The organism is Streptomyces sp. NPDC051563 (genome assembly GCF_044454225.1).
GTDB lineage: Bacteria > Actinomycetota > Actinomycetes > Streptomycetales > Streptomycetaceae > Streptomyces.
Genome location: NZ_JBITDL010000020.1, coordinates 1 through 177,915, shown reverse-complemented (window position 1 = coordinate 177,915; position 177,915 = coordinate 1). Strand labels below are relative to the sequence as shown.

Genomic DNA, 177,915 nt, shown 5'->3' with positions numbered 1-177,915 from the left:
ACCGGTGAACGTCTCCACCCACAACACCTCAGCCCGCAACACCCCACCCATACAAGAGGAATGCCCCATCCCAGATGTTCTGCAACAACCTTTAGATCCCGCCCGGTGCGCCACCGCCGGTCGGCGCGATGCGGCGCAGGGTGCGGATGGCCGGGATCGCGAGCAGCACCGCGCAGCCGGCCAGGCAGGTGCCCGCCGAGACGAGGAGCAGGGTGTCCGGGGAGGCCAGTTCGGTGGCCGGGCCCGCCAGGATCTGGCCGAGTGCGATGCCGGACACCGAGCCGGCCAGTTCGTAGGCGGTGACCCGGTTGAGCACCTCCGGTGGCGTGTGGGTCTGGACGCTGGTCGCCCACATCACCGACCAGAACGCCCAGGCCCCGCCCCCGACGACGTGCCCGGCCAGCAGCACGGGCAGCGCGGCACCGAGGGCCACGCAGAGCGGCAGTACGGCGAACAGCACCAGGGCCGTCGCGCCGGCCGCCAGGGGCCGGGCCGGGCGCAGCCGTAGGGCCAGCAGGCCGCCGAGCACCGTTCCTACGCCGAGGAAGGAGACGGCCAGGCCGTAGGCGTTCGGGCCGAGCCGGGATCCGATCAGCGACGAGCTCAGCGGCACCATCGGGCCGAACAGCAGGATGCCGTAGAACACCCAGATCAGGATGACCGCCCACATCCAGGTGCGTGAGCGGAACTCCCGCCAGCCCTGGCGCAGGTCGCGACGGAGCGAACTCCCCTTCCCCGCGGTGGCGGACACGGCCGGACCTGCCGTACCCGCCGGACCTTGCGCGCCGGCCGGACCGAAGCGGATCAGCCCCAAGCACAGCGCACTGAGCGCGAAGGTGCCCGCATCGATCGCGTACACGGTCCCGGCACCGGTCAGCACGATCAGCAGCCCCGCCAGGGCCGGGCCGAGCAGCTGCGCCAGCGCGTCGGCGACCTTGAGCGTGGCGTTGGCGCGCTGCGGCTCCCGTGCGACCAGCGGAACCATGCCGTTCACGCCCGGCTGGAACATCGCGACGGCCGCGCCCGCCACGGCCGCCATGGCCACCAGCAGCCAGAACGGCGGCGTCCCCGCGAAGAACGCGGCGGCCAGCACGCCCTGGGTGAGCACCCGGACGAGGTCCGCGCCGACCATCATCCGACGGGCGCCCACCCGGTCGGCGAACACCCCGCCGAACAGGACCAGGAGCACGAACGTCCCGGTCCAGGTCCCGAGCATCAGGCCGACGCCGGAGATCCCGTACAGCGGGCCGACGGCGAGCGCGGCGGCCACCGGCATCATCGCGTCGCCGACCAGGGAGACCGCACGGGCGGTGAAGTAGAGGGTGAACCGCCGGTCCCACAACGGGGGCCGGGCGGTGGGGGGATCGGTCTGGGCCGACTGCCGGGGTGTCTGTACGGTGGTCACAGGCTGATGCTGGACTAGACCAATATCTCCCTCCAGTGTCCTGACCGACGTGATGGGGTACTTTCGCGCCATGACGCCTCGTACGCTGCCGAAGGCCCCGGCCCTCCACCGGGTCGTGGCCGTGCTCCAACCCCCGCAGTCGACCTTCCCGCTGGCCTGCGCGACCGAGGTGTTCGCCGACCACGGCCCGGCCATCCCCGCCCGCTATGCGTTCGAGGTCTGCACGGAGCACCCCGGCCCGGTCCGGACCCACGCGGGATACGACCTCCTCGTCACGACGGGCCTGGACGCACTGGAGCACGCGGACACCGTCCTGATCCCCGGCTGGCACCAGCCCGCCGGCACCGAGGCGCCCGCCGCGGTGATCGCCGCGGTCCGCCGGGCACACGGCCGCGGCGCGCGGGTCGTCGGCATCTGCTCGGGCGCCTTCGTCCTCGCCGCCGCCGGACTGCTCGACGGCCGGCGGGCCGCCACCCACTGGGCCCAGGCCCCGGAGCTGGCCGCCCGGTTCCCCCGGGTCCGGGTCGACCCCGCCGTCCTGTACGTGGACCACGGAGACGTCGCCACCAGCGCGGGATCGGCGGCCGGCGTGGACCTCTGCCTGCACCTGGTGCGCACCGACCAGGGCGCCGCGTACGCCATGCGCATCGCCCGCCAGATGGTCATGCCCCCGCACCGCGAGGGCTGCCAGCTCCAGTACGCCGAACTGCCCACCTCCGGGCCGGTCGCCGACTCGCTGGCCCCGCTGCTGGAGTGGCTCACCGCCAGGCTGGACCAGCCGGTCAGCGTCGCCGACATGGCGGCCCGCTCCCAGGTGTCGGCCCGCACCCTGACCCGGCGCTTCACCGAGCAGCTGGGGATCAGCCCCGGCCGCTGGCTGCTGGACCGGCGCCTCGCCGCCACCCGGGCCCTCCTGGAGGAGACCGACCTGCCCGTGGAAACCATCGCGCACCGGGTCGGCCTCTCCTCGGCCGTCAACCTGCGCCGGCGCTTCCATGAGGCCCTGCGCACCACGCCCGCCGCCTACCGACGGACCTTCCGGGCGGACGGGGCCGGAAGCGTCGTCTGCGCCCCGGGCTCCGGAGACCGGGGTGACACGGCCCGGCCTCCTGTCCGGCCCCGTGCGCCTCGTACCCTCGACGTATGAACATTTGCGTCTTCCTCTCGGCCGCCGACCTCGACGAGCGCTACACGCGCCCGGCCCGGGAGTTCGCCGAACTCCTCGGCAAGGGCGGTCACACGCTGGTGTGGGGCGGCTCCGAGAGCGGCCTGATGAAGGTGGTCGCGGACGGAGTCCAGGCGGCGGGCGGGCGGCTCGTGGGCGTCTCGGTCGGCTTCCTCGCGGCGAAGGCCCGTAAGAACGCCGACGAGATGGTGATCGCCGCCGACCTCGCCGAGCGCAAGGCGCTCCTCCTGGCCAAGGCCGACGCGGTCGCCATCCTGGTCGGCGGGACCGGAACCCTGGACGAGGCGACCGAGATCCTCGAGCTCAAGAAGCACGGGAAGACCGGGAAGCCGGTGGTGCTCCTCAACACGGAGGGCTTCTACGACGGCCTCAGGATCCAGTTCCAGCGCATGGAGGACGAGGGCTTCCTCCCCGTCCCGCTGACGGACCTGGTCTCCTTCGCCGAAGACCCCGCCACGGCCCTCGCCTACCTGGAAGAGCACCTCGGCGCATAGCCGCCGGCGCGGAACGCGTACTGGAACACCGCGCGCAGGCGGGGCGTTGGGCCTCTCGTGGACTCCTTGAAGATCAGCGAAGCCGCCAAGGCCGGCGGGGTCAGCGCCCGGGCGCTCAGGCACTACGAGGAGGAGGGGCTGATCGCCCCCGAAAGGTGCGCGAACGGATACCGGCTCTACTCCGCGGACCTGCTCGACCGGGTCCGCGTGATCCGTTTCCTGCTGGAGTCCGGCCTGCCCATGCGGCTCATCAGGGAAGTCCTGCCCCACCTCACCCCCTCCACCGGTCCCCACGGCATCTGCGCCGAGTTCCTCGCCGAGGTGGAGGAGTACCGGGACCGCCTCGCGGAACGGGTCGCCGCCCTGGCCGCCCAGCAGTCGGCCCTGGACGCCTTCCTGGGTGCTGCGCGCAGCGGGGCTTGACCTTCCCGCTTACGGCAAGCTTCTACGGTCCTCCACATGACCACGAACACGCCGCTCATGCGGGCTCTCGTCCAGCGTTCCCTCACGGGCCCGAAAGACCTGATCCCGGCCCTGGACCGTCCCCTCCCGGTCGCCGGACCCGGGGCGTACCTGATCCGCGTCGGCGCGGCGGGGGTCAACTTCGCCGACGTCATGCAGTCCTACGGCACCTACGAAGGCGGCCCGGCCGCGCCGTACACGGCGGGCTTCGAAGCGGCCGGTGAGATCGTGGCGGTCGGCCCCGGTGTCGACCGGCCGCTGCCGGTGGGCACCCACGTCGTCGGTGCGGGCCACGGGGCCTTCGCCCAGTTCATGACCATGCCGGCGGCGGGCGCCCTGCCCGTCCCCGAAGGCTGGAGCGACGCCGCGTCCCTGGGCCTGGTACTGAACTGGGCGACCGCCCTGGCCGTCCTGAAACCGCTGGGCGGCGTAGGGCGCGGCGACACGGTCCTGATCCACGCGGCGGCGGGCGGGGTCGGACAGGCCGCCGTGAGGCTGGCCCACCACTACGGGGCCACGGTCATCGCCACCGCCTCCCCGTCGAAGCGCGAGACCGTCCTGGCGCTCGGGGCCGCCCACGTCCTCGACTCCGACCGCCCCGACCTCGCCCAGGAGGTGCTCGCGCTGGCTCCCGGGGGCGTCGACATCACCCTGGAATCGGTCGGCCGGGCCACCTTCCGCGACAGCCTCGCCGTCACCCGTCCCGTCACCGGCTCCATCGTCGTCTTCGGCGCCGCCTCGGGTCACGCCGAGGTCTCCACCCACGACCTGGTGTTCACCCACCGGGTGCAGGTCAAGGGCCTCCACATCGGTGCGATGGCCACCGAAGCACCGCAGATCTACGCCGGCCTCCTGACGGAACTCCGCTCCCTGATCTCCGCGGGCGTCTATCCGCCGGGCACCCCGGAGGTGCACGCCCTGGCGGACGGCCCGAAGGTCCTCCAGCAGCTCGAATCCCGCAAGACCACCGGCAAGCTCGCCCTCGACCCCTGGGCCTGAGCGCCCTGCGAGCGCGCTGCTGCCTCCCCCGAACGGCCGGGCTCCGCCAGACCGGAACCGGAACAGGAGGTGTCGTAGCTCCGAACGGGGAGCTACGACACCTCCTGTTCCGGCGCGTCCGGAACGGGGAGCCTGGCAGCAACGGGGAGCGCGGCAGCTCACCGCGATCAGACCTTGCGCCACCGGGCCATCGCCCAGGAGAACAGTCCGAAGAGCCCCAGCCCCACGGCGACCACGACCAGCAGCCACGGACCCGCCGGAGTGGTGGTGAAGGACCGCAGCGTGTCGTCCACGCCCTTCGCTTCCGCAGGGTCGTAGCGCAGCGCCGCGAACACGAGGAAGCCGCCGGCCGCGATGCCCACCGTCCCCCGGGCCAGGCCGCCGGACACCCCGAGGAAGTCGACGGCCTTGCGCCACCGGGCGGAGGTGCCCCCCATGGACAGGTGCTTGCGGAAGGTCAAGCGGGCGGCCTGTACCGCGATGACCACGCCCGCGATGCCGATCCCCAGCCCGGCGGCGCCCACCAGCCATTGCCCGGCGGGCAGTTCGAGAGCCTTGGCCGTCGCATCGCGCGACTGCTCGTCGCCGGAGCGCCGCGCGCCGGCCGAGAAGGTCAGCACGGAGTAGGCCACCACGCTGTAGAACACGAACCGGGCTGCCGAGGCCACCCGCTTCAGGGGCTTGTCGCCGTCCGGCCCGGCCGCCCCGAACAGGGCCTCCGCCAGCCGCCACAGCGCCATGCCCACCAGTCCGAGGCCCACGGCCCAGACGAGGACACTGCCGAAGGGCTTCTCCGCGAGCTCCTGGAGCGCTCCCTGCCGGTCGGCCTCCTCGCCACTGCCGCTCAGGGCGATGCGTACGGCCAGGAACCCGGTCAGTAGGTACAGCACTCCCCGTGCCGACAGCCCGCAGCGCGCGGTGATTTCACGGCCCCGACCGCCCGGTGCGGCGGTGCGGGCTCCCCGGGACACGGCATCGGCGCCTTCGCGCGCCGCCTGGATTCTCATGGCGGTCAGATCTCGCCGCGCCAGGACCCGGTCGCGACCCCTCGCGACTCGATGAAGAGCTTGAACCGTTCCAGATCACCTGCGACCTGGCGTTTGACGAAGCCGAGCTTGTCGGCCGCCACCTCGGCCAGGCCGTCGGGCACCCAGTTCATGTGCAGGACGACCTTCGTGGTGGACGCGTCGACCGGCTGGAAGGTGACGAGCCCGGCCTGGCGTGCCTCACCGTCGACCGTGATCCACGCGACGCGCCGGTCCGGGAGCTGTTCGGTGATCTGCGCGTCGAACTCGCGCTGCACCCCGTTCACGTTCGTCACCCAGTGGGTGAGCGTGTCCGTGCGCTGGTCGATCCGTTCGACGCCCTCCATGAAGGCGGGGAAGTCCTCGAACTGGGTCCACTGGTTGTAGGCCGTGCGTACGGGGACCTTGACTTCGACGTACTCCTCGACGTGCGACATGCGCACCCCTTCCTGTCGTCGGCAGCCCGCACCCGAAGGCGCGGGTCGTCCGTGAGGACGTTTCGAGGCGCAGCTACCCGGGCTCGACGGACCCATGCACGGACCGCACGCGGCGCAACCGGGCGCGCCGTCTTGGCCGTCGACGGTGCGCGTACGGGCCAAGGCCCAGGGCACACGCGGGTCATGACCGTACTCAAGACCAGCGTTTTCGTCCTGGACTGCGCCGAGCCCGAACCCCTGGCCAGGTTCTACGCCGACCTGCTCGGAGCCACCGCCGGCCCGGCGCCCGGGGACGGGGAACTGATCCTCGTCACCCACGGCTCCGGCGCGGTGGCCCTCGGAATCCGGCGCGATCCGAACCACGTGCCGCCGAGCTGGCCGGTGCCGGAGGGCTCACAACAACCGCATCTGCGGTTCCTGGTGGCGGCCGATGCCCTCGACGAAGCCGAGCGGGAGGCCGTGGCACTGGGAGCGCGCCCGCTGGCAGCCGAAGAGGACGGCAGCCGGCCGGACGACCGTACGACGCTGCGCCGGTTCAGCGATCCGGCCGGGCACGCCTTCGTCATCGCGGCCGGGCACGAGGACCCCGCTGCCCACGGCGCCGGCCGGTGACGCACTCACCGCTGACGCACTCACCGCGCGGGCGATGACGAGGGCTCGCGCCACATGGGCCAGAGGGTGGGACCGCCCTGCGGGAGACGCAGCTCGGCGGTGACGCGGAAGCCCAGCCGTTCGTAGAAGGGAACGTTGGCGGCCTTGCTCGACTCCAGGTAGGCGGGTTGCCCGAGCCTGTCGCACTCGGCCAGCTGCTGGCGCAACAGCGCCGAACCGACTCCCGTCCCCTGGAGCCCCGGGTCCGTGCCCACGGCCGGCAGGTACCAGTGCGTCGGCGTCTGCGGATGGGACCCCTCGATGACGTTCTGGACCTCACCGGCGCGCGACATCCCACGGAGACCGAAGACGCGCGTGTAGTGGGGGAGCGCCGTCAGCTCTCGTACCGCAGACACCTGCCAGCGCCCGGGCCCCGACCACAAGGCGGCCGCCAGCAGCCGCCCGTCTTCGGTCGCGGCGACCCGGACGCCGCCCGCGCGGGGTCGCTGCTGGCGCTGGGCGAGCTCGAAGTAGCGGGCGATCCGGCGTTCCCGGCCGGCCGAGGTCGGCACCAGCCACGCCATGACCGGATCGTCGGAGAAGGCGCGGGCCAGCAATGCGGCGACCGCCCCGGACTCGGAGGGCCGGGCGCCCCGGATGCCGTACCCGGCGATGGGCAGTGTCGTACGGGTGCTCATGCGTCCACGCTAGGCACGGCTCCCGGGCTTCCGTGCTCACGCACGACGGACACGCCGTACGGACCACCCGACGCCGACGTCCGCGGGTCCCTGCCCGAGATGGAAAATCGGTGTTCATTGGGTCGGTGGCCTTCGATCCGGGGGTCACAAATGCACCCAAACCTTCCTCAGGAAGGGATACGGGCGGGTGCGGAGGGTGAGATATGGGGTGGGTGGTGGTGAGGCGGCCCACAGGACCTGGGTCACATACGAGGCGGGGTAGTAGTCCTGAAACGTCTCGTATGTGCCCGGTGGGATGGTCTCTCGCCTGGGTGTTGCGACTCGGCTGCGAGGGTGGCTAGTAAGAGGGGTCGTTGCCAGGTGGGCTCTACCCCCGTAGAACTGGATGAGTCGCAGGGCGGACGGAGGTCCCCCGGATCCCCGCTCCCGCCGACGAACCCCTCCCTTTACACGTGAGTGGCTCCGGTGTGCCTGTGACCGTTTCTGTCCCCGTTGAAAGGTCCGTCTGTGTCCAACGCTGTCATCCGCCGTATCGCTGCTTCGAAGAAGACCCTCGCGGGTACCGTCCTCGCCCTGGGTGTTGCCGGTTCCATGCTGGCCGCGGTTCCCGCGCAGGCCGCCCCGGTGAGTGCCAAGGCGATCGCCCAGCAGATGATCAAGGACCCGGCGCAGTTCGCGGCCTTCAACAACATCGTTTCCCGTGAGAGCGGCTGGGACCACACCGCGACGAACTCCTCTTCGGGTGCTTACGGTCTGGTTCAGGCGCTGCCGGCGTCGAAGATGGCTTCGGCGGGTTCGGACTGGAAGACCAACCCGGCGACCCAGATCAAGTGGGGTCTGGATTACATGAACTCGCGTTACGGCAGCCCCGCGGGCGCCTGGACGTTCTGGCAGAACAACCACTGGTACTAGACCCACCAGCGGGATCACAGGGACACGAAAACGCTCGGCCGGACACCCGGCCGAGCGTTTTCGCATGTCTGCGACGTCGCTCAGTGTGCCGCCGGGTCGATGTTGCAGCTGGCTCGGCGGCGCCCGATGGTGACCAGGGCGTGGTGGAGGGCGTCGAGATCGGCACGTCGGACCTCGTGGATGGCACCCTCGACCGGCTCCAGTCCCGGGCTGATGGGCTCGGCCGCCTCGTGCGGGTCGCGCCGCAGGATGATTCCGGTGGGCGGATCGAAGGACCGAAGGGCGCGAACGAGGGCGCGCCGGTCACGTTCTCCCTGGGCGTCGGGACGGTGGAGGGTGACCACGGCGATGTCCGGAAGCAGCACGCGAGCCTGGGCGAGGGCGACGTCGGCTTCGTGCGTATGGGCGACGATGCGGAAGTGCGGCCCCGCGTGAATGCATGCACGCAGAGCATCCAGCTCGGCACCGTCCGCCACACCCGTTACCAGAACGGTCATCATTTCCCCCATTCTTCCCGAAATGTGAAATTTGGGTAGATGGTGAGGGTGAGGGTGTGCGGCGGGTGGCCCAGCCCAGCCGGTGGCCGAGCCCAGCCGGCCTCCAGGCGAGAGCGCCCGGCCTACTCCGTTCCCGCGCGCGGTACGACCAGTACCTCCGTGCCCATGCCGCGGATGGCCCGTACCTCCCGGTCAGGCAGGCCGTCGTCCACCACCAGCAGGTCGAAGTCGCCCAGCGAGGTCAGCGCGTACATCCCGTCGCGGGTGAACTTCGTGTGGTCGGCGAGCAGTACGGTCCGTGCGGCGGCCGCCATCATCGCCCGCTGACGCCAGCCACGCCCTCAAGACCGGCTACCACCTCGTCGAGGAGCGCTGGCCGGACCGGGAGCTGGACGAGCTCGGCGTCACCGCGGGTCTGCTGCCCGACGTGGTCCGTCCCGGCACGGTGCTCGGCGCCGTCTGCGCCGCCGCCGCCGAGGCGACCGGCATCCCCGAGGGCACCGCCATCGTGGCCGGCATGACCGACGGCTGCGCCGCCCAGATCGGCGCGGGCGCCCTCACCCCCGGCGCCTGGAACTCGGTCCTCGGCACCACCCTGGTGTTCAAGGGAACGAGCCCGCACCTGGTCCGGGACCCCGACGGAGTCGTCTACTGCCACCGGGGCCCGGGCGACACCTGGCTGCCCGGCGGAGCCTCCAGCAGCGGCGCCGGCGTCATCTCGCGGGAGTTCCCCGGCGCGGACCTCGACGACCTCACCCGCCGGGCCGCCGCGGCCCCCACCACCGCCGTCGCGTACCCTCTGGTCTCCACCGGAGGGGAGCGCTTCCCCTTCCGCGCACCGGGCGCCGAGCCCTTCGTCCTCGGCGAGCCCGCGGACGAGGCCGAGCGCTTTCACGCCCACCTCCTGGGCGTCGCCTGCGTGGAGCGGCTCTGCTTCGACTACCTCGACCTGCTCGGCGCCCCCGTCGACGGCCCGCTCACCCTCACCGGCGGCGGCGCGAAGAACCCGTACTGGAACCGGCTGCGCGCCGACGTCCTCGGCCGCCCGGTCCACGTGCCCGCGCAGGCGGAAGGCGCGGTCGGCATGGCCGTACTCGCCGCCACCTCCAGCGGCATCGGCGTGCAGGAGGCCGCCGCGCAGCTGGTACGCGCCGGCGAGCGGATCGAACCGGACCCCGCCCGCACCGCCCACTGGACGCCGGTCTACCTCGGCCTCCTCGACGAACTCGTCCGCCGCGGCTGGCTGCGGCAGGCCGTCGCCGACCACGCCCGGGAAAGGAGCACCCAGCGATGAACACCCCGACCCCGAACACGCCGAGCCCGACCCCGAACCAGCCCAACACCCCGGCGCGCCACACCCCGGTCCCCGGCGCCGCGACCGAGTTCGTCCTCGTCCGCCACGGGGAGACCGTCTGGCACGCCGAGAACCGCTACGCGGGCCGCGCCGACGTCGCCCTCACCGCGCGGGGCCTGCGCCAGGCCGAGGAACTCGCAGACTGGGCGCGCGGCCGGAGCTTCGATGCGGTGCTGCACTCGCCGCTCTCCCGGGCCCGGCTCACCGCGGCGCCCGCCGCCCGCGTGCTCGGCACGACCCCCCGCGAGGACCCGCGGCTCTACGAGATCGACTTCGGCCGGGGCGAGGGCCTGAACCTGGCCGACATGGCGGAGCGGTTCCCCGAGGAGCACGCGGCGTTCCTCCGCGACCCCGTCACCCATCACCTGCCCGGAGGCGAGGACCCGAGGGCCGCCGCCGCCCGGGCCAGGGCCTGCCTGGAAGAGGTCCACCGGGAGTTCCCCGGCGGCCGGATCCTCGTCGTCGCCCACAACGCGCTCTTCCGGGTCCTGCTGTGCGAGCTGCTCGGCATCGACATGTCGGCCTACCGCCAGGTGTTCCCCGTGCTCGACAACGGCACCCTCACCGAGATCCGCCTCGGCGCCGGCCGGCCGGCGCTCCTGCGCTTCAACGCCGCACCGGTGCCCGTACCGCCGTCCGCGGGCCCGTAACACCCGCGGCCCGCCCCGCCTTCCGACCACCTCCGCCTTCTCTCTTCCCCCCACACGCACCGTCACCAGGAGAACCCATGCCCACCAAGGTCCTCGCAGCCGGCGACCACTTCGTCCTTCCCCGCCTCCTCACCGAGGAGGTCGTGGCCGCCACCGGCGCGGCGGTCGACGTCGCCGAGCTGCGGCTGCCCTGGCCGCACACCCCGTTCGGCCCGGTGGCGGAGGTCATCGAGGCCTCCGGTACCGAGGACGAGCTCATCGAAGCCCTCCAGGGCGTCGAGGTCTGCGTCACCCAGCTCGCCCCGCTCACCGAGCGCATCCTCGCGAACTGCCCCGACCTCAAGCTGATGTGCATCAGCCGCGGCGGCCCGGTGAACGCCAACCTCGCGGCGGCCACCGCACACGGGGTGGCCGTCTGCTTCGCCCCCGGCCGCAACGCCGTCGCCACCGCCGAGCACACCCTCACCCTGCTGCTCGCCGCGGCCCGCGGCGTGGGGGACACCCACGCCGACCTGCGCCGCGGCCTCTGGCGCGGCGACTACTACGACTACGACAACTGCGGCATCGAGATCGACGGCGCCACCGTGGGCCTGATCGGCTACGGCGCCATCGGCTCCCGCGTCGCGAAGGTCCTCCTCGCCATGGGCGCCCGGGTCCTGGTCCACGACCCCTACGTGGACGCCGCGGCGCTCGCCGAGGGCGCCGAGCTCGCCTCCCTCGACGAACTCCTCACCCGCTCCCGCATCGTCTCGCTGCACGCCCGGGTGACCGAGGAGACGAAGGGCATGATCGGCGCGAAGCAGATCGCCATGATGCCGCGCGGCTCCGTCCTCGTGAACTGCGCCCGCGGCGCGCTCCTGGACTACCCGGCGGTGTGCGACGCGCTGGACTCCGGGCAGCTGTCCGGCGCCGGCTTCGACGTCTACGACGAGGAGCCCGTCCCGGCCGGCTCCCGCCTCCTGACCACGCCCGGCATCGTCATGACCCCGCACATCGCCGGCGGCAGCCAGGACGTCGCGCACAAGGCGGCCCGCATCGTCGCCGGCGAGGTCGGCCGCTACCTGCGCGGCGAACCGCTCGCCCACTGCGCGAACCCCGAGGTCCTGGACTCCCCGAAGGCCTGACCGCCCGCACCGCCGGCCCCGCACCACCCCGGGCGGCACGGTCCCGCGCCAGGGACCTTCGTACCGCCCGCCCCGTACCGCCCGCCCGTACCGAGAAACCAGCAGGAGAGATCATGGACCAGTCGAGCCGCTACGCGAACCTCGCCCTCACGGAGGAAGCCCTCGTCGAGGGCGGCCGCCACGTGCTGTGCGCGTACACCATGAAGCCCAAGGCGGGCTACGGCGACTACCTCTCCACCGCCGCCCACTTCGCCGCGGAATCCTCGACCGGCACCAACGTCGAGGTGTGCACCACCGACGACTTCACCAAGGGAGTCGACGCCCTCGTCTACGAGATCGACGAAGCCCGCGAACTCATGAAGATCGCCTACCCGGTGGAGCTCTTCGACCGCAACATCATCGACGGCCGCGCGATGATCGCCTCCTTCCTCACCCTGACCATCGGCAACAACCAGGGCATGGGCGACGTCGAGTACGCGAAGATGCTCGACTTCCACGTCTCGCCGGCCTACCTGCGCCTGTTCGACGGCCCGACGATGAACATCCGCGACATGTGGCGCGTTCTCGACCGCCCGGTCGAGAACGGCGGCATGGTCGTCGGCACCATCATCAAGCCCAAGCTGGGCCTGCGGCCCCAGCCGTTCGCGGACGCCTGCCACCAGTTCTGGCTGGGCGGGGACTTCATCAAGAACGACGAGCCCCAGGGCAACCAGGTCTTCGCGCCGCTCAAGGAGACGATGAAGGCCGTGGCCGACGCGATGCGCCGCGCCCAGGACGCCACGGGCGAGGCCAAGCTCTTCTCCGCCAACATCACCGCCGACGACCCGGCCGAAATGATCGCGCGCGGCGAGTACATCCTGGAGACCTTCGCGGAGAACGCCGACCACGTGGCCTTCCTCGTCGACGGGTACGTCGCCGGCCCGACGGCCGTGACCACCGCCCGGCGCAACTTCCCCGGCCAGTTCCTCCACTTCCACCGGGCCGGCCACGGAGCCGTGACCAGCCCCCAGTCCAAGCGGGGCTACACGTCCTTCGTGCACTGCAAGATGACCCGCCTGCAGGGCGCCTCCGGCATGCACACCGGCACCATGGGCTACGGGAAGATGGAGGGCGACACCGCCGACAAGGCCATCGCCTTCATGCTGGAGCAGGACGCCGCCGATGGCCCCTTCTACCGGCAGGAATGGCTCGGCATGAAGGCCACCACCCCCATCATCTCCGGCGGCATGAACGCCCTGCGCCTCCCGGGCTTCTTCGACAACCTGGGGCACTCCAACGTCATCCAGACCTCCGGCGGCGGCGCCTTCGGCCACCGCGACGGCGGTACGGCCGGCGCGAAGTCGCTGCGCCAGGCACAGGACGCCTGGCAGCAGGGCATCGACCTGGTGGACTACGCCCAGGAGCACCCGGAACTGAAGGGAGCCTTCGCCTCCTTCCCCGCCGACGCCGACGCGCTCTACCCGGGCTGGCGCGACCTCCTCAAGGGTGACGCGTAGCAGCGCCGTCCACCCGCCGGGGGCGCCCTCCACAGGGGCGCCCCCGGCCGCGTGAGGCCGCACGTGCTCAGGCGGTCGGTGGTGCGAACAATCCCCGGACGGTACGGGCGGCCAGGTCGCGCAGCCAGGTGTGGGCGCTGTCGTTGTCGTAGCGCTGGTGCCACAGCAGGTACAGCGGGACCTCGGGCAGCGGGAGCGGCACCGCAAGGGTGGCCAGGCCGAGGTGGTCCCGGGCCGTGCGGGTGACCGCGTCGGGGAGGGTGACGAGTAGGTCGGTCTCGAGGGCGAGCTGCAGAGCGAAGGCGGCGGTGGGCCCGGCGGCGACGACGCGTCGTTCGAGGCCGCGTGTCCTCAGGGCGTCGTCGACCGGATCGCGCAGGCTTCCGCGCCGGGAAACGGTGACGTGCTCGGCGGCTGCGTAGCGCTCCACGGTCAGCGGGTCCGAGGTGAGCGGGTGGCCCGGGCGTACGACGACGACCAGCCGGTCCTTGCCGACGAGGCGGTGGCGTATGTCGGGGAGCGCCGGAGTGCCGGAGCTGGATTCGAGGTCCACCTCGCCCCGGCGCAGCTCGGCGTCGTCCGTCCCCGGCTCGGCGGACAGGCGCAGCCGGACGCCGGGGGCCTGACGGTGGACGGCCGCGATCAGTGCCGTGCCGCATGCGGCGGTCAGGGCGTCGTGCCAGCGCAGGGTGAACACCCGGTCCAGAGCGGCCAGGTCGAGTTCCTGCTGCGCGGACAGCAGCTGGTGGGCCTGCTGCACCAGGGCGTGGACCTCCGCGCGCATGGCCAGCGCGCGGGTGGTGGGGACCATGCTGCGGCCGGTACGGACCAGGATCTCGTCCCCGGTGGCCTTGCGGATGCGGCCCAGGGAGCGGCTCATCGCCGGTGACGTGACGTGGAGGCGTGCGGCCGCGCCGGCGACGCTCCCCTCTTCCAGCAGTGCGTCCAGGGCTGTGAGCAGGTTCAGATCCAGTTGCATGGGAGTAACTCTACAAGTGCAAAGCATGCACTTGTTGTTAATGATCGGGCGGCCTACCTTCGAAGTGCGGGGGCGAGACGAGGCCCCGCACCCACCGATTCAAGGAGCCCGCCATGAGCACAGCCACGCCTTTCGCCGCAGGTACGACGCTCCTGTCCGACGTGACCGCCGCGGTGAAGAACGCAGGCGTCACCCTGCAGGGCCGCTTCACCTCCCACCCCCGGGGCGTGAGCCTGGACGAGGTCGTCGGAGAGATCCACGCGAACGACGACGCGGTGCTGGACGTCCTGCGGGAACCGCTGCTGGCGGCCCGGCCGGGGTCGCAGTGGGCCGAGGACGAGCTGGCCGGGGGCGCGCTCCCGGCCGGCGAGTGGTGGGTCGTCGACCCCGCCGAGGGCAACATCAACCACGTACACGGCCTGGACGACTGGGCCGTCACCGCCACCCTCGTCCGCGACAACCAGCCCGTACTCACCGTCGTCCACCTGCCGCTGACCGGTGACACCTACACCGCGGTCGCCGGCGGCGGTGCCCACCTCAACGGCCGGCCCCTGAAGGCATCCGCCAAGACCGACCTGGGCGCCGCGCTCATCGGCACCGGCCAGGCCAAGCCCGGCGAGGACGAGCGCACCTTCCGGCGGATCGGTGACTCCGTCACCGCCATGCTCGTCAACGGCCTGGTCGTACGCGTGTCGGTACCCGCCACCCTGCAGCTCATCCACGTCGCCGCCGGACGCATGGACGCGTTCTGGCAGTTCTCCGACGTCCGCTCCGGCCTGGTCGCCGGCGCCCTGCTGGTCTCCGAAGCCGGAGGCACCGTCACCGACCTGACGGGCGCACCCTGGACCACCGCCGGCCGCGACTTCCTGGCCGCGGCCCCGGGCATCCACACCGCCGCCCTCAAGGTCCTCGCGCCCCTCGCCTGACCGGGCAGTACCCGCTCTTCCCACCCGATACCGCAAGGAGCATCACTGCATGAGCAACATCGGCATCCTGGGCGCCGGCCGCGTCGGCACCAACCTCGCGGGCAAACTCGCCGCAGCCGGACACCACATCACCCTCGGCAGCCAGAACCCCGAATCAACCGCCACCCGCACCACCGGGCTCGTCCCGCACGTCGCCTTCGCCGACCAGCACACCACCGCCCGCACCGCGGACATCGTGATCAACGCGACGCCCGGCGGCAGCTCCCTGGAACGCCTCGCCGACCTGCGCGCCGAACTCGACGGCAAGATCCTCATCGACGTCTCCAATGCCACCCGCGACGCCGCCGACGGCCTCCCCGGAGACCTGTGCTACCCGGGGAGCAGCCTTGCCGAGAAGCTCCAGACCGCGCTCCCCGGCACCCACGTGGTCAAGACCCTCAACACCATGGTGTTCACGGTCATGACCGCCCCCGAAACCCTGGCCACCCCGCCGACCGCCTATCTCTCGGGCGACGACGAGCTCGCGAAGAGGACCGTCACCGGCCTCCTCGGCGACCTCGGCTGGAAGCCCGAACGGATCGAGGACCTCGGCGACATCACCACGGCCCGCGCCACCGAGGCCATGATCCTGGTGGTGCCGCACATCCTGCGCCGACACGGCTTCAAGCCGTTCGCCGTCTCCCTCGCCCGCTGATCCGCCCGGCCCCGCGCCGCGGATCCCGAGCCCCGCTGCCCCTCGGCGAGCTGCCCCTCGGGGCGCTCCGCCTCAGGGGAGACGGTGGACGAAGTGGTGGTGCCGGCCGATGCCGGGGACGGTGTACTCGTCGCCGACCGGGGTGAAGCCGTGGCGCTGGTAGAAGCCGGCTGCCGCGAGGCGGCCGCTGCACCAGACGAGCCGGCCGCCGCGCATGGCGCAGGCGTCCAGGCCGGCGCGCAGGACGGCCCCGCCGTAGCCCCGTCCGCGTACCTGCGGTGCGCTGGCCATTTTGCGGAGCCGCCAGACCCCCTCGGTGACGAAGGGCGCCAGGGCGGGGGTGTCGGGGAGGGGCTCGGTGCTGAAGGTGGCGCAGGCGGCGAGTTCGCCGCCGTCGGTCCGGGCGGCGAGGTGGAAGGTGTCGGGGAGCATGTCGACTTCGGTCAGTGCGCTCTCGCGGGGCTGCCCGGGCCTGAGCACCTCCTGCCGAAGGTCCAGGATCTCTTCGACCGGGACGAAGGTGACGAGCACGCTGCTCCCTCCTCGGGTCAGGGCTGATGTCGCCCCGCCGGGCGGATCCCGGAGGAGGCATTGCCAAGGTTACCTTTGTAGTTTGGCTGTATGTCCGTTAGCGTCGTGGTGTGGGAGATGAGAAGTCGCTGCAGCAGATCGCCGAGGAACTTCAGCTGGCCGTGGGTCTGCTGGTCCGCCGGATGCGCGTCGCCTCCGCCGAAGGCGGGGTGACCCTGTCGCAGAGTTCCGTCCTCAAACGGCTGCGCCGCGACGGCGCCCACACCGCGACCGAGCTGGCACGGGCCGAACGCGTCCGTCCGCAGTCGGTGATCGCCACGGTCAACGCGCTCCAGGCCGACGGCTACGTCGAACGCACCGCGCACCCCACCGACGGCCGCCGCCAGCTGATCGCCCTCACCGGCAAGGGCCGCACCTTCCTCGCCCGGCGCGAGGAAGCCGGCCACGGCCTGATCGTCCAGCGCCTGGCCGACCGCCTCACGCCGGCCCAGCTGGATGCCCTCGTCAAGGCTCTCCCGGCCCTGCACCGCCTGGCCGAGGACTGACGGGCCCGCATCCCCGGGCTCGGCCCGAAGGCGCACGGCCCGACCTCCCGTGCGCGAGCACGCTCCCTACGCGTGCCCGCACCGCCAACGAACGAACGAAGGAAGACGCCCCATGTCCGAGATCACGCTCGACAAGCACACGGCCCTGGTCCTGATCGACCTCCAGAAGGGGATCATGGCCCTGCCCGTCGTCACCCCCTCCGAACAGATCCTGGACAAGGGGATCCGGCTCGCCGGCGCCTTCCGCACGGCAGGGCTGCCCGTCGTCCTCGTCAAGGTGGCCTGGTCCCCGGACGGCGGCGACCTTCCCACCACCCGTGCCGACGCACCCGGACCCACCACCGCGCCCCCGGCCCAGTTCTCCGAACTCCCGCCCGAGCTGGCCGCCGGCGCCGACGACATCGTCATCACCAAGCGCCACTGGGGCGCTTTCACCGGTACCGAACTCGACCTCCAGCTGCGCCGCCGCGGCATCAAGCGCATCGTGCTGGCCGGCATCTCCACGAGCATCGGGGTGGAGTCCACGGCCCGTTCCGCCTGGGAGCACAGCTACGACCTCGTCTTCGCCCAGGACGCCACCACCGACACGGACGCCGACGCGCACACCCACACCTTCACCAAGATCTTCCCCAGGCTCGGCCACGTCAGCACGACCGACGAGATCCTGACCGCCCTCAAGCACCTCGACAACTGACCCGGCCCCACCCGATGGGGGCACGGGGGCTCCGTTCACGGGGCCTGGTTGCCGATGCCGGGCTGGTCGAAGGTCCCGGGGACCGGCAGGGTGCTCCAGCGGGCCACGGGCCAGCCGACCACCACCGCGCGGCCGACGACGTTTCCCACCGGAACGAAGCCGTGGGTCGCGGGATCGTCCATGTGCCGGCGGGAGTCGGACGACTCCTGGCGGTGGTCGCCCATGACCCAGAGGCTGCCCGCGGGGACGGTGAGCGGCCCGAACGGCTTGTCGTCGCAGGGTGTGTTCCCCGGGTGGACGTACGGCTCGTCCAGAGCCTTGCCGTTCACTTCGACCGGCCCGCCGGCCCGGCACTGAACCGTGTCGCCGCCGATCGCGATGACACGCTTGATCAGGTCCTTCTCGTCGCCCGAGGGGATCAGCCCGATCGTGCTCAGCACCCTCTGGGCGACATTGCGCTCTTGGGGCTGGCGCTCCAGCCAGCCGCCCGGGTCCTTGAAGACGACGACTTCGCCCCGTCCCGGTTCTGCCCCGAACCACGGGGTCAGTTTGTCCACCAGGACCCGGTCCCCGATCTGGAGGGTGTTCTGCATCGACCCGGAAGGGATGAGGAAGGCCTGGACGAGGAACGTCTTGATCACCAAGGCGATCACCAGGGCCACCACGAGGAGGAGCGGCACTTCCCTCCACCGGGCGGGTGGGCGGAGCCGCTTTCCTCGACGCCCGCGCCCGGACCGCGGGGACGCGGTAGCGCGCGCCGACGGCTCTTCGGCCAAATCCACGGGGCGGGCCTTTCGTGACGCTCCAATTCGTTCACAAGAAGTACCACGTAACGCGAATTACCCGTAGACGAGCCTTATTTGGCCCATATGCTCGGTACCGTTCCACTGCACCGGCGGAGACGAGGATCACCGACGGCCGCGTCGACACCCGCGAGCCGTACCTCCTACCGTGGGCGGTATGCACCATTTTCCCGGCCCTGGCGACGTCGGCCCGACCCCCGCTCCGCACCACGACGTCGGAGCCCATGCCCACGCCCATACACATGCCCACGCCCAGGACAACCCCGGACACGGGACCGATGCCGCGCCCGCCGCGATCATCCCGGCGGGAGGAACCCGGCCAGGGCGACAGCGCGGACCCACCCGCAGATCCCGAGCCGACAGGGTCCGCCACGGTGCCGCGGTGGCCTACCTGTCCGTGCTGGGCATCCTCGCAGCGCTGGCGACCGCCCACCGGTCGGGCATCCTCTGATCCACCGGTCGTCGACTCGCCCGGATGTCGCCGCCGAGGACTTCGCCGCACACGGGCGGCGGTTAGCCTCCCAGAGGACCGGCAGCAGGCCGGCCTCCGGGAGGGGTGGACCGTGGCCGACGGACAGGACTGGGAGCGGCGCAACGAAGCCGCGTACGGGATGGTCGCGTGGCGGCGCGCCGTGATGACCTGCGGAGCCCTGGTCGTGTGGCACACCGGCTACGACAACAGGGCCGTGCCCGGCCCGCCCGGACCGCGGCCGGGCCGCCCGGACGCACCCGACGCCGCGGAGTTCACCTCCCGGTGGATGCGCGTCGTCGCTCTGCTGGCGCTCGCGGCGTGCCGCGCCGCCCGCGCGGCGGACGTGCTGGTCGACGACGTAGAACTGCCGGCCCTGTCCGCCTGGGTCGACGGCGCCCGTACCGGAAGCCTGCACCGGGGACCGCTGGAAACCGGAGCGGCCCGGGAGCGCACCGAGGCGGGCTGGCTGGAGCTCGTCGGCAACGAGAAGCGCCGGCACCTTGCCAGCCAGGTCCTCGCCGGGCACGTCACGGCGCACATCGCCGAGGACCGGGAGGCGCAGGATCCCGGCGACGGCGCGCAACCGCCCGCGCTGACGATCGGAGACCGTGCCCGCGCGGTGCGGGCCGCAGGGATCCCGGACCTCGAGCCCGAGTGGGCGCGCGAGGTGGCCTACGCCCGCACCCGTATCGACCGGCTCGAACACGCCCTGCGCGAAGAGCTCTGGACGCCCACCCGCGAGCACCGCCTGTACGCGGACACAGTGCACCGCACCCTGGTCGCCGAGCCGGACTTCCCGAACCTTCCCCCCGGCGTCCCCGGTCCGGCCTGGGTCCAGCGGGCGTTGCGCATGCCCCACATCACCTCGACCGTCCTCATCCTCACCGAGCTGCCCGAGTTCGCGGCGTTCGGCCCCGGGAGGCCCGCCGGCGACCCGCTGGGCGACGCGGTCGGCGCCGTCGCGCATCACGCCGCGACATCGGTGTCGAGGGCAGCAGCCGAGCTGGAGCACTTGTGGGCGGCCCGCCCGGTGGATCAGCCGGTGACCCTCTGGGAGCGAGCGCACGTGGCCGCACCGGTCCGCACCCAGATCCTCGCCGCGGAGAAGGTGACCTACGACCTGGCCGCGCTCCTCTCCGGCATCGCCCACCCCGACTCCGGGCAGTAGCCGGCCCTGAAGTCCGTCGGCAGGGCGGTGGGATGACCTCAGAGGTAATCGCACCGCCCCACCGCCCTCGGCTACGTTCGCGGTCACCACCCACCCCGAAACGAAGGAGCCCCGTGGTGCCCGCTTACGGCTTCGCTCATCTCCGCAGCCGCCGCGATCATTCCGACGTCGTCGAGTACTTGGAGCGCATCCAGGCGACCCTCGACCCCTTCGCGGGCCGCTTCGTCATCCACGGTCCGCCGGCCGAAGTCGTCGAGGGCAGTTGGCCCGGCAGCATGGTGCTGATCGAGTTCCCCGGACTTGCCGAGGCCCGCGCCTGGTACGACTCCCCGGCCTACCGGGCCATCGTGCACCTGCGCACCGACCACATCGAAGGCGATCTTCTGCTGATCGAAGGCGTCGGGCCGGACTATCACCCGGCCGAACGAGCCCGCAAGCTGCAAGGAGCCACCGGCCGTCCGGAGAAGGCGGGAGGGCCCGGAGCCGCGCCGTGAACATACGCGCGAACATACGCGCGGCGGTTATCATCCGATCGGCAGCCGGCAGGTCGCCTCCATGCTCGTCGGCGGCGTCGCTCACCATCCCGTCACTCTCCGATTTATCCAAGACGGTCCGGCTGCCGTGAACGCAGGATGGTCGGTCCGGGCGCTGCCCGGATCCAGGACGGGGCCGTGTCTCCCCGTGCCGCATCTGCACACTGTCAGCCGGGGGGCTTGCCGATGTACCGACCGCTCGCTCTGCTCGTGGCGCTCTACTTGTGCGTGGCGGGAGTCTGGGCCGTGGCCACCACTCCCTGGTCGGGCGGCGCCGGTCCGGCTCCGTCGGCAGGGGCCGCCCTGGTGACGGCCCGAGCACCGACCGGGTCGGCCGCCGCACCCTCCACCGCATCGCCTTCCGCTGCGCCCACCGTTCCGGCGGTATGGACGCTGAGCACCCTGCGCGCCTACCTGGTCGCCGAGGCCACCGCGAAGGACCCCGGAGTCGCGCTCGCCGACCTGGAGCAGATCACCGTCAAGTCACCCTACGTGGACGGTTTCTGTCACCCCATCGCCCACGACATCGGACACACCGCCCTGACGATGTACCACGGAGACGTCGCCCGAGCGATGAGCTTCCCCAACGAGGTCTGCGGCTCCGGCTACCTGCACGGTGTCGTGGAGGAGAAGCTGCAGGAGATGCCGAATCCGGCCACCGCGGTCACCACCCTGTGCAGCCCCAAGCAGACCGGGGCCTGTATCCACGGGATAGGCCACGGCACGATGTTCGTGTCCCACCTGGACGTCGCGGCCGCCGAGAAGATGTGCGACCGCTTCCCCAAGGGCTACCAGGTGACGGCCTGCTCCGAGGGCATCTTCATGCAGCTGTTCGAGCCGGACGAGACCGATCCCGCCGCCCTGGCGAAGCTCCCGAAGGACAAGCTGGCCCTCGAGCCGCAGTACCCGTGCGCCGAGCAGCCGCCGGTCCACCAGAGCGCCTGCTACTTCTACGCGCCCATCTACTTCTTGCAGACCCACGACTACGCCGCCCACCCCGAGGCGTTCGTCCAGGGACTCGCCTGGTGCCTCAAGGCGCCGACCAGCGACAGGCGTTCGGACTGCTCGCGGGGCATGGGCTCCAGGACGATGAAGTACAACATCGACCGCCCGGTGTGGGCGGCGGAGCAGTGCCAGAAGGTCCCGTCGGCCTGGCAGCAGCAGGACTGCACCGCGGGAATGGTCAGCTACTGGAACGTCAACTACGGGGACGCGAACGCGGCCAGGACCAGTCTCTGCCCGAAGCTGAGCGGCGAGGCCAACAAGAACTGCCGCCGGTCCGCCGCCGGCAGCAGCTCCGCCGACTGACGCGACGGCCGGCCAACCGGCGCCCCACCTTCCACACTCCCCTTCCCCTCACATCCTCCTGCCTCGACATCCGTACGCCGCACCGATCGGACCCCCGCCATGGACCAACCACCCGGCACGACCGCTCCCATAGCCGCCGGACCACCCGCCGACGCCCGCGCGGCCGCAGGCGTCGATCGCGGCGTCGATCGCGGCGCCGGCCGCCACGCGCTGCTGCCGCTACGGCTCTTCCTCGGTGCCACCTTCATCTACGCCGGTCTGGACAAGCTCGCCGACCCGCACTACCTGGGCAGCCTCACCGACCCCGCGTCCATGGCCGCACAGGCCCACGCGGTGGCGGCGCACAGCCCCATCGGCGCGCTGCTCGACCGGGCAGCCGCCGCGCCCGTGCCGAGCGGACTGGCCATGGCCTTCGGCGAACTCGCGGTGGGCTTCGGCGCATTGCTGGGCCTGTGGGGGAGGACGGCCGCCCTCGCCGGGGCGGCCATCAACCTGACCCTGTGGCTGAGCGTCAGCTGGGGCGTCCACCCGTACTACCTGGGCAACGACCTGATCTACCTGGTGGCCTGGGTACCGCTGATGATCGCGGGGACGCCCCACCTCTCCCTGGACGCGCTGAGGGCCCGGCAACGCCGCCCGGCGGCCCGCACCACGGGCGCCCCCCTCCGCATCCGCCGGCACGTCCTGCTGGACGGTGGCATCGCCACCCTGGCCGTGGCCGGAGCGACCCTGCTAACCGGTGCGGCGGCGGCCCGCACCCGCCCGCGCACCAGCCCCGCGTCTCCCGGCACCCGATCGCCCTCGGCTTCCGCCCGGCCCCCGGCTTCGGCTGGGCCCGCGGACCCCGGCTTCGCCGCCGCCTCGGTCCCGGTGGGCGGTGCGCTACGGGTCTCCGCGCCGGGGAGCGGAGACCCGGTCTACGTCCAGCAGCCGAAAGCGGGGGAGTACACCGCCCTGTCCGGGCTCTGCACCCATGCGCGGTGCACGGTGAACCCGCCCAAGGACGGCCGCTTCCTCTGCCCGTGCCACAACTCCTCCTTCGACGCCGCCACCGGCGCCGTCCTGCAGGGCCCGGCCACCGAGGCCCTTGCCCGGTTCGGCATCACCCGCACCGGCGACCGGTTGCACCTGCAGCCGGGCGCGGATCCCACCGGCTGACCTGACGGCGGAGCGGCCGTCCTTTCTCCCACCGTGGCACGGTGCTCTCAGTAGGCGTGCCCCGTGTGGGCGAGTGCCTGCTTGAGCAGTACGCCGTGGCCGCCCGGCATCTCGTCGTGGACGGCCAGCTCGGCGGCCTCCCGGGGACTGAACCAGACCAGGTTCAGCGCGTCCTGCCGGGGCCGGCAGTCGCCGGCCACCGGGACGACGTAGGCCAGCGACACCGCGTGCTGGCGGGGGTCGTGATAGGCGGTGATGCCGGCCGTGGGGAAGTACTCGGCGACGGTGAAGGGCTGGAGGGACGCGGGGACACGGGGCAGGGCCACCGGCCCGAGGTCCTTCTCCAGATGGCGCAACAGCGCGTCACGGACCCGCTCGTGGTGCAGGACGCGTCCGGACACGAGGGTCCGGCTGACCGTCCCGTCCGGGCCCATGCGCAGCAGCAGCCCGATGCTGGTGACTTCGCCGCTCTCGTCCACCCGCACGGGGACCGCGGTCACGTAGAGGATCGGCATCTGGGCCCTGGCCACTTCGAGTTCGTCCGTGGTCAGCCAGCCGGGCGTGGTTTCGGTCATGTCAGACATTGCTTGATCGTACTTTGCAGGTGCCGTGTCGGGGGGATCTGCGCGAGGAAGCGGGTGAACGCTTCAGCGGGCCTTCTGGCCGCATGTACGGTCCGCCGTCAGAGCCAGCCCTGGCGGCGCGCGGCACGGACGGCCTCCATGCGGTTGCGCGTCCCGGTCTTGCCGATCGCCGAGGAGAGGTAGTTGCGTACGGTCGACTCCGACAGGTGGACCCTCGCCGCGATGTCGGCGACGGTGGCACCGTCCACGGAGGCGCTGAGCACGTCCACCTCTCGCGGGGTCAGCGGGTTCGGCCCCGCGCTGAGGGCCGCGGCCGCCAGCGCGGGGTCGATCACGGTCTCGCCCGCGAGCACCCTGCGCACCGCCCGGGCCAGTTCCTCGACCGGCCCGTCCTTCACCAGGAAGCCGGCCGCCCCCGCCTCCATCGCCCGTCGCAGATAGCCGGGCCGGCCGAAGGTGGTCAGGATCAGTACCCGGCAGCCGGGGCACTGGCGGCGCAGGTCCGCCGCCGCGTCGAGCCCGCTACGGCCCGGGAGTTCGATGTCGAGCAGGGCCACGTCGGGCCGGGTCTCCAGGGCGGCGGGCACGATCTCGTCCCCGGCCGCGACCTGCGCCACGACCTCGATGTCATCCTCCAGCCCGAGCAGGAGGGCCAGGGCGCCGCGCATCATGCCCTGGTCCTCGGCCAGCAGGAGCCTGATCATCGGTCCTCGCCTTCCAGTTCGGCCGCCGTGCGTACGGGGCTCTCGTCCACCGGGAGTTCGGCCGTGACCCGGAAGCCCCGGCCACCCGGGGCCGGGCCGCCGACGAGGGTACCGCCGGCCGCGGCGAGCCGTTCCGCAAGCCCCTTCAGACCGCTGCCCGCCGGACCGCCGTCAGCCGGACCACCGCCCGGCGGGTTCGAGCCTACGCCTCCGCCCCCGTCGTCCGTGATCACCAGCCGGACCCGCTCCGCCGCGCCGCGCACCTCGATCTCGCAGCGGGTCGCACCGCTGTGCCGGATCGCGTTCGTCACGGACTCGCGTACCACCCACCCGAGCAGCGCCGCCGTCCGCGGGGGCAGCGGCGGCCCCGACTGCCGTACGACGGGCTCGATCCCGGCGGCGGCCAGAACGCCCCGGGCCCGGTCGAGCTCCCCGGCCAGGCTCGCCTCGCGGTAGCCGGTGACGGCCTCCCGGATCTCGACCAGGGCCTGGCGCCCGACCGACTCGATGTCCGCGACCTGGGCGAGGGCCGCGTCCAGGTCCCGGGGCGCGAGCCGGCGGGCCGCCTCCGACTTCACGACGATCACCGACAGGGTGTGCCCGAGCAGATCGTGCAGGTCCCGGGAGAAGCGCAGCCGCTCCTGTTCCACCGCCGCCCGGGCCAGCTCCTGCCGGGTCTCGCGCAGTTCCCGTACGGTCTCCGACAGGGCGAGGATGGCCGCGGTGACCATGCCGGACAGGAAGGTCCCGTAGACGACGCCGACCGCGCCCCAGCCGTCGTGGTACACGGCGATCGCGCCGCCCACGGCACTGAGTCCGAGGACGGCCACCCCGAGCGTCCGGCCCCGGAGCACGGCTCCGGTGGCGAGACCCAGCAAGGGGAAGAAGGTCAGCCAGCTGCCGCCGTATCCGAGGGCGAGACCGGAGGTGACCAGGCCCATGACGACCAGGCACCAACGGGTGCTCGCGGCTTCCCGCTTGCGCTTGTCGAAGGCGCGGAACACCACGTTGATGTAGAGGGAGTTGAAGATCAGCAGGCCGGCGCCGCCGATCACCGGGTTCGGCGTCTTGCCCTGCAGGATGTTGGAGAAGGCTCCCATGCCCAGCAGGAGCCAGGGCAGCAGGGTGAGGCCGCCGGACACCCCGACGGGTCCGGACCTCCGCCGCTCGCGCCTGCACCTCATGTCCGTGCCCCCTTCTGCGTTCCGTTCCGCTCCGCGGACCTCGCCCATCGCCTACACCGTCCTCGCGGACCGACGGTACGAGAGGACCGCGTACGAACCGAACAGCAGGGCCCATGCCGCGATCACCGCCACCGCTGCGGCGGCGGGGGCCGCGCCCGCGGCGAGGGACTGCCCGATCTCCGCGAAGCGGTGGGTGGGAGTGAGAGCGGAGAGGGAGCGGAGCCAGCGCGGGAAGAGCTCCACGGGGAACCAGAGGCCGCCCACGATGGACAGCAGCAGGTTGCAGCCCATGTTCACCAGGCCGGTGGTCTGGGCGGAGAGGCGGTAGCCGTTGCCCATGCCGAGCAGGGTGAAGGGTACGGCCCCGAGCCAGAGCGCGAGGGCGACGGCCGCCCACTGCCAGGCGTGCAGGCGGACCCCGTTGACGAGCGCACCCGCCGCGAGCACGGCGGCGATGGCGGGCAGCACGACGACCGAGCCGGTCAGCGCCCGGCCGGCCACCACCTGGCGCGGAGTCATCGGGGTGACCCGCAGCTGGCGCAGCCAGCCGGCGCCCTTGTCCTCCGCGATGCCCGTGCCGGTCGACAGGGCCGCGCCCAGGGCCCCGTAGGCAGCCATGGCGACCATGGAGGCGGTCTTCCACTCGGCGGCGTCGGTGCCGAGGTTGGTGAAGAGGAGGTACATCACCACCGGCATGCCGATGCCGAAGGCGACGAATCCGGTGTCGCGCAGGGTGCGGCGGACTTCGAGGCGGACGTACGCCATGACGATCATCGGGCACTCTCCGCGGGAGCGTTCGCGCGGTCGGCAGCGCGGCTGGTCAGGGCGAGGAAGGCGTCCTCGAGGGAGGCGCCGGTGACCTCGAGTCCTCGGACGGCGCCCCGGTGGACGAGGGCGACGACGGTGGCGTCGGGGTCGCTCGTACGCAGCCTCGCGCGGTCCCCGCGCACCTCTACGGCGACCACACCCGGCAGCCCGGCCAGCTCCGCGGTGGAGCGGCCGGCCAGGTCGAAGGCGACCAGGGAGCCGCCGGCGGCACGCCGGAGCCCGTCACCGGTGTCGTCGGCGACCACGCGGCCCCGGTCCAGGACGAGGATGCGGTCGGCGTGGGCGTCGGCCTCCTCCAGGTAGTGCGTGGAGAAGAGGACGGTGTTGCCGCGCCGGGCGTAGGCCCGCATGGACTGCCAGAAGGCGCGCCGGGCCTCGACGTCGAGGGCGGCGGTCGGTTCGTCGAGGACGAGGAGTTCGGGGTTGCCCGCGAGGGCGACGGCGAAGCGGACCCGCTGGGCCTGGCCGCCGGACAGCCGGTCGGCGCGGCGGCCGGCGAGCTCCGTGAGCCCGGCCAGGCCGAGGGCCTCGGCGGCGGGCATCGGAGCGGGGTACGTCCGGGCGACGAAGCCGACGAGCTCCGCCACGGTGAGCCGCGGGACGGGGCGCCCCTCCTGGAGCATCGCGCCGACCCGTCCGGCCGCCACGGCCCGCTCGGGCCTCTCCCCGAAGAGGCGCACGCTGCCCGCGTCGGGCTCGTTCAGCCCGAGCAGCAGGCCGATGGCGGTGGACTTCCCGGCGCCGTTGCGGCCGAGCAGGGCGACGGTCTCGCCGCGCCGGATGTCGAGGTCGAGCGCGGCCACGGCCCGCACGGTCCCGAAGGACTTGGCGGCGTGCCGGAACCGCACCGCGGCCGCCGCGGCCCCGGCCTCCTGCTCTGCTCCTGCTCCGGCTCCCGCCGTCTTGAGCCTCGTCGTCTGCGTCATGTACAGCACGCTACGGAGCAGCCCCCGCCCGGCGGCAGAGCCGCGTGTACGGACCCGGACCGTACAAATGTCACGGCCTCGCCCGTCCCGCAGGGGTTACGCCGTGGCGGGCGCGGCGGTTGCCGCCCAGCCGGCCTCGATGAACGCGAAGCTGACGTCGATGATCTGCGCGGCGTCGTCGAGCGAGCGGATCGACGGGATGATCTCCAGGGCGGTCCGGGCGACGAGGCGGCAGGCGGTGTCGGGGGCGGGCAGGCCGATGTCCGTGGCGATGATCTCGGCGAGGGCGTTCTCGTGGCGGCGCCACATCCCGGCCGAGTACTCCCGCAGGGCGGGCGTGTCCTCGATGAGCTGGTGGAAGCGGCTCAGTTTTGGTTCGTTCCGGGCGGCCTCGACCATCTGGTGGAACCAGCCGCGCAGTGTCTGGGGGACCGAGACGCCGTCGGGCCGGTTCCGCACGGCGTCCAGCAGTAGCTGTTCCTGTTCGCCGTCCTGGTCGAAGACGAGGGCTTCCTTGGACGGGAAGTGGGCGAACAGGGTGGCCGTGGCGACGTCCGCTTCCTGGGCGACCTCGCGTACGCCGACATCGTCGTAGCCGCGCTCGAGGAAGAGCCGCAGAGCCGTGTCGGCGATCAGCTCCCGTCCGCGAGGGTTCGCTGGCCCTGTGGGTCGGCGTGCTGGAATCGGTGAACCCCCTGTGCGCCTTCCTCGTCGCGCCACTGCTGGGCGGCCTGTCCGACCGGATCGGGCGGCGCCCGGTGCTGATCATCAGCGCGTTCGGGGCTGCGGCCGGCTACGCGATATTCGGTGTCGGCGGCGCACTGTGGGTACTGGTCGCCGCCCGGGCCCTGCAGGGACTCGCGGCGGGGGACATGCCCGCGATCTTCGCCTACGTCGCCGACATCACCCCGGCCGAGGACCGCACCAAGCGCTACGGCCTGCTCGGCGCCCTGACCGGCGTGGGTATGATGATCGGCCCCGCGATCGGCGGCGTCCTGTCGAAGATCAGCCTGAACGCCCCGGTCTTCGCGACCGCGCTGATCGCCGCCCTGGTCGGTCTCGCCGCCATCTTCGCCCTGCCCGAGAGCCTGGCGCCCCACAACCGGTCCAAAAAGCTCCGCTTGGAGGAACTACACCCGTTCAAGGTGCTCAAGGACGCCTTCGCGCGCACCGAACTGCGCACGCTCCTCATGGGTTTCCCCTTGATCAGCATCCCGTTCTACTTCTACGTCAACAACCTCTCGGTCCTGGGCAAGGACAGCGTGGGCTGGGGCCCGGCCCAGATCGGCCTGCTGCTGTCGGCCGCCGGCATCCTCGACATCGTCATCCAGGGCGGACTGGGTGCCCCGGATCGGCGAGCGCGGCGTGGTCATCTCCGGGATCGTCGCCCAGGGCGTCGGCTGCGCCGGCATGGCCGTGGTCGCCTTCAGCCTCGACGCGCCCCAGCTCCTGGCCGTGGCAGCCCTCCTGTTCGCCTCCGGCCAGGGAGCGATGACCGCGGCACTCGACGGACTGATGTCGAACGCCGTCGGCGCCGACGAACAGGGCTGGCTGGCCGGAGGCATCTCCTCCATCGGCTCGGCGATCCAGATGACCGCCCCACTGCTGGCCGGATGGCTGTACGCGAGCACCGGCCACGCCACGCCCTACACCCTCGGCCTTCTCATGATCATCGCCGCTGCGGTGCTGCTCTTCCGCACGGCGTCCAGTCCGGCCCGCCAGTCGGCCTCCGCCCCGTAAGGGAGCCGCGGAGACCGGCCCGGGCGGACTCGGGGGCCTCGCACCCCGGTCGGGGACTGGATCGCAGAGTCCCGTCGGGCACGGCACCGCCGCCTCCTCGGCGCGGACCCGGAGGCGGCCACCCTTGTCACCGGCCCCTGCATCCATTCGGGCGAAACCCGCCCAGAGTGCTGTGCCACGCACCCGAAGGCGCGCCATGGTCTCACCGAGACGTCGGGCTCCAAGAAGGGGACGGAACATTGCACCTGAGGCGTACCGGAACGATCCTCGGCGCGGCCGCGCTGGCCGTGCTGACCCTGCCGGCCGACGGGCACGCCGCGGCCATCGCGTGCGGAGGAGGTGTGGCGACCGGGAGGGTGGCGGTCAACGGCTGCATCAGCGCCGAGCGGGGCTCCGTGGGCAGGTTCCCCACGCGGGAGATCACGGCGTACATCAAGGCGCGCAACACGGGAAAGAAGGGCCTCAACCTCTCCTACGAGGCCTTCTTCCGCGTCGTCGACGGCGGTCACTGGGAGAAGGTGGGCAGCGGCCGCACCTACCTCGCGCCCGGCGCGGCCATCGACCCCACCGCCGTGGGGAGCACGACCCGGGTATGCGGCCCGGTGAAGGTGGAGATCCGCGTCCACGCCCGGGCCGACGGCGCCGCCTGGAGCGGCTGGTCCCCGGCCGTCACGAAACAGTGCCAGACCTGACCTTCACCCCGAACCCGCCCTGACCTCCCGCAGGTCCCGAGCGGGCCCCGGCGCGCGCCGGCCGTCTCGCCCCGGCCCGGCGGCCCGGGGCGAGATGGCCGTGATGCTGCCGGGGGAGCGCGGCTCGCGGCCACCGCGGGCTCACGGGCTCACCAGTGGGGCGTCAGGCTCCGGGCCGGACCGGCCCGATGATGGTTCCGGGGGCGACTTCGAAGCTCCCTTCGGCCACGGAGGTGCCCGGGATCTCACCGCCCGGCGCCCTGAGCGTGAAGGTCGCCTCATCGGCCCGGACCCGGTGGCCGTCGTTGGGGACCTGGATGTCGAAGTGGACGGGGCGGCCCGGCCCGAAGGTCACCACGGCGCCCTGATCGCCGTACCGCCCGGCCCTGACGGCGAGCGCCGAGCCGTGGTGCGCGAAGGCCACGCCGGTCGGGGAGCCGGCCAACTGGCAGGCCGCGTACCCGTTCGCTGCGGTCAGCGTGACACGGAAGTGGACGTGCCCGGAGCTCGCCCGGTCCCGGGTGATCTTCGCGAGGTGGTTGGCCGGCCGGCAGGCCGACGGAGCGGCGGCGTTGTCCACTGCCGCGGCCCGGGCGGTACCCGCCCCCGCGACGGCGGCCAATGCGAGGGCGGCAGCGACAGTGGCGGGCGTGCGGTTCAGGCGCATGGGGACTCTCCATGATGTGCGTGTTGCTTCCACAGACCTTCCCCACGGAACCACGGATCGGCCCGTTCCCCGCTCGACGCGGCCGCACGGAGCAGCCCCGTCAGCAGAGCGGTGCGGGATGCGGCGAAACGGCGATCGCCGCGACGAGGCGTTGACGCCCGATCGCCCCGATGAGGCGTTGACGCTCACGGCCGACAGCCGCGCCGACCAGTCACGGGCACTGCCTCACCGGACGGTGACCACGACGCTGGCCGTGGCGGGCCGGACTGCCGGTGGTCCGCCGGCGTCGTAGAGAACCTTCCCGGTGACGGGGTTCACCGTCGCAGCGAACAGCCGCTCACGACCGGATACCTCCGCCGCGACGAAGTACGCGCCGCTGGAGTCGCGTTCCAGTGCGACGAACGAGATGTCGGCGCCTCCGGACACCTCGATCACGTCGTCGGCGCCGAAGGAACCGCCGGCGTCCCCACGGGCCGAGCCGGACCCGGCGGGTGCCTGCGCTTCGTAGACGGCGACGATCCGCCCGGACGGATCCACCACGTTGAGCTGGGCCGGAATCGAGGTTCCGCCCAGCGCCACGAGCACCGGCGCCTCGTCGCGGTAGTAGAGAGCCAACGTCGCCACGCTTGTGTCGGACACAGCTGCACCTTTCGGCAGTCAGGCATTCAGGCAGTCAGGCAGTCAGGCATTCAGGCATTCAAGGAATCGGGCAAACCTGTCATGACCCGGACCCGGCGGCGTGCGAGCCCGCACGCCCACGTGGACCCTTACGGCCGGCCGGTTGCCGGCTCCCTCGGGACGCAGGTCGTCCGGTTGCGGCCTGCCGTGGTCTGGTGCCCAGGCCCTTGAAGTTCAACCCGCCTCAGAGGAGTTCGATGCCCGTGATCCCGCCCCGGCTGAGGCAACGGACCCGGCGTTGGACAATGGCTCTGCGGCTCCCCCCGGACCGTGTACACGCTCACCGCCGGTCCAGTTGAGGAGAAGCTCCGTTGAGTACCCCGTTCCACGCTCTGCATCACACGGACCGCCCGCTGCTGCTGCCCAACGCCTGGGACTTCGCGTCGGGTGCGGCCCTGGCCGCCGTCGGGTTCGCCGCCGTGGGGACGACCAGCCTCGGCGTTGCCGCGGGCAACGGCCTTCCGGACGCCGCGGGACTGGCCCGTACGGAAACCCTCGCACTGGCCGGACGGCTGGTCCGGCTGCCGTGTCCGGTCACCATCGACATCGAGGCCGGGTTCGCCACCGACCCGGGAGCAGTCGGTGACCTCGTGTCCGAGCTCGCCAGCCTGGGGGTGGCCGGAATCAACATCGAGGACGGACGCGGTGACAGCCTCGCCGACCCCGCCGCGCAGTCGGAACTGATCCGCGCGGTGAAGCGTCGCGCTCCCGGAGTCTTCGTCAACGCCCGCACGGATCCCTACTGGTTGGGCGTCGCCGACCCGCTCTCCGCGACGCTCGAGCGCGCGAAGCGGTACACGGACGCCGGCGCCGACGGGATCTTCGTGCCGGGCCTGGCCGAGGAGGCGGACATCGCCACGGTGACCGCGGCCCTGCCGCTGCCCGGCAACGTGCTGTACGAGCCCGCCCTGGGGCTTCGACGGCTGGCGGACCTGGGCGTGCGCCGCGTCAGCACCGGCTCGCTCCTGTTCCGCGCATCCCTGCACGCCGCCGTCGGCGCGGCGCTCGCGATCCGCGACGGCGGTGCGTTGCCGGCCGGAATCCCCGGCTACGCGGAAGTGGACGCGCTCAGCCGCCCGCCGGAGCCCCGCTGACGGTCACGCCGCGCCGGGGCTCCGGGCGGATCAGGTCCTCGGCGGCACGGCGAGGACGTCCGGCAGGCCGGGATGGCCGGCCTCCCGGGCGGCGCGGCGGGCGGCCCCCGGCGAGGCCCCGGCCGCGATCACCCGACCCGCTTCCACGGCCAGCCAGGTCCCCTCCGGATGGGTGCTGCGATCGGCGTCCGCGGCCGTCGACAGCGCACCGGCCCAGGCGGTCGCAGGCCGGCCGTCCGGCCTGGGATCCGCGGCGCCGCGCCAGTCGCGGGTCCGTCGTTCAGCGCCGTGACGGGACCGCAAGTACAGGTAGTGGGCCGCGATGCAGGGCCCGAGCGGTGTCAGCAGGGGAACTCCACCGTGCAGCAGGCCGGTGACCGCCCCGAGCAGCACCGCACCAACCACCGTCACGCCGATGGCCACGGCGTACGCGCCGGCCCGGCGGCCGTAGGCCTTCGTCGCGGCCAGGGGCCACAGCGTCAGCATCAGGCAGTCGCCCAGCCCGGCCGCGATGGTGGAACCGTTGCCGGCGATGGTGAGCAGCGGGGTGAAAGGGGTGCCGGCCACGTGCCGCACCAGATCCGCGGTGACCGAGCCCAGGCCGGTGGCGAGGAGGTCGTAGGGCGCCAGCAGGGCGGCGAGGGCGGCGACCTGAGCGGCCGTCATACCTGTCTGCACCCACATGTTGCCGACCGCGATCACGGCCAGTACGAGCAGCAGGTCCCCGCAGACGGTGTGCAGCGGCTCCCAGCCGGCGAGTCCGGACGCCATGACGAGGCCGCCGAGGCCCACCGCGAGGGCGGCGGCCGTCCTCCCGCCGGTCAGCGGTGCCAGGCCGGCTCCGCAGGCGAGGGTGAACACCGTGCCGAACACGACCCCGACCAGGGTCGCCGGCAGGTGGAGGTAGACCAGCGGCAGCGTGCTCAGGACGACGAACATCACCGCGATGTCGGAGCGGGTGAACCTCCCGACCGGCGGACGCGGCATCGTCACGTGACGCAGGTACAGCGCGGAGCCGGCGATGGTCGCGCAGAGCGCGCCGACCAGCGTCAGCGCCTGCGCGGCGGGGGTCACCGTCCGCTCCGCACCGGGCGGCGGCCCTCGGCGGGCAGTTCGAAGCTGTGCTCGATCAGATCGGCTCGGGCCGGGCAGGGGAGCGGCAGTTCGTCCAGGTCCTTGACGAGGACCACTCCGGCCAGCGGCAGGTGCCGGGACCGCTCCTCGACGCGGGCCAGCAGCGCCGGCGTCGCCGCCCGCCCGGCCACCGCGTACAACAGCGGGCCGCCCGGGTCCTCGACCACCGCGAACCGGGTGGGCAGCGGGATCGCCCGCTCGGCCTGCAGGACGTCGAGGACGGCCCGGGTGGTGAGGTCCCGTACTCCGCCGCTCTGCCGGCCCAGGATCCGGGAGGTGGCGGGCATCGCGCTCAGCGAGCAGGCGGGGGTTTCGGCGTCCGGCAGCCGGCGTACGAGGTCGCCCGTCTCGTAGCGCAGCAGGAGCGTGGTGTCCCGGTACTGGGCGTAGGGGGTGACGACCAGACCGCCCACCTCGCCGGGCAGGGTCGGCGCGCCGGTGAGCGGGTCGAGTATCTCCACGTGGGCCTGCTCCGAGGACAAGTGCAGGTGGCCCGCCTCGCAGGACAGTCCGGCGGTCGGCAGGGTCTCGGTCATCGAGTAGGCGTCGATGACCCTCGCGCCCAGGGCCGCTTCCGCACGCAGCCGGAGCGGGTCGCTGAGCACCTCGCCGCCGACCAGGATCTCCCGCAGCCCGAAGTCGGCCGGCAGCCAGCCGTCCTCCTCGGCCGCCTGTACGATCCGCCCCAGCAGGGAAGCCGTCGTGATCAGATGGGTGACCTGCGGTTCCTTGCCCGGTACGTGCAGGGGCGCGGCGAGCCTGTCGAGGATGATCAGCGGGTCCACGGTACCCATGGCGATGAATCCCGCGCCGATCATCGCCAGGGCCTGCTGGACGACGGTCTTGGCCAGCGTGGCCCGGGAGCTGATGGTGCTCATGACGATGTGCCGGCTGCGGCATCCGCTGACCATCAGCAGTGACATCGCCGACAGCGCGGCGGCCAGCTCCAGTTCGTAGCGGGAGAACCACACGCTCGTCGGCGTCCCCGTGGTGCCCGTGGTCTGCGCCAGCAGGACCGGCTCCGAACGCTCGGAGACGAAGGCGGACGGGGCGGCGCGCAGCGCGGACTTGGGGGTCGGCGCGAGCATCGCCAGGGAGTCCAGGGTGATGTGCCGGGGATCGATGCCCGCCTCCGCGAAATGCCGCCGGTAGTACGGCACATGGGCCGCGGCGTCCTGGACCGTCCGGCGCAGTCGGCGGTCGGCCATCACGCGGTGGATCTCCGGGTCCGGTTCGGCGCCGCCGGGCAGCATCGCGGAGGCCTCCTCACCGGGATCGCCGAACTCCTCGATCGTGGCCCGCAGGTCGGCGACGGTGCCGCGCAGGTTCACCGGGTCCAGCCGGCCACCGCGCAACACGGCAGCTCCGTAGCGCATCTGACGGATCATCGTCGCGAACACCCGCAGCAGATCCCTTCGTCCCGGGGCGACGGTGGCCGGCCGGCCCTGGCCGGCCACCGCGTGCTCAAGCAGTGGTCATTGCCCTGGTGCTGGTCAGCCGGTCACGAACACCGCGGCCGTCAGCGTGCTGACCGCGTACCGGGCGTACCGCCCGAAAACCTTCACCATGAGAACTCCTTCGACATGCGGCCCCGGGATCTCCGTGGCCGCGGCCAGTGTGCGCTCCGGGCCCGGAGCGGGTCTTGTAGAAATCGGAACCCCGGCCGGCGCACGGCCCGGCCCCCGGTGAATGCCCTGGCCCGGACGTCCGGACGTCCACCTGCCCGGCTGTCGCCGTCGCGGCGGGCGGAGCGCCGTGCGGAGCGCCGTGCGGGCCCGCGTTCCGGCCCTCCCGCCCGCCCTGTGGAGCTGGCGGAAGCATTGTCCGAGGCTGCCCCTAGAGTCACACCAACATGATCGCGGCGGCGCTGCGACCGGGGGGTGTGCCTTGCCGTGTCATGCCCTGGACCAGGCCGTCTGACCGAGGAGACAGCACATGGGGTGGGTTCCGGCCGGCGACTACGAAGTCGCCCTCGACGACGGGAAGGTGGTCTGCCGCAATGCGGCGGGTCGCCGGCTGAAGACGGTCCCCGCGAAACTCGCGGACGACCCGGCCGTGGTCGGACTGCGCCAGCTGGTGGAGTGGCTGGACCGGCACGAACGCCAGTGCGCGGCCGACGTGGAGCGCTGGATGGTGCGCTCGCTGCCCGTCCCCGTCGCGGTCATCGCGCAGGTGTGGCAGGACACGGCCTGGCGCTCCGCGCTGTACGACCTCATCGTCACGGGCGAGGACGGCGACGTCGCCGGATTCCTGCGCGACGCCGACCCCGTACGGGGCCTCGGCCTGGTCGACCTCGACGGCGACACGGTGCGCGTCAGCCCCGAGCTGGTCCGCATCCCGCACCCGGTGCTGCTGGCGGACCTGGAAGAACTCCGCGAGTTCGCGGTCGAACTGACCGTGGAGCAGCGGGTGCAGCAGCTCTTCCGCGAGGTCTGGCACCGCCCGGCGGACCTGGACCCGGAGACCGCCTCGGTCGACGACTACGCGGGCGGCGCCTTCAAGGAACTCCGGTTCCTGCACGGGCGCACCACCCAGCTCGGCTACCGGGCCCGCGGCGGCCAGGCGGTGTGCCCGGTGGTCGAGGACGGCGCGACGGTCGAGGCGCGCATCTGGATCGGCGACTACGACGGCTACGAGCGGACCGAGACCGGCTCGCTGACCTGGAACGACGCCGCGGGCCGGGCACTGACCGCCGGACAGGTCGGCCCGGTCGCCTGGTCGGAAGGCATGCGCATGGCGGCGGCCCTGTACGCGGGACGCGACATCGACGACGAGGAGCAGGCGGCATGAGCACCACCGGTATGAGCACTGACATCACCCGGGCCGCGGCCCTGCTGGACGCCGGGGCCGTCCTGCGCGCCGGCACCGTCGCCCGTGACGACGCCGACACCCTCACCGCCCGCACCTACACCCACCCGGCCCTGGACGACCGGCGCGTGGTGCGCCTGGTGGCCGGCACCCTGGGCGAGGCCGAGGACCTGGCACTGGACTTCCTCGGACTCGCCCGCGAACCCGACGCCCCCGAGGTGGGGCAGGTGCGCCGCGAGACGCTGGGCTTCCCGGCCTGGGCCCTGGTCAACGATCCGGCCAACGGCCACCACGCGCTGGCCCTGGTCAAGGACATGGAACGGCTGGCCCGCCAGGCCAAGTCCCGGGCCGGCGCCGCCAAGGACGGCTTCGAGGCACTCGCCACCCGGCTCGGCCGCGCCGTACCGCATTTCCTGCCGACGTTCTACGAGCAGGCCGCGCGCGTCTTCCTCCAGCACGACAACAGCACCTACGCCGCGACGCTCTTCGGCAAGGCGCGCGCCGCCGAGCGAGTCCACGGCCTGCCGGTCGACGAGGAGCGGCAGCGGGCCGTCTTCCTGGAGTTCGCCTTCGCCGGAGCCCTCACCGTCAAGGCGCTCAAGGACCACGCGCAGGACCTTTCGCGTCGCCTCGACCCGGCCGAGGCCTGGGCGCAGTTCCGCCGGCTCGCCGTTGAACGCTGTGGTGCGGGCATGGCGCCGTACGCCGCCCTGCCGCAGGACGCCCGTGCGCTGGTCAAGGCCGCGGGCCTGGACCGGGAGACCGCCGAGAGCGCCTTCGTCGGCGACCTGATCGCCTCACCGAGCATCGTCCGGGCCCCCGCGTCGTTCTGGACCGCCTACCGCCCGACCCTGGTGGCGCTCGCCGCCGCACGGCCGGAGATCCGCATCCGCCTGCTGGAGATCATGCCGACCGGCCTCGGCACCGGCCGGAAGGCCGACGAGGACTGGCTGACGCTGCTCGCGGAGACCGGCGCGGACGCCCTGCTCACCGACGCGCAGAGCACGGACGGCGTCGACCCCGCGGACTGGCTCAGCCGCTGGGCCCTGCACCGCAAGCACGGCTCGTCCAGTGCGCAGCGCTGCCCGCGCACCCTGGCCCTCGTCGAACGCATGGCCCCCCGGCTGCGCGCTGACGGCCGCCCCGTCGACCTCTTCCAGGGACGCTGGCACGCGGGCGCCGACCTGGACCTGCTCGACGCCTGTGTCGCCCGGGACATTCCCGTCGCCGAACCGGCGGCGGGCGCCAACGTCCACCTCCCGCTGGAGCGCTGGATCGGCGACGACACCCCGGGCCGCCGCGACCTGACGGCCGTCGCGGCCCGCCCCCGCTTGCGCCGGCTGCTGTACGACGCGCTGAACGGCATGAACGGCCACCGTTCGAAGGACTCCGTGCTCGCCGCGATCGCCGCCCACCCGGTGCTCGGCGCCGTGCTCCACGACTGGCTGCGCGATCGCGCCGCGGAACTCACCGGGGCAGCGGGACTGCCCGGCTCGCGAGCGGCGCTCCGGCGCCTGTCGTCCTTCCGCGCGGTCGCCGGCCGGGTCAACCCGCAGGCCATCGCCCGGATCGCCGCCCACGACCTGGCGCCGCTCCTCGGCGCCTCCCTGCGCGCGGGCGTCCTCGACGAACTGGGCTGGCCCGCGCTCGAGGAGACCTACCGGCGACTCGACACCGACCGGAACGACCAGCACCACTGGATGGTCGTCGCCGAGGCCTGGCCCGCCCTGGTCCTCGCCAACCGCCACACGGCCGTCGTGGTCGGCCCCGAGGGGGTGCTGCTCGAACACGAGCTGCGTCTGCCCGCCGACCTGGACCGCTGGCGGCGCCCCCGCTTCCGGTACACCGACGGCGAACTGCTGGTCATCTGGGCGGAGGACCGCAAGCAGCGCGCGTACTGGTCGAACCGCCCCGGCGAACCCTTCACCCTCGGCGGCGAGCAGCTCCCGCAGTGGTGGAACGGACAGGACGTCGGCACCCCGTCGCTGCCCCTGCCCGGCGGCGGCCGCGCCACCGGCGGCCGCACCCTGCACGCGGGCGACACCACCCTGCCGTCCACCCGCCCCGTGCTGGGCGACGGCACCGGGTACTGGCGCCAGGGCAAGCAGGGCCGCGACCACTGCTGGGCCGAGTACGACCCGGCGGGCGGCACCCACGGCCGCGCTTCGCTGCCCGCCTTCCTGCAGTCGGGGATCCGCGAAGGCGCCCGCCTCGTGACCGGGCAGTGCGAGGTCCTGCCGCTGCTGCCGGGCCTGGAGAGCACGCCGTTCGGCACCGACGGCACCGTCCTGGGCCGCTGGGTACGCACCGAGGGACAGGACCCCGACCGCCGGGTCACCGCCGGGACCCCCGACGGACGGACCGTCACCCTGGCCGTCGCACCGGGCCGCCGGGACCACCCCGTACCGCTGGGCGCCCTGCGGCTGCCGGGCGGAGCCGCGCCCCTCGCCGCCGTCGTCGGCGGAGCCGTCGAGCTCTATCCGGCGGGCGCCGTCACCACCGACGCGCTGGGATCGGTCCCCCTGGGAGAGGAGGGCGGCGAGTACGCCGCCGGCACCCGGTACGTGCCGCCGCCCGCGTTCTGGCACGCCCTGCGCCCGCGCGACGAGCGGGGCTCGGCCGCCCTGCGCACGGTCACCGACGCGCAGATCGCGACCCTCCTCGACACCGTCACCACGGCACTGGCCGCGCGGAAGGCCGCGGTCGCCGCCGACCCGTCGTACACCGGTCCCACCTCCGACGAGCTCATCGAGGCAGCCGTCGCCGCGGCGCTCCCCGCGCTGACCGACGCCCGGCTGCTCACCGGCGTGAGCGTGCTCGTGCGGACGGCCGAGCGCCATCGCACCGACATCGCCGCGTACGTAGCGCCCCCGCAGGACGAACCGAACGGCGGGAAGCGGCACGGAGACGGGATGTACGCCGACCACCGGCCCGTCCACGGGGACGACGCGACCCTGACCGCCGCCGTGCACGGGATCGCCGCGCCGGGCAGACACGGCTACTGGGGGCGCGAAGCGAAGTGGAGCGGTCTCCAGCAGATCCTCTCCGTCAACCAGGTCCTGTCCGGCAGGCCCGCCGACGGCAAGCCGCTGCCCGACCCCACCGCGTTGCCCGCACTCGGCGACGGCTGGACGAGCGAGACCCACACCGTCCCCGGCATCGAGCTCGGATGGCTGCCGTTCCTGGACGTCCTCGCCCCCCTCGCCTACCGCGCTGCCGCCCCCACCACCAGCGGTGAACACCGGGAGGCGCTGCTGCTCCTCCTGGAAGCGGTCGCCACCGGCCCGCTCGCCAACCCCGCGGGCGCCCTGCGACAGGTCCTGCTGTGCGAGGAGGACGCCGAGGACCAGGCCGGCAAGAAGCAGCGGATCGGCCAGGTGCTGCGCCGCGGCACCCGCACGGTGGTGATCCTCGGACGGGAGTACACCCGCCGCGACGACCGCGTCCACTGGCTCGCCCTCGACCACGACCCGGAAGGGGCGTTCGGCCAGATCGGCGGCTTCACCCACCACGAGGACCAGCAGTACAGCCCCGCCCTCCCGCACGAGCGCCTGCTCCCGCTGATCCACCTCGTCCGCGAGCGCGGCGCCGCCCCGTGGCGGCCCGAGGCGCCCGTCGCACTCGACGCCGCCACCGGGATGGGGCCCGCACAGGCAGCCCTCCTCGTCGCGGCGGGGACCGGTGACATCGACGCCGCAGGGCTGGCCCTGGTGGGCCTCAAGGCCCGGCAGGCCGAACGGGCCGACGCCCGGCTGAGCGGGCTCGGCCGCACCAACCGGCTGGCACTGCTGGACGCCCTGCTCCCCGCCGACCCCGCCGACCTGTGGGAAACCGGCCCCGACACCGCGTCGGCCGCCAAGACCTGGGCGGAGCGCCTGGGATCGCTGGTCCGGCTGCCCGAGGAACTGGGCGACGTCCTGGCCGGGGTATCCACCGCGTCGGCCGAAGACGTCCTCAACCCCGGCACCACCCCGTGGCTCAGCCGCACCACTGCGATGCGGCTCGACAAGGACGGCAACCTCGTCGCGGAGGACCCGGCCGCGGTCCCCGGCCGCGGCCACCTCACGAGCGCCGTGGCCGCACTCAGCGGGCTCGCCTACGGACTGCCGTACGGCCATCCGCTGCGCGCCCACCTGCCGGCCGGACTCGCCGCGCTGCGCCGGCGCCTGGCCGACCCCGGCCTCATCCTCGACCTGGACGTGGAGTGGACGGAGAAGGGCACCGCGACCGCCGCCCCGCTGCGCACCGCGTACGGCCTGCCCGCCACGGGAGGGGCAGGAGCCGACGGCCTCACCCGGCTCGGCGACGCCCTCGTACTGCGCCCCTGGTACGGCGACACCGAGATGACGCTGGTACGTACGGCCGGGCTCACCGGAGCGGACGATCCCGTCTTCGGGCTGCTCGAAGGGCTGGTCGGCCCTGGCCGTGCCCACTCCCTGGCCGCCGTGCGGGCCCTGCTCGGCGACGAACTCGAACAGGCCGTCCTGGCCGGGTCGGCTCCCGGCGGCTTCACCGGATACGCCCAGGACCCCGCCCGCTCGGTACCGGAGCTGGTCACCGAGGTGGCGGCGACCCACGGGCTGGGCGACGACGCGGCCGTGCTCTACCTGCAACTGCTCGCACTGCCCGACCCGACCGACCGCGACCGCGCCCGGTGGACCGGCTGGACGCCGGGCCGGTCGAAGAAGGCCAGGACCGAACTGGCCGCCACCGGCCTGGTCCTGGAAGCCAAGCGGTCCCGCGCGGGCCGGACCCTGTTCCTGCCCTGCGGCTGGCACGACTTCAAGGCCCCCGCCCTGCCGGTGGAGACCTGGAAGGAGCCCCTCTACCCGCTCCGCGGCCACGCCCGAGCCGTGCCGCACCTGCCGGTGCCCGCCCTGTTCGCCCGCGCATGGGGCCGGGTCAAGGACGGCGACGCCCCCGCATTCGAAGAACTCACCACCCGTGCCACCCGGAAGGGCCGCCGCCGATGACCACCACCCACACCCCTGCTCCCGCAGCCTCGTCCACACCCCCGTCCGCGCCCCCGTCCGCCCGGCAGGTCAGTCCGCCTGAGGACCGCCACGCCACCGAGCTTGCCTTCCTCGCCGCCTACGACGACGGCCCCCGCCCGCCCGCCTGGCGGCTGAGCCCGCGCGCCGTCGTCACCTTCGTGATGGGCAGCGCTGGCGAGGCCCTGCGGCTGCCCGAGGGCGCGGCGCCCGACGGCGTCCCGCGCAAGCTGGTGATCGAGCAGAAGTTCGTCGGCGACCGCGCCCTGGTGGAACGCTGCGTCGTCACCCTCGCAGGCGAGCGCGGGCTGCTGCTCGTCGGCGAACCCGGCACCGCCAAGTCGATGCTCTCCGAGCTGCTGTCCGCCGCCGTGTGCGGCACCAGCGGCCTGGTGGTGCAGGGCACCGCCGGCACCACGGAGGACCAGCTCAAGTACGGCTGGAACTACGCGCTCCTCCTGGCCCAGGGCCCCACCCGGCAGGCCCTGGTCCCCTCCCCGGTCCTCACCGCCATGACACGGGGCGCGGTGGCCCGCGTCGAGGAGATCACCCGCTGCCTGCCCGAGGTCCAGGACGCCCTGGTCTCCCTCCTGTCGGAACGGCGCATCGCCGTCCCGGAACTGGCCGGCAGCGCCGACGCCCTCGCCCACGCCGCACCCGGCTTCACCCTCATCGCGACCGCCAACCTCCGCGACAAGGGCGTCTCCGAGATGTCCGCCGCCCTCAAGCGCCGCTTCAACTTCGAGACCGTAGGCCCCATCGGCGACCTGGACGCCGAGACCGCCCTGGTACGCCGCCAGGCCCACGCGGCCGTCACCCGGGCCGGAGCCGCCTTCGAGGTGGACGACGCCGTCCTCGAAGCCCTCGTGACCGCCTTCCGCGACCTGCGGGACGGGCGGTCGGCCGAAGGCTGGGAGGTCGAGCGCCCCTCCACGGTGATGAGCACCGCGGAGGCGGTGTCCGTGGCCGGTTCGCTGGCCCTGGCCGCCGCGTACTTCCCCGGCGACCGGGACGTGCTGTCCCTGCTCCCCGGCCACCTGCTGGGCGTGGTCCGCAAGGACGACCCGGCCGACGCCGCCCGGCTGCTGGGCTACTGGGACGGCGCGGTGCGCCGCCGCGCCGAGCAGGGTTCTGCGACCTGGCGCACCCTGTGGGACCTGCGCCCGGCCCTGGAGAACTGACGCCATGACCGTTCCGTACCCGGCCGCCGCCACCTCCGCGGAAGCCTCCGCCTCCACGGCAGCCGCCCTGCCCGACTCCACCGCCCCGGGCATGACTCCGGACGAGGCGGTGGCGGCCCTGACCGACCCGGCCGCCCCGTACCTCATCGGCGTGCGCCACCACGCGCCGTCGCTCGCCGCCGTCATGCCGGAACTGCTGGACGCGGCGAAGCCCGAGGTGCTGCTCGTCGAGCTCCCCGCGGATCTGCAGGAGTGGCTGCCCTGGCTCGCCCACGCCGACACCCGGGCCCCCGTCGCCCTGGCCGCCGTCCCCGCCACCTCCGGCAGGGACCGCGCCGGGGACGGGCTCGGGCCCGCCTTCTACCCGTTCGCCGATTTCTCGCCCGAACTCGTCGCCCTGCGCTGGGCCGCCCGCCACGACGTCCCCGTGATCGCCTGCGACCTTCCGCTGTCCGACCCGGCCCGGCACGAGCTCCGGGGCCCGGCCGGGACGGGCCCCGAAGGACCCGGGCTGCGCGAGGCGCTCACCGCACGCCTCACCGGCCGCCCCGGCGAGGACCTGTGGGACCGCCTGGTGGAGACCTCCGCCCCCGGCTCCCCGCCCGAGGCCCTGCGCCGTGCCGCCCTGCTCACGGGCTGGGCACTGCGCCACGACGCCGAACGGGCCGGGGCGGTCGCCGGGTCCGACCTGGCCCGGGAGCACTGGATGCGCGCCCGGATCGACGAGGCCACGGCCGCCGGCCGCCGGGCCGCCGTGGTCGTCGGCGCCTTCCACACCCCGGCGCTGCTCGGCCCCGGGCCCGGCCCGGTGCCGCCCGCGGACGCCCTCCCCGGCGGTCCGCCCTGGACCGTTTCCCTCATCCCGTACACCTATCCGCTGCTGGACGAGCGGTCCGGCTACCCGGCCGGCATCCGCGACCCCGAATGGCAGCACCTCGTGCTGGAAGCGGCGGGCCGTCCGGCCGCCCTGTACGAGGCACTGCTCACCACCGCCGTACGGATCTGCGGCGAACTGCGCGCGCAGGACCACCCCTCGGGACCCGCGGACGCCCGCGAGATCGTCCGGCTCGCGGGCGACCTCGCCCGGCTGCGCGGCCTGCCCGCGCCCGGCCGCGGCGAACTCATCGAGGCCGTGCAGACCGTACTGACCCAGGGCGAACCGCTCGGCCGCGGACGCGCGGTCGCCCGATCGCTGGAACGGGTCCTGGTCGGCACCCGCTCCGGCAGGCCCGCACCCGCCGCCCCGCGCAGCGGCCTGGCACCCGCCGTGGAGGACGAGGTCGCGGCCCTGGGCCTGCCCGGTCCCGCCGACACCGGCCCCGCCGCCCGCGACCTGCGCCTCGACCCCTTGCGCTCGGACCTCGACCGCAGCCGAGAACTCCTGCTGCGCCGCCTGACGGTCTGCGGCATCCCCTACGCCACGTCGACCCCCGTCACGGGCGCCGGCGCAGGCGAGGCCGTCACCACCCGGTGGGAGGTGCGCTGGACCCCGGCCACCGCCGCCATGCTCACCGCCGCCGGAATCCGCGGCGTCACCCCGGCCCAGGCCGCCGAAGGCCTGCTGCGCGAACGACGCCGCGCCGAACAGGACGACGGCGGGCCCACCGCCGCCCAGAGCATCGAGGGCCTCGCGGAAGCCGCCGCCTGCGGCCTGCCCGCGCTGGCCGACGAACGCCTCACCGAACTGGGCGAGGTCGTCCCGGCCACCGGCACGCTGCCCCAACTGCTCTCCGCCCTCGGTCTGCTGGACCGGATCCGGGCCGGCCACGTCGCCGGACTCGGCCCGGACCCCGACCACGCCGCGCGGTCGGCGGCGGCCGGCGAACTGCTCACCTCGGCAGCCGTCCGCCAGGTCGACGGCCTCACCGGCTCCGACGACCCCGACGATGCCCGGGCACTGCTCGAACTCGCCCACCGCGCCGACGTCTTCGGCGGGATCAGGCTCACCGACGCCCTCACCCGACTGGCCTGCGACGGCTCGCCGCTGATGTCCGCAGCGGCCGGAGCCGTCCGCGTCCTGCTCGGCCACGAGGACGCCCACGCCTTCGGCACCGGTACCGCGTCCTGGGTGGACGCGGCCACCGACGCCGCCACCCGGACCGCGCTGACCGCCCGCCTCACCGGCCTGCTCACCGCGGCAGGCCCGCTCCTGGAGACCATGGCCCCCGTCCTCGACCCGGTACTGGACCGGGTCACCGACCTCGCGGACACCGACTTCCTGGACCGTCTGCCCGCACTGCGCGGCGGATTCGACACCCTCAGCCCCGCCTCCCGCGACCGGCTGCTCACGGCCGTCGAAGACCGGCTCGGCGACGCGGCCGGCCCGTTCACCGACACGGACGGCATCGACCCGGCCGCGCTGGCGCTGTGGACCGGCGCCGACCTGGCCGCCCGCGCGACCCTGGCCGGGCTGGGCCTCCTGCCCCCCGCCCTCCCGGCGGACCCCGATGCCCGCGGACCGTACGCGACCCCGCCTCCGGACGGCCGTCACGGCCCCGCCCCATCCGGGGCCTCGGCCGGGAAGGACGCACCCGCGCCGGAGTACATCCTGGCCCCCGCCGACCGCTGGCGCCTGGTGCTCGGCCGCCGCACCGACCAACTGCCCCCCTCGGCGGCGCCGCTGGCCACCGCGCTGGACGAGCTGTACGGCAACGGCCGTGGCGAGGGCTCCCGCGGCGATCTCGGCGCGGGCCACCGCGGCGGCCGGCAGGCACCCTACCCCGGCGTCCGCGAATGGTCCGAGGAACTGTCCGCCCTCTTCGGCCCCGGCATCCGCGAGGAGGTCCTCGCCGCGGCCGCCGCGTCCGGCCGCCGCGACGTCCTGGGCGAACTCGATCCCGCCGACGTCCGCCCCTCCGTCGACCTGCTGCGCACGGTCCTCCAGCACGCGGGCGGCCTCCCCGAGGCCCGGCTCGGCGCCCTGCGCCCCCTGGTCCGCCGGCTCGTCGACGAACTCACCCGGCAGTTGGCCACCCGGCTGCGCCCCGCCCTGACCGGCATGACGCTGCCCCGCCCGAGCCGACGCCCCGGCGGACGGCTCGACCTGGCCCGCACCCTGCGGGCCAACCTCGCCACCGCGCGCCGGACCCCCGACGGCAGCGTCCAGGTCATCCCCGAGCACCCGGTCTTCCGCTCCCGGGCCCGGCGCGCCGCCGACTGGCGGCTGATCCTGGTCACCGACGTCTCCGGCTCCATGGAGGCCTCCACCATCTGGGCGGCCCTCACCGCGGCCGTCCTGGCCGGGGTGCCCACCGTCTCCACCCACTTCCTCGCCTTCTCCACCGAGGTCATCGACCTCACCGACCACGTGCACGACCCGCTGTCCCTGCTGCTGGAGGTACGGGTCGGCGGCGGCACCCACATCGCCGCCGGGCTGCGCCACGCCCGCACTCTGGTGACCGTGCCCTCCCGCACCCTGGTCGTCGTGATCAGCGACTTCGAGGAGGGCCATCCGGTCGGCGGGCTCCTCTCCGAGGTGCGCACCCTCGTCGGAGCCGGTTGCCATGTACTCGGCTGCGCGAGCCTGGACGATGCGGGCCGCCCCCGGTACTCGACGGGCGTCGCCGGGCAGCTCGTCGCCGCCGGGATGCCGGTTGCCGCCCTCAGCCCGCTCGAACTCGCCCGCTGGGTAGGGGAGAAGATCGCATGAACCGGCAGACCCCGCACCTGCCCGCCGTCGCGCCCGCCGTGACCGCCGAGATCGTCGGCGCACTGTCGCCCAGGCTGCGCAAGCGCCTCGACGCGGCCATCACCAAGATCACCGACCGGCCCGTCATCCGCGACGGCGACACCGTACGGATCGCGGTCGACGACGAGACCGGCCTGGAACTCCACGCCCCCGCCGGGGTGGTGACCACGGCGGACGCCATCCGCTGCGGCTGCCTGCTCGCCCCGGACTGCCTGCACCGGGCGGCGATCGCATCCGCCGCGCCGGTGGCCGACCCGTCCTCCGAGCCGTCCTCCGCTTCCTCCTCCGCCCCGGACGCCGGGCAACAACCGTCCCCCGGCCACGACGCCGGAGCCCCTCGGCCGCCGGAGGCCGACGAGAACACGGCCACCCCCGAGCAGCGTGCCGCGGCCCGCTACCTGTGGGCCGCGGGCGCCGCGCTGCTCGATACGGGAATCGAAGGCGCCGGAGCCGTCCTGCAGTCCGAACTGCTGCGGGCGGCCCACACCGCCAAGCTCGGCGGCCTGCCCCGCCCGGCCGCGGCCGCCGTCTCCGTCGTCACCGCGCTGCGCTCCGCCCGCTCCGCCGACCCCGCTCACCGCCTCGCCGACCTCACGGCAGCCGTCCTCGAACTGCTCGCCGCCGCCCACCGGCTGCCCGACGCCACCGGCCCCGAACTGGCAGCCCTGCGCGGCACCGCCCGGCAGACCTACGTACCGGACGGATCCCTGCGCCTGTACGGCCTGTTCACCGAACCCCTGATCACGGCCGGCGGCTACGCGGGCGCCATCACCTGGACCGCCGCCGCCGACGGCCGCCTCCACACCGTCTCGGACATCGCCCCGGGCGGCCCCGGCCGAGCCACGGCGGCGGCCGGGCGCACCGTACGCCTGGGCGACACCGCGCTCACCCACCGCCAGTTGTCCCGCGCCGGGCTCGCCCTCTCGGGGGCCACCGTCTCGCCCACCGGCCGCCTCGGCGCGGGCGCCGGGGTCAAGGCGGTCCAGGCGGCGGGCGCGGCCTGGACGGAGGAACCCATCGCCGCCCTGTGGGCCCGGCCCGCATCCGCACAGGCCGCGCGCGCCCTGCACTCCGAAGCCCCCGGTGCCGACCTGCTCTTCCTCGACGTGACGATCCTGGGCCCCGCCCGCGAAACCGGCGGCGACTGCCTCCTCGCCACGTGCGAGGACCTGACGCTCCGCCTCACCGCGGCCCACGACCATCCCGCGCTGGCGTACCGCGACAACCTCCGGATGCTGACAGCCCTGCCCGGTACGCGCCTGCGCGTCGTCGGCCGCCTCGTTCCGGACTCCCGGCCCACCCTGCAACTCCTGGCGGCCGCCCATCCGGCGGATCCCGCCCGGCGCGTCGACCTGGGCCTGGACCGACTGCAACGTGCCGACCTCCCCGCCACCCCGCCGCCGCCCGCCGCACAGGCCCCCACCGGCGGCGGGGCTGATGCGGCCCCCCTCCACCTCCTGCGCCGCCGCCTCGAACAGGCCGTCGCCGCCGGACGCCCCTTCCTGTCCGTCCCCGGATCGCTGACGGCCGACGCCGGGCAGCTGCGCCGCTCGGCCTTCCCCACCGCCGCCGACCTTCTGGCCGAGCTGCAACGCACCGCGACCCGGCGCGCCCGCGACCCCTTCGGCCGCCTGCTCCCCGCCGACCCGACCGACTTCGCCCGCGCCTGGCTGGGCGCGGCCCTGTACGCCGACGCGGCGGACACCGCGCTGTGTGCGGCGGCGTGGCAGCCGGACCGGTGAGAGCCAGGACGGCGCCGGTGCGGTCCGGGGCCGGGCATCACCCGCAACCACCCGGCACGCACGCTCCCGGCCGACAGCACCATCGAGCGGCTCCAGCAGGCGCTGCACCGGGTACCGCTCGGCACTTCCTACCGTGTGCGGGTGGAGTAGTGGGGGCTGCGGATGTGCCGGGGGCGTGGTGGCATCGGTGGGGTGAAGGATCCATTCGCTTGTGATGAGCCGGCTCTCCTGGCCCGGGCAGGGACCGTGGACCGGGCTGCCGCGCGCCGCTCCGTCGCCTCCAGGGCCGTCGGTGCCGCCGATCTCGACGTTCTGCTGGACATCCTGGGGCTGAGGCCCGAGGACGACCCTCCGGAAGAAGGCCGGCCCTGACCGGACGGACCCGGGCGTCGGGGAAGTGAGCGTGCGGCGTGCGGCGTGCCTACGGGGGAATGGCCGGGTGGCAGAGGGACACCTGCGCTGTTCCGCCGGCGGCAGAACAGCGGCCGGACCGGGCCCGACGGTCACTACGGTCCCGTCTCATGACGACGATCACGACGCGTACGGTCGAGTACGCGGCCGACGGCCTGACGATGATCGGGCACCTCGCGCTCCCGGCCGGTACCGACCGCCGGCCCGCGGTGCTGCTCGGACCCGAGGGCATGGGGCTCAGCGACGTCGAGCGCCGCCGCGCCGACGCCCTCGCCGAGCTGGGATACGTAGCCCTGGCCTTCGACCTTCACGGCGGGCGCTACCTGGGCGATCCCGAGCAGATGCTGGCCCGCTGCCTGCCCCTGCTCGCTGATCCCGACCGGATGCGGGGCATCGGCCACGCCGCGCTCGACGTGCTGCGCACCGAACCGCGCACCGACCCCGACCGCATCGCCGCCGTCGGCTACGGCACCGGGGGAGCCATCGCACTGGAACTCGGGCGCGACGGAGTCAACCTGCGCGCGATAGGGACGGTCAACGCGACCACCACAGGCCGACCGGGCGAGGCAGCGCGCATTCGCTGCCCGGTGTGGGCCGGGGTCGGGTCGGAAGACCCGATCATGCCGCCGGAACAACGGAACGCGTTCACCGCCGAGATGCAGGCAGCGGGCGTCGACTGGCGCCTCACGGTCTACGGCGGCGCCTTGCACGCCTTCCACCACCCGCCGGTCGACCATCCCACGGTCCCCGGCGTCGGCTACCACCCACAGCACGCACGACGAGCCTGGCGCGACCTCGTCGACCTGCTCACCGAGTGCCTGCCCGTGACGGAGGACCGGGGAGCATGACGGAGGAAGACTGAACCCGACCTCAATGCGTTGCGGGTCTGTGTACCGGGGGCAACCCCGTACACAGACCCGCTCGCACGAGGCGATCAGGCCGCTCGGCAGGCCTATCGCGACAGGATCTCCGACGTCCGGGCGAACCACGAGGACGTGCGGCAGGGGCCCTACAACCCGGACGGCGGCGGCTCCGACGACTACTTCTTCTACCGCAAGGGCGAGGATCTGTTGATCACCAAAGCGGACGGCGAGTTCGTCACCCTCTTCCCCATGGACAAGGGTCCGACCAAGTGGTACTCGAATGCCACTCCGATGACCTGCGGCTGCAAGAAATGAGCGACCAGCAGATCTGCGCCCTCCAGGGAGCGACCCTTATGGCCGCCTTCGCCCTGAGGTGCTTGCCCGAGGGTGATGATTGGCGGGCGGAGGGGATCGAGCTGGTCCTCGCGTCGGGCGGCTCCGTGGTGCTGTGGAACGGAACCGATTGGACGCTGAAGGTCTCGGTCGGCGGTTGGCCCGCACTGCCCGACTGGGCCCGGCCTCCCGAGGCCTGGCTGTTCGAGCCGCTCGCCGATCAGGTCAAGCCGAAGCTCAAGCAGACCCCGTTGGAAGCCGTGTATTTCGGCGGCCTCGGGACTGCGGGTCGGATAGAGGTCAGGAACTGTCCTATATCGCCTCTAGGCTGCAGTTCATGCAGAAACACGAGGACGGCGTCGAGATCCTTGTCCCCGCGAGCCCGGCCGAGCTGGAGGCGTGGCTCGAGGAGCATCACGGGGAGCGGACCGCGCTCTGGGTCAAGATCGCCAAGAAGCACACCGGCATCCCGTCGCTCACCTGGGAAGAGATGGTCGACACGGTGCTCTGCTTCGGCTGGATCGACGGTCTGCGGCGCGGCTTCGACGACACGTACTTCCTGCAGCGCACCACACCCCGCCGCCCCCGCTCGCCCTGGTCACAGGTGAACGTCGACAAGGCCGAGGCCCTGATCGCCGAGGGGCGGATGCGCCCCCGCGGCCTCACCGAGGTCGAGGCGGCGCGTGCGGACGGTCGCTGGGTGACGGCATACGCTTCGCAGAAGAACGCCACGGCACCGCCGGATCTCGTCGAGGCGCTCGACGCGAACCCGGCGGCGCGGGCGTTCTACGAGACGCTCGGCAAGTCCGACCGGTTCGCCCTCTACCTCAGCCTTGTCACCGCCCGCACCGAGAAGACCCGACTGGCCCGCCTGGACCGGATGATGGCGGCGATGGCGAGGTCGGAGCGGCCGACATGATCAACCGTACCGGCGGGCCATGAGGCCGGCCAAGGAATCCGGTCGGAGCTCGCGGTCCCGGTTTCCGGTCGGAGCCCGCCGAGCGGACGTTGGTCCGGTACTCGGCCAAGCCCCGGCTAGAGGTCGTAGCCGCCGGAGACCTCGATGTTCTGGGCGGTGACCCAGGCGCTGTCCTGAGAGAGCAGGGTGGCGATCATCGCACCGACGTCCTCGGGCTCACCGACCCGGCCGAGGGCGGTCCGGGCCGCCAGGGCCGGGATGACCTCGGGGAACCGTTCGAAGGCGTCACCGCCGAGGCGCGTGCGGGTGGGCCCGGGGGAGACGGCGTTCACCCGGATGCCCCGGACGCCGAGTTCCTTGGCCAAGTAGCGGGTCAGCACATTGAGGCCGCCCTTCATCGAGGCGTAGGCCGAGTAGCCGGGCTCGGGGCTCGCCGCCGCGGCCGAGCTGCTGCTCGTAAGGACGATCGCTCCGCCGTCCGTCATCAGCGGCAGCAGGCTCTGGGTCAGGAAGTAGGGGCCCTTCAGGAGGACCCGCACCAGGCCGTCGAAGAGCTCCTCGGTCGTGTCCTCGAACATCGCCATCTGGGCGGAACCGGCGTTGTTGACGAGGTGGTCGAAGGTGTCCCGCCGCCAGGTGGTGTGCAGTGCGTCAGTGACGGCCCGGCGGAAGGCGGGGAAGGTACCGGTGTCGGCCAGGTCCAGGGGCAGCGCGACGGCGGTGCCGCCGTCCTTCTCGATCGCGGCCACGGTGTCGAGCCCGCCCTGCTCGTTCCCGCCGTAGGTCAGGATGACCCCGGTTCCCCGCCGGGCGATCTCGATCGCCGCGCTCCGCCCGATCCCGGAGCTGGCACCGGTGACGATGGCTACCTTCATGATGATCCTCCTCGGCCGTCCATGGACTCTCTGCTGCCTTCATCTCCATTCAATGACTTTGACCTGCGAGGACGCTAGAACGATCCGATCGATGACTTGCACGATCCTCCTGCCAACGGGAATCAGCGATCGGTGGCGTGCTGGAATGGGGGCATGTGCCTGGAAGAGCTCCGCACCCTGCTGGCCCGGCACGCCCGGGCCGACTGGACCACCCCGATCGACGGGGTCCTGATCTCGAAGGTGGACCGGTCCGACCCGCCGGCCCCCTCGACCTCCGGGACCGTGCTGGCCGTCATCGCCCAGGGCACCAAACGCCTCGCACACGGCGACCGGATCTTCGAGTACGGGGCGGGACAGTACCTGGTCGCCTCGGTGGACCTGCCGGTCACCGGTCAGTTCATCGGAGCCACTCCGCAGTTCCCGGCCCTCGGGTTCGGTCTGACCCTGGAGCCCTCCGCCGTCGCCGAGCTGCTGTTGCGGGCCGGGCCCGGGGACACCCCGCGGGGCGGTGGGACCGCACGGCCCGGCATCGCCGTCAGCGACGCCCCGCAGGCGCTGCTCGACGCGGTGGTCCGACTGCTGCGCCTGCTCGACGAGCCCCGCGACCGGACCATGCTGGCCCCGCTGGTGAAACACGAGATCCTCTGGCGGCTGATCACCGGGGAGCAGGGCGGCGCGGTGCGCCAGCTCGGTCTCGCCGACAGCAGTCTCAGCCATGTCTCGAGGGCCGTGCGCTGGATCCGGGAGCACTACGCGGAACCGTTTCGCGTGGAGGACCTGGCGCGGCTGTCCGGGATGAGCGTCTCCGCGTTCTACCGGAACTTCCAGGCGGTGACGGCGATGAGCCCCATCCGGTTCCAGAAGCAGATCAGGCTGCAGGAGGCCCGGCTGCTGCTCGCCACGCACCCGCGCGATGTCACCGGGGTCGGGCATCAGGTCGGGTACGACAGCCCGTCGCAGTTCAGCCGCGAGTACCGCCGCCAGTTCGGTGCACCTCCCAGCGAGGACGCGACCTGCCTGCGCGCACCCGCCCCCGCCCTGCCCTGATCGGCGATGCCCGGGGGGATCGACCGGGCCGGGCCCCGGCCCCGGTGACCGTGTTCCGCGCTCTCCGGTCAGGGGGTGTGGAAGCGGACCTCGGGCGTGTCGGCGGACGGGCCGTCGAGGACGGGCCGGGGCAGGCCGCGCAGATGCTGGTCGAGGAACGCAGCCACGTAGCGGCGGGTCAGTTCCACGGAGCGGGTACCGGGCAGCGGGGCGTCCGGGTCGGGCAGGCCCAGCTGGTCACCGATGACGGGGAAGTCGGTGAAGGTGAAGTGGCCGGAGTCCGCGAAGGTGAGCCAGCGCTTCCAGCCTTCGAGCTTGGGCCATTCCCGGTCCCAGGAAGTCATGTCCCCGCCGGGGGCGTTGTTCTGCGCGCCGATCAGCATGAACGGGCGCCCGCTGAGTCCGGCGTCGGGGACGGGGGTGTGGAAGCCCCCGTCGAGATTGATTCCGGCGCGGATTCTGCTGTCGACGGCCATGGCGGCCACTGCGGACGCCCCGCCGATCGAGTGGCCGGCCATCGCGATGCGGCCGCGGTCGATCACGTCGGCGTGGCGCCAGGCCGGGCGGGGGCCGGTGAGCCGGTCGAGGAGGAAGGACGCGTCGAGGGCGCGGGTGTCGGTCACCTTGCGGTAGCCCGCCTCCCCGCCGGTCTGTTCGCAGGCCAGACAGGTGAGCACCCGGCCCCCGGGGAAGGCCGTACCGACGCTTTCGTAGGCGTGGTCGACGGCGGCCACGACGTAGCCGCGCGAGGCCAGGTCCTCGGCCAGGGAGGTGAGGGTGGCCCGGTGGGCGGTGAAGCCCGGCGAAAGGATCACCAGGGGACGACGGCCGTCGACGGGCCGGGCCCCCGGCCTGGAGTGGGTTTTCGTGCCCGTCAGGGTCTCCACCGGGATCGCCCGGTCCAGTCCGCGGGAGATGAGCAGATTCCGGGCCTCCTCGTCGGTGAGGTAGCGCCCGGGGGCCGCTCCGGTATGGGGCCGGGCCGGGTAGCTCATGGTCACCATGAGCTCGCGCGGACCCGATCCGGACCACGGGTCGGTGCGGCTGCGGTCCACGAGGTGGAGGGTGTCCCGTCCCACCGGGAACGGTCCGGTGGGACGGGGGAGTTCCGGCGCGGAGGTACGGGGGCTCTGCGCCCCGGGGGCGCTGCCGGGCGCGGCCGCGATGCTCGCGGCGGCGAGCGGGAGCGGCAGGAGCAGGGCGAGTAAGGCGCAGGCGGTGACGGTGATTCTGCGTCGGTTCATGGCGACGAGGCTATGCAGGCCGTCCTGGCGGATCGTCACCGTTCAGGAGGACCGCCCCTCCCACCTCAGGAGGGTACCGCCTACGCCCGAAGTCGCATTACTGGCAGCGCCGTTGATGTCACACCGGCCTCGCGCTTGCGCTGGTCGACCTGGTCGCCTGGTCGCCGCCGCCGTCCACGATCCCGCCCCCGTCCGGGCACGGTTGCACCCGCCCGTGAGCCGCGGGTGTCAGGCGGGCTCTTCGGTGGTGCGGGAGTCGGTGAGCGTGAGCGCGCCGCCCGCCGCGATCAGGCCGACGACGGCCGCCAGCACGGCATAGGTGATGCGCTCGCCGTGGAAGAACGATGCCACGAGCTCGGCGCTCCAAGTCCCCTCGGGGAGCTGAGTGGTGACGAGCACGGCGATGAGGGTGCCGACGACGGCGGTGCCGATGCTGCTTCCGACCTCCTGGGCGGTGTCGTTGAGCGCCGTGCCGATCGACGTGCGGTTGCTCGGCATGGCGTCGACGAGGGCGATGGCACAGATGGTCATGACGGTGCGCAGCCCGATGGTCATCACGATCATGCAGAGGGCGATGGCGAAGTAGCCGTGGGAGACGCCCCACGAAAGTCCCGCCAGTGAGCCGGCAAGGCAGGCGGCGCCGGTGAGGCAGGCGGTGCGGTGGCCGAACCTTCCCGCCAGCCATTCGGACAGGGGCGTCGCCGCGATCATGGTCATGATGATCGGCAGGTTGGCCAGGCCGGCCCGTACGGGGCTCCAGCCGTAGGCGTACTGGAAGTGGAGGATCAGTCCGAACATCACGGCGGCCATCGCGATGGACGTACCGATCTGCGCGATGGCGGCGCCGCGGACGGTGCCGTTGGAGAAGAGGCGCAGGTCCAGCATGGGCGAGGTGCTGCGGTGTTCGTGCCGTACGAACGCGATGCCCGCGCCGACCGCGCCAAGGACGGACGCGAGCGTGACCGCGGAGAGCCAGCCGTGCTCGACGCCGCTGGTCAGCGAGTAGCAGGCGAGGCCGATGGTGGTGACGCTCAACGCCGCGCCCGGCAGGTCGAGCTTGTCGCGGGTCAGGTCCTGCGGCCGGTCGGCCGGGACGCCGAGGCGGACGCCGATGGCCGCGATCAGCGCGATCGGGGCGTTGACGATCAGGAGCCACTGCCAGCTGACGTGGGCCAGGGCCGTGCCGCCCAGCAGCGGGCCCAGTACGAAGCCGGACATGCCGACGATGATCATCAGCGTCATCGCGCGCATCTGCAGCTTCTTGTCGTCGAACAGCCGGAAGACCAGCGAGTTGGTGATGGGGGCCATCGCCGCGGCGGCGATGCCGAGGCCGGCGCGCAGGGTGATGAGCTCGCCCGCGCTGTCGACCGCGACGACGCCGAGGCTCAGCAGACCGAACACCGCCAGGCCGACCAGCAGTACACGCCGGCGTCCCAGCCGGTCGGCCATCGATCCCGCCGTCAGCAGCAGGCCGCCGAAGGTCAGTGAGTACGCGCCGGTGACCCACTGCAGTGCGGTCGTGCCGCTGCCGAGGTCACGTCCGATCGTGGGCAGCGCGATAGAGAGCAGCGTGTTGTCGACCATCTCGACGAAGAAGGCCAGGCAGAGCGCGGCCAGGGGTATCCATGCCGCGCGCAGGGACGGATAGGTGCGTGGCGCGGCGGCCTCGGTGGCGCTGGTGGTGGTCATGGCGGCCTCCTCTCGGAACGTCGCCGACGATCGAACGACGTTCGACAATAGAACGAGGTTCGATAAATCTGCAAGCTGTGATTTGATGGGCACCATGACAGGCCCGCGCCAACGCCCCGCCGACCGTCCTTCCCGAGGACGCCAACGCGCCTCGCACTCCATCGAGACCGTCCTCACCGCGGCCGTGGCCCTGCTCGACGAGGCGGGCGAGCCGGCGCTGACGCTCCGTGCCCTCGCGGCGCGGCTCGGTACCGGAGTCGGCAGCATCTACTGGTACGTCTCCGGCAAGGACGACCTGCTCGACCGCGCGGTCGACCATGTGCTGGGCGGGGTGCTGACCGCCATCGAGGGGCAGACCGGCAGCGCGGATCCGATCGACGACCTGCGCGTGATGGCCGTCAGGATGTTCGACGCGATCGTGGACCGCCCCTGGCTGGGCGCGCGCTTCATGCGCAACATCGACGTCCAGGGCAACTCGCTGCGCCTCTACGAGGAACTGGGCCGCCAGACACTGCGCCTCGACCTCACACCACGGCAGCGGTTCCACGCGGTGTCGGCGATCGTGGGCGTCGTGGTCGCCAACGCCGCCGACATGGGCCAGGAGCCGCCCCAGCAGGTACTGGACGGGACCGTGGACCGCGACGAGTTCCTCGGGCGCTACGCCGAGACGTGGCGTGCGCTCAACGCGCAGGAGTATCCCTTCGTGCACGACATCGTGGAGGAGTTCGACGGGCACGACGACAAGGAGCAGTTCCTCGCAGGCCTGGAACTGACCCTGGCAGGCCTCCGCCTCCAGGCAGGAGCCTGAGCCTTCCGCACCTGCTCCTCTCGGGAGAAGGTTCTTGGACGGCGCGCTGACGGCGGTCGCGGAGCTGGTGTCGAAGGCGGTGCGCCCTCGGCCTGCCGGGACTGCGACAGGTCGCCGTCCTTGAGCGGTCGCCGGACGGACGGCACGAATCCGAGTCGAAGCCGGGCGACGTAAAACCCGCTGGCTGTCGGTGTCCCCTGCTGGAACGATCCTGGAATGACCGACCACCGAGACGCCGCCGTCCTCCGGCTGTGGGGTCGCCAACTCTACGAGCGTCAGGGCGAGCCACTGGCCTGGGCGGAGGCGGTCCTGGAGGCCACTGGTCGCACGCCGGCCGCCGTCACCGCGGCGATGTCCGGCCGCTTCGACGCCCTCGCTGATTCCCCGTCGGACCGAGCATGTCTCCTGTTCCGTACGGTCGCCAAGCTGGCCGCGAACCTTCGGGGCGACGGCCAGTACGACGCGGACGTCGGCACCCGAATCGGCCCACTGGCCCTGCGGCTGGCCGAGCTCGAACCACCGCTCGCCGGCCCGCTCGGGGACGCACTCGGCCACTCACCGGACGGTCCGGCATCCCTCGTCACCGTGCACGCCGCCGAGTTGAGCGGGAACCGCACGATCCGGCTGCGGGCGATCGACGCCCTGCTGGAGTGGGCCGAGCTCGGCCATCCGCAGGCCCGGGCGGCCCTGTCCGAGATCGCCTCCGACCACCGGACGCAGGACGTCACCGTCTGGACCAAGGCCCTCAACCGGATCGCCCTGTTCGGCGACGCAAGCGTCGAGCCGGGCCTCCTGCGCGCGCTCGCCGACACCGGGCACCGCGGGGTGCGGTGGTCGGCGCTCGCCTGTGCGGAACTCGGGTTCCGCCGGGCCGTTCCGCTGATCATCGACCTGCTGGAGCATCCCGATCCGATGGTCCGCGAGGGTGCCTGCGAGGCGCTCGGCATCTTCGGGGAACCGGCCGCCGTACCCGCCCTGGCAGCCCGGCTGGACGACGGGGCCAACCGGGTAGGCAGCAGGGCCGCCCTGGCGCTCGGCCAAATCGGCGGCGACCGGGCACTGGCCGTGCTCTGGCAGGCCATGGTGGAACGCCGGAAGCCGAAGGCTGGTCATCTCGCCTCGGCGATCGCCGCCTTCGGCCCGCCGGTGGTGGACGACCTGATCGCCCTCACCGGCGATCCCGATCCGGACCTGCGAGCACTGGCCTGCCGCGCTCTCGGCTCCACCGCCGACGACCGGGCCCTGCCGGCACTGGAACGCCTCGCCGCCCACGACCTCGCCGGAACCGCCCTCGGAGGCCGCGTGGCAACCGCCGCCAAACAGGCACTGCGGACCGCGCACCGCATCCGCCCACGCACCGCATCGACCTGAGCTCGACGCTCGTCTCGACGGCCCTGCTCTTCCCCCTCCCCCCCACGACCCGCACCCCCTGGGCGAGCTCGCCGCCCGCATCACCGGGCGAGCCCGGCCGACCACTCGACTGCTCGCCACGGTGTCAGTGGGCCGGGCTATTCTTCCGGGCACCGCACACCGACCGTGAGGACCACCAGAAGTGACCGGCCAGTCCGCCTTCCCGCTGCCCTTCCAGACCTCCCGTTCCGCGGCGTTCGCGATACCCCGGACGCTGCGTGAGCTGCAGATGATGGAATGCAGCTCGCACCTGCGCGCCAAGCCCGCGTGGTTCGACAAGATGAAGGACGCCGACATCGTCGCCCGGTGGACGCAGGAGGCCGTGGAGCAAGGCCTGACCGGAGCTCAGATGCGCTACGTCCTTGCCGAGCTCGGGCACTACGCCGCGTTGCGCGACGCGCGCACGGGCATCGAGGTGTCCGCGGTCGACGGGGTCTGGCAGTCGGACACCCTCGTCGACGAGGAGCTCGGGTCCCGGCTGCGTGACGCGGTCCGGGTCCTGGAGGAGGTCCCCGAAGAGGAGCGCGACTGGCATCCCGGATCCGGCGGCCAGGTGCTGGATCTCGTACACCCCTCCCTGTTCTGCCTGGTGAGGGAGGCGAGCGGACGCCCCGAGCGGGCCTGGCAGAACCCGACGAACCACTACTCGAAGTACGAGTTCTCGGAGAGGTTCCAGTGGCTGCCCACGGACGTCGATGTCACCGACGACGGCGCCGTCGCCTTCCGCTCGTACGTCAACAACGTCCACCCCGAAGCGCACCGCGCACTGGCGAACGTCCTGCCGGACGTGCTGGCGCGCCTGCTCCCGCTGTTCGAGAACGTGCTCACCGATCTGCTCCACCCGCGGCCCCTGCGGATCGAGGCCGATCCCTACGGCTGGTACGACTCGGAGCCTGAGTATCCGACCCGGTCGGCCTACAGCGACGACGCTGCCCACATGGATGCCCGCGATGCCTGGGAAGCGGCCTACGAGGCCTGGCGGGAGGACCGCAGTCCGATCGTCCCGGACGCCCCTGCCTACAGCCCGCCCGCGGTGCCCGACGCCTCCACCCGGGTCGACCTGCGGGGGAGCAGGCTCCAGGTCATCGTCAAGCTCGCCACCGTCCACCTCACCCCGGACCGGCCCGAGTACCCCGGCGGTTCCTGGCACGTCGAGGGCATGCTGAACGAGCGGATCGTCTCGACCGGCATCTACTACTGGGACAGCGAGAACACCACCGAGAGCCGGCTGGGTTTCCGGGCCGCGCTTGACGACCCGAACTACGAGCAGAACGACGATGCCGGATTGCGGGAGGTCTACGGCCTCCAGGACGAGGACGCGCTGAATCAGCCGCTCGGCTCGGTACCGACCCCGGCGGGCCGTTGCCTGGCGTTCCCCAACGTCCTGCAGCACCGCGTGGACGCGTTCCGCCTTGATGACCCCACCCGCCCGGGACACCGCAAGATCCTCGCGTTCTTCCTGGTCGACCCGGCGCAACGGATCGTCTCGACCTCCGACGTACCCCCGCAGCAGCCTTGGTCCGACGCGTCGACCATGACGCTGGAGCAGGCGAAGACGTACCGCGAGGAACTCATGCGGGAACGGAAGTTCTTCGTGGACGAACACAACGAGCAGCTCTATGAGCGGGAGTTCTCCCTCTGCGAGCACTGAGCCGCGAGCTGACTCGTACCGGGCCCGTCGGCCGGGCCGCCGCCGGTCGGCGGCCCGTGCCCACCGGATGATCCTCCGCCCGGAGAGCCGGCGCCGGACGCCCCGGTGGCAGCGCGCGGCGGCACGGCCGTCGAAGCGGCACCGGAGAGGGCGGGGCGGCCGAGGCCGGCTCCCTTCGGCCCGTCTCCGCAGTCGGGCGAGGGTTGATCCTTCGTGGACGGGGCAGGCGGCATGGTGTGAGACGTCCCGCTTCCGGTCGTTCTCCGGCCGGTTTCATGATCGCCCGGTATGGTGCTCTACCGGGGCCGGCGTGGCGGGCCGAGCGGTCTAAAGGAGGCACGGTGCGGACGGCGCGGACGTTGGCGAGTCTGGATGAGGTTACGCTCGGTGACCACGTCTGCCGGTTCATGGATCCCTCCGGCACCCTCCTCTCGGAGACGCGGGCGTACGTGGCCGACGGCGCCCTCTACGGGGACAAGGTCGTGGTGATCGGGTCGCCCGGTACTGCTCCGCTCCCGCGCGACTGCGCGTCCGTGGCCTCGGTGGTCCTGGACCTCCCCGGGCCGGCGGCCGCGTCGTCGCTGTTGACCGCCGTCCGCCGGGAAGTCCGTACCGCCGCCCGTGAGGGATTCCGTTCGGTACGGGTCCTCACCGAGCCCACGCCGGTGGCGCTGCACGGCGGAGTCGAGGAGCTGCTGGCGCAGGAGCTGAAGCTCGACGAGTTCGCGGCCGAGAGCGGAGCGATCGTGGTGTGCGCGTTCCACCCGTCGCTGTGGGACCCGCTGGCCCTGGAGCGGGTGGCGTGCGTGCATCCGCACGAGGTGGGCAGACGGGCGGTGCGTCCGGCCTTCCGGATGTTCAGCACGGGCACGGACGAGTGGAGCGTGGACGGCGTGATCGACTCCGAGGGCGCGGACGCCTTCAACACGGCCGCGAAGGCCGCGATCGTCCACGCACCCGCTCTGAGGCTCCGCTTCGATGCCCTGGAGATGATCGACGCGGCCGGGATGCACGCGCTCGTCGACGCCGCCCGCCATCTCCCGGACCGGCGGATCCTCGTCAACGGTGCGAACGAGACCGTGCGCCTGTGCTGGAAACTGGCGGGATACGCGCATGAGGGCGTTCCGGTGGTGATGGGGCCATGACCACGACGCTGCCCCCGACTCCGTCGGGCCGGAAGGAAGCCGGCTTCCGGCACGAGCTCTACCCCTACCGCGGCGAACAGGACTTCCTGGCCGGCACCCTCGGCTTCATCCACGAAGCTCTCGAGGGAGGCGAGGCGGTCGTCGTCGCCGTCCCCTCCGACAAGACCGTCCTGCTGCGCGACGAACTCGCCGACGAACCCGCGGTCACCTTTGTCGACACGGTCACGGCCGGACCCAACCCCGGGCGGCTCGTCGCCGCCTGGACGGCCTGGATGACAGAGCGCGGCGCAGGTGAGACCCCGGTACGGGGCATCGGCGAGACGGCCTGGCGACAGGCCCGCAACCCCGCGCACCTCGCGGAGCTGCGCTACCACGAATGGCTGCTGAACCGGGCCTTCGCGCGCAGTTCCACCTGGTCGATGCTGTGCCCCTACGACGACACCGACGAGGACCCGGACGCCCTGGCCGCCATCTCCCGCTGCCACCCGCTGATTCGCCGCAACGACATGTACGCGCCCAACGAGGACTACCTCGCGGGCGAGGACTACGCCTTCGATGCCCTGACCGGCCCCCGCGAGCCGTCCTTCGAGCTCAGGTACACACACGGGGACCTGGCCGTCGTCCGCTCGAAGGTGTCCCAGAGCGCGTCGGAGGCCGGCGTGTCCGAGGACCGGCTGGGCCAGCTGGCGGTCGCCGTCACGGAGATCGCGACGAACAGCATCCGCCACGGAGGCGGCCACGGCACCCTGCGCGCCTGGACCCAGAACGCCACGTTCCTGTGCGAGTTCCGCGACGCCGGCTACATCAGCGACGTCATGGCCGGACGTACCCGTCCCTCCGAAGGCCAGATCGGCGGCCGCGGGCTCTGGCTCGCCCACCAGCTCTGCGACCTCGTCGAAATCCGCTCCACCCGCGACCGGGGCACCACCGTCCGCCTCCACATGGACGCGGAGCAGTAGCCGACCCGCGACCAACCGGCTTCCTCCCCCTCCCGGCCGGCGCGCAGGCCCGGCCGGCACGCCCTCGTGGTGGCCTCCCCGGGCGTTGTGCTGCTGAGGGCGTCAGCGTGCCGCAGCCCTGGACGGCAGCTTGTGCGCGAGGACGTCGAGTCGCTCGATGGAAGGCGGCTGCGCGAACAGCTCGCCGACTCGTTGCATCAGGGCCGCGGCCAGTCGGCCTTCGAGGTGTGCCTGGCGTGTGGAGGCGTCGGGGAAGACGTCGAAGATCGCGAAGGCGGTCGCGTTCAGGCGCACGGCGAACCAGGCAACGGTGCCGGGCTCCTCCTGCGCGACGCCGAGGCCCTCGCGGAGTAAGTCGGCGGGCCTTTACGGGTTCAGCTGCCAGATGGACGCGTTGAGGGCGGTCGCGAAGGCCACCCACACCAGGTAGGGGACCAGCAGGAACGCAGCAGTGCGGCTCAGCCGCCAGAACAGGACGACCGTGGTGGCGAGCGCGGCCAGCAGCAGGACGATGTCCAGCAGGGCGACCCCGAACTGGCGGGCCGCGAAGAACAGCGGGGTCCAGGCCAGGTTGAGGACGAGCTGCACCGACCACCACATGTGGGCCCGCCGCACGTGCGGACGATCCGGTTGGCGTCCGACGAGCCAGGCCGCGACGGCCATCATCCCGTACAGCACCGTCCAGACGGGCCCGAACAGCCAGGCCGGCGGGGCCCAGCCGGGCCGGACCAGGGCCGCGTACACCTCACCCGCATCGGCGGAGGCCAGCGCTCCGAGTGCCGCGACGCCGTAACTTACGGCGAGGTAGCCCGCCAGGGCCCACCACTGCCTCGAGTGCGGGCGGGCCGCAGCCGGCATCGGTGCTGGTGTCCCGGAGTGTGCCACGGCCGGCTCCCGTTGTGCTCGGTGACTTCTGACGCGCAGCGCGGCCTGTATGCGCCGCGGCCCGACATCTCTTCCGCGCGGATACGGCTTCGTTGCTGCTTGCCTCCTCTTCTCCTGCCGAGCCGCTGCCGGATGCGCAGGCGGCCGGTCCGGCAGCGGCTCGGTCGGGCATCACGGGCATCACCACCCCCGCGTACCCGGTGCGCCCTTGAACGGCCCTTTGACCTCGGAGGTGATCCAGCCCCCATAGAAGTCTCCGGGCTGCGCGACCACCTCCTCGTCCCCGACCCGGCAGCTGTCCACCCGGGACGGGTAGAAGGCCAGAAAGCCGCAGAGCACGGCAAATCCGGGGGAGGGATCCTCGTAGCTCCATGCCACGTCAGGGACCCCGGCGCTGCCTCCGATCCGCAGGTCCCAGTACGTGGCGGCGCCCTTCCACTCGCACCACGTTCGGGTACCGGACAGCCGGAGTAGATCTTGGCGCGTGTCCTGGGGCGGAACGTAGAAGACCGGGGGGTGGCTGGTCTCCAGCACCCGGACCGAGCGGCGGGTGTCGGCGATGCGGACCCCGGCGAAGTCGACGACCACGTGACGGTCGTCCGCCTCGAGCCGCGGCGGCCGGGGGTAGTTCCACACGGACTCGGCGGGTCGGCCCGATCTCCCGGTCGCGTTCAAAGCCGTTCCCCCCGGTCCGGCCCGGACGCAGGTGCACGGTCGTCCATGTCGGTCCCCTCGGCCTACAGGCCGGCGATCCGTGCCACGAAGAAGCCCGCCACGAGGACGGTGCCGAGCACGATCAGCCCCAGGAAGAACCAGGGGTGCTCCCAGATCCCGCCGTCAGGTCGTTCCTGGTGCGCTTCGGCCGTGGAGCCCTCCGCCGACGGCGTTTCCTCCGGCATAACAGGACGGGCGCTCATGGTGCCTCCTCCGCCAGACGAGGTCGTACCTACTCCTCAACCGTCCGGCGCCGGCCGCCCGACCGCACCTCGCACCGTTCGTGCACCGCTTGAACCCCGCCCCGGAGATCAGGGCTCCGCGGTTGGGAATGGAAGCCGCCTGCGCGACGATTGCCTCGAGGTCAGGCCATCAGGGCGGTCAGTTCCCGAGCGGCGCGTCGGGGGCCGTGTGCGTGTACGTGCCCGCGCAGTTCCTCGAGGGCGTCCCCGGGGGCGTCCAGAAGTGCGGAGACCGCCCGGCCCGCTTCCTTCGGGTCCAGCCGGTGCGGGTCGAGGCACAGGCCCGCGCCAGACCTTTCGGCGTCGTGGGCGACGGAGAACTGGTCGCTGGAAAAGGGGAGCACGAGGGCGGGCACGCCTGCGGCCAGGCACTCGGTGAAGGAGTTGTTGCCACCGTGGTGGACCATGGCGTCCACGTGCCGGAGCAGTGCCTGCTGCGGTACGGTCGCGGCCACCGCGACCCGGGGGCCCGCCAGACCCGCCAGTGCCGCTGCCTGGTCCCCGGCCGCGAGGATCACCGACGTGTCGGGACGCTCGGCGAGAATGCCCCGGGTCACCGACTCCAGTACGTCCCCCCGGGCCGACAGGAACGTCCCCAGCGCGACCAGCACCAGGCGCGGGCCCGCTCGGCGCAGCCGGACCACCTCGGCGTTCCAGAAGGGACCCGGGTCGAGCGTGCCGGTGGGGGTGAGGTGCCCGCTGAACACGTAGGCCGGGCCTTCGGGGCGTCGGGGCAGCCAGTCGAGCTGCGGATAGTTCAGTACGACGGCGTGGGGGGAGCAGAGAGCGAACGCCCGGCGCGGTACCGGTCGGTGCGGAGCGTGGCGGGCGATGAACCGTGCGAACAGCGCGGTGAAGGAGAAGTCGTTCGCCTGCGCCTCTCCACGCAACGTCTGCAGGTCCGCGGCGGTCGGCCGCACCGCCTGCGGCCAGGCGTAGGGAACGCCGAACAGGGCGCCCGGTTCGGCCGGCAGATAGCTGGGATGGCCGGGGCAGAAGGTCGCGTACGGCAGGTCCAGACAGTGCAGGGCCAGTGTTGCGGCGTAGCTCAGCTGGTCCACCACGTACCAGTCCGCCGGATGCCGGGCGTGCAGCGCCCGCAGCTCCTCGAGGACCCGTTCCGGTTCGGCCAGCATGTCTGCCCTGCGGTGCCGGGCCTGGACCAACAGGGCAGGAACGGCTCCGTCCCGGGTCGCCTCCAAGAACTCCTCCAGGCGTCCGGCCTCACCTTCGGCCTGGACCGTGCGCCGCGCGATGCCCGTGTTCGCGTTGCGGCCGACCGTCAGCGGCGCGAATGCCACCCCCGCGGCCTCGGCCAGCGCTGCGAAACCCTCCGCGCAGGCGAACGTGACCTCGGCACCCGCCGCACGAAGCTCGCCGGCCAGCACGGACAAGGGAGCAGCGTGCGAGTGGAACGGAGGAGCGATCACGGTGACGCGGGGCATGGGGGACCTACTTCCGGCAGACGGCTGTCGCGTCCTCTTCCGTACCGGCCCCACATGCGGACGCAGCAGTGGGCCGGACATTCGTCCGCATCCGAAGTCGTGGGCCTGGTGGAAGGGGAGGTGACCATCCGCCCGAGCGAGAGCAGCGCCCCATGGACGCACACACCCCGCAGGACGGGACCGACCCCTTCGTAGCGGCCCGCCAGAGTTTTTGGGCTCCCGAGGCAGCACTGCGGATTCCCGCCACCCCGGGCATCCTGGCGTCCTTCTTGCACACGGAGTACGGGCGCCATGAGCGTCCGGTCCGTCTCCTTGCCGATCCACTCGACGAGAGGCTTGCTTCCCTGCGCCGCGACCTGAGGCTCCGAAGGGCCCCCGCACCCGAAGAGCTCTTGGCCGCAGCGCTGCGCGGGGACCACCGGCTGCGCAGTACGGTCATGGAGGCCTGGCCCCTGTCGCTTCCCCTCCATGACACCGAGCGTGTCCGACGCGGACTGCGTGAGGAGATCCTGCGCTGCACGGATCCCGGGACCCTGGCCCACCTGATCGACCTCGCCACCGCGGGGCGCCTGAACGTGCTGGCACCGGCCCAATGGGCTGACCTGGCCCGCCGGCAGCCCCTCAACGCCAGACCGGCCAGACTCGCCCTGTGGCGCCACATCGCGGGCCACCCCGATCTGCGCCGGATCCTTCCGCCGCCCGGCACGGCCGACGACGCCTACGAACGCCTGCTGCTCGCGGCCGCCGGCGGCCGCCAATTGTTCGAATCTCCTGCCTTTCCGAAGGGCGACGGCCTGCTGGTGGTCCAGTCGATGCTGCTCGGCGAGATGGACAGCCCGGGGGAGGGGAGCAGCGGAGGTCTCGGGGTCCTGCTCGCCGGCCTGGGCGACGCACTCGCGCGCACGCGCGGTATCGATGCGGTGATCACTTTGGTGACGAAGGACGCGCGTGAACTGGGGGAGGAGCCCGACCTCCTGCGCGTCAGGGGAGCCGGCCATTGGACGCTCACTCTGCCGACCGCCCCTCACGACACCGCCACTGCCGGAATTCCCGCCGGAACCGGTCTGACCTGGTGGACGAACAGGGTCCTCGAAGGGTTGGGCCGACGACCGGACCTCGTCCACGTCAGGTACGCGGACGAGGGATCCCTCGCGGTGGCCGAAGCCGCCCGGCAGCTGGGCGCACGCCTGATCTTCACCGCGACGCCCGACCCGCACCGTCGCGTCAGCGAACGGCACGCCGGACACACGGCGACCAGCGAGAGCGGAGCGGAGGAACTGCGCCAGGACCTGCACCGCGTCTTCGCGGCGGACCGGCTCGTCGACCGTGCCGATGAAGTCGTAGGTATCCCCGGCCGTGGCGGCACGGGCGAGTTGATCCGCTACTTCCCGCAGCTCGCCGCCGTCAGGGGTGGGGAAGGACCCAGCGCGCCTCAGGAGGGGATCACCGCCTACCGGCCCGCCGCCGACGAAGCAGTGCGACGGCAGAATCTCCTGGACGGTCTCTTCGCCACCGAACTCCCCTCGGCGCTCGACCCGGCCGCGCGCGGCCTGCCCCTCCTGCTCACCGTGGGGCGCCTCCACCCGCTCAAGCAGCAGCATGTCCTGGTCCGGGCGTGGATCGAATGCGGCCTCCACCTCCGCTCGACCCTCGTCGTGGTGGGCGGGTCCGCCCGGGCGGAGGGGAGAGATCCAGCGGAACGGGCGGTGCGTTCGGCCATCGCCGACCTGATCGACGAGCACCCGGATGCTGCCGCTCGACTGGCGCTGGTGCCGGCGATGTCCAACAACGAGGTCCGGTGCCTGGAACGGGCGTTGGCCGGCCCGGGGACCACCGCTCGAGCTCATTACGTCTGCCCCAGTGCGAAGGAGGAGTTCGGCATTGCCGTGCTGGAGGCCATGGACGCGGGCCTGCCGGTGGCAGGTACCGGCCGGGGCGGTATTCCGCACTACGTGGAGGACTCGGTCAACGGAATCCTCCTGGACACCTCGTCATCCAAAGCCCTGGCCGAAGGGCTGGAGCGGCTGTTGGAGCTGGACCCGGCGGTCGTCGACGCCATGACCCGCCGCGCCCGTGCCACGGTCCGGGCGCGCTATTCGATCGATGCCGCGGCTTCGGCGTTCGCCTCCGTGTACACGAGCCTGCCGCGGACCGGAACGGCGGTCCAGCGCACCTGAGCCGTCCCACACGGCCCAGCCTCCGCCGGAGTGCCCGCCCGGACCGCCGACGGTCGCCTTGGCACCCCAAGCGGCCGCCGAACCGGGCGCAGCAGAGCTGGATCGCGATCGCGGGGTCGCGTGTAGTTCTTCTCCTCCCGGACCAATCCGGCGGGCTCCCGGCTCCGAAGCACCGGCAGCCAGCTGTATGCGATGGGAAAGGGGCCTTCATGCGCATACCCCCGGACGCTCTGTACCCCGCCTGCCCCGCAGGCCACGAGCAGGCGGCCTGTAGCTGCGCCCCGCACCTCACCGGACCCGGCCTGCAGCACACGTGCCGGCCCGCCCGTGGGGCCGTGCGGCGTCGCGACCGGGTCCTGGCCGGCCACAACCGGGTGAAGGTGTCGCGGTGAGGGGGGACGGCCACGAGCGGCATCCGCTGCTCGGCCGACTCGTCCGAGATACCGTCTCCGGGACCGAGGGCCTGCTGATGGCCGTGGTCTGCGAGGAGATCCCCACCTACACCGGCTCACCGCGGACGATGAGGCGCGCCTACATCCGTCCGGCGGCCGGCGGTTGCGAACTGCCTGCTGCCCTGGCTGACATCGAGGCGGCGGGTCTGACCTGAACTGGTCTGCCCTCACCCCACCGCAGGGCAGGCACGGGAATCCCTCGGCGGGCCGTGTGGCGGCGGCGCCCCCGGTGGCACGAGCGGGCGTTGTGTGCACGGGGAGGCTGTCTGTTCATCCTCTGGGCTCGCCTCGCAGATTAACCGGGCAAAGCGGACGATACCTCCATGGAGGGAGCTACCCCGGGCGCTGGGTGCCGGGGTGCTCCGAGGAGCGGCGTCCAGGCGGGAGAGCGCGATGAGCGAGGCCGGCACGCCGGAGGAGCGCATCACGGGGTTCGTGCGGTGGTGGGACCGCGAGCAGGGCCGTGGTGAGATCATTCCGCTGAATTCCGAGGTCCCGGTGCCCGTGGTCCGTGCTGATCTACGGAGCCAGTCCGGCAGCCTCTCGGAGGGCCAGCAGGTCACCTTCACGCTCGAACTCGGTCCCGTTCGGTTCGAGGCCAGAGACGTACGCCCCTGACCACCCGGGACCGCGGTGCGCGGCACGGCACGGCACGGCGCACTACCGGGTATGAGCTGCCGCCTATTGATACGCGCAGGTGTACTGCCTGATACCCCCTTGATGGCGGGGTTGCGTAGTTTCGAGAGGTCCTTCAGGTGCTCGCGGGCCGAGGCGCCGCCGTAGCAGAAGATCCATACCTTGAAAGTGCGTGCTCACCGATGCGTATGCCCCCTCGTTCCCTGCGCCGCGGTCTGCCGGCGGCGGCTGCCGCAGTCGCAGCCTTGGGATTGGTCTCCTGCGGGAGTCCTCAGCCCAAGGCGGTCGCCTCGGCCCCCAAGCTCTCGACACAGGAGGGGACGGCCCGGTCGGCCGAGCTCACCTACGACCTGGGTGACACCGCGTTCGCGCCGCCGGGCCTGGGCGGCAAGCGCACCGAGCTGAAGGCTGCCGTCACCTATCCCCGGGAGCTGGGGACGGGCAAGCACCCGTTGATCATGATGCTGCACGGCTGGGGCGACACCTGCGCCGCTGGTGACAAGCCGGTCCGGGGCGGGGGCTGGCCGTGCTCCAAGGGCGCCGTATCCGTGAACAATTTCCTGGGCTACTCCTACCTTGCCGAAGCTCTGGCGGAGAAGGGCTACATCGTCCTGTCGGTCGCGGCCAACGGCATTCAGGCCCAGGAGAAGGACCAGGGGCAGATCGCCCGTGCAGCCCTGCTCGACAAGCACCTCGAGATGTGGAAGCAGCTTTCTGCCGGTGCGGGTCCACTGCAGGAACTGAAGCAGTTCAAGGATCACGTGGACCTGGAGCGCGTCGGCACGCTCGGTCACTCCCGCGGCGGCGGTGGCGTCCTCGCCCAGGCCCTGGACAGCCACAAGCTCCCGCCCGGTGTGAACCTCCGGGCCACCCTCGCACTTGCCCCCGCCATGAACGGCATCGACCCGAAGAAGGAGCGCATCACCCGAGTCCCCCTCGCCGTGATCGCTGGAACCTGTGACGCCCTGTGGGAGGACGTCAAGATCCCCGTAGCGATGGCCGCGGGCAACCCTCACGTCGAACAGCACGATGTGCCCGGCGGAAACCACAACTTCTTCAACACGGTCTGGACACCCGGCACCGGTCCGGCTTTCGCGACGGATGACGTCGCCGTCGAGCACCGCAACCGTCCCGGCGGCCGGTGCGAGAGCACCAACGGGACCGGCAGCCCCCAGCAGCTCACGCCGGCCGAGCAACGTAACGTCGCGATCCGCTACGCGACGGAGTTCTTCGACAAGTACCTCAGATAGCAGCTCCTCCGCGGCCTGACCCGCCGGCTCTCGCCAGAGGCGGAGTCCAACGATGCCTGCACGCACGGGCCACGGTCGCCATCGGGCCATCGGGCCGGCGATCCCGTGCTCCGCGAGGACCGGCTGACGGGAGCGGTCGCCGACGTGGCGGCCCGCGGAGCCTTGGGTTGTCCGTTGAGCCCGCTCAGGCCGGGGCCGCGCCCTTCGTGGTGCCTGTGGTGAGGAGGTGGTCTTCGTAGGCGTGGTGGTGGCGGGTGGCGGTGCGGTGGTGGAGGAGGTGAGCGGCGATGGTGTGTTCGCCGGTGTCGGCGAGGGCGCGGGCGAGGGTGTCCTGGATGATCTCGCGCTCCACACGTACTCCGCCGATGCGTTCGCAGTCCTCGTCAAGCCCACTGAGCAGACCGACGGCGGCGGCCGGGCTGCCGGCGGTGATCTCGGCGAGTGCCCGCACGACGGGGGACAGGACCTCGCGGTACTCGGCTCGCGGGTCGGCGGCGGCCAGGCGGGCCAGCGCGTGGAGGTCGTCGGTGGCGGCCTCCACCGCCAGGGCGAGAGCGAGGTTGAAGGTGTGGAAGACCTCCGCCATCCCGCCTGGCGCGTCGCGGAGTTCTCGGATGTGCGCGGGGTCGCTGCGGCCGGCCGGTTCCTGTCCGGCCAGTAGGAGGCGCCAGTTCGTCGCGGCCCGCATGCCGACGTCCTGCCGTGGCAGTGCCTCATCCGCACGGCGGCGTGCGTCCGCGAAGTCGCCGCAGGCGATGGACTGCAGCGCGGCGTGCCAGCTCAGATGCCGCGTCTGCACGGCCTGCGGGTCGGCCGCGAGCCACTGGTCGATGAAGGAGGCGGCAGCGGGCCCGACGCCCGGTTCGTGTTCGGTGTGCGCGATGGCGTGAGCGGCCACCCCCGCTCGGGGATGCAGGGCGAGTGCCTGCTCTGCGAGCGCGTGTGCTTCCCGTACGCGGCCCTGCTCTGCCCGGGCCGCGGCCAGCCAGCCCGTCCATGCCCAGTCGTCCGGGCCCGCCACCGTTGCCTGCTCCTCCACCAGAGCTTCGCCGGCGACCCGGTATCCGGCGTCTTCACAGGCCGAGAACACCCCCAGCATCAGCCCGGCCACCTCATCGGCGGGCCGGCGTCCGAAGTGCCCGACCAGATGATCGGCGGCGAGCCGGTACTGCCGGTGGGTGTGCAGGAACACCCCGTAGACCACGCTCGCCTCCCACGCACCGGCACCCAGCGCGTCCCGGTGCGCGATCACCAACTGCTCCTTCAGCGTGGTGTCGTCCCACCCGTCACCGGCCGCCAAGGCGAGGAGTCCCCGCGCCAGCCCGCAGTCCGGTTCGGCCCCCACCCACTGCCGCAGCAGCGGGACCATTCCACCGCTCAGCGACAGCACGGCTTCCACCGCCCGCTCCCGCACGTTCCCGCTCGCGGCCCCGCTCCCGGCCACCGGCGACCCGTCCGCCCGGGCACCTCCCTGATGGACGCAGGGGTTGCCGAAGGTCGCGTTCCCGACGCCGACAGGCCGGCCCAGCTCGACGGGCTCTGCGTCACCGGACTGCGCGGCGTCCTGGCCTCGGAGAGCGGCCCTGCGTTCTACCGGCGTTGGGTGGTCCACCAGCGGGCTTTGTAGAGCTGGATGCCGTCGAGCCGGCGGGTGTAGTCGGGGCTGTGGAAGGTGAGGGTGCTGGTGCACCAGCTGCACGGATTGCCGGGCTCGGGCATCGCGGTGAGGACCTGCCGGGTGACGGGCTCGTCGCTGATGCTCTTGACGTCCTTGCGGCTGATCGACGCCTGATCCGGGTAGCCGACGAACTCCTTCTTGGCGAGGTCGTACTGGTAGACCTTGCTGCTGGTGGTCACCCAGAGCCGTCCCGGCTGGGTCAGGACGGGCGCGAGGTCGTGGCCTCCGCTGGTGGGCAGCGTCACCGCACCGTCGGGCACCAGATGGGGGGAGGCGGGGGTACCGGTGATGCCGAAGGAGATCAGCTGGTTGGCTCCCAGTGCCCACAGGCGTTGGGAGGCGGGGTCCCAGTGGACACCATGCGCGCCGGGAAGCCGGTAGCTGGTGTAGGCGGTGCTGCGGGAACCCTGGGAGGCGGTGTAGAGACGGACGGTGCCGGGCGTGGTGGAGGTCACGGCGACGTTTCCGTCGGGCATGAGCTCGATGCTGTGGGCGTTGCCGGCGCCTGTGTTCGCCGCCCAGCGCACCTTCCCGTCGGGGTAGCGCACGACGGCGGCGAGCCCTCCGGAAGCGGTCGTCAGGAGATACTGAGAGCCGTCCAGGGAGCGGGTCTTGGCCTCCGAGGGGTTCGTCCAGGACCTGCCGGGCGACAGCCTGGCCAGCGAGAGGTCGTCATCGGCCGACCAGCTCCAGTATCCGACCCGCCGGCGGCCCGCCAGATAGGTGCGGATCTGTTCCGGGTCGAGCACGACGATCGCGCGGGCGGCCTGGTCGGTGACCGCGACGCGGGGAACCTCCGCCACGAGGCGACCGGCCGGGACGCCGTCGGCTGACGATGCCGGGGTGCTCAGCGCGCAGAGTGCAAGGACTGCGGCCAGCACGCAACTCCGCAGTCGGGCTGGCCTGTACTTCGACGGCATTGAACTTACCCCCGCTGTCATTGACCGCCTGATTCCCGCTCTCGCAGCGATGCTGCTGCCCGCCTGATGGGGTTCGGCTGCGCCACGCCCGCCGCGTGAGGGGGACGTAGCAAGCGGCTCCGCACCGAACACCCGGCTGTCCTCCGCCCCTCGCCGCCCCAGGACGGGTCACGTCCGTGGACAGGCTGCGGAGGGAAGGCGTTCCCAGCCCACGTAGCCGGCGGCGGCCGGGATCCGCCAGGGACAGACAGGCAGTTCTCCTGCCTGTCTGTACCGGCTTCAGCGGGAGGTCCCGTGCCTGCGGGCCCACCGCGCCGCGCGGCGACTCGATGGGCCCACCGGTACGCAGCCAGTGGCAGGCGAAGGCGTTCCGGACAGCGACCTGCTCAGGAGGCCAGTCGGTGTTGCTGGCGGCTACTGCGAGACGGGGATGCAGACCACGTGGACGACGACGTCGTGGTCCGTGGCGTCTTCGTTGACGAAGGTCACGCCCCAGGCCCTGCGGTCGTCGCTGGGGGCGCTCCCGGTGATACGGATCTTGGCTTCCTGATTGTTGACCGTGGCACCGCCACCGGTCACGGCCTGGCCGTCCGGGCAGTTGGGGCTGAGGTTGTGGGCGGTGGAGTTGGCCGGGACGGTGTAGCTGGCGGACTGGACCGTCGTCGGGCCGACGGGGCCTACCGGGCCGGTGGCACCCGTCGGGCCCGTGGCCCCCGTGAGCCCCCGGGCTCCGGTCGCGCCGGTCGCGCCGGTCGCACCCCTGGATCCCGTGGCTCCCGTCGGGCCCGTTGCGCCCGGGTCGCCGTCGAGACCGGGCAGGCCGAGGAGGCCGTCCTGGCCCTGGGGCCCGGTCGGTCCGGTGAGCCCTTGGCGTCCTTGCACCCCTTGAATGCCCTGCACGCCTTGTACGCCCTGCGGTCCCGTGGCGCCGACCGGCCCCCGCGGACCCGTGGCGCCGGTTGCCCCAGTGGCGCCGGTGCTGCCGCGCAGGCCTTGGGCGCCGGTGGCTCCGGTGCTGCCCCGCGGGCCGGTGGGCCCGGTGCTGCCGCGCGGGCCGGTGGGTCCGGTGGGTCCCTGCGGGGCCGCGCACTGGGGCACCGTACGGGAGCTGTCGACGTAGCGCGCGCTCATCCAGCCGGTGCGGTTGGCCAGTTTGTACCAGACGGGGTTGCCCTCGACGTTCTCACCGAGGACCTCGCAGTCGAGCTGGACCGTGGCACCGCGGGGGTAGCTGCCCACCTCGGCGGAGTTCGTCGTCGGCTGCGCACGCACGATGCTGGCGCTCCGCGAGACGACGGTACCGGGTACGGAGGCCGCGGCGGCGAGGGCGCGGGCCGCACGTGCGGCGTCCTCCGCGTGCACGGCGGTCCCTGAAAGTGTCCCTGCCGCCAGTGCGTGGGCGGGGCAGATGGACATCGTGAGTCCCAGGGTGACCACGCTGAACGTGGCCCGGGACACGACGGCCTGTGTCCGGAACGGAAGCATCGGCTTGCCTCTCTGACTGCTGCTGCTCTGGCCGGGACGGGATCGGCCAGCCCAGAGGCGTGACCCCTCTTCAGCCCGTCATGGACCACTTCGTCCGAGAGGCTGCCGCCTCCGCAGGCCTATATGGCCGTGCGGCGCCCTCCATACCGCCGCACGGACGCAGAAGAACACGGGTATGAGTGGAATGAACCTAATTGCGATGAATGTACATATTCTGTGCGCTCCTCCAACCCGGGGACCATCTGCGGGACGGTCCTTGGCCGGATCTCCCGCTGAGAGCGGGCCGTCGGTGCGAGGGTGTCGCGCCTGTCCCGGGACCTCATGAGGTCCCGGGACAGGTTGTTGCGGTCGTTGGGTCAGACGCGGGTGAAGACGGCCTTGATGTCGGTGTTGGCGCCGATGGTGAAGCTGATGCGGTCGCCTCCGCCGGCGTTGTAGGTCTGTCCGGCCACGATCCACTGGGCGAGCCGGAATCCGGGAGTGGCTTCGGCGATGACGGTGACGCGGGTGCCGGGTTTGTAGGGGCCGAAACTGGCGGCCCGTACGGTTCCGCCCTCGGTGGCGCTCAGGGTGAGGGTGTGGCGCAGGACTTCGCTCTTGCGGGCGTTGAGGGTGCGGTAGCCGGCGACGATGGGTGCGGTGAGTCGGGCGGTGGCGGCGGCGTTGTTGTTGGCGTCACCCATGGGCTGTCCGTCGGGGGTGCGGCCGTCGGGGCCGGAGTACTGGTTGAGGTTTTCGCAGTACACCTTGCAGGAGGTTTTGTACGCCATGAGGTCGGCGTAGTTCTGGTTGCGGGTGATGAACCCGAAGCCGTACGGGGTGGAGCTGGTCGTGTCGTCCACCGGGTAGCCCTGCTGGCGCAGGGTTTCGCGGTCGTGCCACAGGCCCAGGTTGTGGCCGATCTCGTGGCCGAGGTTGTACCACTGGACCAGGGAATCGACATCGACGACGGAGAAGGCGTCCTTGTCGCTGCCCGGACGGATGAACGGCTCGGGCAGGCTTCCCTGTCCGGAGGATTCACCGGGTGCGCTGTTGATGACCGAGACGAGGTCGACGCCGAAGTCCTCGCGGAGCTGGTTTGCCTTGCGGCCCAGGTCCGCGTCGAGCGGGTCGGCCATCTTGGGCCGCATGAGCGCGGCGGTCTGCTTGCCGCGGTAGCCGGTGTCGTAGGTGCCGATCAGCTCGACGCTCGCTGCGACCTTGCTCGTGGCGAACGCCTCGTTCAGCATGGCCACCGACAGCCGGATCCGCTCGTTGATCGCGGCTTCACCCCCCACCCGGTCCCGCGCGGCCGGGGTGTAGCCGATGATCACGTCGATGGTGACCGGGACGGCGAACGACCGCCCGCGTGCTTCCAGTTTGCGCTGAGCCGCACGCAGCAGCTCGGCGCTCACGGGCTGGGCCATGGGCGCGTTCTTCTCGACGACCGGCTTCGGGTAGAGGGCGGGATCCTCTTCGGTGACTCGGACCTTGCCGGGCGCACCAGCGACCATGGACAGGCGGTAGATGCGGTTGCCGTGGTTGATGTGGGCCTCGACGGCGTCCGCCTTCGGGTCCGCGTCGCCGTCGCACAGGCCGTGGGCGGAAAGTCGGATACGGGTGTTCGCATCGTCCTTGAGGCGGCCGGACCAGGTCAGAGAGGCGCCGTCGCGATCCAGCCGGTCCTCGACCATGACGAGACGCACGTCGTCGAACAGGTCGAAGGTGTGCTCCAGTGCAGGACCGGCCGCAAGCCCCGCGCCGCCGGCTGCCGATGTACACAGCCACTGGTAGTCGCCGGGGTCGAGGTCGGTTACCCGTTCGCGCAGGACGCCCGCACGGGTGTCGGCGGGTGTGGAGGGCCCGGGCTGGGCTGTCGCGGTCCCGGTCAGGGGCAGGAGGGCGGCGGTGCAGAGCACGGCCAGGCTGGTGCGCCGGATACGGCGGATGGAATTCACTGAACCTAAAAGCGCATATCCATACGAATCTTGACTTTATGACACGCGGAGGACGGGCCGCATCACCCGCGTAGCGGACCGGGCCGCGCCGCCTGGATGCGGCCAGCACGCGCTGCCGCCCGCACACCCGGCCGTGCCCGATCCCGAGCCCCACGACACGTTGCACGACATGTTGTAGGTGACGACGTATCTCCCAGGCCCTGTAACCGCACCCCGGCCCTGACCGCACCGCGTCCCCTGGACGACTGCGGCAGCGCCCTGGGCAAGGCGGCGACCCCTTTGGCCCGGGCCCCGGCACCCTCCCCCTGCGCCTTCTCCCTGTGCGCGAGCGGCGTACGCGGGCCCCGGCCCGCTCCTACCCGCACGCCACCGGCAAGCAGGACCCACCGTGCCGACCGACACCCGTACGACGGCCCGCACGGGCCCCGCACGGACCGGCCTGGCGGCCACGATCAGGCTAGCCGTGGCCCCGACCGCCGAGCTGATGAACGCCCTGGACGGCGCCCTCACCCAGATCCCGACCCCTCCACGGTCACTGACCCGCTCGCTCCTGAACACGCATCAGAAGCACGGGTCGAGCCCCCGGGCCCGACCCGCCGCTGGTGCTATTCCTTGCCGACGAGGTGCGCGAAGACGACCACGTTGGAGTCCCAGTGGCGGTCCTTGGTGAGGTTGCCTCCGCAGGTGATGACGCGGAGTTCGGCTTTGCCGTGGGTGTCGCCGTAGACCTTGTCGGTGGGGAACTGGTCCTTCTTGAAGGTGTCGATCTCGTCGACGGCGAAGACGGCGGTGGAGCCGTCGTCGCGGTGGACCTCGATCTTCTCGTCCTTCTTGAGTTTCTTGAGGTTGTAGAAGACGGCCTCGGGTGCCTGGGGGGTGTCCATGTGCCCGACGACGGCGGCCGCGCCCTTCTCCCCGGGGGTCGGGCCGTCCTTGTACCAGGCTGCGTCCTTGGGCTTGGCGAAGTCGGGCTCCTGCATGGTGCCCTGGGCGTCGAGTCCGACGGTGTCGAGCGGGGCGTCGACCTTGATGTCCGGGATCACGATGCGGTCCGGGACGGAGGCGTTCAGCACGGAGGCGTTCTTGGCGGCGGCCGGGTCGTTCTTGGCCGCGCCGGTGTCACCGCCGGAGCTGCAGGATGTGATGAGGAAGGCCGTGAGGCCGGCGGCGCCCGCCAGGGCGGCCACGCGCAGGGCGCGGCCGCTCCGGCGGGGGGCGCGTTCGGGGGTGGACTGCTCAGCCATGGTTCGCGGCGTCCGAGGGGAGCCAGCCGAGCGGGGCCTGGCCGGTGTTCACGGAACCCTTGGGGGTCTTGTAGTGACCGGGGTCGACTGGGGTCGGCTTCGGGGCGGGCTTGCCGGCGGCGACGGTGATCTGAGCGGTGGCGTGGATCTTGTTGCCGTCGGGGCCGGTACCGGTGAGCGAGACGCTGTAGGTGCCGTCGGTGACGTGGGCGATGATTGCGGTGGCGCCTCGTCCGTCGGTCATTGTGACGTTGTCCAGGGCTTCGGAGGAGATCGTCAGGCCGGTCGAGCCGTCGGGGATGTCCATGGACATCTGGATTTTGTCGCCGGGCTTGCCGTGGTCCTGGGACAGGTTGAGCTTGGCGGTGGCCGGGGGCGGGGTGGGCTTCGGGGTGACCGTACCGTTCTTGACGGTGATGTTGGCGGTGGCCTGGATTTTGTTGCCGTCGGGGCCGGTGCCGGTGAGGCCGATGCCGTAGTCGCCGTCGGTGACGTGGGCGATGGTGGCGGTGGCGCCTCGTCCGTCGGTCATCGTGACGTTGTCCAGGGCCTCGGAGGAGATCGACAGGCCAGTCGAGCCGTCCGGGACCTGCATCGATATCTGAACGGAGTCCCCCGGTTTGCCAGAGGAGGCCGACAGCTCCAGGCCCACCGGGGCCGTCGTGACGTCGGCGCTCGCGCTGCTCTGCACGGTCGGGGTGGCATCGGCAGCGAACGCGGCGGTCGGGACGGCCAGGGCCATCGACGAGGCGAGAGCGATCGCCGAGAAGGTAAGCGCCTTGCGCATGGGGTTCCTCCTGAACGGGCCAGGTTCGTTCCCGGCACACCAGACAAGACGGACATTTGGTGTGGTTGGTTGCGCCCCTCCGAGGGGTCGGAAAGGAGCCCTGCCAAAGGTCCTGCCGCCTGAAACCCCAGGTGGCGAGGCAGGTGTGAATCCGGTGCTAGTCGGCTCTTTGCCTGGATTTTTGGGCCCAAAGTCCCAGAGTCACCTGCAGAACACAGGGGCCCGCCCTCCCGAGCCAGTGCAGCCGCCGATAGTCGCGGACGGTCGTCGCCGGGCGCACGAACCGTCCGCTCCGTCGGATTTCCCGGTTGCCGGGACGACGGGGCGGCGGTTGCGAATCTGCGGCTTGTCGACTGGGGGAGTGGTGTGTTGTCACTGAGCGTGGTGCGTCGTTTGGGCTGTTGACGGGCTCGGACGGTTGTGGTGTTGACAAGTTGCCACGTTCTTGCTGGACAGTCTGGTACAGATCCCTACCGTTCTACTGGGCCCATTCGACGCCGAGTTCGGCGAGCTGGGCGAGCTGCCCGGTATCGAACCGGTCGCGGCGTTGTTTCTGGTTCGCGATCCACACCCCCTCCGGTGCTCACCGCCGCCGGGAAGGAGTTCGACGTGGCCGCGCCCCGGCAGACCGCCGCCCTCCCGGCCCCGGTATTGCGCGAGGGGCTGGATACCCGCCCGGAAGGTAGCTGCGCCCCGCCCGGACGTGGAGGTCGCAGGTGCCTTCGCGGCGGTCTTGCGGCCGGTGTGGCGTTCACGCCGAGCACGCTGAGGCGTTCGCGCTGTTCGTCGTTGAGCCGGCCGAAGTCCCTGCGTTTGGCTACTTTGATGCGCAGTCGGCCGCTGATCCGCCATCGCTGATCACCGGTCGCCGGGTTGGGATCATGCTCGATTACGGATGCTCCGGTTGTTGGCGAGGCCGCCAGGGGTTCGGTGGGAGGGACTCGGACCGCTCACGCACAGTGGCCCTGCTGCCCGCTCTTGTCCGAACCGGATCGCATGGGATCGGGTTGGCGACGGTTGAGGCGCGTATGCCTCTGCCTGGGCTGTCGTGCTGAGCAAGGATCGGCCAACGGCCATGGGAGTCGTCTGAAAACTCTCTCTCGCTTGCACCGATCGCTACCTAGCGTGGCGTATTCGGGTGGTCGCGGACCGTGTCTGCCCTCTGTGTTTGTGGACACCGACCTATGGAGGCAGGCAGCGCATGTTGAAGCAGGTGGAACGCCGCGGTATCTGGCAGACGACGTTCATATCCCGTGACGACGGGGCGAAGCCGGAGGGTCAGGCGCCGGAGAACTTCGCGACGGACACGGCCGGTACGGAGGGAGGCGGCTGGCTGAAGCAGGAGCTGTACGGAGAGCTGGCGGGCGAGACGTGGTTCCCCCGCGTCGTCGAGCACGAGGGCAGCATTCACCTCGTCTACAAGGCGGACGCGGACGGCAGCCTGCACGTGCGCCAGTTCACTCCGGGCAAGGGCTGGTCGGACAGCGGCCCGGTCTCCAGCGTCACTCACCGGGCCCCCGAAGTGGTCTCCCACCAGGGGAACCTGCACGTCTTCTACGCCGCCGGTGAGAGCCGGCTGCTGCGTGAGGCGGTCCGGGACGCTTCTGGGAAGTGGACGTCACGCGATCTCATGCCGACGGGTTCCGACGGAGAACTCCGGTCGCGGCCGCTGGAAAGCGCGACGATGCCGGGCTTCACCGCCCACGACGGGGACATCCACGTCGTCCACCGTGACGGCATCCACGGCCTGTACCACGCCACCGTCAAGGACGGGAAAGTCTCCTACCCCCGCGTCAAGGTCCCGGACTCGGAGCAGGAATGGACCTGGGAGGAGGAGCAGGCACGAAGCGAAATGAACGACGCCCGCCTCTCTCTGGTGTCCCATGCCGGGGCCCTGCACCTGATCCGCGCCGAGAGCGACCACCTCAAGCACTGGATCAAGCCCGACGGCGGGGAATGGGCGGTGGCCCCTGACAGCCCGGGGACGGGCACAAGCCAGTCCGCGCCGAGCTCGGTGGTGTACGACGGCAAGATCTACACCTTCTACACCGTCGAGGCCCCCCAGCCCCTCCGCTCCGACGATGCCGTCGACGCCCTCCTCGCCAAAGCCGCCGCGCTGGACATCAAGCTGACTGACGGCCGCACTCCCTGCATCACCTACGCCGAGTTGACCGCTGCCTTGGCACGCAACGCCATGGTGTTCTTCGACCGCACCCTCGAACAGATCCGGGAAAACTTCCCGCTCGACCCTGCCGTGGACATCCTGCACCAGCTGAGGCGGGGCGAGCCCGTCGAGGAGACGTTCACCCACATCGTGGAGCGGGTCGGCTACCAGGTCTACGACAGCACCACATGGTCGGGCGAGTTCATCCTGCCAGTCGAGTCCCGGTTGCCTCCGAGCGCCGCCGTCCTCCACCAGAGCGGCGACCCGGAACGAGGCCGCCTGCTGCTCGCCTACACCGGCATCTCGCTGGAGACCCTGCCTCCGCCCCCGCCGCCGGCCGAGCCCGGCCCGGAGATCACCGCCCGCCGCAGCAAGAAGAGCTTCACCGCCCTCGGCGAGGGCGGCTGGTCCCGCCTGGACCACACCCTTGAAGCGACCGTGCACTACAACGAGGAACGCGACGTCTACCACGTCAAGGCGGTCTGGGGCCTCGACGCATGGGCGCTGAACTGGGCGAACACGTCGTGGAGGGACAACGGCTGGGCCAGCGGGCGGATCAAGCTGGTGCAGAGCTCCGGCCACCGTCTGATCGCCGACCACTCCTTCCACCGGGCGATCGACGGCCACACCGAAATCACCGCCGTCTGGGAAGTACCGTCCGGCGACTTCGAGCTGACCCTCAGCGGTACCTACAAGGACGGCGGCTACTACTGGCCCTACAGCGCCAAGGAGCCCAGCCGATACTCCGAAGTCCTCACCGACGCGCAGAAGATCGACGTCACCGTCAGGAAGTAGCCCTCACACCCTCACGTGCAGCCCCTCACCGACATTGTTCCGCGGTGAGAGGCCGCACGTGGCTATACCGGCACCCTGCTGACAGGGACCGCCAGCAAGATCAGCTGACAAGCCTCCCCGGTGCTTTCGCCGCTGGCGAAGACACCGGCCGACCTACCTACCGCAGGGGCCATCGTCCCCGCCGGCACCGCCTGTGCAGCGGCCCTCGATGCCGAGGGCTACCTTGCCCCTCTGCCTTCGGAGAGCGAGCCCGTCCGCAGACCCACCACCCCGGCATGGAGGCCGCCGTCGCCCGGGTGCTGGCGTTGAGCCGGGGCGGGGCGCGGGCCGACCGGTGGATCGTGTTCCGGTCGTACTTTGCGATCGAGAGCTTCGACTGCCGGCCTGGCAGCGGGGGCGCCCACGAGGAGGGCGGAGCGGAGGGGAGGATCGGGTTCTTCCGCCGGAACCACTTCACCCCGGTGCCAGAGGTCGACTCGCTGGCCGAGCTGAACGAACTCGTCGACCAGCGGGATGTTCAGGACGTCCCGCCGCTCGGCGCCCGGAGGGGCCTGTCCGAGAGCGAAGTGAACCGGTCGATCATGGTCTCGAGGATGTCGGGGAAAGTGGGTTCGCTCATCGTCGACAGGTGGTCGCGGACGGCGTTCAGGTGGGGGTACTCCTCGGCCGGGAGGCCGGCGTGGTACTCGCTCCATGCCCTGCCCTGCTGCTCGCGCCGCTGCTCGTCGAGGTTGAGTACCGCCGCGTCGACAGCGGCCTGGGCCAGAACGGTGTCGACGAACATGCGGTAGTGGCGTACGGCCTGGCCGGGCTCGAACCCCGCGCGGAGCAGGATTCCGATTCCGGTGTCGACCGCACGGGCCTCGGCCGGTCCGGCGGTGACGCGGCAGGCCCGTACGGCCGCGAGTCTGGGGTGGGTCAGCATCGAACGGTGCAGTCGGTGCGCGAAGTTCCGGAGGTCGTCCTGCCAGCTGGTCCCCGGCTCGAAGCCCTGCAGGGAATCGTGGATCAGGCGGTCCGCGGCGGACAGGAGCACCGCGTCGGTGTCCGGGAAGTACCGGTAGACGGCGCTGGGGTCGCAGCCGAGAGCCGTACCCAGGCCGCGCACGGTGAGGGCGTTGCCGCCGGGCGCTTCGATGAGGGCCAGCGCGGCCGTGGTGATGGCCTCCGCGCTCAGTACGGCCCCGCTCAGGGTGGGCCGCCGCCGTCGGCGTTCGGCAGGAATGCGTGCAGCGGCCATGACGGCTCCTTCGGGGCGGGCTGCTTATGACAACGTATTGACGTAAGTATGGCAGGAAGGTTTCATCGCCGCACACCCTCCGTTCACCGCCTGCCGCGTCGCGCGGCTCGCACCCCCTTTCTAGGAGCGGCATGGACCTTTCTGCTGAGCACAGACACCCGTCGGCCGGGATGCGGCGCACGCTCGGCGTGCGGGACGGGATCGCGATCGCGGCCTCCAGTACGGCGGCGACGACCAGCATCGGCATCGGGATGGGCGCGATGGCCGTCTACGCGGGCAGGCAGACGCCCGGGCTGCTCCTGCTGGCCTTCCTTCCGATCCTGGGCATCGCACTGTCGTACTCCCGGCTGAACAGGACGGAGCCCAACTGCGGCAACGGCTACACCTGGGTCGGCAGGTCGCTGAGCCCGTGGCTGGGCTTCCTGACCGGCTGGGTGGTCCTGGTCGCCAATGTCGTGTTCATGGCCTACACCAGCGCCATCACCGGCATGGTGATGCTGCAGTTCGCCAACAAGGCGGGATGGCACACGCTTCTCGGCATCGCGCTCGATCCGACCTCCACCGGTGTGAGCACCGTCCTGGGACTGGTGGTGCTCGTCGCCGTGACCGTGACCGCGGTGACGGGCGTCCGGTCGGCGACCCGCTTCCAGTGGGTCCTGCTGGCCTTCGAGTACGCGGTGCTGCTGGGCTTCTGCGGCTGGGCGCTGGTCTCCGGCCGCCAGGGGTTCTCGTTCGACTGGTTCAACCCCTTCGCCATCGGCTCCTTCCAGTCCCTGGCCCAGGGACTGGTCCTGGCGGTGTTCGTGTTCTGGGGCTGGGACGCCGCCTTCACCGTCAACGAGGAGACGCGCAACGCCTCGGACGCCGGGCGGGGCGGACTGATCGCCCTCTTCGCGATGCTGGGGCTGCTCGTGTTCGCCGCCATATCCTTCCAGCGGGTGATGGACGCCGAGACGCTGGTGGCGCAGGGACCCCAGGCACTGACCTACCTCGGGTCGGAACTCGCGGCCGAGCCCTGGGCCTCGCTGCCGCTGGCCGCGCTGATGTGTTCGGCCTTCGCCTCCCTCCAGTCCAGCGTCATCCCCACCGCGCGCGGCGCCCTGGCCATGGGCCGGGACCGCACGCTCGGGCGGGCCTGGACCCGGATCAACCCCCGCTTCGGCTCTCCCGCGACCGCCACGGTGATCATCATGGCGATGGCGACGGGCGTCGCGGTGCTCGCCATCGGCATCCCGAAGATCAGCCTGATGATCCTCACCGCGGTCAACTCGATCGGTCTGGTCGTGGCCTTCTACTACGGGCTCACGGCGGTGGCCTGCGCCGTACGGTTCCGGGGCGCACTGCGCGAAGGGCCTCTGGAGGCGCTGCGGTCCGTCGTGATTCCGGCGGTGAGCGCGCTCGCCCTGTTCGGCCTGGGCGGCTTCCTCGCGTACCAGTACGCGACCATGAGCGACCACTTCGAGGCCCGGCCCGACAACGGCTGGTTCATGCTGCTGATCCCCGCCCTGTTCGTCGGCAGCGGCCTGGTCGCCGCGGCGGTGGCCAAGTGGTACCGGAGGTCCCCGTACTTCTCGACGGGCCGGGGCACCGACGCGGACGCCATCGCGCTGCCGATGGACGGCGCCGACCCGTCCGCCCTGCCCAGCCCGCTCGCCTGACGGGCGGACCCTCCCAGGCCGGCGGGCTCCGTGCCCGCCGGCCCCTTTTCCTAGAACCTCTGGAGCACTCCATGTCCGAGCACCACGCCGATCTCGTCTTCACCGGGGGACCGGTCCATACGGTGGACCCCACGCGGCCGTTCGCCACCTCGGTCGCAGTCCGGGGGGAGAGGATCGTCGCCGTCGGACACGACGAGGTCCACGACCTGATCGGTCCGGGCACCGAAGTGGTCGACCTGCGCGGGCGGCTGCTGGTTCCCGGCTTCCAGGACGCGCACGTCCACCCGGTGGGCGCGGGCGTGGAGCTGGGACAGTGCGACCTGAGCGGCGCCGACGCGTCCGGCTACCTGGACCGGATCAGGACGTGGGCCGACGCCCACCCCGACCGCCCGTGGGTCACCGGCGGCGGCTGGTCGATGGAGGCCTTCCCCGGGGGCGTCCCGGACAGGAAGCTGCTGGACGCCGCCGTGCCGGACCGGCCGGTGTACCTCGTCAACCGCGATCACCACGGTGCCTGGGTCAACACCCTGGCCCTGGAACTGGCCGGCGTGACCCGGCTGACCCCCGATCCCTCCGACGGCCGCATCGAGCGCGGGAGCGACGGGGAGCCCAGCGGCGTCCTGCAGGAGGGAGCCATGGAACTGGTCGCACGCCACGTACCGCGCGTCACCCTCGACGAGCAGCTCACGGGTCTGCTGCGCGCACAGGAAGTGCTGCACTCCCACGGCATCACGGCGTGGCAGGACGCCCTGCTGGGCGAGCACGCCTCCACGGCGGACGCCGCCCCCGCCTACCGGCGCGCCGCCCTGGACGGACTGCTGACCGCACGGGTCCGCGGCGCCCTGTGGTGGGACCGGGAAGCCGGCCTGGAGCAGGTCGAAGGGCTGCTCGCGCGCCGCGACACCTTCACCGTGGGCCGGATCAAGGCACACACGGTCAAGATCATGCAGGACGGCATCGCCGAGAACGGGACCGCCGCCCTGCTGGGTCCCTACCTCACGGCCTGCGGCTGCGCGTCCGCCAACGCCGGCCTGTCCTTCATCGAGCCGGCCGAACTCGCGCAGATCGTGACCCGGCTGGACCGCGAAGGCTTCCAGGTGCACTTCCACGCGCTCGGCGACCGGGCCGTACGGGAGGCCCTGGATGCGGTCGAAGCCGCGATCGCGGCCAACGGGCACCTCGGCAACCGGCACCACCTGGCCCACCTCCAGGTCGTGGACGAGGCCGACGTACCGCGGTTCCGCACGCTGGGGGCGACCGCCAACATCCAAGCCCTGTGGGCCACGCACGAACCGCAGATGGACGAGCTGACCATCCCGTACCTCGGGCCGGAACGGGCCGTCCGCCAGTACCCCTTCGCGGACCTCGTGCGCAGCGGCGCCGCCTTGGCCGCGGGCAGCGACTGGCCGGTGAGCAGCCCCGACCCGCTCGCCGCCCTCCACAACGCGGTCAACCGCAGGGACCCGGGCTCCAGCCGGCCGGTGTTCCTCCCCGAGCAGCGCATCACCCTGAACGAGGCCCTGACGGCCTACACCGCGGGCAGCGCGTACGTGAACCACCTGGACGACACCGGCACGATCGCCCCCGGGGCTCTGGCGGACCTCGCCGTCCTCGACCGGGACATCTTCTCCCGGCCGGTGGACGAGATCGCGCACGCCAAGGTGCAGCAGACGTTCGTCGGCGGCCGGCGGGTCCACGCCGCCCCCGACGCCTGACACGGAGCACGAAGCACGAAGGCCGATGCCCGGGCCGCCCTCGCTGTCCGACAGCGGGGGCGGCCCGGGCATCGGCCGTGTCAGCGTCTCCGGATGCGCCTCCGGCCGGGCCCCCGGGGCCCGGCCGGAGGAGAACTCACGAGGCCGTGAAGGCGTTGAGCTGTTGTTCGAGGGCTGCCAGGGTCCGGTAGCACGGCATCACCTGCGCGATGGAGGCGTTCGGCTCGCGGCCCTCGCGGATGGCGGCGACGAACTCGCGGTCCTGCAGTTCGATGCCGTCCAGCGAGACGTCGATCCCCGTCACGTCGATCGGTTCGTCCTTGGCGGTGACCAGGTCGTCGTACCGTGCGACGTAGGTGCCGGTGTCCCCGATGTAGCGGAAGAAGGTGCCGAGCGGACCGTCGTTGTTGAACGACAGCGACAGCGTGCAGATGGCACCGTTCTCGGCCCGCAGCTGGATCGACATGTCCATCGCGATGCCGAGCTCCGGATGGATCGGGCCCTGGATCGCGTTGGCCTGCACGATGGGCGAGCCGGTCTGGTACGCGAACAGGTCGACGGTGTGCGCGGCGTGGTGCCACAGCAGGTGGTCGGTCCAGGAGCGGGCCTGGCCGAGGGCGTTGAGGTTGCTGCGGCGGAAGAAGTAGGTCTGCACGTCCATCTGCTGGATCCGGTACTCCCCGGCCCGGATCCGCTGCCGGACCCACTGGTGGCTGGGGTTGAAGCGCCGGGTGTGCCCCACCATCGCGACGAGTCCGGTGCGCTGCTGCGCCTCCAGGCAGGCCTCGGCATCCTCCAGGGAGGAGGCCAGCGGGATCTCGACCTGGACGTGCTTGCCCGCGTCGAGGCAGGCCAGGGTCTGCGCGGCGTGCATCGGTGTGGGGGTGGCCAGGATGACGGCGTCGATCTCGTCCATCGCCAGCACCTCCTCCAGGGTCCCGACACCGCGCCCGACGCCCTGCTCCGCGGCGAACGCCCGGGCGTTGTCGAGCGTGTCGCTCACCACGGCGGCCACCTCGACCCCCTTGATCCTCTTCAGCGCCGCCGCGTGCTTGGCACCGAAGGCGCCGCCTCCGGCGAGGGCGATCCGGATGGTCCGGTCGTCAGACATGCTCACTCCTTCACGGCGGGCTCCTGGGCCCGCGGGTGGTTCTCCAGGATCAGGTGGCCGACGGCGGTGTTGGACGCCGGCACGTGGTAGAAGCGGTGCTTGACCTCGATCTCGCCCGGGCCGTCGGTCCCGCCGGCGTCGTCGAGGTCGCTCATCGCGCCGCGGGCGATCAGCCACATGACCAGCTCGATGCCCTCCGCCCCCGCCGCATCCACGTACTCCAGGTGTGGCAGCCGCGACAGCCCGGCCGGGTCCCGGACGAGCCTGTCGAGGAAGGCGTTGTCCCATTCCCGGTTGATGAGGCCGGCCCGGGGACCCTGGAGCTGGTGGCTCATGCCGCCGGTGCCCCACACCTGGACCTTCAACGGCTTGTCGTAGGACTCGATCGCCCTGCGCAGGGCCCGGCCGAGCGCGAAGCACCTGGCGCCGGACGGTACGGGGTACTGCACCACGTTGACGTGGAACGGGATCACCTTGCAGGGCCATTCCTCGACGTCCCCGAACATCAGGGACAGCGGGACGGTCAGGCCGTGGTCCACGGTCATCTCGTTGACGAGCGTGAGGTCGAAGTCGTCCCTGATGAGCGAGTGCGCGATGTGCGCGGCCAGGTCGGGATCGCCTTCGATGCCGGGGACGGGGCGCGGTCCGTAACCCTCGTCGGCGGTGGAGTAGGCCGCGCCGGTACCGAGCGCGAACGTCGGGATCAGCGACAGGTCGAAGGTGGTGGCGTGGTCGTTGTAGACGAGGAAGATCACGTCGGGGAGGTTGTCCCGCTCCCACCGCTTGGAGAACTCGTAGCCCTCGAAGACGGGACTCCAGTACGGTTCGCCGGTCTTGTGGTGGTCCATCGCCGCGCCGATGGCCGGCACGTGCGAGGTGAAGACCGCGCCGGTGATCGTGGCGCGCTCCTGCGGCGCCGCCGGGTCGGCGTACGCGGCTTCGAGGACGGCGTGGTCGAGGCGGTTGCCCTCGGCGGGGCGGCCGCCGCCGACCATCATGGCGCGGTACTCCGTCTCGGTCATGCCGGTCATCGAGCCCGCCATCTGCTGGAACGACAGCCCGAGCGTCGCACCCCATTTGGCGAGGAAGTAGATGTTGCCGCCCTCGCGTATCGCGGCGTTGAGGTCGCGGTCGAGCAGGGCCTGCCGCTGCTCCTCGCGCAGGGGCCACGCGTTCAGGTACGCGCGCTCGTCGGCGAGGTAGAGCGCGCGGTTCTCCGCGGTCATGAGCGACATGCAGAACTGGTTGAGGTGGTAGCCCTTGGCGGACTGCTCGGCGTCGAAGACGGTCGTCCCCGGCACCAGTTGGTAGGTCTTGTCCAGCGACATGGTGGTGTTGCCCTCACGTGAGGTGGGTCAGCGGACGTCCGGCCAGTACAGGCGCATCGGGTTGTCGACGAGGAGCTTGTGCTGCAGTTCGGAGGTCGCAGCGATGCGGGGGACGAAGTCGACGAGCAGACCGTCGTCCGGCATGTGGCCGGTGAGGTTCGGGTGCGGCCAGTCGGTGCCCCACAGCACCCGGTCGGGGAACTCCTCGACCACGCGACGGGCGAAGGGAACGACATCGCGGTAGGCGTCCCGCTGCCCGTCGAGGGCGGGCGGGCCGCTCACCGACAGGCGTTCCGGGCAGGTCACCTTGCACCAGATGTCCGGCCTGGCCCGCATGAAGTCCAAGAACGCCTCGAACTCGGGCCCGTGCGCCTCCTTGGCGACATCGGGCCGGCCCATGTGGTCGATGACGAGCGGCACCGGGATCGAGAGGAGGAAGTCGCGCAGGTCGGCGAGGTCGGGCGCCTCGAAGTAGACGACGACGTGCCAGCCGTAGGGCGCGATCCGCTCCACGACGTCCCGCAGATCCTGTTGCGGCGCCGCGTCGACGAGCCGCTTGACGAAGTTGAACCGCACACCGCGCACGCCGGCGTCGTGCAGCTCCCGCAGCTCCGCGTCCGAGACGCCCGGCCGCAGCGTGGCGACGCCCCGGGCCAGTCCGCCCGAGGCCCGCAGGGCGTCGGTCATGGCGCGGTTGTCGGCTCCGTGGCACGTGGCCTGGACCACGACGTTGCGGGTGAAGCCCAGGTGGTCGCGCAGCGCGAAGAGCTGCTCCGCGGACGCGTCACAGGGGGTGTACTTGCGTTCGGGGGCGAAGGGGAACCGCGCCCCGGGGCCGAAGACGTGGCAGTGCGTGTCGACGGCGCCCCGCGGCACCTGAAAGCGGGGCCGGCTCGGGGCGGCGTGCCAGTCGAGCCAGTCGGGGGTCTTCTCGAAGGTCGTCATCCTCAGTCCGCCTCAGTCCTCGTACCGCAGCCCGAGATCGGCCAGCGGGCCGCGCATCCCGTACATGTCGAGGCCGAGCTCACCCGCACGGAACCGGGCCCGCTTGCCCTCCTCGTTGGCCTCCCGCCGGGCAGCCGCCCCGGCGACCTCGGCCGCCCGCTCGCGCGGTACCACCACGACGCCGTCTCGGTCCGCGACGACGACGTCCCCGGGCCTGACCAGGGCGTTGGCGCAGACCACCGGGACGTTGACCGAGCCGAGCGTGGCCTTGACCGCGCCCTTGGCGTTGATCGCCCGGGCGAAGACCGGGAAGTCCATCTCCTCCAGGTCGGCCACGTCGCGCACCCCGCCGTCGATGACCAGGCCCGCGCACCCCCGGGAGCGGAACGAGGTGGCGAGCAGATCGCCGAAGAAGCCGTCCTCGTTCTCGGTCGTACAGGCCGCGACGACCACGTCGCCCGCCCGGATCTGCTCGGCGGCGACGTGGAGCATCCAGTTGTCGCCGGGCTGCAGCAGCACGGTCACCGCGGTGCCGCACAGCCGGGCGGAGGGATAGACGGGGCGCAGGTAGGGGCGCATGAGCCCCACCCGGCCCATGGCCTCGTGGATCGTGGCGACACCGAAGGCCGACAGCGCGGCGACGGCCTCGGGATCCGCGCGGGTGATCGATGTGTGGACGACACCGATCTCGGTGTGCTGCATGCGTTCTCCTGGGAGTTCAGTGGCCGGCCGCGGCGAGACGGTCGGCGAGCCGGGGGTAGACGCGAAGGGCGTTGCCGCTGTAGACGGCGCCGCGTTCCTCGTCGGAGAGGTGCGGGGTGGCGTCGACGTACCGCTTCGTGTCGTCGAAGTGGTGGCCGGTGCGCGGGTCGACGTCGCGGACCGCGCCGATCATCTCGCTGGCGAACAGGACGGATCGGCTGGGCACCACGCGGGTGAGCAGGTCGATGCCGGGCTGGTGGTAGACGCAGGTGTCGAAGAAGACGTTGTCCAGCAGTGCCTCCGGATCCGGCCTGCCCAGCGCCATCGCCAGACCGCGGAACCGGCCCCAGTGGTAGGGCACCGCACCCCCGCCGTGCGGGATCACGAACCGCAGGGTCGGGAAGTCCGCGAACAGGTCGCCCTGGACCAGCTGCATGAACGCCGTGGTGTCGGCGTTCAGGTAGTGGGCGCCTGTGGTGTGGAAGGCCGGGTTGCACGAGGTACTGACGTGGATCATGGCCGGCACGTCGTACTCGGTCAGCGCCTCGTAGAGCGGGTACCAGCTGCGGTCCGTCAGGGGCGGCGCGGTCCATCTGCCCCCCGAGGGGTCGGGGTTGAGGTTGACCGTCACCGCGCCGAGTTCCTCGACCGCACGGCGCAGCTCCGGCAGGCAGGTCGCGGGATCGGCCCCCGGCGACTGCGGCAGCATCGCGCCCATCGCGAAGCGGGCGGGGTACAGCGTGCTGACCCGGTGGACCAGGTCGTTGCAGATCCGCGCCCACGCCGAGGAGACGGCGAAGTCGCCGATGTGGTGGGCCATGAAGCTGGCCCGGGGGGAGAAGACCGTGAGGTCGCAGCCGCGTTCGTCCATGAGCCGCAGCTGGTTGCCCTCGATCGCCTCCCGCAGGTCCTCGTCGGTGACGACCAGGTCCGCCGGGTCGGGGGCGTCCTCGGGAACGCCGAGCGCGGCCACCTGCCGGTCCCGCCACTGCGCCAGCTGGGGCGGTGCGGTGGTGAAGTGACCGTGACAGTCGATGATCATGCGTGTGCTCCTGATGGTCGTGACGGTCGGCCGTCGTGATCAGGCCGGTGAGCCGGAGGGCCAGCCCGTGTACTGCTCGGCGAGGTAGGCGCGCCCGGCGCGGGTGCCCACCACGTTGTCGAGTTCGCCGAGCTGACGCCGCCGGTCGAACGGCGTGGCGCCGGGCGCGGTGTGCAGCAGCCGCGTCATCCAGGAGGAGAAGTTCTGCGCCCGCCAGACCCGCTGCAGGGCGCGCGGCTGGTACTCGTCCAGCGCGGCGTCGCCCCCGCCGGACAGGGCCCGCAGCAGGACGTCGGCCAGCACCTTCACGTCGTGCAGCGCGAGGTTGAGCCCGCGGGCGCCGGTCGGCGGCACCGTGTGCGCGGCGTCGCCCGCCAGGGCCATGGAGCCCCAGCGCATCGGCTCCTGTACGAACGAGCGGAACCGCAGCACGGTCTTCTCCAGAACCGGCCCCTCGTGGAGGCGGAAGCCGTCCTCGCCCGCGACGCGGGCCTGGAGGGTCTCCCAGATGCGGTCGTCCGGCCAGTCACCGGGGGACTCGTGGGGATCGCACTGGAAGTACATCCGCTGCACGGCATCGGTGCGGCGGCTGATGAGGGCGAAGCCGTGCTCGGAGTGGGCGTAGACCAGCTCGGGCGCGCTGGCCGGGGCCTCGGCCAGGATCCCGAACCAGGCGTAGGAATAGTCCTTGCCGTAGCGCACCCGCCGCTCCTGCGGCACCAGCTCGCGGCACATGCTGCGCGAGCCGTCCGCGCCGACGACGTACCGGGCCCGGATCTCGTGCCGTGCGCCGTCCGGTGCGGAGAAGCGGACCCGGGGAGCACGGGTGGTGACGTCGAGGACCTCGGTGTCCCTGATCCCGAAGTGGACCGTCCCGCCGTCGCGGGCCCGGGCGTCGGCCAGATCGATGAACACCTCGGTCTGCGGGTAGAGCCACGTCGAGGCGCCCACCAGCTCCTTGAAGTGGATGCGGTGCGGTCGGCCGCCGAAGCGGAGCTCGATGCCCTCGTGTTCGTGGCCCTCGCGCAGGATCCGGTCGCCGACTCCGGTCTCGACCAGGTCCCGGCCCGTGCCGGCCTCCAGGATCCCGGCCCGCTGCGTCGACTCGATCTCGCGCCGGGAACGGGTGTCGACCACGATCGCCTCGACCCCGGCGCGCCCGAGCAGGTGGGCCAGCATCAGGCCGGCCGGACCGGCACCGACGACGGCGACGGGAACCGAGGCGACGGTGTCCACGGCGTTGTCCTTCATGGCGTCTCCTGAGCGGCTGCGAACGTTCGGACACCCGGAACGTTGGCACTCGGGGCGGCGTCAGGTCGCCGGTGTTTCCGTCAGGCGGAAGCCGGGGCGAAGATCAGACCGTGGTGCGGGCGCGTCGGCCGAGCTCGTCGGAGATCCCGTACGAGGCCCTCAGGAGCGCTTCGCGCAGCCCGAGCGCACTGCTCGCACCACGTACCGCGACGATGATTCCCAGAGCGGCGTTGACGGGCCCGGTCCGGCCGATCCGGACGGGCGCGGCCACCGCGACGGTGTCCTGCGACAGCTGGCGGTCGCTCACGAAGACCTGCTCGCGGCGGATGCGGTCCAATTGCGCGCGCAGGATCTTCGGGTCGATGACGGTGTGCGGCGTCCAGGCCCGCAGCGGGGACGCGAGGACCTCCTCCTGGATGTCCCGGGGCGCGTGCGCCAGCAGCACCCGGCCCATCCCGGTGGAGCCGATGGGAAACCGGCTCCCGACCGTCGTCAGCAGCTGCACCGACCGATGGCCGGTGATCCGTTCCACGAACACCAGCTCGGTCCCCTCGCGCACCGCGAGCTGGATGTTCTCGTGCGTCGCCTCGTAAAGATCCTGCATGAACGGCAGGGCCACGTCCCGCAGGATCTGCGTACGGGGGCATCCCGAGGCGATCTCCCACAGCCTCAGGCCGACGTGCCACGACCCGTCCTCCCCGCGCTCAAGCGCCCCTGCCTCCGCCAGCTCGGCCACCACCCGGTGCGTGGTGCTCAGGGCCAGGCCCGTGCGCTGGGCGATCTGAGACAGTGTCTGCGACGGGCGCTCATGGTCGAAGGCCGAGAGGACCTTGAGGACCTTGCCGGCCGCGGTGGTCTGGGTTGTGCTCACCCGGGCAGTCTCGCAGACCCGCGTCGAGCCGCCCGAACGGGCGCCGTACGATCTGCCGGACACCAAGGAGGAAACGTGAATCCGCAGATCTCCGGGCTGTCCTCGATGGCCACACGGCTCGTTCTGGCCGACCTTTCCGACTACATCCGGCGCGCTCACGGGACACCGGTCCGCTTCGAGTCCGCCGGCGGGGTCGAGATCGCACGGCAGGTGCGCGAGGGTGCGAGAGCCGACCTGATCGTCCTCGCCGACGGCGCCCTGGCCGACCTGGAGGCTGCAGGGCACCTCGTCGAGGGAACGGTGCGCCCGCTGTGGGTCTCCCAGGTCGTCGCCGCGGTGCCCGAGGGAACCCCGGTTCCCCCGCTCGACTCGGAATCGGACCTGAGGACCGCCCTGCTGTCGGCGCAGAAGATCGCCTACTCCACCGGCCCCAGCGGTACGGCCCTCGTCGATCTGATCGCCCGGCTGGACCTCGCCGACAGGCTCGGGGACCGCCTTGTCCAAGCACCACCCGGCGTGCCTGCGGGCACCCTGCTGTCGTCGGGCCGCGCCGACCTGGCCTTTCAGCAGCACAGCGAACTGATGGACCTGCCGGGCATCGTCGTCATCGGCCCGCTGCCCGGTGATATGGCGATCAGCTCGACGTTCAGCGCGGGTGTCCTGGCCTCCTCCGCCCAGCCGGGCCTCGCCCGCGAAGTCCTTGACCTCCTCGGATCCGACGCAGCGTCGAAGACCGCACGCGCCAGAGGCATGAGAAGGGCGAGCACCACCGTGGCGTCCCGCTTCCCGGGGGAAACGGAGCGGTAGGGGCCATGTCGTGGCCCGTGGCCCGTGGCCCGTGGCCCGGGCCGCAGGCCCGGGACCGGGGCCGCTACGGCGCTCCCGGGTGACTGATCAGCAGGTCGTCCTCCGTCACCGCCAGCAGGCGCCCCGCGTACGCCGTCAGGGCCCTGGCCGCCGGGAAGGCGACCGGGGGTGCGGACGGCGCGAACGGGGTTTCGGTGAGGACGGGCGGACGGGTGAGGAGGCCGTCGGGGGTCACGGCGTAGAGGCGGGCGCCGAGGACGGCCAGCGCGGAGGCCTTGCCCGCGGGGCCCAGGCGCCGCCACGGGGCGTTGAAGTCGCCCGCCGGGCGCTGGTGCAGGGTGTCGTCGTGCGGAGTCACCGCGAACAAGCTGTTGTCGCACATCGCCAGGGCCGTCGTCCCCGCCGGAACCCGGCCGGCCGGGAGCCACGGAGCGGGCCCCGGCACCGGGGCCCTGTGCACCAGCCGGTCGTCACCGGTCACCGCCAGCAGCGCCAGCGGCATCGGGTGGGAGGCCTCGCGCGGCGCGGTCAGGCAGCGCAGCTCGGGCGACGGATCGCCGTCGTCGGGCGGGCACGGGGTCCACGGGAGGTTCTGCTCGGACGGCTCGCGGTGGAGCACGGTCCGGCCGTCCTCGGCGACGGCGAACAACAGCCCCTCGCACACGGTGAGTGCCCTCAGGCGGGGTGCCGGGCCGACCGTGTGCCAGCCCGGGGCCGCGACAGCGCCCGAAAGCCGGTCGAGCACGTTGCGGGTGACCCGGTCGACCGCCGGATCGTGCAGCGCGCGGCCCCAGTTGATGGTGGCGGCGTTGAAAACGGTGCCGGCCCCGGCACGGAACACCCCCATGGTCGCCCAGCCGCCCTGGCCGTAGCTCCGCCAGTGCCGCAGGTCGGCGGTGGCGAGGACGGCGAAGGACCGGGGCGTTCCGTCCCGGCCCGTGGCGCGCGGCACCCCGGTCGACCAGTCGAGCTCCGCCGCGTCGGTCTCGTAGCCCAGGGCCCCGCGCGCGAAGGCGTCCCCGTCGCGCAGGCCGGTGCCCTCGAAAACCCAGTGGTCGGCGAAGCGGACCGTGTACTCTTCGCGGCCGATCAGGCCCATGCCCGCACCCCATGCTCCGGCGCCCTGCCGGAAACTGACCCCCGTCATGGAGTTCTCCGGCCGGTCGACCGGGGAACTGGACCACTCCACGGTCGTGCGCGCCGGGTCCGCGCCGGCCACCGGGTCGGCGGCGGCGTCGCGGTGGCAGACCATCGTGCGGCCGCCGTCCTCCAGCCGGATCTGCCACCAGGCGGTGTTCCCGGCGAAGACGGCGAGGTTCCCGCCGCGCCGCACGAAGCCCTCGACGGCGTCGCGCATCTCCGCCGTCCAGTACTCGTCGTGCCCGTTCACCACCAGCAGCCGGTACGGTGCCAGGAGCCCGGCGCCGTCGTGCAGGTCGAATCCCGAGCAGTACTCGACGCTGCGCCCGGTCCGGTGCAGCCAGCGCAGCAGCGGCTCCTCCCACCGCTCCGGAGGCGGCCCGCCGCCCGGCGCGGCGAGACGGACCCGGGCCGCGCGGGTGGGCTGCTCCGCGTAGTAGATGCTCCGGCCCGGCTCGCCGGCCCGGTGGTAGGCCCGCCAGGTGGGGAAGGGCACGGACACGAGCACCGTGGAAGAGCCACCCGGCCGCGCCGCCCGGACGACGAACCACACCTCGTGCTCGGCGTCCCGCCCGGGTGCGGGGACCTCGGGACGGGCGTCGTGGAAGGACGCGACGTACAGCGAACTCGGCCATGTACCCGGCACGTCGAGCGTCCAGCCCGGCCCGGCGAAGGCCGCCTCGGCCACGACCCGCTCCGCCACCGCGTCCGTGACGACCACCCGGCCCGCGAACCGGGCCCCGTCGCCTGCCGCCACATGGAACCGCATCCGCCCGCCCTGGACGCAGGAGGTGCTGTCGGCGTGGGCTACCGGCCGGGGTACGCGCCCCCCGTTCACCGGCCGGCCTCCGGTCCCGCCAGGAGCCCCGCCAGCCCGGAGAGCGGAGGCGGGGCGCCGGCGGCTGACGCGACGACCACCTCCTCGATGCCCCGGAGGTGGGCGTGGATCGCGTCCGGCGGCAGGTAGGCGGTGTCGGCGGTGAGGGTGACGGTCAGCTCGGCCGCGTCACCGGTCAGATGGAGGCAGTACCGGCAGGCCACCCGCTCCTGCGTCGCCGGGAAGTCCAGGACGGTGCGGCGGCGCAGCTCGGCGAGCTCCTGCACGCAGGGGGCCGGGACGGCCGCCGCCGCCCGGTCCACGAGGCGCATGTCATTGAAGCAGCAGTACGGATGGACCTCGGTGCCCCGCTCACGCGCCGCCCGCTCCAGCAGTGCGTCCCAGGCGACCGGATCGTAGGCGGCGGCCCGGTAGCCGGCCAGTGCGGCGGGCCACGCCCCGGCCAGCACATCGGTGAAGACCGCCTTGCCGGACGGGTCTTCGGGCAGCTCCAGAACGAACAACGCGTCCTGCGACAGCGTACTGACCAAGGTCCGCTGCCCCTCGGCGGCCCGATTTCCCGCGATCGGCATCACCGCGGCGGCCCGGTGCCCCTGCCCGGCCGCGACCAGGGCCGCCGCCGCGGTCAGCAGCACCGTGGAGCCGCTCACCCCGTGGGCCGACGCCACCGCGTCCACGGCGCGCGGCAGCGCCGCCGACACCAGCCGGCCCGTCCAGAACCGGGGCCGCAGCGGCTCCGCCGCCCGCTGCGCGAACATCGTCGGCGGTACCAGCGCCAGCCCGCGCTCCCAGTGCGCCAGCGAGGCCTCGCTCGTACGCCGCCCGGCCGGACCGTGCTGGTGCCGGGCCAGGTCCAGCGGGGTCTGAGCACAGGCCGGACCGGCCTGCCCACGACGCACCAGCAGCCGCAGGTCCCGTTCGAGGACCTCCGCCGCGTGCCCGTCGGCCGCCAGATGACACAGGGCGAGCACCGCGTGGGTGATCCGGCCGTCGCTGCGGACCGCGCCCAGCCGTACCGGCCACTCCCGCGCATACCCGAACCGGCGCCCGGACAGCTCCGCCAGCAGCCCCGCGGCGGTCCTCCCGGCCTGCTCCGGGTCGGGCTCGTCCCGGACGACGAGTTCCACCCGTCCTGCCGCGTGGAGCTGCTGCGCCGGCTCGCCGCCGGTGTCCACCACCCGCGTCCGCAGCGCCTCGTGCCGCGACATCAGGGAGCCGATCGCCGTACACAGGCGCTCGGTGTCCACCGGTACGCCCCGGTCGGCGAGGGGCAGGACCCGGCCCAGGTTGAAGTAGTGGTCGTTGGGGGCCGTCCTGCCGATCGCGTGCCAGATCGCGCGCTGGCCCCAGGTGAGCGGCGCCTCACCCGACCGCCCCGCGCCGAAGGGGACGTCGAGGACCTCGTCCCTGGTCCGAGCGGCTCCGCGGGGAGCCCGGCGCCCCGGCGCCGCACCCGTGGCCGCGGGGCTCACGGCGCCGGCTCCGCCGCCAGGGGGACCGCCCCCAGCCGCACCAGGCGTTCCGCCAGCCCGCGCAGCCCCTCGGTGTACAGGGTGCGGTCGCCCAGGTCGACGAAGACGCCGTACGCGCCCTCCGCGGCATCCACCAGACGCAGCAGCGAGAGCGAACTGACGCCGAGGTCGGTCAGCGGCGCGGTGGAGTCCAGCAGTTCCCGCACGCCCAGCAGCCCGTCGGTGGACCGTGATACGAGCCCGGCCAGCTCCCCGAGCAGGGCTCCCGCGGCGTCCTCGGGGGCGTCCCGCGACGGGTCCTCGTACGACGGGGCGCCCGGCGGCAGCGGACGTGCGCCTCCCGCCCCGCTCATCGGGTCTCCGCAGGACCGGCGCCGTGCCCGGCCGCCAGGCGGCGGCGCAGGCTGAGCGGACGGATGTCGGGCCAGACCCGGTCGACGTGGGCGACGCACTCCTCCTCGGTCCCGGCGAAGCCCTCGGACCGCCAGCCGTCGGGCAGCGGCGCGCCCTGGGGCCAGAGGGCGTGCTGCTCCTCGTCGTTGACGACGACGGCGTAGCGGATCTCGTTGCTCAACTCTGCTCCTCGTGCAGGGCACGGACGACGTCGGCGATGTCGCGTGCGGTGGGTGTGTCGAAGAACGCGTCCAGCGGGACGACCGCCCCGAGGCGCTGGTGGATGCGGGCGGCGATCGCCGTGATGATCAGGGAGTGGCCGCCCAGGTCGAAGAGGTCCTCGTCCGGTGTGAGGTCGTCGAGTTCCAGGACCTCGCGCCAGATCGCGAGCACGGCGGCGCCGACCGCGTCGAGCTCCTCGTCCTGCGACGGGGCCGCCGCCGGTTCGGGACGCAGGGACGCCGGCTCTGGCAGGGCGGCACGGTCCAGCTTCCCGTTGGGAGTCAGTGGAAAGGCGTCCAGGACCACGTAGGCCCCCGGGAGCACGGGCTCGGGGAGCAGGCCTGCGAGGAAGGCGCGCAGTTCGTCCGGCTGCGGAGCCGCGCCGGACGGGACGACGTAAGCGGTGAGGCGGCGGTCGGTCTCCGGCCCGTGCAGGACGGCCGCCGCCTGGGCGACTGCGGGGTGCCCGGCCAGACGGGACTCGATCTCGCCCAGTTCGATCCGGTGGCCCCGCAGCTTCACCTGCCCGTCCGAGCGGCCGAGGAACTCCAGGACCCCGCCGGGACCGCGCCGCACCAGATCCCCGGTCCGGTACATGCGGCTGCCGGGCGGCCCGTAGGGATCGGGCAGGAACCGGGCCGCGGTCAGGCCCGGCCGGCCCCGGTAGCCGTGCGCGACCCCGGCGCCGCCCAGGAACAGCTCGCCGGAGATCCCGTACGGTACCGGGCCGGCGTCGCGGCCGAGCACGTACGCACGGGTGTTGGCGAGCGGCGACCCGAGGCCGATGGAGCCGTCGGGGCCCAGGGCGGGCTCGGCGAGGGTGGACCAGACGGTGGTCTCGGTGGGGCCGTACACGTTGACCAGCCGCCCGGTCGCGGCCGTCAGCCGCGCAGCCAGACCGGCGGGCAGGGCCTCGCCCCCCGTGAGTGCGGTCGCAACGGGGGCGGCGGCTTCGAGGCCCGCGTCCAGCAGGAGGCGCCAGCCGCTGGGTGTGGCCTGCACGTGGGTGACCCTCTCCCGGCCGATCAGGCCGACCAGCGCCGGCCCGTCGCGGTGGGAGCCCTCGGGAACCAGGACGACGCGCCCACCGGTCGTCAGGGGCAGCAGCAGTTCGACGGCGGAGATGTCGAACGACAGGGAGGTCAGGCCCAGCCAGCGGTCCTGCGGGCCGGAGCCGAGCTGCTCGGCGAGGCTGCCGAGGAGGTTCCCGAGGGCGGAATGCGGCACCTCGACGCCCTTGGGCAGTCCGGTGGAGCCCGAGGTGTAGAGCACGTACGCGGGGAGGGCGGCATCGGGCACCGGGAGGGCCGGCACGGTGACACCGGCCCGCGGCGCGAGGTCCGCCGGTGTCAGGTCGCCGGACTCCCGTGCCGTGCGGGTGACACACAGCGTGAGGTCCGCGTCGGCGCGGACGAAGGCCAGCCGCTCCGCCGGGTAGTCGGGGTCGAGCGGCAGGTAGGCCGCCCCGGCGGCGAGCGTGCCGAGGACGGCGACGAGCTGGTCCAGGCCCCGCGGCAGCCCGATCCCGACGAGCGAGCCGGGCCCGGCACCGTGCCGGACGAGCCCCGCCGCGGCGTGCGCGACCCGGCCCGCCAGTTCGGCGTACGTGAGCCGCTCGCCGTCCGAGACGACGGCGACCGCGTCCGGGCGCTCCCGCACCTGGGCGGCGAGGAGTCCGGGAACGGTGCGTGCGGTGAGCTCCGGGCGCGGGGCGGGAGCGGCGAGCTGGACGCGCAGCTCGTCCTCGTCGAGCAGGGGAAGGTCGCCCAGCGGGGTCGTGGGGTCGGCGAGGGCCGCATCGAGCAGCCGCGTCCAGTGGCCCACGATCCTGCGTACGGCAGCCGGAGGCAGGCACCCGCCGCCCTGCGCGTCCGCGTCCGGGCCGCCCGGCCCGGCAGCGCGCCCGAAGGGCGCCCCGGTGCGGAACTGGGCGCTGCCGTGGATCTCGTTCCCGTTGTCGACGAGTTGCAGGTGCAGGAGGTTGCGGACGGCGCCGGGGAAGCCGATCCAGCGCACCTCGGCGGTCACCGCCCCGAAGTCCGGCGCGGACACCGCGGACCGCCGCCGGTAACTCACCGACAGCGGGGTCAGCGCGGTCCGCGGGGTGAGGCCCCGGACGGCCTGACCCAGGGGGACGGAGCGGTGCGGGTACAGGGCGCGCAGCTCGCCCCGCACCGCGCGCACCCATTCCTCGAAGGGCAGCCGGACCGGCTGGCCCTCGTCTACGGGCCCGACGCGCAGGGGCAGTTCGTTGACGGCCGCTCCGATGCCCACCGCAGCGCCCGGAGGCCGCAGGGAAAGTTCCACCGAGGTCGCCGGGGCAGGGTCCCCGTACCGAACGAGCAGTGCCTGCCAGGAGGCGAGGAGCAGTTCGAAACGGGTGACGCCGAGTGTGCGGGCCGCCTCCGCGAGCGCGTCGCAGTGCCCGGCACCGAGCCGGAAGGACACCTCGGAGCCGGGCGCCGCCACCAGACCCCCGTCCGCGGGCGGCGCGAGGTACGGCAGGAGCGGCGGGCCCGGCGCGTACCCGCGCTCCGCCCAGTACGCGCGGGCGGCGGCGAGCGCCTCCGGTCCGGGCGCGTCCCCGGGGACGGCGGGCGCCGGTGGCAGGGGCTCACCCCGGTAGGCGGCGGCCAGATCGGAGACGAGCCGGTCCTTGGACTCGCCGTCGAAGGCGAGGTGGTGCACGACGGCCAGCAGCACGTGCCGCTCGGGGCCGGTACGGAACAGGGTGAAGCGGCAGAGGGGGCCGGCCTCGGCGTCGAACGGGGCCGCCAGCTCCCGGGCCATGGCCGCGTCCAGTGCCTGCGGTGCGCAGTTCGCGCGCCGCAGGGCCGGTGCCCCGCAGGAGCGGACGGAGCCGTCCGGTCCCGGCCGGGTCGCCAGTGCGGGGTGGTGCGCGGCCACCGCCCGGCAGGCCAGATCGAGCGCCCCGGCGTCGAGCGGCCCGGCGAGGTCGAGGGTGACGGCCAAGTGGTAGGCGGCTCCGGTGTCGAGCATGCGCTCTGTGAGCCAGATGCCGTGCTGGGCAGGGCTGAGCCGGTCCGGGCCGGGCCGGGTCATGGGGTGGTTCACGGTGTGGCCTCGCGGGGGTCGGGGGTGAGGATCCGGCGCAGATCCCGCTTGAGGACCTTGCCGCCCTCATTGCGGGGGAGCGCGTCGAGGAAGACGATCGGGGAGGGGAGTTCGTGGGGGGACAGCAGGCCGAGCAGGAAGGCCCGCACGGCGCTCGCGGTCAGCCGGTCGCGGTCCCCACCGCTGCCCACCGGGTCGGTGCCGCGCGGCACCACGGCGGCGGCGACCACGCTCCCCAGGACGGGATGCGGGACGCCGACCGCGGCAGCGTCCACCACGTCCGGGTGGGCGTGCAGGGCGTTCTCGACCTGGAGCGTGGAGACCTTGTGGCCACCGGACTTGACGACGTCGCGCTCACGGTCGACCAGATGGAGGAAACCGTCCTCGTCGACCCGGCCGAGGTCGCCCATCCGGGTCCAGCCGCCGTGGAACACCTCCACGTCTGCGCCCCCCAGATAGGCGCGCGGGGCGGTGGGGGAGCGCAGCCAGAGCTCGCCGGTCCCACCGGGCGGCACCGGGCGTCCCGCACCGTCCGTGACGCGCAGATCGGTCAGCGACGCGGGCCGGCCCGGGGACTGCGGGCGGGCCGCGTCGAACAGCAGCGTGACCTGGGCGGGGGCGGCCTCCGTGGAGGTGTAGTAGTTGACGATCTGGGCCGGGGCGAACGCCCGGCTCAGATCGAGCGCGACCTGCTGCGGCAGGGCCGCCGCCGTCGACCCCACCAGGCGTACGGTGTCAAGGCCTCCGGCGTCCGCGGCCGACGCCAGGGCCGGTGAGCCGAGGAGTTCGATCGCCATGGCGGGGACCACGAAGACGCTGCCGACGCCGTGCTCGGCGACCGCCCGCAGGAACCTCGCCGGAGTGAACTGCGGCGCGGTGACACAGGTCGCCTCCGCGTTCAGGGCGTTGACGAGCATGGTCTGGCCCGCGTTGCTGCCGACGGGAAAGGCGTGCAGAAAGGTACGGGAGTGGCGCAGCGGGCGGCGCCGCTCGTCGCGCGTGCAGCCGTGCACCAGGTTGGCGTGCGCCGCCACGACCCCCTTGGGGGCCCCGGTCGTGCCCGAGGTGTAGAGGATCTGGGCCGGGGCCGAAGGGCCGGGCGCGGCCGGGTCGGGGAGGGCCTGGTGCGGGGACGCCCCGTCCTCGACGAGGGCCTGGTGCGGGGACGCCCCGTCCTCGACGAGGGCCCGCACGCCGGGCGGGACCCCCGCCGGCAGCCCGGGGCCCGCGGACACCACGAGGCGTGCCCCCGCGTCCGCGAAGACGTGCCTCGTGCCGGCGGGCGACGTCCGGTCGGAGAGCGGTACGGCGACGCCGCCGGCCCGCAGGACGGCGAGGAACGCCACCGCGTACTGCGTCCAGGACTCCGTGCCGAACCACAGCACCACCCGGTCCCCGGCGGCCAGCCCGGCCTGTCGCAGCGCTCCGGCCAAGGCCCCGCTGCGGTCCTGCCAGTCGGCGAAGCCCAGCCGGGCCTGCCCGTTGACGATCGCCGTACGCTCCCCGTGCGCGGCGGCCCGGTGGGCGAGCAGTTCCGGCAGGGTTCCGGGCGGCGCAGGGGCGGGCCCTGCCGGGCCGCGTCCGGCCCCGGGGCGTCGGCGGATCACGCGGCGCCCGCCTTCGCCCGCCGGTCCGCGGCGGCCCGGGCCCGCTCCCGCAGGCCGAGCAGGTCGTCCGGTTCCGCGTCGGGCACGTCGCGGTCGAAACGGGACAGTGACGGCAGTCGCAGGCCGAGGGCGACCAGCCCGGCCATCGCGAGCCCGAACAGCACGTACATCAAGGCGATGCCGCGGCCGGGTCCGGTGCCGATGAGCGGCCCGAAGACCGGGGCGAGGGCGCCGCCCGGCTCCATCATCGGGCCGAAGAAGGCGGAGCCGAGCGGAGCGACGACCCCGTGGCCCAGCGGGAGGGTGGACCAGGCGATCAGCGTGTTGAGGGCGAACACCCGCCCGTGGAACCGCTGCGGCACCTTCGTCTGGACGATCGTCGCGTAGATCCCGTTGACGAGGGCGAGGGCGAACGACATCCCGAAGGCGCCGAGGGCCACCACCCACAGATTGGCGCGCAGTCCGGTGACGGCGCCCGCCAGGGCCAGGAGCCCCGCGAGGGCGAGCATGCCGCGCATCCGCTGCCGCCGCGGACCGCCCCAGAAACCCATGGTCACCCCGCCCAGGAGGGCCCCGGCGCCGCCCGCGACCGCCACGCGGGCCGCTCCGCCGAGGTCGTCGAAGGCGAGGACCAGCGGGGTGGTGAGGAGGAAGAGCGGCGAGAGGAAGATGTTGAGCCCCGCGAACCACAGCAGCATGGAACGGAAGCCGCGGCGCCGCCACGCGTGCGCGAAGCCGTTGCGGATCTCCGCGACGAGGGACTCGCGCCGGGTCCAGGGCAGCGTGCGCGGGAACCGGACCGCTGCCAGGACCCCTATGGCCAGCACGTAACTGATCACGTCGATGACGAGGATGCCGCGCAGGCCGATGGCCGCCATCAGGGCGACGGCTGCCAGGGGCACCACGAACTGTGCGGTTCCGAAGGCGAGTTGCACGATGCCGTTGGCGTGCCCCAGATAGCGCTTGGGAACCAGTTGCGGCACCGCCGAGGAGTAGGCGAGCCGCTGGAAGGTCAGTGAGACGGACAGCACGCCGAGCAGGACGTACACCTCCCACGACCGCAGCTGGCCGGTCAGCAGCAGGACGAGCAGCCCCGCCTGGGTGGCGCCGGCCGCGATGTCGCCCGCGAGCATCACCCGGCGCCGGTCCATCCGGTCCACGAGCGCCCCCGCGAGCGGTCCGACGAGGATGCCGGGGAGCATGGCGACGACCGCGTACAGCGCGTACCGGGCCATCGACCCGGTCTCCAGGAGGATCCAGATCGGCAGGGCGAACTCGGTGAGCGCGGACCCGATGATGGACGCGAGCTGGCCGCCGGCCACCAGCAGGAACCGCCCCATGCCGGGCTGGGGGCCCGCGCCCCGGTCCGCTCCCGCACCTGCGTCCGCGCCCGCTTCCCCACCCGTGTCCGGGCCGGCAGCGGCTGACGGGACCGGACCGGGGTCGCCCCCCGGGCGGGCGCCCTCCGGTGCCGGCCGGCCGCCGGCGGGGCCGGTCTCGCCGTGGAACCACCAGGAGTTCTCCGGGTCCGCCACCGGCAGCGCCCCGGTCGTGCCGTCCAGGACGGCACGGTGGACGCTCGTGACGGCCTCCGCGACCTCGGCCGCCCGGTAGGAGATGAAGAAGTGCCCGCCCTCGTCCAGCACCGCCACCGCGGAGCGTTCGGCCAGCAGCAGCCACTCGCGGTAGCGCTCCTGGTAGAAGTCGGCGGCCGGATCCCGGTCGCCGACCAGCGAGACCAGCGGAGCCCGCAGCCGCGGCGCCCCGTCGGCCACCTCCCCGATGACCCGGGTGAACCAGTCCTCCGCGGCCCTGGTGTCCCGGCGCATGTTGCCGATCACGAACCGCACCTGCTCCTCGTCGAGCTCGGAGGTGTCGACGCCCATACCGGTCAGCCAGTTGGCGTACGTCCGGTCGCCGACCAGCGGTTCCAGCGAGGCGACCTTCCCGAGTGCGGTCAGCACACGGCTGCGCGGCTTCGCGAAGGGGTACTGGGCTCCCGCGTACACGCCCTCCAGCTCCCGCCCGGACGCCTCCAGGGACCGGGCGACCGCGACCGCGAGCGCCGTGCCGACGGCGCAGTGTCCGTAGACCACCAGCGGGCCCTCCACCTGCTCCTGGACCTCCGCCGCGATACCGGCAGCGAGCTCGTCGAAGGAGAGCCGTTCCTCGGTGACGCCGAGGTCGTGCCCGGGGATGGCGACGGCCCACAGCTCGGTGTCGGGCGGCAGCGCGTCGGCGACGGGCTGGTACACGACGGCGCTGCCGCCCCCGTACGGCACGCACACGAGGGTGAGCCGCCGCCGCTGGGCGGGGACTGCGCGGGTGAGGCGGTGCAGCAGGGAGCGGGGCCCGCGCTCCCGCTCGTCGCGCACGGCGACGGCGGCGAGCTCGCGGACGGTCCGCTGGGTGAACAGGTCCATCACGCTGATCGGCCTGGCCCCGGCCTCCGTCAGCCGTCTGCGGGCCTTCGCCACCACCTGGGTCGCGAGGAGCGAATGACCGCCGAGATCGAAGAAGTCCTCGTCGGCGCCCACCCGAGGCAGGCCCAGGACCTCCGCCCAGATCTCGGCGAGCAGGACCTCGGCCGGGGTCTGCGGCTCGGCGGCCCCGGTCGCCCGGTGGACGGCCGGCGCCGGAAGGGCCCGCCGGTCCAGCTTGCCGTTCGGGGTGAGCGGCAGCGCGGGCACCACGGTGTAGGCCGTCGGCACCTGGTGGTCGGGCAGGCTCCGGCGCAGCGTGGCGCGCAGCGCCGACGGATCGGGTTCCTCGGCGCCCTCGGCGGCCACCAGGTAGCCCACGAGACGGCCGCCGCCGGGCCGGTCCTCGTCCAGGACGACCGCGGCATCGGCGATCCCCGGCTGGGCGCGGAGCGCCGCCTCGGTCTCGCCGGGCTCGATCCGCAGCCCGCGCAGCTTGATCTGCTGGTCGATCCGGCCGAGGTGTTCGAGCATGCCGTCCGGGCGCCGACGCGCCAGGTCGCCGGTCCGGTACAGCCGGGCCCCGGGCGGTCCGTACGGGTCGGGCACGAAGCGCGCGGCGGTCAGTCCCGGCCGCCGGTGGTAGCCCAGGGCCACGGCGGTCCCGCCGATGTGGAGTTCTCCCGGGGCGCCGGGCGGCACCGGGCGCAGCCGCTCGTCGAGCACGTACAGGCGCGTGTTGTCGACGGGGAGACCGATCGGCACGGTCTCCATCGGCCCCGTGCACTCCCAGGCCGAGACGTCCACCGCGGCCTCGGTCGGACCGTACAGATTGGCCAGGGAGGTACCGGGCAGCCGCGCGATGAGCTCGCGGGCGGTGTCCGGAGGCAGTGCCTCGCCGCTGCACACCACGCGCCGCAGCCCCGTGCAGTCCTCCAGGCCCTCCTCGGTCAGGAACGTGGTGAGCATGGTCGGCACGAAGTGGGCGACGGTCACCCCCGCGGACACGATGAGGTCGCGCAGGTAGCCGCTGTCCCGTTGGCCGCCGGGCTTGGCGAGGACGATCCGTGCCCCGGCGGTCAGCGGCCAGAAGAACTCCCAGACCGAGACGTCGAACCCGGTCGGAGTCTTCTGCAGGACCGCGTCACCGGGACCGATGCGATACCGGTCCTGCATCCACTGGATGCGGTTGGCGATGCCCCGGTGGGTGTTGGGCACTCCCTTGGGGCGGCCGGTCGAGCCGGAGGTGTAGATGAGGTACGCGGTGTCCTGCGGCCGCGGACCGGCGGGCAGCTCGCGGGCGCGCGGCCACTCGGCGGGATCGTCGAGGAGCAGGACGCGGGCGCTGCAGCCGTCGGGGGTGACGAGGCCGCGCTGCGTGAGCAGGATCCTGGCGTCGCTGTCGGCGAGCAGGAAGGCCAGGCGCTCGGCCGGATAGTCCGGTTCGAGCGGGGTGTACGCGGCTCCGGTGCGCAGCACCCCGAGGAGCCCGGCGACGAGTTCCGGTGAGCGCTCGGCGCTCACGGCAACCAGGTCGCCGGGGCCGATGCCCTCCGCGGCGAGCCGGCCCGCGATCCGGTCGGCCAGGTCGGCCAGGGCGCGGTAGGTCAGGGCGGGCCGGTCTTCGACGGCTACCGCGACGGCCTGCGGGGTCAGGGCGGCCTGCCGGTCGAAGAGCGCGGTCAAGGTCGTGGCCGGCCGTTCGGCGGTGGTGTCGTTGAACCGATCCACCTCGAACGCCCGCTCCTCGTCGGTGAGGAGGCTCAGGCCGGAGAGGGGAAGGCCGGGGTCTGCGGCCACGGCGTCGAGCAGCCGTCCGAGGTGGGCCGCGAGCGCGGCGACGTCCTCCTCGGCGAACAGGTCCGTGTTGTAGTTGAAGGAGCCGCGCAGCCCCTGCGGCCACTCCTGGAGGAACAGCTCGACGTCGAACCGGGTGCCGCTCGCCCGCACCCCGAACGGCGCGACCTCGAAGGGGAGTTCGAGATCGGCTCCGTCGCGCTGGACGGCGTAGTTCTGCACGGCGAGGACGGCCTGGAAGACCGGGGGCCGCGAGACGTCCCTGGGCACCTTGAGCTCGCTCACCAACTGGGCGAACGGCAGCTCCTGGTGGGCGTACGCGTCGAGGCAGGTCTCGCGGGTGCGGCCGATCAGTTCGGCGAAGGTCGGGTCCCCGCCGAGCCGCGCCGGAAGCGCGAGCACGTTCACGAACATGCCCACCAGCGGCTCCAGTTCCGCCTCCGGACGGCCGGCGACCGGTGAGCCGACGGCGAAGTCGTGGCGCCCGGCGTACCGGGACAGTGCCGCCTGGAACGCGGCCAGAAGCACCATGTGGAGGGTGGCGTTGTGCCGGTCGCCGAGGGCGGCCAGCCGGTCGAGCAGCACCCGGTCCACGGAGAAGGCATAGCCGGCGCCCTCGAACGTCTGCCGGGGTGGCCGCGGCCGCGAGAACGACAGCTCCAGCGGCTCGATCCCCGCGAGCTCGCGCCCCCAGTGCGCGAGCTCCCCGGCCAGCCGCTCCCCGCTCAGCCGCTCGCGCTGCCACAGGGCGAAGTCGCCGTACTGCACCGGGAGCTCCGGCAGCGGGTCCGGCGTGCCTGCCACCCGGGCCGCGTAGCTCCGCAGGACCTCCCCGAGCAGTACCTCGCTCGACCAGCCGTCGCTCACACTGTGGTGGACGAGCAGCAGGAGGACGTGGTCGTCGTCGGCGAGCCGCACCAGCACGGCCCGGAACAGCGGCCCCTCCTCCAGATCGAACGGCGCCGCGGCGGCCTCGTCAACGATCCTCTCGGCGCCGGCCTCGTCGGCCGCGTCCACCAGGGCGAACGCCGCCGGGCCCGGCGGATCGACCACGAGCAGGGGGCGTCCGTCCTCGGTCGCCGGGTAGCGCGAACGCAGCGTCTCGTGGCGGGCGACGCTCGCGCCGAGTGCGGCCCGGAGGGCATCGGCGTCCAGCGGACCGCGCAGGCGCCGCACGACGGGGATGTTGTACGCGGAGGTCCCGGGCGCGAACTGCTCCATGAACCACAGGCGTTCCTGAGCGAAGGACAGCGGAACGGGAACTCCCGGGGCCCGCCGCGGGATGGCGGCCGACCGCTTCGCCCGAGACGCCAGCCGCCGCCGAAGCAGCTCCCGCTTGGCGCCGGACAGAGCGGGCGCGGCAGAGTCGGCCGCCCCCGGAGGGAGGGGGCCGGGGGTGCGGGACGACCCGGGCGCGGGCGCGGCCTCCGGGGCCGGGTCGGCCGCGGTCGTGGTGTCGGTGTCGGTGTCGGTGTCGCTCATGACGTCGGTCGGTTTCCTTCCAGGGCGTCCTGCGCGGCCAGGAGTTCGACTGCGTCGGCCTCGGACAGGACGTCGATCTCGGCGGCCAGGGCGGCTTCGACGGCCTCGGCGAAGGCGGCCACCGTGCGGTGGGTGAACAGGACGCGAAGCGGTACGGCCACGTCGATGGCGGCGCGGACGCGGGCGATGACCCGGGTGGCGAGGAGGGAGTGCCCGCCCAGGGCGAAGAAGTCGTCGTGTGCGCCGATGCCGTCCACCCCGAGCACCTCGCCCCAGACTTCGGCGACGAGCTCCTCGCCCTCAGTGCGCGGCGGTTCGAACCGAGCCCGGGCCCCGGCCGCGACGTCGGGAGCCGGCAGTGCGGCACGGTCGAGCTTCCCGTTCGGGAAGAGCGGCAGCGCGTCCAGCAGGACGAAGGCATGGGGAACCGCGTGCGGCGGCAGGACGGCGGCGAGAGCGCCGTGCAGGGAGACCGGGTCCGGAGCGGGACCGTCCGGCGCGGGGACCACGTACGCGACGAGGACGTCCCCGCGCACGGTCACGACCGCCCGCCCGACACCCGGCAGCGCGAGGAGCGCGGCCTCCACCTCCCCGGGCTCCACCCGGTAGCCGCGCACCTTGACCTGGTCGTCGATGCGCCCGAGGAACTCCAGTGCCCCGTCGGACCGGCGGCGCACGAGGTCGCCCGTCCGGTAGCGGCGGGCGCCGGGGGGCCCGTCGGGGTCGGGCACGAACGCACGGGCGGTCGCGCCGGGCCTGCCCAGGTAGCCGTCGGCCACCCCGGCACCGCCGATGGCGAGCTCACCGGGGGTACCGGGGGGCACCCGGCCGCCGTGCCGGTCGAGGACCGCGACGGTGGTCGCGCCGATCGGACGCCCGATCGGGGGACGGGTGACACCGTCCTGGTCGCCGAGGTCCGCCGTGGTCGCGATGATCGTCGTCTCGGTGGGCCCGTAGGAGTTGACCAGCCGCACCCGGTCGCCGAACCGCCTTCTCCAGGCCGCCACGGCGTGCGGCTGGACCTGGTCGGCGCCCAGGACGAGCAGGCGCAGCCGGTCCGGCCAGGGCGTCTCGTCGAGGTCGGCGACGAGGTGGTGCCAGTACGGCGTGGGCAGGTCGAGCACGGTGACATCCGCGGCGTACGGCTCGGCCAGCTGGTCGGGAAGGGTGGCGCCGGGCCGGGCGGTGACGAGTACCGCGCCCGTGGCCAGCGCCGGGAACAGCTCCTCGGCGCTGGTGTCGAAGGACAGCGTCGCGTACTGCAGCACCCGGTCCTGTGGGGTGAGGCCGTACCCCTCGCGCATCCAGGCGACCCTCGCGGCGAGCGCCCGGTGCGGCACCAGCACGCCCTTCGGGGTGCCCGTCGACCCGGACGTGTAGATGAGGTAGGCCGGGTCCTCGGGCCCGGGCCCGGCCGGCGGCTCCGGCGGGGTCCCGGTCATCGGCAACGCCGGGCCGGGCAGCGGGGACAGGATCCGCAGCCCGGCGGGCAGCTCGGCGGGGAAGCCGTCGGGCAGGGTTCCGTCGGGGGTGAGGAGCAGCCGGGCACCGCTGTCCCGCAGCATGAAGTCGAGCCGGGAAGCGGGGTACGAAGGGTCGAGCGGGAGGTAGCCCGCGCCCAGCCGCCACACCGCGAGCATCGCGACGACGGCCTCCGGCCCCCGGGGAAGGCAGAGCGCGACCAGGTCGCCGCGGACGACGCCGTGCGCGGTCAACCGGGCGGCGAGCCTTCGGGAGGCGTCGGCGAGGGCGCCGCGCGTGAGGGCCTCGTCGGGCCCGAGGACGGCGAGGGCGCCCGGTGCCTCGGCGGCCGCCGTGTCGATGGCGCGGAGCACGGTCGAGGGCGCGGATCCGGCGAGGTCCGGACCTCGGGATCCGTCCGCAAGGAGCCGGAGCTGGTCCGCGTCGAGGAGCGGCAGCCGGTGGACCGCAGTCTGGGGGGACGAGAGCGCGGCCCGCAGGAACACCTCGAAGCGGGACGCGAACGCGGCGGCCGTGCCGGCGTGCAGCAGGTCGGTTCGGTAGCCGAAGACGGCGTGCAGGTCGTCCCCCTCGGGCCGGATGTCCAGACCGAGTTCGAATTTGGCGGCGGTGTGCCCGCCATCGGTCTCGGCGCACCGCAGACCGGCGAAGTCCTCCTCGCCGAGCGCGCCGCCCCCGTGCGTGTGGACCGTCAGCAGCGTCTGGAAGACGGGCGTGCGCCCCGTATCGCGCTCGGGCCGCAGCGCCTCCGTGAGCCGCTCGAAGGGGATGCGCCGGTGGGTGAGCGCGCGCAGCCAGTCCGAGCGGGTCCTGCGCAGCACCTCCGTGAAGGTGGGGGCTCCGGCGAAGCCGGCCCGCAGCACGAGAGCGGAGGAGTAGTAGCCGATCGTCCCCTCGCTCTCCACGGTGTCCCGTGCGGCGGTGGGGACGCCCACGCAGAAGTCGTCCTGCCCGGTGCTCCGGTGCAGCACGCTCATGTACGCGGCGGCCAGCACCATGAACGGCGTGACGCGGTGGGCGCGCGCGAAGCCGTCCAGGGCGGGCCGGATCCCGCCCAGGACCTGGGTGTGGTAAGCGCCGCGACTGCTCGGCACGGCCGGCCGGGGCAGATCGAGCGGCAACTCCAACGCGGGCGCACCGGCCAGGTGTTCGCGCCAGTACGCCAGTGCGGCGGCGGCTTCGGGACCTTCGAGCCAGGCACGCTCGGCGGCGGCGTGCGCCCGATAGGAGGGCACGGGGGAGAGGGCCGGGTCGCGTCCCTCCTTGTAGGCCGCGTAGTGGTCGGAAAGTTCGGCCCGGAGCAGCCCGAGCGACCAGCCGTCCGCGACGATGTGGTGGAGGACGAGGCAGAGCAGGTGTTCCTCCTCGCCGGTCCGCAGCAGCGCCGCCCGGACCAGCGGTCCGACGCCGAGGACGAACTCCCCGTTGACGAGCCGGCCCAGCACCCCGGCGAGCTCCCGCGTGCCGAGGCCGCGCAGATCGCGCTGGTCGAGGCGGACGGTCGCACTCTCGTCGACGACCGCCGACGGCCGCCCGTCCTCGGCGGGAAACCGCGTGCGCAGCGCCTCGTGCCGGGCGACGACACCGTCGAGGGCCCGCTCCAGCACCGCGGCATCGAGTTCACCGCGGAGCCGCAGCACGTACGGGATGTTGTACGCCGGGTCACCGGGCTCCAACTGGTCGAGGAACCAGAGCCGTTCCTGTCCCACGGACAGCACCCCGGTGTTCGCCCCCACGCCGTCGGCCGGCGGCTCGGCCCCCGAGGTCACCATAAGAGAACTCCTGTTCGATGTGCGGCACGCGGCTCCTGAGGGCGTCGTGCGGAGGGAGACCGGGCGTACCCAGACGAACGGTTCCGGACGTGAAGAGAGGGGTGCCCGAGGGGTTGAAGGGCCTCGTGGTGCGATCGCCGCGATGGCACCGATGCTAGGGAGCCGCTCAACCCTCGGTCAATGGTCTGGACCATCTGATCGCATCGAAGTGGCCGACGAATCCACGGTCATCCCAGCTGAGAACCCTGGAGAACCGACACCTCGTCGCCCAGCCGTTCGCCGTCCTGGCAACGCAGGTCCCCCGACCGGCGCCCACCCGCGCGTAGCCGCCGGCCGCCACGGACCCGTCGTGGCGGCGGCGTTGCCCACTCGAACCATGGCCGGATCCGCGCGCCGGCCACCACGCGCGGGCTGCAGGGGAAGGTGGCTGGGGAGCCCAGCGGTGACGGCGGTCCGTCGTGGGTGTGGTCAGTGTGCACGAGCTCGTCAGGGAGCGGTCCCCAGACGGGACCGGGCGTCGCGGCGGCGCAGGGCGCGCTCGAACTCCGCGACGTCCGCCATCCAGGGCCCGTACCCGTCGAGTGCGGCGCAGCCGCCGCGGACGAAGGCGTTGACCAGCTTCCGGTACCCGCCGAGCCCGTCGACCAGGGTGTACTCGACGCGGTACTCCGGATCCGCACCGCCCCGGCCGGCGCGGAGGGTCGTGATCCGGGCCAGGGAGTCCGCGTAGAAGTGGAGCTGGATCCCCTCGCCCATCCGCTCGTCCTCGATGGTGAACACCTCGTTGCCCCGGGTGGAGCGGTCGGCGACGAAGTCCCAGAACTCCGCGGCGGCCGTGCGCGGATCCGAGGACTGCCACTTCCTCTCGACCTCCTTGTCGTCGGTGAACGACAGGGCCGTCTTCCCGCCGCTGCCGCGGGAGTCGCCGCGACGGTCGGCGCTCTCCCCGCCCCCCTCGTCGCCCTCCAGGGGAGCGTTCCTGGAGCGGTCGACGGCCTCGGTGCACATCAGCAGGCTCACGGTGCGCACCGCGTCGTCGGCGAGTCCGGAGTGCGCACGGCGCAGGGCCGCTTCGACCGTCGCCCTTACGCGGTCCCGGTCGCCCCGGTCCACGGCGTTCCTTCCCCGTCGCGGATCGCGGCCGATGCGCATGCCGGCGCACGCCTGTTCCGCGGTGGCGACCACACGCATGACCTCGGGCAGCAGTGCCGGGTCGACGGCGTCGGGTCTCCGCCGGGGAACCGTCGCGCCGTGCAGGTAGCGATTCGTGTACGCGAGGAGCGCGGCGTCGAGGGGGGACAGCACCGTGCCCCGTTCGGCGCGGCGGCGATTCGCGCGGTACTCCTGGGCGCGGTTGCCGTCCGACACCTCCGTCGCCGTGCGCATCGCCGCGCACACCCGGCCCTGCTCCAGCAGGTCGGTGTCGGCTCCGTGGGCGATGAGCCGGTAACGGTCCCACCGGACGTGCCGGAAGAGCGCGTCGACGTCCGCGGGCGCGGCGAGGAGCACCGGGTCCAGGAGTGCGACGGCGGCGGCCTCGTCCAGCGGGCCCCGGGTTCCGGCGTCCTCGCACAGCGGAAGGACCGCGCTCCACAGCAGGAGGTGCCTGGCCAGGTCCCCCCGGATCACCGCGGCATGGGCCTCGGTGACCCGGAAGGTGAAGGTGCGGGGGTCGTGGTTGTCGTCGGCGCCGGCGCCGAGCATCAGCTTCAGCGCGCCGTCCTCACGGACCACGCTCGGGATCCAGCCGCAGCGGCGGCTGAAGACGGTGTCGGTGTTCCTCACGGGCTACTCCTCTCCGGAGCGGCGCCGGTCGGCAGCGCGGCGCCGGTGCGGGCGCGCAGCTCCGTACCGCTCGTTCACGTCCAACGGGCGAATTCGGCGTCGAGTCGGGCGTCGGTACGCACCCAGACCTCGCCCTCGGCGGCCCCGGTCGGCGCGTCGACCCGTTCGAGGCCGAGGAGCGAGATCAGTTCGAGCAGTTCGGCCCGGTCGGCCCGGTCATCGGCGGCACCGTGCGAGTCGAAGAAGACGTAGAACTGGTCGCTCGGGTCCACGCAGCCCGAATCCGCCCAGATCCGGGCGACTTCCTCGACCATCGCCGCTTCCGTCGTGAAGGCGGCGGCGCGGGCGGCGCCGCGCGCCTCCGGTGGGGCGTCCAGGCCGGCGGGGTCGGAGAACCACTGGCCGAAGCGGTCGAGGCCGGCGTGGCCGTTCTCGAAGAACAGCATCGCGCTCGGAAGGTAGCGATTCCCGCGGTCGACCCGGAGGAACTCCGCCCGGGGCCGATCCGACTCCGTGCCTTCGCCCTTGACGCGGGAGATAACACCTTCCCGGGGCATGATCACCAGACTCTGCCCCGACGACGCGTCCTCGATGGTGAAGGTGTCGGATTCCCGGGTGCGGAAGAACTCGGAGAACGCCAGATACGCCTCCTGGGGATCCCCCACGGAAACCTGCCGGCCACTGCCGTCTCCCGAGCCGAAGACGAACTGCTTGGGTCCGGGGCTGTAAGGGCGAGCCATTTGCCTCACACGTCCTTTGTTCGCGTCTGCCGGCGCCGCCAGCCTAGCCGAACAGGAATCCGATGGAACCTGCCCCTCCGGGGCATCCACCGTCCATCCGCGTGCGCCGGGAACCTCGAGGTTGCCTTCGCGTTCGCGGTACCGGAATGCGGCCTCGATGCCCCGGCGAACCTCGCACCGGGCTGGGGCGGGCCGAAGTACAGCTGTGCCCGGAGGTTGAAGTATCGGTCCCCTCCCCGTCGGCCCGCTGAATCTTCTTTTCGCCGGGCGGGTGTTGAGGCGATGGCGGGGTACACGCTTGAGGACCCGGAACGACCTGTGCAGATAGCCGGGGATCCGGCCGCCGAGACCGACATCAAGACCTACACCCCAGGAGACGCAGCCGTGAAGCAGCAGACCGCCGAGAAGGCCACCCTGATCGCCGACCAGATCCGCGAGAAGGCGGGACAGGCAGCCCAGTTGGTGCGGGACAACGCACCCGACCCTGTCCTGGACAAGACCTCCCAGGCCGCGGCGCAGGTGTGGGAGAGCGCAACCCGCGCCGGGCAGTACGCGGTGGACAAGACCCCCGAGTCGCTGCTGGAGAAGGCCGAAACCGCCGCCACGATCGCGCGCGTCAACCGCACCCCGCTTCTCATCGCGGGCGCCGTGGTGCTCGCGCTGGTGCTGGTTCGTCGCCGTCGGGCACGCCGCCAGTAGGGCCATCCAAGCGTGCCTGCGGCGGGCACCGGACGCATCGGTCGTCAGGATGGCGAGGGTTCCCACCGAATGGTGGGAACCCTCGCCATCCGTATGCCTGGGCTCCACGCGGCTCAGAGGGTGTTTCAACCCGGCCTGTGTGTGGCGATGTTCATACCCCTCGCCAGGTTCGGGTTGATTCGTGCCAGAAGAAACGGTGAATGGAGAAGAAGCCCATGCAACGCGGCAACCAGTCCATGGTTCTCATCTGCGCCTACATCGTCTCGATCTCCGGAGGAATCGCAGCCGTGGGTGGAGTTGTGGCCATTTTGTCCTTCGGGGGAACTCCGCCTGTGTATGGATTGGTGGTGGCCATGATCGTGCTGACACTGCTGGCTGTTCGGTACATCCGCCGGGCCGATCGCGGGCATCGGCCTGAGCGCACTTCATAGAGAAACGTCGACACGTGTCCGGGGTTCGTGAGCATCCCAGGGCTCGTTCGTCGATCCCCCCTTCGGCGGCGGTGTGCTGGTGGGCCCGCACGATCGTGGAGTCGATCGCGACCAGCCTGGTCCACCTCGCCCCCGGTCTGGGCGGCGGCCAGGAGGCAGGCCCGCCGGCCCGGGCATCGCCCGGCACTCGGGTGTGGCTGAAGGCGTATGCCCGTACGGCCCTCGCGCCGTCACCTCACTCGCACGCGGAGCAGCAGGGGCCCGCGAGCTGGGTGAAGAGAGCGGCGAGGTCGGCGGGGTCCGCCGGGAGCCCGTTGCCGACGCCGACCGCGGTGGCACCGGCGTCCAGCCAGGGCTGGAGGGCGTCGGGGCGTATGCCGCCCGTGGGGATGATGAGGGAGTCCGGCAGTACGGCCTTCAGCGAGCGGATGAACTGGGGTCCGCCCACGTGGGCGGGGAAGACCTTGGCGGCGCCGGCCGCGCGGACCGCGGCGGCCACCTCTCCGGGGGTGAACCCGCCTTCGATGAAGACCGCGTCGCGCTCCCCGGCCGTCTTGCGTACCTCGGGCGCCGGGTAGGGGGAGATGAGGAAGGCGGCTCCGGCGTCGAGGGCGGTGTGCGCCTGTTCCGCCGTGGAGACGGTGCCGACTCCGATCGCGGCGGGGCGGCCCCGGTGGTCGGTCAGGGAGACGGTCCGGGCCAGGGCCTCGTCCCAGCCCGGGGTGGTGGTCGTCAGCTCGACGGCGCGACAGCCCGCCGCGAGCAGAGCGGTGGTCTGGCGTACGGCCTCGTCGGCGTCGGCGTTGCGCAGCACGGGCAGCAGGCGCTGCGCGGCGATGACGGCGTAGGGGTGGCAGTTCACGGGGGACTCCGGGTTCGTCGGGTGGGAACGGGGGTGGGGCGTAGGGGCTCAGTCCGTGCGGCGGATCGACCTGCCGGCGAGCTGCTGCGTGCGCTTGCCGTGCTCGATCACGAAGCGGCCGTCGATCAGGACGTGGGGAATGCCGTACGGGAGGGTGCGCGGAGCCTCGAAGGAGGATCCGGCCGCGACCGTGCCGGGGTCGAAGAGGACCAGGTCGGCGCGGTAGCCCTCGCGGACCAGCCCCCGGTCGGGCAGCCGCAGGCGGGCCGCGGGGCGGGAGGTCATGTGGGCGACGCACTCCTCCAGGGAGAGTTCCCCGAGCTCCCGGACGTACTTCCCCAGGTACTGGGGAAAGGTGCCGTAGGCGCGCGGGTGGGGCTTGTAGCCCTGGAGGATGCCGTCCGAACCGGCCGTGTGGGCGCGGTGCTTCATGATGCGGCGGACGTTGTCCTCGTGTCCGACGTGCTGCAGGATCGTGGTTCCGAGGCGGTCGCCGATCAGCAGCCGCCGGGCCGTGGTCCACGGCGCCTCGCCGCGCATCCGGGCCGACTCCGCGATGGTCTTTCCGACGCAGGAGGCGAGCCCGGGGTCGGAGACGCCGGAGATCTCGATCGTCTCCCATTCCATGGGGACGCCGTGGCAGCCGTCGGATCCGACCTCCTCCAGATCGTGCCGGATGCGCTCGGCCGTCACATCGTCCGCGAGGCGTTCCAGCAGTGCCTGGGGCCCTCCCTCGTTCGCCCAGCTCGGGAGCGTCGCGACGAGCGTGGTGCAGCCGGGCGTGTAGGGGTACGTGTCCAAGGTGATGTCCGCGCCCTGGTCCAGCGCCCGGTCCAGGAGAGCGAGCAGGTCGGGTGCCTTGCCCTTGTTCACGCCGAAGTTCATGGTGGCGTGGGCCAGGTGGAGCGCGCAGCCGGCCTCGCGGGTCAGGTCGACCATCTCCTGGTAGGCCTGGAGGGCGCCGGCCCCGTAGGACCGGTGGTGGGGGCAGTAGTAGCCGTCGTACGCGGCCACCACCCGGCACAGCTCCGTGAGCTCGCCGTCCTTCGCGTACATGCCCGGGGTGTAGGTGAGGCCGGAGGACATGCCGACGGCGCCCTGCTGGAGGCCTTCGGCGACCAGTTGGCGCATCCGGTCCAGCTCGTGCGGGGTGGGGTCACGGTCTTCCCAGCCCATGGCGTGCATGCGGACGGTGCCCTGTGGGACGAGGTAGGCGGCGTTGACGGCGATGCCCTGTCCGTCGAAGCCGCGGTCGAGGCGGTCGAGGTACTCGCCGACGGTCCGCCAGTCGAAGTCGATGTCCCCGCCGTCGCCGTTCCAGCCGGTGATGGCCTGGCGGACCTCGGCGAGGGTCCGGTCGTCGGCCGGCGCGTAGGACAGGCCGTCCTGGCCCAGGACTTCCAGCGTGACGCCCTGCGCGACCTTGGCGCTGTGGTCGGGGTCCCGTAGCAGGGCGAGGTCGCTGTGGGCGTGCATGTCGATGAAGCCGGGTGCCAGGGCGAGTCCGTCGGCGTCGACGGTCCTGCGGGCCGAGGGCCTGGGACCGTCCCCCTCCGTCCGGATCTCCTGGATGCGGCCGTCCCGAAGGGCTACGTCGGCGCGGTAGGAGGCCGTGCCCGTGCCGTCGACGACGCGGGCGTTGCGGATGACCAGGTCCATGAGGGCGCTGCTCCTGAGTGTGGGGTCGGGGTTCGGGTGTCCGGCGGGCGGGCGCGGGGGCCGGGCGTCAGAAGTAGGTGCGTACGAAGTCCCGCACCGTGCCGTCCTGCTCCACGACCGGGATCAGCTGCCACTTGTCGAAGGAGGTGCACGGGTGGGACAACCCCAGTCCCAGCCAGTCACCGACCTCCAGTTCGGCCTCCGGCGCGGTGGTCAGCCAGCCGTGCTGGTCGGAGAGGGCGGACAGGGTGATTCCCGTCGCGTCCCGCAGTTCGCCGCTCCGGCCGGAGCGCACCACCTGGACCTCGGGCAGGTCCAGGTCGTACGCGGCGTCACGCTTGCCCGCGTTGACGAACGCCTGCTCCGGGGAAGGCCGTGAGACCACCTGGGTCCACAGGCGGAAGGCGGGTTCGAGGCGGCCCTCCTCGGGCACCCGGTTGAAGGGGGTCACGCGCCGGTAGTGGCCGACGTCGTGGGAGAGGTACGCACCCGAGCGCAGCACCTTGAGGGCCGGCGCGGACAGTTCGGGCACCTCGGCGAACACCTCGGCCACCGCGTCGAACCAGGCGGAGCCGCCCGCACTGATCAGGATCTCGTCCAGGGAGGCGAAACGGCCCGCGGCGTCGAAGTCGGCGAGCAGCGCGACGAGGCGGCGCAGCCACGCCCGGACCTTCGCCGGGTCGGCATCCGGTACCTCGCCCTCGTAGCCGCTCACGCCGACCAGGCGCAGGGTCCGGGTGGCGGCCACCGCGTCGGCGACGGCCGCGCAGCCGGCTTCCGTGCGGGCGCCCGTGCGGGCGCCGGCGCCCGCACCGAGTTCGACCACGACGTCGACGGGGCGGACGCCGCCGACCCCACGCAGGGCCTCGTCCATCAGCTCGACACCGCGCACGGAGTCCACGTAGCAGACGAAGCGGAACGACGGATGGGCGTCCAGCTCACGGGAGATCCAGCGCAGCGCGGGCGCGTCGACGACCTCGTTGGCCAGCAGTACCCGCTCGACGCCGAAGGCGCGCGCCACCCGTACCTGGTGGGGGACTGCGAGGGACACGCCCCAGGCCCCCCGCTCGATCTGGCGGGCGAAGAGGGCGGGTGCCATGGAGGTCTTGCCGTGGGGGGCGAAGACGAGTCCGTGCCGGTCGGTGTAGGCCGCCATGAGGTCCAGGTTGTGCTCGACGCGTTCGGCGGAGAGGGCGATGACGGGAGTGGTGAATCCGCCGGTGAAGAGGTTACGGCCCTGGGCGGCCAGTTCGCCGACGGTCAGGCCCTGCGCGTCCGGCGGCAGCCCCTTGAAGCGGAAGCCGACGTGCTCGTCGGCGAGTGCGGCAGGTGCCGTGATCCGCGCGGTCCGGTCGGTGTGCTCGGCAGTCATGCGGCTCTCCCTGGTCCCAAATGACCGGCGTTGCATCCTCTGCAACGGCCATTGCGTATCTTGCTACTAGATGCCTAACATCCCGATCAACGCCAGGTCAACAGGACCGGCGAACCCGGCATACAACGCAAAGGAGTCCAGCGTGTCCATAACCCCGGCGGGTGGTCGGGCCTCCACCGTTGACGTGACCTGCCTCGGCGAGTCGATGGTCGTGCTGCGGCCCACGACCCCCGGCCCGCTTCGCGATGTGGCCGCATTCACCAAGGGGTTCGGCGGCGCCGAGTCGAACGTGGCGTGCGGCGTGGCCGGCGCCGGGCACCGTGCCCGCTGGGTCGGCCGGGTCGGGGCGGACGGCTTCGGCGAGTACCTGGTGCGCGAGATGGCCGCCCGGGGCGTCGACACGGCGCACGTGACACGGGACCAGAAGCGCCCGACCGGGATCTACTTCCGCACCGTCGGCGAGCGCGCCACCGGGGCCCCGTCCGAGCCGGAGCAGGACCTGGCCGAGGTCGCCTACTACCGGGAGTCCTCCGCGGCGGCCACCATGTCCCCCGACACGGTGGACACCGCCCTGCTGGACGCCACCGGGATCCTGCACCTGACCGGCATCACCGCCGCGCTCTCACCCGACTGCCTGGACCTCCTGCGGGTCCTGACCGCCCCGCGGCCCGGCCGCCCCCGCATCTCCTTCGACGTCAACTACCGGATGAACCTGTGGCCCGACACCGCGGAGGCCGGTCCGGTACTGCTCGAACTCGCCCGCCGCAGCGACCTCGTGTTCGTCGGCGCCGACGAGGCCGAGGCCCTGTGGGGCACCGACGGCGGCACGGAGGCGGTGCGCCGCCTGCTGCCCGAGCCGGAGGTCCTCGTGGTCAAGCAGGGCGCCGGCGGCGCCGCCGTCTTCGCCCACACGGCGCCGGGCGGACCGGACCGGGTGGCCCACGAACCGGCGCCCACCGTCGACATCGTCGCCTCCGTCGGCGCCGGCGATGCCTTCGCCGCCGGATTCCTCTCCGCCGAGCTGCGCCAACTGCCCGTGCCGGAGCGGATACGCCACGGTCACCTCGCGGCCGCGGCCGTCCTGACCAGTCCCGAGGACCTCGCCCCGCCCCCCGCGCGGGAACTGGCCGACCACCTGGCCGCACTGGACCCCCGGGCCTGGAGCGCGCTGCACCTCACGGCCGGCTGGGCTGCTCCCCGCCCCGCGGGCGACGCGGTGGCGGGCACCGCGCCCGGCGACGTACGGACGGCGTCGTCATGAGCCAGTCCGTCGACCGCGCGCTGAGCATCCTCCCGCTGCTTGCAGAGGGCCCCGCCGATCTCGGCCGCGTCGCCGGCCACCTGGACGTCCACAAGTCCACGGCGCTGCGGCTGCTGCGCACCCTGCGCGACCACGGACTCGTGTACCGCCAGGACGACCAGTGCTACCGGCTCGGGGCCCGGCTGTTCGCCCTCGCCCAGGGCGCGATGGAGCAGCTGGACGTCCGCGAGATCGCCCATCCGCACCTCGTCGCGCTGAACGACCGGATCGGCCACACCGTCCACCTCGCCGTGCACGAAGAGGGCGAGGTCATCTACATCGACAAGATCGAATCCCGCTACCCGGTGCGCATGTACTCGCGGATCGGCAGGCCGGTCGCGATCACCGTGGCGGCCGTCGCGAAACTGCTGCTCGCCGATCTGCCCGAGGCGGAGCGCACGGCCCTCGCCGAGAAGCTCGACTACCCCATGTACACGCCGCGTTCGACACCGGACGCCGTCACCTTCCTGAAGGAGCTGGCGACCGTCCGTGAACAGGGCTGGGCCGCCGACCTCGGCGGCCACCAGGAAACCATCAACTGCATCGGCGCCCCCATCCGGGGCGCGGACGGCCGCGTGATCGCGGCGATGTCGGTGTCCGCACCGGCCGCCGTCCTGCCGCAGCGCGAACTGCTCGGACTCCTCCCGCTCCTGCGGGCGGCGGCCGAAGCCGTTGGCCTCGACTGCGCCGGCGGAACCCACCCCCAGAAAGAAGAACGGCACACACCATGAACGACACCACCCGCACCCAGGCGAAGACCGCGATCACCCCCGCCACGCACACCGTGCCGCCCGCGAAGTTCTCGCACGGCGTGCGCAAGGGCAACATGCTCCAGGTCGCGGGCCAGGTCGGCTTCCTGCCCGCCGTGGCGGGTCAGGCGCCGACCCCGGCGGGCCCCACCCTGCGCGAGCAGACGCTGCAGACCTTCGCCAACGTCCTGGCGATCCTCGAAGAGGGCGGTGCCGGCTGGGACGACGTGATGATGATGCGCGTCTACCTCACCGACGTGGACCACTTCGCGGAGATGAACGCCCTTTACAACGCCTACTTCGAGGAGCAGGGCCTCACCGCCCCGCCGGCCGCGCGTACGACGGTGTACGTCGGCCTGCCCGCGGGACTGCTCATCGAGATCGACGCGCTGGCCGTCCTCGGCTGACCCCTCTTTCGTCCGCCCGGCTCCTCCCCGTACCGCCCCCCGGCCGGGCGGCCGCCGTCGCGCAGCGGCCCCGGCCGTCGCGGCACGGCACCGCCCGGCCACCGGCCTCCGGCATCACGACCGACCCCACCGTGAATCCGCCGTGCCCGCCCCACGCTCCTTTCACCGGGTCCGGCTCCCACCCATGCGAACAACGGAGTTCCCATGTTGTCTGTCGCCGCCACACCCCCGCAGACACCCCACACCGGGGGTCTCCTGACGCTCATCGGCGGTACGGGCGGTCTCCTGACCGTCGCCGCCCTCGGCATCGCCCTCCTCCTCGTCCTGATCATCAAGGTCCGTCTGCAGCCCTTCGTGGCCCTGCTCGCGGTCTCCATCGCGGTCGGTCTGGGCGCGGGCCTCTCGGTCACCGAACTCTTCGGCACCGTGCAGAAGTCCGCGGCCGTCTCGATGATCGAGAGCGGCATGGGCGGCATACTCGGGCACGTCGCGATCATCATCGGTCTCGGCACCATGCTCGGCGCGATCCTCGAGGTCTCGGGCGGTGCCGAGGTCCTCTCCGGCCGTCTCCTGAACCTCTTCGGGGAGAAGCGCGCGCCCCTGGCCATGGGGCTCACCGGCCTGATCTTCGGCATCCCGGTCTTCTTCGACGTCGGCATCTTCGTCCTCGCACCGATCGTCTACGCGGCCGCCAAGCGCTCCGGAAAATCGATCCTGCTCTACGCGATGCCGCTGCTGGCCGCCCTCTCGATGACCCACGCCTTCCTGCCTCCGCACCCCGGACCGGTCGCCGCCGCAGGGCTGTTCAAGGTCTCCCTCGGCTGGATCATCGTGATGGGCATCGTCTGCGGCGTGCCGGCCGTGCTCGCCGCCTGGGCTTACGCCGGCTGGATCGGCAAGCGCGTCTTCGTGCCCGTACCGCAGGACATGGTCGAGGCCGCCGACGAGGCCAAGGCCGCGGTCGCCGCCGAACAGCGCGCCGCCGAACTCACCCCGCGCGAGGATCCGGTCTCACTGGCCACCGTGCTGCTCATCATCGGCACCCCGCTCCTGCTGATCCTGGCCGCCACCTTCTCCTCGATCATGCTCGACCCGTCGACCCTGCGGTCCGTCATCGAGTTCTTCGGCAACCCCTTCGTGGCACTGACGATCGCCCTGCTGATGGCGTACTACCTGCTCGGCATCCGCCGCGGCTGGTCGCGCAAGTCGCTGGAGACCGTTTCCACCGCCTCCCTCAAGCCCGTCGGCAACATCCTGCTCGTGGTCGGCGCCGGCGGTGTCTTCGGCGCGGTCCTGAAGGGGTCCGGCATCGCGGCCGCGCTGGCGGACACCTTCGACGGGATGGGCCTGCCGGTGATCGTGCTGGCCTACCTGATCTCGGTGGTCCTGCGCGTGGCCCAGGGCTCCGCGACCGTCGCGATCGTCGCGACGGCGGGCATCGTGGTCCCGCTCGTCGAGGGCAGCGGCCATTCGCAGCCCTTCCTCGCCCTGGTCATCATGGCGATCTCGGCGGGCTCCATCTTCGCCTCCCACGTCAACGACGGCGGGTTCTGGATGGTCTCGAAGTACTTCGGGATCTCCGAGCGCGACACGCTCAAGTCCTGGACCGTACTGGAATCCGTCCTGTCGGTGGCCGGATTCGCCGTGGCAGCAGCCCTCAGCATCGTCGTCTGACCAGGGCCGACCCCCTCCAACGATCCGCCGCGCAACCCGCGGCCCCGTAGCCCGCCGACCTCAAACAGGGGCGCAGGCGCCCAGTCGGCGCGGGACGCAGCCCATGGCACGGCCCGCCGTCGAGCCGATGAAGCCCGCCCCGGGAACGTCCTGGGACGGGCTTCGAATTCGTTCCTGCGATCGCGGCGCACGGCGGTGTCCGTACACCGGGTTTGAGCAGGGTCGGGGTGACGTGGCCTGTCAGCAGTGCTGGGTGGCGCCGCGCGTCCCGTTGGGGTTCGTGGTGAGGTTGGCGTCGGAGATCCATCCCTCGGTGTTGGTGTTGGCGATGCGCGCCCACGTCCAGGTGTTGCCGTAGTCGTTGGTGATGAAGCAGTGGTAGTACAGGTAGGTCCCGTTGTACGTCTGACCACTGTTCGAGCAGGACGAGTAGGGGCCGGCCTTCAGGGCGTAGGTGCCGGTGGAGTAGCCCGCACCGCTGTCCTTGTTGCTGTGGCCCCAGCCGCTGCAACTCACCGTCGCGGCTGCGTTGCCCGGAGCTGCCGCTCCCAGAGTCGCGGCCCCCGCCAGGCCGATCGCGGCGAGGGAAGCACCCAGTGTCCGACGTACCTTGTGGGAAAGGGGCGAGACTGTCATCAGGCATTCTCCTGAGAACGCCGGGGAGCTGATCTCCCCGCTCGTCGGCAATCCTGTACGGCCGGGCTCGGAAGGTCGTTAGCTGCTGGTGCCCACTGCTTGGCTTTGCGTGCCCGCTGCCCTGTGCGCGGGTGTCCCGGAGAGCGCGAGGGCGCGGTATTCGCTGGGCGGGATCCCGTAGGCGGTGCGGAAGGAGCGGGTGAAGTCAGCGGGACGCCGGAACCCCCAGCGGGCCGCTATGGAGTGGATGGTGCGGGACGCCTGTGCGGGGTCTGCCAAGTCGTGGCAGCAGCGCTCCAGGCGCCGACTCCGAACAAAAGCGCCGATCGTCATGCTCTGTTGCGCGAAGAGCCGGTGTACTTGGCGCAGGGAGATCTGGTGGGCCGCAGCGATGATGCGGGGGCTGAGCTCCGGCGCCCCCAGATTCGCTTCGATGAAGGCACGTACGCTCAGGAGCAGTGTCTGCTGCCGGTCTTCGGGTGGAATCGCCGAAGCCCGGTCCAGGTGGTGGGCCAGGAACATCGTGACCAGTTCCCTGGCGACCGATTCGAGCCGGATTCCCTCGTGCGGCTGAAGGCTCTGAGCCTGGGCGGCCAACTGAACCAGGAACCCGGACAGGAGCGCACCGGTGCCACTCCCACCCGGCAGGGCAGTGGCCAAGAGCCCCTCCACCTTGCGCGAGGGCAGGTGCACCGTCGAGCGGGGCAGGTCGATGGTGATCGCGCGCACTGCCGCCTGCTGTGCGGGGAACTGCACATCGAAGCTGTGCGAGGAGTCGTACAGCATCAAGTCGCCGGCGCTCAGCACGGTGTCGCGACCGCAGTGCGACAGCCGACGGCTCCCTCGCAGGCTCAGCGTCAGGTGGTAGAAATCCGGATCGGAACGCCGGACCAACCTCTGCGAGCGACGCACGCGCATCGAAGGGTGCGAAAGAACGGATACACGGGCGGCCCCCATCTGCAGTTGCCTGATCGTGGTGCGGAAGTCGTGTACATGGTCGCTGGTGACGACCGCCGGCTCCGAAGAATCCGAGATCATGTCGGACCACCATGCGAACCGGTCACCGACCGGAAGATCCTCACTGCGAAGCAGAGTCTCCATTGACTGAACATGTCCCGGAGTGATGGCTTCAGTCATGCACCTGCCGGATCGCGAGTACTCGGCCCGCTCACCATCCTGCGGGTGACGACGACCGAACTGGCCCGATTCCTGGGCGGGTGCCAGGTCCAGGGCCTTTGATCATTCGCGCGCCGGTACCGCCGCAGCCCGTCTGCTCACGCCCCGTCGATGCGGTCGAGGAGTGCTTTGGCGCTGCGGGTAAGGCCTCCCGGCCGCCGCCGGGGAAGCCCTCAACTCGGGGTACGGCCACATCGTCGAGATGCGCGCGGTCGAGGCCGTCCTGGGTGACGGGACGGTTCCGGGCCCGGTGTACTTCGACACGGCTCCGGCGGGGGAGGGGGCGCGTCTCCCAATCGACCAGCTGACCAAGACCGCCATGGTCGCCGCGGTACGGGCGGCCCGCCGGCTGGAGGTCACCGCCGAGCGGATCGGCTACTGGGCCGCCCGCGGCGCCGCCAACGACCCCGACACGAAGCGGGCCGCCGCCCAACTCGGCCTCAACGAGGACGCCACCCGCAAGCTGCTGGCACGCCCCTACCGCTGACCACGCCGATCGGGGCGAAGGAGCCGGCCCGTCCGGACCTACGTGCGAAGGAAGACCCGGACGAGCTCCACCCACCGGCCTCCCAGGACGGCGCCCCAGTACGCGGCGGCCACGCAGGTCGGGGAAAACGGAAGCCTGGTGTGACGCTGTGTCCCCCGGCGGAGCCGATGCCGGCCCAGGCCGCCGACGCGATCGGGCCGACGCATCTGCTGGAGGCAAGGCGGATCTGATGGGTGCTGAGCACGGACGGGACGATCGGTCTCCGGGCGGGATCCGGGACGAGTTTCGGCTCGAGTGCGACGGTCAGTTCCGGCTGGCAGAACTTCCTGGGCGGTGCGGGTCAGGGCCGGTTGTACTCCGCCGACATCGGCGGTGACGGAAACAAGGACCTCCTCGTCCACGGCACGGACGGCAACATGCGCCCACGGTGGCGAACGGCCTCAGACGTGGACGACAGGGGTGGCGGCCTCGTCGACGGGGTGGATCCGTGGTGCGCCCCTCCGGTAGAGGACGAAGGTAACGAGCAGGCCCGCGGCGAAGAACCCGGCGGACCACCAGTAGGCGGTGGAGTAGCTGTGCAGCTGGGCCTGTGCCAGGGCGTCGGGGGTGGGCTTCCTGCCGGTCAGGTAGCTGGTTGCGGCGCTGGTGGCGAGGGTGTTGAGCAGAGCCGTGCCGATGGAGCCGCCGACCTGTTGGCTGGTGTTGACCATCGCGGACGCGACGCCCGCGTCGTGTGCGGCGACGCCGGAGGTTGCCAGGCTCATTCCCGGGGCGAAGATCAGGCCGAGGCCCAGTCCCATGACGAGCAGCGGGAACAGGACGTGCGGTACGTAGGAGCTGGTGAGGTCGAGCTGGGTCATCCAGACCATGCCGGCCGCCGCGAGTCCCATGCCGGTGGGCACGATCGGCTTGGCCCCGAACCGCGGCACCAGGATGTTGGTGGTGATCACGGAGGTGACGACCATCACGGCGACCATCGGGAGGAAGGCCAGGCCGGTCTTGACCGGCGTGTAATGGAGGGATTGCTGGAGGTAGTAGGTCAGGAACAGGAAGACGCCGAACATGCCCGCGCCGGAGATGAACATCGCGAGGAACGAGGCCCCCCGGTCGCGGTCGAGGATCACGCGCAGCGGCAGCAAGGGGTGTTCGGCCCTGGTCTGCCACCAGGCGAACGCGGCGAGCAGGATCGCGCCGACGGCCAGGAACCCCCAGGTCTGCACCGAACTCCAGCTGTTCGTCTCGGCGTTGGAGAACCCGTATACGACGCAGAACAGGCCCGCGGAGACCAGCACCGTGCCGGGGACGTCGAGTTTGGGCCGGTCGGCCGGAGCGCCGGGCTGCAGCAGCCGGACAGCGCCCGCGAAGGCGACGACGGCGATGATGAGGTTGACGTAGAGGCACCAGCGCCAGTCCAGGTACTCGGTGAGCAGCCCGCCCAGGAGCAGGCCCACCGCACCGCCCGCGCCGGCGATCGCACCGTAGATGCCGAAGGCCTTCGCCCGTTCCTTGGGGTCGGTGAAGGTGGTGGTCAGGAGGGACAGCGCGGCGGGCGCGAGCAGGGCGCCGAAGACGCCTTGCAGGGCACGGGCCGAGACCAGCATCCCGAAGCTGGTCGCGGCGCCGCCGAGCGCGGAGGCCAGGGCGAAGCCGACCAGGCCGATGAGGAAGACGCGCTTGCGCCCGATGAGGTCGGCGACACGGCCGCCGAGGAGCAGGAGCGAGCCGAACGCCAGCGCGTAGGCCGTGACGATCCACTGCCGGTTGCCGTCGCTGAAGCCGAGGTCGGCCTGGGCGGAAGGCAAGGCGATGTTCACGATCGTCGCGTCGAGCACCACCATGAGCTGCGCCAGCCCGATGACGCCCAGCACCCACCATCGGTGCGAGGGATGACCTGCGGACGGACCGCGTCGGCGACGGACGCCCAGCTCGTCGGCACGTGCGGTGGGCTCTCCGGTGAAAGCCATGCAGGATCTCCTTGCGTCAACACATTTCCCCGCATTTCCCCCGTATTACGCTAAACGGAGGACGTGTCTCACGCCACGCGGGGCGATCACGCCCGGGGGGCGGGCCAGGTTCGCCGCGCGCCATGGCTGCTCAGGAGCGGGCGCCCGGCCCCGGTATCGCGCTCCCCGTGCCGGCGCCCGGCCGGCACGGAGAGCGCGTACGTGAGTCCTGTGCGGCCTGGGCTGAGGTGGCCTGCTGCCACTCGGTGATGTAGACGTCGAAGATGGTCCTTAGGTGGTGGCCGATCTCGTCGTGCAGTCCGATGGCGCCGAGCCTCCGGCCGGTGCAGCCGAACACACGTCACCGACCCGATCGTCATCTCCTTCACAGTGCCGTTCCTGGCCTCCGGCCTCCGTACCCACTCCGCTCCTCGGGACCTCAGGACCTGTCGCCGCCGTCGCCGCCGACCGCGGTACGGCCTCAGGCCGGCTCCGTGAGAACTCCTTCCGTGCGGGAGGAGTGAGGCCGGCCGTCCCCCGGGCCGTGCGGAACATCGGTCGCCGGATGGCGCAGGCCGCTCAGTACGGTGTGGGAGCTGCCGCGAGGTGGGTGCGCAGTCGGTCGGTGTCCTGCTGGGTCCATTGCTGTGGGGGCAGGAGCGCGGCCCAGCCGTCGACCGCCCCGGTGCCGTAGCAGTGGCCGTGGGGGGCCTGGACTCCGTAGGAGACGGCCATGTCGACGGTCGTCTGCCAGAAGGTGACGAACGGGAACCACTTGATGTGCGGGGTGATGTCCGGTCCGAGCGGAGCACTGAGCCACCGCGGGCGTTTGAGGAGGAGATCCGGAGACCACCAGACGATCGGGTCCGAGGCGTTCTGGAGTACGACCGCGCGCGGCTGCGCCCAGCGGGCCTCGGGCCGTGCCAGGTCGGCGGTGGGGAACTGGGCGACCCTGATGTTGTGTCCGTCGCGGAACTCCGGCCGCCACACCGGGCTGCCGGCGTCGCGGTGTTCACGCATTTCCCGGGCGATCGGGGAGAAGTTGGGCACACCGCTGAGCAGCGCCCCGTCGGTGGTGGCGAGCAGTGCCTCGGCGGTGCCGAAGGAGTCCTCGATGGCGTAGGCGCCGAGGCTCTCGCCGGTGACCACGAACTTCGGCCGCTTGCCGGCGGGCAGGCCGGCGATCTCCGTCCGGACGGCTTGGACCAGGGCCCGGGTGGCCTTGCCCGCCTTCTCCTTGTCGACCAGGAACGATACCCAGCTGGGCAGGTAGGAGTACTGCACGCCGACGATCGCGGTGTCCCCGCCGTAGAGGTACTCCAGGGATTCCGCGACCGTCGGGTCGATCCAGCCCGAGCCGGTGGTGCCGGCCACCGCGAGGACCTTGCGGCCGAAGGCCCCTGTGCGGTGCAGTTCCCGTACGGCCAGCTGGGCCTGGGCCTGGAAGGGATCGTCGTCCTGGAAGAACTGTGGGGCCGAGGAGCTGACGTAGACGCGCACCGGATCCTTCGCCGGGCTGCCGGTGAAGAAGTTGATCTCCTCGCGGTCGAGGACCGATCCGGTGAAGTTGCGGCCCTGGAATCCAAGGTCGTCCCAGTTCATGAGGGAGCCGGGGCCTCCGGACACGAGAGGGGAGTCCGGTCTGCGGATCCCGTTCTTGGTACCGCTGTTGGTGGCTTCGGCGATCCGGTCGGCCACGTCGATGACGCCCCGCTCGAAGACCACGTCCCTGATGGCCGTCGACACCACGACGGCGCTGACGAGAAGCCCGATGACGACCGCGACGGGCCGGGGGAGTGCCCGGCCGAGCCATCGGATGAACCTGCTCGACGCGAGGCGCACCGAGCGGGCGGCCAGCAGGATCAGCAGCCAGGTCGCGACCGCCAGCAGCGCAATCATCGGCGTGTGCCAGGTCAGGGCGGGCGACAGCCCCTGCAAGGACCGCAACTCGCGTTGCATGTGAGCGCTTTCCGAGATCAGCCAGACGGAGAGGACCGGACTCAGAATCCAGTACGCGATCCAGCACCGGGCCCGTGCGCGGTCCCCGGGGCGCCTCTTGACGAACAGGCGGAACAGCGAGCTCAGCAACGTGCCGACGGCATACCCGATGGCCGCCGTAATCCCTCCGATCACGCCCTGCAGCAGCCACGGCCGCGGCACGAGGGAAGGGGTCAGCGAGGCCCAGAAGAAGACCGTGGCCAGACACAACGCGAAGAGGTCCGGCCACCGGCGAACCAGGTACGACTCGTCGGGGCGCTTCCAGTAGGGCTGCGCCACGAAGCGCCTGCCCAGTTCCTCGACGGTCCGACCCAGGGTGCGCATTCACCCACGGTAGACGGGCCCGGACGGCAATCCGGGCAACCAGGACACCCCGCCGGAAGCGGCCGAGGCGAAGACGGTGCACAAGTGGTGACCGTGACGCCGTGTGGCCCGGCCGGTGTCGACCGATCTGGCGAGTAGCCGCACTCCTCCGAGGCCGCGTCCTGGGCGCGCACAACGCGCGCTTCGACTACGGCTTCTTCGCCCACGAGTTCGCGGGCGCACGTTCCACCGCCCCGGCCGAACGGAGGCTGTGCACGCCGGCCCTCAACCGCCAGGTGGCACCTGCGACACCGAACCTGAAACTCGGCACGCCGGCCGGGCACTACGGTGTGCGCCAGAAACGGGCACACGACGCACTGGACGACGCACTCGTACTCTCCGGCATACTCCGCGGCTTCCGGCTCGCCGCCGAGCACCTCGGCCTGGCACTACCGCTGCTCGCCCGCCGGCCTCCCGGGGAGCACGAGCCGAACGTCCCGAAAACGCGGTGCGCCTTCCGTAGTCCGGGACGGCTGACACCGGGCGCGCTGCTCGTCCAGGGGATGAAGATCGCGACCACCGGCGGCACCCGGGCATCGCGCCAAGAACTGGTCACACGGTGGGTGGCGGCCGGTCTGGACATGATGAACTCCGTCAGCGCCCGGACGAGCGTCGTGGTCACGAACCACCCGGCAGCCGGATCCGGCAAGCTCCGCCGAGCCGTCGTAGCCTTCGCGGCGGACCGGCACGAGCAGGTCCTCGGGGACGAGGACTTCGTCTTCTACGGCGCACCAGAACATCCGGACGGCACCATCGAACCCACGACGGAGGGACCGACCGAGCAAGCGGTCAGCGCCGGCCTCGACGTACTGCCGACCGACGTCCACAAAGTGGTCATCGCCGCCTCCATCGACGGGGCAACGACCTTCGGGGACGTGGGAGCCAAAGAGGTCTCGGCCACCCAGGGCGTCGGTGAAGCCTCAGCCGTACAAGCCACCCCGGACGCCGGCACCACCGAACGCACCATGCTCCTCGCCGAGCTGTACCGACGCGGTGCCGGCTGGCGCATGCGCGCCGTAGGACAGGGCTACGACCACGGCCTCGCCGATCTGGCCCGCCACTACGGGGTCGACATCACGTACTGACCACCAACCGGAGCGGACGGGCATCCGCTCCCTTCCTTTCCTTCCGCGAATCAGCGGTCGGGCCCGGCGAGCGGGGGAAGGGCCAGGTTGCGCGGGGGTGAAGCCGGCGCCGAATCCCCCCGATAGGACATCTTTGCGAGACCGGTCTTCACCAGTACCTGCCCGTTCATGAGCCGAGTCCGTGGGGTGCCCCTTTTCCGACCGTACTGCTTTCCCCTCCCTGCGTACCGCAGCGGCCGTGGCCGCCGGCGTCCTCCTTGCGGTAGGAGTTCCCGCGGCCAGCGCCGCAGCCCCGCACGCCGTGGCCGGGGGCGTCGACCTCGCGGTCTCCACGGTGCAGTCGACGGCCGTTCCCGGGACCCCGACCGTCCAGCCGAGGTGCTGAGCCTGCTATGAGGGCGGAGGGCCGAAGCCGGCGGGACGGATGATGTCCTCGGCCTCGGCCCCGGCGCGCGGGCACCGGTCGACCGGGATCGGGTGACTCCCAGCACAAGGTCGTAGGTCACTTACGAAGCGGCCTAGGAGGGTGACGTTGTCCCCTTCGCAGGCCACGGGCCTTGGGGAACATGAGCCGGCAGGGCATCGCGGTTCCGGTCCGCAGCTTTATCCACTAAGCGGGGTCGTACCTCACGGCTTTGCGGCGAGATCTGCCCGCCGCTCACACTTGTTCCCGTTGCACAGTGCCGCAGATCCCGGATCCGAGCGGCTCCCTTCCGCGGGTCCCGCCATCCGAAGAGGTCATTCCGTATGTCCGTAACCAGTACGCCGGGGCACGGTCGCCGTCCGAAGAACGCGAACGTGCTCTCCATCGCCGCCGTGGCTACGCTCGGCGCCGCCGCGCTCGTGCTTTCCCTCACCCCGGCCGGCGGCAGCGGTGCCGACACGGGTGCGGCGGCCGACCGTACCCCGACCGTGCGGCAGGACGCCACGGACCAGCGGGCCACGGGGTCGCAAGGCACCGAGCAAGCCGCCGGGCAAACCCCGGCCCCCGGCGACAACCTCAACGGATGGATCAAGGAATCGCTCGCGATCATGAAGCAGCACGGCATTCCGGGTTCGTACCACGGGCTGTACAAGAACATCATGCGTGAGTCCAGCGGCAATCCCCGGGCGATCAACAACTGGGACGTCAACGCCAAGAACGGCGTCCCCTCCATCGGCCTGCTCCAGGTCATCCGCCCGACCTTCCAGGCCTACCACGTGCCCGGCACGGCGGATTCCCAGTACAACCCGGTCGCCAACATCGTGGCCGCGGCCCACTACGCCGCCGCACGCTACGGCTCGATCGACAACGTCAACAGCGCCTACTGAGCCAACGCCAACGCCGAGGCCGACGCAGGGGCCTGAAGGTCACTCAGGGCGCACCGCGCCCCGGCGCGAGCACGCCGCTCAACCAGGTACGCACAGAGTTCTCTCCGGATGGAGGGTGGACCGCGGAACTCTGGCTGGTTGGCTACCACCCTGCTACCTTGCGTGGATGAGCAGCACGAAGAAGCAGACCCAGCTACGGCTGGAGCCCGAAGTACTGGAAGCCGGGAAAGGCGCAGCGGCAGCCCGCGGTCTGGACTTCAATCAGTACGTGCAGCGCCTGATCACCGAGGACACCACCGGCTCCCGAGCCGCCGGCATGGCCGCCGCCCAGCGCCTGCTCGATACCCACGGGGCGTTCCTGCAGGACCTCGAGGACCAGCTGGACGCACAGCACGCCCCGCCCACCTCGGGTGAGGGCCGGGGCGCCGCTGCGTGAGCATGTCCCTGCACGTCGACCTGACCTGGATCCTGGAACTCGCCGAACGCGCCGGTCACCGTGACCCCGCACCCGAGGACCTCGGCGTCCCCATCGGCGCGGTGGCCCGACACCGCGCCGAACTCCTCGAACAGCCCGTCTACGACAGCCCCTGTGCCCGCGCCGCCGCCCTCGTCCACACCCTGGGCCGTTGCCGCTGGCTGGAACGCTCCAACCTCACCGTCGCCTGCGCAGCCGCCGTGATGTACCTCAACGCCAGCGGCATCCCCGCAGACCCCACCCGCGAACAGCTCACCGCCCTCGCCCACGCACTGTACGAACCCCGCTGCACCATCGCCCGCATCACCGAACTCCTCCACACCTGGAGCTGAACGGGTCTTCGCCGTCGGGCCAGGAGCTCGTGGACCGGGGCATGTGCCGCGTCCCTCGTCGACCATGGACGTCCGGGGCGCACGGTCCGCGGCTCCCGCTACGCGCTGTCCGCACCCACCTGCCGGCCCCGACGGCCACGGGTGATGCCCCATGCCGCCAGTGCCGCCGCCAGACCCGTGAGCGCGAGGCCGGCCCAGGTGGTGGCCTCCCGGAACTCAGCGGTCTGGTGGGGGTTCCAGCCGGATCCGGCGATGTCGCCGGTGAAGAGCGCCGCGAGGATCGTCCCGCTGACGGCGATGCCGATTCCGGCGGTGACTTCGCCGGCGGTGTCGACCAGCGCGGCTCCCATGGTGGTGCGGTTTCCAGGGAGGCCGCGCATGACGTTGGTTCCGGCGACGACGCCCACCACCCGCATGCCGGCAGAGACGAGCACCAGCGCCAGCACGACCCACACGTAGGCGAAACGGCCCAGCAGCCCGTAGACGGCGAGCCCGCACACAACGGCTCCGGCGCTCAGCCAGGCGGCCCTGTCGAGACCGACGCGCGCCACCAGCGGACCGATGGCCGCGCCGCCGGCGATGAGTACGACGACCTGTGGCAGCATGCCCAGCGCTGCCTCGGCGGGTGTCCAGCCCCAGTCGAGCTGGAGCTGGAGCGTCACGAGGTAGCCGAGGCCGGCGGTCGCGAGCCCCGAGGCGGCCTTGAACGCCAGACCGCTCGAGACGAGCGGGCGGGCGACGAGCCGGAGGTCGAGCAGGGGATGGCGGGCGGCCCGCTCGCGCACGACGAACAGCACCGCCGTCACGACGGCCGCGCCCGTGGCCAGCCAAGGCAGTGCCGACGCGGCGCCGGTGTCGGCGAACAGCGTCGGAGCGAGCAGTGCGAGGACGATCGCGGCCGTGCCGAGCAGCGCACCCGCGCCGTCGAACGGGTCCCGGTGCAGTTCGTCCGCGCGGTCGGCGGGAATACCGCGCCGGATTCCGAGGTACGCGAGCGCGGCGATCGGCACGTTCACCAGCAGCAGGACCTGCCACGGGGCGACGGCGAGGACGAAGCCGCCCGCCGTCGGCCCGAGCGCGGGCCCGACCAGCCCCACGGTCGAGACGAGCGTCGTCGCACGGACCCGAAGCCCGTCCTCGTCGAACAGCCGGAAGGCCAGGGCGAGGGAGCCCGGCGTCGTCATCGCGGCCGCCAGGCCCATCACGGCACGGACCGCGATGAGCTGCTGCGCGCTCGTCACGAAAGCGGTTGCCAGGCTCGCGGCACCGAGGAGCACCAGCCCGGCCAGCATGATCCGGCGGCGCCCAACCCGGTCCGCCAACGCCCCGAGGGCCAGCATGAACCCGCCGAAGACGACCGCGTACACGCCCGTGATCCACTGCAACACGGTCGTCGACGCCGACAGCTCGCGGCCGATGGTCGGCAACGCGACGTTGAGGATCGAGTTGTCGAGCATCTCGAACAAGAACACCGCGGACAGCCCGGCGAGGGCCACCCACGCTTCACGCAGGGACTGGGGTGATCGTAGGGGCCGTGTGGTCAGGAAGCCTTCGGCCGGAGCTCCGACGGCTCCATCGCGGCGAACGCTCAACGCGCACTCCTTCAAGGTGAAGAAGTGGCGGATCGTCCGATACCGCGTGTGCGCGCATGGTCAACGACCACACGTTTTTACTTCTGATCCTCCGATCCTACATCCGGGCGGAGCTGCACCGTGGCCAAGTGGTACGGAGCTCTCGCAGGGCACCGACCCCAGTGGCACCCAGGGACTGTGGGCGGGGATGGTGCGCGAGGTTCCGTGACAGCTGGGTGATGTCGTTCGGTCAGCAGCGGTGGAGAGGGCAGGCCGGGCTGCAGCACATCGTGCGGGGCGAGCTTGAGGCTGGTGGCGAGGAAGGCTTCGGCCAGTTCGCCGGCGAGGGTGCGGATGCGGTCGGCGAATGCGGGGGCGGTGTTCATCGGAGCTCCTTGGAGGGTTCGGATCAGTGGATGGTGGGGGTGGGGGTGGGGTGATGTGGTCCGGCATCCGGTTCGCTCGCGCCCTCGGCGTTCATGGCGGCCGTCGTTTTGAGGATCTTGGCGGCGAAGCCGGCGATGGCGCAGAGCGCGGCGGGGAGCAAGAGGGTGAGGTTGAGCGGTACGAGATGGGTCAGCGGGCCGATGACGGCGGGACCGGCGAGCATGCCTAGGTAGCCGAGTCCGGCGACGCGGGAGATGGCCGTGCCGGCGGAGCCGGGGCCGAGGCGGCCCGCGGCGCTGAAGAGCTGGGGTACGCAGCCGGACAGGCCGATGCCCGTGAGGGTCCAGCCGGTCAGGGCCAGGGGGATGCCGGGGGCGAGGGCGGTCAGGGTCAGGCCGGTGGCGGCGAGAGCGGCTCCATAGCGCAGGACCGCGACGGGGCCGATACGGGCGGTCACCCGGTCGGCGAGCAGCCGGCCGATGGTCATTGCGGTGGCGAAGGCTCCGTAGGCGAGGGCGGCGGTGGCGGCGGGCGCGCCCAGGACCTCCTTGAGGTGGAGGGTGCTCCAGTCGTTGGCGACCCCCTCGCAGAGCATGAGCATGAAGGCGAGCGCGGCAAGGATCCAGATGCGCTGGGGGGCGCCTGTCCCGGACGGCGGTCCGGCATCGGGAACGGGGGCTTGAGGTACCGGGGCGGTTTCGCGGGGGAGCAGGGCGGGGGCGGCGAGGGCCGCGACGGCGAGTCCGGCCAGGGCAGTGGCGCCGAGCGTGGTGGCCGGGCTCCAGCCGCGGCCGAGCGCGAGGGCTCCGGTCAGCGCGGCGAGCACGCCGCCTATGGAGAACAGGGCGTGGAAGGCGGACATGACGGGCCGCCGGTAGCCGTGCTCGACCTGGACGGCGTGTGTGTTCATGGTGACGTCGAGGGCCCCGTTGCCCAGTCCGAGGAGCAGCAGGGCCAAGCCCAGCGTCACGGCGTCGCCGGCCAGTCCCGGCAGGACGACGGCGGCACTGCACAGGGCCGCACCGACGGGCACGGCCCTTCGGGCCCCGAAGCGGTCGGTGAGAGGACCGGCCAGCTGCATACCGGCGAAGGCGCCTGCTCCGAGCACCAGCAGCAGCCATCCCAGCAGGGCGTGGCTGAGGCCGGCACGTTCCTCCACGGCGGGGATGTGCACGATCCACATGCCCATGAGGAAGCCGTTGAGGGCGAAGTAGACGGAGGTGGCCAGCCGTCCGCGCCGTAGTGATCTCTGCATGCAATCGAACATAACAAACACATTCACTGTTCGGAAATTGCGTTACGAACACGATCAGTGTTCAATATGGGCATGAGTGCAGAACGTCTGAAAGTGATCACCGAAGCCGTACGGGGCCACGGGAGCAGCAGCGTCGCGGCGCTGGCCGAACTCACCGGCGCCTCGGAGATGACCATCCGCCGCGACCTGGAGGCCCTCGCCGAACAGGGGGTACTGGAGCGCTACCGTGGCGGCGCCCGAAGCCTGCTGCTCCGCGGCGAGGAGCCCCCCTTCGCGCTGCGCGCCCAGGAGGGTCTGGAGGTCAAGCGGCGCCTCGCCGCCGAGGTGGCCGCGCTGATCACGGACGGGGAATCGGTCGTCCTGGACTCCGGCACCACCTGCCTGGAAGTGGCCCGCGCCCTCGCGCACCGCCGGCTGACCGTCATGCCGTTGTCCCTGCACGCAGCCAACGCCCTCGCGGACGCGCCCCGTTTGACGCTGCTCCTGCCGGGCGGACAGCCGCGCCGCGGCGAACTCGCGCTGACCGGGCCGCTGACCGAGGCCTCGCTCGCCGCCCTGCGCTTCGACACCGCGGTCCTCGGCTGCTGCGGACTGACCGCCGGCGACGGGCTGACCGCCTACGACCTCGCGGACGCCGCGGTCAAGCGGGCCGCGATCGCCTCGTCCGGCCGCATCATCGCGGTGGCCGAGTCGGCCAAGCTCTCCCGGACCGCCCTCGCCCATGTCGCACCCGCCGCCGCGCTCCACGCGGTCGTCACCGATCAGGCCGCACCCCCCGAGGTCACCGACACCCTGGGCGCAGTCGGCGTCACCGTACGAAAGGTATGACCGCAATGAGCACCACCGTCCTCTTCGACATGTTCGGCGTCATCGCACGCCACCAGTCCGACGAGGGGAAAGCCCACCTGGTCGCCACGGCCGGCGTGCCCGCCGCGCCGTTCTGGGACGCCTACTGGTCCCTGCGCCCGGCCTACGACCGCGGCGATGTCGCCGGCCCCGGCTACTGGCGCACCGTGGCCGAAGCCCTCGCCACCGAGTTCGACGCCCGCCGCACCGCCGACCTGATCCGGGCCGACGTGGCGAGCTGGAGCGCGGTGGACGAGGAGATGGTGGCGCTCGTCGAGGAACTCGCCGCCTCCGGACGCCCGATCGCCCTCCTGTCCAACATCCCCGAAGAACTCGCGGACCACTACGAACGGCACCACCCCTGGCTGGGACATTTCCAGGTCCGGGCCTTCTCCTGCCGCATCGGCCACGCCAAACCGGAGCCGGGCGCCTACCGCTGGAGCCTGCAGGCCCTCGGCCTCGAACCCGACCGCGTCCTGTTCGTCGACGACCGCGCGGACAACATCGAGGCCGCACGCACCCTCGGCCTGCACGGACACGTGTTCACGACCGCGGCTGATCTCAGGAAGGCCCTGAACCCTTCGCGCGACGCGGGCTGAGAACCCGATGCGGCGCGAACCCCGCCGAGTGAACACCCCGTGCAGATGGCGGAGTGTCCGGCACGGCCGTCAGGATGCAACGGGTCTGCGACCCCCGCAGCCGGAGGGTGGTCAGCCGGTGGAGGCCGTAGCGGGGTTCGCTGCCGCGGTCGAGGCGGTCGGCACAACCAGCCGGCACAACCAACGGGCCGTACACAGATCCCGGGCCCTGACCGACCCGTGCACCGGGTTCCTGGACGTTGCCTGTCCGCCACGATCTCGGTACGTTGCGTCACGACGTAGCAGGTGTGCCGGGGGGGATCGGCCGCCCGGACGCTCCAGGGGGAGGCATCCGTGTACGTAGAGATCGGCACGACCAAATACCGGCCCATCGACTTCGCCATGCGCCGCAGGGTCCTGGACCACCTCGGCTCCTTGCCGGGCGGACACGCCGCCGCCCTCGGCTTCCTCTTCGGAGTCCCGGCCGACGCGTGGACCTTTCCCAACGAGAACGCCTTCTACCGGGCGATCAACATCTTCGCGGACACGCCCGAGGCGGAGCGGACACCGACGACCCTGCCGAACATGCTCACCGTGGCCCGGCGGCGGGCCGGCACGGTCATGCCTGGGCCGGGAGGCGCGCTGCTGCCGGGGGGCACGACCACGCTCGCCGGCGTCCGGTACGCGGACTCCGCCGCTCTCGCGCTGGCCGGGCCGGTCACGGCACTGCTCGCGCTGGAGGCCACGCTCCGGCACCCCGGTCTCACCAGGATCGTGGACGACCCGCTCAACGGATACGCCTTCACCAGCTGGGCCGCACTCACCGAGGCGCTGGGCACGTGGAACGGCCTGGGCGCGCTCCCCGTGGCGGTACGGGCCGCCCGGATCCCGATCCACCCGGTCTCGGCGCTCTCGAACTACGATCCGACCGACACGGTCACCGCGGAGAACCTCCGGCTGCAAGAGGCGCGCTACGTGTACGCGTGGGGCAGTTGCGGGATGACCGGGCAGCATCTGACGGCCCGGATCCACGACCTCGGTGGAGACATCCAGCGTGAGGACGAGGTGACCTTCGGGCAGGGGCAGGGCGCAGCGCTGCGGCAACTGCTCCTGGCGCCCGTGGCCGTGCGGACCCTGTACGAGATCCACAACCCGATGCTCCACCACTTCGTCATCGAGAAGCGCCCCTCCGACCAGGGGGCGATCCTGCAACAGGGCTACATAGGTGCCTACTGGGCCAGTTGGTGGGCCGGACTCACCGGTGGTCTCTCCGTCCGGGAGGAGGGGAACCACGAGATCATCTCTGCGATGCGGACCTTCTGGGGCGGCGGCCGCACCATCGACCTCGGTGTCCTCGGGACCAGGCTCGGCGCCTTCCTGGCCCAGCCCCGGATGAGCACGGCGGGCAGCGCGGAGGCCTGGCGCAACCTGCCGTTCCTGCCCTGGGCGGTGATCGCGCTGGACAATCCCGCGACCTGGGTCGTCACGACCTGGTCGGTGGCGGCCCCGAACACGGTCTTCAACGCCGTCGAGGACCGGCTGCACGGCGACTACCCGCAGGAATGGGTCACCGAGACGGTGATGCGGGAAGCCGCCGAGTACGAAACCCGGATCGAGGCGGTGCGCACCCTGAACCCCCGGTTGTAGGAGAGCTACCGAACGGGCTTCCAAGTCCGCGCAAGGCGCCCGCCGCGCGCTCCCGCTCCACCGCAACGCCCGTCGGGGCGGTGCCGGGCCAGCCGGCTGCTGCGGAAGCCGCAGGTGCGCGTCTACCGGCAGCAGGCGGCACAGGCCAAGGGCGCGGGGTGTACGCGGTGATGGAGAGGCCGTCTCCCGATTCTTTCGCCCGCCGGCAATGGCGCGGTGGGGCGGTGGGTGGTCCCGGTGTGCGTATGCCATGACTCAACTTCTCAGGCGCCCGGACCCCCTACGCTTTCTGGCAGAGGTCCGGATCGGGGCCGCCGGGCATGTCGGTGACGGGTGGGGCCGGAGGGGGAGAAGGGGACGATGGGGACCTGGTGGGGGAATGCTGTGGGAGTCCTGGTCGCGCTCGCGGCGATCGGGACCGTTGCTGTGTCGGGACGCAGGCTGACTGCCGCTCACCACGCCCTGCAGGCCTCGGTCGGCCCGCCCCGGCCGGTGAATGCCCCGCTGGACCTCTACGAACTGGCCTACCTGCGCGGCCGTGAGGGGCGTGTCGTCGTGACGGCCGTGCTGCGGATGCATGCCGAGGGCCGACTGAGGGTGCTCCGTCGAGCCCCCGGGCGGATCACAGCCGTACAGGTGACGGAGCCGGGCGACGAGGTGGAGCGCGCGGTGCTCGCAGCGCTGACACGACAGCGCAACGCGGACGGCTGGTCGCCGTGGCCGGTGGAACTGGGTGACGACCGCACACCGGTGCGCGAGGTGCGCGAGCGGCTGGTGCGGGGCGGTCTCCTCCGTGACGATGCGGCCCCGATCGGTACGCTGCACCACCATCCGGTGACCGTCGCGTACTACCTTGCCCGCGCCCGCTTCGCGGACACGCTGCGGAGGGTCCCCATCGGCGCGGTCGTGGGCGTGGTCGTCGCGCTGACCTGGCACGCCTGGCTTCCCCTGCTGCTCTACCCGCCACTGCTCTGGGCCGGGCGTCGACACCGCGACCGGCATGAGGAGGACAGCACCCACCACGGCGAAGTCACGGAGAGCGGACAGGCCGCGGTCCGGGCCGCGGCGGCTGACGAGCGCGGACTGGCCGCCGCGGTGGACCGCCAGGTCCTGGAGACGGCCTGGTCGGGACCGGAGACACTGCCTGCCGGACACGTCCTGCACGCACCACCCCCGCCACCCCGGCAGCTACCACCCCCCGAGCCCCCGTCACCGGTCACGATCGACGTCCCGCCAGGCCTCGGCGGTCTCTGATTCCCCCAGGGGCCCGAGAGTGCCCCGGCGCCGTGGCCGTCGGTTCGGACGTGGGCTGCTCCCGCACTGGAAGGACGACGACAAGAACGGCTGCTCGGCCAGGAACGACGTGCTGATCGCCGAGGCGATCGAGATCCCGACCGTGGCAGCCGTCTGCAGCATCACCGGGGGCGTCTGGCGCTCCCCGGTCCTTCACGCCTCCGTGCTCGGTGACTTGATGAAGGGGGAGGGCTGGCCGCAGATGGCCCGCCAGATCGTCCTGCTTCAGCGGGCCGGCGTGGCCATGAGCGTGCCCGCCGGTTCGGCCGGACAAGCCGGCCGCCTATCCGGCCGTCTTCGAGAACTGACTGAAGATCAGAAGAACCGCTCCGTCTCCGGGCCGGAGACGGAGCCCACGGGCGGAGTCGACAGCCTCTTCCTCGGCTTCGTCTTCGTCGCGCTCCTGAGCGCGGGCCAGGAGCGCCTCGGTCCGTTCCGTGGAACGGACCGCACATCGCAGCAGGCGGATGGCTCTCCACGCTCTCCTCCTGGCCCGCTCGTGGCCCGTTAGGTGATGGTCGGCTCCCGGCAGTTCTTCTCCTCGCCGGCCCGGTAGAGGCACACCTTGACGATGGGTGAGGGGAGTGACGTCGCGGGAGCGGTGAACGTGCCGCAGCCGTCCGCGAACGCTCCGTCCGCCCCCGTCAGTACCGTCGTGGCGCTGGACTTGTCCCGGACGTAGGCCCGCACGCCCCAGCCGTCCGCCTCGTTGTCGCAGACCCGCAGGGTGGCTGAACCGTTCGCGGAGGCGGCGAGGTTGGCCCAGCCCGAAGCGCTGGCCGGGCCCGCCATGACCGTGCCCTCCTTGGCCACGGCGGGCGAGCGCACCGACAGGTCGGAGACGGCCGGGTAGTGGTCGGACGCCGATGTGACCACCGTGTGTGCGCCCGTCACGTCGAACGACGGCGTGGCGTAGAGGTAGTCGATCCGGTCGGCGTCGGTGCCGCCGGGGTGGGTGATGGCGGACGCACCGGTGTTCTCGTGCAGCTCGGTCCGCCAGCCCCGGCACCTGGCCGCAGCCCGCGCCCTCTACGGCGACGACCCCGAACCCCAGACCGACGCCGGGCGGCCTGCCGCAGCCGTGGTCGGGCCCGGTGTGGATCCGGGCCGCTGGCTCACGCTGCCTTCTCTGGACCGACTCGTCTCCTACGACAGCCCCAGCCCCTGCACCGGCTCCTGCAACCCTGGCCTGATCGACTGGACACGAACCGGTGTTTCGCACATGTACCCGTATGGCGCGTAACGGATCCGATGGCCTTTTGTCGTGGAACGGGCGAGGGAGATCGTGAACGGGTATGCCCCGTTGAAAGTCACGTTGAGGCAGGTGATGTACCGGCTCGCCTCCGAGCGCGTGCTGCCCCACCGGCAGGAGCCCTCCCCCCCACTCCCCTCCCCGCTCGCGCCCCTCGGGAAAGTCCAGCAGCGGCCCGGAGGGGCGGGCGTCCAGCCGGTGCGCCGCGGTCGACGGACTGCCCGGCACCGGCCCCTGGGTCACTCGGCCGGTGCGCGGGCCGAAGGGCCCGGTCGCTCAGGTCCCGCCGGGTTTGCCCGTCGAGACCAGCAGGAGGACGGACGAGCCCGGTGCCACCGGTTTTGCGCCGCCCCGGGGCTGACTGCTGATCACCTGCCCGGCGGGAGCGTTCCAGTCCGTGTGCCGCATGATCGTGCAGCTCAGTCCGAGTCCGCGCAGCAGGCTTCCGGCCTGTTCGACCGGCATGCCGGCCAGGTCCGGCAGCGCGATGCCCGGTCCCGCGGTCTGCTCCTGCTCCTGTGTCGGAGTCGCATCGGCGCCTCCGCTCTTGGGGGTGCCGGTGGCGAGCGGGGTGCACGCCCCGTTCGCCGGTGCGGACAGGGACGGGGAGGCGCCGGGCGCGGGCGGCACGGGCTTCAGAGAGAAGAACCCCACCGTGGCGCACGCCAGCACGCAGCACGCCGCAGCGGTGCCGAGGAGCGCCCGGCGGGTGCGGCTGCGGCTGACGGCTCGCTCGATCGCGGCCGCGTCGATGACCGGCGCCGTCGGCCCGTCGACGAAGGAGGCCACCGCGGCACGCAGCTCGGCTTCGAGGCCCGGCTCGAACGGGGCCGGTCCGGACGACGTGTTCCTCACTTCGTACCTCCAAAAGCGCCCGACGACGTGTGCGGCGCCTGGGCGCCCGATACGGAATCGCGCAGCTTGGCCAGGCCGCGGGCGAGCTGGGACCTCACCGCACTCGAAGAGATGTCCAGGACGTCGGCGACCTGCCGGACGTCCAGATCGTGCAGGTAGTACAGGACCACCACGCTGCGCATGCCCATCGGCAGCCCGAACAGTGCCTCGATCAGTTCCGCGCGCACATCCACCTGCCCGAACCGGTCCCGGGGGTCGGCCGTCTCGGGCACCCCCGACAGCCCGGGGCGCTCGCCCCGGCGCGACAGCCGCCGCCAGCGGTCGTTGGCCAGGTTGACCAGTACTTTGCGCACGTACGCCTCCGGCGAGTCCGCCACCGCGACCTTCCGCCACTGCCGGCACGCCCGCTCCAGCGCCTCCTGCACCAGATCCTCGGCCACGTGCACGTCACCGGTCAGCGCATACGCGGCGCGGAACAACGCTCCCGACCGCTGTGCGACGAACTCCGTGAATCCGATACCTGGACTGCTCCTGCGAAACCTCACCCGCCGACCTCCTCTCCTCGTTCCGTCCCGATCACTACCCCCATGACGGCGAAACGGGGCCGAGTGCTGCACCGATCCGCTGGCAGTGACGTGAATCACAGACGGGACAGATGGGTGTCCCAGGACCTCGCGCCGCTGCCGCCCGGGGTGCGGGCGGGGCCCGGCGAAGCGGAGGGCCGCCGGGCGAGCGGCCCGCAGTCGACCGAGAAGAACGGGGGCGCATCGTCTAGTCTGCCGGTGCGACTGCGTGCCGCGGGGCTGCCAGGGTGCCGTGGAGCTCGTAGTACGCCTTCGCGGCGGCGAGGTTTTCGGCGAAGCCGGCGTCGGCGGTGTCCCAGGTGATCCCGAGCTCTTCGAGCTCGGCGGCGTGTTCGCCGGTCATGGTCCCGGTCCGGAAGCTGCGCCGCGGGTGGGAAAACCGCCTTCCGAGCGGATACGGCCCTTCGGCGTGCCTGTACGGCACCTTCAGGTCCCGCTCGCGCTCGCGGCCTTGACCGCGGGCTCGTGCTCGACCTCGACCCCGGAGCACGTGGCCTCTCGTCGGTGCCGCTACGGATCGGGCCCGGCCGGGGGAGCGGGCCGGGCTCTGCGGTGCGGTGGCCGATGTGGGTTCCGGGGATGGCGGAACCCACACCGGGCAGGCGGTGCTGGCGCTGAGGGTGTGCAGGACGGTCGTGGGCACCGGCCTGCGGACCTGAGGTGAGCCCCGGCCGTGTGGAACCGCGCGCTTGGGGCGGCACGTCCCTCTGTGCATGCTGATCATCCTGGGGATACTCTTCGCGGTCGCGCCCACGGTTATCTGGGCGACGATTGCGCGTACCCGGCTCGTCGGCTTCGCGATCGGAGGCACGCTGCTCGCCGGAGCCGGTCTGCTGATCAGTGTCCAGCAGGGCTGGATCGACGCCCCCAGGCCCGACGCCCATCTCGTGTTCACGGTTCTCGCACCGCTCTTGATCGCCTGTGGCGCGGGGCTGGAAGGACGGCACGAGAATTCTCCTTCTCCGGAATGGACCTCCCGCCGCAACAGGGCGATCGGCTTCCTGAGTACGCAGTCCGTCCTCACCCTCGTGGCCGGCCTTCTGTACGCGCTGATGCTCAGCGAAGGCTCGGACGCTCCGCCGTCGACGGCGTTCCCCTCGTTGCCGCCAGGCATCAGCATGGTCAATGAAGGCATCGGCTGTGGTTCCGGCGGCTGCTGGCGCGCCGCGACGGTCGCCAGCGAGGACGGCCTGTCCCGACCGGAGATCATCCGCGAACTGGGCCTCCAGCAGGAGAGGTGCCGCTCCAGCGGCTGGCTGCTCGACTGGCGTGACGTGTGTGTCGGAGCCAAGGACAACGGCGAGAACGTCACCATGTACGCCAGTTGGGGATACTGAAAGGTCGTTTCGTAGTCGGCCACAAGGGTCCGGAACGAGGATCTGTGACAAGCCACGTGCCTCACTGATGACACATCCACCTCGCGGCGACCCTCGCCCGCGTGGATGGCCGCCAGCCTCGTCTGCGGGGTGACATCGTCGCGATGCACGCCGCGGCCCGTGCCTTCGAGGCCTGGTGGAACCTCACCCCGATGTCCCCCGGCGACCGGACCGCGCGCCGGGCTCCGGCGACGGGGGAGTTGGCGAAGGCGGACCGCCGGGGCCTTTAGGAGACGGCCCGGGAGTCGCTGCAGCGCACGGTCCGTCAGGCCGCCGCCCTGGCCGCGGGGGACACCGATTTCCTGGAGCGGCTGCGCGACGGAGGCCTTCGTGTGCGTGAGCGCCGCGACGACGAAGGCGTCCTCGTCGGGTACGGGGTCGCGCTGCCCGGGGACCGCGCGGACGGCGGGAGCCGGCCTGTCTGGTTCTCCGGCAGCTCGCTCGCCTACGACTTGTCGCTGCCGCGCGTCCGTGAACGCTTCGACGTCCCCGGTAGGGGCGCAGGAGTGGGCGTGGGTGGAGGCCCGTATCCGGGAGGCGGCCGGTCTGCTGGGGCGTGCTGGTCAGGCGGAGGGTGCGGGGGATGTGGCCGCGCTCGGCGACCTCCTGGTGGCCGCCGCCGTTCACGTTCCCGCTCTGGTGCGGGAGCGGTTGCAGGCGGCGGCGGAGGCTTTCGAGCAGGCCGGCCGCGTCCCGGGCGACCGCTCCCTGGCCGGTCAGGCGCGGGCGGGATTGCGGGTCTCCGCGTGCGTTGGAGCGTGCTCCGCGCACCGCACGCGGAGGTGGGGCCCGACGTCATGCCGCTGGCAGATCCGGAGGCTCGGCTGCCGAGGATGACGCCGCGCAAGGGTGACGCATCGCAGCGGTGTCGTTCCGCCTGACGGGCGAACGGCAACGGAGGCCTGGCCAGGGCAGCTGATCGGGGCTCCGGCCTGTGCCCGGAGCTCGTGGCGTCTCGGGGTTGTCTCCAGACCTGGGCTTGATACCCGGCCGCCGAGTTGCCGTTCCGGCATGAAGGCTTCACGGCAAGCCGTGGGCAGCCGCACTGTCATCAGTATGAGCACTTACGACGTAGTCATCATTGGTGGAGGCCCGGCAGGCCTGGCGGCGGCAGTGACGTTGGGCCGTGCCCGGCGCGACGTCCTGGTCATCGACGCAGGCACACCCCGAAATGCCCCCGCCACCCAGGTACACAGCTATCTCGGACGTGAAGGAGTCAACCCGCGCGAGCTGCTGGCCATCGGCCGCTCCGAGGTCGAGCAGTACGGCGGGACGATCCGCGACGCCACCGTGATCGGCGTGGAACGTGTCAGCGAGACCGCCCTGCGGGTCACCCTCGCGGACGAGACCACCGTCGACGCCAGGAGGGTGCTGGTGGCCACCGGTGTCGCCGACGGGCTGCCTGACATTCCCGGGCTGGCCGCCCGCTGGGGCGTGGACGTGCTGCACTGCGCCTACTGCCACGGCTACGAGGTCCGTGACAAGGAGATCGGTCTGATCGCCAGCGGTGCCGCCTCCCTGCACCAGGCGCAGCTGTGGCGCCAGTGGAGCGAGAAGGTCACCCTGTTCACCAATGAGTCCCTGGAACTCACCGCGGAGCAACGGACCGAACTCGCAGCGCGCCACATCGCCGTGGTGCCCGGCAAGGTCACCGGCATCGAGGTCACCGGCGACGCGCTCAGCGGCGTCCGGGTCGATGGCCTCCAGCTCCATGGCGAGGGCGGCAATCGGACCTATGAGGTCAACACCCCTGCTGCCGTCGGGGTCTGGTTCGCGCCGGTCCAGCCACTGCTCGAAGGCTTCGTATAGCTCGCGGACGCCTGGCCAGCCGGGGTCGGGGACGAAGCGGCAGATCCGCCAGGGCATGTCGACCTCGTACTGATGCAGGTCGCCGACCAGGACTGGGCCGAGCATCAAGCGCCAGGTGGTTCCATCACGGGGACTCCAGATCAGGTACGGGGACGAGCGCGTGCGGCCGGTGCAGGCAGGGACATTGTCGCAACGACGAAACGGTAGCCGCGGAAGGAGTCACGCTGGAGAGATTTTCGTCGACCGACGAGATGCACGGCGCGCTCGTACGTGGCGGCTACGCAGGTCCGGGAGGCGGGTCCGGTCCCGCGGGATACAGGGCGTTCTCGTAGACGACGGTCGTGTGGTCCTGGTCCGGTGGCGGGCTCAACCTCGACCTCGGGCTCAACCCCGGCCTCGGGCCGGCCTCGACCCCGCAGCAAGCGGACCCTCGGCGGTGCCGGAAGGTCAGCGTTCGGCGGTGCCGGTGCCCGTGCCCAGGGCACGCTGGCCTTGTGGGCGGGGCGCGCTCGCGGATAGTCCGGTCAGTTCGGCGGGCTCGGCCGCGAGACGGGCCTCGGCGAGCTGCGCGAGTTGTACGGATCCGGGCCGACAAGGTCACCGCGGTACTGGGGCTCGACCTCGTGCTCGACCCGAGGCTCGGGGCCGGCCTCGACCCCGGGCTCGTGCTCGACCTAGGCCCCGGCCTCGGGCTCGTGCTCGACCTAGGCCGTGTCCGGCGGCTGATGCCGACGGATTCGGCTCTGGCTTCGTTGACGAGGCTCAGTCGAGAAGAAGCATCACACGCCCTGAGCCAGCAGCCCGTCCACGGTGCCGAAAAGCAAAGGACTGCCCTTCCTCCAAGGCGGCAGGCCGTTCAAGCGTGATCGTCACGTCGCCCCGGTGGAGCGGATGCAACACATCCAATCCCCCGGTAAGCGTCACGTCTCCCGCTACAGAGGCAGTGCCGAAGTGGAAGTGGAGTCGCTCACCAGCGCGTACTTCAGTACCACCGTGTTCCTCGGACAAGAGCGTGATGTCCGCGGCGAAACGGGTGTGTCCGCTGATTGAGCCAGGTGCCGCCAGCACCTGCCCCCGCTCCACCGCGCCGACTGCCACCCCACGTATCAACAGGCCCACGTTCATGCCTGCGCTCGCCTCGTCGACATACCGCCGTGAAGCTTCGATCTCTTCGACGGCGACGAGTGCGGTCCCACCGAAACCGATGATCTCCACCACATCGCCCTTACGAACCCGGCCGCGCTCGATCAGGCCCGCCAGCATGACGACCCTGTCCTGGCTCTGCCAGAAGAGATCTCCGATATGCATCAGGAACGGCCCGTTTGATGCTTCCACCTGGGCTCCCTTCCCAATCACCAGCCACCAACGGACTGCCGACGTTAACAGCAATCACCGGCCACCCTGTGCCCGATCGGTGCTGCGTCCCATCGGACGGGTCCTACCTGTTCCGTCTCAGTGAACCTTGGCCGGGCTCACCGCACTTTGATCGCTACTTGGGTGTTCCGTCTGCGGTGAGGACCGGCGGGTTGAGGCAGTTGCATCCGACGACGTCGGAGGGGCCCCGGGCGGGTACTTCGAAGGTCGCGGTGACGCTCCTGCGGATGGTGGTCTGGGTCCACCGCGCGTCGGGGCCGCCGCCCATCAGGGTGGCCGCGTGGTTGTTGGCGAGGTGGGTCGGACCGGTCCCGCCGACGGAGAAGTCCCAGTTGCCTCCTGGCTTGCTGTCCGTGCGGGCCGTTTGTGTGAAGGTGCAGGTGACCAGTGCCTTCCCGTCGGCGAGCCGCAGTACGGGCAGGTCCACTCCGCTGGCCTTGAAAGCGAACCGGAACCGCAGGCCCTCCCATCCCTTCACCTTGGCCTCGGCGTTGTAGGCGGTGACGACGTCGCTGGTGAGCTTGCCCGCAACGAAGTGCTCGCTCTTCGGCTCCCCGTCCGGTGCGGTGAAGGAGAGGTACTCGGCGTAGTGCCCGCAGACCTCCCGGTCCTTGGCGGCGGTAGGCGAAAGGACCGCGGCGCCCGCCTCATCCCGGGCCGGGGCGGCGACGGGGGCGTCCCGTACGGAGAACGCCCCGAACCCCCAGTTCCCGTACAGACGCTCGCCGCCCGGGCCGGGCATGGGCTGCGCAGCGGGCTTGTCCGGTGCCCACGACTTGGCGGCGGCCTTCCACGGCCCGCCGGCCTCCTCCTGAACGAAGTAGTACAGCCCGGCCGCCCGGTCCTTCCCGATGTTGTGGATGTCCTCGCTCCTGAACTGGGCGACGAATGAGCGTGGATAGCCGGGCTGCTCCCGCTCGGTGGGGATCAGATAGTCCACCCACTGCTCCGAGCGCACCAGCTCGGCATCGTTCCGGCCGCCCAGCCGCTGGATCGTCTTGCTCTGATCCAGGAGAGCCCCGGTTTCCGCCTTCGCCAGTGCTCCCTCATCCTTCGCGTAGACGACCTGTCGCAGCACCTCGTCCACCACCTTCTCGGCCTGCGCCCGCTCGACCACCAGGGGCACGGGCGGGGCGACGCTGGCACTCACGGCCGGCTGGGGTGCCGGCTTCACCGGCGCAGGCGAGCACCCCGCCAGGACAAGCCCGCCGACCACCCCGACGACGACCGACACCCTCTTGCTCAGACCGGACACACGCCCCCCACAGCACTCTCGACCCGAAGATCGGGACCAAATTCAGTGCCCGATGCAACCACGTCGGCGCTACACCCTGACCAGCACCCCCCCGGAAGGAAGTACAGGGTGATCGAAGCAGAGATCAAAGTCCGGGTCCCGGACCGCGAAGCCCTCGTGCAGCTGCTCGACGAGCTCACCGAAGCCCGCGCCGAGATCTACAAAGACACCTACTACGACACGGCCGGCCGGGAACTTGAAGCCTGGGACGCCGAGGTTCGGGTCCGCAGCGTGGAGAGCGCCGGCGGCACGAAGCGCACGGTGCTGACCTACAAGAGCGCCGCCGTGGACGCCGGCTCCGGCTCGAAGCCAGAGCACGAGACCGCGGTGAGCGATCCGGATGCGGTGCACGAGGTGGTGCGCGGGCTGGGCTACGAGCCGGTGATCGCGTTCACGAAGCACTGCCTGAACTACAGCGTCACCGTCCGGGGCCGGGAGATGCTCGCCACGGTGGTGCGGGTACCGGAGATCGACGGCACGTTCATCGAGGTCGAGACGATGACCGACACCGAAGGCCTCACCGGTGCGCTCGCGGACGTCCGCGCCTTCCTGGCCGGCCTCGGCATCGGCGAAGGGGACCTGACCCGCGAGCTGTACACGGACGCGGTCCGGGCCCGGCGGGGATAGGGCGCCTCCTTTGGTCTTGTTGGTCAGTACCGCCTGGCAAGATCAAGCACATGTCCGCAGAGATCCAGCCCACCCCGCAGCCCGCCCAGTGGCACCCGCGCGACGGTCTTGGCGACACCGTTGAGGAGCGGTGGCGGCGGCTGCGCGAGCGCACCACCGTACGGGGCCCGTCCTGTATCCGGGAACTGGTCGAAGCAGCCTTCGCCGAGCCCCAGCGGAGCTCTGACGCCTGCCGGGCCCGCGGCTTCGCGCGGGTGCGGGGTGGATGTCCTTCGGGGTCCACCGGCACAGCGACAGGCGGTTCGACGAGACCGGCAGAGCTCGCCCGGAATCGCCGTCGGTAGGCAAACGCAGAGGGAGCCCGGCGTGTGCCGGGCTCCCTGTGGTGTGACCGATGTGGACTTTGGGCGTTACTCACCGTCCGCCAGCAGCTTGTACAGGGCCTGGCGGGCCTCGACGAAGACCTTGGCCGCCGCGGACTTGTCGTTCGCGGAGCCGTTCTCGGTGAGCTCGCCGACGGCGACTTCGAGTTGGTGGACACCGTCGTTCAGCAGCACGTGAACTGCGGGCACGTCCTGGGACAGGCCGTCCCACGGCCGGGCGTACTCGGCCGGCGCCCCCGCCGAGCCGGCATCGGCCTTCGGGCGTTCCAGCAGCGCTACGCCGCCGGATGCTGCCGCGGCGTCGAGGCCGCGGGCTTCCAGGAGCGTCCGGGGCCGGGATTCACGGCCGGGCGCAGACACCCTCGCGACACCGCGGCCGGGCGTACTCGGCGCGGGCATCCGGGCCGGGGCGGGCACCTGCGTGTCATCCGGCCGCGCGGGGCGGCCGTAGAGGGCGGGTTGCGCGGCGCCGGGGCGAATCCGGCCCCGCGGGTTTCCAGGGCGGCGGCGGCCTTCGCGGTTCGGACTGTGCGGACCGAAGTCGCGACCCGGGCCGAAACGCTCGCGTCGGCCAAAGGGGCGCTCGCCGCGATGCTCGGACCCGCGGAGGATCCAGCCGGGGTGGCCTCGGCCTGCCGGGGCTTCGGGCCGGGAGCGGAAGTCCTCCGCGCTGTGCCGAGGGCGGACCTCGCCGGCACCTTCCGGTCGTCCGCCGGGCTCTTCGAGCCCGGCGAAGCGGGGGCGGCGGGGCGCGAAGCGGTCGCGTCCGCCGTGATTGAACTCTGAGTTGGTTCGTATGGCGTTCATGATCGAACTCCTTCTGTGTCTGAATCTGAGGCCGGTCTCCATTCGACCGACTCCGTTAACGATATATCGGAATGTATCGTTAACAAACGTGAGCGCCGTCACGCTCCGCGGGGTGGGCATGAGCCTGCGCGCTCTCTGGCACCGTCGTCCTCAGGGACCAGGCTCACCACCACGGTGGCCGCGCTCGACAGGGCCGCCCTCGGCGCGACCTCCTCCAGCGCCGCCCACAGCGCGGCTTGGGCTCCGGGACCGCTCCAGCCCCGGCGCCCTGGTCCCCAGCCCGTACCGGGCCAGCGCGGACAGCCGGCTTGGCGGGACCTGCTCCAGCCTCAGTCGGCCCGGCTGGAACGCGGCGATGTCCTCGACCCGCTGAACGCACCCTTGGTAATCGACCTCGACGAACTGCCGGGCCCCGGGCCAGCAGGCCCGGCGGAAGCCGCGGTGCCCGCGCACCGCCAGCGGGCCACGCCCGCCCGGGAGCCGGGCCGGGGCAGGTGGCCGTTCCCAGATCCGGGAATGCCGGCAGAGGGCGGTACCGGGGAGGCCGGGGCGTGGTCATGTGGCGCGGTGATCGTCTTCTCCCGCAGCGTTGACGTGACGGCGAGTCCCGGCCCGCAACCGCGGGCCGGGACCGTCGGGGTCAGCTGGTGGCTCGGGCGACATCCTCGATCAGCTGTGCGGTGACCCTGGGGTGGTTGATCATCGCCACGTGCGACGAGGTCGGTACTTCGACGACCTTGCGGAAGTTCGCACGCCGGTACATCCAGCGTTGGGTCGCGGGCGGGATCGTCCTGTCCCGGCCGGCGACCAGTCCCCACGACGGGAGCGTCCGCCATGCGGCAGCCTGTGTCGGGTGGATGAAGGAGTCCGCGTCGAAGGGCCGATGGGTGGCCTGCAGGAGTCGGAACGTAGCCGGGGACACGTCGGCGGCGAAGGCTGCTTGGCCGTCCTTGCTCAGGTACAGGTCGGTTCCGGTGGTGCCGTCAGGCTTCGTGTAGGGGGACCGGCACGCTCACGGCCTGTACCTCACTGCCCGGAAACTTGCCGATGAGGTCGGCCTGGGTTTCGCCCGCATCGGGCGCGAAGGCCGCGATGTAGACCAGCGCCTTGACGTTGCTCTTTCCGGCTGCGGCGTTCGTGATGACGGTTCCGCCCATGGAGTGCGCGACCAGCACGACCGGCCCGCTGACCGAGTCCAGCAAGCTTGCGATGTAGGGGGCGTCGGTGGGGATGCCCCGCAGCGGGTTCGCCCCCGCGATCGTGCTGTACCCCTTGCCCTGCAGCTCCCGGATGACGTCGTTCCAGCACGAGGAGTCGGCGTAGCCGCCGTGCACCAGGACGACGGTCGGCTTGGGGCCCGGTGCGGGGTGGCTGTCGGTCGCGGCCGTGGCACTGCCCGGGGTGAAGAGCGCGGCTGATGCCGTGGCGGCGGCTCCGGTGGCAAGCAGACTGCGGCGGGTGAACGTGGGGCGATCGGACATGCGGATACTCCCGAGGTGGCTGTTGGCTGCTGTACGGGGGCGGGTACGGGGCGTCCCGTCCAGGCGGTGGCTCCGCCGGGACGGGACGCGGGTGCGCGGTCGGTCAGGAGCGCGCGGCCGGGCTTTCGGCGGCCTGGGTGATGACGGCGGCCACGACGGCCGGGCGGGAGACGTAGACGGCGTGGCTGCCCGGGGTCTCGGTGACGATCGCGCCGATCCGCTCGGACATGGCCCGCTGGGCCGGCGGCGGGATCATCCGGTCCTCGGTGGCGATCAGGTACCAGGACGGCTTGGTGCGCCAGGCCGGTTCGGATACGGTCCCGCCGAGCGCGTCGACGCCCCACGGGACCTGGGAGTCGGCCAGGAACGCCGCCGCCTTCTCGGGCACGTCGGCGGCAAAGGAGGCTGCGAACTTGGCCCGGTCCAGGAACAGGAACCCGTTCTGGGGCGGCAGGATCGGCGGGATGGGTGCGCCGGGCGGAGGGTCGGCGATCAGGGTGCTGACCGACTCGTCCTTGTCGGGGGCGAACGCGGTGATGTAGACGAGGGCGGCGACGTTGGGGTGGTTGCCGGCCTCGGTGATGACGGCGCCGCCGTAGGAGTGCCAGACCAGGATGGCCGGGCCGTCGAGCGAATCGAGGACCTGCCGGGTGACGGCTACGTCACCGGCCAGCGAGATGGTGGGGTTCTGCACGACGGCCACCCGGAAACCATCGGCGCTCAGATGGTCGTACACCCCCTGCCAGCCCGACCCGTCCACGAAACCACCGTGCACGAGAACGATGTTGTTGATGGGTGCCATGATCACTCCTGATCTTGGAGAGGTAGCGCCTGAACGGTCTGTCCCGGCGCCCGTCAGTCAAGTCGCGACAGAGCCGGTCCGGCCATGCAGAACAGCATGCAGAAGAGGGGGTCACTCCGCGCCGCATTGCGTCCCCAGCCGGTCAAAACGGCGCGAAGGCATAGGAGTTGTAGCGGTTTCCCGCCTCGGGGCCCCCGGTCGCAGCCAAGAGCCGTGCCGCGTGCGGGTAGGTTGCTCGGCGCGTATCGGTCCGGGTTCAGAGGTAGGTCACGCCGGTCACCTCCTCGGCCAGTGTCCAGCGCCGGCGGACCGTCCCGGGATCGGCTGCCCCGGCGACTCCGAGCAGGGCACGCCCGCGCTCAGGTAGGAGACCTCGGGCCCGCGGCTCTCGGCTCGATCGAGGATCCACCGCTCCACCACGGAGGGGACCCGGTCGGCGAGCGCCGCACCGTCCGCGGAGACCTGCGGTCCGCACAGCGCGTCGACCGCGATGCCCGCGAGCCGCTCCTCCCGGTAGTAGACGTGCAGTCCGAACTCCCCATACCGGCCTTCCCCGACCGTGTCCGCGTCCGGCACGTGCCGCAGCCGGTGCTGCTCGGCTACTCGGCCTCCGCGGTGACGCGGCTCATGGCGTCCGCCACCTCGGCGGAGCTCATGCCGAAGCGCAGCGGCCCCACACCCGCGAACGGCTCAAGCAGCCACTGCTGCCGGCCCTCATCCGGCACCACGTGCCACCACCCCTTGAACATAATCACGGAGTTCAACGACCCGTCCCTCAGCGGAAATCGAGGCCGTCGGCAAAGGCATGAAGAAACGGGGACTGCTCCCCAGTTCTCGTGCTACGGTCTCACCTGTCAGAGAAACGGGGGCATGTCCCCGTTTCGAATGAAGGGGTGGGGATCATGGCGACCACGGCGTTGGTGCTCGGTGGCGGAGGAGCGGTCGGTCTCGCGTGGACCGTCGGGATGCCGGCCGGGCCGGCCGACGAGGGCGCCGACCTCTCCGGCGCCGACACGACCATCGGAACCTCCGCCGGCTCCGTGATCGGTGCGCGGCTCGCCTCCGGCGTCGGAGTCGAGGAGCCGTACCGCGAAGAGCTCGACGGAGCCCCGGAGATCGACATCGCCGTCACGCTGCGCCAGACGGCCCGCTTCCTGTGGGCCGCATACCGATCGCGCGACGCGCAGCGTGCCGTCCGGCGTCTCGGGCGGGCCGCACTGGCCGCCCGTACCGTCCCCGAGGCGGACGTCCACGCGGCCGTCGCCGTGCTCCCGGCCGGTGTGACCGACTGGCCCGCCGCGGCGGACCTGAGGGTGACCGCAGTGGACACCGCCGACGGAGAGGTCGTCGCCTTCGACTCCGCCTCACCCGTCACCCTTGCCGAGGCGGTGGCGGCGAGCTGCGCCGTACCCGTGGTCTGGCCGCCCGTATCGGCGGCAGGGCGCCGGTGGATGGACGGAGGCAGCCGGTCGACGGCCAATATCCACCTCGCCCGCGGCGCCGACCGTGCCGTCGCCATCGCTCCGATCCCCGAAGCCGTCGGTCCGCACCCGAGCGCCACCGCGCAGAGAGCGGAACTCGCCGCGGACGGAGCGCTGGTGGCGGTACTCACCCCCGACCGCGCGGCGCGCAAGGCCCTCGGCCGCGACCTGCTCGACCAGACCCGCCGCCCGGCCGCCGCTCGAGCCGGCCGCATCCAGGCGGCCTTCTGCGCGGACGACGTCCGCACGGCATGGACGGCGTGACGTACGCAGCGACGTACGGAACCACTCACCCGGCGGAGTCCGCCACCGGCAGGCGGCACGCCCCCTCGACAGAACCCCGCGCGGCCCTTCGCGCCGCAACCCCGAAGAGGAGCACGAACATGAACAGCGATACCAACGTCGTAGTGATCGGTGGCGGTTACGCGGGAGTCATGGCGGCCAACCGCATCACCCGACGCGACGACGTGAACGTCACACTGATCAACCCGCGTTCCTCGTTCGTCCACCGGATCCGGCTCCACCAGCGTGTCGGCGGCACGGACAGCGCGGTCGTCGCGTACCGGGACGTGCTCGCCGACCGGGTGACGCTGGTCGTGGACACCGTCACCCGGATCGACGCGGCGGACCGCAGCCTCGCCCTCGCGGACGGAGGCACGCTGGGATACGACTACCTGGTCTACGCGGTCGGCAGTGGCAGCGCCGACCCGGCGGTCCCGGGAGCCGCCGAGTTCGCCCACCCGCTCGCCACCCTGGAAGAGGCCGCCCGGCTGCGGCCGGTCCTGGAGGCCGCGCCGTCAGGTACCGCGGTGACGGTGGTCGGCGGCGGCCCCAGCGGCATCGAGACCGCCGCCGAACTGGCGGGGGAGGGCCGCGCCGTCACCCTGGTGTGCGGCGGCGCGCTCGGCCCCTACCTGCACCCCCGCGGCCGGCGCTCGGTCACCCGGCGGCTGGAGAAGCTCGGAGTGAGCGTGCTCGAAGGTCCCGGAACGAAGGTCACGACCGTGACCCGTGACACCGTACGCCTGGCCGACGGCCGCGAACTGCTCAGCGAGATCACCGTCTGGACCGCCGGCTTCGCCGTCCCGGACCTGGCGGTGCGCAGCGGACTGAGCACCGATGCCGAAGGCCGCGTGCTCACCGACGAGACCCTCATCAGCGTGGACGACGCCCGCATCATCGCGGCCGGCGACTCGGCGGCCCCGTCGGGCCTGCCGCCCCGGATGAGCTGCCAGGCCGCGATGCCGATGGGGGCCCGGGCGGCCGACACCGTACTCAGCCTGATCGGGGACGAACGGCCCGCCGTCTTCAACCAGGTCTTCGGCGCCCAGTGCATCAGCCTGGGCCGGGGCGACGGCATCTTCCAGTTCGCCGACAAGTACGACACCGCGATCTGGCTCAAGGCCGACGGCCGCCTCGGCGCGAAGCTCAAGGAGGCCGTGTGCACGATCATCGTCAAGCACCTCGCCGAAGAGGCCCACAAGCCGGGGAGCTACAAGCGGCATCTCGCGGAGCGCGGCGGCGTGCGCGGACGACTCGTAGCGGCGCACGGCGCCGGCACCGAGCCCGCCCAGCCCACTCAGCCCGCCCAGCCCACTCAGGCCATCCAGCCCACTCAGCCCACTCAGCCCACTCAGCCCGCCCAGCCCACTCAGGCCATCCAGCCCACTCGGGCCACCCTGACGAAGACCGCCTGACCACTCGGCTCCGCCCGGAGCCGCCGGGGTGGCCGGCGAAGCGCCACTCGCGCGCCCCACCGCCCCGCCCCGGCCGCACTCCGACCGCGAAGCCCGAGGATTCCCCGACTCCTAGTTCCATCGACCAGCGAAGAACGGACACGTCATGCCTTCCCCGACTTTCGAGCAACTCTCCCTCACCGGATCGGACTTCACCGCCAACCCCTTCCCCGTCTACGCGGCCCTGCGCGAGAACGGCCCGGTGCACCGCGTCCACATCCCCGCGAGCGGTGACGTCTGGCTCGTCATCGGCCGCGACGAAGTCCGCGCCGCGCTGACGGACCCCCGACTGCGCAACGACATACGGCACTCCGCGACCTGGCAGAGCGACGGCGGCAACGCCATCGGGCTGAACATGCTGCAAACCGACGCCCCCCACCACACCCGCCTGCGCTCCCTGGTCGCACGCGAGTTCACCGCCGGGCGGATCGAGGCGATGCGGCCCCGCGTTCAGCAGATCGCCGACGGTCTCCTCGACGCCCTCCCGCCCTCCGGGACCGCCGATCTGGTCGCCGACTACGCCCTGCCGCTGCCGCTGACCGTCATCTGCGAGCTGCTCGGAGTCCCCGTCGAGGACCAGCACCGCTTCCACATCTGGTCGACCGAGCTCGTCGCGCCGTCCTCGCCCGCCGCGGCGGGCGCCGCCGCCGGTGAGATGAGCGCGTACTTCGCCGCCCTCATCGCCGCCAAGGGCGATGCCCCCGGCCCAGACCTGATGAGCGCCCTGGTCCGGGCCTCCTCCAAGGCGGACGGGCTCTCCGCCGAGGAACTGCTCGGCATGGCCTTCCTGCTGCTCGTCGCGGGGCACGAGACCACGGTCAACCTCATCTCGGGCGGTGTCCTGAACCTGCTGCGCCACCCCGACCAGCTCGCCGCGCTGCGCGCGGACCCCGGCCTCATCGACGGCGCCGTGGAGGAGATGCTCCGCCACGACGGCCCCGTCAGCGCCGCGGCCTTCCGGTACGCCGCCGAGCCCGTGGAGATCGCGGGCGTCCGCATCCCGGCCGGCGACAGCGTGATGCTCTCCCTGGCGGCTGCCTCCCGCGACCCCGAGCACTTCGCAGATCCCGACCGCTTCGACATCCGCCGGGCCGCCCGCGGCCACCTCGCCTTCGGCCACGGCATCCACCACTGCCTGGGTGCGCCGCTCGCCCGCGTCGAAGGGCAGATCGCCGTCGAGACGCTGCTGCGCCGCCTGCCGGACCTCGCCCTGGCCGCCGAACCCGACTCCCTCGTACGCCGCCCGGGCGTCATGCTCCGGGGCCTCGTGTCCCTGCCGGTGCGCTGGTCGGAACGGCTCCCCGCATGACGGCTCCCCGCACGGGGCCTCCGCGCATGACGAACCCCACGATGCCGCTAGCATCCGTACCGGACCACGGCCCCCGCCACCGGGGCGCGTACGCGGCCCTGAGCAACTCGAGGAGCGACAGTATGACCCCGGGCACCGAACGGCCCGCGCCGGTACGGCGTGACGCACGGCGCAACCGCGAGCTCCTGCTGGCCGCCGCGCGCAAGGCCTTCGCCGCCCAGGGCCTGGACGCCCCCCTCGACGAGATCGCCCGCCGGGCCGGCGTCGGGAACGCCACCCTGTACCGGCATTTCCCCACGCGCGCCGCGCTGATCGACGCGGTGTTCCAGGACGCGCTCCAGGGAACCGTCGACGCCGGGGAGGAAGCCCGCGGCGCCACGGACGCCTGGGAGGGGCTGGTCCACTATCTCGACGCGGTCTTCACGGTGCTGTCCTCGGACCGCGGCATCAACGATCTGATGACCTCCCCCGTCGAGGGCGTGACCTCCCTGGACGCCGTCCACGTCCACAACCACGAGACGATGGCCCTGCTCGTGGACCGCGCCCAGCGGGACGGCACCATGCGGACCGATGTCACGGTCGAGGACCTCCTCATGAGCCTGGCCACGCTGGGCCGCTCCGTCCCCTCCCTCGCGGCGGCGGGCCCGCCGAACGCCTGGCGACGGCAACTGGCCCTGTTCCTGGACGCCCTGCGCGCGAGCACCCGCCCCACGTCGCCCCTCCCCGCGCCGGGCCTCACCCCGGAACAGCTGGGAGCCGTACTCCTCGACCTGGGCCCGCACCGCTCGACCTGACCGGTCCGCGGCCGGTTCACGGCCTGTCCGCGGTCCACCCGCGGCCGGCCCCGCGGCGAGCTGCTCCCGATACTCAGCGGCGCTGACGGTAGGCATCCGTCGCGGCGTCGATGAAGGACCGGAGCAAAGGGTGGTGTCGCCCTCGTTCCACGCCACCACCACGCGGCTCGGCGCATGTCGGCCAGCGGCACCACAACCAGCTCCGCGGACAGGTCGCGTCCCAGCGGCGCCAGCCCGACCGTGCCGTTCCACAGCACCGCCTGCACGCATTCCTGGACGGCACGCACCACGGGCCCCTCGCGCGGCCTGCCGCCGTTCCAATGGGGCCGGGGCGACAGGCCGCACGCACGCTGGTCCGCCGGGCGTCGGCGGTGACGCGGTGCTTGCCGTCGAGCAGGTGCAGGCCTTGGTCGAGGATGTACGGGTCGCCCTGCAGCTCGTTCGCCCAGTCGACCGGACGGCCCCTGTGATCCAGGCGCTCCGCCCCGGGCGGTAACCCGAAGATCAGCCCGCCCGGGCGGCCGGTGGCCTCGAGGTGAAGGCCGCCATCGGACGGGGTGACGGCGGTGATCTTGTCGGCCCTAATCCGTACGCGGCCGGCGAGCAGCCACACCCGCGAGCGTCCCGCCCTCACGGCTGCGCCTGCTCGGCGGTCGGCCAGGGGGCGGCGGTGCTGTCCATGCAGCCACCATCCCAGGACCGCCGGGTGCGCGGCGGGAGTTCGGGAAGGAGTACCTCTGGAGGTTCCCGTCCGGCTAGGCTGTATGTAATCAATGCATGTTTGATGGGAGTTGCCCATATGGTGAGTTCGGAAGCGCTCCTGCGGCTCACGGTGGCTGCCCTGATGTATGCGACGGGGGAGTCGCAGGCCGACCTCGGCCGGGGGTTGGGGCTGAGTCAGGGGCAGGTGTCCCGGAAGCAGTCCGGGGGGAGCGGGGGTTCCTCGTGGACCCTGGCGGACCTCGACCGGCTGTCGGCGCACTACGGCATCCCAGTCTCTGACCTGTTCTGCGGGGTGGATCATGCGGTGAAGTGCCTGCCGGTCCGCCGGCGGGCCGACACGATCGGCGGCCTTCAGACCACCATCACCGTCGACACCCCGCAGCGCTGACCCGCACGCCATCGAGACCCTGAAGTAGGCCGGTTCGTTTGGATCACTTCCGCTGACCGAGGCTGTCGTTGATGATGTCCGTGTGGCTCCCCGCATCAGCGCTCTGATCTCGGCCTTCGGCGTCCTTGTCAGCGTGATGCTGCTCGTTCTTGGCGTTCGTCAGTACCGCTCTGGGGCTTCGGTCCTCTGGCTCGTCACTGGAGCCGTGATCTTCCTCAGCGCCTTGCACACGCTCGTGCGGGACGTACGGCGGCTCCGCACTGGGCCGACTGCCTGACGAGTAGCACCGTTCCAGCCAGTCCCGCCGATGTTCCTGCTAACGGCCCCGACGGATCCCGACCAGGGGACCTGCACTGCCCGTTTCGCGGTCCCGGACGGCGGTTGGTGGCAGAGCGAGCAGGACCTCGGGCACGGCGCCGACGCCCACGGCAGCGGGGAGTGAGGCTGGACCGACGAAAATCCGCACGCCCTCCCCGTGCGGGTCCAGTAGAAGCCCCCGCTGGCGGCCCCGCCGGGTCCCGCCCCCTGGACGCCCCAAGGGGGCTGATGCTTTGGGCTGGACCTCGGGCTCGGCTGGGGGGTGTCGGACCGGTGGGCATATGCCATGGTGTGGATCTGAGGCATGGCGCTCGGACCACGGAGATCGGGGACGGCGGGCCCGGGCCGGTAGTGGTCAGGACAGGTAGCGCTCGATGGCCTCGCGGGCGCGTGCGTTTGAGGCTGCAGCTTCGGCCAGGCACCGGGCGAGAGCATCGATCCACTCGTCAAGGCCGACGGGGCGCCGCGAGAGCACGATGCCCCTCACCTCGTGGCGGATCTCCCCAGCCATCCGGCCCCGATCCATCCGCAGCGAGAGCCGTTGCTCCCCGAGCGCGACGTCGAGTTCCGCGACTGGACCTTCGCGCCCGGCCACCCGTTCCGCGAGGGAACGCCTGCGCTTGACCCGTACGGTGCCGGGCGGCAGGGAGTCCGCCAGGTTCGCCGACAGCACGTTGACGTAGAGGTTCAGGTCCGCGCTGTCCCGGCGCAGCGCGGCGGCCAGCAGTTCCACGTCCCGCTCAGGCATCGAGGCTCAGCACCATGGTCGGCCGGTCGATGACGTGGTCGTCGCGCAGCGGGCGCACCGCAGTCCCGATGGCGAAGAACTCGGTGGTGTGCGATCCCCAGCTGTGCGAGTGCTGCCTCAGCTGGACCGCCACGATCCCCTCGGCGTCCAGGGCCTTTCCCTCCGCCTGCATGCGGCTCATCGCCAGCTCGCGCGCGTCGTAGAGCGCCTGGGTGAACGTCTCGATCTCGACGTTGCGGCCCGTGGTGCTCAGCGCTTGGGTGAATCGCTGGTGCGCCACGTGGTAGACGCAGGACCCCATGACCAGGTCCAACGGCGCGTATCCGGCCCGGATCAGCGTCCAGAAGTCCTGGCCGGACAGGTCCGAGGTGAACGGCTTGCCCTTGTTGTTGCGCCAGGTGCCGCCCGGTCCCGGGTCCGCACCGTCCCCCTTCACCGCCGTGCCGACCGCGATGAACTCGGCGATGTCCGAGCCGAACTCCTTGAACTCGATGTCCAGCCGCACCCCCACGACCCCGTCCGCACCCAGGGCGCTCGCCTCGGCCTCCATCCGGCTCATCGCCAGATCACGCGCGTGGTACATGGCCTGGGACAGCTTGGTCAGCTCCTGGTTCTTCGACCACCTGCCGAGCTGCACGCCGACGTGGTAGACCGAGGAACCCAGGACCAGGCCGAGTGGGCGGAAACCGGCCTCGCGCACCAGCAGGAACTCGTTCACCGTCAGGTCCGAGGTGAAGAACGAGCTTTTCTCTCCCGGCTGGAGCTGCGCGAGCCGCCGCATCGCCTCCTCGGGGAGTCCCTCGGCGGCCGCCTGCGCGGCTCCCCTGGCCGGTTCCCGCCCCGTTGTCTCAGTCATGTCAGCCCTCGCGCTCCAGTCTCATGATGGTCAGTGGCCTGGGTCCGGCGGGCCGCCCGGAGCGGCCGAACCGGGCGATGGAGGTGCCTACGAAGACCGCCTCCGCGCTGAAGTCGCGCGCGTACCCGAAGCTGGGGCACTCGCTCTCACGCACCCTCAACTCCACGTCGTCGACGACTACTCCGTCGGCGCCGTGCTTCGCGGCATCGAGGGCCAGCTGTTTCCGGGCGTCCTGGCGGACGTGGCTGATCAGCTGGGTGTAGCCGTCGACCTCCTGGTTCCCGGCAGTCCAGCGGACCCGGCGGGAGGTGCCCCAGTCGTCGTGGCGGGCGTCGAGGGCGATACCGAAGACGAGTCCGGTGGGAACCTACCCCGCGTACAGGAGCTTGGCGAAGTCCTGGCCGCTCAGATGCGAGGTGAAAGGCGCACGCGGCCGGACGCGCGAGTGGGCCCGCACCGCGGTGCCCAGCGCGGTGAACTCCAGCGCCCCTTCCGAGAACCCGGCCTCGCGTACCCGCAGCTCCACCCCGACGATCCCGTCGCCGCCGAGCGCACGGCACTCGGCCACCGCGCGGGCCAGCGCCACCCTGCGCGCCTCGTACATCGTCCTCACCAACTGCGAGAAGGACGAAGCCCACGCCGAGGACGGCACCTTCTTGCCGCCCGTGACCGACCATGCCCCCGGGCAGCCCCAGAGACCGGTGTACCCGATGGTGAAGACTGCCGTACCGAGCACCTGCCCGACCGGCTCGAACCCAACGCCCTGGACCGCCGCGAACTCCCCGGCAGTCAGGCCCGACTCCCAGGTACCGCCGGCCCGGGGCTTTGCCGCCGCACCGGCAGCGCCCCCCGGCAGACCGACGCCTCGTTGATGTGTCATGGGCTCCTGTGCCATCGGCCTCTCGGCTGACCGCGCGGATCGCGTCGCCCCCTGCGGCAGCGTATGCCATCGGCCAGGTGAGCGAAAAACGGTGATCCCGAGCTCCAACGGATCCTGCTGGCACGACCCTTGGAGGCGGCCTTGTCACCGTCGGGAGTCGCCAGGCGGAGACGGTATCGCCACCCGAACCGGCTGGCCGGGCGAGCGTGAGCCCCGAGAATGACCGGATGCCCGGACAGCACCAATGTGCCGACGTACCGGGTGAGACTGGTGGTGCGGCAGACGACCTCGTAGCCGCATTCGTCCAGGACTGTGACCGAGGTGAACCAGGCCGGGTCGTCCTCGTCGGGCTGGACGACGACAAAGGTGATGTCCGCGCCGCGCGGAACACGGGGACGCAGCCGACCCGGTTATGGAGCAGCACCTCAGCGGCGAAATCCTCTGGGCGGGACCGCGCATCCGATGAGTACGCCTGGCGGCACGCCAACAGCCGGCCATGCCCAGGGGCGGGGCGAGCTGTCCAGTGTGGGCGCAGCCCAGTGCGGAGCGCCACCGCAGGCGCCCTTGACCGCTCGGCGCGGCCCGCACACTCCACGAGCGGGCGGCGCAGATCTCCGTTTCCGGCAAGCTGACCGACATGCTGGAGACCTGCCCATGACCGACAAGCCCACCAACAACACCCCGCAGCCCGACCAGAGCGCAGTCCCGGACGGGTCGGTCCCGCTGACCGCCCACGTGAAGGCCGGCCCCGGCGGCGCGATGACCGACGAGGTCGGCGTCATCACCGGCGACGTGACCTGACCACCGAGCCCGGCCCGGACCGGACTGCCACGGTCTGGATCCAGTACACGGATGCGGAGGAGTGGTACACCCTCACTGGCAGCCCTGCCCCGCTCCCACCCGGCGGTCTCGCCGCGTTCCACAAGCTCGTGGTGGAGGCCGTGGAAGCCGGAGGCGCTGCAGAGGTCCCCGCAACCACTTCGTGACAACTCGCCTGCGATGCAGTCGGGCTCGATACTGCTCGCCGCCGTCGACGCGGAACTGACCGACCTGCTCGGAGAACGGGCAGGCACCGGCACTAGGCGTGAACCAGGTCTGCAGTCAGCCACGATGGGATCAGGGGGCCTGCGAGAAGGGGATGGGAATGTCGTGTGCCTGCAGGGCCGCCGTGTAGCGGGCCAGTAGCCCGTCGAGGCTGGAGAGTAGGTAGGCCGCCTCCTCGCGGGCTTCAGCGATGTCGTCCTGGTCGCAGGCCTCTACGATCCGGGCGACGTCGTCACGCATGACCGAAAGGGAGTCGCCCTGGATCAACACGCCCGGGAATCTACGCGGGGGCAGCCGGACTACCGCGTCGTTACTCGCGTCCGTGAACAGCTCGACCTCTATACGTTCCATCCGGCCATCCAACCGCACGGTGACGGCCGGCCACGGCGCGCATGTCTCCGGCCTCGCTTACCTGCCGGCCACAGAGTCCCCAAGGACCTCCGCACCGGCCTGCTGGGCCAGCCACTGCGCCCGGGGGAGGTTCCCGAGGTTGGACAGGTGCACGAACACCGTGTGCTCGTCTGCGGGTAGCTCCCAGTCGATATCGAGGCTGTTGAATGCGACTTCGACTGCCTCGTGCTTCACGTTCGCCAGGAGATCGTGCTCTGGTCCGTCTGGCCAGCTGCCGGCCCAGTAGATCGAGGCGGGGCCGCAGCCCAGGGCCTGAACGAAGAGGTCCTCCAGCTCGTCATCCACCGGCGTGTCCACGTCCACACGGAACGGCAGCAACGGCGCGAGCTCGGAGGAGTCCCTGGGCAACGTGTCCGCCCGGTACTCGTGAGTCCACTGGTGCGGGTCGAAGGGCGCGTCTCGTGGGCTGTAGACGGCCTTGGGCAAGACCCCCACCATCCTCCACACGTCCTCGGCTCTCTGCAGGTCAGCGGTCAGCTCGACAAGCGAACCCCCCCCTGTCCATCAGCGAGCGCAGACGCCGTGCCAGCGCGAGCGCGTCCACCGCGCTCGCACTCCTGAACAGGGGATACGCCCTGGAGTCACCCATGACCGCCACATTGCCACACCCACCCAACACCGCACCCGTCTCCTTCGGATCTTGCCGGGCGGCGCGGGGCCCGGCCGTCGGCGGCCCTGGGTGTTCCTCAGGTTGCCGACGTCGCGCCGTTGTCCGGGGCCGGGCTTACTGCGGACCGCTGCTGTGTCATGACCGATGGAAAGTTCGGTCATCGCGCAGCGGTATGTAGTCCCAGTCCAGCCTCTGCGCCTCGTCCACTACGGGCATGTGGTCGTCGAGGGGCTGGCTGTTCTCGAGCGACGTGGCGATCGTCTCCATGAGTACCGGCAGGGACGTCCACATCTCGTGTGACCTACGCGTGGCACCCTCCGTTGACTCAGTGAAGTGGATGCGCCCCCGGTCGATCTCGGGACGGTGGTCCACTACGAGGCAACCCCCGCCGACCTCCCGTGCGATGGGGATCAACTGCGGATGCCCGAAGAGGATGCGGCTGGACCCGCTCCTCATGAAGTCGTAGTCCACCTCCTCCTCTCCTTTCTCGTCCGCCTCAAGTTTGTCGTACCACTGGCCGAGGAAACGCCACTCGGCCGATATCTCGCGTGCACTCAGCAGTCCATCGAACCCTGGCACCAGAGAGGACCGCCCGTCGAGGAGACCGTCGTGCCGTAGCAGCGACATCCTCAAGGGCTTCAGCAGGGGCCTGCTGATGGCGTGTTCGAGTGCGGCGATGTCCGACGGATCTGCCGGCGGCGCGAGCGCGGCGTAGGTCGCCGGGGCGTGCTCGGCCAGCCAGTTCTCGATGCGCGTCCACGACCCACTGATCGGTGCTGTCATGGCACGGCATCCTGCCACCCGGTACTGACAGCCACCGGGGACCGGTCTGTGGCCGCGCCCCCGATACAACCGACCGGGTCCGTCCCTGGGCCGTGCGAGGGGACTCCAAGATGATGCGACGACTGACGGTGGCCGTGCCAAGCGGCTCTGATCCACTTCTCTGTGGTGTAGCGGACCGTCGAGGCGAACGCGGCGGCCATCAAAGCCGCGGGCACCGACCGGTGGGCCGACCAGCTCCGTCGGGCGATGCCTGAAGGGATCGTTCGCGACGTGATCCTCGCCTCCCCGGCCTGGCCCGACATTGCCGCCGCCATGGACCACCTCCACAACCAGGGCGTCGACGTGACCCGCTGCTCACCGACGCACACGCCGCCGGGGTCGGCGTCGACCAGGCGGTGGTCGCCGTCCTCGCCGCGGCGCCCGCATGCGCCGCGGCGCCCGCGCCCGCTGCTGCGCCCGCGCCCACCGCTGCAGTGGCGCCGGGGCCGGGTGAGGTCCCGGCCGCGCGCACGGCCGAAGCCCACGACCCGTGGGCGCCGCCGCCGGCTTCGGCGAAGGCACCTGCGTCCGGGCCCGCCCCGGCACCCGCGCCCGCCCCGGCTGCCCCCGCCCCGGTGCCCGCGCCCGCCCCGGCTGCCTCCGCTCCGGCTCCGGCTCGGGCTCCGCTGCGGTGGCGGTGGTGGTGGTGTCCGAGGACGCGCGCCGCTACTGGGGCCCGCTGACCGAAGGCCTGGCTCTCCCCGCCGACCTCGACCTCGACCTTGACCTCGGCGTACGGGACAGGGCCCTGGACCAGCTCGGGGTCCGTCCGTCCGTGCACGCGCGGATCGTCCCTACGGTCAAGGACGTTCTGGGCGAGCGCGACGGCAGGCTCCTGGTGGGTGTCCGTCCGTGGCCGCTGCTGGCGGCCCGTATGCAGCAGATTGGCGAAGCCCACGGCCCGGCAGCGGTCGCCGAACGTCTGGCCCGTCTCACCGGCGACGAGTCCTGGCGTACGGGTCCGCCCGGCGAGTACGCGCGCCGCATGGTCCTGTCCACCCACCAGGCCCTCACCACACCCCCGGGCACGCCCCTGGTGGCCGCGCCCCCGGTCTCGGCGGCCGCCGCTCGCTCCCGCTCCACCACCACCCTGGCCGCCGCCCCCGGCACTGCAGGCGCCGCCCCGGACGGGCCGGCCATGTCCGCGCACCGTCAGCAGGCCGCGCCCGCCCGGAAGTCGGGTCGGGGCAGGTAGCCGTTCCCAGATCCGGGAACGATGCCGTCCCGGAGGCTCCATCGTTCCCATATAGGGGAATCGCGCAGGTCACAGGAGGGGATAGGCGGGGTGGTCATGTCGGGCAGGCGGCGCCGGGTCGCGCACGGGACGCTCACGGGTGTCCTCCTGCAGAGCTGCGCCGGGTGGGTGTTGTGGTCCGGGTACACGGATGCGGGGCTGGTCCTGTCGCTGATGGCCGGCGCCGTGGTCGTGAACAGCCTGTGGCGCTCGGGCACCTGGGACCGCACCCCGTCGCCTGCTCCCGGCGGCGTACCGGGCCGGGCGTGTTCGGCGGGGGCGAAGGCGGATCGGGAGCGGTCGATGCGGCTGCTGAAGGCGATCGACGAAGCCGCCGATGACCCCGCCGGGCAGCGGGGGGAGCTGTCGGAGTTCGAGCGGATCGTCCTCTATGGGGTGGCCGAGCTGCCGGGCCGGGAGTATCCGCCGCCGGGGCACGGCTTCCCGAGGGCGTGAAACGGGCGCCGGATCGGGCGACTGGCGACCCCTTCGGCTACGAGCGGGGCAGAGCCTTCATGCTGCTGACCTGCTGGATGTCACAACTGGGGTGTTCTCGCGCCCTGTTGCTACACGGTTGCCTTGATGGCGGTGCCGTAAGCGAAGGGACACAGGGGTGGATCCGGTTGTGGCAGGGGCGGTGGGCACCGACCGCTGACGGGCAGAAAGGCACGGGCACGCGGTCACGACACCCCGCCCCGCGCACAAGGCCGGCGAGGCCGGGGCACCGTCCACCTGCCGGTCATGAAAGCGTCCACCCTCGCCACCACCCCGCGACGACGGGCGGTATCCGGCATACGGCTGACGTCGGCATCCCCACTGAGGCAGAGGTCCCCCCGACTTTCGCCGCCGGACCCTGCAGAGGTGGTGCGCTCGCTGACACGAAGGTGGCGCCTGGCCTTGCTGTACTGACACAGGGTGGCGGTCGGCCGTGTCGGGCGCTGTCACGAAGCCGGTGCCTCGCAGGTGAGTCGTGCGAGTGCCGTGTCGTAGCGTGCCCGGACCTCCGCTCCCGGCGCCGCGCGCAGGAGGGCAGCGAGGGCTCGTACCGCGCCGTCGTCGTAGCCGGCGGCCTCCGCTTCCCGGGCGGCGCGGTCGAGCTCGGTGATGCCGTCGGCGCGGTCGCCGAGTCCGAGCAGTGCTTCGCCCTTGATGATGAGCAGCAGGATGTGGGGGATGTCGGTGGTGTCGGGGCAGTAGTCGAAGTCCAGGGCGTGGTTGGCGGTGGTGAGGGCTTGCTGCCAGTGGCCGGCGTCGGCTTGGTGGCGGGCGAGGTGCTGGGTGGCGAGGCGTTCGATCCTGCGGTCGCCGCTGTGGCGGGCCAGGTCGGCTGCACGGTCGCAGCTCTTCGCTGCCTGGTCGAGGTGGCCGAGGGCGGCTTGGGCCATGGCGAGCACGATCAGGGCGTTGGCTTCGGCGAATGCGTCGTCTGCGCGGGTGGCGAGCGCGTGGGCGGCTTCCAGGTGGACGAGTGCCTCGGGGGTGCGGTCTTCTTCGGTGAGGACCCAGCCGAGCATGTTGCGGACCCGGGCCTCGCCGTACTCGTCGGCGTCGGCCCGGGTGGCTGCCAGCGCGGTTTCCAGAAGGGGGGCCCAGACGTCCCGGACCCGCCACACGATCAGTGGCCACATCGTCATGACGATGCGCCAGGTCCGCTCGTGCAGGCGGGCGGTGTCTGCGGCAGCGACCGCCTGGGTGAGGTTGTCGCGCTCGGCGGTGAACCAGGCCACGGCCGCGGCCCGGTCGCCGAACTGGCGCACCGCGGCGGGCGGGTGGAAGCCGGCCGGGAAGGGGAAGCAGTCCTCCGAGCCGGGCTCGGCCGCCTCGACGGCGGCGATCGCGGTGGCGGTGTAGTGGTCGAGTACGCGCGCGAGGGTGTCGGGGTGGGCGTTCAGGCTGCGGGCGAAGAGCCGCACCAGGTCGTGCATCGTCCACCGGCCGGGCACCGTCTCGTTCACCAGGTGCGCTTCGGCGAGGCGGTCCAGGGCCGTCTCCGCGTCGGCCGGGTCGGTGGCGGCCAGGGCCGCGGCGGCGTACCGGTCGACGTGGCTGCCGGGGTGGCGGCCGAGGGCGGCGAACAGAGCGCGGGCATGCTCGGGGAGCTGGCGTAGGGTGAGGCGGAGTGCGGCCCGGACGCCGGTGTCCTCCAGCTCGAGAAGGCCAAGGCGGCGTGTCTCGTCGGCGAGTTCGACGGCCATCTCGGTCAGGGTCCGGTCGGGGCGGGTGGCGAGGCGGGCGGCCACCACGCGCAGGGCCAGCGGCAGGCCGCCGCACAGCTCGCCCAGCTCCTGTGCGGCGGCTGGCTCGGCATGCACCCGATCGGTGCCGAGGACCTGGGCCAGGAGCGCGGTGGCGTCCTGGGAGGTGAGGACGTCGACGGCCAAGGGACGGGCGGCGTCGGTGACGATCAGCCCTTCGAGGCGGTGGCGGCTGGTGACGACGGTGACGCAGCGGTCGCCGCCGGCCAGGAGCGGGCGGACCTGGTCGGAGTCGCGGGCGTTGTCGAGGACGACCAGTAGCTGCCGGTCGGCGGCCAGGGAGCGGAACAGCGCGGCTGCGGCGTGCTCCGACTCCGGTATCCGCTCGGGCGCAATACCGAGGGCGAGCAGGAACTCGCGCAGCACCTCGGCCGGGGACGGCTCGCCCATATCGCTGAAACCGCGCAGATCGGCGTAGAGGCGGCCGTCGGCCAGGCCAGCCGGGTCGTGGCGGGCCCAGTGCAGGACCAGAGCGGTCTTGCCGACCCCGGCGGGCCCCACCACCAGGCACACCGGGGCCTCGCCCGCGCTGGCCCGGGTGAGCGCGGCCAGCTCGCCGGCCCGGCCGTGGAAACCGCGCGGCACGCGCGGCAGCAGGTCCGGTGCGCTGGCGTTCACAGTGGCCTCCGATGCCAGGGCGGGCACCGGGACGTCCGGCGACGGCCTGAGCGGTGGCGCTGTGGCGTCCGTGGTGCGGATGGGGCGAGCCCGGCCCGCGCTCGCGGCCACCTCCAGCTCCCGGGCGCCGGCCGCATCCAGGCCCAGCGCCTTCGCCAACGCCTGCACGGTACGGCGCTGCGGCCCCCGGGAGCGGCCCTTCTCCAGGTAGGACAGGCCCCGCACACTCACCCCGGCCGCGTGCGCCAGGTCCTCCTGGCTGAGCCCGGCCCGACGGCGCAGGGCATGCAGCAGCGTACCGAAGGAGTAGTCGGCCGGTGTGGTCGAGGCCATGCTGATGATCTTCCTGTGTTCGACGTGGCCCCGCCGAACCGCGACCCCAACCGGCAAAAGTATGCGCCACCTAGTTGTGCCAGTGAAATTGCCTGGTCCACGCCCATCCGCCCGGGTTGGATTGAAGCCTGAGGAAGACGGCCCCGGAGCCACCCGGAAGCCCACGTCCCACCGATCCGCCCCGCCCGCCGGGACACGAGGGGCCCGGGGCGGCGGCCGCTTCCTCTCCATCCGTCCCGCGAGGACGCCCCTGCCCCGACGCAGCGGCAGGCGCTCGCGCGGGGTCCCCGCCGTACGGCCCACACCCGTACGGAACAGCCTTCAGGAGCCAACACCCGATGCGCCTGCATCCGACATCCACCATGCGCCGACCCGGACGGCAGCTCACGGTCCTGCTGCTCGCCCTGGTGTCCGCCTGCAGCGTGCTCTTCGGGGCCGCCGCCCCCAAGGCCAACGCCGAGGTCCCCGAGAGCCAGCGAGTCACCACAATCGACTGGCACATGGACGGGTACCAGGGGGGCAGACCTAAGCCAACAGGCGTATCGCGCCTATGCCTACTACACCAGCATGGTGAATGCGCTGCGCAACGCCGCCGGCCACCAGATGGAAGGTGTCAGCAACAGCCCGGGGTACATGGACACCCCGAGGCGGACCAACAGCAACCGTGTCATCCGGGTCCTGGTCTGGACCCCCGAGGCGGACGGCGAGCGCGCGCACCTCGCGCTGTACTTCAACGTCGACAACCTCTACTTCCTGGGCTTCTCGGCCCGGGGCCAGCACTACCGCATCGTCCCCCGCCCCAACCAGGCAGACCGCGCGTACACCAACCACCTGCCGGAGGCAGTCCGCCTCGTCTCCGACCCCGTCCCGCAGAACGTCCCCCTGTTCAACCAGATCACCGGCGACGGCAGCTACGCGCAGATGTCGGCCCCCGATGATTGGCGGGGGGCCCAGCGCTACGACCGGACGACGATGTACGAGCAGGTGCAGAACCTCACCAACGCCACGCCGGACAGCCGCAACTCCACCACGGTGAACCGGGCCATGGCCTACATCATCGGCGCCACTGCCGAGGCCGCCCGCTTCGGCTGGATCCAGGAACGCGTCGCCATGGGCATCTACGCCAGCGGTGACCGTAGCCAGCCGGGCTCGCCAGCCCACATCGGCGCCTTCGGCACCGGGCTCGAACTCAACTGGAGCAACATGGCCCGCATGGCGCACAACACCGCGGCCGGCCGCGCTGACCGGGGTGTGACGATCGACGGGCGCTACTACGGCAACGTGACCGAGATCGGGAACCCCACCAATGGTCAGCCCCGCCTGACCCCCTTCCTCGCCCTGTACGCCAGCGGACGCTAACCCTCTGCCCCGCCTTCGGCCGGGCCCGGTCCATCACGGACCGGGCCCGGCCGGTCGCATGCGCTCCCATGCCCGCGAGCGAGCAGACGCCTCGCACCTTCAACGCCCGCCCGACGGCGGAACGCCCCAAACAAACCGAGACGCCGCAGGGCGTCAGCCGTATGACCAAGCACAGAAGCGAACGGAGCGCCCACTGCCTCATGTGCCTCAACGGATCAGATGGCCGCTGATCTGCGATGGTTTGCACTCAACCCCAGATAACGATGGCGCCCGGGGCTTCGTTGGGGCACGGCGGGCGGGGCGCCGGCTTAACGCTGCCCAGGTGCCTGGGCAGCATGGGCGAAGTACATGACGATTCCCTTCGCCCTGGCGGCCACCCGCCTGCAACACCAGCTCCCTGGCGCTGCAACACGCTCAGTGCAAACCGCCTCGCGTTGCGCTCTGACCAGGGGGCATGCCCCGGATGGAGGTTGGTGGAGCAGGTGTTGCACCTCGTGTTGCAGGCCCACGCCATGCTCGGGCAGAGCCGCCGGCCGCCGGCAGCGCACGAGGCCCTGGGATGATGCCCAGGGCCTCGCGGTGCACTTCGCTTGAACAGCCTGTTCAACGACCAGCCGCAGCCGGTGTCACGTCCAGTTCACGCCCAGCGCCGCGAGGGCTGCGAGCTGATCGGCGCTGAGCTTGTCCCGCCGCGACTTGGTGTTAGAGACCCACACACCGAGCTTCACGACCACCGGCTGCGCCTCGTCTTCGACCGTGATCTCCTCGCCGTGGGCGCGGGACCGGCCGGTGGGCGCCTTCGCGCTCGACCCACTGCGTGAGGGCTGCCAAGCCCCGCTGGAACGCCTGCTGTGCCTTGCTTGGCCCCTTCGCCCCGGGCATGGCTGCGGGGACGGGAGAGGGCGCCAGGTCGGGCTGTACGCCGAGCTTGGTCAGTCGTTCCTGCTGTTCGGGCAGGAGCCGCGCCCAAGTGGCCGGCTGCTTCTGCTGCTGGAGCCACTTGCCGACGTCGTCGCCGTCGAAGACGACGCCCGGCGCGATGTGGGGCAGGACGCCGTCGGCGTCGACCAGGTCGGCGAGCACGCGGTAGTGCCGTTGCCAGTCCAGTGGCCAGGGGCAGTCCCAGTCCTTGTCGATCGCGGTCAGCTGCGCCGAGCGGGTCGTCGCGGTGTCCTCGTTCTTGCCGAGGCCGTTCTTGGCGCCCTTGCGGCGGAGGTTGGCCATGTGCTGCCCGACGGGCACCATCGCCTCGCCCTCGCCCCAGACCGCGTCCTGCCGGGGCGCTAGGTGCCCCGTGGCCCGCCGGTAGGAGCGGAGAGCGGAGAGCTTGGCCTCCCACGCTTCCTGGCCGGGCTCCCAGACCATCCCGGCCTCCGGCGCGTCCAGCAGGGTCTTGCGCCGCTTCTCCAGATCCCCGGCCCGCAGGGCCTTGCGCTGCTGGTGCACCCACCGCCCGAGGGGGAAGTCCTTGGTGACGCCCGACCTCGACCTCGACGTCGTAGGGGACGGCGTGGACGCCGACGATCTCGTTCTCGGCCCGCCAGCGGATGAGGGCCTGGTTCCTTCGAGCCACACCAGGGACTCGGGCCGGTAGACCCGGGTGCCCAGGAAGGCCGCGATGGTGGCCGTGTCGCGTGGGCTGGAGAAGTGGAGCAGGGCGGATCCGGAGGCAGCCTGAGTGTCGCCGTCCGGCTCTTGGTCCCAGCCGTCGCCCCCGCCGCCGGCCCCGAGGATCTGGCCGTCCTTGTCGCGCTGGACGTGAATCTTGCGCTTGCTGCTGGTGAGCGCGCTGGAGACGAGTCGTTCGTCATGACTGCGGAGCCCTTGGAGGACCGCTACAAGGGGGCGGAAGCCGGCCCTGGCGACCATGCCGCTGGGGTCTTCGTTCGGCTCCAGGGAGACCGGCACGATGATGCGGGCGATCTTGGTGGAGCCGTCCTTGTGGAGGCGGAGCGCCCGGCCCATTCTGGACGATCTCGACCTGGGAGCCGCGAGTGTCGGCGAAGCAGCCAACTCGATGCCCAACCTGTCCGCGAATAGCGCCCTTTGCTGTGTGGTCTTGGCTTCTCCGGATTCGTGGGTGCGGCTCGCTATCTGTGGGTAGGGTTGGCTTCAGCTGAGTCCGGGTCTTCGTTCGTAGCGGAGGCACCAGCTGGCCCATCCACGCTTCTTTCACCGTCCGGGGACACGTTCGTACCGTGTCCACCAGCGGGTCTCCCTGCCGTGTCCGCGAGTGCCACTAGTTTGGCGCGCGCGGAGCACTCTTCCCTCTAGGAGTTCCGCGATGGCTTCATCGCTTTCCGCTGCCCGGGCTATCGACTTCCTGTGCGAACACACGCTAAGCAAGAGCCGGGTGATGGCCCTACTGGCTCACGACAACGGCCCCAGCTCCCTGACCGCTGTCCTGACCTGCAAGGACCCTGACCACGCCTACGAGGCAGCCGGTATCCTCCGCCGAGTCCTCGCCTGCCGCGACGTCAGCACAGTCGAGGATGAGCTGAAGGCCCTTACGGCCGAGATGCCGGACGCCCCGGCCAGCTCGCTGCGCCAAGCCGTCGGCCAGGCCGCGAGCGGTAACTGGAGTGCAGACCCCAGCACGCTGTTCGTAGTGCCGGAACCAGAGCCGGACCCCTCCGAGGACGACCCTGCTAACGGCGCGGTCCGCGGGCCCGCCGGCCACCCGAAGCTGCAGGACCTCCCAGGCAAGGTCGTGCGGATCTCCCACCTCTACGAGTTTCACGTCACGGACGAGGACGCCCTCCTGCGCGCCGCGGTAGCACGTGGATGGGAGCCGTTGCCGGCGTCCGAACTCGGCGATGACGATCCCCGGGATCTGATCGGGGCCGTGATGACCCTCACCGAGGAGCCAGATGTCGCCGGCACCGAGACCCTCGAAGACCAGAGCTCCGCGGAGCTCCTCAACCCCGAAGACGGGGACGAGCTGGCCGACTGGAGCCGGCGACCGATCATCACTCGGTTCACTCACGGATGGCGCCTGCGAGAGCAGCGCACCAGGCCGGCGAGCGAGAGCGAGACCCCGAACTTTGCCGCGCTCTTCGACACACAGGCCTGCCCCTGCAAGGGCGAGGACGAAAACTGCGAGGAGTGCCGATGGCAGCTGACGCCCCGTACGGCTGACCTGCTCCACACGGCGCTAGCAGTCCTCGCGGACCAGGCTTACGACGACGCGGAACGTCTTGGAGACCAGTTCCTGTCGGACGCCGACTCTGCGACGTGGGAAGTCTTTGACCGGCTGCCGCCGCTTACGTGGACGGCCGACCACCGCTGGCGTCGGCGGATGGCACGCGCCTTCGATGACCTGGCCGGGGACCTCGCCAAGGGAAATTGGCCCAATCCCACCTGCACCGCCGAGGAGATGGCCCTGCACCTGGCCATCGAGGACGCTCCGATGTACTTGGAAGACCGGCAGGAGGGAGACGAACACAACTCCCTCCCGGAACACGAGGACGACTACAGCTGGGACAGCTGCTCCGATCTCTTGTTCCAGGACCACGACGTCCTGATGCTCTTCCACGCGAAGTTCGGTGGGATCGAGGACCCGGAGAATCCCACAAACCAGTCCATGGGCATCGGCGACCTCAGGGAAGCAGCCTGGTTCACCGCCTTCGACAACCGCAGCATCAGGGACCCCCGGCGTGGCTTCCGACGGTAGATCACAGGGGGCTGCGCAGCCGGGTACTGCGCAGTTTCGCTGATCCGCGACAAGTGTCGCCGGTCGGTGAATCTGCACAGTCGTCGTGTTTCTGACCTGGTGTTGTGCAGGTTGGTTGAGCGGGTGTGGGCTGGGTGGCTCAATGAGTCTGAGTAGTGCCGGGATGCTCACTCGGTCTGACCTGTGGTGTTTCCGCGCCTGGACGTGGTTGTGCAGGTTGGTTGGGTACTGTGCAGTTCCGCTGGTTGTTGGTATGTGGCGGCTAGTCCCTCGACGGCACCGATGACCAAGGCCACCAGGAACAGGTCGGTATGATCTGCCGGTGCATCATCTGGTGGAACACCAACGGTGCTGACCAACATCTCCGCATGGTCGTGGACGAAGCGAATGTCGCCTGGATCCGGCCGAGCCGACGTTATGACTGCGGGTCAGGCGCGAACCCTTCTCGTACCACGGCCGCGTGGGTCTGACTGGCCAGCCATGTCTTGACCTGGGACCAGGCGGCTTGTTCCTCCGCCTCGGTTCCCCACCACCAGGTGAAGGGCGAGTGGTCGGAGGTCATCTCCTCCGTCCACCTGTTGAGGCTGTCGGCCAGGTGTCGGCGGGCGACGGGGCTCGTCTCCGGCTTCCACAGGGCGAGCCACGGGGAGACCGAGGAGCTCGCGGTCACACAGCTCTCGAACACCTCGGATGCGGCGTTGGGCGGGGACTGTGAGCGCAGGGTCTGCGTCCACCACGCCTCGAGGAAACCGGCCACTGCCCCGGCCTCCTCGCCAGGCCACTGCGACCAGCCTGCAGCGGCCAGTCCACGGGCCATGAGATCGGGCTCGTCCACGCCTTCGGCGAGCACCGTGACGAGCTGCGGTAGGACCCGCCGAATGATCGCGGGCTGGTTAACCCAGTGGAAGGGATCTTTCTGCGCGACCCGACGGACAAGGTCCGCCGGGAGCGGAACGTCCGGTGTCCGTAGGAGCTGGACCTCGCCCGCGTCGAAGCATCGGCCGCAGCCGCTTTCGTCCGCTTGAGCGGTCATACCGCTGAACGTCTTCGCGACCCTCGGCACCGCCGCGGCGAGGACATCGCCACTCAACCACCGGAACGGGGTGAACGTTGGTTGATGCGCCGCTAGCGTTTTCTGCCTGGTACGGGGCGTGGGTGGGGTGGTTGGTAGCCGAGTTTGGTGAGTTCGGTGGGGCCTGGGTCGTAGGGGTTGTGCCGGTAGGGCCACCGGCTTCGGGGGTAGGGGTGGCGGTCGGCTGTGTAGGTGATGCGGTTGGAGAACTGGTCGGGGTAGAGGGCCGGGTTCTCGAGCCAGGGCCGGCCCAGCAGCGTGGCGACGGCGGTGTGGAGGGGGTGGGTGCGCCCGGGGCGTTCGAGGACGTGCAGCGAGCGGGGGTGGTGGGTGAAGAACTGGGCGAGGGCGATGGTCTCGGGGTAGGTGATCGCTTCGCGGGCGAGGGCGTACCAGAGGCGGGGGCGTTTGTTGTTGCCGAGGCAGCTGGTGGTAGACGGCCGGGAGCGTCGCGATCGGGTCCCCGAGCCGGAGCGCGCCCGTGGCCAGTGCGATGGGCACGGGGAATGCCCGCCGCAGGCGTGCGGCGGAGATCCCGACGGAGCAGCGGGGATGCCGGTAGCCCGACAGCCACCGTGCGTTGGCGGTGACCACCGGTTCCGCGGTCACCGCGAACCGGTGCTCCCAGCCTGCTTCCCGAGCACACGCTTAGACTACCTGCGCCCGGCCTTTGAGTCGCTTGGAGGGGCCGCCGCGCCCGGGGCAGTCCACCAGGTGTGTCGAGCCGTCGGCCAGGGCCACGGCCAGGTCAAGGGTGTGGGTGACAAGCCTTCCGTGCTCTTCCCACACGAACTCCACGGGCCGGCTTGCGATGCCCACCACCTGTGGATCCCGGTCGAGCAGCATGACAGCGTCCCGCATCGCTGCGCTTCCGTATCCGATCAGACGGCCGGTGGTCGCGGACCACCACCATCCCGGAGCCAGCAGTCGTCCGCGCCGTAGGGGGAAGCCGCGTACGGTCGGGTAGTCCATGGGCCGGAGCTCCCCGGCTGTGGTCCGCCATGGCAGTTGGGCTATGCCCCCGTCGGGTCCCACGAATCGCCGTTCACATGACGTGGATGCACCCCGCCCCCTCTGTCGGTCCAAGGCAAGGCCGCAGGCAGGCTGCCTTCCCCTTCAGTGGAGAACGGGCCGGCCTATCTGAGCAATGCGCAGGTCCGACGAGCCACACGATGCGGTGAAGAACTGCCAGAGCATCCCGAAGTCTCCTTCAGGCTTTGCTAAGCCCGAGGGGGCACCGTATGCCTGTCGGGGACGACACGCGCGTCGCCGCCTACGAACCGCGGGCGGGGGATGGACTGTGCAGGTTGGTTGAGTACTGCGCAGTTTCGCTGATCGTCGACACCGGTCACGGTCGGCAGGCGCTGCGGACCATGCCTTTGCTTGCAGTCTTAATCCGGTTCCTATTTTGAATCGGTACCTTGTGGCCACATGATCTGGGTTCTGGAAGACTGGGTTCACGGCGCCTCCTGTACGCCGGTTGGGTCAAGAAGTGGTGTGGGTGCCAGCCGCACGCGTGGCATACGAGCGATGTCTTCGCGAACCCGCCGGATTTTGGCCTTGGTTGATGCCCGAGGCCGCCCCCGTCTAGTCACCGCCGGCTCCGGGGGAGAAGTGATCGGTAGGGTCCGGGACATGATCAGCCGTCTGTCGAAGTCTCCCGAGCGCAAGCACGTCATCGCTTTCCTGGCATTGGTGACCCTGGCGGTGGTCGGGTGGTACGGCTTTCAGCCCGTGCCTACTGACTGCGTGGTGTATCACGGGTCGTACGTTCCTCTTGAGGGGAGTAGACCCCCTGCGGAGCAGCTGGAGGGGCTTGAGAGACAGGCTTCCGAAGCCGAGGGATGTCCACGGAAGAGACGCTGGGACACCTGGGGATTCTCGATCTGACCAGCCCCACCGGGGATCCGACAAGGACGGCTGGGGTCACCTCCCGGCGCGGAGCGCGGGAGCTCTGAGGCCGGTGAAGCCGGCCTGCTCGGGTGGAGCGCAGCGGAACCCGAGCCAGTCCGGAGCGAAACTGGAGAGCCCGTAGGCGGGTGGTCTTGGGCCTGGCCTTGGTCGGTACAGTCGAGGCCATGGCTATGGCGAGGTTGCATGCGGTGGAGGCGGACGGGACGTCTCGGGACGACCCTTCAGAGGACCAGTTGCATGACTTGCTGGCTGACATGAGCTTGACTTGGCGGTTCGTGATCGTGCGGCGGCTGGATCTGATGCCTGCCGATCAGCACTACATGCAGGTGTACCTCAACGATGACCTGAGCTATCAAGTGGAGTACCGCGAGGGAGGTCCAGAGGAGCACTTTCAGGCACACATGCCTCGTGAGCATGAGGTTTTCGCAGTGGAGCCCGTTGCGGAGGTACTTCAGGCTTGGGCTTTCGACCGACCGGGTTGGCGTGGAGCCTTGCCCTGGGCCCCTCTCACTGCCTGAGTCCGGACCCTTCTTGTTGACTGGCCTGCGGAGCGGGTCTTGGCCCTGAAGTTCCATCGTTGCCGTTATTGCCTGGTGGCTTGTCTCAGCCTCTCGTAGAGCGCCTTCCTCATGAGGAGTTTGAATGGTTGAGAGCCCTTGGACGCCTGCCCATCAGGCGGTCGAGTCGAGTGACCACGCCACACTGATCCGACTCCTCGACGAAGGCGCTGACGTCGATGAGGTGTGTTGTGGGATGACGCTCCTGGAGCACGCCATTGACCTGGAGGGGGACTCGGCACTTCAGTCCGGGACGCCCGTCGACAGCAGGCTCACGGTGATCCTGCTCGCCTACGGTGCCGATCCGCGACCGCAGCCTCCAGGCACGATGAGCGCGATGGACCTTGCCGACTACTACGGTCACGACATCGCCTACCGCCTCATAGACAGGCTGGCCCTGACTGCTGCCAGCCGTCCGCGGAGCGGGCGGTGGTCCTGGAGGCGAAGCCGGAAGGACTGAGGGGGCGGGAGCGAAGCGGACGCCCAACAGGCCGAGAGCTTGGACTCTGCTGCCAGCCTGGCCCGCAGAGCGGGCCGTGGTCCTGGAGGCGGAGCCGGAAGGACCGGGGTGGGGGAGCGGACCCGCTCAACGGGCCGGAGGCCCGGACCCCGTGGAACGGGGTCACCTCCCGCGCGGAGCGCGGGAGCCTGAGGCTGGCGAAGCCGGCCCGCGCAGGGTGGAGCGCAGCGGAACCCGAAGCAGTCCGGAGCGAAGCGAAGGACCCCGGCCGAAGGCCGGCCATGGCTCGGAGCGAAGC

156 protein-coding genes and 8 pseudogenes are annotated in these 177,915 nt (G+C 71.9%); 78 read left to right on the top strand and 86 right to left on the bottom strand.

Going from position 1 to position 177,915, the window contains the following annotated elements; genetic code table 11:
- Window positions 1-91 precede the first annotated feature (91 nt).
- A complete protein-coding gene (locus tag ACIA8F_RS24680; RefSeq protein ID WP_399381860.1) occupies window positions 92-1,405 on the bottom strand; it encodes an MFS transporter in 1,314 nt (437 codons plus the stop codon).
- Between the two features lie 70 nt (window positions 1,406-1,475).
- Here ACIA8F_RS24680 and ACIA8F_RS24675 point away from each other — a divergent pair, with 70 nt between their 5' ends.
- From ACIA8F_RS24675 to ACIA8F_RS24660, 4 genes are all read left to right on the top strand, one after another.
- Complete coding sequence (locus tag ACIA8F_RS24675) at window positions 1,476-2,552, top strand: GlxA family transcriptional regulator (protein WP_399381858.1); 1,077 nt, start codon at window positions 1,476-1,478, stop codon at window positions 2,550-2,552.
- The gene (locus ACIA8F_RS24670; RefSeq protein WP_399381857.1) at window positions 2,549-3,085 is read left to right on the top strand and encodes a TIGR00730 family Rossman fold protein; all 537 of its coding nucleotides are present in this window, start codon (window positions 2,549-2,551) and stop codon (window positions 3,083-3,085) included. Before ACIA8F_RS24675 ends, ACIA8F_RS24670 begins: the two co-directional genes overlap by 4 nt.
- Window positions 3,086-3,151: 66 nt before the next feature.
- Window positions 3,152-3,508 carry a MerR family transcriptional regulator gene (locus ACIA8F_RS24665; protein ID WP_399381855.1) on the top strand — a complete coding sequence of 119 codons (357 nt, stop codon included), beginning with the start codon at window positions 3,152-3,154 and terminating at the stop codon, window positions 3,506-3,508.
- 36 nt (window positions 3,509-3,544) lie between these two features.
- A complete protein-coding gene (locus tag ACIA8F_RS24660; protein WP_399381853.1) occupies window positions 3,545-4,546 on the top strand; it encodes a zinc-binding dehydrogenase in 1,002 nt (333 codons plus the stop codon).
- A gap of 167 nt (window positions 4,547-4,713) precedes the next feature.
- Here the strand turns inward: ACIA8F_RS24660 and ACIA8F_RS24655 are convergent, their stop codons facing one another.
- Together ACIA8F_RS24655 and ACIA8F_RS24650 are read right to left on the bottom strand one after the other, a co-directional pair.
- Window positions 4,714-5,553: a DUF1206 domain-containing protein gene (locus tag ACIA8F_RS24655; protein WP_399381851.1), complete on the bottom strand. Its 840-nt coding sequence runs from the start codon at window positions 5,551-5,553 to the stop codon at window positions 4,714-4,716.
- 5 nt (window positions 5,554-5,558) lie between these two features.
- The gene (locus ACIA8F_RS24650) at window positions 5,559-6,008 is read right to left on the bottom strand and encodes an SRPBCC family protein (protein ID WP_399381850.1); all 450 of its coding nucleotides are present in this window, start codon (window positions 6,006-6,008) and stop codon (window positions 5,559-5,561) included.
- Between the two features lie 183 nt (window positions 6,009-6,191).
- Between ACIA8F_RS24650 and ACIA8F_RS24645 the strand changes: the two genes are divergently transcribed.
- Window positions 6,192-6,620, top strand: a complete 429-nt coding sequence (locus tag ACIA8F_RS24645; protein ID WP_399381848.1) for a VOC family protein — start codon at window positions 6,192-6,194, stop codon at window positions 6,618-6,620.
- 20 nt (window positions 6,621-6,640) lie between these two features.
- On the opposite strand, the gene ACIA8F_RS24640 is transcribed toward ACIA8F_RS24645, so the two are convergent.
- Window positions 6,641-7,297 carry a GNAT family N-acetyltransferase gene (locus tag ACIA8F_RS24640; protein ID WP_399381846.1) on the bottom strand — a complete coding sequence of 219 codons (657 nt, stop codon included), beginning with the start codon at window positions 7,295-7,297 and terminating at the stop codon, window positions 6,641-6,643.
- Between the two features lie 507 nt (window positions 7,298-7,804).
- Between ACIA8F_RS24640 and ACIA8F_RS24635 the strand changes: the two genes are divergently transcribed.
- Entirely contained in the window at window positions 7,805-8,209 is a 405-nt protein-coding gene (locus tag ACIA8F_RS24635) for a transglycosylase SLT domain-containing protein (RefSeq protein WP_399379094.1), read from the top strand.
- 80 nt (window positions 8,210-8,289) lie between these two features.
- Here the strand turns inward: ACIA8F_RS24635 and ACIA8F_RS24630 are convergent, their stop codons facing one another.
- Both ACIA8F_RS24630 and ACIA8F_RS24625 read right to left on the bottom strand, forming a co-directional pair.
- Complete coding sequence (locus tag ACIA8F_RS24630; RefSeq protein WP_399381845.1) at window positions 8,290-8,709, bottom strand: hypothetical protein; 420 nt, start codon at window positions 8,707-8,709, stop codon at window positions 8,290-8,292.
- Window positions 8,710-8,828: 119 nt separating this feature from the next.
- Window positions 8,829-9,020 carry a hypothetical protein gene (locus ACIA8F_RS24625; RefSeq protein WP_399381844.1) on the bottom strand — a complete coding sequence of 64 codons (192 nt, stop codon included), beginning with the start codon at window positions 9,018-9,020 and terminating at the stop codon, window positions 8,829-8,831.
- Window positions 9,021-9,025: 5 nt separating this feature from the next.
- Here ACIA8F_RS24625 and ACIA8F_RS24620 point away from each other — a divergent pair.
- The 4 genes and pseudogenes from ACIA8F_RS24620 to ACIA8F_RS24605 form a co-directional block, all read left to right on the top strand.
- Window positions 9,026-10,000, top strand: a pseudogene (locus ACIA8F_RS24620) (FGGY-family carbohydrate kinase); the annotation flags it as partial.
- Entirely contained in the window at window positions 9,997-10,710 is a 714-nt protein-coding gene (locus ACIA8F_RS24615) for a histidine phosphatase family protein (RefSeq protein ID WP_399381843.1), read from the top strand. The pseudogene ACIA8F_RS24620 and the gene ACIA8F_RS24615, both read left to right, overlap by 4 nt.
- Window positions 10,711-10,787: 77 nt before the next feature.
- Window positions 10,788-11,834: a 2-hydroxyacid dehydrogenase gene (locus ACIA8F_RS24610; protein WP_399381842.1), complete on the top strand. Its 1,047-nt coding sequence runs from the start codon at window positions 10,788-10,790 to the stop codon at window positions 11,832-11,834.
- Between the two features lie 113 nt (window positions 11,835-11,947).
- The gene (locus ACIA8F_RS24605; protein ID WP_399381841.1) at window positions 11,948-13,330 is read left to right on the top strand and encodes a ribulose-bisphosphate carboxylase; all 1,383 of its coding nucleotides are present in this window, start codon (window positions 11,948-11,950) and stop codon (window positions 13,328-13,330) included.
- A gap of 67 nt (window positions 13,331-13,397) precedes the next feature.
- Here the strand turns inward: ACIA8F_RS24605 and ACIA8F_RS24600 are convergent, their stop codons facing one another.
- Complete coding sequence (locus tag ACIA8F_RS24600) at window positions 13,398-14,309, bottom strand: LysR family transcriptional regulator (protein ID WP_399381839.1); 912 nt, start codon at window positions 14,307-14,309, stop codon at window positions 13,398-13,400.
- A gap of 113 nt (window positions 14,310-14,422) precedes the next feature.
- Between ACIA8F_RS24600 and ACIA8F_RS24595 the strand changes: the two genes are divergently transcribed.
- Window positions 14,423-15,235, top strand: a complete 813-nt coding sequence (locus ACIA8F_RS24595; RefSeq protein ID WP_399381837.1) for an inositol monophosphatase family protein — start codon at window positions 14,423-14,425, stop codon at window positions 15,233-15,235.
- Window positions 15,236-15,284: 49 nt separating this feature from the next.
- Window positions 15,285-15,929, top strand: coding sequence for an NADPH-dependent F420 reductase (locus ACIA8F_RS24590; RefSeq protein ID WP_399381836.1), 645 nt, complete (start codon window positions 15,285-15,287; stop codon window positions 15,927-15,929).
- Between the two features lie 72 nt (window positions 15,930-16,001).
- Here the strand turns inward: ACIA8F_RS24590 and ACIA8F_RS24585 are convergent, their stop codons facing one another.
- Complete coding sequence (locus ACIA8F_RS24585; protein WP_399381834.1) at window positions 16,002-16,460, bottom strand: GNAT family N-acetyltransferase; 459 nt, start codon at window positions 16,458-16,460, stop codon at window positions 16,002-16,004.
- A gap of 110 nt (window positions 16,461-16,570) precedes the next feature.
- On the opposite strand from ACIA8F_RS24585, the gene ACIA8F_RS24580 reads away from it, so the two are divergent.
- Together ACIA8F_RS24580 and ACIA8F_RS24575 are read left to right on the top strand one after the other, a co-directional pair.
- Window positions 16,571-17,005 carry a MarR family winged helix-turn-helix transcriptional regulator gene (locus ACIA8F_RS24580; RefSeq protein WP_399381833.1) on the top strand — a complete coding sequence of 145 codons (435 nt, stop codon included), beginning with the start codon at window positions 16,571-16,573 and terminating at the stop codon, window positions 17,003-17,005.
- Between the two features lie 112 nt (window positions 17,006-17,117).
- A complete protein-coding gene (locus ACIA8F_RS24575; protein WP_399381831.1) occupies window positions 17,118-17,699 on the top strand; it encodes a hydrolase in 582 nt (193 codons plus the stop codon).
- Between the two features lie 41 nt (window positions 17,700-17,740).
- On the opposite strand, the pseudogene lepB reads toward ACIA8F_RS24575, so the two are convergent.
- Window positions 17,741-18,481: pseudogene (gene lepB / locus ACIA8F_RS24570) on the bottom strand (signal peptidase I); the annotation flags it as partial.
- 584 nt (window positions 18,482-19,065) lie between these two features.
- On the opposite strand from lepB, the gene ACIA8F_RS24565 reads away from it, so the two are divergent.
- The 5 genes and pseudogenes from ACIA8F_RS24565 to ACIA8F_RS24545 all read left to right on the top strand — a co-directional run bounded on the left by ACIA8F_RS24565 (window position 19,066) and on the right by ACIA8F_RS24545 (window position 23,141).
- Complete coding sequence (locus tag ACIA8F_RS24565) at window positions 19,066-20,142, top strand: hypothetical protein (RefSeq protein ID WP_399381829.1); 1,077 nt, start codon at window positions 19,066-19,068, stop codon at window positions 20,140-20,142.
- Between the two features lie 116 nt (window positions 20,143-20,258).
- The gene (locus ACIA8F_RS24560; protein WP_399381828.1) at window positions 20,259-20,636 is read left to right on the top strand and encodes a DUF1330 domain-containing protein; all 378 of its coding nucleotides are present in this window, start codon (window positions 20,259-20,261) and stop codon (window positions 20,634-20,636) included.
- 225 nt (window positions 20,637-20,861) lie between these two features.
- Window positions 20,862-21,983: a hypothetical protein gene (locus ACIA8F_RS24555; protein WP_399381827.1), complete on the top strand. Its 1,122-nt coding sequence runs from the start codon at window positions 20,862-20,864 to the stop codon at window positions 21,981-21,983.
- 99 nt (window positions 21,984-22,082) lie between these two features.
- Window positions 22,083-22,616: pseudogene (locus tag ACIA8F_RS24550) on the top strand (DoxX family protein); the annotation flags it as partial.
- 81 nt (window positions 22,617-22,697) lie between these two features.
- Window positions 22,698-23,141: a ubiquinol-cytochrome c reductase iron-sulfur subunit gene (locus ACIA8F_RS24545; protein ID WP_399381872.1), complete on the top strand. Its 444-nt coding sequence runs from the start codon at window positions 22,698-22,700 to the stop codon at window positions 23,139-23,141.
- Between the two features lie 47 nt (window positions 23,142-23,188).
- On the opposite strand, the gene ACIA8F_RS24540 is transcribed toward ACIA8F_RS24545, so the two are convergent.
- From ACIA8F_RS24540 to ACIA8F_RS24515, 6 genes are all read right to left on the bottom strand, one after another.
- Window positions 23,189-23,716: an NUDIX hydrolase family protein gene (locus tag ACIA8F_RS24540; protein WP_399381870.1), complete on the bottom strand. Its 528-nt coding sequence runs from the start codon at window positions 23,714-23,716 to the stop codon at window positions 23,189-23,191.
- 107 nt (window positions 23,717-23,823) lie between these two features.
- Entirely contained in the window at window positions 23,824-24,429 is a 606-nt protein-coding gene (locus tag ACIA8F_RS24535; RefSeq protein ID WP_399381826.1) for a response regulator, read from the bottom strand.
- Window positions 24,426-25,613 carry a sensor histidine kinase gene (locus ACIA8F_RS24530; protein ID WP_399381824.1) on the bottom strand — a complete coding sequence of 396 codons (1,188 nt, stop codon included), beginning with the start codon at window positions 25,611-25,613 and terminating at the stop codon, window positions 24,426-24,428. Before ACIA8F_RS24530 ends, ACIA8F_RS24535 begins: the two co-directional genes overlap by 4 nt.
- 51 nt (window positions 25,614-25,664) lie before the next feature.
- Window positions 25,665-26,387 carry an ABC transporter permease gene (locus tag ACIA8F_RS24525; protein WP_399381822.1) on the bottom strand — a complete coding sequence of 241 codons (723 nt, stop codon included), beginning with the start codon at window positions 26,385-26,387 and terminating at the stop codon, window positions 25,665-25,667.
- Window positions 26,384-27,367: an ABC transporter ATP-binding protein gene (locus ACIA8F_RS24520; protein ID WP_399381821.1), complete on the bottom strand. Its 984-nt coding sequence runs from the start codon at window positions 27,365-27,367 to the stop codon at window positions 26,384-26,386. The genes ACIA8F_RS24525 and ACIA8F_RS24520 overlap by 4 nt, the downstream gene beginning before the upstream one ends.
- 96 nt (window positions 27,368-27,463) lie before the next feature.
- A complete protein-coding gene (locus ACIA8F_RS24515) occupies window positions 27,464-28,087 on the bottom strand; it encodes a TetR/AcrR family transcriptional regulator (protein WP_399381820.1) in 624 nt (207 codons plus the stop codon).
- Here ACIA8F_RS24515 and ACIA8F_RS24510 point away from each other — a divergent pair.
- The 3 genes and pseudogenes from ACIA8F_RS24510 to ACIA8F_RS24500 all read left to right on the top strand — a co-directional run.
- Window positions 28,042-28,653, top strand: a pseudogene (locus ACIA8F_RS24510) (MFS transporter); the annotation flags it as partial. The gene ACIA8F_RS24515 and the pseudogene ACIA8F_RS24510 sit on opposite strands and share 46 nt — an antisense overlap.
- A 55-nt stretch (window positions 28,654-28,708) precedes the next feature.
- Entirely contained in the window at window positions 28,709-29,107 is a 399-nt protein-coding gene (locus ACIA8F_RS24505; protein ID WP_399381818.1) for an MFS transporter, read from the top strand.
- A 239-nt stretch (window positions 29,108-29,346) separates the two neighbouring features.
- On the top strand, window positions 29,347-29,799 hold the full coding sequence (locus ACIA8F_RS24500; RefSeq protein ID WP_399381868.1) for a hypothetical protein: 453 nt from the start codon (window positions 29,347-29,349) through the stop codon (window positions 29,797-29,799).
- 163 nt (window positions 29,800-29,962) lie between these two features.
- On the opposite strand, the gene ACIA8F_RS24495 is transcribed toward ACIA8F_RS24500, so the two are convergent.
- Both ACIA8F_RS24495 and ACIA8F_RS24490 read right to left on the bottom strand, forming a co-directional pair.
- Window positions 29,963-30,466, bottom strand: coding sequence for a DUF4232 domain-containing protein (locus ACIA8F_RS24495; protein WP_399381817.1), 504 nt, complete (start codon window positions 30,464-30,466; stop codon window positions 29,963-29,965).
- Between the two features lie 225 nt (window positions 30,467-30,691).
- Window positions 30,692-31,105: a hypothetical protein gene (locus tag ACIA8F_RS24490; RefSeq protein WP_399381815.1), complete on the bottom strand. Its 414-nt coding sequence runs from the start codon at window positions 31,103-31,105 to the stop codon at window positions 30,692-30,694.
- 350 nt (window positions 31,106-31,455) lie between these two features.
- Here ACIA8F_RS24490 and ACIA8F_RS24485 point away from each other — a divergent pair, with 350 nt between their 5' ends.
- The gene (locus tag ACIA8F_RS24485) at window positions 31,456-32,238 is read left to right on the top strand and encodes an isocitrate lyase/phosphoenolpyruvate mutase family protein (RefSeq protein WP_399381814.1); all 783 of its coding nucleotides are present in this window, start codon (window positions 31,456-31,458) and stop codon (window positions 32,236-32,238) included.
- A 30-nt stretch (window positions 32,239-32,268) separates the two neighbouring features.
- On the opposite strand, the gene ACIA8F_RS24480 is transcribed toward ACIA8F_RS24485, so the two are convergent.
- The gene (locus ACIA8F_RS24480; protein WP_399381812.1) at window positions 32,269-33,312 is read right to left on the bottom strand and encodes a hypothetical protein; all 1,044 of its coding nucleotides are present in this window, start codon (window positions 33,310-33,312) and stop codon (window positions 32,269-32,271) included.
- Window positions 33,309-34,748 (bottom strand): phenylacetate--CoA ligase family protein, encoded by a 1,440-nt coding sequence (locus ACIA8F_RS24475; protein ID WP_399381811.1) that lies wholly within the window; start codon window positions 34,746-34,748, stop codon window positions 33,309-33,311. Before ACIA8F_RS24475 ends, ACIA8F_RS24480 begins: the two co-directional genes overlap by 4 nt.
- A 559-nt stretch (window positions 34,749-35,307) precedes the next feature.
- Here ACIA8F_RS24475 and ACIA8F_RS24470 point away from each other — a divergent pair.
- From ACIA8F_RS24470 to ACIA8F_RS24435, 8 genes are all read left to right on the top strand, one after another.
- Window positions 35,308-36,162 carry a DUF4132 domain-containing protein gene (locus ACIA8F_RS24470; RefSeq protein WP_399381809.1) on the top strand — a complete coding sequence of 285 codons (855 nt, stop codon included), beginning with the start codon at window positions 35,308-35,310 and terminating at the stop codon, window positions 36,160-36,162.
- Window positions 36,159-41,153 carry a hypothetical protein gene (locus ACIA8F_RS24465; protein WP_399381807.1) on the top strand — a complete coding sequence of 1,665 codons (4,995 nt, stop codon included), beginning with the start codon at window positions 36,159-36,161 and terminating at the stop codon, window positions 41,151-41,153. The genes ACIA8F_RS24470 and ACIA8F_RS24465 overlap by 4 nt, the downstream gene beginning before the upstream one ends.
- Window positions 41,150-42,352, top strand: a complete 1,203-nt coding sequence (locus tag ACIA8F_RS24460) for an AAA family ATPase (protein ID WP_399381805.1) — start codon at window positions 41,150-41,152, stop codon at window positions 42,350-42,352. Before ACIA8F_RS24465 ends, ACIA8F_RS24460 begins: the two co-directional genes overlap by 4 nt.
- A 4-nt stretch (window positions 42,353-42,356) precedes the next feature.
- Window positions 42,357-46,001, top strand: coding sequence for a DUF5682 family protein (locus ACIA8F_RS24455; protein ID WP_399381803.1), 3,645 nt, complete (start codon window positions 42,357-42,359; stop codon window positions 45,999-46,001).
- The gene (locus ACIA8F_RS24450) at window positions 45,998-47,782 is read left to right on the top strand and encodes a hypothetical protein (protein WP_399381801.1); all 1,785 of its coding nucleotides are present in this window, start codon (window positions 45,998-46,000) and stop codon (window positions 47,780-47,782) included. Before ACIA8F_RS24455 ends, ACIA8F_RS24450 begins: the two co-directional genes overlap by 4 nt.
- Before the next feature lie 521 nt (window positions 47,783-48,303).
- Window positions 48,304-49,041 carry a dienelactone hydrolase family protein gene (locus ACIA8F_RS24445; protein WP_399381800.1) on the top strand — a complete coding sequence of 246 codons (738 nt, stop codon included), beginning with the start codon at window positions 48,304-48,306 and terminating at the stop codon, window positions 49,039-49,041.
- Window positions 49,042-49,188: 147 nt separating this feature from the next.
- On the top strand, window positions 49,189-49,371 hold the full coding sequence (locus ACIA8F_RS24440; RefSeq protein ID WP_399381798.1) for a hypothetical protein: 183 nt from the start codon (window positions 49,189-49,191) through the stop codon (window positions 49,369-49,371).
- 355 nt (window positions 49,372-49,726) lie between these two features.
- Entirely contained in the window at window positions 49,727-50,308 is a 582-nt protein-coding gene (locus ACIA8F_RS24435; protein WP_399381796.1) for a YdeI family protein, read from the top strand.
- 116 nt (window positions 50,309-50,424) lie between these two features.
- Here the strand turns inward: ACIA8F_RS24435 and ACIA8F_RS24430 are convergent, their stop codons facing one another.
- On the bottom strand, window positions 50,425-51,183 hold the full coding sequence (locus ACIA8F_RS24430; protein ID WP_399381794.1) for an SDR family NAD(P)-dependent oxidoreductase: 759 nt from the start codon (window positions 51,181-51,183) through the stop codon (window positions 50,425-50,427).
- 153 nt (window positions 51,184-51,336) lie between these two features.
- Here ACIA8F_RS24430 and ACIA8F_RS24425 point away from each other — a divergent pair, with 153 nt between their 5' ends.
- Window positions 51,337-52,230, top strand: coding sequence for an AraC family transcriptional regulator N-terminal domain-containing protein (locus ACIA8F_RS24425; RefSeq protein WP_399381792.1), 894 nt, complete (start codon window positions 51,337-51,339; stop codon window positions 52,228-52,230).
- A gap of 68 nt (window positions 52,231-52,298) precedes the next feature.
- Here ACIA8F_RS24425 and ACIA8F_RS24420 read toward each other — a convergent pair whose 3' ends face one another.
- Together ACIA8F_RS24420 and ACIA8F_RS24415 are read right to left on the bottom strand one after the other, a co-directional pair.
- Window positions 52,299-53,474 carry an alpha/beta hydrolase family protein gene (locus ACIA8F_RS24420; RefSeq protein ID WP_399381790.1) on the bottom strand — a complete coding sequence of 392 codons (1,176 nt, stop codon included), beginning with the start codon at window positions 53,472-53,474 and terminating at the stop codon, window positions 52,299-52,301.
- A gap of 228 nt (window positions 53,475-53,702) precedes the next feature.
- Window positions 53,703-55,163 (bottom strand): MFS transporter, encoded by a 1,461-nt coding sequence (locus ACIA8F_RS24415; protein ID WP_399381788.1) that lies wholly within the window; start codon window positions 55,161-55,163, stop codon window positions 53,703-53,705.
- A gap of 160 nt (window positions 55,164-55,323) precedes the next feature.
- Between ACIA8F_RS24415 and ACIA8F_RS24410 the strand changes: the two genes are divergently transcribed.
- The 5 genes from ACIA8F_RS24410 (at window position 55,324) to ACIA8F_RS24390 (ending at window position 61,136) form a co-directional block, all read left to right on the top strand.
- Complete coding sequence (locus ACIA8F_RS24410) at window positions 55,324-55,971, top strand: TetR/AcrR family transcriptional regulator (protein ID WP_399381866.1); 648 nt, start codon at window positions 55,324-55,326, stop codon at window positions 55,969-55,971.
- 216 nt (window positions 55,972-56,187) lie between these two features.
- The gene (locus tag ACIA8F_RS24405) at window positions 56,188-57,342 is read left to right on the top strand and encodes a HEAT repeat domain-containing protein (protein WP_399381787.1); all 1,155 of its coding nucleotides are present in this window, start codon (window positions 56,188-56,190) and stop codon (window positions 57,340-57,342) included.
- 181 nt (window positions 57,343-57,523) lie between these two features.
- The gene (locus ACIA8F_RS24400; RefSeq protein WP_399381786.1) at window positions 57,524-59,032 is read left to right on the top strand and encodes a DUF4246 domain-containing protein; all 1,509 of its coding nucleotides are present in this window, start codon (window positions 57,524-57,526) and stop codon (window positions 59,030-59,032) included.
- A gap of 359 nt (window positions 59,033-59,391) precedes the next feature.
- A complete protein-coding gene (locus tag ACIA8F_RS24395) occupies window positions 59,392-60,177 on the top strand; it encodes an MEDS domain-containing protein (RefSeq protein WP_399381784.1) in 786 nt (261 codons plus the stop codon).
- Window positions 60,174-61,136 (top strand): anti-sigma factor RsbA family regulatory protein, encoded by a 963-nt coding sequence (locus ACIA8F_RS24390; protein WP_399381782.1) that lies wholly within the window; start codon window positions 60,174-60,176, stop codon window positions 61,134-61,136. The genes ACIA8F_RS24395 and ACIA8F_RS24390 overlap by 4 nt, the downstream gene beginning before the upstream one ends.
- A gap of 102 nt (window positions 61,137-61,238) precedes the next feature.
- On the opposite strand, the pseudogene ACIA8F_RS24385 reads toward ACIA8F_RS24390, so the two are convergent.
- The 5 genes and pseudogenes from ACIA8F_RS24385 to ACIA8F_RS24365 form a co-directional block, all read right to left on the bottom strand.
- Window positions 61,239-61,487: pseudogene (locus tag ACIA8F_RS24385) on the bottom strand (antibiotic biosynthesis monooxygenase); the annotation flags it as partial.
- Window positions 61,488-61,502: 15 nt separating this feature from the next.
- Window positions 61,503-61,994, bottom strand: a complete 492-nt coding sequence (locus tag ACIA8F_RS24380) for a TspO/MBR family protein (RefSeq protein ID WP_399381780.1) — start codon at window positions 61,992-61,994, stop codon at window positions 61,503-61,505.
- Window positions 61,995-62,201: 207 nt separating this feature from the next.
- Window positions 62,202-62,696, bottom strand: coding sequence for a DUF427 domain-containing protein (locus ACIA8F_RS24375; protein WP_399381779.1), 495 nt, complete (start codon window positions 62,694-62,696; stop codon window positions 62,202-62,204).
- A gap of 62 nt (window positions 62,697-62,758) precedes the next feature.
- Window positions 62,759-62,938: a DUF6480 family protein gene (locus ACIA8F_RS24370; protein ID WP_399381777.1), complete on the bottom strand. Its 180-nt coding sequence runs from the start codon at window positions 62,936-62,938 to the stop codon at window positions 62,759-62,761.
- Window positions 62,939-63,099: 161 nt separating this feature from the next.
- On the bottom strand, window positions 63,100-64,365 hold the full coding sequence (locus ACIA8F_RS24365) for a nucleotide disphospho-sugar-binding domain-containing protein (RefSeq protein ID WP_399381864.1): 1,266 nt from the start codon (window positions 64,363-64,365) through the stop codon (window positions 63,100-63,102).
- Between the two features lie 449 nt (window positions 64,366-64,814).
- On the opposite strand from ACIA8F_RS24365, the gene ACIA8F_RS24360 reads away from it, so the two are divergent.
- The 4 genes from ACIA8F_RS24360 to ACIA8F_RS24345 all read left to right on the top strand — a co-directional run bounded on the left by ACIA8F_RS24360 (window position 64,815) and on the right by ACIA8F_RS24345 (window position 68,937).
- Complete coding sequence (locus ACIA8F_RS24360; RefSeq protein WP_399381775.1) at window positions 64,815-66,599, top strand: glycosyltransferase family 4 protein; 1,785 nt, start codon at window positions 64,815-64,817, stop codon at window positions 66,597-66,599.
- Window positions 66,600-66,987: 388 nt separating this feature from the next.
- On the top strand, window positions 66,988-67,206 hold the full coding sequence (locus tag ACIA8F_RS24355; RefSeq protein ID WP_399381774.1) for a hypothetical protein: 219 nt from the start codon (window positions 66,988-66,990) through the stop codon (window positions 67,204-67,206).
- 238 nt (window positions 67,207-67,444) lie between these two features.
- The gene (locus ACIA8F_RS24350) at window positions 67,445-67,669 is read left to right on the top strand and encodes a cold-shock protein (RefSeq protein ID WP_399381772.1); all 225 of its coding nucleotides are present in this window, start codon (window positions 67,445-67,447) and stop codon (window positions 67,667-67,669) included.
- A gap of 263 nt (window positions 67,670-67,932) precedes the next feature.
- Window positions 67,933-68,937, top strand: coding sequence for an alpha/beta hydrolase family protein (locus ACIA8F_RS24345; RefSeq protein ID WP_399381771.1), 1,005 nt, complete (start codon window positions 67,933-67,935; stop codon window positions 68,935-68,937).
- A 184-nt stretch (window positions 68,938-69,121) separates the two neighbouring features.
- Here the strand turns inward: ACIA8F_RS24345 and ACIA8F_RS24340 are convergent, their stop codons facing one another.
- The 6 genes from ACIA8F_RS24340 to ACIA8F_RS24315 form a co-directional block, all read right to left on the bottom strand.
- Window positions 69,122-70,336 carry a hypothetical protein gene (locus ACIA8F_RS24340; protein ID WP_399381769.1) on the bottom strand — a complete coding sequence of 405 codons (1,215 nt, stop codon included), beginning with the start codon at window positions 70,334-70,336 and terminating at the stop codon, window positions 69,122-69,124.
- A gap of 191 nt (window positions 70,337-70,527) precedes the next feature.
- On the bottom strand, window positions 70,528-71,535 hold the full coding sequence (locus ACIA8F_RS24335; RefSeq protein ID WP_399381767.1) for a DUF6528 family protein: 1,008 nt from the start codon (window positions 71,533-71,535) through the stop codon (window positions 70,528-70,530).
- A gap of 414 nt (window positions 71,536-71,949) precedes the next feature.
- Complete coding sequence (locus ACIA8F_RS24330) at window positions 71,950-72,993, bottom strand: SH3 domain-containing protein (protein WP_399381765.1); 1,044 nt, start codon at window positions 72,991-72,993, stop codon at window positions 71,950-71,952.
- Between the two features lie 383 nt (window positions 72,994-73,376).
- Window positions 73,377-74,957: a reprolysin-like metallopeptidase gene (locus ACIA8F_RS24325; RefSeq protein ID WP_399381764.1), complete on the bottom strand. Its 1,581-nt coding sequence runs from the start codon at window positions 74,955-74,957 to the stop codon at window positions 73,377-73,379.
- A 605-nt stretch (window positions 74,958-75,562) separates the two neighbouring features.
- Window positions 75,563-76,201: a class F sortase gene (locus tag ACIA8F_RS24320; protein WP_399381762.1), complete on the bottom strand. Its 639-nt coding sequence runs from the start codon at window positions 76,199-76,201 to the stop codon at window positions 75,563-75,565.
- Window positions 76,194-76,988, bottom strand: coding sequence for a hypothetical protein (locus ACIA8F_RS24315; RefSeq protein WP_399381760.1), 795 nt, complete (start codon window positions 76,986-76,988; stop codon window positions 76,194-76,196). Before ACIA8F_RS24315 ends, ACIA8F_RS24320 begins: the two co-directional genes overlap by 8 nt.
- Before the next feature lie 1,201 nt (window positions 76,989-78,189).
- Here ACIA8F_RS24315 and ACIA8F_RS24310 point away from each other — a divergent pair.
- Window positions 78,190-79,947 carry a hypothetical protein gene (locus ACIA8F_RS24310; RefSeq protein ID WP_399381758.1) on the top strand — a complete coding sequence of 586 codons (1,758 nt, stop codon included), beginning with the start codon at window positions 78,190-78,192 and terminating at the stop codon, window positions 79,945-79,947.
- Between the two features lie 517 nt (window positions 79,948-80,464).
- On the opposite strand, the gene ACIA8F_RS24305 is transcribed toward ACIA8F_RS24310, so the two are convergent.
- Window positions 80,465-81,187, bottom strand: coding sequence for a TetR/AcrR family transcriptional regulator (locus ACIA8F_RS24305; RefSeq protein WP_399381756.1), 723 nt, complete (start codon window positions 81,185-81,187; stop codon window positions 80,465-80,467).
- 131 nt (window positions 81,188-81,318) lie between these two features.
- Here ACIA8F_RS24305 and ACIA8F_RS24300 point away from each other — a divergent pair, with 131 nt between their 5' ends.
- On the top strand, window positions 81,319-82,845 hold the full coding sequence (locus ACIA8F_RS24300) for an APC family permease (protein ID WP_399381754.1): 1,527 nt from the start codon (window positions 81,319-81,321) through the stop codon (window positions 82,843-82,845).
- A gap of 71 nt (window positions 82,846-82,916) precedes the next feature.
- On the top strand, window positions 82,917-84,560 hold the full coding sequence (locus ACIA8F_RS24295; protein WP_399381752.1) for an amidohydrolase: 1,644 nt from the start codon (window positions 82,917-82,919) through the stop codon (window positions 84,558-84,560).
- A gap of 136 nt (window positions 84,561-84,696) precedes the next feature.
- Here ACIA8F_RS24295 and ACIA8F_RS24290 read toward each other — a convergent pair whose 3' ends face one another.
- The 7 genes from ACIA8F_RS24290 to ACIA8F_RS24260 all read right to left on the bottom strand — a co-directional run bounded on the left by ACIA8F_RS24290 (window position 84,697) and on the right by ACIA8F_RS24260 (window position 91,810).
- Window positions 84,697-85,671 (bottom strand): Gfo/Idh/MocA family oxidoreductase, encoded by a 975-nt coding sequence (locus tag ACIA8F_RS24290; protein WP_399381751.1) that lies wholly within the window; start codon window positions 85,669-85,671, stop codon window positions 84,697-84,699.
- 2 nt (window positions 85,672-85,673) lie between these two features.
- A complete protein-coding gene (gene ligA / locus ACIA8F_RS24285) occupies window positions 85,674-86,999 on the bottom strand; it encodes a protocatechuate 4,5-dioxygenase subunit alpha (protein ID WP_399381750.1) in 1,326 nt (441 codons plus the stop codon).
- Between the two features lie 27 nt (window positions 87,000-87,026).
- The gene (locus ACIA8F_RS24280; RefSeq protein ID WP_399381749.1) at window positions 87,027-87,944 is read right to left on the bottom strand and encodes an amidohydrolase family protein; all 918 of its coding nucleotides are present in this window, start codon (window positions 87,942-87,944) and stop codon (window positions 87,027-87,029) included.
- 12 nt (window positions 87,945-87,956) lie between these two features.
- The gene (ligK, locus tag ACIA8F_RS24275; RefSeq protein ID WP_399381748.1) at window positions 87,957-88,646 is read right to left on the bottom strand and encodes a 4-carboxy-4-hydroxy-2-oxoadipate aldolase/oxaloacetate decarboxylase; all 690 of its coding nucleotides are present in this window, start codon (window positions 88,644-88,646) and stop codon (window positions 87,957-87,959) included.
- Window positions 88,647-88,662: 16 nt separating this feature from the next.
- A complete protein-coding gene (locus ACIA8F_RS24270; RefSeq protein WP_399381746.1) occupies window positions 88,663-89,688 on the bottom strand; it encodes an amidohydrolase family protein in 1,026 nt (341 codons plus the stop codon).
- A gap of 39 nt (window positions 89,689-89,727) precedes the next feature.
- Window positions 89,728-90,939: a 4-hydroxybenzoate 3-monooxygenase gene (locus ACIA8F_RS24265; RefSeq protein ID WP_399381745.1), complete on the bottom strand. Its 1,212-nt coding sequence runs from the start codon at window positions 90,937-90,939 to the stop codon at window positions 89,728-89,730.
- A 103-nt stretch (window positions 90,940-91,042) separates the two neighbouring features.
- Window positions 91,043-91,810 (bottom strand): IclR family transcriptional regulator, encoded by a 768-nt coding sequence (locus ACIA8F_RS24260; protein WP_399381744.1) that lies wholly within the window; start codon window positions 91,808-91,810, stop codon window positions 91,043-91,045.
- Between the two features lie 75 nt (window positions 91,811-91,885).
- On the opposite strand from ACIA8F_RS24260, the gene ACIA8F_RS24255 reads away from it, so the two are divergent.
- Entirely contained in the window at window positions 91,886-92,617 is a 732-nt protein-coding gene (locus tag ACIA8F_RS24255; RefSeq protein ID WP_399381742.1) for a substrate-binding domain-containing protein, read from the top strand.
- Window positions 92,618-92,681: 64 nt separating this feature from the next.
- Here ACIA8F_RS24255 and ACIA8F_RS24250 read toward each other — a convergent pair whose 3' ends face one another.
- From ACIA8F_RS24250 to ACIA8F_RS24205, 10 genes are all read right to left on the bottom strand, one after another.
- Window positions 92,682-94,526, bottom strand: coding sequence for a N,N-dimethylformamidase beta subunit family domain-containing protein (locus ACIA8F_RS24250; RefSeq protein WP_399381740.1), 1,845 nt, complete (start codon window positions 94,524-94,526; stop codon window positions 92,682-92,684).
- A 65-nt stretch (window positions 94,527-94,591) separates the two neighbouring features.
- Window positions 94,592-96,067, bottom strand: a complete 1,476-nt coding sequence (locus ACIA8F_RS24245) for a condensation domain-containing protein (protein WP_399381738.1) — start codon at window positions 96,065-96,067, stop codon at window positions 94,592-94,594.
- Window positions 96,064-96,420: a phosphopantetheine-binding protein gene (locus tag ACIA8F_RS24240; RefSeq protein ID WP_399381737.1), complete on the bottom strand. Its 357-nt coding sequence runs from the start codon at window positions 96,418-96,420 to the stop codon at window positions 96,064-96,066. Before ACIA8F_RS24240 ends, ACIA8F_RS24245 begins: the two co-directional genes overlap by 4 nt.
- Window positions 96,417-96,641, bottom strand: coding sequence for an MbtH family protein (locus ACIA8F_RS24235; RefSeq protein WP_399381736.1), 225 nt, complete (start codon window positions 96,639-96,641; stop codon window positions 96,417-96,419). The genes ACIA8F_RS24240 and ACIA8F_RS24235 overlap by 4 nt, the downstream gene beginning before the upstream one ends.
- The gene (locus ACIA8F_RS24230; RefSeq protein WP_399381734.1) at window positions 96,638-99,757 is read right to left on the bottom strand and encodes an amino acid adenylation domain-containing protein; all 3,120 of its coding nucleotides are present in this window, start codon (window positions 99,755-99,757) and stop codon (window positions 96,638-96,640) included. Before ACIA8F_RS24230 ends, ACIA8F_RS24235 begins: the two co-directional genes overlap by 4 nt.
- A complete protein-coding gene (locus tag ACIA8F_RS24225; RefSeq protein ID WP_399381732.1) occupies window positions 99,754-101,364 on the bottom strand; it encodes a class I adenylate-forming enzyme family protein in 1,611 nt (536 codons plus the stop codon). The genes ACIA8F_RS24230 and ACIA8F_RS24225 overlap by 4 nt, the downstream gene beginning before the upstream one ends.
- On the bottom strand, window positions 101,361-107,063 hold the full coding sequence (locus ACIA8F_RS24220) for an amino acid adenylation domain-containing protein (protein WP_399381731.1): 5,703 nt from the start codon (window positions 107,061-107,063) through the stop codon (window positions 101,361-101,363). Before ACIA8F_RS24220 ends, ACIA8F_RS24225 begins: the two co-directional genes overlap by 4 nt.
- Entirely contained in the window at window positions 107,060-110,317 is a 3,258-nt protein-coding gene (locus ACIA8F_RS24215; RefSeq protein WP_399381729.1) for an amino acid adenylation domain-containing protein, read from the bottom strand. Before ACIA8F_RS24215 ends, ACIA8F_RS24220 begins: the two co-directional genes overlap by 4 nt.
- Window positions 110,318-110,803: 486 nt before the next feature.
- Entirely contained in the window at window positions 110,804-112,102 is a 1,299-nt protein-coding gene (locus ACIA8F_RS24210; protein ID WP_399381728.1) for a DUF6357 family protein, read from the bottom strand.
- Between the two features lie 74 nt (window positions 112,103-112,176).
- Complete coding sequence (locus tag ACIA8F_RS24205) at window positions 112,177-112,842, bottom strand: DUF6357 family protein (RefSeq protein ID WP_399381726.1); 666 nt, start codon at window positions 112,840-112,842, stop codon at window positions 112,177-112,179.
- Between the two features lie 282 nt (window positions 112,843-113,124).
- Here ACIA8F_RS24205 and ACIA8F_RS24200 point away from each other — a divergent pair, with 282 nt between their 5' ends.
- Together ACIA8F_RS24200 and ACIA8F_RS24195 are read left to right on the top strand one after the other, a co-directional pair.
- Entirely contained in the window at window positions 113,125-113,541 is a 417-nt protein-coding gene (locus tag ACIA8F_RS24200) for a hypothetical protein (RefSeq protein WP_399381725.1), read from the top strand.
- 200 nt (window positions 113,542-113,741) lie between these two features.
- On the top strand, window positions 113,742-113,972 hold the full coding sequence (locus ACIA8F_RS24195) for a hypothetical protein (RefSeq protein ID WP_399381723.1): 231 nt from the start codon (window positions 113,742-113,744) through the stop codon (window positions 113,970-113,972).
- A gap of 235 nt (window positions 113,973-114,207) precedes the next feature.
- Here the strand turns inward: ACIA8F_RS24195 and ACIA8F_RS24190 are convergent, their stop codons facing one another.
- The 3 genes from ACIA8F_RS24190 to ACIA8F_RS24180 form a co-directional block, all read right to left on the bottom strand.
- Window positions 114,208-114,834 carry a bifunctional 4-hydroxy-2-oxoglutarate aldolase/2-dehydro-3-deoxy-phosphogluconate aldolase gene (locus ACIA8F_RS24190; RefSeq protein ID WP_399381722.1) on the bottom strand — a complete coding sequence of 209 codons (627 nt, stop codon included), beginning with the start codon at window positions 114,832-114,834 and terminating at the stop codon, window positions 114,208-114,210.
- A gap of 48 nt (window positions 114,835-114,882) precedes the next feature.
- Window positions 114,883-116,493, bottom strand: a complete 1,611-nt coding sequence (locus ACIA8F_RS24185; protein WP_399381720.1) for an amidohydrolase family protein — start codon at window positions 116,491-116,493, stop codon at window positions 114,883-114,885.
- Window positions 116,494-116,560: 67 nt separating this feature from the next.
- The gene (locus ACIA8F_RS24180; protein WP_399381718.1) at window positions 116,561-117,865 is read right to left on the bottom strand and encodes an amino acid deaminase; all 1,305 of its coding nucleotides are present in this window, start codon (window positions 117,863-117,865) and stop codon (window positions 116,561-116,563) included.
- A gap of 148 nt (window positions 117,866-118,013) precedes the next feature.
- On the opposite strand from ACIA8F_RS24180, the gene ACIA8F_RS24175 reads away from it, so the two are divergent.
- From ACIA8F_RS24175 to ACIA8F_RS24160, 4 genes are all read left to right on the top strand, one after another.
- Window positions 118,014-119,126: a sugar kinase gene (locus ACIA8F_RS24175; RefSeq protein WP_399381863.1), complete on the top strand. Its 1,113-nt coding sequence runs from the start codon at window positions 118,014-118,016 to the stop codon at window positions 119,124-119,126.
- Window positions 119,123-119,896: an IclR family transcriptional regulator gene (locus ACIA8F_RS24170; protein WP_399381716.1), complete on the top strand. Its 774-nt coding sequence runs from the start codon at window positions 119,123-119,125 to the stop codon at window positions 119,894-119,896. The genes ACIA8F_RS24175 and ACIA8F_RS24170 overlap by 4 nt, the downstream gene beginning before the upstream one ends.
- A complete protein-coding gene (locus ACIA8F_RS24165) occupies window positions 119,893-120,321 on the top strand; it encodes a RidA family protein (protein WP_399381714.1) in 429 nt (142 codons plus the stop codon). Before ACIA8F_RS24170 ends, ACIA8F_RS24165 begins: the two co-directional genes overlap by 4 nt.
- Before the next feature lie 204 nt (window positions 120,322-120,525).
- Window positions 120,526-121,995: a GntP family permease gene (locus ACIA8F_RS24160; protein WP_399381712.1), complete on the top strand. Its 1,470-nt coding sequence runs from the start codon at window positions 120,526-120,528 to the stop codon at window positions 121,993-121,995.
- Between the two features lie 240 nt (window positions 121,996-122,235).
- Here the strand turns inward: ACIA8F_RS24160 and ACIA8F_RS24155 are convergent, their stop codons facing one another.
- A complete protein-coding gene (locus ACIA8F_RS24155) occupies window positions 122,236-122,631 on the bottom strand; it encodes an SH3 domain-containing protein (protein WP_399381710.1) in 396 nt (131 codons plus the stop codon).
- 78 nt (window positions 122,632-122,709) lie between these two features.
- The gene (locus tag ACIA8F_RS24150; protein ID WP_399381709.1) at window positions 122,710-123,732 is read right to left on the bottom strand and encodes a helix-turn-helix domain-containing protein; all 1,023 of its coding nucleotides are present in this window, start codon (window positions 123,730-123,732) and stop codon (window positions 122,710-122,712) included.
- Window positions 123,733-124,009: 277 nt separating this feature from the next.
- On the opposite strand from ACIA8F_RS24150, the gene ACIA8F_RS24145 reads away from it, so the two are divergent.
- On the top strand, window positions 124,010-124,294 hold the full coding sequence (locus tag ACIA8F_RS24145) for a hypothetical protein (protein ID WP_399381707.1): 285 nt from the start codon (window positions 124,010-124,012) through the stop codon (window positions 124,292-124,294).
- Window positions 124,295-124,734: 440 nt separating this feature from the next.
- Here the strand turns inward: ACIA8F_RS24145 and ACIA8F_RS24140 are convergent, their stop codons facing one another.
- The 3 genes from ACIA8F_RS24140 to ACIA8F_RS24130 all read right to left on the bottom strand — a co-directional run bounded on the left by ACIA8F_RS24140 (window position 124,735) and on the right by ACIA8F_RS24130 (window position 128,559).
- Window positions 124,735-126,258: an MFS transporter gene (locus ACIA8F_RS24140; RefSeq protein WP_399381706.1), complete on the bottom strand. Its 1,524-nt coding sequence runs from the start codon at window positions 126,256-126,258 to the stop codon at window positions 124,735-124,737.
- A 130-nt stretch (window positions 126,259-126,388) separates the two neighbouring features.
- The gene (locus ACIA8F_RS24135; protein WP_399381704.1) at window positions 126,389-126,595 is read right to left on the bottom strand and encodes a hypothetical protein; all 207 of its coding nucleotides are present in this window, start codon (window positions 126,593-126,595) and stop codon (window positions 126,389-126,391) included.
- A gap of 221 nt (window positions 126,596-126,816) precedes the next feature.
- Window positions 126,817-128,559 carry an alpha/beta hydrolase gene (locus ACIA8F_RS24130; RefSeq protein ID WP_399381702.1) on the bottom strand — a complete coding sequence of 581 codons (1,743 nt, stop codon included), beginning with the start codon at window positions 128,557-128,559 and terminating at the stop codon, window positions 126,817-126,819.
- Window positions 128,560-128,660: 101 nt separating this feature from the next.
- Between ACIA8F_RS24130 and ACIA8F_RS24125 the strand changes: the two genes are divergently transcribed.
- The 4 genes from ACIA8F_RS24125 (at window position 128,661) to ACIA8F_RS24110 (ending at window position 131,801) form a co-directional block, all read left to right on the top strand.
- Window positions 128,661-129,683, top strand: coding sequence for a TerD family protein (locus tag ACIA8F_RS24125; protein WP_399381700.1), 1,023 nt, complete (start codon window positions 128,661-128,663; stop codon window positions 129,681-129,683).
- A gap of 747 nt (window positions 129,684-130,430) precedes the next feature.
- Window positions 130,431-130,994 (top strand): transglycosylase SLT domain-containing protein, encoded by a 564-nt coding sequence (locus ACIA8F_RS24120; RefSeq protein WP_399381698.1) that lies wholly within the window; start codon window positions 130,431-130,433, stop codon window positions 130,992-130,994.
- A 166-nt stretch (window positions 130,995-131,160) separates the two neighbouring features.
- Window positions 131,161-131,430: a hypothetical protein gene (locus ACIA8F_RS24115; protein WP_399381697.1), complete on the top strand. Its 270-nt coding sequence runs from the start codon at window positions 131,161-131,163 to the stop codon at window positions 131,428-131,430.
- 2 nt (window positions 131,431-131,432) lie between these two features.
- Window positions 131,433-131,801 carry a fic family toxin-antitoxin system, toxin component gene (locus ACIA8F_RS24110; RefSeq protein WP_399381862.1) on the top strand — a complete coding sequence of 123 codons (369 nt, stop codon included), beginning with the start codon at window positions 131,433-131,435 and terminating at the stop codon, window positions 131,799-131,801.
- Between the two features lie 98 nt (window positions 131,802-131,899).
- On the opposite strand, the gene ACIA8F_RS24105 is transcribed toward ACIA8F_RS24110, so the two are convergent.
- Together ACIA8F_RS24105 and ACIA8F_RS24100 are read right to left on the bottom strand one after the other, a co-directional pair.
- Complete coding sequence (locus tag ACIA8F_RS24105; protein ID WP_399381695.1) at window positions 131,900-133,297, bottom strand: MFS transporter; 1,398 nt, start codon at window positions 133,295-133,297, stop codon at window positions 131,900-131,902.
- A gap of 484 nt (window positions 133,298-133,781) precedes the next feature.
- Window positions 133,782-135,014 (bottom strand): MFS transporter, encoded by a 1,233-nt coding sequence (locus ACIA8F_RS24100; RefSeq protein ID WP_399381693.1) that lies wholly within the window; start codon window positions 135,012-135,014, stop codon window positions 133,782-133,784.
- Between the two features lie 72 nt (window positions 135,015-135,086).
- Here ACIA8F_RS24100 and ACIA8F_RS24095 point away from each other — a divergent pair, with 72 nt between their 5' ends.
- From ACIA8F_RS24095 to ACIA8F_RS24075, 5 genes are all read left to right on the top strand, one after another.
- Window positions 135,087-135,842 carry a DeoR/GlpR family DNA-binding transcription regulator gene (locus ACIA8F_RS24095; RefSeq protein ID WP_399381692.1) on the top strand — a complete coding sequence of 252 codons (756 nt, stop codon included), beginning with the start codon at window positions 135,087-135,089 and terminating at the stop codon, window positions 135,840-135,842.
- A gap of 5 nt (window positions 135,843-135,847) precedes the next feature.
- The gene (locus tag ACIA8F_RS24090; protein WP_399381690.1) at window positions 135,848-136,459 is read left to right on the top strand and encodes an HAD family hydrolase; all 612 of its coding nucleotides are present in this window, start codon (window positions 135,848-135,850) and stop codon (window positions 136,457-136,459) included.
- A gap of 333 nt (window positions 136,460-136,792) precedes the next feature.
- Complete coding sequence (locus ACIA8F_RS24085; protein ID WP_399381689.1) at window positions 136,793-138,085, top strand: hypothetical protein; 1,293 nt, start codon at window positions 136,793-136,795, stop codon at window positions 138,083-138,085.
- A 360-nt stretch (window positions 138,086-138,445) separates the two neighbouring features.
- A complete protein-coding gene (locus tag ACIA8F_RS24080; protein WP_399381688.1) occupies window positions 138,446-139,339 on the top strand; it encodes a TIGR04222 domain-containing membrane protein in 894 nt (297 codons plus the stop codon).
- A gap of 109 nt (window positions 139,340-139,448) precedes the next feature.
- A complete protein-coding gene (locus ACIA8F_RS24075; protein ID WP_399381686.1) occupies window positions 139,449-139,889 on the top strand; it encodes a hypothetical protein in 441 nt (146 codons plus the stop codon).
- Here ACIA8F_RS24075 and ACIA8F_RS24070 read toward each other — a convergent pair.
- Window positions 139,886-140,272, bottom strand: coding sequence for an ig-like domain-containing protein (locus ACIA8F_RS24070; protein ID WP_399381684.1), 387 nt, complete (start codon window positions 140,270-140,272; stop codon window positions 139,886-139,888). The genes ACIA8F_RS24075 and ACIA8F_RS24070 overlap by 4 nt on opposite strands.
- Before the next feature lie 64 nt (window positions 140,273-140,336).
- On the opposite strand from ACIA8F_RS24070, the gene ACIA8F_RS24065 reads away from it, so the two are divergent.
- Window positions 140,337-140,621, top strand: coding sequence for a hypothetical protein (locus ACIA8F_RS24065; RefSeq protein WP_399381683.1), 285 nt, complete (start codon window positions 140,337-140,339; stop codon window positions 140,619-140,621).
- A gap of 285 nt (window positions 140,622-140,906) precedes the next feature.
- Here ACIA8F_RS24065 and ACIA8F_RS24060 read toward each other — a convergent pair whose 3' ends face one another.
- The 3 genes from ACIA8F_RS24060 to ACIA8F_RS24050 form a co-directional block, all read right to left on the bottom strand.
- The gene (locus ACIA8F_RS24060; protein WP_399381681.1) at window positions 140,907-141,485 is read right to left on the bottom strand and encodes a PASTA domain-containing protein; all 579 of its coding nucleotides are present in this window, start codon (window positions 141,483-141,485) and stop codon (window positions 140,907-140,909) included.
- Window positions 141,482-142,003, bottom strand: a complete 522-nt coding sequence (locus tag ACIA8F_RS24055) for a SigE family RNA polymerase sigma factor (protein ID WP_399381861.1) — start codon at window positions 142,001-142,003, stop codon at window positions 141,482-141,484. The genes ACIA8F_RS24060 and ACIA8F_RS24055 overlap by 4 nt, the downstream gene beginning before the upstream one ends.
- Window positions 142,004-142,256: 253 nt before the next feature.
- Window positions 142,257-142,412, bottom strand: a complete 156-nt coding sequence (locus ACIA8F_RS24050) for a hypothetical protein (protein WP_399381680.1) — start codon at window positions 142,410-142,412, stop codon at window positions 142,257-142,259.
- Window positions 142,413-142,782: 370 nt separating this feature from the next.
- Here ACIA8F_RS24050 and ACIA8F_RS24045 point away from each other — a divergent pair, with 370 nt between their 5' ends.
- The 3 genes from ACIA8F_RS24045 to ACIA8F_RS24035 all read left to right on the top strand — a co-directional run bounded on the left by ACIA8F_RS24045 (window position 142,783) and on the right by ACIA8F_RS24035 (window position 145,254).
- Window positions 142,783-143,406 (top strand): hypothetical protein, encoded by a 624-nt coding sequence (locus ACIA8F_RS24045; protein WP_399381679.1) that lies wholly within the window; start codon window positions 142,783-142,785, stop codon window positions 143,404-143,406.
- Window positions 143,407-143,507: 101 nt separating this feature from the next.
- Entirely contained in the window at window positions 143,508-143,675 is a 168-nt protein-coding gene (locus ACIA8F_RS24040; protein WP_399381677.1) for a hypothetical protein, read from the top strand.
- Between the two features lie 826 nt (window positions 143,676-144,501).
- Window positions 144,502-145,254 (top strand): NAD(P)/FAD-dependent oxidoreductase, encoded by a 753-nt coding sequence (locus tag ACIA8F_RS24035; RefSeq protein ID WP_399381675.1) that lies wholly within the window; start codon window positions 144,502-144,504, stop codon window positions 145,252-145,254.
- Window positions 145,255-146,016: 762 nt separating this feature from the next.
- Here ACIA8F_RS24035 and ACIA8F_RS24030 read toward each other — a convergent pair.
- Window positions 146,017-146,589: an EF-Tu/IF-2/RF-3 family GTPase gene (locus ACIA8F_RS24030; RefSeq protein ID WP_399381674.1), complete on the bottom strand. Its 573-nt coding sequence runs from the start codon at window positions 146,587-146,589 to the stop codon at window positions 146,017-146,019.
- A 154-nt stretch (window positions 146,590-146,743) separates the two neighbouring features.
- A complete protein-coding gene (locus tag ACIA8F_RS24025; protein ID WP_399381672.1) occupies window positions 146,744-147,778 on the bottom strand; it encodes a hypothetical protein in 1,035 nt (344 codons plus the stop codon).
- Between the two features lie 213 nt (window positions 147,779-147,991).
- Here ACIA8F_RS24025 and cyaB point away from each other — a divergent pair, with 213 nt between their 5' ends.
- A complete protein-coding gene (gene cyaB / locus ACIA8F_RS24020; protein ID WP_399381670.1) occupies window positions 147,992-148,549 on the top strand; it encodes a class IV adenylate cyclase in 558 nt (185 codons plus the stop codon).
- A gap of 410 nt (window positions 148,550-148,959) precedes the next feature.
- Here cyaB and ACIA8F_RS24015 read toward each other — a convergent pair whose 3' ends face one another.
- The 7 genes and pseudogenes from ACIA8F_RS24015 to ACIA8F_RS23985 form a co-directional block, all read right to left on the bottom strand.
- Complete coding sequence (locus ACIA8F_RS24015) at window positions 148,960-149,292, bottom strand: hypothetical protein (RefSeq protein ID WP_399381668.1); 333 nt, start codon at window positions 149,290-149,292, stop codon at window positions 148,960-148,962.
- A 572-nt stretch (window positions 149,293-149,864) separates the two neighbouring features.
- Window positions 149,865-150,114 (bottom strand): annotated as a pseudogene (locus ACIA8F_RS24010) (hypothetical protein); the annotation flags it as partial.
- Between the two features lie 265 nt (window positions 150,115-150,379).
- A complete protein-coding gene (locus ACIA8F_RS24005) occupies window positions 150,380-150,661 on the bottom strand; it encodes an alpha/beta fold hydrolase (RefSeq protein ID WP_399381667.1) in 282 nt (93 codons plus the stop codon).
- A 61-nt stretch (window positions 150,662-150,722) separates the two neighbouring features.
- Entirely contained in the window at window positions 150,723-151,220 is a 498-nt protein-coding gene (locus ACIA8F_RS24000; protein ID WP_399381665.1) for an alpha/beta hydrolase, read from the bottom strand.
- A 103-nt stretch (window positions 151,221-151,323) separates the two neighbouring features.
- Window positions 151,324-152,022 carry an alpha/beta fold hydrolase gene (locus ACIA8F_RS23995; protein WP_399381664.1) on the bottom strand — a complete coding sequence of 233 codons (699 nt, stop codon included), beginning with the start codon at window positions 152,020-152,022 and terminating at the stop codon, window positions 151,324-151,326.
- A 276-nt stretch (window positions 152,023-152,298) separates the two neighbouring features.
- On the bottom strand, window positions 152,299-152,598 hold the full coding sequence (locus ACIA8F_RS23990; RefSeq protein WP_399381662.1) for a hypothetical protein: 300 nt from the start codon (window positions 152,596-152,598) through the stop codon (window positions 152,299-152,301).
- A 23-nt stretch (window positions 152,599-152,621) separates the two neighbouring features.
- Window positions 152,622-152,786, bottom strand: a complete 165-nt coding sequence (locus ACIA8F_RS23985; protein ID WP_399381661.1) for a hypothetical protein — start codon at window positions 152,784-152,786, stop codon at window positions 152,622-152,624.
- Window positions 152,787-152,924: 138 nt separating this feature from the next.
- On the opposite strand from ACIA8F_RS23985, the gene ACIA8F_RS23980 reads away from it, so the two are divergent.
- The 4 genes from ACIA8F_RS23980 (at window position 152,925) to ACIA8F_RS23965 (ending at window position 157,342) form a co-directional block, all read left to right on the top strand.
- Window positions 152,925-153,767, top strand: a complete 843-nt coding sequence (locus ACIA8F_RS23980; RefSeq protein ID WP_399381659.1) for a patatin-like phospholipase family protein — start codon at window positions 152,925-152,927, stop codon at window positions 153,765-153,767.
- A 119-nt stretch (window positions 153,768-153,886) separates the two neighbouring features.
- Entirely contained in the window at window positions 153,887-155,200 is a 1,314-nt protein-coding gene (locus ACIA8F_RS23975; RefSeq protein ID WP_399381658.1) for an NAD(P)/FAD-dependent oxidoreductase, read from the top strand.
- A 145-nt stretch (window positions 155,201-155,345) separates the two neighbouring features.
- Entirely contained in the window at window positions 155,346-156,548 is a 1,203-nt protein-coding gene (locus ACIA8F_RS23970) for a cytochrome P450 (protein WP_399381656.1), read from the top strand.
- 122 nt (window positions 156,549-156,670) lie between these two features.
- Window positions 156,671-157,342, top strand: coding sequence for a TetR/AcrR family transcriptional regulator (locus tag ACIA8F_RS23965; protein ID WP_399381655.1), 672 nt, complete (start codon window positions 156,671-156,673; stop codon window positions 157,340-157,342).
- A 73-nt stretch (window positions 157,343-157,415) separates the two neighbouring features.
- Here ACIA8F_RS23965 and ACIA8F_RS23960 read toward each other — a convergent pair.
- Window positions 157,416-157,665 (bottom strand): annotated as a pseudogene (locus ACIA8F_RS23960) (LysR family transcriptional regulator); the annotation flags it as partial.
- 476 nt (window positions 157,666-158,141) lie between these two features.
- On the opposite strand from ACIA8F_RS23960, the gene ACIA8F_RS23955 reads away from it, so the two are divergent.
- Together ACIA8F_RS23955 and ACIA8F_RS23950 are read left to right on the top strand one after the other, a co-directional pair.
- Window positions 158,142-158,453 carry a helix-turn-helix domain-containing protein gene (locus ACIA8F_RS23955; protein ID WP_399381653.1) on the top strand — a complete coding sequence of 104 codons (312 nt, stop codon included), beginning with the start codon at window positions 158,142-158,144 and terminating at the stop codon, window positions 158,451-158,453.
- A gap of 307 nt (window positions 158,454-158,760) precedes the next feature.
- A complete protein-coding gene (locus tag ACIA8F_RS23950; RefSeq protein WP_399381651.1) occupies window positions 158,761-158,895 on the top strand; it encodes a hypothetical protein in 135 nt (44 codons plus the stop codon).
- Between the two features lie 231 nt (window positions 158,896-159,126).
- Here ACIA8F_RS23950 and ACIA8F_RS23945 read toward each other — a convergent pair whose 3' ends face one another.
- The 4 genes from ACIA8F_RS23945 to ACIA8F_RS23930 all read right to left on the bottom strand — a co-directional run bounded on the left by ACIA8F_RS23945 (window position 159,127) and on the right by ACIA8F_RS23930 (window position 161,255).
- Complete coding sequence (locus tag ACIA8F_RS23945; RefSeq protein ID WP_399381650.1) at window positions 159,127-159,519, bottom strand: hypothetical protein; 393 nt, start codon at window positions 159,517-159,519, stop codon at window positions 159,127-159,129.
- The gene (locus ACIA8F_RS23940) at window positions 159,512-160,375 is read right to left on the bottom strand and encodes a heavy metal-binding domain-containing protein (RefSeq protein WP_399381649.1); all 864 of its coding nucleotides are present in this window, start codon (window positions 160,373-160,375) and stop codon (window positions 159,512-159,514) included. The genes ACIA8F_RS23945 and ACIA8F_RS23940 overlap by 8 nt, the downstream gene beginning before the upstream one ends.
- Window position 160,376: 1 nt before the next feature.
- Window positions 160,377-160,529, bottom strand: a complete 153-nt coding sequence (locus tag ACIA8F_RS23935; protein WP_399381648.1) for a hypothetical protein — start codon at window positions 160,527-160,529, stop codon at window positions 160,377-160,379.
- 213 nt (window positions 160,530-160,742) lie between these two features.
- Window positions 160,743-161,255, bottom strand: a complete 513-nt coding sequence (locus ACIA8F_RS23930; RefSeq protein ID WP_399381647.1) for a heavy metal-binding domain-containing protein — start codon at window positions 161,253-161,255, stop codon at window positions 160,743-160,745.
- A 654-nt stretch (window positions 161,256-161,909) separates the two neighbouring features.
- Here ACIA8F_RS23930 and ACIA8F_RS23925 point away from each other — a divergent pair.
- Entirely contained in the window at window positions 161,910-162,056 is a 147-nt protein-coding gene (locus ACIA8F_RS23925; RefSeq protein WP_399381645.1) for a hypothetical protein, read from the top strand.
- 315 nt (window positions 162,057-162,371) lie between these two features.
- Here ACIA8F_RS23925 and ACIA8F_RS23920 read toward each other — a convergent pair whose 3' ends face one another.
- The 3 genes from ACIA8F_RS23920 to ACIA8F_RS23910 form a co-directional block, all read right to left on the bottom strand.
- On the bottom strand, window positions 162,372-162,650 hold the full coding sequence (locus tag ACIA8F_RS23920; RefSeq protein WP_399381643.1) for a DUF6959 family protein: 279 nt from the start codon (window positions 162,648-162,650) through the stop codon (window positions 162,372-162,374).
- 57 nt (window positions 162,651-162,707) lie between these two features.
- On the bottom strand, window positions 162,708-163,136 hold the full coding sequence (locus ACIA8F_RS23915; protein WP_399381642.1) for a hypothetical protein: 429 nt from the start codon (window positions 163,134-163,136) through the stop codon (window positions 162,708-162,710).
- Window positions 163,137-163,455: 319 nt separating this feature from the next.
- Window positions 163,456-164,103 (bottom strand): SMI1/KNR4 family protein, encoded by a 648-nt coding sequence (locus ACIA8F_RS23910; RefSeq protein WP_399381639.1) that lies wholly within the window; start codon window positions 164,101-164,103, stop codon window positions 163,456-163,458.
- Between the two features lie 529 nt (window positions 164,104-164,632).
- Between ACIA8F_RS23910 and ACIA8F_RS23905 the strand changes: the two genes are divergently transcribed.
- Window positions 164,633-165,337, top strand: coding sequence for a hypothetical protein (locus ACIA8F_RS23905; protein ID WP_399381636.1), 705 nt, complete (start codon window positions 164,633-164,635; stop codon window positions 165,335-165,337).
- Between the two features lie 96 nt (window positions 165,338-165,433).
- Complete coding sequence (locus ACIA8F_RS23900) at window positions 165,434-165,832, top strand: hypothetical protein (protein ID WP_399381634.1); 399 nt, start codon at window positions 165,434-165,436, stop codon at window positions 165,830-165,832.
- 485 nt (window positions 165,833-166,317) lie between these two features.
- Here ACIA8F_RS23900 and ACIA8F_RS23895 read toward each other — a convergent pair whose 3' ends face one another.
- Window positions 166,318-168,582: a helix-turn-helix domain-containing protein gene (locus ACIA8F_RS23895; protein ID WP_399381631.1), complete on the bottom strand. Its 2,265-nt coding sequence runs from the start codon at window positions 168,580-168,582 to the stop codon at window positions 166,318-166,320.
- Between the two features lie 567 nt (window positions 168,583-169,149).
- On the opposite strand from ACIA8F_RS23895, the gene ACIA8F_RS23890 reads away from it, so the two are divergent.
- Entirely contained in the window at window positions 169,150-169,941 is a 792-nt protein-coding gene (locus ACIA8F_RS23890; protein ID WP_399381628.1) for a ribosome-inactivating family protein, read from the top strand.
- Between the two features lie 626 nt (window positions 169,942-170,567).
- Here the strand turns inward: ACIA8F_RS23890 and ACIA8F_RS23885 are convergent.
- Window positions 170,568-171,955 (bottom strand): annotated as a pseudogene (locus ACIA8F_RS23885) (Helicase associated domain protein); the annotation flags it as partial.
- A gap of 270 nt (window positions 171,956-172,225) precedes the next feature.
- Between ACIA8F_RS23885 and ACIA8F_RS23880 the strand changes: the two are divergent.
- Window positions 172,226-173,614, top strand: coding sequence for a hypothetical protein (locus ACIA8F_RS23880; protein ID WP_399381627.1), 1,389 nt, complete (start codon window positions 172,226-172,228; stop codon window positions 173,612-173,614).
- 415 nt (window positions 173,615-174,029) lie between these two features.
- On the opposite strand, the gene ACIA8F_RS23875 is transcribed toward ACIA8F_RS23880, so the two are convergent.
- Both ACIA8F_RS23875 and ACIA8F_RS23870 read right to left on the bottom strand, forming a co-directional pair.
- The gene (locus ACIA8F_RS23875) at window positions 174,030-174,647 is read right to left on the bottom strand and encodes a hypothetical protein (protein WP_399381625.1); all 618 of its coding nucleotides are present in this window, start codon (window positions 174,645-174,647) and stop codon (window positions 174,030-174,032) included.
- A 687-nt stretch (window positions 174,648-175,334) separates the two neighbouring features.
- On the bottom strand, window positions 175,335-175,658 hold the full coding sequence (locus tag ACIA8F_RS23870) for a TnsA-like heteromeric transposase endonuclease subunit (protein WP_399381623.1): 324 nt from the start codon (window positions 175,656-175,658) through the stop codon (window positions 175,335-175,337).
- A 1,584-nt stretch (window positions 175,659-177,242) separates the two neighbouring features.
- Between ACIA8F_RS23870 and ACIA8F_RS23865 the strand changes: the two genes are divergently transcribed.
- Window positions 177,243-177,617, top strand: a complete 375-nt coding sequence (locus tag ACIA8F_RS23865) for an ankyrin repeat domain-containing protein (protein WP_399381620.1) — start codon at window positions 177,243-177,245, stop codon at window positions 177,615-177,617.
- Window positions 177,618-177,915: the final 298 nt, after the last annotated feature.

What these genes read in the sequence shown, in the direction of transcription:
- ACIA8F_RS23920 (WP_399381643.1), bottom strand. Translation starts at nt 162,650, where the DNA reads ATGGAACGTATAGAGGTCGAGCTGTTCACGGACGCGAGTAACGACGCG.
- ACIA8F_RS24165 (WP_399381714.1), top strand. Translation starts at nt 119,893, where the DNA reads ATGAACGACACCACCCGCACCCAGGCGAAGACCGCGATCACCCCCGCC.
- ACIA8F_RS24120 (WP_399381698.1), top strand. Translation starts at nt 130,431, where the DNA reads ATGTCCGTAACCAGTACGCCGGGGCACGGTCGCCGTCCGAAGAACGCG.
- ACIA8F_RS24045 (WP_399381679.1), top strand. Translation starts at nt 142,783, where the DNA reads ATGCTGATCATCCTGGGGATACTCTTCGCGGTCGCGCCCACGGTTATC.
- ACIA8F_RS24185 (WP_399381720.1), bottom strand. Translation starts at nt 116,493, where the DNA reads ATGGACCTGGTCATCCGCAACGCCCGCGTCGTCGACGGCACGGGCACG.
- ACIA8F_RS24390 (WP_399381782.1), top strand. Translation starts at nt 60,174, where the DNA reads ATGACCACGACGCTGCCCCCGACTCCGTCGGGCCGGAAGGAAGCCGGC.
- ACIA8F_RS24525 (WP_399381822.1), bottom strand. Translation starts at nt 26,387, where the DNA reads ATGATCGTCATGGCGTACGTCCGCCTCGAAGTCCGCCGCACCCTGCGC.
- ACIA8F_RS23890 (WP_399381628.1), top strand. Translation starts at nt 169,150, where the DNA reads ATGGTGAATGCGCTGCGCAACGCCGCCGGCCACCAGATGGAAGGTGTC.
- ACIA8F_RS24445 (WP_399381800.1), top strand. Translation starts at nt 48,304, where the DNA reads ATGACGACGATCACGACGCGTACGGTCGAGTACGCGGCCGACGGCCTG.
- ACIA8F_RS23980 (WP_399381659.1), top strand. Translation starts at nt 152,925, where the DNA reads ATGGCGACCACGGCGTTGGTGCTCGGTGGCGGAGGAGCGGTCGGTCTC.
- ACIA8F_RS23955 (WP_399381653.1), top strand. Translation starts at nt 158,142, where the DNA reads ATGGTGAGTTCGGAAGCGCTCCTGCGGCTCACGGTGGCTGCCCTGATG.
- ACIA8F_RS24520 (WP_399381821.1), bottom strand. Translation starts at nt 27,367, where the DNA reads ATGACGCAGACGACGAGGCTCAAGACGGCGGGAGCCGGAGCAGGAGCA.
- ACIA8F_RS24115 (WP_399381697.1), top strand. Translation starts at nt 131,161, where the DNA reads ATGAGCAGCACGAAGAAGCAGACCCAGCTACGGCTGGAGCCCGAAGTA.
- ACIA8F_RS24475 (WP_399381811.1), bottom strand. Translation starts at nt 34,748, where the DNA reads ATGCGCTACGGAGCTGCCGTGTTGCGCGGTGGCCGGCTGGACCCGGTG.
- ACIA8F_RS24080 (WP_399381688.1), top strand. Translation starts at nt 138,446, where the DNA reads ATGGGGACCTGGTGGGGGAATGCTGTGGGAGTCCTGGTCGCGCTCGCG.
- ACIA8F_RS24470 (WP_399381809.1), top strand. Translation starts at nt 35,308, where the DNA reads ATGGGGTGGGTTCCGGCCGGCGACTACGAAGTCGCCCTCGACGACGGG.
- ACIA8F_RS24610 (WP_399381842.1), top strand. Translation starts at nt 10,788, where the DNA reads ATGCCCACCAAGGTCCTCGCAGCCGGCGACCACTTCGTCCTTCCCCGC.
- ACIA8F_RS24240 (WP_399381737.1), bottom strand. Translation starts at nt 96,420, where the DNA reads ATGAGCGGGGCGGGAGGCGCACGTCCGCTGCCGCCGGGCGCCCCGTCG.
- ACIA8F_RS24655 (WP_399381851.1), bottom strand. Translation starts at nt 5,553, where the DNA reads ATGAGAATCCAGGCGGCGCGCGAAGGCGCCGATGCCGTGTCCCGGGGA.
- ACIA8F_RS24335 (WP_399381767.1), bottom strand. Translation starts at nt 71,535, where the DNA reads ATGCCGTCGAAGTACAGGCCAGCCCGACTGCGGAGTTGCGTGCTGGCC.
- ACIA8F_RS24050 (WP_399381680.1), bottom strand. Translation starts at nt 142,412, where the DNA reads ATGACCGGCGAACACGCCGCCGAGCTCGAAGAGCTCGGGATCACCTGG.
- ACIA8F_RS24310 (WP_399381758.1), top strand. Translation starts at nt 78,190, where the DNA reads ATGTTGAAGCAGGTGGAACGCCGCGGTATCTGGCAGACGACGTTCATA.
- ACIA8F_RS24195 (WP_399381723.1), top strand. Translation starts at nt 113,742, where the DNA reads ATGGAGAAGAAGCCCATGCAACGCGGCAACCAGTCCATGGTTCTCATC.
- ACIA8F_RS24415 (WP_399381788.1), bottom strand. Translation starts at nt 55,163, where the DNA reads ATGACCACCACCAGCGCCACCGAGGCCGCCGCGCCACGCACCTATCCG.
- ACIA8F_RS24295 (WP_399381752.1), top strand. Translation starts at nt 82,917, where the DNA reads ATGTCCGAGCACCACGCCGATCTCGTCTTCACCGGGGGACCGGTCCAT.
- ACIA8F_RS24215 (WP_399381729.1), bottom strand. Translation starts at nt 110,317, where the DNA reads ATGGTGACCTCGGGGGCCGAGCCGCCGGCCGACGGCGTGGGGGCGAAC.
- ACIA8F_RS24305 (WP_399381756.1), bottom strand. Translation starts at nt 81,187, where the DNA reads ATGGCCGCTGCACGCATTCCTGCCGAACGCCGACGGCGGCGGCCCACC.
- ACIA8F_RS23880 (WP_399381627.1), top strand. Translation starts at nt 172,226, where the DNA reads ATGGCTTCATCGCTTTCCGCTGCCCGGGCTATCGACTTCCTGTGCGAA.
- ACIA8F_RS24435 (WP_399381796.1), top strand. Translation starts at nt 49,727, where the DNA reads ATGCAGAAACACGAGGACGGCGTCGAGATCCTTGTCCCCGCGAGCCCG.
- ACIA8F_RS23995 (WP_399381664.1), bottom strand. Translation starts at nt 152,022, where the DNA reads ATGGCACCCATCAACAACATCGTTCTCGTGCACGGTGGTTTCGTGGAC.
- ACIA8F_RS24605 (WP_399381841.1), top strand. Translation starts at nt 11,948, where the DNA reads ATGGACCAGTCGAGCCGCTACGCGAACCTCGCCCTCACGGAGGAAGCC.
- ACIA8F_RS24145 (WP_399381707.1), top strand. Translation starts at nt 124,010, where the DNA reads ATGCGCGCGGTCGAGGCCGTCCTGGGTGACGGGACGGTTCCGGGCCCG.
- ACIA8F_RS24595 (WP_399381837.1), top strand. Translation starts at nt 14,423, where the DNA reads ATGAGCACAGCCACGCCTTTCGCCGCAGGTACGACGCTCCTGTCCGAC.
- ACIA8F_RS24090 (WP_399381690.1), top strand. Translation starts at nt 135,848, where the DNA reads ATGAGCACCACCGTCCTCTTCGACATGTTCGGCGTCATCGCACGCCAC.
- ACIA8F_RS23910 (WP_399381639.1), bottom strand. Translation starts at nt 164,103, where the DNA reads ATGACAGCACCGATCAGTGGGTCGTGGACGCGCATCGAGAACTGGCTG.
- ACIA8F_RS24290 (WP_399381751.1), bottom strand. Translation starts at nt 85,671, where the DNA reads ATGTCTGACGACCGGACCATCCGGATCGCCCTCGCCGGAGGCGGCGCC.
- ACIA8F_RS23875 (WP_399381625.1), bottom strand. Translation starts at nt 174,647, where the DNA reads ATGACCGCTCAAGCGGACGAAAGCGGCTGCGGCCGATGCTTCGACGCG.
- ACIA8F_RS23945 (WP_399381650.1), bottom strand. Translation starts at nt 159,519, where the DNA reads ATGCCTGAGCGGGACGTGGAACTGCTGGCCGCCGCGCTGCGCCGGGAC.
- ACIA8F_RS24155 (WP_399381710.1), bottom strand. Translation starts at nt 122,631, where the DNA reads ATGACAGTCTCGCCCCTTTCCCACAAGGTACGTCGGACACTGGGTGCT.
- ACIA8F_RS23970 (WP_399381656.1), top strand. Translation starts at nt 155,346, where the DNA reads ATGCCTTCCCCGACTTTCGAGCAACTCTCCCTCACCGGATCGGACTTC.
- ligK (WP_399381748.1), bottom strand. Translation starts at nt 88,646, where the DNA reads ATGCAGCACACCGAGATCGGTGTCGTCCACACATCGATCACCCGCGCG.
- ACIA8F_RS23950 (WP_399381651.1), top strand. Translation starts at nt 158,761, where the DNA reads ATGTTCCTGCTAACGGCCCCGACGGATCCCGACCAGGGGACCTGCACT.
- ACIA8F_RS24250 (WP_399381740.1), bottom strand. Translation starts at nt 94,526, where the DNA reads ATGCGGTTCCATGTGGCGGCAGGCGACGGGGCCCGGTTCGCGGGCCGG.
- ACIA8F_RS24535 (WP_399381826.1), bottom strand. Translation starts at nt 24,429, where the DNA reads ATGATCAGGCTCCTGCTGGCCGAGGACCAGGGCATGATGCGCGGCGCC.
- ACIA8F_RS24640 (WP_399381846.1), bottom strand. Translation starts at nt 7,297, where the DNA reads ATGAGCACCCGTACGACACTGCCCATCGCCGGGTACGGCATCCGGGGC.
- ACIA8F_RS24625 (WP_399381844.1), bottom strand. Translation starts at nt 9,020, where the DNA reads ATGGCGGCCGCCGCACGGACCGTACTGCTCGCCGACCACACGAAGTTC.
- ACIA8F_RS24405 (WP_399381787.1), top strand. Translation starts at nt 56,188, where the DNA reads ATGACCGACCACCGAGACGCCGCCGTCCTCCGGCTGTGGGGTCGCCAA.
- ACIA8F_RS24130 (WP_399381702.1), bottom strand. Translation starts at nt 128,559, where the DNA reads ATGCGCACCCTGGGTCGGACCGTCGAGGAACTGGGCAGGCGCTTCGTG.
- ACIA8F_RS24575 (WP_399381831.1), top strand. Translation starts at nt 17,118, where the DNA reads ATGTCCGAGATCACGCTCGACAAGCACACGGCCCTGGTCCTGATCGAC.
- ACIA8F_RS24095 (WP_399381692.1), top strand. Translation starts at nt 135,087, where the DNA reads ATGAGTGCAGAACGTCTGAAAGTGATCACCGAAGCCGTACGGGGCCAC.
- ACIA8F_RS24460 (WP_399381805.1), top strand. Translation starts at nt 41,150, where the DNA reads ATGACCACCACCCACACCCCTGCTCCCGCAGCCTCGTCCACACCCCCG.
- ACIA8F_RS24320 (WP_399381762.1), bottom strand. Translation starts at nt 76,201, where the DNA reads ATGGCTGAGCAGTCCACCCCCGAACGCGCCCCCCGCCGGAGCGGCCGC.
- ACIA8F_RS24160 (WP_399381712.1), top strand. Translation starts at nt 120,526, where the DNA reads ATGTTGTCTGTCGCCGCCACACCCCCGCAGACACCCCACACCGGGGGT.
- ACIA8F_RS24660 (WP_399381853.1), top strand. Translation starts at nt 3,545, where the DNA reads ATGACCACGAACACGCCGCTCATGCGGGCTCTCGTCCAGCGTTCCCTC.
- ACIA8F_RS24315 (WP_399381760.1), bottom strand. Translation starts at nt 76,988, where the DNA reads ATGCGCAAGGCGCTTACCTTCTCGGCGATCGCTCTCGCCTCGTCGATG.
- ACIA8F_RS24420 (WP_399381790.1), bottom strand. Translation starts at nt 53,474, where the DNA reads ATGAACCGACGCAGAATCACCGTCACCGCCTGCGCCTTACTCGCCCTG.
- ACIA8F_RS23895 (WP_399381631.1), bottom strand. Translation starts at nt 168,582, where the DNA reads ATGGCCTCGACCACACCGGCCGACTACTCCTTCGGTACGCTGCTGCAT.
- ACIA8F_RS24425 (WP_399381792.1), top strand. Translation starts at nt 51,337, where the DNA reads ATGTGCCTGGAAGAGCTCCGCACCCTGCTGGCCCGGCACGCCCGGGCC.
- ACIA8F_RS24205 (WP_399381726.1), bottom strand. Translation starts at nt 112,842, where the DNA reads ATGGCTCGCCCTTACAGCCCCGGACCCAAGCAGTTCGTCTTCGGCTCG.
- ACIA8F_RS24150 (WP_399381709.1), bottom strand. Translation starts at nt 123,732, where the DNA reads ATGGAGACTCTGCTTCGCAGTGAGGATCTTCCGGTCGGTGACCGGTTC.
- ACIA8F_RS23940 (WP_399381649.1), bottom strand. Translation starts at nt 160,375, where the DNA reads ATGACTGAGACAACGGGGCGGGAACCGGCCAGGGGAGCCGCGCAGGCG.
- ACIA8F_RS24590 (WP_399381836.1), top strand. Translation starts at nt 15,285, where the DNA reads ATGAGCAACATCGGCATCCTGGGCGCCGGCCGCGTCGGCACCAACCTC.
- ACIA8F_RS24110 (WP_399381862.1), top strand. Translation starts at nt 131,433, where the DNA reads ATGTCCCTGCACGTCGACCTGACCTGGATCCTGGAACTCGCCGAACGC.
- ACIA8F_RS24000 (WP_399381665.1), bottom strand. Translation starts at nt 151,220, where the DNA reads ATGTCCGATCGCCCCACGTTCACCCGCCGCAGTCTGCTTGCCACCGGA.
- ACIA8F_RS24645 (WP_399381848.1), top strand. Translation starts at nt 6,192, where the DNA reads ATGACCGTACTCAAGACCAGCGTTTTCGTCCTGGACTGCGCCGAGCCC.
- ACIA8F_RS24540 (WP_399381870.1), bottom strand. Translation starts at nt 23,716, where the DNA reads ATGACCGAAACCACGCCCGGCTGGCTGACCACGGACGAACTCGAAGTG.
- ACIA8F_RS23865 (WP_399381620.1), top strand. Translation starts at nt 177,243, where the DNA reads ATGGTTGAGAGCCCTTGGACGCCTGCCCATCAGGCGGTCGAGTCGAGT.
- ACIA8F_RS24200 (WP_399381725.1), top strand. Translation starts at nt 113,125, where the DNA reads ATGGCGGGGTACACGCTTGAGGACCCGGAACGACCTGTGCAGATAGCC.
- ACIA8F_RS24380 (WP_399381780.1), bottom strand. Translation starts at nt 61,994, where the DNA reads ATGCCGGCTGCGGCCCGCCCGCACTCGAGGCAGTGGTGGGCCCTGGCG.
- ACIA8F_RS23925 (WP_399381645.1), top strand. Translation starts at nt 161,910, where the DNA reads ATGACCGACAAGCCCACCAACAACACCCCGCAGCCCGACCAGAGCGCA.
- ligA (WP_399381750.1), bottom strand. Translation starts at nt 86,999, where the DNA reads ATGTCGCTGGACAAGACCTACCAACTGGTGCCGGGGACGACCGTCTTC.
- ACIA8F_RS24455 (WP_399381803.1), top strand. Translation starts at nt 42,357, where the DNA reads ATGACCGTTCCGTACCCGGCCGCCGCCACCTCCGCGGAAGCCTCCGCC.
- ACIA8F_RS24350 (WP_399381772.1), top strand. Translation starts at nt 67,445, where the DNA reads ATGAGCGAGGCCGGCACGCCGGAGGAGCGCATCACGGGGTTCGTGCGG.
- ACIA8F_RS24495 (WP_399381817.1), bottom strand. Translation starts at nt 30,466, where the DNA reads ATGCGCCTGAACCGCACGCCCGCCACTGTCGCTGCCGCCCTCGCATTG.
- ACIA8F_RS24280 (WP_399381749.1), bottom strand. Translation starts at nt 87,944, where the DNA reads ATGACGACCTTCGAGAAGACCCCCGACTGGCTCGACTGGCACGCCGCC.
- ACIA8F_RS24450 (WP_399381801.1), top strand. Translation starts at nt 45,998, where the DNA reads ATGAACCGGCAGACCCCGCACCTGCCCGCCGTCGCGCCCGCCGTGACC.
- ACIA8F_RS24600 (WP_399381839.1), bottom strand. Translation starts at nt 14,309, where the DNA reads ATGCAACTGGATCTGAACCTGCTCACAGCCCTGGACGCACTGCTGGAA.
- ACIA8F_RS23900 (WP_399381634.1), top strand. Translation starts at nt 165,434, where the DNA reads ATGTCGGGCAGGCGGCGCCGGGTCGCGCACGGGACGCTCACGGGTGTC.
- ACIA8F_RS23870 (WP_399381623.1), bottom strand. Translation starts at nt 175,658, where the DNA reads ATGGACTACCCGACCGTACGCGGCTTCCCCCTACGGCGCGGACGACTG.
- ACIA8F_RS24615 (WP_399381843.1), top strand. Translation starts at nt 9,997, where the DNA reads ATGAACACCCCGACCCCGAACACGCCGAGCCCGACCCCGAACCAGCCC.
- ACIA8F_RS24265 (WP_399381745.1), bottom strand. Translation starts at nt 90,939, where the DNA reads ATGAAGGACAACGCCGTGGACACCGTCGCCTCGGTTCCCGTCGCCGTC.
- ACIA8F_RS24430 (WP_399381794.1), bottom strand. Translation starts at nt 51,183, where the DNA reads ATGAAGGTAGCCATCGTCACCGGTGCCAGCTCCGGGATCGGGCGGAGC.
- ACIA8F_RS24140 (WP_399381706.1), bottom strand. Translation starts at nt 126,258, where the DNA reads ATGGCTTTCACCGGAGAGCCCACCGCACGTGCCGACGAGCTGGGCGTC.
- ACIA8F_RS24630 (WP_399381845.1), bottom strand. Translation starts at nt 8,709, where the DNA reads ATGATGACCGTTCTGGTAACGGGTGTGGCGGACGGTGCCGAGCTGGAT.
- ACIA8F_RS24555 (WP_399381827.1), top strand. Translation starts at nt 20,862, where the DNA reads ATGTACCGACCGCTCGCTCTGCTCGTGGCGCTCTACTTGTGCGTGGCG.
- ACIA8F_RS23975 (WP_399381658.1), top strand. Translation starts at nt 153,887, where the DNA reads ATGAACAGCGATACCAACGTCGTAGTGATCGGTGGCGGTTACGCGGGA.
- ACIA8F_RS24670 (WP_399381857.1), top strand. Translation starts at nt 2,549, where the DNA reads ATGAACATTTGCGTCTTCCTCTCGGCCGCCGACCTCGACGAGCGCTAC.
- ACIA8F_RS24650 (WP_399381850.1), bottom strand. Translation starts at nt 6,008, where the DNA reads ATGTCGCACGTCGAGGAGTACGTCGAAGTCAAGGTCCCCGTACGCACG.
- ACIA8F_RS24180 (WP_399381718.1), bottom strand. Translation starts at nt 117,865, where the DNA reads ATGACTGCCGAGCACACCGACCGGACCGCGCGGATCACGGCACCTGCC.
- ACIA8F_RS24100 (WP_399381693.1), bottom strand. Translation starts at nt 135,014, where the DNA reads ATGCAGAGATCACTACGGCGCGGACGGCTGGCCACCTCCGTCTACTTC.
- ACIA8F_RS24465 (WP_399381807.1), top strand. Translation starts at nt 36,159, where the DNA reads ATGAGCACCACCGGTATGAGCACTGACATCACCCGGGCCGCGGCCCTG.
- ACIA8F_RS24675 (WP_399381858.1), top strand. Translation starts at nt 1,476, where the DNA reads ATGACGCCTCGTACGCTGCCGAAGGCCCCGGCCCTCCACCGGGTCGTG.
- ACIA8F_RS24270 (WP_399381746.1), bottom strand. Translation starts at nt 89,688, where the DNA reads ATGATCATCGACTGTCACGGTCACTTCACCACCGCACCGCCCCAGCTG.
- ACIA8F_RS24370 (WP_399381777.1), bottom strand. Translation starts at nt 62,938, where the DNA reads ATGAGCGCCCGTCCTGTTATGCCGGAGGAAACGCCGTCGGCGGAGGGC.
- ACIA8F_RS24530 (WP_399381824.1), bottom strand. Translation starts at nt 25,613, where the DNA reads ATGAGGTGCAGGCGCGAGCGGCGGAGGTCCGGACCCGTCGGGGTGTCC.
- ACIA8F_RS24220 (WP_399381731.1), bottom strand. Translation starts at nt 107,063, where the DNA reads ATGAGCGACACCGACACCGACACCGACACCACGACCGCGGCCGACCCG.
- ACIA8F_RS24065 (WP_399381683.1), top strand. Translation starts at nt 140,337, where the DNA reads ATGGCGGACGCACCGGTGTTCTCGTGCAGCTCGGTCCGCCAGCCCCGG.
- ACIA8F_RS23930 (WP_399381647.1), bottom strand. Translation starts at nt 161,255, where the DNA reads ATGACACATCAACGAGGCGTCGGTCTGCCGGGGGGCGCTGCCGGTGCG.
- ACIA8F_RS23965 (WP_399381655.1), top strand. Translation starts at nt 156,671, where the DNA reads ATGACCCCGGGCACCGAACGGCCCGCGCCGGTACGGCGTGACGCACGG.
- ACIA8F_RS24035 (WP_399381675.1), top strand. Translation starts at nt 144,502, where the DNA reads ATGAGCACTTACGACGTAGTCATCATTGGTGGAGGCCCGGCAGGCCTG.
- ACIA8F_RS24170 (WP_399381716.1), top strand. Translation starts at nt 119,123, where the DNA reads ATGAGCCAGTCCGTCGACCGCGCGCTGAGCATCCTCCCGCTGCTTGCA.
- ACIA8F_RS24300 (WP_399381754.1), top strand. Translation starts at nt 81,319, where the DNA reads ATGGACCTTTCTGCTGAGCACAGACACCCGTCGGCCGGGATGCGGCGC.